Below are 200,696 nucleotides of genomic sequence, written 5' to 3'. Positions count from 1 at the left end.
AGGTAACGGCCACCTAGGGTTCCGCTCTTACAGCGGGTCACTTTTGAAAAGCGCAAAAGTAACCAAAACGCTCTGCCCCGCCTGTCGGCACCTCGCCTAGGCTCGGTGTTCCCTCACTCCGGCATTACTCCGCGGGCCGCCGCGACGGGCCATCCATGGCCCGGCGCGGCTAAACCGGCGTCCTGCCGGTTTACCCGCTCCGCAATACCTGCGTTCGGCCTCGGGCTGAATGGGGCAGTCAGATCAAAAGCAGATCAAGAGCACAGCGGCCTCCCGGCCGGCTTCCTTCTCTGTAGGAGCGAGCTTGCTCGCGAAAAACCTGAGACCGCCGCGTTCATCCAGGATGCCAGCGTCATCGTTAACGACCTTCGCGAGCAAGCCCGCTCCCACATTTGAACCGTGCCCGCTTTAGCTTCTGATTTTGCTGTTGCTGTTGCTTCACCACACTCAAGCCGGCCTGTAGGCCGCTGTGCCCTTGATCTGCTTTTGATCTTGATCTTAGGCGCCCCGTTAAACCACGCTGGCCGAACGCAGGCAGTACGGAGCGGGTAAACCGGCAGGACGCCGGTTTAGCCGCGACGGGGCAGGGACGCCCCGTCGCGGCGGCCCGCTTCGTGCTGCCGGAGTGCGGGCACACCGAGCCCAAGCGAGGTGCCGAGTGGTGGGGCAAGAGCGTTTTGCTTACTTTTGCGCTTTTCAAAAGTGAGCCGCTGTAAGAGCGGAACCAATCGAAGCCGTTACCTAAATAACGGATATGTACCCCCAACCCCCTAAATCCCCCCCACCCCCCCTAAAACAACCATTTTGGTTATTAATAAATAGCTTCTTATTCCTTAACGAATATATACCCCGTGCCTATACTGACCCACAACGTTAAACGCTGCAGGAGGGCACACCCATGCACAGCGAGTCGATTCGTTATCTGATCGTGCCGGGCTGGCAAGGATCGCCAGAAGATCATTGGCAAAGTCATTGGCAGAACAGCCTGCCCAACAGCGCGCGCGTGGAGCAGGCCGACTGGCTCACCCCGCGCCGCGAAGACTGGGTGGCTGCCCTGGCCGAAGCCATCGCCGCCGACAGCACCCCGGTGATTCTGATCGCCCACAGCCTGGGCTGCATCACCGTCGCCCATTGGGCCGCCACCGCACCGGTGCAGTTCCTGCGTCAGGTACGCGGCGCTCTGCTGGTGGCCCCGGCCGATGTCGAACGCCCTGCCTGCGCTCCCGCCCTGCGTAACTTTGCGCCCATCCCCAGTGACCTGCTGCCGTTCCCAAGCCAGGTCGTCAGCTCCGACAACGACAGCGCCGTCAGCGCCACCCGCGCCCTGGAACTGGCGCGTAACTGGGGCGCCGAAGCGGGGATTCTCGCAGGGGCCGGGCATATCAACGTGAAGTCCGGCCATCAACGCTGGGAACAGGGTTTCGCCTACCTCTATCGCCTGCAAAATCGCCTGGAACATCACTCCCGGCGCCGTGCATAAAATTTTTTAAACGCCCCTTCCCCTTCGTGGATGGGGCGGGAGTCTGCCATGAGCCTGCATGAAACCTTCGGTCAGCCCCTGCTGACCTTCCCCGACGCCGAAAAAAGCCCCCTGAGCATTCGTGCCAAGGCGCTGGTATTTGTCGACCCACGTTCGCGGCAACTGCGCGAAGACCTCGAAAACCTCGCCCCCCGTGCTTTGCCCGTGTTGATCCGCGGTGAAACCGGCAGCGGCAAGGAATTGCTCGCGCGGCATATTCACCGTGGCAGCGACCGTACCGGTTTGTTTGTCTCGGTCAATTGCGGCGCCATCAGCCCGACTTACGCCGACGCCGAGTTGTTCGGCTATGCCGCAGGCAGCCACAGCGGTGCAGCCAGTAGCCGTGCCGGCTGGTTTGGCTCGGCCAACGGCGGCACGTTGTACCTGGATGAAATCGGCGACCTGCCGTTGCCGATCCAGGTCAAGTTGCTGGCGGCGTTGGAAAACCACGAAGTCACTCGCGTCGGGGCCCATCAGCCAAGCCCGGTGGATGTGCGGCTGGTGGCGGCCACCAGTATCGACCTCGCCCAGGCCGTAGCGGCCGGCAAGTTTCACGAGCGCTTGTTCCATTACCTCAGCGAAGGCCAGTTGGAGTTGCCGGCACTGCGCGAGCGGGTGGGCGATATCCTGTCACTGGCCGAGTATTTCCTTGGCATCTACAGCCAGCGCCTCGACCTGCCGGTGCCGCTGATCAGCGACGAGGCCCAGCGCGTGTTGGAGCATCACACCTGGCCGGGAAACACCCGGGAGTTGGAGAACGTGATTCACTTTGCCCTGTTGGTCAGCAGTGGCGACGAGATTTTGCCGGAGCATTTGAACCTGCCGCTGCCGTCGGTGGCGCAGATCGAACACCAGGCGCGACAGATCCTCAGCAGCGGCACCGAGGCTGAACGTGATGCGTTGAAGCGTCTATTGAAAGGGTTGGGGTCTGTATGAGCAAAATGGAATATCAAAGTGAATAAAAAGTATTGTTCTGGAATAAAAAACCTCGGTATTGTCCGCTCCACGCCGCGATAGCACTTCGCTGGCATCCACTAAAAAAGCGGCCGTCCCAGACGACCCGGATTTTCGATAAGGACACTGCATGAAAAAGGTTCTGTTGTTTACCGCACTGGCGGCTGCCCTGACTGCAAGCTTCGCCCAGGCCAACGAGAAACTGGTGGTAGCCGCTACCCCGATCCCGCATGCCGAGATCCTTGAACTGGTCAAGCCGACCCTGGCCAAAGAAGGCGTGGACCTGGAAATCAAAGTCTTCACCGACTACGTGCAGCCGAACGTGCAGGTGGCCGAGAAGCGTCTGGACGCCAACTACTTCCAGACCCTGCCGTACCTGGAAAACTTCAACAAGGGTAAAGGCACCAACCTGGTCACCGTCATCGGTGTGCACGTTGAACCCTTCGGTGGTTACTCGAAAAAGATCAAAAATATCTCTGAGCTGAAAGATGGCGCCACCGTGGCCATCCCGAACGAAGGCAGCAACTCCGGTCGTGCCTTGCTGCTGCTGCAAAAGGCTGGCGTGATCACCCTGAAAGATCCAACCAACGCCCTGGCCACGCCGAAAGACATCGCCAGCAACCCGAAAAACCTGAAATTCAAAGAGCTGGAATCGGCGCTGCTGCCGCGCGTACTGGACCAGGTTGACCTGGACCTGATCAACACTAACTACGCCCTGGAAGCGGGTCTGAACCCGGCCAAGGACGCACTGATCATCGAAGACGCCAAGTCGCCGTACGTGAACTTCCTGGTTGCCCGCCCGGACAACAAAGACAGCGACGCGATCCAGAAGCTGGCCAAAGCTCTGACCAGCCCTGAAGTAAAAGCTTTCATCGAGAAGAAATACAACGGCGCCGTCGTGCCGGCGTTCTGATCGAGCCCCAAAACCTCCTTCAAGGTTTAAACGCCGACGGCTTCTACAGCGTCGGCGTTTTTTATGGCTGGAATGCAATCGAAATGTGGGAGCGGGCTTGCTCGCGAATGCGCTGGGTCAGCCAACACATCTGCTGACTGATAAACCGTATTCGCGAGCAAGCCCGCTCCCACATTGGGTACAGCGTCAGCTCAGATATTTCGGCTGTTAATGGCCCTGCGCAGCGCCACCAGCCACTTCACCAGCTCCTGCGGATCAATCGGTTTTGCTTTTGTCATCGCTCATTCCCTCGCCTGTTGATTGGCCCTCAGTCTGGCCATGCGCTGCCTATCCCTGAAGTGCAGCACCGATAAAAAGACGCTTCCTACCTTCCCGGGAACAGTAGCTGTCATCCGCCTGCACCGCGAATCCGCCGGTTATCTATTTGGGTGATATCAATATGCTATTTCGGTATTTAAATTTTACTTTTTATACCTTTAAAGTCGGCGCTACTCGGCGTTACCCACGCTGAACCGGACCGCACCAACGCCGCATTACCCCTGCGGCGTCAGGGATTTCAGATGACCTTCGATTACGCATTTATCCTCAGCACGCTGCCTGCGTTTCTCAAGGCCGTGGGCGTGACCTTGCAAGTCGGCCTGATCGCCATCGGCACCTCGTTAGTGGTGGCCTTGATCAATGCTGCGCTGCTGGTATTTCGCACGCCCTACGTCTGGCGCCTGGTGGCGCTGTACGTCGAACTGGCGCGCAACACACCGCTGCTGATCCAACTGTTTTTCGTCTACTTCGCGTTGCCGGCCCTGGGCTTGAACATTTCCGGGTTCTGGGCGGCGATCATCACCATGACCTTTCTCGGCGGCGCCTACCTCACGGAAGTGCTGCGCGCCGGGGTCGAGGCGGTGCCGCTGGCGCAGATCGAGTCGGGCAAGTCCATCGGCCTGTCCCACTGGCAGCTGCTGCGGCATGTGATCCTGCCCCAGGCGGGGATCCTCAGCCTGCCGGCGCTGTTTGCGAACTTCATTTTCCTGCTCAAGGAAACCACCATCGTGTCGGCGGTGGCGGTGCCGGAAATTCTCTACACCACCAAAAGCTACATCGCCCTCTATTACAAAACCTACGAAATGCTCGCAGTGCTGACGCTGATCTGCGTGCTGTTATTCCTGCCGTTGTCGCTGCTGCTCAGCCGCCTTGAAAGGAGGCTCCAGCATGGCCAGTTCGGGTCTTGAGTTACTCTGGGTGTCGTTGCCGCAACTGGGCAAGGGCGCTGCGCAAACCCTGTCGATCTCATTCTTGAGCATTGCCTTCAGTACCGTCGGCGGCGTGTTGTATGGCGTGCTGCGCACGCTGAATTCAAAAGCGATCAACCTGGTGCTGCGAATTTACCTGGAGCTGTTCCGCGCTATCCCGGTGCTGGTGTGGCTGTACCTGCTGTTCTTCGGCCTGCCGATTTTCTTTGGCCTGAGTATCCCGAGCTTTTGGTGCGCGGTGCTGGTGTTGTCGCTGTGGGGCGCCAGTGAAGTCGGCGAAGTGGTGCGCGGTGCCTTGCATTCGTTGCCCCGTGGCCAGCGTGAAGCCGGCCTGTCGATTGGCCTGTCGGACCCGCAGCTGTACGGCTACGTGCTGCTGCCCCAGGCCCTGAAACGCATGACCCCGCCGACCATCAACGTCTACACCCGCATCATCAAGACCAGTTCCCTGGCGGTGCTGATCGGTGTGGTGGACGTGATCAAGGTTGGCCAGCAAATCATCGAGCGCACCTACGAGTCAGTGTTGATCTACGGCGCGCTGTTCCTGTTTTTCTTCTTTATCTGCTACCCGTTGTCGGCCGCCTCCAAGGTGCTGGAACGGCGCTGGGCCCAAGCATGAGCGCATTGATCGAGTTTCAGGGTTTCAACAAATACTTCGGCGACCAGCAGGTGCTCAAGGGCATCGACCTGAGCGTACAAAGCGGCGAAGTGGTGGTGATCCTCGGCCCCAGCGGTTGCGGCAAAAGCACCTTGCTGCGGTGCCTCAATGGCCTGGAAGTGGCCCACAGTGGCAGCCTGCGTTTTGCCGGCAAGGAGCTGCTGGACAAGGCCACCGACTGGCGCCAGGTGCGCCAGGACGTGGGCATGGTGTTCCAGAGTTATCACCTGTTTCCGCACATGAGCGTGCTCGACAACATTTTGCTCGGCCCGTTGAAAGTGCAAAAACGCGAGCCCCGTGAGGCCCGTACTCAAGCCGAAAAGCTGCTGGAACGGGTGGGCCTCTCAGACAAGCGTGACGCCTATCCGCGCCAGCTCTCGGGCGGCCAGCAGCAACGCATCGCCATCGTCCGCTCGTTGTGCATGAACCCTCAGGTCATGCTGTTTGACGAAGTCACCGCTGCCCTCGACCCGGAAATGGTCAAGGAAGTACTGGAAGTGATCCAGGGCCTGGCCCGGGACGGCATGACCCTGCTGATCGTTACCCATGAAATGGCCTTCGCCCGCGCCGTCGCCGACCGCGTGGTGTTCATGGAGGCTGGCCGCATCCTCGAACAAAACACCCCCGAGGCATTCTTTACGAACCCGCAAACCGCACGCGCGCAGCAGTTCCTGGAGAAGTTCTCCTTCGTTTCAACACTGCCCAAAAGAACCAAGGAATTGGAGCTGCTATGAAAACTGCCAAGTTGTTATTCCCCCTGTTCGGCCTCGCTTTGCTGGCCGGCTGCAATAAAACCGAAGAGCCCGCCAAGACGGCCGCTGCGGCCACTCCGGCACCGGCTGCGGTGAGCTACATCGACAAGATCAAGGCGCGGGACAAGCTGATCGTCGGCGTGTTTACCGACAAGCCGCCGTTTGGTTTTGTGGATGAGTCCGGCCGCTACGTCGGCTTCGATACCGACATCGGCCGCCGCTTCGCCAAGGACCTGCTGGGCGACGAGAACAAGGTTGAATTCGTTGCCGTGGAACCGGCGAGCCGCATCCCGTTCCTGCAAAGCGACAAGGTCGACCTGATCCTCGCGAACATGACCGTGACGCCTGAGCGCAAGGAAGCGGTGGACTTCACCAACCCGAACCTGAAAGTGGCAGTGCAGGCACTGGTGGCCAACGCCAGCCCGGTGAAAGACCTGGACGACCTGGCGACCCGCACCACCATCGTCACCACCGGTACAACCGCGGATATCTGGCTGACCAAGAACCACCCGGACTGGAAACTGCTGAAGTTCGAGAAAAACTCCGAATCGCTGCAAGCGCTGTCGGCCGGCCGTGGTGATGCCTATGCCCAAGACAACCTGGTGCTGTTCAGCTGGGCCAAGCAGAACCCGGGCTACCGTGTGCTGGAGCAGAAACTGGGGGACGAGGCACCGATTGCACCGGCGGTGAAGAAGGGCAACATCGAACTGCGGGATTGGGTGAATGCCGAGCTGGCCAAGCTGGGCGAGGAGAAGTATCTGCTCAAGCTGTATGACCAGTATGTTCGCAAGGAACTGAGCGATGACACCAAGCCTGAGAGTGTGATTGTTGAAGGCGGGAAGTGGCAGGGCTGATCAGTTAGCTATTGAGTGACTGATCTACCGTCTTCGCGAGCAAGCCCGCTCCCACATTCGGCCGAGTTCCACCTTTGGAATGCGGACAAATGTGGGAGCGGGCTTGCTCGCGAAGAGGCCCTCACAGGCACCGCCTAGCTGGGCCAATGCCACGCCGGCTGATCCAGCACCCGCTGCCCCACCACCTGCGTCTGCCCCATCACCTTCTCCAGCACGATCGAATTACACCCTTCATTCTGCTGCAACGCCGCAATCAAGCGGCTGGCATGGGACACCACCCACACCTGGCACTGCTGCGACACCTGGATGATCAGGCGCGCCAACGCCGGCAACAGGTCCGGGTGCAAACTGGTTTCCGGTTCGTTCAGGACCATCATCGTCGGTGGCCTCGGCGTCAGCAGCGCCGCCACCAGCAGCAAATAGCGCAAGGTCCCGTCCGACAGCTCCGCCGCCGATAACGGCCGCAGCAATCCTTCCTGATAAAACTCGATGGCAAAGCGTCCGCCTTGCAATGGCTGGATATTCAACCGCGCGCCGGGAAACGCATCGCTGATCGCCCGTTGCAAGGCTTCCGGGTCGCCAATCTCGCGAATGGTCTGCAACGCCGCCGCCAAATCCCGACCGTCGTGATGCAACACCGGCGTGCGCGTGCCCAGCTGCGGCTGGCGCACCGGAGCGTCGACGTCGCTGCGAAAGTGATCATAAAAGCGCCAGCCACGAATGCTTTCGCGCAGCAGCAATACCTCCGGCGACCCCCGCAGACTGCCAACCTGGTCGAACAGGCTGTGGTAGTTCGGCGTGTGCTGGGCCAGCACATCCCAGGCTCGGCCATCGCGGGCACGTACCATCGGGCCGGAGCGCTGCACCAGCAGGCTCGCCGGGCGAAACACATGCCCGGCCCAGATGCATTCTTTCTTGATCTCCGGGTCCAGGGAGAAATAAGACTCGCCGGGCTCAGGCAAGCCCAGAGAAATCGCGTAGCTGAAATCCTCTCCGGCAAACCCCAGGCGCAAACGCTTGGCGCCCTGGCGCACGATGGGCTCCACCGCGACTTCACCACTGAGCATGCGCCGACTGATGCTTTCCGGCCCGGCCCAGAAGGTTGAATCCAGCCCACCCTCGCGGGCCAGTGCGTTGATCACGCCGCCTTGGGCCGTCTCCGCCAGCAGCCGCAGGGCGCGGTACAGGTTGGATTTACCGCTGCCATTGGGGCCGGTGATCAGGTTCAACCGATCCAGCGGCACCACCAATTTGTTGATCGAGCGGTAATTGGCCACCGCGAGGGTCTTGAGCATGGGAAAAATTATCGGCGAGGGAACCATTGGAGTATGGGATTCTCCATGCAGATAAGGAACCCTGTTCTAAGCTCACAGTCGCATAGACACTGGCACGGCGGCATCACGCAAAAGGAGCCTGCATGGGCGGTCCCAACTCCACATTTATTATTCTCGGCCTTGGCTTGCTGGCGCTGTTGAGCGGTTGCGGCCAGGAAAAAGCCGAACCCAAGGAACATTCCCGGGTGTTCGTGCAGACCGTGAAGTCCACCGACTTTGCCGCCGCCGTGACCTTGACCGGCGATATCCAGGCGCGGGTGCAGACCGATCTGTCGTTCCGCGTTGGCGGCAAGATCATCCAGCGCATGGTGGATGTCGGTGACCGCGTCAGCGCCAAGCAAGTGCTGGCCAAGCTCGACCCGAAAGATTTGCAGACCAACGTCGACTCCGCCCAGGCCCAGGTGGTCGCCGAACAGGCGCGGGTCAAACAGACTGCCGCCGCGTTTGTGCGCCAGGAAAAACTCCTGCCCAAGGGCTACACCAGCCGCAGCGAATACGACTCCGCCCAGGCCGCGTTGCGCAGCAGTCAAAGCGCGTTGACTGCCGCCCAGGCGCAGTTGGCCAATGCCCGTGAGCAGTTGGGCTACACCTCGCTGATCGCCGACGCGCCGGGCATCATCACCGCGCGCCAGGCTGAGGTCGGCCAAGTGGTGCAGGCCACCGTGCCGATTTTCAGCCTGGCTCGGGATGGTGAGCGCGATGCGGTGTTCAACGTCTATGAGTCGCTGCTGGTAGAGCCGCCGCCGGACAAACCGATCACCGTCAGCCTGCTGGAAAATCCGCAGATTACCGCCGTGGGCAAGGTCCGCGAAGTCACCCCGGCCGTGGCTGCGAATACCGGCACGGTGCAAGTCAAAATCGCCCTCGACGCGCTGCCCAAGGGCATGCAACTGGGCTCGGTGGTCAGCGCCACCGCCAACGGGCCGGCCAAGGCCAGCATCGAGTTGCCGTGGGCTGCCTTGACCAAAGACATCAGCGCGCCGGCTGTCTGGCTGATTGACGGCGACGGCAAGGCGCAACTGCACAAGGTCACGGTCGCGCGTTATCTCACCGGCAAGGTGATCATCAGCGACGGCCTCAAGGGCGGCGAAAAAGTCGTGGTGGCCGGTGGGCAATTGCTGCACCCCGGCATGATCGTGGAAATCGCCCAGCCGCCGGATCAGGCTCAGGCCCAAGGAGTGCAGCCATGAAGCGGCTGACGGTATTGCTCGCTGCCAGCCTGCTGTTGCTGGCGTGCTCCAAGGAAGAACCTGCGCCGGAACCGGTGCGCCCGGTGCTGTCGATTGAAGTGAAGTCCGAAGACCAGGAAAACCTCGGCCGCTTCGCCGGTACGATCCAGGCCCGTTATGAAAGCAACCTGGGTTTCCGTGTGCCCGGGCGCATTGCCCGGCGCGCGGTCGACGTGGGTGCCGAAGTGGAGCAGGGCGCGTTGCTGGCCGTGCTCGACCCCACCGATCAACAGAACCAGTTGCGTGCTGCCCAGGGCGACCTGGCTCGCGTGCAGGCGCAGTGGATCAACGCCCAGGCCAATGCCCGCCGCCAGCAGGAACTGTTCAGCCGTGGCGTCGGCGCCCAGGCCCAACTGGACATCGCCCAGACCGACCTGAAAACCACCCAGGCCTCCCTCGACCAAGCCAAGGCTTCGGTCAACCAGGCCAAGGACCAGCTCAACTACAGCGAACTGCGCACCGACCACGCGGGCATCGTCACCGCGTGGAATGCCGAGGCCGGCCAGGTGGTCAGCGCCGGTCAGCAAGTGGTGACCCTGGCGCGTCCCGACATCAAGGAGGCCGTCATCGACTTGCCCGCCGGCCTCGCCGAGCGCCTGCCGCCGGATGTGGTGTTCCTGGTCGCCGGGCAAATGGACCCGAACATCAGCACGACTGCCACCGTGCGCGAGATCGAACCCCAGGCCCAAAGCGCCACCCGCACCCGTCGCGCCCGCCTGACCCTGGCCGAAACGCCGCCTGCGTTTCGCCTCGGCACCGCCATCAGCGTGACCTTGAGCTCAGCCATCGCTCCGCGTATTGAACTGCCCCTCAGCGCCTTGCAGGAAGCCGACGGCAAGACCCGCATCTGGGTGATCGACACCCAAAGCCAGACCGTACAACCCCGTGACGTCACCATCGTCAGCCGTGACGCCGACAGCGCCTTGCTCAACGCTGGCGTCAAGCCCGGCGAGCGCGTGGTGAGTGCCGGCGTGAACAGCGTGAAGCCCGGGCAAAAAGTCAAAATCGACGAGGACAGCCCGCGATGAAAGGGAGCTTCAACTTATCCGACTGGGCCCTCAAGCATCAGTCCTTCGTCTGGTACCTGATGTTCGTCGCGCTGCTGATGGGCGTGTTCTCGTACATGAACCTCGGCCGCGAGGAAGACCCGTCGTTCACCATCAAGACCATGGTGATCCAGACCCGTTGGCCGGGCGCGACCCAGGAAGAGACCCTGAAGCAGGTCACCGACCGCATCGAGAAAAAACTCGAAGAGCTGGACTCCCTCGACTACGTGAAAAGCTACACCCGGCCCGGTGAGTCGACGGTGTTTGTGTTCCTCAAGGACACCACCAGCGCCAAGGCGATCCCGGAGATCTGGTACCAGGTACGCAAGAAGATCGACGACATCCGCGGCAGCTTCCCCCAGGGTTTACAGGGGCCGGCGTTCAACGACGAGTTCGGTGATGTATTCGGCTCTATCTACGCCTTTACCGCCGATGGCTTGTCGATGCGCCAGTTGCGCGACTACGTCGAGCAAGCGCGCGCCGAGATTCGTTCGGTGCCGGGGCTGGGCAAGGTCGAGATGATCGGCCAGCAGGACGAAGTGATTTACCTGAATTTCTCCACCCGCAAACTCGCGGCTCTGGGGATTGATCAGCGCCAGGTGGTGCAGAGCCTGCAATCGCAGAACGCGGTGACCCCGGCCGGTGTGATCGAGGCGGGGCCGGAGCGGATTTCGGTGCGCACCTCCGGGCAGTTCGCCTCGGAGAAGGACCTGGCCAACGTCAATCTGCGGCTCAATGACCGTTTCTATCGCTTGGCCGATGTCGCGGAAATCACCCGTGGCTATGTCGACCCGTCGACGCCGATGTTCCGCTTCAACGGCAAGCCCGCCATCGGCTTGGCCATCGCCATGCAGAAGGGCGGCAACATCCAGGACTTCGGCAAGGCCCTGCACAAACGCATGGACGAGCTGACCGCCGACCTGCCGGTGGGTGTGGGCGTGCACAAGGTTTCCGATCAGGCAGAAGTGGTGGAAGAGGCCGTCGGCGGCTTCACCAGCGCGTTGTTTGAAGCGGTGATCATCGTGCTGGTGGTGAGCTTTATCAGCCTCGGCGTGCGTGCCGGGTTGGTGGTGGCGTGCTCGATTCCACTGGTGCTGGCGCTGGTGTTTGTGTTCATGGAATACAGCGGCATCACCATGCAGCGGGTGTCGCTGGGTGCCTTGATCATCGCCCTCGGCCTGTTGGTGGACGACGCAATGATCACCGTGGAGATGATGATCACACGCCTGGAAAAAGGCGAAACCAAGGAGCAGGCGGCGACCTTCGCCTACACCTCAACGGCGTTCCCGATGTTGACCGGTACGCTGGTGACCGTCGCCGGTTTTGTGCCGATTGGCCTTAATGCCAGTTCGGCGGGTGAGTACACCTTCACGCTGTTTGCGGTGATTGCCGTGGCGATGCTGGTGTCGTGGGTGGTCGCGGTGTTGTTCGCGCCGGTGCTCGGGGTGCATATCCTCAGCAGCAAGGTAAAACCTCATAACGCCGAGCCGGGCCGGGTGGGCCGGGCGTTCAATGGCGGCATGCTGTGGGCGATGCGCAACCGCTGGTGGGCCATCGGCATTACCGTGCTGTTGTTTGTGGCGTCGGTGTTTTCCATGCAGTTCGTGCAGAACCAGTTTTTCCCGTCTTCGGACCGTCCGGAAATTCTCGTCGACCTTAACCTGCCGCAAAACGCCTCGATCAACGAGACCCGCAAGGCCGTCGACCGTCTTGAGGCGATCATCAAGGATGACCCGGACATCGCCCGCTGGAGCACCTATATCGGCGAGGGCGCGATCCGTTTCTACCTGCCGCTGGACCAGCAACTGGAGAACCCGTACTACGCGCAACTGGTGATCGTCAGCAAGGGCCTGGAAGAGCGTGGAGCCTTGATTGCGCGCCTGCAAAAACGCCTGCGGGAAGATTTTGTCGGCGTGGGCAGCTTCGTGCAGCCGCTGGAAATGGGGCCGCCGGTGGGGCGTCCGATCCAGTATCGGGTGTCTGGCAAGGACATCGACCAAGTGCGCAAACACGCGATCGAACTGGCGACCATGCTCGATAAAAACACCCACATGGGCGAAATCATCTACGACTGGAACGAGCCCGGCAAAGTCCTGCGGGTCGACATCGCCCAGGACAAGGCGCGGCAATTGGGGCTGTCGTCGGAGGACGTGGCGCAGTTGATGAACAGCGTGGTCAGCGGTGCGTCGGTGACCCAGGTGCATGACGACATCTACCTGATCAATGTGGTTGGCCGCGCCGAGGATGCCGAGCGCGGTACGCCGGAAACCTTGCAGAACCTGCAGATCGTCACGCCCAACGGCACCTCGATTCCGCTGCTGGCGTTTGCCACCGTGCGCTATGAGCTTGAACAGCCATTGGTGTGGCGTCGCGACCGCAAACCGACCATCACCATCAAGGCGGCGGTGCGCGACGACATGCAGCCGACCGACCTGGTGAAACAGCTCAAGCCGGAAATCGACAAGTTCAGCGCCGCGTTGCCGGTGGGCTACAAGGTCGCCACCGGCGGCACCGTGGAAGAAAGCGGCAAGGCTCAGGGGCCGATTGCCAAGGTGGTGCCGCTGATGCTGTTCTTGATGGCGACCTTCCTGATGATCCAGCTGCACAGCGTGCAGAAGATGTTCCTGGTGGCCAGCGTCGCGCCGTTGGGGCTGATTGGCGTGGTGTTGGCGCTGATTCCCACGGGCACGCCCATGGGCTTCGTGGCGATCCTGGGGATCCTCGCGCTGATCGGCATCATCATCCGTAACTCGGTGATTCTGGTGACCCAGATCGACGCCTACGAGCGCGACGGCTACACGCCGTGGGACGCGGTGGTGGAAGCCACCGAACACCGGCGCCGGCCAATCCTGCTGACCGCGGCGGCGGCCAGCCTGGGCATGATCCCGATTGCCCGGGAAGTATTCTGGGGGCCGATGGCCTACGCGATGATCGGCGGGATCATCATCGCCACGTTACTGACGCTGCTGTTCCTGCCGGCGCTGTATGTGGCCTGGTACAAGATTCGCGAGCCGAAGAAAGAAAACGCCTGACAGCCACTGCGCCGACATTCCTACATGGACGTGGGAATGTTCCCTGAAACATTTTTTTGCCCTTGGCGCCCGGTCTATTGTTTTACCCTCCGGGCCTGATCCTTTGCCAAGGCCTGCCCCATGCGTTATTTCCTGCTGGTTTGTACCTTGTTGCTATCGCCCGTGACCCTTGCCGGCACGGTGCTGGAGAACGCCCTGTGGGGGGTTGAGATCGACCCGGCGACCCTTGCGATCCACGTCACTCCCGGTGACAAGACCGCCGTGCAGGCTTCAAGCGGAGTCCCTGCGCACAGGGTCAACCAGCTCTCCCAAAGCGCCAGTCAAGCCAGTTGGCAATGGGACGATGGCGCCTATCGCCTGAGCGCCACCCTCGATCAACGGGATCTCGCCCTGACGATCACCGCCCGTGATGCCGGTGAGTTGGCGATCCTGCGGCAACCCGCCAGCGCCATGGGCAACGGCCTGATCTGGCCCCTGGCCGAAGGGCATTACGTGCCGGCGGGCAATGCTGTATGGCAGAACTTCCTGCTGGAACAGGGCGACGTCAACACCACCCAGGACCTCAGCTTGCCGCTGTGGGGCGCAGACCACGGCGCGTTCACCCTCAACTGGCTGATGACCAATCCTTACAACAACCGGTTGCACTGGCAGGCCGACGGTAAAGGGCTGGCGTTGTCCGCCTTCCATGAATTCACCACGCTGGACCCCGCCGCGCCGATGACCCTGCTGTTGCACCTGGGCGAAAGCGACCCGTTGGCCGGCGCCAAGCGTTATCGCCAGTGGCTGGTGGAGCAGGGACGTTATGAGCCGTTGGCAGACAAACTGCGGCAAACCCCGGAAGCGGAAAAGCTGCTGGGCGCCAGCCATATCTACCTGTGGGGCAATGACCTGCTGGCCCCGCGCGATGTTCGGGACTGGCCGCAACTGCTCAAACTGCTGCGCAGCGGTAAAGGGCTGCCAGCTGAGTTGAATGGCTTGCTGGACAAAGAGGCGGCGCAGGTTCGACAGGTCAAGCAGCCGTATGAGCAGGCTGTCCTGCTGCGCGGCCTGAACGCGGCGATCAACACAAAAGCCCGGCAGGGTTGGCAGCCTTCCACCGAGCCGGACATGACTCAGCTCGCTGATGGCTATGGTGCACTGCGTCGCGAGTTGGCCGTGGCTTTTGCGGGTGCCTTGAGCGCCACGCCTGAGACTTGGGGCAACACCTTGTCCGTCACCAACGCGCTGAAAGGCGCCGGTCTCAAGCGCCTGCTGGTGACCCAGGGCGAAGGCTGGGAAGGCGGACTCTGGCATCCTGAGGCCGTGAAGGCCGGTGTTGATGCCGGTTACCTGATGGCGCCCTACGACTCTTATGAAACGGCCTTGTCCGCCACCGAAAACCCCGACTGGACCACCGCGCACCTGGGCAGCAAGGCTTACGGCGAGTGCGCGATCGTGTTGAAGGGCGGCCAGTTGAAGACAGGCTTCCAGAAGTCCGGCCACTACACCGACCCGCGTTGCGTACGGCCATTGCTGGAGGCGCGGATCAAGGCGGTGCAGGCCAAGTCCGGGTTCAACGCCTGGTTTCTCGATGCCTACGCCACCAGCATGTTGTTCGACAGTTACCGCACGGGCGCCAGCATGTCCCAGGCCCAAAACGCCGAAGGCAATATCGATGCATCTCGCTGGATCAGTACGGTGCTCAAGTTTCCGGCAGGTTCCGAAGACGGCAATGCGATCACCGCCCGAGGCATCCTGTTTGCCCACGGTATGCAAACACCGGTGTTGGGCTGGGGTGATCGGGAGATGACCCAGGACAAGCAGTCGCCGTATTACGTCGGGGCTTGGTACCCGCCGGAACAGCCGGCGGTGTTCTTCAAGTCGGTGCCGTTGAAAGAGCCGTTTCGCACGGTCTACTTTGACCCGGCGATGCGCCTGCCGCTGTATCAGGCGGTATTCCACGGCTCGGTGATCACCACCCACCATTGGCTGTTCGACAGCCTGAAACTGAGCAACGTGCGGGCCGAGAACGAGCTGACGCAACTGCTCTACAACGTGCCGCCGCTGTATCACCTGAGTGCGGCGACGGTGAAGCAGCGCTTGCCGGTGATTCAGCGCCAGGATGGGTTCTTCCGGCCGCTGCATGAGCGGTTGGCGACTCAGGCCATGACGGATTTTCGCTGGCTGACCGAAGATAAACAGGTGCAGCAGACCACGTTTGCCGATGGGACGCGGTTGGTGGCGAATTTTGCTGAACGCAGTATTACGGCTTTTGTGCCTGGCGCGCAGGCCGTGGTGTATCAAGTGGATTAGTGGCGGCTGTGAGTCCATCGCAGGCAAGCCAGCTCCCACATTTGACCGGGTTGTCAGGGCTTGCACCGATCAAATGTGGGAGCTGGCTTGCCTGCGATGAGGCCGGCTCAGGCAATGCAGCTCTAAACTTTCTTCCACACACTCGCCAGCCACGGCTGCTGTTCCCGAGGCAACCCGGCGGGCCGGTAGTAATGCTCCAACTCCACAAACCCCGCCGCCGTCAGCAACTCTTGCCAGGCCTGCAGGTCGTGATACGAGCCATACCGCGGCCCGTTCCAGCCTTCCTGGTTTTCACCCCGAGGGTTTGAGCTGAACAACACGCCGCCGACTTTCAGTGCTCCGTGAAGCTGTCCAAGAATGCGCGGCAACTCCTGCTTGGGAATATGAAACAGCACCGCGTTGGCGAAGATCCCGTCGAAACGTCCGGCGGGTAAGTCCAGCTTCAGGAAGTCCTGTTGCAGCACTTCACAGCCGCTGTCTTCCCGGGCCATCTGTGCGAAGCGCTCCGAACCATCGAGCCCCACGGCGATGTGGCCCATGCGGGTAAACGTCTGCAAATCCCGGCCCGGCCCGCAGCCGAAATCCAGTACGGTAAACGGCGCGTCGCCCTGGATATGCCGCAACAACGCATCGATGTTCTGGCTCACGTCGTGGTCACGGGTGCCTTCACGAAAATCCTCAGCCACCTTGTTGTAGTGGCCGAGGGTGGTGGAAGTGATCTGGTCGAGGTCGTCGGGGGCGAGTTTCATGGCGGGCAATACCGGGCGCTGAGATCGCCCGACTATACCTCACCTCTTGTTCAGAACCCTGGCCAACCGATCGCCGCCCAACTGAATCACCGCCACCAGAATCACCAGCAGCACAATCACCGTCAGCATGATCTGCGTATCAAAGCGCTGATAACCATAGCGGTAGGCAATATCTCCCAGCCCACCGGCGCCAATCGCCCCGGCCATGGCGGAGGAGTTGATCATCGTCACCAGGGTAATCGTGAATCCGCCAACAATCCCCGGCAGCGCCTCGGGCAGCAGCACGTGCCAGACGATATGCCAGCGTCGGCAGCCCATGGCCTGCGCCGCCTCGATCAAGCCGTGATCGACCTCGCGCAGGCTGACCTCGGCGATCCGCGCAAAGAACGGCGTGGCGGCGATGGTCAACGGCACCACTGCAGCCCACACGCCATAGGTGGTGCCGACGATCAGCCGGGTGAACGGGATCAGCGCCACCATCAGAATCAGAAACGGAATCGAGCGGAACAGGTTAACGAACGCCCCCAGCACCCGGTTCAACGCGGGCGCCTGATAGATGCCGCCCTTGTCGCTGGTCACCAGGAACACTGCCAGCGGAATCCCCACCAGCAACGCGATCAGCGACGACACACCGACCATCAACAGCGTGTCGATGGCGCCCTGCAATAAACGATCAAACCACATAGCCCAGCACCTCCACCTGTTGTGCCCAGCGCCCGGCGCGGGTGCGCAGTTCTTCAGCGGTCAGGGACGAGCCGCTCACCGCCAGCAGCAATTGCCCCAACGCATGGCCCTGAATGCGCTCCACGCCGCCTTGCAGCAAACGCACGCGCCCGCCGAGGGCGCTGAACAGCGCTGCAAGGTCCGGCTCGTCTTCGGCAGTGCCGGTCAGTTGCAAGCGCAGCACCACGGCGGCGTCCTTTGAGGTCGGATTGGCCTGCAGGCGGCTTTGCAACTCTTCAGGCAAGCCGTGTTGCAGCGGAGCCAGCAGGGTCTTGCTGACGTCGTGCTGCGGGTTGCCAAACACTTCCCACACCGGACCTTGCTCGACCACGTGGCCGTGTTCCAGCACCACGACGCGGTCGCAGATTTCGCGAATCACGGCCATTTCGTGGGTGATCAACACGATGGTCAGGCGCAGGCGTTTGTTGATCTCCCGCAGCAGGCCGAGGATCGACTGGGTGGTCTCCGGGTCAAGCGCCGAAGTGGCTTCATCACACAACAGAATCTGCGGGTCATGCACCAGCGAACGGGCAATGCCCACCCGCTGTTTCTGCCCGCCGGACAGCTGCGCCGGATAGGCCTTGTGCTTGTCCTGCAAACCCACCAGCTCCAACAGCTCGCGCACCTTTTTCTCGCGCTGCTCCTTGGGCACGCCCGCGACTTTCAGCGGCAGTTCGACGTTCTGCCACACGGTCTTGGCCGACATCAGGTTGAAGTGCTGGAAGATCATGCCGATGCGCCGGCGCAGGGCTACCAGGTGGTCTTCGTCGAAGTCGCCGATGTCGACCTGGTCAATCAACACCCGGCCGCTGCTCGGTTGTTCCAGGCGGTTGATGGTGCGGATCAGCGACGACTTGCCGGCGCCGCTGCGGCCGATGATGCCGAAGACTTCACCGCGCTGGATTGCCAGGTCGATGCCTTGCAGGGCGGGCACGACCTGGCCGTCATAGGTCTTGCCGAGGTTGATGAATCGCACATGGGCATGGTTCAGCGCCGGATGCAGCTCGGTCTGCTGCGCGTCCAGGTGCGGTGGTTGCGTCTCGCGTCGTTGTGCTGTGGCGGCGCTCATGTTCAGCCTTCCCAGCCGACTTGGTAGAGCTTGCCAAGGGATTTATCCAGGGCGGCGCGTACCACCGGCGAGTGCTGGTAGATGTCGATGAACTTGATCAGGCGCGGGTCGGTTTTGCTTTTCGGCTGGATCACGAACTGGATCACGTATTCCGGGTGGTCGAGGCCGTCGAACAGCAGCGCCGACTCGGCATCGAAGGTCTTGGACAGGCGGATATACGCCGGGTAGCCCTGCACCAGGTCGGCGTCGTCATAGGCGCGCACCAGTTGCACGGCTTCCACTTGCAGGATCTTGATCTTCTTCGGGTTGGTGACGATGTCTTCTTCAGTGGCCTTGTAGCCCACGCCCGGCTTGAGGGTGATCAAGCCGGCCTTGGCCAACAGTTGCAGGCCGCGCCCGCTGTTGATCGGGTCGTTGGCAATCGCCACCGTTGCGCCTTGAGGCAGGTCGTTTAAGTTTTTGTACTTCTTCGAATACAGGCCGACGTTGTTGATGATCCCCGGGGCGAACGGCACCAGGTCAAACCCGGCGGCGGCTTTGGCGTTTTCCAGGAACGGGATGTGCTGGAAGTAGTTCACGTCGATATCGCCGGCCGCCAGGCTGACGTTGGGCGCGATCCAATCGGTGAACTCCACCAGTTCGACTTTCAAACCCTGTTTGCCGGCCTCTTCGACGGCGGCCTCCAGGGGAATCGCGAAGGCGGCGGTGGTGCCGACTTTCAACGGTGCGTCAGCGGCGAATACCGCCGAGCTGAAGAGTCCGAGGGCGAGGGCCAGTGCTTTGACTGGGTGGCTGAGCAATGTTTTTTTCATATTGGATTTCCAATTGTAGGAGCGAGCTTGCTCGCGAAAAACTTGAATGCGCCACGGGGTGTCAGGTGCCCCGCGTTATCGTTGACGATTTTCGCGAGCAAGCTCGCTCCTACAGGGTTCAGTGGCGGTAGGTGGAGCCGGTGTGTTGTTCAGGTAAGTGCGCTGAGTTGCGGAACACTTTTTCCCGCAGCGTCCCGGTGTCATACGCGGTCTTGTACGAGCCCCGACGCTGCAGCTCCGGGATCACCAGTTCGATAAAGTCGACGTAGCTTTCCGGGGTAACGATGCGCGTCAGGTTGAAGCCATCCAGGCCGGTTTCGCTGATCCATGATTCAAGTTCATCCGCCACCTGTGCCGGCGAGCCCACCAGGGTGATGTAGCGGCCGCCGAGGGCGTGTTGCTCCAGTAATTTGCGTCGGGTCCAGTCGTTGTTTTGCAGGTTTTTGGTCGCGGACTGGATGGCGTTGCTCTTCACGTACTGGATCGGTTCGTCGATTTCGTATTGGGAAAAATCAATCGCCGTGGACGCCGAGAAATGCGCCACGCCGGCTTCCGCACTGGCGTAGCTCAGGTACTCGGCGTGCTTGGCCCACGCGGCTTCTTCGGTGGCGCCGACAATCACGTTCAGCCCCATGAACACCTTGATGTCGTCCGGGTTACGCCCGGCTTCCACGGCGCTGGCGCGCACCTTGTCCACCTGGATTTTGGTCGAGGCCTTGTTCTGCCCGCTGATGAACACGCACTCGGCGTGGCGCCCGGCGAACAGCAAGCCACGGTCCGAACTGCCCGCCTGGAACAGCACCGGTGTGCGTTGCGGCGATGGCTCGCACAGGTGATAGCCCTCGACCTGATAGAACTCGCCCTTGTGCTCGACCTTGTGCACTTTCTCCGGTTGGGCATACACCCGCGCCTGCGGATCGTTGATCACCGCGTCGTTTTCCCAACTGCCTTCCCAAAGCTTGTAGAGCACTTCCAGGTATTCGTCGGCCTGGTCGTAGCGCCGGTCGTGCTCGACCTGCTCGGTCAGGCCCATGGCCTTGGCGGCGCTGTCGAGGTAGCCGGTGACGATGTTCCAGCCCACCCGGCCACGGCTCAGGTGGTCGAGGGTCGACATGCGCCGGGCGAACAGATACGGCGGTTCGTAGGTGAGGTTGGCGGTCAGGCCGAAGCCGAGGTTTTTGGTCACCGCCGCCATGGCCGAGACCAGCAGCAACGGGTCGTTGACCGGCAGCTGGATCGACTCTTTGAGCGGCACATCCACCGAGTTCTGATAGACGTCGTACACCCCGACGATGTCAGCGATGAACAGCCCGTCGAACAGACCGCGCTCCAGCAACTGCGCCAGTTCGGTCCAGTATTCGAGGGTCTTGTATTGGGTCGAAGTGTCCCGTGGATGCGTCCACAGGCCATGGTTGATGTGCCCGATGCAGTTCATGTTGAAGGCATTGAGCAGGATCTTTTTCTTTGCCATCAGATAGTCCCCCGCAGTGGCGGGTTTTCATCGTTGAGGTAGTAATTGCCCACAGCGTGGTACTTCCAGCGCACCGGGTCGTGCAGGGTGTGCACCCGGGCGTTGCGCCAGTGGCGGTCCAGGCCGTGTTCAGCGAGGGTGGCCTGGCTGCCCGCGAGTTCGAACAGGGCGCTGCCGGCGGCCAGGGAAATCTCGGTGCTCAGGGCGCGCACTTCAGCGACGGCGATGGATGCGGCGGCGACGGTATCGGCATTGCTGTCGGCCTGGGCGCGGTCGAGGAATTCACCGGAGCGCTCCAGCAGGGCTTCGGTGGCGTGCAGGCGGATGCTCAAGTGGCCGAAGCTTTTCAGGGTCAGCGGATCTTCCGTTGCCTTGTCGCTGGTGGCATCGATCCAGGGTCGGGTCTTGGTACGCACGAAGTGCAGCGCATCTTCATAGGCCGCGCGGGCGATGCCGGTGTCGATGGCGGCGTGAAGGATCTGCGCCAGCGGGCCGACGGTGGTCGGGCGTTCGAAGGCGCTCTGGAACGGGATCACGTCCTGGGCCGCGACCCAAACGTTATCGAACACCACCGAACCGCTGCCGGTGGTGCGCTGGCCGAAGCCGCTCCAGTCGTCGATCACAGTCAGGCCCTGGCTGTCACGGGTGACAAAGGCCAGTTGCTGCACGCCGTTTTCGTCCACCACAGACGTGGGAATGCGTTGGGCGTAGATCGCGCCGGTCGAGTAGAACTTGCGGCCGGTGATACGGAAGCCGTCACCGTCGCGGGTGATCTTGGTGATGCGGTCATGGGCAGTTTTGGTGCCCAGTTCCGCCAGCGCATTGCCGAAGCGCTGGCCGGCGAGGACTTCGGCGTACAGGCGTTTTTGCTGCGCCGGGCTGCCATTTACCCGCAGTACTTCGAGGGCATAAAAATGGTTCTGCGGGATCTGCCCCAAGGATGCATCCGCCTGGGCAATCAGTGCCGTAACCTTGGCCAGGGTGACGTTGGAAACGCCGGCGCCGCCGAACTCCTTGGGTACGCTGATGCCCCACAGGCCGGAGCGGGAAAACACGTCCAGTTCGGGCAAGGGCAGGCGGCGTTCGCGGTCACGCAGGGCGCTGTCGCGGCGGAAGTCTTCGGCGAGGTCGCTGGCGACAATAAGGGCTTGTTCATCGCTGGTAATAACCGCGACGTGATGAGAAAGGGTCATGCGTATTCTCCAGAGGTCTGGTCGGTTAAATCCAGGAATGTCGGGCAGGTAAAGTGCCGTTGAGGTGATAGGCGCCCACCGCGTGATACTTCCAGCGCACCGGGTCGTGCAGGGTGTGCACCCGGGCGTTGCGCCAGTGACGGTCGAGGTTGAATTCGGCGAGGGTCGCGCGGCTGCCGGCCAGTTCGAACAGCTTTTCGCTGGCAAGCAAGGAAATCTCGGTGGTCAGCACCTTGGCTTCGGCCACGGCAATCGAGGCGCGTGCGGCTGACTGCGCAGTGATCGGCGCGGCACTGACTTGATCCAGTACCTGGCCAGCCTTGCGCAACAGGGCTTCAGCGGCGTGCAGTTCGATCTTCAGCTTGCCGATATCGGCGATCACAAACAGGTCATCGCTGGCCCGCTCGACCTTCGCATCGATCCATGGCCGCGAGCGTTCGCGTACAAAACTGATGGTGTCTTCGAGAGCGCCACGGGCGATGCCGGCATCGATGGCGGCCTGGATCAGTTGCGAAACCGCGCCCTGAATGCCTGGCGATTCGCCCAGCCTCCAGGTCTCCACCACCAGTTCGGCGTCCACCGCCACCTGATCGAGCAGCACCGTACCGCTGGCTGTGGTGCGTTGCCCAAAGCCTGACCAGTCATCGACGATACGCAGGCCTTCGGTGCCACGGCGCACGAACGCCATGACGACCTTGCCTTCATCGTTCAACGCCTTGACCGCCACCCAGTGGGCGAATAGCGCGCCGGTGGAATAAAACTTCTGGCCACTGATGACGTAGCCGTCACCTTCGGCAGTGATGCGTGCCTTGAGATCCAGGGTGTTTTTGGTGCCGCGTTCCGGGCCGCCGTTGCCGATGCGCCAGCCGTCCAGCACGCTCTGGAACAGCTGCTTCTTCTGGCGCTCGCTGGCCGCACCTTGCAGCACGTGCAGGATGCCGAAATGGTTCTGCGGGATTTGCCCCAGCGCCGGGTCGGCCGCGCTGATGATCGCGAACACCTCGGCCAGGGTCACGAAGGACACTTGTGGGCCGCCGTACTCACGAGGAATGGAAATACTGCCCAAGCCGCTGCGGGTGAAGTGCTCGATTTCAGCCCAGGGCAGTTTGCGTTGCTGATCACGCCTGGCCGCTTGCAGGCGCGCAGCCTGTGCCAGCTCATGCGCGGCGCTCAGGGCCTCGGCGTCGTTGCGCAGCACCTTGGCTGGCAACAACAGCGGGGCGACGTCCAGATCACTCTGGGGGGGTGTTTGTGCCAAGTTAGACATCAGCGCCGCTCCTTGGCTGCACGTAATGCCCTGGCGTTACGCACCGGGGTAATTTTGACCATACCTACCTCACATCCGTTGAAAAGATAAAAAAATCAGGAATGTCCGGTGGTCCGGTGCATATACCCTAAGCGTGTTAAATTTTTAAATAAACTAACTTTTAGGAATATGCATAGAAGGTCTGTCACCCCGGCTCACAGGGCGAACCGGGGCGGCGGGGTTGGTAGACCAGCGCAGGCTTGGCGGGGCTGGTCGGGGCCTTGGGGACGTGCGTGGCGATGCGCAAGGTGCGGGCTGGCGCCCAGCGTGAATTATTGCCGACCCGGTCGCGAATGCAGTAGGTCACTTCGAGGCGATGGTCATCCCCGGCCTCGACGATGATCGTCGACGGCACCCACACTTGCACCGCCTTGCCGACATCGCTGGCCTGGATTTTTGGCAGGTCCAGGCGCACGTCGCCCCAGCGCAGCGTGATCTCGTCGTCGGTCGCCATGTTCAGGTAGGGCTCGATGGTCAGGGGCACGCCGCGGCGGATCTGGCTGCTGTTGACGCCGTGGCGGCGAATGGTCTCGGGCAGGCTGACGGCGGCCAGGTTCTGGTTTTCATCGATGCTCAGTGCCAGGGGCATGCCGCCGGGATAATCGGTCTTGATCTGCACTCGGGTGATGGCTGAACGCGCCGGGCCGTGGCCGACTTGCATGACCCGATAATGAATTCGCGCCGGACCATTTTGCACAAAGCTTTCCGGCACTCGAAGGCTGGTGCACATGCCGATTTTGCCGGCGGTCACGCGCCGGGAAGCGGCAAAGCAGTTGTTCCAGAACAGCTCGATCAGATCACCTTCGTCCATGCCGCAGTAAGGCGCGATATCGACCTGCAAGTCTGTCGCGGCGAGGGCATTGATGCCTTCTCGATGCGCTTGGGGCAAGGTCGGGGCACAGAGCAACGCCCGAGTGGAAATACGCTTCATAAATAATCTCCTTGATGCAGCCAACAGCAATCGTCCCGGACATTGGGCGCGTGCAGCCGGCGTAGTCCGAAAGGAACGATTTAATGAAAAACCGGAATGGATCCAATTATCTTGGCTCTAGATAAGAGGCTCGGTTAGTTGGCGTCAAGAGGCTGGGCGGGGCAAACAGGGGGGTATGGAATATTCAGAAGGGTCTTACTGGCGGGGCGCTGCAAGCGTGTGTTTCAAGGTGACTTTTACCCAATGAATAAAGGGCTTTTCCCAAAAAACACCTAAGAGGCGAGTTGCCTTTCGGCAACTCGATAAAGCGAAGTTTCTTACATCCGATTGGCGCAAGTTAGTTGTTGATAAACTTGCTGAGAAACTGTCGGGTGCGTTCTTCTTTCGGGTTGGCAAACAGTGCCTTGGCTTCGCCTTGTTCAACAATTACACCCTTGTCGAAGAAGATCACGCGATTGGCAACATCCCGGGCAAAACTCATCTCATGGGTCACGATGACCATGGTGCGGTTTTCTTCAGCAAGGCTGCGAATGGTCGCCAGCACTTCGCCTACCAGTTCCGGGTCCAGGGCCGAGGTGGGTTCATCGAACAGGATCACCTCCGGCTCCATTGCCAAGGCCCGGGCAATCGCTACCCGTTGCTGCTGCCCGCCGGACAGGCGCCGGGGGTAGGCGTCTTCCTTGCCTGCCAGGCCGACCCTGGCCAACAGCTTGCGACCGAGGGCGTCCGCGGCGGCCCGGGGCATCTTCTTGACCACGATCGGGCCTTCGATGACGTTCTCCAGGGCGGTGCGATGCGGGAACAGGTTGAAGTTCTGGAACACAAAGCCCACGTGCTGGCGCAGGCGCCGCACCAGGCCTTGCTGTTGGTTGAGCGGGCGGCTGCTGTCGATCTCGATGTCACCGACCTTGATCCGGCCACTGGTGGGTTCTTCGAGGAAATTCAGGCAGCGCAGGAAGGTGGTCTTGCCGGAACCGCTGGGGCCGATGATGGCGACGACTTCGCCTTCCTTGACCTCAAGGTCGATCCCGTTAAGCACCACCTGACCCTTGAATTGTTTGGTCAGTTTTTCAACCACGATCATGCTTCAAGACTCCAGGTCATGCCGGTTGACTCGTGCTTCCAGGCGGTTTTGCACGTGCGCCAGAACGCTGGCAAGAATCCAGTAGATCAAGGCGGCGGACAGATACATGGTGAAAATTTCGAAGGTACGGGCCGAGACCAATTGCGCCTGGCGGAACAGCTCCGGCACCTGGATGGTGGCGGCCAGGGCGGTGTCCTTGACCAGGGAAATAAAGCTGTTGCCCAACGGCGGCAAGGCCGTGCGCATGGCCTGCGGCAGGATGGCCCGGCGCAGGGTCTGCGCACGGGTCATGCCGATGCTGGCCGCAGCTTCCCACTGGCCGCGCTCGATGGAACCGATGGCGGCACGCAGGATTTCACAGGCATAAGCGGCCATGTTCAGCGAGAAGCCGATCATGGCTGCCGGGATCGGATCCAGCTCGATGCCCACTTGCGGCAAGCCGTAGTAGATCAGGAACAGCTGTACCAGCAAGGGCGTGCCGCGAAAGAACGACACGTAGACTCGGGCGGTCCAGCTCAACAGCTTGAAGCGCGACAGCCGCATCAAGGCCAGGCCGAAGCCCAACAGCAAGCCGAAAAACATCCCGCCAAGGCTAAGAATTACCGTGAAATACGCGCCCTTGAGCAGAAAGGGCGCGGAGTCCAGCGCGAGTTGGAAACCTGCTTCCATTATTGAGTAACGTCAGCGTTGAAGTACTTCTCGGACAGTTTCTTCAAGGTACCGTCGGCGCGCAGTTCGTCGAGGGCCTTGTTCACCGCAGCCAGCAGTTCAGGCTCGCCTTTGCGCAAGGCAATACCGGCTTCCTGACGGGAGAAAGCAGCACCTGCAGCGGCAGTGTCCTTGGCTTTCTTGGCGTATTCCAGCGCCGCCAGGCGGTCGATCAGAATCGCGTCGACACGGCCGATGCGCAGGTCCTGAAACTTGGTTGGGTCATCGTTATAGGTTTTGACGATGGCTTTCGGTTGGTTTTCCTTGAGCCATTGTTCGTAGTTGGTGCCCAGGCCCACACCGATCTTCTTGCCAGCCAGGTCGTCGGCGGTCTTGATGGTGTCGACGTTTTTCGCCAGGGTCAGCGCCTGGATACCGGAGACGGTATACGGCTTGGAGAAGTCGTACTTTTCCTTGCGCGCGTCGGAGATAGTGACCTGGTTGACGACTGCGTCCAGGCGCTTGGATTCCAGGGCGGCGAGGATGCCATCCCACGGCGTGGCTTGCAGCTTGACCTTGACGCCGAGCTTCTTGGCCAGGGCTTCAGACAACTCGACCTCGAAACCGCTGAGCTTGCCGCTTTCATCGACGAAGCTGAACGGCGGGTAGGTGCCTTCCAGGCCAATCTTGATTTCGCCGGCTTTCTTGATGTTATCCAACTGCTCGCCGGCAACCGCCTGACCGAGCCACCCGGCGCCAAGCGCCAGCCCCAACGTACCAACCAGTAACGTGCGACGGAATACAGAAATAGTCATGAAGAGCCCCTGTGTTTTTATGTTGAGCGATGCAGGTGACGCGGTAGTCGTATCCTGCCTCAAAAGCGCGGTCTGTGGGAGCGGGCTTGCTCGCGAATGCATCAACTCGGTGTTTTGGATCTACCCAGTCATGCGTATCGCCATCAAGCTCGCCTACGGCGCGACTATAAAGCCGGTTTTTAAGACTTGAAAATAATATAAAATCTAATTGATATTTCTTTATGGAATATCAAAAGCTCGAATCATACGCAAACAAGGCGGGTGCGCCACCGGTGTGCAGGAAGATGATCGGCCCCTCTTCAAAGCGCTGCCGGCCAATGCCGTCCAGCAACCCGGCCATGGCTTTGCCAGTGTAGACCGGGTCCAGCAGCAAGCCTTCCTGGCTGGCCACCAGCTTGATCGCCGCCAGCGTGCCGGCACTCGGTTCGCCATAACGGGGGGCGAAGTACTCGTCCCACAGGATCACCTTGAACGCGTCCGGCACAGGCACGCCGAGCAATTCGGCGGTGCGTTCGGCCAGGCCTTGCACCTTGGGGCGCTGGGCTTCGTCGGTGCGGGACACCGTGACGCCAATCACTTGCAGGTCCGGCAGTACTTCGGCCAGTGCCAGTGCCAGGCCGCTGTGGGTGCCGGCGCTGCCGGAGGCCAGTACCACGGTGGAGAACTGGATGCCGCTGTCTTCAATCTGCCCGGCCAGTTCCAGCCCGGCGCGCACGTAACCCAGGGCGCCGAGGGCGTTGGAGCCACCGATGGGCACCAGGTACGGCTTCTTGCCGTTGCTGCGCAGGCGGTCGGCGACGGCGTTGAGCTGGTCGTCGACGTTGTCCAGGTTTTCTACCAGCTCGACCTTGGCGTCGAACAGTTCCAGCAACAGGCGGTTGCCGTTGGCCAGGTAGTTGGGGTCTTCGGTGCCCGTCGGGTTTTCCAGCAGGGCGACGCAGCCCAGGCCCAGCTTGGCGGCCAGTGCAGCGGTTTGGCGCACATGGTTGGACTGGATCGCACCGGCGGTGACGAGGGTATCGGCGCCTTGGGCGAGGGCGTCGGCGGCGAGGTATTCGAGTTTGCGCAGCTTGTTGCCACCCAGGGCCAGCGGCGTGGTGTCGTCACGTTTGACGTAGACGTCACGCCCCAGCCAGGCCGACAGCCGTTCGAGTTTTTCCAGGGCGGTGGCGCCGCCCAGCAGTTCCAGACGGTTAAAGCGGTCGAGCTGTTGTTTGATCATGGCTACGCACGGGTGGTCAGAGATGCACCGACTATAGGCAGGCACTTTTCAGGGGGCAACCGCCAATCGCTTATGTCTGTGGGTTATTAGCATTGCACTATTGGTTCTTAAGGACGCTCAGGTCCCTTGCCGTAAAGTGGTGGGCATTTCGTCAGGAGTGAAGACCGTGAGTGAGCGTTCCAGTCATTGGCAATTACAGACCATCGTCAGCCAGCTGCGCAGCGCCCGGGACCAGTGGCGCACCCGCAATGGCCGGGTCAGCGGCGAGCAGGGCGGTCGCGAGCTGCCTTCACGGGAAGCCGTGGCACAGATTCTCGAGGCGTTGTGCGGCGCGCTGTTCCCCATGCGTTTGGGGCCGGTGGACCTGCGTGAAGAAAGTGAAGATTTCTACGTGGGCCATACCCTGGATGTGGCGCTGAATGCGTTGCTCGCCCAGGCGCGGCTGGAACTGCGGTATGCCGCACGGCAAGGCGGCCAGGATGACAGTGAGGTGGACGCCCATGCCATCCACCTGATCCAGGATTTCGCCCTGGCATTGCCGGCCTTGCGCAGCCTGCTGGACACCGACGTACTCGCCGCTTACCACGGCGACCCGGCGGCGCGCAGTGTGGATGAAGTGCTGTTGTGCTACCCGGGGATTCTGGCGGTGATTCACCATCGCCTGGCGCACCACTTGTATCGGGCGGGGTTGCCGTTGCTGGCGCGGATCAGTGCGGAAATCGCGCACTCGGCGACCGGGATTGATATTCACCCGGGCGCGCAGATCGGGCCGAGCTTCTTCATCGACCACGGGACGGGTGTGGTGATTGGCGAGACGGCGATCATTGGCGAGCGGGTGCGGATCTATCAGGCCGTGACTTTGGGCGCCAAGCGTTTCCCGGCGGATGAAGACGGTCAGTTGCAGAAGGGCCATCCGCGGCATCCGATTGTCGAGGATGATGTGGTGATCTACGCCGGGGCGACGATTCTGGGGCGGATCACGATTGGCAAGGGTTCGACCATTGGCGGCAACGTGTGGCTGACGCGGAGCGTGCCGGCGGGGGCGAATCTGACCCAGGCGAATTTGCAGCATGATGATGGGACGCAGAAGTAGAACCCCTCTCTCAAGATCACACAGATCAAATGTGGGAGCGGGCTTGCTCGCGAATGCGGAGTGTCAGCCAATACATCAGTTGACTGATCCACTGCATTCGCGAGCAAGCCCGCTCCCACATTTTTGTCTGTATTCCAAATTTGAGCTGCATTAGCCAGATTCGAGCCGTATTTCGCTCAGCAATCGCTGAACGTTTCGTCATCCCCATACGTCATACCTTTCCTTGAGCTAGTGTAGGAAATACCTACCACTCGGCCCTGCGATTAGTCCTCAAACCCCTATCCATGTTTAACTTGACTGTTCGTTCAAGTTAAATCGGTGGTTCGCTGCCCGCTCACAACAGGAGGCTTACCTTTGCTGAGTCCGTTTTTTACAGCCACATCCCACTCCCTTGAGGTGCACCCTTCATGAGTGCATCGTCCATACCTTCAAGCGGTCAGGTCCGCATGAACCCGCCGGTGTTTTACTTCGCCGCGAGCTTCATCCTGCTGTTCGGCCTGACCGTCATCGCTATTCCCGAACAAGCCGGCGCCTGGCTGCTGGCCGCACAAAACTGGGCGGCCAATACGGTCGGCTGGTACTACATGCTGGCGATGACCCTGTATCTGGTCTTCGTGGTGGTCACCGCGTTATCGGGCTACGGCAAGATCAAACTCGGTGCCGACCACGACGAGCCCGAATTCAGTTACCTGTCCTGGGCGGGCATGCTGTTCGCCGCCGGGATCAGCATCACGCTGTTTTTCTTCTGCGTTTCCGAACCGTTGACGCACCTGGTGCAACCGCCCCAGGGCGAGGCGCTGAACGGTGACGCGGCGCGCCAGGCCATGCAGATCCTGTTTCTGCACTGGGGCCTGCATGGCTGGGGTGTGTTCGCCTTCGTCGGCATGGCCCTGGCGTATTTCGCCTACCGGCATAACCTGCCGCTGGCGTTGCGTTCGGCGCTGTACCCGCTGATCGGCAAGCGCATCAACGGCCCCATCGGTTATGCCGTGGACGGCTTCGGCATCATCGCCACGGTGTTCGGCCTTGGCGCCGACATGGGCTTTGGCGTGTTGCACCTCAACTCCGGGCTCGATTACCTGTTCGGCGTGGCCCACACCCAGTGGATCCAGGTTGGCCTCATCACCTTGATGATGGGCGCGGCAATTCTTGTCGCCGTCTCGGGCGTCGACAAGGGCGTGCGAGTGATGTCCGACATCAACATGCTGCTGGCCTGTGCGCTGCTGCTATTCGTGTTGTTCGCGGGTCCCACCCAGCACTTGCTCAACACCCTGATCCAGAACATCGGCGACTACCTCGGCGCCTTGCCGACCAAGAGTTTCGACCTCTACGCCTACGACAAACCCAGCGACTGGCTGGGCGGCTGGACCGTGTTTTATTGGGCCTGGTGGATCGCATGGTCGCCGTTTGTGGGCCTGTTTATCGCGCGTATTTCCCGCGGCCGCACCATCCGTGAATTCGTGTTCGGCGTGCTGTTGATCCCGTTGGGCTTCACCCTGGCGTGGATGTCGATCTTCGGCAACAGCGCCATCGACCAGATACTCAACCACGGCCTCACGGCGCTCGGTCAGTCGGCCATCGATGATCCGTCGATGAGCCTCTACCTGCTGCTGGAAACCTACCCGTGGAGCAAGACGGTGATCGCCGTCACGGTGTTTATCAGCTTCGTGTTCTTCGTTACCTCGGCCGACTCCGGCACCGTGGTGCTCTCGACCTTGTCGGCCAAAGGCGGCAACGCCGATGAAGACGGTCCGAAGTGGCTGCGAGTGTTCTGGGGCGCGATGACCGCATTGGTGACCAGCGCGCTGTTGTTTGCCGGCAGCATCGACTCGCTCAAATCTGCTGTGGTGCTGACATCGCTGCCGTTCTCGATGATCTTGCTGCTGATGATGTGGGGGCTGCACAAGGCGTTCTACCTCGAATCCCAGAAGCAGATTGCGCAGATGCATTCCCTCGCGCCGGTGTCGGGCTCACGTAAAGGCACGGGCGGTTGGCGCCAGCGCTTGAGCCAGGCGGTGCATTTCCCGTCACGGGATGAGGTGTACCGTTTCCTTGAGACCACGGTGCGTCCGGCGATCGAAGAAGTGACGGCAGTGTTTGTCGAAAAAGGCCTGAACGTGGTCGCCCAGCCGGACCCGGCCAACGACAGTGTCAGCCTGGAAATCGGCCACGGCGAACAGCATCCGTTCGTGTATCAGGTGCAGATGCGCGGCTATTTCACCCCGTCATTTGCACGGGGCGGCATGGGTTCCAAGCAGCTCAACAACCGCCGCTACTACCGCGCGGAAGTGCACTTGAGTGAGGGCAGCCAGGACTACGATCTGGTGGGCTACACCAAGGAGCAGATCATCAACGACATCCTCGACCAGTACGAACGGCATATGCAGTTCCTGCACCTGGTTCGCTAAACGAAAAGGCCCTGTTCAATACCTCGAACAGGGCCTTTTTCGTTCTTTGTTTCTCCTCCAGATCCCACCATCACTGGCGCGCCGAAGCGCTCGCCAGCGCCCGCAAAGCCCCGTGCTTGAAGGGTTCCTTAAATTTAATTTCATCCGGGTAAAGGGTGTTTTGACTCCGAACTGTCACATGGCCATCGCCTAATTGTGTGAAGCGTTTGACGCTTTCATTTCAGAACAGTGACGGAGACCGGTACCAATGAAGACGTTATTGAGCCCCATGGTGGGTGCCGCCATGGCGAGCTTTATGCTGTCCGCCCACGCCGATTTTATCGATGACAGCCACGCCGACGTGACCCTGCTCAACCGCTACCTCAATCAGCAGGGGCGCGATGTGGTGAACAGCAATAACAAGGCCCATAGCATCCGTGATTGGGGCCAGGGTTTTGAGTTCAACTTCAAGTCCGGCTACACCGATGGCCCAGTGGGCTTTGGCTTGGACTTGCAGGCGTTCTACGGCTTGAAACTGGATTCCGGTGGCGACCTCAATGACAAGGATCACCAGGGCCGTTACCCCGGCAGCATGTTCCCGCTGGATGACGGTAAATCCGCCGACCAGTTCGGCGTGCTCAGCCCGACCTTCAAGATGCGCTTCGCCCAGGATGAATTGCGCGTCGGTACGCTCTACGGCAACAACCCGGTACTGGCCAACACCGACGGCCGCTTGTACCAGCAGACCAACACTGGCGTGCAGTTGGTTTCCAAGGACTTGACCGACTTCACCTTCACCGCCGGTGACATCCTCAAGACCAAGATCCGCAACGAAACCGGCGACCAAGGCATGATCACCGCCGGCGGCACCAAAGAGAGCGATCGTTTCTTGTACGGCGGTGCGGACTACAAAGGTTTGCCGGACACCACCGTCAGCCTGTGGTACTCGAACCTCGAGGATTACTACCAGCAGTTCTTCCTCGGTGCCAAGCGCCATGACGCCTTGCCTGTGGGTGCGATCGACACCGACGTGCGCCTGTATCGCAGCCTGGGTGTGGGTGCAAACGCCGATGGCGACAAGGACTATTCCGCAGCCGGTCTTTATGGCGACGGCACCTCCAAGGGTCGCATCAACCAGTCCACCGTCAGCCTGTTGGAAAGCTACAGCCTGGACGGCCATACCGTCGGCCTGGGCATCCAGAAAAACAGCGGCGACAGCGACTTCCCGTACCTGGATTCCGGCCTGAACAGCGGTGCCAGCAACCAGGGCCCGGGCTCGGGCGCCGACACCCCGGCACTCACCAACATGCAACTGAACAAGTTCCAGCACGCCGGCGAACGCACCTGGCTGGCACAGTACAAATATGACTTCGGCAAGCTCGGCCTCAATGGCCTGACGTTCGCCACGTCCTACGCACACGGTGATGACATCCGCACCACCCAGGGCACCACCAGCGAATGGGAACGTAACGTCACGGTGGCTTACCAAGTGCCCACCGGCACCCTCAAAGGCCTCGGCGTGACGTGGCGAAATGCCCACGCCAGCCCGGATATTACTGGCGCCACCGTGCAAGATGAAAACCGCCTGTATGTGAGCTATGTCGTTCCACTTTGGTAGGACTTTGCTGTAAAAGGGAAAGGCAGACTTAAGCGATTCAGCTGCTTAAAAGGCCCGGGAATATGCTTATTCCCGGGCCTTATTTGCCCCAAGTCCAAGAGAGGATTCGATGACTTACATTGCTGCCGAAAACCGCTATGAATCTATTCCTTATCGCCGCGTAGGTCGCAGCGGACTGGTGCTGCCGGCACTGTCCCTGGGGCTGTGGCACAACTTTGGCGACAGCACCCCGATTGACACCCAGCGCGCGCTCCTGCGTACGGCGTTCGACCTGGGTATCAACCACTTCGACCTGGCCAACAACTACGGCCCTCCGTACGGCAGCGCCGAGATCAACTTCGGCCGTTTGCTGCGGGAAGATTTCAAGCATTACCGCGATGAACTGATCATCTCCAGCAAGGCGGGTTGGGACATGTGGCCAGGCCCTTACGGCCAGGGCGGCGGTTCGCGCAAGTACGTACTGGCGAGCCTCGACCAGAGCCTGCAACGCCTGGGCGTCGACTACGTGGACATCTTCTACTCCCACCGTTTTGATGCCGACACCCCACTGGAAGAAACCGCCAGCGCACTGGCCACCGCCGTACAACAGGGCAAGGCGTTGTACATCGGGATTTCGTCCTATTCCGGCGTGAAAACCCGGGAAATTGCAGCACTGCTTCAAGAGTGGAAAGTGCCACTGCTGATCCATCAGCCGGCCTACAACCTGCTCAATCGCTGGGTGGAAAAAGACCTGCTGGACGTCACCGAAGAACTCGGTGCCGGGGTGATTGCGTTCACGCCATTGGCCCAGGGACTGTTGACCGACAAATACCTCAACGGCGTACCGGCGGATGCGCGGGTGAATCGCCCGGGTGGTGGTTCGTTGCAGGCCAAGCATTTGTCCGAGGCCAACATCGCCCACGCCCGTGCGCTGAATGAAATTGCCAAGCGTCGTGGCCAGAGCCTGGCGCAGATGGCGTTGGCGTGGACGTTGCGTGATCCGCGGGTCACCAGTGCCCTGATCGGCGCGAGCCGGCCGGAGCAGATCATTGAAAACGTCGGGGCGTTGCAGAATTTGAGCTTCAGCGCGCAAGAGCTGGCGGAGATTGATCGGTTTGCCCAGGAAGGCGGGATTAACTTGTGGGAAAAGCCGTCTACCGCTGAGTAAGCGGTAGTCCCCAACTCCTGAATCATCCCCAACCAAATGTGGGAGCGGGCTTGCTCGCGAAAGCGGAGTGTCAGTCACTGTATATGTCGACTGATCCACCGCCTTCGCGAGCAAGCCCGCTCCCACATTTGATTTGTGGTGTGCCTGCTAGAACGGCACATCCCCCAAAATCGTCGCCCGGTGCATCACCCGCCGTTGCGGCCGGTAATCATCCACCGCGTAATGCTGGGTCACGCGGTTATCCCAGAACGCCACGTCATTTTCCTGCCAACGCCAGCGAATGGTGAATTCCGGCCGTGTCGCGTGCGCAAACAGCAGCTTCAACACCGCCTCGCTTTCCGCCGGCTCCAGTTCGTTGATCTTGCTGGTGAACCCTTCACTGACGAACAGCGATTTACGCCCGCTCACCGGGTGCGTGCGAATCACCGGATGGGACAGTGGCGGATTCTTGCGCCGGGCTTCTTCCCAGCGCGCCAGGTCTTGCGGTGTATTGCCGTAACGCTCCAGCGGGAAAGAACGCGTGAAATCATGGGTCGCGGTCAAACCGTCCAACAACTTTTTGAACGGCTCCGATAACGCCTCATACGCGGCAATCCCGCTGGCCCACAACGTATCGCCACCGAACTCCGGCAACAGCTTGGCGCTGAGTACCGCGCCGAGGGCCGGCGTGGGCAGGAAGGTCACGTCGGTGTGCCAGATGGCGTTATCGCGTACATCGGTCACGGCGGTATCGAGGATCAGCACTTCAGGCTGTTCCGGCACGTTGGGGTAGATCGGGTGAATGTGCAGGTCGCCGAAATGCGCCGCGAACCGCGCCTGTTGCTGCGGGTTGATCGGCTGGTTGCGGAAGAACAGCACCGAATGCTTGAGCAGCGCCTGTTCAATGGCGTCGCGTTGTTCGATGTTCAGCGGTTGGGTAATGTCGACGCCACTGATCTGGGCGCCAAGGGCGGTGCTGAGAGGCGTTACGGTCAGGCTGCTCATGGGATTCTCGTCGAAAATTTCTTAGTGTGCCTGGCCATGCCACGGCACCAGTTTGCGCTGCAGGGCACGCAAGCCCATTTCCATCGCAAAGGCGATCAGCGCGATTACCAGAATCCCCAGCACCACTACGTCGGTGACCAGAAACTGCGCCGCAGACTGCACCATGAAACCCAGGCCGCTGGTGGCGGCGATCAGCTCGGCGGCCACCAACGTCGACCACCCCACACCGAGGCCAATCCGCACGCCGGTGAGGATGTCGGGCAGGGCGCTCGGCAGGATTACGTGGCGAATCAGCTGTGCCCGTGTGGCGCCCAATGACTGCGCGGCGCGCAATTTGGCCGGGTCGACGGTGCGCACGCCGGTGGCGGTAGCAATGGCGATCGGCGCAAAAATCGCCAGGTAGATCAGCAGCACCTTGGACAGCTCGCCGATGCCGCACCAGATCACGATCAGCGGCAGGTAAGCCAGCGGCGGAATCGGGCGGTAAAACTCGATCAGCGGATCCAGAATGCCCCGGGCGATGCGATTGGAGCCGATGGCAATGCCCACCGGCACGGCGGTCAGCACGGCAAAGCCGAGGCCCAGGCCGATACGCTTGAGGCTCGCGCCCAAGTGCTGCCACAGGGTGGAGTCCATGTAGCCAGTGGTCGCCAGCAGCCAGCCTTTTTGCAGCACGGCGGAAGGCGGTGGCAGGAACAGCGGTTCGATCAGCCCGCTGGCGGTCACGGCCCACCAGATAGCGACCAGAGTCACCAGGGTCAGCACGCTGATCCAGCGGGTGCTCAGACTGCGGCGTACCGGCACCACCGGAGTTTGCGCGGTGCGGGTCGCCGGTAATTCGTAGCTGCTCATGCGGACACCTGCCGTTGGGAGAACACCTTGCCCAGCACGTGTTCGCGGGTTTCGATAAAACGTGGGTCGGACTTGATCGCCCGTGCCGACTCACCGGCGGCGTAGCGCTGGCCGAAGTCCAGGCACAGGCGCTCGACGATCTGGCCTGGGTTGGGCGCCAGCAGAATCAGATCCGTGGCGAGGAATACGGCTTCTTCGATGTCGTGGGTAATCAGGAACACCGGCTTGGCTGTGCGCCGCCAGACTTGCAGCAACAGCTCCTGCATCTGTTCGCGGGTGAAGGCATCGAGGGCGCCGAAGGGTTCGTCCATCAGCAGTACGCGCGGGTCAGCAGCCAACGCGCGGGCCAGGCCCACACGTTGCTTCTGGCCACCGGAGAGTTGCCAGATGCGGCGGCTGTCGAAGCCGGCGAGGTCCACCAGGGCGAGCATTTCCCGGGCGCGGATTTCGCGCTTGGCCTTGGACACGCCCGCCAACTCCAGGCCGAAGCCGACGTTGGCCAGCACGTCCTGCCAGGGCAGCAGGGCGTCGTCCTGGAACACCACGCCGCGTTCGGCGCTCGGTCCTTTTACGGGCACACCGTCAAGGGTGATGCGCCCGGCGCTGGGTTCGACAAAACCGGCAATCAGGTTCAACAGCGAAGTCTTGCCACTGCCGGAAGGGCCGAGGGCTACCAGCAATTGCTGGGGCCCAAGGCTCAGGGAAATATCGGCCAGTACGGGCTCCGGGCTGCCTGGGTACTGTGCGCTGATGCGCTCCAGTTGTAGCAAGGCCATCGCGGTGAACTCCTGGTATCAGTTAGTGATGAACTTCGGGCTGACGTACGGGGCGTAATCCGGCAGTACGGCGTCGACCTTGCCCTGTTCCTTGAGGAACGCGGCGGTGTCGGTGACGGCCTTGGTGGTCGGTGCGCCGAGCAGGGTGACCTGGTCAGCCGCCAGCGGGTAGACGTTGCCTTGCAGCAGCAGCGGAATATCGCTGGCCTTGGCTCCGGAGAGTTTCACCAGTTTGTCGACGTTGCCTTTGTCCGCCAGCCAGGCTTGTGGGTCTTTGCGGTAAGCGGCGTAGGCATCCAGGGTAACTTTGGCAAAGGCCGTGACGATTTCCGGGTGCTTCTCGGCGAAATCCTTACGCACGATCCAGGCATCGAAAGTCGGTGCGCCAAATTTGGCCAGTTCGCCGGAAGTGATCAGCACTTTGCCGTTTTCCTTGGCTACGCCCAGAGCCGGATCCCATACGTAGGTGGCGTCGATATCACCGCGCTTCCAGGCAGCGATGATGGCTGGCGGGGCGAGGTTGAGGATGGTCACTTTCGAAGGGTCGATGTTCCAGTGCTTCAGTGCGGCCAGCAGGCTGTAGTGGCCAGTGGAAACGAACGGCACGGCGACTTTCTTGCCGATCAGGTCCTGCGGGCTGTTGATCCCGGAACCGTTGCGCGCCACCAAGGCTTCGGCACCGCCGATCTGGGTGGCGATCAGGAAGGTTTCCACCGGGACCTTGCGGGTCACGGCAGCGGTCAGGGGGCTGGAACCTAGGTAGCCGATCTGCACGTCACCGGAAGCGATGGCGGCGATGATGTCGGCACCATTGTCGAATTTGCGCCAGTCGATCTTGGCGTTGGTGGCTTTTTCGTAGGCGCCGTCGGCCTGGGCGACTTTCGCCGGGTCAACGGTGGTCTGGTAAGCGATGGTCACATCGGCGGCCTGGGCAAACAGGCTGGCACCGGCCAGGGACAACGCCGCCAAGAGGCGAAGGGGGAAATGCAGTTTCAAGGGGGAAGTCCTCATCAGGCGGCCGGAGGTCGGCGTGTGAGAAGACTAAATGATCTAAGAATCCGAAAATAAATAACATTTTCGAATTAGCTTATTATGTAGGAGCGAGCTTGCTCGCGAAAAACGTCAACGATAACGCGTGCTGGCTGGGTGAACGCGTTGTTCTCAGGTTTTTCGCGAGCAAGCTCGCTCCTACAGTAGGTTGCGACTGATTAGTTACTGATAGCGAGGATGCTCGCCTGGTACGACCCGACAAATACGTCAAAATCGCCCACTTCGTTCTGCTCCAGCTCTGCCTGTTGCGCCAGCGAATTACGCGCCAGCTCTTCAAAGCGCGCCTGTTCCTCAGCCTTCAACGGCTCGCTGCGGAAGTGTTCGGCGTGCACCTGGCTCTGATGCAGCGAGAACTGCGCAAAGCTCTCTTTACGCTCGCTCATCGCCGCCAGCACCTGGGCCGACGGGGTCAGGGACGAATCCTTGACCTTCGCCAACTGGGCGTCCAGTGCCTGGCTGTGTTCATTGATGCCCTGGCTCTGATCCAGCAAGGCTGCCAGCGGAGCAATCTGCTCCAGCAACTCGGCGGCCCATTCCTTCATGTCCACCGATTCGCCACGGCGCTGCAATTGCAGGCCCGGACGGCGACCTTCCTTGACCACGCTGAGGAAGTTTGAGCTGGCGTTGCCGCACTCGTTATCAGCGAACAGCGGGCTGTCATTCAAGGCGCAATACAGCAGGAACGCGTCGAGGAAGCGCGACTCTTGCAAGTCGATGCCCATTGGCAGGAACGGGTTGATGTCCAGGCAGCGCACTTCGATGTACTGAATGCCACGAGCCATCAACGCCTGGATCGGCCGTTCGCCGGTGTAGGTCACGCGCTTGGGCCGGATGTTGGAGTAGTACTCGTTTTCGATCTGCAGGATGTTGGTGTTGAGCTGTACCCACTCACCGTCCTTATGGGTGCCGACTTCGACGTACGGCGCGTAGGGCGTTGCCACCGCTTCGCGCAGGCTGTCGGTGTAGCTCGCCAGGTCGTTGTAGCACGGCGTCAGGCCGGCCTGGGCGTTGCTCTGGTAACCCAGGTCGCTCATGCGCAGGCTGGTGGCGTACGGCAGGTACAGAGTGTCGGCGTCCAGCACTTCCAGCTGGTGCGAGCGACCGCGCAGGAAACCCGCGTCCAGGGCCGGCGACGCGCCGAACAGGTACATCAGCAGCCAGCTGTAGCGGCGGAAGTTACGGATCAGCGCGATATAAGCCGTGGACTGGTAGTCGCGGTCGGTACCTACAAAGTTTTCGGCTTCCTTGAGCAGCGGCCACAACGCTTCCGGCAGGGAGAAGTTGTAGTGGATCCCGGCGATGCACTGCATGGTCTTGCCGTACCGCAGGGCCAGGCCCTTGCGATATACGTACTTGAGCTGTCCGATGTTGGAGGTGCCGTAGTAGGCAATCGGAATATCTTCCTCGGCCGGCAACGGGCACGGCATCGATGGACTCCACAGGTACTCGTTGCCGAGCTTGCTGTAGGCAAAACGGTGGATCTTGTCGAGGCTGCTCAGGGTATCGGCCGGGTTGGGCAACGCCGGGGTGATGAACTCAAGCAGCGACTCGGAATAGTCGGTGGTGATTTGTTCGTGGGTCAGTGCAGCGCCCAAGGCCTCGGGGTGCGGCGTTTGTGCCAGTCGGCCTTCACCGGTGACGCGCAGGCATTCACGCTCGATGCCGTGCAGGCATTGCTCGAGCAAAGAGAGGTGTTCGTGCTTGCCGAGCAGGGCCAGGCGGCGGTTGAGAAGTTCGCTCAAGTTGGATTCCTTCACGCGTCAGTCGCCCCAATATGGGGGTGGGCAGGACGGTCTACAAGGGTGAAGTGGAAACTGGCGTTATCGCCTGGTTTTTGAGCCGGATTGACCCACTCTGAAAGAGCCGCCTTCGTCCCTGAGTCTGGCTATCGCGCACGAGGAAAAGTTCGGCGCAACTTTCGCAGCGCCGAAATTAACTCAAATCGATGACAGGGAGCTATAGGACAGCGAAGGTGCCTTGTGCTTTTGCGACCAGTTTTTCGTCCTGGTACACGTCCGCCTCGACCACCAGCGTGCGCCGACCGGGGTGAATCACCCGGGCAGTGCATAGCACGTCGCCGTCGGAAACGGCGCGGATGTAGTTGATCTTGCATTCGATGGTCGCGCTTTGCTGGTCGAAACCATGGGAGCTGGAACAGGCCAGCCCCATGGCAATGTCCACCAGGCTGAAGATCGCCCCGCCATGGAGCTTGCCAGCGCGGTTGCGCAGTTGCGGTTCCAGGGTCATGGCCACCTCGGCAACACCGGTTTCCAGGCGTTGCAGGCGGCAGCCAATGAGTTCGCTGAAAGCGCTGTGGGTCAAACCGGCTGGCAGTTCCATTAACGTTTCTTCAGTTGTTTGGCATTGGCGAACAGCGAAGCCATGGCGTTATTGGCCGGGGCTGGCGCAGCGGTTTCCTTGCGGGGTGCGCTGCCTTGGGACTGGCGTGGCGCCGAGCCAGGGCGTGCGCCACGGGCACCGTCGATTTTTTCGCCCGGGGTGTCGCTCATGCGCATCGACAGGCCGACGCGTTTGCGCGGGATGTCGACTTCCATGACCTTGACCTTGACCACGTCACCGGCTTTCACCGCTTCGCGCGGGTCCTTGATGAACTTCTCCGAAAGTGCAGAGATGTGCACCAAACCGTCCTGATGCACGCCGATATCCACAAACGCGCCGAAGTTGGTCACGTTGGTGACTACGCCCTCGAGGATCATCCCCAGTTGCAGGTCCTTGAGGTCTTCGACGCCTTCCTGGAACTCGGCGGTCTTGAACTCGGGACGCGGGTCGCGGCCAGGTTTTTCCAGCTCTTGCAGGATGTCGGTGATGGTCGGTACGCCGAAGGTTTCGTCGGTGTACTTTTTCGGGTCCAGGCGCTTGAGGAACGCGGCGTCGCCGATCAGCGAGCGGATGTCGCGGTCGGTTTCAGCGGCAATGCGTTGCACCAGCGGGTAGGCTTCCGGGTGGACGGCCGAGGAGTCCAGCGGGTTGTCACCGTTCATGACGCGCAGGAAGCCGGCGGCTTGTTCGAAGGTTTTTTCGCCAAGGCGTGCGACCTTTTTCAGCGCTGCACGGGTCTTGAACGCACCGTTTTCGTCGCGGTGGGTCACGATGTTTTGTGCCAGGGTGGCGTTGAGGCCGGAGATCCGGGCCAACAGCGCAACGGAGGCGGTATTCACATCCACGCCGACCTTGTTCACGCAGTCTTCCACTACCGCATCCAGGCCGCGTGCCAGTTTCAGCTGCGACACGTCGTGCTGGTACTGGCCGACGCCGATGGATTTCGGATCGATCTTCACCAGTTCGGCCAGTGGATCTTGCAGGCGGCGAGCGATGGATACTGCGCCACGGATCGACACGTCGAGGTCCGGGAATTCCTTGGAAGCCAGCTCAGACGCGGAATACACCGAGGCGCCGGCCTCGGAGACCATTACCTTGGTCATCTGCATGCCTGGGTATTTTTTGATCAGCTCGGCAGCCAGCTTGTCGGTTTCGCGGCTGGCGGTGCCGTTGCCGATGGCGATCAGGTCCACCGAGTGCTTGGCGCACAGGGCGGCGAGGATCGCGATGGTCTGGTCCCACTTGTTGTGCGGCACATGCGGGTAAACCGTGGCGTGGTCGAGCATCTTGCCGGTGGCGTCGACCACGGCAACCTTGCAGCCGGTACGCAGGCCCGGGTCGAGGCCCAGGGTGGCACGCGGGCCGGCTGGAGCGGCCAGCAGCAGGTCGTGCAGGTTGTGGGCGAAAACGCTGATGGCTTCGGTCTCGGCGCCGTCGCGCAGCTCGCCCAGCAGGTCGGTTTCCAGGTGGGTGTAGAGCTTGACCTTCCAGGTCCAGCGCACGACTTCACTGAGCCACTTGTCCGCAGGACGATTCTGATTCTGGATGCCGAATTGTTGACCGATCATGCCTTCGCACGGGTGCATGGTGCCTGGCAGCTCGTCGCCGACTTTCAGCGCGGAGCTCAGGATGCCTTCGTTGCGACCGCGGAAAATCGCGAGGGCGCGGTGGGACGGCATGCTTTTCAGCGGCTCGTCGTGTTCGAAGTAATCGCGGAACTTGGCGCCTTCCTCTTCCTTGCCGGCGATCACGCGGGCACTGAGGGTGGCTTCCTGCTTCAGGTAGTTGCGCAGTTTTTCCAGCAGGTTGGCGTCTTCGGCGAAGCGTTCCATGAGGATGTACTTGGCGCCTTCGAGGGCAGCCTTGACGTCGGCGACGCCTTTTTCGGCATCGATAAAACGTGCAGCTTCGCTTTCCGGAGCCAGGGACGGATCGTTGAACAGACCGTCGGCCAACTCGCCGAGGCCGGCTTCCAGGGCGATCTGGCCCTTGGTGCGACGCTTCTGTTTGTACGGCAGGTACAAGTCTTCGAGGCGGGTCTTGGTGTCGGCGAGCTTGATGTCGCGTTCCAGTTGCGGGGTCAGCTTGCCTTGCTCTTCGATGCTGGCGAGGATGCTGATACGCCGTTCGTCGAGTTCTCGCAGGTAGCGCAGGCGCTCTTCCAGATGCCGCAACTGGATATCATCGAGGCTGCCGGTGACTTCTTTACGGTAACGGGCGATGAAGGGCACTGTGGAGCCTTCATCCAGTAGAGCGACGGCCGCTTCGACCTGTTGTGGGCGTACACCGAGTTCCTCGGCGATGCGGCTGTTGATGCTGTCCATAAAACCACCTGAAATTCTGAAAGCAGGCTCGCAGGCCCGGAAAACAAGGCTTGCGAGGCTGGTTGAGCGGCCCGACTGGCGCCGCTGCCTGGGTCAAGAGGCAGCCTATTGACCCTCGAAATCGAAAAAATCACTACAAGCGGGTGAAAAAAATCCCCTGGCAGTAAACGGTAACGAACTGACGTTGCCCTGCACAAAGGCGCCGCATTATAACCAGCGTTCCGCCCTTGGGGGGATTGCGGCCAAGGTTGTAGGGCGCGGGTTAGCTGGCGGTAGAGGAAAAATCTGCTAACAATGCACACGGTGCGTATAACGGCAGCTACGCCATAATGCGCGCCGAGATAAGAGGAGCATCTAATGAGCAGCACTGCACAAACTGCTGAAGGCGAAAAAATTCTCATCGTTGATGACGATCCGGGGCTAAGCAGCCTGCTGGAGCGTTTCTTCAACTCCAAGGGCTATCGCGCACGCGCGGTGCCAAACACCGAACAGATGGACCGCCTGTTGGGACGTGAAGTCTTCAACCTGGTGGTTCTGGACCTGATGCTGCCCGGCGAAGACGGCCTGACCGCCTGCAAACGCCTGCGCGGCGCCAACAATCAGATCCCGATCATCATGCTGACCGCCAAGGGCGATGAGCTGAGCCGTATCAAGGGCCTGGAACTGGGCGCTGACGATTACCTGGCCAAGCCGTTCAACCCGGATGAGCTAATGGCGCGGGTCAAGGCCGTACTGCGTCGCCAGGCCGCCCCGGTACCGGGTGCCCCAGGCAGCGAAGACGAAAGCGTGACCTTCGGTGACTACGAGCTGTCGCTGGCCACCCGTGAGCTCAAGCGTGGCGATGAAGTGCACATGCTGACCACCGGCGAATTCGCCGTGCTCAAGGCACTGGTGATGAACGCTCGCCAGCCGCTGACCCGTGACAAGCTGATGAACCTGGCCCGTGGCCGCGAGTGGGACGCCCTGGAGCGCTCCATCGACGTACAGATATCCCGTCTGCGCCGGATGATCGAACCCGATCCATCCAAGCCGCGTTATATCCAGACGGTGTGGGGCGTGGGTTACGTGTTTGTGCCGGATGGCACTGCAACCAAGTGACCGATGATTTGCAGAAGCGGGCTTGCCGGTGTTGACTCGATAAGAGTCAGCCGGTTGCCCGGCGTTTGCAATTCTGCGAGCCTCGCTCGCTCCTGCAAGGTGTCTAGCTGTCTTTTATGAAAACCCCGTTGTGGTTCCCCCAAAGTTTTTTCTCACGCACCCTTTGGCTGGTGCTCATCGTCGTACTGTTTTCCAAGGCCCTGACACTGGTTTATCTGTTGATGAACGAAGACGTGCTGGTGGACCGGCAGTACAGCCACGGTGTCGCCCTGACCTTGCGCGCCTATTGGGCCGCAGACCCCGAGAACCGCGAGAAGATCGCCAAGGCTGCCACCCTGGTCCGGGTCGCAGGCGCGGGCGTGCCCGAGGGCGAGCAACATTGGCCCTACAGTGAAATCTACCAAAGACAGATGCAGGCCGAACTGGGTGAAGACACCGAGGTACGGCTGCGCATGCATGTATCGCCGGCGCTGTGGGTGCGGGCCCCGAGCCTGGGCGAGGACTGGCTGAAAGTACCGCTGTACCCGCACCCACTGCGGGGGCAGAAGATCTGGAACGTGCTGGGCTGGTTCCTGGCAATTGGTTTGCTTTCCACCGCGTCTGCCTGGATTTTCGTGCGCCAGCTCAACCAGCCGCTCAAGCGCCTGGTGTTTGCTGCACGCCAGCTCGGTCAGGGACGTAGCGTGCGGCTGCCCATCAGCGACACGCCGAGTGAAATGACCGAGGTGTACAGCGCGTTCAACCAGATGGCCGAGGATGTCGAACAGGCGGGGCGCGAGCGCGAGCTGATGCTGGCGGGGGTGTCCCATGACCTGCGCACGCCATTGACGCGTTTGCGGCTTTCCCTGGAACTGATGGGCAACCACACCGACCTTACCGACGACATGGTCCGCGATATCGAGGACATGGACGCGATTCTCGACCAGTTCCTCGCGTTTATCCGCGACGGTCGCGACGAGGTAGTGGAAGAAGTCGACCTGACGGACCTGGTACGTGAGGTGGTGGCGCCCTACAACCAGAACGGCGAGCAGGTGCGCATGCGCCTGGAGCCGATCCAGCCGTTCGCGTTGCGTCGGGTATCGATGAAACGCCTGCTGAACAACCTGATTGGCAACGCCCTGCATCACGCCGGTTCCGATGTGGAAGTGGCGGCCTATGTCTCCGGGGATACCAGTGCTCCTTACGTGGTGCTGAGTGTCATGGACCGTGGCGCCGGGATCGATCCGGCAGAGCTGGAGGGCATCTTCAACCCGTTCACCCGTGGCGATCGTGCCCGGGGTGGCAAAGGTACGGGCCTGGGGCTGGCGATTGTGCGACGGATTGCTTCGATGCATGGCGGCAATGTTGAGTTGCGCAACCGGCCGGACGGCGGCCTGGAAGCGCGAGTGCGTTTGCCGCTGGGGCTGATGTTGCCCAGGGACGCGGTCTAAATGTGGGAGCGGGCTTGCTCGCGAAGGCGGTGGTTCAGTCCATAGAAATGTCGACTGATCCACCGCCTTCGCGAGCAAGCCCGCTCCCACACTGGTTTTGCGGCGCTTTATAGGTCGGGTGTATTCAACCCTTGCCCTTGGTGCGCGTCATATTCGGCCCACCATTCTTCTCCAGATGCTGAATGATGATCCCCGCCACGTCCTTGCCGGTGGTGGTTTCAATTCCTTCCAGACCTGGTGAGGAGTTCACCTCCATCACCAGCGGCCCGTGGTTGGAACGCAAGATATCCACGCCCGCCACACTCAACCCCATGACCTTGGCCGCCCGCAGGGCCGTCATGCGTTCTTCCGGGGTGATCTTGATCAGGCTGGCGCTGCCGCCACGGTGCAGGTTGGAGCGAAACTCACCCGGCTTGGCCTGGCGCTTCATCGCTGCAATCACCTTGTCGCCCACCACGAAGCAGCGGATATCTGCACCGCCGGCTTCCTTGATGTACTCCTGCACCATGATGTTCTGCTTGAGGCCCATGAACGCCTCGATCACTGACTCGGCCGCTGTCGCGGTTTCACACAGCACCACGCCGATGCCCTGGGTGCCTTCCAGCACCTTGATCACCAGCGGCGCGCCATTGACCATGTCGATCAGGTCGGGAATGTCATCCGGGGAGTGCGCAAACCCGGTCACCGGCAAACCAATGCCACGGCGCGACAGCAGCTGCAGCGAGCGCAGCTTGTCCCGCGAACGGGCGATGGCCACGGATTCATTCAGGGGGAACACCCCCATCATTTCAAACTGGCGCAGTACTGCGCAGCCATAGAACGTCACCGAAGCACCGATACGCGGGATCACCGCATCGAAGCCTTCCAGCGGTTTGCCCCGGTAGTGGATCTGCGGCTTATGACTGGCAATGTTCATATAGGCGCGCAACGTATCGATCACAACCATCTCATGGCCACGTTCGGTGCCGGCCTCGACCAGACGACGGGTGGAATACAGACGCGGGTTACGCGACAGCACAGCGATCTTCATGCAACACCTGTGGCAGAGGTAGTAGAGACCGGGAACACCGGCTTGTCTTGAACGTATTTGAGGCCGGGGTTGACCACCAGTTGGCCGTCAATCAGCGCCTTGGAACCCAGCAACAGGCGATACCGCATCGCTTTGCGGCAGGCGAGGGTGAATTCTACCCGCCATACCCGATCGCCCAGGGCCAGGGTGGTGCTGATCACGTATCGCACCTGGGCTTGGCCGTTGGAGCTTTTAATGGTTTTCATCGCCACCAGCGGCGCTTCACAGCGCCGGTGACGCAGCTGCACCACGCTGCCCAGGTGCGCGGTAAAGCGTACCCACTTTGCACCGTCGCGCTCAAACGGCTCGATTTCGGTGGCATGCAGGCTTGAGGTACTGGCGCCGGTGTCGATCTTGGCGCGCAGGCCAGCCACTCCCAGGTCGGGAAGTGCCACCCACTCACGCAGACCCACAACGGTCAAATGGTCAAATGTCTTCAATATGAATAACCAGCAATTAATTCGCCCAGGCGTCGGGTGATACCTCGGCCAGGGCTTTGAATGCAGGCTTGGCGAACCAGTAGCCTTGCATCAGGAATATTCCGCAGTCGGCGAGAAAGTCCCGCTCACCGGCACTTTCGATGCCCTCGGCGATGACAGTAACGCCCAACTGCTCACAGATTGTGACAATCCCCCGGACGATCACCTGACGGACACAATCACTGTCGACATCGCGGATCAGTGCCATGTCGAGTTTGATCAAGTCGGGTTGGAAATCAGCCAGCAGATTCAGCCCCGAATACCCCGCACCGAAATCGTCGATGGCGGTCTTGAAGCCGAATTCGCGGTATTCACGCAGAATATTCGTCAAATGGCGATAGTTATCTACGTGCTCGCTTTCCAGTGTTTCGAAAATCAGCCGATCCAGCGGAAAATTATGCTCACGGGCCGCTTCCAGCGTGCTGCGAATGCACAGCTCTGGCCGGTAGACGGCGTTGGGCATGAAGTTGATTGAAAGGTAGGTCTGCATGTCCAGTGTCGAGGCGGTGGCGATCGCCTTGGTGCGGCATTGCTGGTCGAAACGGTAGCGATTGCTGTCGTTGACCTGATCCAGCACCGACAGCGCGCCCTCACCATTCACGCCGCGCACCAAGGCTTCATGGGCAAAAATCGACTGGACCCGCAGGTCCACGATAGGCTGATACGCAAAGGCAAACTCAAAGCCCAGCGGTTCGCTTTGCTGGCAACCCGCACAGCCTTGTTTGGGCGAGGTGAGTGAAATGGGAAAGTCGGTCACGCGTTAACCTCGCGAAAACAGGATGCTACCTGGCGTATCTTAGGTGAGCTCAAGGGTTTATGCGTTGAAGGGGTTCAACGTTAAAGTTGCGACATTTTTCAGAGCGAGGAATTCAAGTGGCTCAGAAGCAGGAAGAAGAAGAAAAAGTCCGTTTGGACAAGTGGTTGTGGGCGGCACGGTTCTTCAAGACCCGCGCCTTGGCCAAGGCGGCGATCGAGAGTGGCAAGGTGCATTGGCGCGGTGAGCGTTGCAAGCCCGGCAAGGAGCCGCGCATTGGCGATGAGTTCCAGATTCGTGCCGGTTTTGATGAGCGAACCGTCGTGGTCCAGGCGCTTTCAATTGTGCGAAAAGGCGCTCCCGAGGCGCAGGCGTTGTATACCGAAACCGAAGCCAGCATCGCCAAGCGCGAAAACGCGGCGGCCATGCGCAAGGCTGGCTCCTTGGGCATGACCACTGACGGCAAGCCGAGCAAGAAACAGCGGCGCGACCTGTTCAAGTTTCGCGGCAGTGGCAATGATGATTAACCGGAAAACCGCAGGAGCCAGGCGGCTCCTGCAACTTCAACTCAAACGCTGCGGATAACGCTCAAGCGATTGACCAACGGTACCCGCTGAAACCAATCCAGCAGCGGCGTCGTCACTCGCACCAATCCCCCGGAAAACTTCGCCGCAAACGGCGTGTAGTAACCCCAACCCAACGCCAACAGCGCCAGCAACACTCCGCCGATGTAATCGTCCTGCCCCCAATGCGCGCCGGCCACCAGCCGCGGCATCATGAACAGCAGCGCCAGCCCCCAAATCACCACAATCTGGCTGATCCGTTTGGCAAACACCGTCATAAACATCCCCCAGATCAACAACACCGACGCGTGATCCCCCGGGAAACTCTGGCTGGAGCGGTCCTTCAATTCCCACGTCTTCTCAAGGCCCGGGAAATAGTCGCTCATCTGAATCGCCCCGCTGATCACCATCGACGGGCTATGGTGTTGCCAGCCCATCTGGGCCGCGAGTTTGGAAAACAGCATGCGGATAAACAGCAACAGCAGCAGAATGCCCAGGAATCCGAAAAACGCCTGGCGCACCTGCATCGCCTTGAACACCCAGTCGCCGCGGATCAACAGTGCGAGCAGAATCACCGCGACCACCGCGTCAAACGGTCGCAAACTGGCTACCGCCCACACATGCAGCCACGCCGAGCTGCTTGCCAAGGGGTCGTTAAGCAGATGAAACAGCCACTCGTCGAAAACCACACAGAGCGCCTGGCCCGCTGGCCAGAGCCAAAAACACAGCAGCCCCACAGCGAATAAATTGCACAGGGCCAATCGCCCGAGGTTCCACTTGGCTTGGAACAAACCCGGATTGTTCATAAACTGTTTCCTCTTTGCTTTAAAGCGCTTCGTTTTTCCGTAGAAGGCCGCACCAAAACGGTGCTAAAGCGTGTAATTCTATAAACGTTGTCATCTTTTTGTCATCAATTCAGATACCCAGACCTATGACTGATCTACCGGATACCGACTTCACCCAACGCTTCATCTTCGACGACAGCGACGCCCGCGGCGAACTGGTCGCCCTGGAGCGCAGCTACGCCGAAGTCCTTGCCAAGCACCCCTATCCGGAGCCGGTTGCGCAATTGCTCGGCGAATTGATGGCGGCTGCCTCGCTGCTGGTAGGCACCCTTAAATTCGATGGTTTGCTGATCCTGCAGGCCCGTTCCGAAGGCCCGATCCCGCTGTTGATGATCGAATGCTCCAGCGCCCGCGAAATCCGTGGCCTGGCCCGCTACGACGCCGATCGGATCGCCGCCGATGCAACACTGGCCGACCTGATGCCTGACGGCGTACTGGCGCTGACCGTCGACCCGACTGTCGGCCAGCGTTATCAGGGCATTGTCGACCTCGACGGCGAAACCCTGTCTGACTGCTTCACCAACTATTTCGTGATGTCCCAGCAAGTGGGCACCCGCTTCTGGCTCAACGCCGACGGTAAGCGCGCCCGTGGCCTGCTGCTGCAACAACTGCCGGCCGACCGCATCAAGGATGAAGAAGACCGCGCCGAAAGCTGGGCACACATCACCGCCCTGGCCGGCACGTTGAAAACCGAAGAACTGCTGGGCCTGGACAACGAAACCATCCTGCACCGCCTCTACCACGAAGAAGCCGTACGCCTGTTCGACGTGCAATCGTTGCGTTTCCACTGCAGCTGCTCCCGCGAGCGCTCGGCCACTGCCCTGGTCAGCCTGGGCCTGGAAGATGCGCAGGATCTGGTGGTGGAACACGGTGGCAACATCGAGATCGACTGCCAGTTCTGCAACCAGCGCTACCTGTTCGACGCCGCCGATATCGCTCAATTATTCGCCGGCGCCGGCGTAGACACCCCTTCAGGCACCCGCCACTAAAACGTTTAAGCACAGGTAAATCACCTGACAAACGCCGGATTTCCGCCGTTCTGACCGGAGGGCCCTACTCTTTTTGGGCTTTTCTGGCATAATCCGGCCCACTTTTTTCGCGGTAGTAGTGCGCAACTTTCTACTACAAAACGTTTGGAGCACTCGGCCATAGGCCGACGGGGAACCTCATGACGCAAGCCAATAACGCCGTATACACTGACCTGAGTGTTGACGATCTGGTCAAAGAAGCCCTGCAGCGAGGTGAAGGCGTGCTTGCCGATACTGGCGCGCTGGTCGTAGAAACCGGTCATCGTACCGGCCGTTCTCCGGTCGACCGCTTCATCGTTGAAGAGCCTTCCACCCAGGCTGCCATTGCCTGGGGCCCGATCAACCGCAAGTTCCCGGCCGACAAGTTCGATGCCCTGTGGGCTCGCGTCGAGGCATTCAACAACGCGCAAGAGCATTTCGTTTCCCACGTTCACGTAGGGGCTGCAGAAGACCACTACCTGGCCGTGAAAATGACCACCCAGACTGCCTGGCAGAACCTGTTCGGTCGTTGCCTGTTCATCAACCCGGCCCAGTACAACCCGGCCGGTCGTGAAGAGTGGCAAGTGCTCAACGTGGCCAACTTCGAATGCGTGCCAGAGCGTGACGGCACCAACTCCGACGGTTGCGTGATCCTCAACTTCGCCCAGAAAAAAGTGTTGATCGCTGGCATGCGTTACGCCGGTGAGATGAAAAAAGCCATGTTCTCGGTGCAGAACTTCCTGCTGCCAGCCTCCGATGTACTGCCGATGCACTGCGCAGCCAACATCGGCGAAGCAGGCGACGTGACCTTGTTCTTCGGCCTGTCCGGCACGGGTAAAACCACCCTGTCCGCCGACGAAAGCCGTTACCTGATTGGTGACGACGAACACGGCTGGGGCGAAGGTGTTGTGTTCAACATCGAAGGCGGTTGCTATGCCAAGTGCATCGACCTGTCCGAGAAGAACGAGCCGGTTATCTGGAAAGCCATCAAGCACGGCGCTGTGCTGGAAAACGTCGTGATCGACGACGCCAAGCACGCCGACTACGCTGACGTCAGCCTGACCCAGAACAGCCGCGCCGCCTACCCGCTGGAACACGTTGCCAAGCGCTCCGAGCAAAACCTCGGTGGCGAGCCAAACGCTGTGATCTTCCTGACCTGCGACCTGACCGGCGTACTGCCGCCAGTCTCGATCCTCAGCGAAGAACAAGCGGCCTACCACTTCCTGTCCGGCTACACCGCACTGGTCGGCTCGACCGAAATGGGCTCGGGCTCCGGCATCAAGTCGACCTTCTCCACCTGCTTCGGCGCACCGTTCTTCCCGCGCCCGGCCGGCGAATACGCAGAGCTGCTGATCAAGCGCATCCGCGGCTTCGGCTCCAAGGTCTACCTGGTCAACACCGGCTGGACCGGCGGTGGCTACGGCGTTGGCAAGCGCTTCAACATCCCGACTACCCGTGGCGTGATTGCAGCAATCCAGAGCGGTGCGTTGATTGGTGCCGAGACCGAACACCTCGACACCATCAATCTGGACGTGCCGTTGGCTGTGCCGGGTGTTGATACCGGCCTGTTGAACCCACGTAACACCTGGGCTGACAAAGCTGCTTATGATGAAGCGGCGAAGGCGCTGGCGGGTCTGTTCATTGAGAACTTCAAGAAGTTTGAAGTGAGCGATGCGATCAAGGCTGCGGGTCCGAAGTTGTAAGATTCGGCCGTTGTGAAAAGGCCGCCCTTTGTGGGCGGCTTTTTTGTGGGCGAGGGATTAGTCGACGAGGTGCAAAACGACGGCTCCGACCAACACCAGCACAACACCGGTAACTTGCACTGCCGACAGTCGTTCCTTGAAAAATACAAACCCCAGAATCGCGGCGATCCCGCCGGACAAGGTACTGATCACGGTCACTACCGAAACCGACCCAGCCATTGCGCCCCACGAGAACGCCGAAAACCCGCCGAGGTTCATCAGGCTCGCGCCGGTCAGCGTTGCGCAGTTTTTCAGCGGTGGGATTTTCAGGCCGTCTTTGACTTTAAGCACCATCAGCACCAGTACACACAAACCGACTAGATAACCAAGCCAAAGCATCGTGACCGGGCCGAGTGTCGGCAGCGTGTAGCGGCCTTGCATCCAGAAGCTGGTGCCGTAAAGAAGTGCCGCGAGCATCGCGTAGGCGATCGAGCGAGTGGAGCTGTTGTGAGGGACCCCGTTGTCCTTGTGGATGCTGGAGAGGATCACCCCGACCACGCACAAGGCGATGCAGCCGAGTTGGATCAGGCTGATGTGTTCGCCGCTGGCCCATGACAGCAAAGTAGTCACCACGCCGTAGGACGTCACCAGAGGCGCGACGATGGCCGCTTTCCCAAGGGCGAAGGCCTTGGACAGTGCGAGGGCGCCGGAGACGGTCAGCAGGGCTGCTGCGGCGCCCAGGAGCCAGACACTCAAGGGTGCTGCTAGGGATTTGACGAGGAAGGCCGGGAATATGACCAGCAGCAGGGTCATGATCAGGAAGCCCAGGGCCTGGCCGAAGTACACCGCGCGTTTGACGCCGACGGCTCGGGCGTTGAGGCCCACGAGGAAGTCCGTGCCACCCCAAAGCAGGGCGGCCAGCAGGCCCATTAGTACGTCCATGTAAGGTCCTTAGTTGTAGGGGCGAGCTTGCTCGCGAAGGTCGTTAACGATAACGCGGGCTTCCAGGTTTGATGCGGCGCTCTCAGATTTTTCGCGAGCAAGCTCGCTCCTACAGGTTTTCCAGGGTTTGCGTGTCCCAGCGTTGGGCCTTGATAGCCAGGTAAAGCATGCCGATGGTCAGCGGAAGTTTGTCGCCGCGGCCTTTGGCTCTGTTCTTCAGGAAGACGTCGAATACGGGAGGTTGGAAGTAACGATAAGCGTCGTAGTCGTTCAAGTCGACAGCGAAGCCTTGCTCCAGCGCTTCCATCAATTGATTGGCCTCAGCGCCGTCGCAGTCCAGGTCGAGGTTGATGGCGGTTTCAAGGCGCAGCGTCTTATGTTCAGGCAAGCCAATTTCTTCATGCAGCAGTTGCAGGAGCTGCTGCATGGCAAGGTCTTCGGGAAAGTTGGGGGCCAGGTTCATGGTGGTTACGCGAGAGTTGGTGGAGGCGACTGACTTTATCGATGGTGCCGCGATCCTTCAAACGAAACTGGTCAAATGTGGGAGCCGGGCTTGCCCGCGATAGCGGTGTGTCAGTGGCAGCAGTGTTGTCTGACACACCGCTATCGCAGGCAAGCCAGCTCCACATTCGTTCAGATCGTTCCCGCGCGTAGGGAGCGATCAGGGTTAGCGCGGGGTACTGATACACCGCTCAAAAATCGCCTCCAATCCCCGGTAATCACACGCCACCGCATCGATATTCGCCGGTATCCACGCCGCGTTCTTCACCAACCACCAATTCACTGAAAACCCTGCATTGACGATGATCTGTTCGAACAGAATCCGCTGCGCCCGGCCGTTCCCTTCGCGAAACGGGTGGATCACGTTGAGGTCGCCATAAGCTTCGGCGATTTGCGTCACCAACTCGGCCTGCGTCACCCCGACAAACCAGTTAGCCTGCGCCATGTGGTGGATGATCTTGGCCGCCTCGGGGGGAATACGCTCCGGCGTGCAGAACAGCGTGTCGCCTTTCTGGATGTTGACTGTACGCAGTTCCCCGGCCCATTCGTAGATGTCCCCGAACAGGGTGCGGTGGATGTGTTGCAGGCGTTCAAGGTCGTAGGGCGGGGGATACAGCGGAAGGCTGCCTACGGCAATTTCAGACAGTTCCCGCTCGGCCTGGTGCAGGCGTTCTTCGTCGAACAAATCGAGGCGGTTGCGCAGGACGCTGCTACCGGGGTAGCAGTACGGGTCCTGGCCCACGCCATATTTGTCGAGCATCAGCGTGGGGTGTTGCGGTACTTGGCGAGGACGGCTTCGCGGGTCGGCAGGGGTTTGTCGACATCGGCGGGCTGGGTGTCGAACCCTTCCAGGCGCAGGCTGGCCAGGTAGTTGGAACGGCGGATCTTGTCGTAGTGATCCTGCTTTTGCTCAAACGTCAGTTCGCTCATTACAGCGTCCTCTTATGGCAAGCGTTGATTGTAGCGCAATGGGTTTCGAGATGCGTCCTGCTTAAGGTTGGACGTTTCCTACTGGTACCTACTCCATTGCCCAGGCTGTGTATCATCCTGTCTCTTTTTTCATTGCGACCTTTCTCGATTCGCTGAGTGCGCTGGTCTATGTTTTGGGCTCGTTCAGCGGTCAATGGAGTGACAGCTTATGCACAACACCCTCCAACAGGTCTTTGGTTATCCACAGTTTCGTTTGGGCCAGGAGGCGGCGATCAGTGCCGTGCTGGCCGGCCGTTCGGCGGCGGCGATTTTCCCCACCGGTTCCGGCAAGTCCTTGTGCTATCAACTTTCCGCCGTCTTGCTCCCGCACCTGACGCTGGTGGTGTCGCCGCTGTTGGCGTTGATGCAGGACCAGTTGGGTTTCTTGCAGCGCCACGGTATCTCGGCAGGCAGTATCGATTCGGCCCAGAGCCGCGATGACGCCAATGACGTCATGGCTCGGGCGCGTTCGGGTGAGCTGAAAATCCTGATGGTTTCCGTGGAGCGCCTGAAGAACGAGCGGTTCCGCAACTTCCTGCAAAGCGTGCCGATCTCGCTGCTGGTGGTGGACGAAGCCCACTGTATTTCCGAGTGGGGCCATAACTTCCGTCCGGACTACTTGAAGCTGCCGGACTACCAGCGCGAGTTCCGGATCCCCCAGGCGCTGCTGTTGACAGCCACGGCGACGCCCAAGGTGATCGCTGACATGCAGGCCAAGTTCGCCATTGCACCGGACGATGTGATCACCACCGGCTTCTACCGCTCCAACCTCAACCTGCTGGTGGAGCCGGTCAGCGGCCAGGACAAGCGCCGACGCCTGGTGGAATGGATGAAGGAGCGGGCCAATCAGCCGAGCATCGTCTACGTCACCCTGCAGAAAACCGCTGAACACATTGCCGAGCATTTGAATCGCAACGGCATCCAGGCCGAGGCTTATCACGCGGGCTTGGCCCACGATAAACGCGAGGGCATTCAGAAGCGGTTCATGGGCGGCCAATCCAATTGCATCGTCGCTACCATCGCCTTCGGCATGGGCATCGACAAGAGCGATATCCGTAACGTCGTGCATTTCGACCTGCCCAAATCCATCGAGAACTACAGCCAGGAAATCGGCCGTGCCGGGCGTGACGGGCAGCCATCTGACTGTCTGGTTTTGGCCAACCGCGACAGCCTGAATATCCTGGAAAACTTTGTGTACGGCGACACCCCGGAACAGGAAGGTATTCGCCGCGTCCTGGAAGAAATACAGGCCGCTCGTGGTGATGGGCAATGGGAGTTTCTACTCCGCTCACTTTCGGACCTCAGCAACATCCGCGAGCTACCGCTCAAGACGTTGCTGGTGCAGCTTGAACTCAAAGGTGTGATCGCGCCGCGCTATGCGTTTTATGCCGAATACCGCTTCAAGTATCTGATTGAACCTGAAGCACTACTGGCGCGCTTTTCCGGTGAGCGGCAGCAGTTTGTCGCGGCGATCATCCAGGTCTGTAAAAGGGCAAAAACCTGGGCGACGGTGGATTTCGACGCGCTGTATCAACAGCATCAGGCCGAGCGCAATCGTGTGGTGAAGGCCCTGGATTATTTCCAGGAGCAGGGCCTGATCGAGATGGAAAGCAAGCAGATGACCGAGGTCTACGCCCTGCTGAATACCGACTTTGATCCACAGGTACTGAGCACGGAGTTATACACAGGCTTCAAGCAGCATGAGGTGACGGAGGTGGCGCGGATTCACGCCATGCTGGATCTGTTCGCGACGGAGGAGTGCCTGGGTTACCGCCTGGCGCACTACTTCGGGGATGAAAACGCGCCCCGGCAGTGCGGGCACTGCTCGGTGTGCCACGGCAACGTCGCCCACTTGCCGGCGCCGCCGAGCTTGCCGCCGCTTGTGGATAAAAACTTCCTGGCACTGTGCGGTGAATTTATCCACAGGCATCATGAATACAACGGCCACCTGCCGGGCGCTGAGCGTTTGACGCGGTTTCTGGGCGGGATCAGCGTGCCTTTGTTTACCAAATTGAAGGCGAAAGGGATTCCAGGTTTTGCTGTGCTGGAGGAGTATTCCTACGCTGAGGTGCGTGAGTGGGCAGAGGCGGGTTTGGAAGCGCTCTGATTTCCGGGCCTGGGGTCGTGATTTCCCACCCATTGGCAGACGCCGCCGACAGCTAGGCTTTGCCCGCAGGTGAGAAGGTTTGATGCTCCACTTCTTCTGCAAAGGAACTGCCCATGACTATTGGTTTTTCTCGTGGTGTTGTCCACGGAGCCGTACTGTTCGTCGGGATGCTGGTCGCCCAAAGTACGATGGCGTCCGTCACACCGTTGAGCGTCAATGACTGTCGGCGAATGCAGCTTCGCAACACCATCACCACCTCCAACCCGCTGCCCTGTGCACGCCTCGCACGAGTCACGTTCAGCTATGTGGACTTTGACGGAGTGCTGCATAACAACGGGCAACTTGTGGTGCTGGATGTCATCGCCCCCCATGTGGAGGAGATCTTCAATCAGTTGCTGCAGCGCCGGTTTCCGGTGAACCAGGCGGTCACACTGGAAACCTATCGAGGCAATGACAAGGTGTCGATGGCCCGCAACAATACCAGTGGTTTTAACGGGCGGCAGATCAGTGGGGCTTTGGGGTGGTCGCTGCATGCCTACGGTGCTGCAATTGATCTAAATCCGCTGCAAAACCCGTTTGTGCTATTCCGGCGTAGCCCGGGAGGTGAATTCACCGGGCAGGCCACCGTTGAGCCCAAGGCGAGTACTGTGACTGCCGTTAACCGCCTGGATGCTCGCCCTGGCAAGCCTGCGCGTCCTGGCCGGGCAGAGGAGGTGATTGACCTGTTTGCCGACCACGGCTTTTTGACATGGGGCGGCTATTGGGATTTTCCACTGGACTACCAGCACTTCCAGATTGGCCGGCGTTCGTTCGTGGAGTACCTGGCACGGGTCACGCCGCAGCAGGCCAGTGCTGCAATCGAGGCGTATATCGCTGCTTACCGCCAGTGCCTGCAGCATTCGGTTGAGACGGATCAAGCTCTCAAGCGTATGGGGTGTGTCCACGAAACGGTTGAGCAAAGCCCAACCTAGGCTTGCGGGTAGGGCTTGAACCCAGTATCAAGATAGCCTCTTCTTACCCGGGCTTTATCGATGACCAATGCCATCCCACAGCGCGCCGATTACCGCTACTTCCAGCCAATCATCACGCGCTGGCACGACAACGACGTTTATGGCCATGTGAATAACGTCACCTACTACAGCTTTTTCGACACGGCGGTGAATACCTACCTGATCGAGCAGGGCGGGTTGGATATTCATGACGGTGAGGTGGTGGGATTTGTGGTGAGTTCGGCGTGCGACTACTTCGCCTCAATTGCCTTTCCGGACCGCATCGAGATTGGCCTGCGGGTGGGCAAGTTGGGCAACAGTTCAGTGCAGTATGAGCTGGCGGTGTTCAAGGCCGGGGAGGATGAGGCCTGTGCGGCGGGGAGGTTTGTGCATGTGTTTGTAGATCGGGCGTCGAACCAGCCGGTGACGATTCCGCCAGCGCTGCGAGAGGCCTTGCAGCGCTTGGCACTGTAGGAGCGAGCTTGCTCGCGAAAAACCCGAGAGCGCAGCGGCGTGTCAGGTTTCCATCGTCATCGTTGACGACCATCGCGAGCAAGCTCGCTCCTACAGGTGGAATGCCTTAGCGGTGGCGATAGTGATGCTTGTTCTTGCGATGCCCATACGCATGACCGCGCCCGCGATGATCATCGCGGTCATAACGGCGGTTATCACGCCCACGGTAACGACGATCATCGTCATCGCTCTTGTTGCCCATGTAGTTGCCCAGCGCGCCACCAGCGCCACCGCCGGCTGCTGCGCCGATCAGGCTGCCGGTGCTGCCGCCGACACTGCGACCCACCACGTTGCCGCCGGCTGCGCCCAATGCGCCGCCAATGGCAGCTTCGCCGCGGCTACGCTTGTCTGCGCCGACCGCACTGCCGCCTGCGCCGCCGAGGGCCGCACCGATGGCTGAACCGGTGTTACCGCCCAACTGCTGACCTACGACTGAACCTAAAACCCCGCCCAATGCGCCGCCCACACCGGCTTCGGTGGTGCCACCGGCCATGGCTGCGCCACTGACCAGGCCAAGGGACAACAAGAGAATCGAGGAGAACTTCATAGAGGAACCTCAAGAGGATGACGGCGCGATCCTGAAGTTGTATCGAGACGGTGACAATCGAAACCCGACCAGTGGTATGGGTTGTATACAATTCTCTAAGTTGCTGTTTTTTATACGGAACTTAAGTTGTTTTTGTGAGTCTTTACTTACTTCTGAACGGCCGCTTTTATGCAAAAGCGGCCTTTTTTGTGCCCGTAAAAAAGCTCAGGTGCTGTCTGTGGCGAGGGAGCTTGCTCCCGTTGGGCTGCGCAGCGGCCCCAAAATTTCTACGGGCGCTACGCACCCGAACGGGAGCAAGCTCCCTCGCCACAATAAGGTGTCGCTTAGGCCGACTTCGCCATGATCAGTCCGGTCGCGCTCGCTGCTTCCAGCCGAATCGCTACAAACTTCGACGTTGGCGTATGGCTGCCATCCCCCGTGCTCTCCAGCGGTACCAGTGGGTTCACCTCCGGGTAATAAGCCGCCGCCTGCCCCGCCGGAATATCAAACGCCAGCAGGGTAAAGCCCTTCACGCGGCGCTCACGCCCGTCATCCCAGATCGACACGATGTCAGCCTTCTGCCCTGGCTTGAAGCCTAGGCGGATGATGTCGGCTTCGTTGACGAACAACACATCCCGCTGACCCTTGACCCCACGATAGCGATCGTCCAGGCCATAAATCGTGGTGTTGTACTGATCGTGGGAACGCATCGACTGCATGATCAGGTCCGGCAATTGCCCGGTGTTGCGGGTGCGTTCGTGCACCAGGTCCTTGGGCAGGATGTTCGGGCGGAAGTTGGCGCGGCCCGAAGGGGTGTTCCAGCGACGGGCGCCGGCCGAGTTGCCCAGGTAGAAACCACCCGGGTTTTTCAGGCGTTCGTTGAAGTCCCTGAAGCCGGGAATGGTGTCGGCAATCAGGTCGCGAATGCGGTCGTAATCGGCCACCAGCCAGTTCCAGTCCACCGGCTTGCTGCCCAATGTAGCGGCAGCAATGCCCGCCAGAATCGCAGGCTCGGATTTCATCTGTTTCGACAATGGCTGCAGCTGGCCATTGGAGGCGTGGACCATGCTGAACGAGTCTTCCACGGTCACGGCTTGCGGGCCTTCGGCCTGGATGTCGATGTCGGTGCGGCCCAGGCATGGCAGGATCAGTGCGTCCTTGCCGTGCATCAGGTGGCTGCGGTTGAGCTTGGTGCTGATCTGCACGGTCAGGTCGCAATTGCGCAGGGCTTCAAAGGTGCGCGGGCTGTCCGGCGTGGCTTGGGCGAAGTTGCCACCCAGACCGATAAATATCTTGGAGCGGCCTTCGAGCATGGCGTGAATTGCTTCCACCACGTTGTGGCCGTTGTCGCGCGGCACCTGGAACTGGAAACGACGCTCCAGGGAGTCAAGGAACGCCACCGGTGGCCGTTCGTTGATGCCCATGGTGCGGTCGCCCTGCACGTTGCTGTGGCCGCGCACCGGGCACAGGCCGGCGCCTGGGCGGCCAATGTTGCCGCGCAGCAGCATCAGGTTGGCGATTTCCTGGATGGTCGGCACCGAGTGGCGATGTTGGGTGATGCCCATCGCCCAGCACATGATCACGTTCTTGCCTTTGGCATACATGCGCGCGGCTTGCTCGATCTCCACCAGGGTCAGGCCAGACTGCTCGACGATTTCATCCCATGAGGTGTCGTCGATCTTGCCCAGGTAATCCAGCACGTTGGCGGTGTGTTCGTTGAGGAAGTCGTGATCGAACACGGCCTCTTTGCCTTCGGCCTGAGCCTGGCGTTCCCACAGCAGCAGGAATTTGGCCATGCCGCGCAGGATGGCCATGTCGCCACCCAGCGCCGGGCGGAAGTAGGCGGTGTTGGTCGGCTTGTCACCATTTGTGAGCATTTCCAGCGGGTGTTGCGGGTGCTGGAAGCGTTCCAGGCCACGCTCCTTCAGCGGGTTGATGCACACCACCTGAGCGCCGCGCTTGACCGCTTCGCGCAGTGGCTCCAGCATCCGAGGATGGTTGGTGCCGGGGTTCTGGCCCCAGACGAAAATCGCGTCCGCATGTTCGAAGTCATCGAAGGTCACGGTGCCTTTGCCCACGCCCACACTTTGCGCCAGGGCGACGCCGCTGGCTTCGTGACACATGTTCGAGCAGTCCGGGAAATTGTTGGTGCCGTAGGCGCGCACGAACAGTTGATACAGGTAAGCCGCTTCGTTGCTGGCCCGGCCCGAGGTATAGAACTCGGCCATGTCCGGGTTTGGCAGCGCATTGAGGTGCTTGCCGATCAAGTCGAAAGCCGATTCCCAGCTGATGGGCTTGTAGCGATCGGTTTCGGCGTCGTAGCTCATTGGCTCGGTCAGACGGCCCTGATATTCCAGCCAGTAATCGCTCTGCTCCAGCAGCGCGCTGACGCTGTGCTTGGCGAAGAATGCGGCATCGACCCGGCGCTTGGTGGCTTCCCAGTTGACCGCCTTGGCGCCGTTCTCGCAGAACTTGACCATGCCGCTTTCCGGCGAATCACCCCAGGCGCAGCCCGGGCAGTCGAAACCGCCGTTCTGGTTGGTCTTGAGCATCATGCGGATGTTTTTCAGCGCGTTGTCGCTGGTCAGCCAGGCTTGCGCCACGCTGATCAGTGCGCCCCAGCCACCGGCCGGGCCTTTGTAGGGCTTGTAGCGCGGGGTAGGTTTGTCGTCGGCTTGATGATGAGTGCTCACGCTTGATTCTCCATCGCAGGGCTATAGACCCGCGGCGCACTTTTCTGCGGCAGGTGGATGAGATTGAGGTTGTGCCGACGGGCCCATTGCAGGGCCAGGCCGGTGGGCGACGACAGGCTGACCAGGGTCTGGATGCCTGCGCGCAATACTTTCTGGATCAGTTCGAGGCTGCAGCGACTGGTGACAATCGCCAGGCCGCCGTCGGTCGGAATCTTTTGGCGGATCAGCGCGCCGATCAGCTTGTCGAGAGCGTTATGCCGGCCGATGTCTTCACGGCCCAGCAGCAATTCGCCCTGATTGTTCATGAACACTGCCGCATGCACCGCGCCGCTGTACTGGCCCAGCGGTTGGAACGCGCTGATGCGCTGGCGCAGACCGTCCAGCCAGTCGGCAGGTGGCAAAGGCGCGCCGGGCAGCACTTTGAGGTTGGGCAGCGCCTGTTCCACCGCTTCCACGCCGCACAGCCCACAGCCGCTGGTACCCGCCAGTTGCCGGCGCTGCTGCTTCATATTCCAGAAAGCGCGGCTGGAAATCTGCACCTGAGCGTATTGGGTCGAACCCGAGCCGCTGATTTTCAGGTCATAAATGTCGCTAACGTCTTCGATAATGCCGCTACCGATACTGAAGCCGACGATAAAGTCTTCAAGGTCGGTTGGCGTCACCAGCATCACTGCCTGGCTGATGTCGTTATAGGCAATCGCCAACGCAACTTCCTCGGCGAGCGCGGTGCTGGCCGATTCGGTGTGTTCGAGATTACAAAACTGATAACTCTGGCTGGCGGCGGGCGCGGGCGTTTCGAGGGCGGGCGCCGCGCAGACTGGGCGCTGGGCGTTCATTGGGCATTACCACCGGAAGTATTCAGCTGTAAGACTAGGCGCGACAAAGGGTCGCGTCTAATCGTCAGTACTGATCTACCGATAGATGACGTCGATCAAGGTTCCAGAAGCGATTTCTGATACAGCGCAAAACAGGCTTCTGCCAGCGCCGAACGCGGCGCACTGCGGCGCATGATCAGCCCCAGGCGGGCCAGTGTGTGAGCGTCTTCAATGGGTTGCAGGCGCAAGTGCTCGGTGAGGGCGTCGAGGCCGCCGTCCAGTGGCATTACCGCGCAGCACAGGCCGCCGTGCACGGCTTGTAACAACTGATGGACGGCATCGGTCTGCAACAGCGGCTGTGGGTTGAGGCCGCGGCTGTGGAAGTTGTGGTCGATGGACTGGCGAAAGTGCATGCCGCTGGTGAGCATGCCCAAGGGCAGTTCGATCAGCGCTTCCCAGCTCAGGGGCTTGTCGCCGAAGCTGAAAAACCGTTGGTCGTACAGCAGGCCCATGCGGGTTTCACCCAAGGCCAGGGAGTCGAAGCGCTCGGCGTCCAGGCGCTCCAGGTACGACACGCCGAGGTCCAGACGGTTGCTCGCCAGCTGTTCAAGAATTTGTTCGGAGCTCAGCGCTGACAACTCAAAGCGCAGGCTCGGGTGTTCCTTATGCAGCTTCTGCATCAACGCCAGCGGATCGAAACTCGACAACGGCACCACGCCCAGGCGCAACGTGCCCACCAGATTGCCGCGACACGCCGCCGCCTCGGCCTGCAAACCGTCATACGCGGCCAGCACCGTGCGTGCCCAGGCCAGCACGCGTTCGCCGGGGGCGGTAAAGCCTTCGAAACGCTGGCCGCGATTGACCAGCGGCAGCTGTAGCTCTTCTTCCAGGCTGCGCAGGCGCATCGACAGGGTCGGCTGGGTGATGTGGCAGCGCGCCGCCGCCTGGCCAAAGTGACGGGTTTCGTCGAGGGCGATGAGGAATTTCAGCTGTTTGATGTCCATCTTCGCTCCGGGCTTATTCCAATGCGGTGGGATTCTAGCGTGTTTGAGTCGTTGGTCAGGCTGGAACCCAATTCTGTAGGACTGGTCTAGTCTTTGGCATCTGGAAATTAAATCCCAAGGAGAGCGCACCATGAGTATTTTTAGCTTTGTTAAGGAAGCAGGCGAGAAGTTGATTGATCTGTTGACGCCGGGTAATGCCAACGCGGGTGATGAGCTGAAGAAGCACATTAATGAAGTCGGGTTGGGCAATCCCAATATCACCGCGACGGTTGATGGCGATAAGGTCACCGTTAAAGGTGAAGTGGGCAGCCAGGAAGAGAAAGAAAAAATCATTTTGGCCGCTGGCAATATTGCCGGTGTTGGCAGCGTGGATGACCAAATTACCGTGGCTGCCGGCGCACCTGTTGTCGCGGCCGCCCGCTTTGTTGTGGTGAAAAAAGGCGATACCCTGAGCGCAATTTCGCTGGCGGTGTATGGCAATGCCAATCAGTACCAAAAAATCTTTGAGGCCAACAAACCGATGCTCAAGGATGTGAACAAGATTTACCCAGGGCAGACGCTGCGTATTCCTGAGTAATACGCGAACCAAATGTGGGAGCGGGCTTGCTCGCGAAAGCGGTGGATCAGTCAATATATTCAGTGGCTGACACACCGCATTCGCGAGCAAGCCCGCTCCCACATTGGATCTTCAGCGTTGTCACAAACCTACGATCAATTCCCGGTAATCCCCAACCGCCGCAAACTCCGCCGTGTCCTTAGGCCCCTTCCGGCTGTCCGGTTCCTTCACGGCCAGCAAGTGCCCCACGCCAAAATCCCGGGCACTGCGCAGGATCGGCAAGGTGTCGTCGATAAACAGGCTGCGGGCCGGGTCGAAGGCGATGTCGGCGTGCAGGGCGTCCCAGAACTGTGGGTTTTCCTTGGCGAAACCATAGTCGTGTGAACTGATCAGTCGCTCGAAATAAGGCGCCAACTCGATGCGTTCCAGCTTCAACGACAGCGAATCCCGATGGGCGTTGGTGATCAGGATCACCCGCTTGCCGGCCTGTTTGATCGCGGCCAGGAAAGTATCGGCATCCGGGCGCAAGGCGATCAGGTGCGCGGTTTCCAGCTTGAGTTCGCGCACCGGGATCTTGAGTTCTGCGCTCCAGAAATCCAGGCAATACCATTGCAACTGTCCGGCGTTACGCTCGAACAATGGTTGCAACTCCATCTCGGCCATCGCCCGGCTCACACCATGCAACTCGGCATAGCGCTGGGGCAGGTGCTCCATCCAGAAATGGTTGTCGAAGTGCAGGTCGAGCAAGGTGCCGTCCATGTCCAGCAGGACGGTGTCGATGGCGTGCCAGGGCAGTGGAGGCATAAAGAACACTCATGTAAGAAAAGATATCCGACACAGACAATCGGAAAAGCCACGGTATAGTAACCCGATCACGCCAAGGAGCCGCTCATGCGCCAGAAACCCACCGTCCTCGCCCGCGAAATAGTCGCCAGTAGCCGTTTGTTCCGCGTGGAGGAAGTGCAATTGCGCTTTTCCAATGGCGTGGAGCGGACCTACGAGCGCTTGGTGGGTAGAGGGGCCGGTTATGGCGCGGTCATGATCGTGGCGATGATCGACTCGGACCACGCGCTGTTGATCGAGGAATATTGCGGCGGCACCGATGAGTATGAACTGTCGTTGCCCAAGGGCTTGATTGAGCCGGGCGAGGATGTGTTGGCAGCAGCAGACCGCGAGCTCAAGGAAGAAGCCGGTTTTGGTGCCCACCAGTTGGAGCACATCACCGAGCTTTCGCTGTCTCCCGGCTACATGAGCCAGAAAATCCAGGTGGTGCTGGCCACCGAGCTGTACGAAGAGCGCCTGGAAGGCGACGAGCCGGAGCCGATGCGCGTCGATCGGGTCAACCTGCGGGAGCTCTCGCAGTTAGCGCAGAACGAGCAGTTCAGCGAGGGCCGCGCCTTGGCGGCGCTGTATCTGGTGCGCGACCTGTTGACTCAACGTGGAGCGTTCCAGCCATGAGCGAACTTTTCCTGGGTCACCCGTTTATTGCCCCCGTGATTGAATTGGCCCGCCAGGCCGGCGAGGTGATCATGCCGTATTGGCGCGCCGATGTGGCCGTCACTACCAAGACCGATGATTCGCCGGTGACGGCCGCCGACCTGGCGGCTCATCATCTGATCCTCGCCGGGCTGACTGCGCTGGACCCGAGCATTCCGGTGCTCTCGGAGGAAGACGCGGATATCGACCAGAGCGTACGCGCCGGTTGGCAGCGCTGGTGGCTGGTAGACCCGCTGGATGGCACCAAGGAATTCATCTCTGGCAGCGAGGAGTTCACCGTTAACATCGCGCTGATCGAAAAGGGTCGCGTGGTGTTTGGTGTGGTGTCGATGCCTACCAGCGGTCGGTGCTACTTCGGTGGTGCCGGGCTGGGTGCCTGGCGTTCCGATGTGAGTGCTGCGCCCAAGCAAATCCAGGTGCGCCAGACACCGGCGACGGGTGAAGCGTTTACCGTGGTTGCCAGTCGTCGCCATACGAGCCCTGAACAGGACCGCTTGCTCGCAGGCTTGAGCGCCGGATTGGGTGAGTTGAAGCTGGCGAATATCGGCAGTTCGCTGAAGTTTTGCCTGTTGGCCGAAGGCAGCGCAGATTGCTACCCGCGTCTGGCGCCGACCTCGCAGTGGGACACCGCCGCGGCACAGGGCGTACTGGAAGGGGCGGGTGGTGAGGTGCTGGAATTGAATGGGCAACCGTTCAGCTATCCGGCGCGGGAGTCGCTACTGAACCCATTTTTCCTTGCACTTCCGGCCAAAGCGGAGTGGCGTGAGCGATTGCTGACCCTGGCCCGTTCTTAAACACAACATCGATCAAAAATGTGGGAGCGGGCTTGCTCGCGAAAGCGGTCTTTCAGTGCCAGATGTATCAACTGACAGATTGCATTCGCGAGCAAGCCCGCTCCCACAGTTGTTATGTGTGCAGGACGTACTGGCCGGTAAAGGCTACGGCCCGATCTTCACTGCCCTCATTGACGATCCACGTCTCCAGCGCCAAGCGCGCCCGGCCATAACGCTTGTAGGTCGCTAAAAATCGTTTCCACACCTTCTCATCAGGTGCCTGGCAAATCGCCGTGGCATCCGTGGTCACCGGCAGCGGATAGCTGATCTGTCCTTCCTGAATCACGATATGCCCGTCTTCGATCCCTTCCTCACGCAATTGCAAATGCAGCCAACCCCAACCCGCAAGCACGGCGCCGCAATAAAGGCTGCCACCAAACATGGTGCTCTTGTGGTTGATGTTGGCGTCCAGCGGCAAGCGCAGTTGCAGTTGCCGGTCCTGCCAGTCGATAACCTTGAGGCCCATTTCCCGGGTCAGGGGAATGTCGTGGTGAAGGATCGATTCCAGGTAACGGCTATCGCGACTCATGGTGGCCTCGTGGCAGGTGGAAAAGGGTCATTCGTCGTCAGCGTGGCTGTTGCCACTGTCGGCGAAATTCAGCCCGTGCTTGCGCAGTTTGTCGTGCAGGGTTTTACGCGGCACGCCCAGGGCCTCGGCGAGGCTGCGCATGGAGTTGTGGGTGCGTGCCAGTTCGGCGGCGATCAGGCTTTTTTCAAACTGCTCGACCTGTTCACTCAAGCCGCCGGGTGTGCTGGTCAGTACGCCGGCAGAAGGGCTGTCCGGGGTGTTGTCCAGCGCCAGTTCAAGGCCCAGGGCAAAACGCTCGGCGGCGTTTTGCAGCTCGCGCACATTGCCCGGCCAGCTGTGACGCAACAGCAATGCGCGTTGCCCCGGTTGCAGCTCCTTCATCGGTAGCCCGTGGCGGGTGCTGGCTTCGTCGGCAAAGTGCTGGAACAGCATCAACGCATCCTCACCCCGTTCGCGCAGCGGCGGAATGCGCAGGGGTGCGACGTTCAGGCGGTAATACAAGTCGGCGCGGAAGCGGCCCTGGTCGGCGGACTGGCGCAGGTCTTCCTTGGTGGCGGCGATGATGCGGATATCCAGCGGGATCAGCTGATTACCCCCCAGCCGCTCCACCACACGCTCCTGCAACAGCCGCAGCAGCTTGACCTGCACATCCAGGCTCATGCTTTCGATTTCGTCGAGAAACAGCGTGCCGCCGTTGGCAAATTCGAACTTGCCGATGCGCCGTTTCTGGGCGCCGGTGAAGGCGCCTGGCTCATGTCCGAACAGCTCGCTTTCCACCACTGACTCGGCCAAGGCGCCGGCGTTGATTGCCACAAACGGGCCGGTGCGGCGGTTCGACAGGTCGTGCAGCGCACGCGCCACCACTTCCTTGCCGGCGCCGGTCTCGCCGAGGATCAGCACGTCAGCCTTGGTCGCCGCCAGTGCGCCAATCTGCTCGCGCAGGCGCAGCATTTGCGGGGAGTGCCCCACCAGGCGTGTGCTCAATTGCTGACGGTCACTCAGGGCCAGGCGCAGGCTGCGGTTGTCCAGTACCAGGCGGCGCAAGGCCAGGGCACGGCGCACGCTGTCGAGCAGGGCGTCGCTGGCGAAGGGTTTTTCCAGGAAATCGTAGGCGCCGGTGCGCATGGCTTGCACCGCCAGTGGCACGTCGCCGTGGCCGGTGATCAGCAGCACCGGCAGTTCCGGGTCCTGGGCGTGGAGCTCCCTCAACAGTTCCAGGCCGTCCATGCCGGGCATGCGGATGTCGCTCACCACAACCCCCGGCCAGTCCCGGGAAAGGCGCGCGGTCAGGCCCTGGGCTTCGCCGAGGGTCAGGACTTTCAGCCCGGCCAGGTCCAGGGTCTGGCACAGGGCCTGACGCAGGTGTGGATCATCGTCGATCAACACCACCTGAATCTGGTTATCGATACTCATACACTGCGGTCCTCGGACGGTTGCAGACTGACACCCGGTGCTCCGGCGCGCAGTTTCAAGGTTAACAGCGCGCCACCTTCCTTGTGGTTGGCGAACAACAGTTCACCGCCAAAGGCGCGCATCAGGGTGTCGCAGATCGCCAGGCCCAACCCCAGGCCCTGGGTGCGGGTCTTGGTGGTGTAGAAGGGCTCGCTGGCGCGGCCCAGGGCTTCCATGCAGAAGCCCGGACCGTTGTCGCGAATGTACAGGTTGACGCCCTGTTCGGTGGTTTGGGCACTCAACCAGAGTTTGCGCGGCGGGCCTTTTTCGGTCAGGGCGTCCAGGGCGTTGGCCAGCAGGTTGCCCAATACCTGGCGCAGGCGGGTTTCGCCGGCGGCGACCCACAAGGTGGCTTCGGGCAAATCGCGGATCAACTCGACTTCCATGGACCGCCTGCGCTTGGCCAGCAGCGCCAGCGCATCATCCAGGGCCGGTTGCAGGGCCACGCTTTCCGGCGCATGTCGGTCGCGCCGGGCGAAGGCGCGCAAGTGGGCGATGATCGAGGCCATGCGCCCGGTCAACTCGCTGATCAGCTTGAGGTTGCCGCGGGCGTCGTCGGTGCGTTGGTGGTCCAGCAGGATCTCGGCGTTTTCCGCGTAGCTGCGAATCGCCGCCAGCGGTTGGTTGAGCTCGTGGCTGATGCTTGCCGACATGGTGCCCAGCGCGGAAAGCTTGCCCGCCTGCACCAGGTCATCCTGAGCCCGCACCAATTCCTGCTGTGCGTGCTCGCGCTCCAGCACTTCCTGCTTCAGGCGTCGGTTGAGGCCTTCCAGGTCGCTGGTTCGCTCGATCACGCGCATCTCCAGCTCGCGGCGAGCCTTGGCTTCGAAGGCGATGCGTTCCAGGTAGTGACGACGGCGCTGCATCATCAGGCCGAGCAGCAGCATCAGCACCAGCAACGTTGCGCCACCCACAGCGACTACGGTACGCACCGGGCGGCTGATCAAGGTACGGGGCGCGAGAATCTCGACTTTCCAGCCAGTTTCGGCGATGTCCGTGGATTGGCGCACCCACGCCGTAGGGCTTAGGCTTAGCGGCTGCGGGTCCCGGGTCGGGTAGGGCTGGATGGCAATGATGGCCTGGCGTTCTTCGTCAGTCAGCGGCCGGGTGGCACGGAATCGCCATTGCGGGCGCGAGGTGAGGATCACCACGCCGTTGTGGTCGGTCACCAGCAGTTGTTCCGGCGTGTTGCCCCACAAGCTTTCGGTGTGGTCCAGGTCGACCTTTACCACCAGCACGCCGATGATCCTGTCGCCATCGCGCACGGCAGCGGCGAAAAAGTAGCCGCGCTTGGCCGAGGTGGTGCCCAGGCCGAAAAAGCGCCCCAGGCGCCCGGCCATGGCTTCGCTGAAATACGGGCGGAAGGAAAAATTACGCCCGACGAAGCTGTCCTGCTTGTCCCAGTTGGACGCGGCGAGGGTCTTGCCGGTGGTGTCCATCAGGTACATCACTTCCACCCCGGCCTGAGCGGCGACGTCCTTGAGCAGGTGGTTGGCGTTGACCAGGTTGGTGCTGACCTGGGGTGCGTCGATGGCGGTACGCAGGGCCGGCAGGTCGCCGAGAATTTGTGGCAACACTTCGTAGCGGTGCAGGGTGCCCAGCAGGTTGGCGACGTACAGGTCCAGCGTCTGACGGTTCTGACCGGCCAGTTCGCTGCGGTAATAGCGCTCGGCCAAGTGCTCCAGCGGCCACAACAACGGTGCCAGGCACAGCGCCAGCAACGCCAGGCTGCGCCAGCGGGGTCTTCGCGGAAGGGGTGGAGTCATGGGAGTCATGCGCCTGTGGGTACAGGCGCATTATGCCTAGTGCTGCTCGGCAAGACACTCGCGCAATGCGTCGTGCCACTGCGGTTGCGAGACGTGCCACTGCTGTTGCAGGCGGCTGCAATCCAGGCGCGAGTTCAGCGGGCGCTTTGCCGGAGTCGGATAGGCGCTGGAGGGAATCGGTTCCAGCTCGGCGCAGGCACGGCCGCTGGCCCGTAGTTGCTCGCCGATGGCCTGGGCAAAACCGAACCACGAGGTCTCGCCTTGGGCGGTCAGGTGATAGACACCCCAGTCTCCGGCCTGGCCTGCTTGCCAGCGTTCGATCAAGGCACGGGTGCTGTTGGCGATGGTCCCGGCCCAGGTCGGCGCACCGATCTGGTCGGCAACGATGCGCATCTGCGGTTTTTCCTGCAGCAAGCGTTGCATGGTCAGGAGGAAGTTTTTGCCATGGGTCGAGTAGACCCAACTGGTGCGCAGAATCAGGTGTTCACCGCCGACTGCGGCGATCGCCTGTTCACCGGCCAGCTTGCTTGCGCCGTAGACGCCCAGCGGGTTGGTAACGTCGCCCTCGTTGTAGGGCGCGGCCTTGCTGCCGTCGAATACATAGTCGGTGGAGTAGTGGATCAGCGGGATGCCGAGTGCCTTGGCTTCCTCAGCGAAAACGCCGGGCGCGGTGGCGTTGATGGCGAAGGCCACGTCCGGTTCGCTCTCGGCTTGATCCACCGCCGTATGGGCGGCGGCATTAATGATCAGGCCGGGGCGATGGGCGCGCACTTGCTGGCGTATCTGCTCGGGGTGGTTCAGGTCCAGCTGGTCGCGACCCAGCACGATCAACTCGCCCAAGCCCTGGAGGCGCTGTTGCAGCTCCCGGGAGACCTGGCCGTGCTGGCCGCTGATGAGGATTTTCAACGGGCTGCTCATGGGAACAGGTCGGCTTCTTTGAGGCTCATGCCGTTCTGGTCCTTGGTGGACAAGGTGGGCGCGCCGGTCAGTTGCCAGTCGATGTTGAGGTCCTGGTCGTCCCAGCGAATGCACCGTTCTGCCGAGGGCGTGTAGTAATCCGTGGTTTTGTAGAGGAACTCGGCGTAGTCGCTGAGCACCACAAAACCATGGGCAAATCCCGGTGGAATCCACAGTTGGCGATTATTCTCGGCAGACAAGCGTGCGCTTGCCCATTTGCCGAAGTTCGGTGAGCTGCGGCGGATATCCACCGCCACGTCCAGCACTTCACCAGCGGTTACACGCACCAGTTTGCCCTGAGGGTGCTCGACCTGATAGTGCAGGCCACGCAGCACACCTTTTTGCGAGCGCGAGTGGTTGTCCTGCACGAACTCTTGTTGCAAACCCGTCGCCTGGGCGAAAGCCCGGGCGTTGAAACTCTCATAAAAAAAGCCGCGCTCATCGCCAAAAACCTTCGGCTCGATGATCAAGACACCGGGCAGTTCAGTGGCGGTCACATTCATTTAGTTTCCCCAGCGAGAGTGAACAAGTATTGACCATAGCCGGTTTTGCCAAAATATTTGGCCCGCTCCAGCAAGTGATCACGGTTGATCCAACCGTTCTCGTAAGCGATTTCTTCGAGGCACGCCACTTTCAAACCCTGGCGGTGCTCGATGGTCTGAACGTACGTGGAGGCTTCCAGCAGGCTGTCGTGGGTGCCGGTGTCGAGCCAGGCAAAGCCACGGCCGAAGCGTTCCACGTGCAGATCGCCGCGCTGGAGGTAGGCGTTGTTGACGTCGGTGATCTCCAGTTCGCCGCGCGGCGATGGCTTGACCGCCTTGGCGATCTTGATCACGTCGTTGTCGTAGAAGTACAGGCCGGTCACCGCGTAGCTCGACTTTGGCTTGGCGGGTTTTTCCTCGATGGAAAGCGCGCGGCCCTCACTGTCGAAATCGATCACGCCGAAACGCTCTGGGTCCTTGACCCAATAACCGAATACCGTGGCGCCAGATGGGCGCTCAGCAGCCGTGCGCAGTTGGTCGCCGAAGTGCTGGCCGTGGAAAATGTTATCGCCCAGGATCAAGCACACCGGATCATCACCGATAAACTCTTCGCCAATCAAAAACGCCTGTGCCAGACCGTCCGGGGACGGCTGCTCTGCATAGGTGAAGCGCACGCCAAACTGGCTGCCGTCGCCCAACAGATTGCGGTATTGCGGCAAGTCCACCGGGGTGGAAATCAGCAGGATGTCCTTGATCCCGGCCAGCATCAGCACCGAGATCGGGTAGTAGATCATCGGCTTGTCATACACCGGCAACAGCTGTTTCGAGACGCCCAGGGTAATGGGGTGCAAACGAGTGCCGGAGCCACCGGCCAATACGATTCCCTTCATCATGCGATCAAATCCTTAACGTCAGTGTTGCCCAATCGTTCGCCCTGATAACTGCCGTCCTGGACCCTGCGGCACCATTCCAGGTTATCGAGGTACCACTGCACGGTTTTGCGCAGGCCGGTTTCAAAGGTTTCTTCAGGCACCCAGCCCAGTTCGCGTTCGATCTTGCTGGCATCGATCGCGTAGCGCTGGTCGTGGCCTGGACGATCCTTGACGAAGGTGATCAGGTCGGTAAATTTTTCAACGCCGGCCGGACGCTGAGGGGCCAGCTCTTCCAACAGGCCGCAGATGCTGCGCACCACGTCGATATTCTTCTGCTCGTTATGGCCGCCGATGTTGTAGGTCTCGCCCACCACACCTTCAGTTACCACTTTGAACAGCGCGCGGGCGTGGTCTTCGACGAACAACCAGTCGCGCACTTGCAGGCCATCGCCATATACCGGCAACGGTTTACCGGCCAGAGCATTGAGGATCACCAGCGGGATCAGCTTCTCGGGGAAGTGGAACGGCCCGTAGTTGTTCGAGCAGTTGGTCAGCAATACCGGCAGGCCATACGTGCGCTGCCAGGCGCGGACCAGATGATCGGACGCGGCCTTGCTCGCGGAGTACGGCGAGCTGGGCGCGTAAGGCGTGGTTTCGGTGAACAGGTCATCGACGCCATGCAGGTCGCCATACACTTCATCGGTGGAAATGTGGTGGAAGCGGAAGGCGCTTTTGGCCGGCTCTTCCAGCTTCTGCCAATAGGCGCGGGCGGCCTCCAGCAGGCTGTAGGTGCCGACGATATTTGTCTGGATAAAATCCGACGGGCCGTCGATGGAACGGTCCACATGGGACTCGGCCGCCAGGTGCATGATCGCGTCTGGCTCAAAGCGCGCGAGCACGGCGCTGACGGTGGCCTGGTCGATGATGTCGGCCTGGACGAACTCATAGCGGCTGTTGTTCGCGACGCTGGTCAGCGAATCGAGGTTGCCTGCATAGGTCAGTTTGTCCAGGTTGAGCACTTCGTGCTCGGTGTGTTGAATCAGGTGCCGGATCAGAGCGGAACCGATGAATCCGGCGCCGCCGGTGATGAGAATGCGCATGTCGGAAGCCCTTTTCCTTAGACGGACATTAAGCGAATGGAGCATAGCTTGAGTTGTGGCGCGAGACGGTGCAAGGGGCGATGGCAATTTGCGTGCCGAAACACCGCATTTGCAGGGGTTGCATAACCCCCGTCAACAATGGCGATATAAGCGCCTGATAAAGACACCAGGGGTCGTCACATGTTGCTCGCCACGTTGATTCATCGCGCCAGCCTGCCATGCCCGCAAGTCGGGCCGGAGCCTGCGGCGCGGCTACTGGAGCAGCATTACGGCCTCGGTGGGGCGATGCAGTCCCTCGGCAGCCAGCAAGACCTCAACTACCGCATCGACAGCGACCGTGGCCGTTTTGTGCTGAAAATCTGCCGGGGCGACTACGCCGCCGTCGAGTTGCAGGCCCAGCACGCCGCCCTCAAGCATCTGCAGGAACATTCGGACGTACGGGTGCCGAGGGTGATTTCGGCTCTTAAGGGTGAAGAACTGCTGACCGAGAAGGTCGCCGGTCAAACCGTGCACCTGCGGCTGCTGGATTACATCGACGGCCAACCGCTGACTCACTTGCCTCATTTAGGCCGTGAAGTGATCGCAGGCTTCGGCGAACTCTGCGGGCGGATGAGCCGGGCGCTGGCCGGCTTCGAGCATCCGGGCCTGGAACGCACCCTGCAATGGGACCCGCGCCATGCCCTTGAGCTGATCACCCATTTGCTGTCGACCCTCGAAAACCTCCCGCATCGTGCCGAGCTTGAGCACGTGGTGGAGCAGGTCGAGCGCCGCGTGCGGCCTTTGGCCGATCACTTGCCGTGGCAAGCCGTGCACATGGATATCACCGATGACAACGTGGTCTGGCAGCGCGATGCCCAGCGGCATTGGCAGGTCCAGGGTGTGATCGACTTCGGAGATCTGGTACGCACCTGGCGTATTGCCGACCTGTCTGTGACCTGTGCCGCGCTGCTGCACCACGCCGAGGGCGATCCGTTCGCGATTCTGCCGGCGATTCAGGCATGCCACGCGATTACCCCGTTGCAGCACCAAGAGTTGCAGGCGTTGTGGCCCCTGATCGTCGCGCGGGCCGCCGTGTTGGTGCTGAGCAGTGAACAGCAGCAAAGCCTGGACCCGGATAACGCGTACCTGTTGAAGAACGCCGAGCATGAGTGGGAAATTTTCCGCGTGGCCACCTCGGTGCCTTTTGAGCTGATGGAGGCGGCGATTCTTGGCTGTGTCGGTGCCGAGCTGCCACCCATTGCCGGCGAGGGCTTTGCGCCATTGTTACCGGGGTTGGTCGGGCGTGAATTTGCGTTGATCGACCTGGGCGTACTCAGCCCGCATTTCGAGGCGGGGAACTGGGAGCAGGAAGGCATTGATCGGCGGCTTTTAGAGGAGGCGGCCTTGGTGCATGGGCTGGCAGCCAGCCGTTATGGTCAATACCGGCTGTCCCGAACCCAGCCCGACAGCGCCGTGGAACCGGAGACTTTCCCGCTTCACGTAGAACTGCATATGCCATTGGGCGCTACGGTGGAAGCGCCGTTCGCCGGCACCTTGCGCTACGCCGCCGACGGCCTGCTGTGCCTGCACAGCGCGCAGTTGAGCGTTCGCTTGTGGGGCGTGAGCGCCCTGTTGCAGCACGGCGCCGCAGTGGTAAAAGGTCAGGTACTCGGCGAAGTGGTTGCGCCGCTGACGGTGCAACTGTGCCGCGCCGAGCTTGAGCCGCCGCTGTTCTGCACGCCTTCCCGGGCCGCGGCCTGGCAGGTGTTGTGCCCGTCCCCGGCCACTTTGCTGGGGCTGGCGTGCGATGCCGAGCCGGAGTTGGACCCCGAAGCCCTGCTGGCCCGGCGCGACGCCAGTTTCGCCCGCTCGCAAAAGCACTACTACGTCGACCCGCCGCGCATCGAGCGCGGCTGGCGCAATCACCTGATCGACATGCAGGGCCGCTCCTACCTCGACATGCTCAACAACGTCGCGGTGCTCGGCCACGGCCATCCGCGCATGGCCCAAGTGGCGGCACGGCAATGGTCGCTGCTCAACACCAACTCGCGCTTCCACTATGCAGCGATTGCCGAATTCTCCGAGCGTTTGCTGGCGCTGGCGCCGGATTCCATGGACCGGGTGTTCCTGGTCAACAGCGGCACCGAAGCCAACGACCTGGCGATTCGCCTGGCCTGGGCCTACAGCGGCGGGCGCGACATGCTCAGTGTGCTGGAGGCTTACCACGGCTGGTCGGTGGCGGCGGACGCGGTGTCGACCTCGATTGCTGACAACCCCCAGGCCTTGAGCAGCCGCCCGGATTGGGTGCACCCGGTGACCGCGCCGAATACCTATCGCGGCGAATTTCGCGGGCAGGACAGTGCCCCGGACTATGTGCGTAGCGTGGAACATAACCTGGCGAAAATCGCCGCGCAGAACCGCCAGCTGGCGGGCTTCATCTGTGAGCCGGTGTATGGCAATGCCGGCGGGATTTCCCTGCCGCCCGGCTATTTGCAACAGGTGTACGCCCTTGTTCGGGAACAGGGCGGCGTGTGCATCGCCGATGAAGTGCAGGTGGGTTACGGCCGCATGGGCCATTTCTTCTGGGGGTTTGAAGAGCAGGGCGTGGTGCCGGACATCATCACCATGGCCAAGGGCATGGGCAACGGCCAGCCATTGGGCGCGGTAATCACCCGTCGGGAAATCGCCGAGGCGCTGGAGGCCGAGGGTTACTTCTTCTCATCCTCGGGAGGAAGCCCGGTGAGTTGCCGGATCGGCATGGCGGTGCTGGACGTGATGGAGGAAGAAAAGCTCTGGGAAAACGCCCAGGTGGTAGGCGGACATTTCAAGGCGCGTCTGGAGGCGTTGGTCCAACAGTATCCATTGGTGGGCGCCGTGCATGGTTCCGGGTTTTACCTCGGGCTGGAACTGGTCCGCGACCGACAAACCCTGGAACCGGCCACCGAAGAGACCGCACTGCTGTGCGATCGGCTGCGGGAACTCGGGATCTTCATGCAGCCCACTGGCGACTATCTGAACATCCTCAAGATCAAGCCGCCAATGGTCACCTCCCGGCACAGTGTGGATTTCTTCGTCGACATGCTGGCGAAGGTGTTGGACGAGTCGCTTTAAGTATTTTGTTGGGGTAATTCGATTGTTATCGGTAATTTTTCGGTAATTTATGAGTAGTAGATGTAAATCGTCTTTTAAGGTCGATTTTTATCCGATATAAAGGCGCCATGCTCACGCAGCCGTCCCAGGAGATTTTTCATGACCACTTTGCACAGCACCCCCCGCGCCGACGGCTTCTACATGCCTGCCGAATGGGCGCCACAGACCCAAACCTGGATGATCTGGCCCGAGCGCCCGGACAACTGGCGTCTGGGCGGCAAGCCGGCGCAAGCCGCCCACGTGGCGGTGGCCAAGGCCATTGCACGCTTTGAACCGGTGACCGTGGCCGTCTCGGCCGGCCAGTACGAAAACGCCCGGGCGCGCCTGGACGTGCCGAATATTCGCCTGGTGGAAATGTCCAGCGACGACGCTTGGGTACGTGATACCGGGCCGACCTTCGTGATCAACAACACCGGCGAAGTCCGTGGGGTGAACTGGGATTTCAACGCCTGGGGCGGCTTCGACGGCGGCCTGTATTCGCCGTGGAACCGCGATTCCCAAGTGGGCGGCAAGATCCTCGAGATCGAGCGCAGCCCGCGTTATCGCACCGAAGGCTTTGTGCTGGAAGGTGGTTCGATCCACGTCGACGGCGAAGGCACCCTGATCACCACCGAAGAATGCCTGCTCAACCGCAATCGCAATCCGCACCTTCAGCGTGAGGAAATCGCAGCGGTGCTCAGCGCCAACCTGGCTGTGGATAAGATCATCTGGCTGCCGGATGGCCTCTTCAACGACGAAACCGACGGGCATGTGGATAACTTCTGCTGCTACGTGCGCCCGGGTGAAGTGTTGCTGGCCTGGACCGACGACCCGCAAGACCCGAACTACGCACGCTGCCATGCCGCCATGGACGTGCTGCAAAGCAGCACCGACGCCCAGGGACGCTCGTTCACAGTGCATAAAATGCCGATCCCGGGGCCGCTGTATGCCACCGAGGAAGAATGTGCAGGCGTTGATCCGGTAGACGGCAGCCAGGAGCGCAATCCTAGCGTGCGGTTGGCCGGTTCCTACGTCAATTTCCTGATCGTCAACGGCGGCATCATCGCGCCGAGCTTCGACGACCCGCTGGACAGTCGCGCCAAGGAGATTCTGCAGAGCCTGTTCCCGCAGCACGAAGTGGTGATGGTGCCTGGCCGCGAACTGTTACTGGGGGGTGGCAACATTCACTGCCTGACCCAGCAGCAGCCGGCTCCGCACAAAAACTGAGTGCACTTGTAACAGCTTGATGCCGGGTTGAACGGCAATTGAGCGCGTCGCAGATCGAACGCTCACAGCAAGCCCACGGCCCGTCAGGTTCGTGGGCTTTTTTGCGTCCATGTGCCGATAAACCGGGCACATTGGCATAGCTCTTGTATCGATCTTGCGACACAGAGCAGGGTGTATGACTAAGCAGTTCTGTCATAAACCTTGAGTAAGTTAGCCGCTCATGCAGTCGGAGAGAGCGCTGAAATGAATGCCGATATCAACCTGATGTACACGCGCACGTTCCACCCTTTGCGGGTGAACGGTGACGCGATCCATGCGCTGGCGCTCTGGTTGAAGGAAAACGGTTCAAGGCAGATCAGGACGCCCGACCCGCGCCGGGTGATGAGCGAACAGTACCCTGTGGGGCTGTTCAGCGAGGACGAGGTGCAGGCGTTGTGTGAGTTGATGGGCACCTTGTAGGAGCGAGCTTGCTCGCGAAGGGCGATAACGATGATGCGGGGAGCCTGACTCCCCGCAGCGACCTCAGGTTTTTCGCGAGCAAGCTCGCTCCTACAGGAACTGTTAGAAGCTGTAGGTTCCGGTCACCACCAAGCTCCGCGGGTCGCCGAACTGAATCTGCGCCGCACTGGTCGCTGACGCGTAGTACGTCTTGTCGCTGATATTGTTCAGCGCCGCCCGCACATCCCATTCCTTCTGCCGGAACCCGGCCAGTGCATCCCAGCGCCCATAACCCGGTAACACCACTGTGTTGGCGTTATCCGCGTAACGATCACCCACCAATGTCAGCCCGGTTTCCGCATACCAGCCCATCTCCGGTTTCCAGGTGACGAACAGGCTGGCATTACGCTTGGCTACATCGCTGATGCGCTTGCCTTCAAAGCCATTGTTGTCCTTCACCACCTTGGCGTCCTGCACGCCAACCCCACCACGCACGTACCAGTTGCCGACGATCTTCCCGGTCGCGGTCAACTCCACGCCACGGGAGCGCTGCTCACCGCTGAGCAAGGTAATGGTAGGGTCCAGCGGGTCGCGGGTGCGGCGGTTGTAGAGTTCCAGTTCGTACACCGCCAGGGTGGTGCTCAGGCGGTCGTCGAGCCAGTCGCTCTTGACCCCGATTTCCTTCTGTTTGGTCAGCTCCGGGCTCAGGTCGTTGGCGTTGCCCGCCGCGTTGGGCGTGATGCCGATCAGGCCACCGCCGGTAGGCGAGAAGGTCTTGCTCCACGAGGCATAGAACGAATGGTGTTCCAGCGGCGTCCAGACCAGGCCTACGCGCGGGCTGGTGCTGTGGCTCACGACGTGTTCCGAGGCGTTGGTCAGTTTGTTGGTGGACTCCACATCAAAGCGGTCATAGCGCAAACCGGCGAGCAGTTGCCACTGGTCGTTCAGGCGCAGTTGGTCCTGCACATACAAGCCCTGGCTTTGCGCTTCGGTGTGACTGCTGCTGAAGGCCGGCAGGCGACCGTAGTGGCGCAGGTCCGTGTTGGGGTTGTACACATCCACGCTCGGCACAGCGGCGAGGGGCGCTCGATAGAGTTTCGGGTCACGGCGCTGGTTACCCAACTCCACGCCGGTCAGCAAGCGATGCTCCAGGCCAAAGGTGGTGAAACCGCCTTCCAGCTCGACGTTGTTGAAGAGGTTGCGTGTGGTCAAGTCCTGCTGCCAGCGCTGGCGCCCGACCTTGTTGGTTTTTGGGTCGTAGCTGACGGCATAGGTGTTATCGAAGTCGCTGTCGAGGGTAAACACGCCCAGCGTATGGCGCAGTTGCCAACTGTCGTTCAGTTCATAGGCAAGCCGGGAGCGCAGGGATTGGGACTTGTCGTCGATGTAATCGCGCTTGTCACCATAAGTAGTGCCGCGACTGACATCCGCCGGGCGCCCGTTGACCCCGGGAATGCCACGGTCCGGCGTGCGGTTGTAGCGGCTGTATTCGTACTGCACCAGCCAGTTCAGGTCCGGGGTCAGCTGCCAGCTCATGGACGGCGCAAACAGCTGGCGATTGCCGCTGACGCCATCGCGGAAACTGTTGTTGTCCTCGTTGCCCATGTTCAGGCGCAGGCTGATGTTATCGGTGGCGTCGGTGCTGAGGTCGGCATACAGGCTGCGCAAATCATTGCTACCGCCCTGGGCCTCGATGCTGGAGGCGTGACCGGCCTGGGGCAGCTTGCTCACGCGATTGACGATGCCGCCCTGGCCGCCTCGGCCGTACAACACTGCTGCCGGGCCCTTGAGCACTTCGATGCGCTCGATGTTGTGCAGGTCGCGCACGTATTGGCTGTCGTCGCGAATACCGTCCAGGTAGAAGTCGTTGCTGGCGTCGAAGCCACGGATGCGCAGGCTGTCGAAACGCGTGTCGGCGCCGCTGCTGACGTTGGGTACGCCGCTCAACGCCTGGCCCAGGTCATTGGTCCCGTAGGAGCGCAGGTTGTCGGTTTTTACCGAGTCGATAGCCTGGGGTACATAACGCACGGGCGTAGCGGTGCGGGTGGCGGTGCTGGTTTCCTTGACGCGCGGGTCGTCCTCGTCGGCTTCGGCACTTACGGAGGTTTCCGGCAGGACGGTTGCAGCGCAGGCAAATCCGGCAGACAGCAGGACAGAAAGCCCAAGGGTAATGGGCGTCAGGCGGAAGGCAGGCATCGGGGTGAGTGTCCAAAAAAGGTTGGCAGGATAAAAGCGCGCTAATGGTAATGCTTGCTATTTGCGCAAGTTATCTATTCCTAAACGTACCTTTCTGAAAACTGTTACGGCGTATGTTTTTCAGGGTTATTCGCCCGATTCTCGAAACAGTCTGAAAGCCAATCCAGGGTTTTTCCCAACTGTGCGTAAGACTAATCTGCCGTGCATCAACGTCCATCGGAGTCCGCCATGACGGCAGCCACGCTTCACTACATTTACGACCCGCTGTGCGGCTGGTGTTACGGCGCCGAGCCGCTGCTGCACGCCGCCCATAGCGTGTTGCCGATCCAGTTGCACGGCGGCGGGATGATGACCGGCGCCAATCGCCAATCCGTATCGCCGCAGTTACGTGACTACGTCATGCCCCACGACCGGCGTATCGCCGAGTACACCGGGCAACCGTTTGGCGAAGCGTATTTTGAAGGCCTGCTGCGCGATCACGACGCGGTGTTCGACTCAGCCCCGCCGATCACCGCAGTACTGGCCGCCGAAAAAATCGCCGGTCGCGGCCTGGAGCTGCTGGCGCGTTTGCAAACCGCGCACTATGTCGAAGGCCGCCGAATCGCTGATCGAGACGTGCTAGTGGAACTCGCCAAATCCATCGGTTTGGATCCTCAGGTCCTCAACGCCGCCTTCAGTGAAATCCTGGGCGCAGACACTCAAGCGCACATCAACAACAGCCGCCAATGGCTGGCAAAAATTGGCGGTCAGGGCTTTCCCACGTTGGCCCTGGAGCAGGATGAGCAGTTGCAGTTGATCGACATCAGCCCCTGGCTGGGCAAGTCCGAAGCCTTTGCTGAGTGGCTGAGACAAAGAGTCGCAATTTCGATTAAACCCACCCAATCGAGTGCACCAATGTGTGGCCTGCAGGGGTGCGAAGATCCGAGAGATGCTAGATAGAGCCTTGGAGGGTGATGGCCATTTAACGTCTCTTAGACTTTTTTAGCCTAAATACAGAAGATTCACGAAATTGACACACAGTAAAGGGCGCGGATAGGATTCGCCCCAACGCCTGTGGCTAACCGCCATGACTTCCCCAATAAAAAAAGGCCCGCGGCATATCACGTCGTCCGCGGGCCTTTTTTTATCTGGGAGAGTCGACACCAGAAAAGCAACACGGAGCCTGGTGTCACAGAGCGTACTCAACCAGTAATAAGGAATATAAGAAAATGTTGAAGCAACGGATGGGGCTGATCGCTCTGGGGATTTTGAGCGCTACGCAAGCAATGGCTGATGACCAATCCCAATCGAAGGGCTTTGTTGAAGACAGCCACCTGAACATCGCGGCACGCAACGCGTACATCAGCCGCGACTACAAAAACGGCAGGCAAGACAAAGCTGAATGGGGCCAGGGCTTCATCGGCAAGTTCGAATCCGGCTTCACCCAAGGCACCGTCGGTGTGGGTGTGGACGTGATCGGCCAATACGCCATTCGCCTGGATGGTGGTAAAGGCCGCAGCGGCGCGGGTGGTATCGACTTCTTCAAACAAGGCGACAGCGGCGCAGCTGCCGACGACCTGGCCAAGGGCGGCGCAGCCGTCAAGGCACGCATCTCCAACACCGTAATCAAATACGGTCAGCAGATGCCAGCCGTGCCGGTCCTGCAGTACGACAACTCCCGTCTGTTGTCGGAAACCTACGAAGGTACTTCGATCGTTTCCAAAGAAATCGCCGGCCTGCAACTGGACGCTGGTCACTTCACCAAGGAAGCTCGCAAGAGCGCCGAAGGTTCCGACAGTGGCGCGCTGAAAAGCATCGACTACATCGGCGGTAGCTACAAATTCACCGAAAGCCTGTCGGCAGCGCTCTACGCTTCCAACATGCAGGACGTGCTGAAGAAGCAATACGTCAACGTCAACTACGTGCTGGCCCTGCCAGAGAAACAATCGTTGACCTTTGACTTCAACGGCTACAAAACCAAGCTGGACCGCAGCTTCGCCCTGGAAAACCAAGGTGATGCCGACGCTCGCGACAACAAAATCTGGAGCCTGGGCGCCACATGGGCCGTTGGCCCGCACAGCTTCACCGTGGCTCACCAGCGCAGCACCGGTGACACCGGTTACCTGTACGGCGGCTACCGCAACGCAGGCGGCATCGGCGACGGTGGCAACACCATCCTGCTGGCCAACTCCTACTGGTCTGACTTCAACGGCAAGGACGAGCGCTCCTGGCAAGCAGGCTACGGCCTGGACTTCAGCGCTTTCGGCGTGCCTGGCCTGACCTACAACATCGCTTACGTGCGCGGCACCAACATTGACGACGGTTCCAACCGCGGCAGTGGCACCGAGCGTGAGATCTTCAACCAGTTCAAATACGTGGTACAGAACGGCCCGGCTAAAGACCTGAGCCTGCGTGCCCGTGCGTCGTGGTTGCGCGTTTCCAACAACGCCAGCAACTACAACGTGGGTGGTAACGAGATCCGCCTGTTCGCCGACTACCCAATCAACGTTTTCTAATTGATTCGGCGTCGCACCTGATTCAAGGCGATAAAAAACCCCGACTGGTCGGGGTTTTTTTATGCCTGCGATCCGGGCTATTGATTACACCGCATCACTAATGAAGTACTCCGCCCCACCTTTATCCACCTCAAGCAACCTCATAAATTGGCCTCACTGCCTGCCCACCACACCGATGGGCAAGTCACTGGAGCCTTGTCATGCCATTTGTCAGCGTACGTATCACCCGCGACGGCGTCACCTCGGAGCAGAAAGCCCAGGTCATTGCCGAAATCACCGAAACCCTCGAGCGCGTCCTTAACAAACGCCCCGACCTGACCCACATCGTCATCGAAGAAGTCGACACCGATAACTGGGGCTACGCCGGCATCACCACCACCCAGTACCGCAAGCAGCTCGCGGAAAATCCGTCATGAGCACGCCCGTCACCATCGACTTCATCTCCGACGTGGTCTGCCCATGGTGCGCCCTGGGCGCCACTGCCCTGGAACAAGCCATCGACAACCTGGCGGGCGAAGTGAAGGTTGAACTGACCTTCAAACCCTTCGAACTCAACCCCGGCATGCCGGCCGAAGGTGAAAACGCCGTCGCCCACATGATGCGCAAATACGGGCGCAGCGCTGAAGAAGTCGCCAGCGGGAAAAGAATGCTGATGGAGCGGGGCGCGGCCATCGGCTTCACCTTCGACCTGGAAAAACGCAGCCACTTCTACAACACCTTCGACGCTCATCGGTTGCTGTTTTGGGCGTTGCAGCAAGGGCGGCAGATCGAGCTGAAAAAGGCGTTGCTGCGTGGGTATTTCACCGATGGCCAAAACGTCAGCGACCACGAAACCCTGGCTCGTTTAGCCGCCGAAGCCGGGCTGGAAATCGAAGGCGCACGACGGGTGCTGGGCTCTGCCGCCTACGGCAATGAAGTGCGCGAGCTTGAAGCGTTCTACCGCGAGCACGGCATCAACTCCGTACCGGCCATGGTCCTCAACGGCCGCCAGTTGGTCTCCGGATCGCAATCCGTCAGTTACTACGAACAGATGCTGCGGGAAATGTCCGCCGCGGCTGCTTGAACCGTCCCCTTTTCTATATAGAGGTTTCATCATGAGCAATTCGAAAAAAGTCGTTGTGATTACCGGCGCATCCCAAGGCCTCGGCGCGGCTGCGGTCAAGGCTTACCGCGAGCTGGATTACCGCGTGGTTGCCACCTCCCGGTCGATCAAACCGTCGACGGATCCGGACATCCTCACCGTGGCGGGCGACATCGCCGACCCGGCCACCGCCGAGCGCGTGATCCGCGAAGGCGTGGCGCGTTTTGGCCGCATCGACAGCCTGATCAACAACGCCGGCATCTTCGTCGCCAAACCCTTCACCAGCTACACCCACGAAGACTACGTGAACGTGCTGGCCGTGAACCTCAACGGGTTCTTCTACATCACCCAACTGGCGATTACCGAGATGCTGAAACAGGGCGCCGGGCACATCGTCAACATCACCACCAGCCTGGTGGACCACGCGATTGATGGCGTGCCATCGGTGCTGGCGTCGCTGACCAAAGGCGGGCTGAACTCGGCGACCAAATCGCTGGCGATTGAATACGCCAAGCGCGGGATTCGAGTGAATGCGGTGAGCCCCGGGATTATCAAAACGCCGATGCATGGCGAAGAGACGCATGCGGCGCTGGGTAGCCTGCATCCGGTTGGGCATATGGGAGAGGCGCGGGATATTGCGCAGGCGATTGTGTATTTGGAGTCGGCTGGGTTTGTGACGGGGGAAATTCTGCATGTGGACGGTGGGCAGAGTGCTGGGCACTAAGCGACGCGGTTGAACGAAAAACGCCCCGGACTGTGATGGTTCGGGGCGTTTTTTTGGGTGGCGGGTTAGAGCCAAGCACTCTAAAACAAACAACAAAGATCAAATGTGGGAGCCGGGCTTGCCCGCGATGGCGATGGCCCAGCCAACACATCCACAACCTGACACACCTATAGATTATTGCCCGGCGACTCCAACACCTTCACCACATCATCAATGACTGCCTTGCTCATCTCTTGCAGATAGTGCGAAGCCCAGGCGTAGCGATCCGTATCCCGAATTATCGCCGCGTCTTCTGCCAGCAGCTTGGCCACATGCAGCAAATCGGAAACGTGAGACAGCGCTTCCCGCAGGGAAACCCCGCTGTTAACGCGGAACAAAGGCTGGTCGGAATGAAATGAAAAAGGGGTAACGCCGAGGGTAGTTAGATGTTGCGGCGTGCTCATACAGCACCTCCGATTGAGGAGATAATGAGCTGAGGATGGGCAAATAAAGCGTATTGAAAGGCGGAATAGCGGCACATAGGTGATAGCTCCATGATTTGAGGAGCTGCCACGGACCTTCTCACAGGTTTGGGTGGCAGCTGTGCGCAGGGTGAGAAACCGGCAATCAAGGCAACCGGTAGACCCGAAGGTCTCCCACGCACAGCCGCCATAAAACGATACCGCGGACGAAAAAACATCGCGATAGGGTTCTTGGGCGATTTGCGCCTTGATTTACTCGGGTTCTCACGCCCGGTCGCTAAATTTGCAGCGACGCAGGAGCCTAACGTGAAGCGATCGACCTTGCAACTAGGAAAGTTCGTGTACCTAGAGTACCTCCATATTGGATAATAAGTAGATTTGCAAACTGTTTTATGTTGTATTTGTAGAGGAATATAGTGTGGAGATAGGCTAAGGTTTAAATAAGTTGGCTTCTAAAGGATTATGACGATGTAATCGTAGACGTTTATCGGGCGATGAATTTAATTAGTGTTAATTTCAAGGGCATAAATAGGATTGTTGCACTAAGCATTGTAAGCACTTCGTCGTGGTTACTATTTAACGTTAGGCCGATTTTAAGACTATCTACACGAAATTAACAAAATTCCTACGTAAGCAATACGCCGTGACATCAGAGTTCCCAAATTCGTCCTTAAGTATTCCATAGGAATAGTCCGGATGATACAGGCGTGGTTGTGAGTAAGAAATCTCTGCTGAATCGCCCATAGATGGAAACGCAAGCCCCATGGCCAGAGCATGTGGCTTCGGTCCTATAGGTATCATGTCAATATTTCCGTTAGTCTCTTGCTTAATGTCCTTTAGCCAGTCAAGCGCCGAAAACATATCCATAGAATTTATTCGCTTAATTTCCGTCTGAAGGTCCATTCCTTGAGACAAGTCATGAAGTAGCCTCCAGCTCCTTCGAAATCCAGGTGATCCTGGAGGGAACGGGAACAAGAATTTTGCGGTTCTACCTCTTTGTTGCTCCAGCAAATCTCCGAGGTTGAAAGCCATATATCCAACACTGACAATCGTAGTTGGGTCTCCAATGTAGTTAGATATACGAGAGAATCCGGGCAGCGGCGAAGGCGGGAGTGCATCTTCTGTGAGTTGGCCCTCTTTGTAGCCTTCAGGCTTCGTGTAGCAGACTACAAGGTCTCTGATATTATCTGAGTCTAAGTATTGCTTTACCAAAAAAAGGAAAACTCTTTTCGGCATGCCGCTGATGTCAAGCATAAGTGACATATCTTGAGTTGAAGAAGATAGTTGTGAAAAGTTATACCAAGCACCGGGCTCCGATAGTAACATCGCAGTCGTTACTTCTAATTTTGGCCCTAATAGACTCTTAATTATCTTTTCGTGGTCATCCGTAGCGGAGACGATTTTGCTAGTGAATCGACTGCTTGGGTCATTGATTTTCAAGCAGAAATGGTTGTTATTACTATTTTTAGATAACCATTCAGGCACTGCTAAACATCTTGGCTCGAATGAAGAGCAGACTACTCCCGTCCAATTTCTATGACCAAATTTAGCCGTTAGCCACTCTATTTTGCCCCAAGGATGTATCTGAGCCATTGCTACCTCCTAAAACTTCAATTCCGTTTGTAATGGATTATTATCATCTTGATATTTTTTCAAAGAAGGGTAGATATTTTCAAGATAAATATGCTCTAGCTCTCGAGTCGAAGTGTAAATGGGTTCTTTAGTTCTGATGTGCGGAATTCTGAAGTGCGGGCTCAGTAGTGGGTTTAAATACCACTTTATTCTAGGAAGTCCATCTGAAAGCTTTGTTGTGTGGTCAGACTCAATAAGATCTCCGTGATCTCTGCAGCTACGAATCAAATCTGTGATCTCGTTCTTTTTCTCAAATTCAGATATGTAGAGAGATATACCGTTATGTCCTGGGTTGGAGAGGGACTTATCACTACGGATTTTATTAGAAAACCAAGACCCTATTGCGTTTATAAACTTTAGTCTGCGGTCTCCATCAGTTCCCTCTTTTAGCTTTTCGGACCAGATTCTACTGGCTTCGTTTATTCCTATAGTTTGTTTGTCCATTTCAATTTTAGGGAGATAGGTTTTCTCTAGTTCATCATCCGGTGTACTTCTTAACCAAGCCGCCCAAATTGCTCGGCATATAGTCATGAAGGCAAGAATGTTGTAACCGGATAGGTCAACTATATGACGTTGTCCGCTCCAAATAAGCATTTCTTTAGCGTCGCCTGCAATTTGAACTAATGCAGCTTCATTACGTTCTTTCTTCCAGTATGTTCGTCGACCCCAACCCATAATAGTGGCAATTTCTGTTGCCTGATATGTCTTTTCGTTTTGCTGTTTTCTTTGACGAAGCCATATTTCACCAAGCTTTGCCTCTAAAGGATCCGTCTCCCAGAGTTTCTCAAGAGTAACTTTCCATTCGGTGGACCAACTTTCAGGGATTTGTAGAGTAGATGATTTTTTCTTCACGTATTTTTTTGCTCTCTCGGAGGGTGAGAGAGTAGAGCCAAATACTTTAGTGAGGACACTTTTTTCTTTCACGTCAAGCTCAAAGCCATATGTGCTCAATCTACGTCTAAAGACATCCTCAGCAAAATTTCCAAAGTCAGCAATTTGAGAGTTTTGTTCTTTACGTCTAAACATCTCGTCAATGTCTATAATTGAGTAGTCGCGCATAATTTCAAGGTGCGCTCCACTTCCCCATACGGCAATATCTTCACTCCACGCGTAGTGCCTAGTACCTACACGATAAGCAACTCGGCCATCCCGCATCGCTAAAGCCTGGTTAATTACTTGTCGGAAGACATTAGAATATCCAGATGATTTTTCGAGCTCATATAATTCCTCATGCTGGTCTATTCTTAAAAAGACAAGCGACTTTTTTGGAATCACGCCTGATGCACGAAGGCCATCAGCTAAAACAGCAGCGGGCTCACCAACTCTCGTTTTTGTGGTTTCTATAGAGTCGCTCAATTTATGGATATTAAAGTTAAAGTAGCGGCGATATTCTTTCAGTCGGTTAGAAACCTTTAGGCTTATGTCCTTGACGGTTAAGCAATCTTCCAAATACCCGAACCATGCATCTGATGACTTTAACAGTTGGACTAGCTTATTTTGGCTTTCGTCGTCCCAAGTGACGGGAAATTCTGATTTTAGAACGTCGTCTTTTGCTTGTTCGTTAGATAGTTGTATTATATTTGCCAGTAAATCCTCTACTAGTAAATAATTTATATAATCTGCAAATGTAGTCGCCGCCCAATCTCTTCGTCTTTCCATTGGGATTTCGGAAAGACGGGATGCAACAATTCTTGCGTTGTCTCTAATTAGGTGTATTCCTGCAGCTATAAAATTATTATATTTTTGGGGGGCCGGGTACGGCTCACCAGCGCGTGCATATGCAATTCGCGTACTAGTGCTTAGCAGGCCTAGAAGCATACTTTTTCCACTACCCTGACGCCCCTTTACAACAACATTGCCAGTGCCGAAAAGCTCTTCAGAATGCGTTACTACGTAGGGGCTAAACATCTTCACGAAATCCGTAGGTGCAAGTATTTCAGTAACCCACAGATCGTGGAAAGGATTATCGAATCTGTTCATAGCATCACCTTAAGCTCTCGCTCAGAACGAGGAAATAGAGGAGCCCAAGTACTTGACCTATGATGAAATATTGGCGGCGTATTGTTCGGGCAGTTGCTATACATCACCACCAAACTCCCAGTTTTATTCCAGCCGTATTCCTCGCCAGATAGCTTGAAGTTCATACTATCGTAACCGGTTTTCATTATTGTCCTCAATTGCGAAAAAAGTTTTGGTTCACCTAAATTTGGCGTTTCGGTGACTAGACATTCATCGCTAAGAACAGTGACGGGTTTATAGTAGATATCGTTTCTTCCGAGCTCGTGTATCACGGCTTTTATTTTTCTGTCGCCCGGGGCGCAAACAAGTAGCGGGATCAAAAGGATAGGACCATCGAATTCTGCAGCTGCAAACTTCAAAGCTCTAGTGATTTGGCCGCCTGATCCCACGAAGTCTTCAATTAATACCAGATATTTTATGCCCTCTTTTATCTGGTATAGTTTAACCTTTGCCGGACAAGAAAATTGCCGCATACTTAGCCAATCGGGCCTTAAGCTTTTTCCAGAAAGTCCTGTTAAATGAAGGAAGCCGTTTATTCGTAAGCTATCTGTCACTGGGCACGGCCAGATAGCTTCAAGCTCAACATCTAATTTCTCTCCAGCATCATTCGAGAAAATATCTATTTTCGCTATATCTATAAGCCATGGTTTTATGATGTTATCGAAAGCGCAACGATAGAGTTCTTCAAATTCTTGCTGGCCTGCAAAAAAAAGATACTCGATGCTCCGGAAGGCGATCCATTGGTCTTCTTGGTCCTCAAAGTGCTCTAGCCAATTATTCAAACGCACCATAAAATCTCTGCTAACACGTTGAGATGTTTTTTTGGTGGGCTCGAACTGTTGGAAAAGCTGAACGGCTAATGTCTCATAAAGGCTTCTGAGTTTGCTCGCTCGTATTGAACGCTTTTCGTCGGTAATGTGGAGCTCTAACTCCATTCTTTCGATTGTTCGAAGCTTGTTACTCATGATTTTTACCTACAAAAGCAGCTTTGATCATTTCACCAATCGCGAACCCCATCAAAGGTGGTACTGCATTCGCTACGAGGCGAAATTGGTCCTCTAGTGACCCATGGAACACATAATCATCTGGAAATCCTTGAATACGAGCTGCCTCTCTAACGCTAAATCCTCGCTGTTTTGTGGGGTGAAGAAAACATTGCGGATCACCAAATCTAGAGTCAACGGTGAACGAGGCTCCTTCGGGAAGGGCTCTTCTATACTTTCCATTAAAAGTGTGTCTTAAATCTACCTTTGATTCGACAGTTTTTATATAGTTTTTTTTGATAAGTGAGTTTATATTTCTTAGAACTTTTCGCCCAACTTCGGCCTGAATACTTTCTAATGACACAGGATCAGCATCGCCATAGTTTCTTATTCTTTTGCGCCTGCGCAATTTCATTATCGAATTAAGTACTTGTCTCTCTTCATCTGACGTGTCGCCAAAAACTTCAGGTATTTCCCATGTATGGACGGAGGTTTCAGCGCCCCTAACATTACATAGCTTTTGACCAGCTTTAATATGGGAAGCAATTTTATAGTCGGCTGAATCCACCGTGAGCTTCTTGGGAGCATGATTAGATAATTTCGAAGCGCCTTTTATAACATCCCTTAAAGTTGGAGGCTGTCTCTTCTTGATTTCTGGTATCAAGTTTATATTTTTTTTCCAAGCGACTAAAATTACTCTTTTCCTTGTTTGCGGTATACCAATGTCTCTGGAATCAATTGTCATTCCAGAAAAATCATATCCCGCTGCGGCAATTGTTTCGCATGCTTGGTCCCAATGTCCTTTGTGAGCTCCCTGCAATATTCCGGGTACGTTTTCAAAGACCATTACTTTTGGGTTTGCATCGATTGCGATTTTTACTGCCGCATGAAGAAGATTGTTACGAGGATCATCGACTTGCCTTTTTCCGACAGTGGAAAAGCCTTGGCACGGAGAGCCTGCTACGACGATGTCACATTGCTCGGTGTAAGGAATTTTTGCGTGAGATAAATCTAAGACTTTAATATGCTGGCCTAGATTTTTTTCGTAATTTTCTACTGCTAACGGCCAAATGTCATATGCGGCTTTTGGTACAAACCCCGCTTTTATAAAGCCTAAATCAAGGCCGCCGCATCCTGAGAATAGGCTGATAAAACTTGGCTTAACATATGATTTGTCTGTGGCATCCTTGGTTAGCATATTTTTTTTTCTAAAAAGTTAGTATTTCTTGATAGGGCGACGATGCTTGAAATTTTCATTAAACGACCGCGCTTCTGATTTCGAGCTCTCGAAAGATTACGACGTCGGGCATTTTTTTCAACCTCTATTCGGCTGTTGGACCAGTGTATTTAGTATACGTAGGCGAGCGCCATGGGCCCAGACTCTTTACCTGGCTTCGAGAAACCAGCCATTCAGCTTTTTTGGGCTGTTGCTTTGAGGGGCATTCTTTTAAGGGGGGGGGGCTTTTCCTGAAATCGCGGGGGCCACGCAAGGTGGCTGAGCCCTTTGCTTCTGGAAGATTTGGTAATCCTCCGTTGAAAGAAATTACAAAACTTGCTGCCGAAGCGGTAGATGGTGGGATGGAGCCGCACCTGCCAACGCAGCCTGCTGGGGTGAGAAGGATTAATTTAGTGCCAGAAACAACAAAGCCCTCACATTTCTGTGAGGGCTTTGTTTTGTATGGTGCCGGCACCAGGAGTCGAACCCGGGACCTACTGATTACAAGTCAGTTGCTCTACCAACTGAGCTATACCGGCGTGTTAGGGCGACGATTATAGCGATTGGCAAGCTTCTGTAAACCCCTGAATTCTGACTATTTTTGCAATCGCCTGGGTTTTCTCTGCCCGGCTTCGTTTCAACCGCCCCAACCCCGCAAATTCCATGCGCTGGCCCCCTGGAAAAGCCGCTTGCGTAGCGGCAAGATGCGGTCCTTCGTCGACCCTGCTGAGGGCGACCCAAGGACGAATAGAGGAAAGCATCACATGAAACGGAATATCTCCCTGGCTCTTATCGTGCTGGCCGCCTCTCTCGGTGGCTGCGCCGCCAACAAGCCGGCCAACGATCCTGCCCTCGTCGGCCAATGGAAAGGCCTGCGTGCAGAAAGCGGCAAGTGCCAGTTCCTGTCCTGGAACAACAACCTCAAACCTGACGGACGCTTCACCATCACGTTTTTCCGTGATGCGCAGCAAACCCAGCCGATTCAAACCGAGAACGGCACCTGGGCTGCGGCCAATGGCAAGAATGAGTTGAGAACGGACGGTGTGCGTACGCCGGATATCTACACCTACAAGATGGTCGATACCGACACGGTTCACTACGTGAGTGTGGCGGCGGGCCCGACTGGCGATTGCCAGGAAGATTACGAGTTCACCGAGCGTCGTATCCGAGATTAAACCGCGCCTGTGGTGAGGGCCAAACTCCCTAACCACAGGTTTGCTGTTCTCGCCGTTAGCTGCCTGCGTTACACGAATCCGCAAACTTCATGTACTCAAACACCTGCTTCTGCCCATGGGAATCCAGGTACGTCATCCGCGCATTCACCACGCCGCACGCCGCGCCGCCATCGTCGACGGTCGACAGCACTTGCTGAATATCCAGCTTGGGGCTGGTCTCGGCCTGGGCCGAGAAGGCGGCGATGTTGAGCAAGGCAAACAAGCCGCTGGCGATGAAGGTGTTCCGGTTCATGGTGGTGTCCTCTGAGGTTCAATAGGAGTGTGTTGCGTTGGAGCCTATTGAGCGCCTGGGAGGTATCCGGCCTGTGTCATGCACCTCGGGGTTTTGCCTCGGCATGTATAGGCGGTGGGTTTCATACAATTTGATACGTGAGCACTCCATTCGGCGCGAGAAAAGCCATTAAATTGACTATTTACCGCTCGTCGTAAAGTTTTCTTCAGAAACACCAAAATAATGACACTTTCATTCCTTTGTCACAGAATGCGTACACAAAGGCGCCCACAAAAAGACCTGCGGTAAGCATCAGTACAGCTGACCTCTCACGTCTTTAAGATGCGTCGTGATGGAGTGTTGGCAATGAGCCGTACTGATGAAATTTTTGAGTTGTTTAATAAGACAACTGCCAATGATGTCCAGGGAATGGATTCGATGCTGCAATTCTTCGAAGACATGCCCATCGACGACAGCGCCAGTCTCAACATGGGCAGCGGCGCGTCGTTCTCCCGGCATTCCCCCTGTGCCAACGAGCAGTCCCGCGAAGCCGCGACCGTCCGTGCGAATGTGGTGGCGCTGGTGTCCGTCAATGGCGGCGTCGGCCGCAGCACCCTGGCCACGGCGCTGAGCAGCGGTTTGCAGCGCCTGGGACGGCCGGTAGTAACGCTGGACCTGGACCCGCAAAACGCTCTCTATCACCATTTCGGCCTGAGCCACACCTTGCCCGGCATCGGGCGCACCAGCCTGCAGAACGAGCGCTGGAGCCAGATCCTTCATTCGGGCTTCGCCGGTTGCCAGGTGATCACTTTTGGCGAAACCGATATCCGTCAGCAGGAGGACTTGCAGCGTTGGCTCAAGCAGGAACCGCAGTGGTTGGCGCAGCACCTCTCGGCCCTCGGTCTGAGCGAGCAGGACACGGTGATCATCGACACCCCGGCGGGCAACAACGTTTACCTGCATCAGGCACTGAACGTGGCCGATGTGGTGCTGGTTATCGCCCAGGCGGATGCGGCGTCCCTTGGCACTCTGGGGCAGATGGAGCAGTTGCTGGCGCCACATAGGGGTCGTCAGCCGGCGCTGCGCTGCCACTTCGTGATCAACCAGCTTGATGAGACCTCCGGCTTCAGCCTCGACATGGTCGAGGTGTTCAAGAAGCGCCTGGGTGAAAACCTGTTGGAAGTGGTGCACCGGGATTCGGCGATCAGCGAAGCCCTGGCCTTCGGCAGCGACCCGCTGGATAACGAAGCCGCCAGCATGGCCTGTGACGATATCAACGAGCTTTGCCGCCTGTTGATTGCCCATTGAAAAGACCGGGTTATGCCGCTAACGCCCGATGCTTATGCACAATCGGTTGGTTCAACCTGTCACGAAACAGCAATTTTGCGGAGCCGTTCTCATCACGCTGCAACTGCCTGTTTTGCGTGCGTTTTATTTTGTGAACAAAAAATGACCAGTCAGCATTTTGCCCTGTAAAGCTTGCCGCCAGGGCTTGCGCCAGAATTCCATCAACAGACTTATCCACAGGGCGCGCTGCGACAAAATGCCCTTTAATCGCGCTCGGCGAGCAGCATCAGGTTACGCGGGGTCAGTGGTGTTTCGCAGAAGCTGCCGACTTGAACCCTGTAGCCGTTTTCTTCGAGCAACAATGCTCGGTCCAGCACCAGCCATAGTTCCAGCGGGCGCCGAAACAAACCACGCAGCAATTCCAGGTTTCGCACGTGGGCCAAGCGCTGCCACCCTTGGGCCTCCAGAACCGACCAATCCTGTTCACCTGTGGATAATCCCTTGAGCACCGCCAGTTCCCGGCAGTAGTCGGCGAACGGCTTGGTCAGCCAGCTTGCAGGCAATGACGGGGTCGGCAGGTACTCGTCGCTATCGCGCAGTTGCCGCTGCAGCACATCAAAGCCCAAACGCCTGGCCATCGACGTATCTCGCTGCTGGCGTACGCGCGCGCCCGCGGTGACGGTTTCGCTCAGCGGCAGGCCGAGGTCCTCCACTGATAAACGTAGTGATGAAGCCTGGGCCGCAATCGACAGCGGCTGATATTCCTCGGCGCGGATGCGGTTGTAGCAGCAGGGCGCCACAGCCAGTTGCTGGCAGCCGGCGGCGCTGGCCAGCTGGAGCAGGCGCACATGCAAGTCGCCGCACGCATGCAGCGCGACCGGAGTTTGGTCGCGGCTGATCTGCACGTCGGCCATCACGTCTTGCAGGCGATGGGTGACGGGCAATCGATGGTGTTCGCTGAGTGTTTGCCCTGAAGCAATCAGTGCCGCGTCATATTCCAGGCAGGTCAGTTGCTGTCCGGGTTGCAGCAGGCGGCGGCCGAGGTGGCCCTTGCCGGCGCACCAGTCGAGCCAGTGTTGGGGTGTTTTAGAGAATTGCAGGGCGGCGCCGAAGGCTTCTATCTGCTGCCATTTGCGGCCGGGTACATCGACGTTTAAGCGGTGGTGGGCGGCCGGTAGCGCAGTGGACGGTAAGTTATCCACAGCACCGAGATTCAGCGACTGGGCCGCCAGCTCGGGAAACGGCGCGGGCGCCGGCAGGTTATGAGGTTGGTTATGGCTGCTGTCCGCCTCAGCCAGTGAGCGTCCGCGTAGCCAGTTGGCCAGCTCGGGATGCTGGGCTTCCCACGGCAATTGCAGATGGGTAAAGGGCCGTGGTCGCCACAGCCCTTGATGCTCGGTGAGGAACGCATCCAGTGCCTGAAAGCGGGCGAGCAACTGCTCACCCGTCAACATGGCGTCAGCGACCTTGGCAGGCATCAACCCGCAACCAGCGTTCCAGCAGCTTGAAGAAGCGCACCAGGACGTAGGACATCAGCAGGTAGAACAACCCGGCAGCGAAGAAGATTTCCACCGGCAAGTAGGTGCGGGCAATGATCGTGCGGGCCATGCCGGTCAGTTCCAGCAAGGTCACGGTACTGGCCAGGGCGCTGGCCTTGAGCATCAGAATCACTTCGTTGCTGTAGGCCGGCAGGCCGATGCGCGCCGCACGCGGCAGGATGATGTAGAACAGCGCCTTGGGCTTGGACATGCCCAGCGCCCGCGCTGCTTCGATTTCACCCGGCGGGATGGCCTGGATCGCGCCGCGCAGGATCTCGGCGATATAGGCGGCGGTGTGCAGGGTCATGGTGGCGGTGGCGCACCAGAACGGGTCCCGCAGGTACGGCCACATGAAGCTTTCACGCACGGCGTCGAACTGCGCCAGGCCGTAATACACCAGGAACAATTGCACCAGCAGCGGCGTGCCACGGAAGAAAAAGATGTAGCAGTAGGGCAGGGTGCGCACGTACCACAGGCGCGAAGAACGCGCGATGCCCAACGGGATTGCCAGCAGCAGGCCGGCGATCACGGCGATGGCCACCAGTTCCAGGGTCAGGGTTGCGCCCTGGGCCAACCGGGGCAGCCACTTGATGATTACGGCCCAGTTAAGGCCGAGGTCGAAATGCGACAGCCAGCTGTAGTCGCCACTCATTGCGTGCTCCTCGCAAAGCCGCGCGCGGCACGTTTTTCCAGGAAGTGCATGCCGGTCATCGCCAGGACGGTGAGGCCCAGATACATGAAGGCCGCGACCATAAAGAAGGTGAAGGGCTGCTTGGTGACGGTCACGCCGATCTGCGCGTGGCGCATGATTTCTTCCAGGCCGATCACCGAGACCAGTGCGGTGTCCTTCATCAGAATCATGAACAGGTTGCCCAGGCCCGGTAGGGCGATGCGCCACATCTGCGGCATGATCAACCGGGTGAAGATCCGGAACTTCGACAAGCCCAGTGCGACACCGGCTTCACGGTGGCCCTTGGGAATGGCCAGGATCGCGCCGCGGAACACTTCCGTGGCGTAGGCGCCAAAGCACAGGCCGAGGGCAATGACGCCGGCGGCGAAGGCGCTGAGGGACAGGTCGGGGTTGCCGAAAAACTCCCCGAGGGCACGCATCAAATTGACCGTGCCGAAGTAAATCAGCAGTACCCACAGCAGTTCCGGAATGCCGCGAACCAGGGTGGAGTAAGCGCCGCCAAGCCATTGCAGCGGCTTGTACGGGGAAGTCTTGGCCAGGGCACCGGCCAGGCCGAGCACCAGCCCGAGGCACAGGGCGGTGAGCGCCAGCTTGACGGTCATCAGCGCGCCAGCGGCAAGCGCCGGGCCGAATCCGTAGAGGTCGAAATTCATGGTTTAGTCGTTTCGCAAGGCATTGCTAAGGACCGGCGCACTCAAGCGAGCGCGCCGGGCAGGCAATTCAGGATCACTCGATACTGAAAGGGAAGTACTTGTCGTTGATCTTCTTGTAGGTGCCGTCGGCTTTGATTTCTGCCAGGGCTTTGTTCAAGCGCTCGCGCAGTGGGTCGCCTTTGCGTACGGCGATACCGATCTTGTCGCTCTCTACCACCGGGTCGCCCTTGAATTCGTAGGCGGAGCCGTCTTTGCTTTTCAGCCACTCGTACTGTACGTACTTGTCGGCGAGCATCCCGTCCAGGCGGCCGGAAGTCAGGTCGAGGTAGGCGTTTTCCTGGGTGTCGTAGAGCTTGGCGGTGGTGTCCGGCAGCTTGTCTTCCAGGTAGGTACCGGCCAGCGTCGCGCGTTGAGCACCGATGATCTTGCCCTTCAGGTAGTCCGCGTCGGTCTTGAAGTCTTTGGTGGCTTTAGGCGCGATGAACTGCAGCTTGTTGGAGTAGTACGGGTCGGTGAAGTCGACGGCCTGCTTGCGTTCATCGGTAATGGACAGCGAGGAGACCAGGAAGTCGAACTTCTTGGCGTTCAGGGCCGGGATGATGCCGTCCCAGTCCGAGACATACACTTCGCACTTCTCGACTTTCATCTTGGCGCACAGGGCGTCGCCGATGTCCTTGTCGAAGCCGACGACGTTGCCGCTGGCATCTTTATTGTTGAACGGCGGGTAAGCCGCTTCGATCCCCATTTTCAAGGTCTCGGCCATCGCCGTGGCGCTGAACGCCATCGAAACGGCGGCAGCCAGGAGGAATTTTTTATAGTTCTGCATGCATGTTGCTCCGTTAGCGGTTGCTGGACATGAATTGTTTGCAGCGCGCCGAAAGCGGGTTTTCAAACACCTGCTGTGGCGATCCTTGCTCTTCGACCAGGCCCTGGTGCAGGAACACCACTTCACTGGACACCTGACGGGCGAAGCCCATTTCATGGGTGACCAGCAGCATGGTGCGGCCTTCTTCGGCCAGTGCGCGGATCACATTAAGTACTTCCTGAACCATTTCCGGGTCAAGGGCCGATGTCGGCTCGTCGAACAGGATGACTTTGGGCTGCATCGCCAGGGTGCGGGCGATCGCGGCGCGTTGCTGCTGGCCGCCGGACAATTGCGCGGGGTAGGCGTGGCGCTTGTCGCTGATGCCGACCTTGGCCAGCAAGGCTTCGGCGATTTCAATGGCTTCGGCCTTGCTCTGGCCGAGCACCCGGCGCGGCGCCTCGATGATGTTGTCGAGGACGCTCATGTGCGGCCACAGGTTAAAGTTTTGAAACACAAAACCGATTTCGCTGCGCAGGCGGTTGATCTGTTTGCCGTCGGCGGCTACCAGCTCGCCGTTTTTTGCGGCCTTCAGTTTGAGTTCTTCACCGGCCACCAGGATTTGCCCCTGGTGCGGGTTTTCCAGCAGGTTGATGCAGCGCAGGAACGTGGACTTGCCGGAACCGGAGGAACCCAGGATCGAGATCACATCGCCGTCGCGGGCGGTCAGCGAGATACCTTTAAGCACCTCCAGCTCACCGTAGCGTTTATGCAAGTTGCGGATTTCAAGCGCGGGCGTGGCCTCAGCCATGTGCGGTCCTCATTGTGTTCATTGCGCTCCTGCTGTTGGCCCGCCTTCCTGGCGAGGCGCCAAGCTAGCATAGCGTTTGGATGACAGCCAACAGCCCAGCAGGCGGTAAACAGACGGTGTGCGGCAGGGTGTCGCATCGGCACAGCAGTGTGTCGCGCCACCAACAACCGAACAGCCGTTTGAACCCTGATGCCTACAGGCTTCGCGTAAAAAAGGGCGCGATGGTGCCAGCTTTGGCCGGGTGTTGGAAGGGTTAAACCGGCGAACGGTCCTTATCAGCCCTGTAATGGAGCGTCACGCACAATTTGTGTGTGTTTTTGGTGCGCCTGTTCGTGCTTCAAGTGAGTCGCACAGTAACGCTATAGCGGAATGCCATTAGTGTCAGTGACTTACGAGAGCTGTTGAGTTTCCCTACAAGCCGCGTCAATCGCGGCCCTGTAACATTTTGGCGCAAATCTTGCGTAAAAAATAAAGAACGCCCCGTTGGTTTCTTTTCACGAGAAAGACCTCAGGCCGGGTGGACCGTATTCGCAATTCCTCGCAAAGGTGTGTCAATGAGTAGTACGCAAAGCTCCAATGACCTCGAACAGGGGCTCAAACCGCGTCACGTCACCATGCTGTCGATTGCCGGCGTTATTGGTGCCGGTTTGTTTGTCGGCTCCGGCCACGCGATTGCTGCCGCAGGCCCTGCCGTGCTGCTGGCGTATGCGGCCGCCGGTACGCTGGTGGTGTTGGTGATGCGCATGCTGGCCGAGATGGCCGTGGCATCCCCGGACACGGGTTCGTTCTCTACTTATGCCGACCGTGCGATCGGTCACTGGGCCGGTTTCACCATCGGCTGGCTGTACTGGTGGTTCTGGGTGCTGGTGATTCCGCTGGAAGCCAACGCCGCCGCGACCATCCTCCACGCCTGGTTCCCCAACGTGGCGATCTGGGCCTTCACCCTGATCATCACTTTGCTGCTGACCGCGACCAACCTGTTCAGCGTGAAGAACTACGGCGAGTTCGAGTTCTGGTTTGCGCTGATCAAAGTGGTGGCGATCATCGGCTTTGTGATCCTCGGTGTCCTGGCGATTTTCGGCTTCTTGCCGGGCAGCCAGGTCAGCGGCGTTTCGCACCTGTTCGACACCCAAGGCTTCCTGCCCAACGGCATGGGCGCGGTGTTGGCGGCGATCCTGACCACCATGTTCTCGTTCATGGGCACCGAGATCGTGACCATCGCGGCCGCTGAATCGAAGAACCCTGGCCAGCAGATCTCCAAGGCCACCAACTCGGTGATCTGGCGGATCGGCTTGTTCTACCTGGTGTCGATCTTCATCGTCGTGGCCCTGGTGCCATGGAATGATCCTGCGCTGGCAGCGGTCGGTTCCTACCAGACGGTGCTGGAACGCATGGGCATCCCGAATGCCAAGCTGATCGTTGACCTGGTGGTGTTGGTGGCCGTGACCAGTTGCCTGAACTCGGCGCTTTACACCGCTTCACGCATGATGTTCTCCCTGGGCCGTCGCGGTGATGCACCGGCGGTGTCCAAGATCACCAACAAGAGCGGCACGCCTTACTGGGCGGTGTTGCTGTCTACCGGCGCGGCGTTCCTGGCGGTATTCGCCAACTACGTGGCTCCGGCAGCGGTGTTTGAATTCCTGCTGGCCAGCTCCGGCGCCATCGCGCTGCTGGTGTACCTGGTGATCGCCGTGTCGCAACTGCGCATGCGTCAGAAGCGCACGGAAGCGGGCGAGAAGATTGCCTTCAAGATGTGGCTGTTCCCGGGCCTGACGTATGCGGTGATCGTGTTCATCGTGGGCGTGCTGACGATCATGCTGTTTCAGGAAGCGCATCGGGTGGAGATCATGGCCACCGGGGTTCTGAGCTTGCTGGTGATTGCGGCGGGGCTGATTGTGTCGCGTCGGCGCAAGGGCCGGAAGGTTGGTGCTGCGGTGCTTAACTGACGGAATGCTTTCGTCGGAATACCGTTGATCAAATGTGGGAGCGGGCTTGCTCGCGAAGGCAGTGTGTCAGTCAGCGCAAATGTCGACTGATCCACCGCATTCGCGAGCAAGCCCGCTCCCACATTTGGTTTTGTATCAGTCTTCGGAATTAGCCAGCGCTTGAGAGGCCGCGACGTAATCAGCCTGAAACGCCGGCGATTCAATCCACGCCAGCGCTGCCGCTTCATCTTCGGTATCCGTGGCCCATTGGCGATACTCGATCAGCGCCGCGAGGATAAAGTCGGTCGCTTCCTCTTCACCTTCCTGCTCCAGCACCACCGCCAACAGCGGGTGCGCCAGGAACACCGCACACAGCGCCTGTTGGCTGGTTACGCCAGCGGTGCGCATCTCCAGGAACAGCTCGGTCAAATCCACCGACTCAAGATCAATGCGGCTGTCATCGCTGGCAAAGGCGTCCGGCTTGGTAGCGACGGCGCGTTGGGTGCGGTTCTGCTTGGCCTTGGCTTTTGCCCGGTGGGCGCGTTTTTGCTGCTTGTTCGGCGAGGCCATGGGCTCACGTCCTTGGTGTCAGGATCTGGGGTGGCGTATTGAAGCGCAGGTCTGGGGAAATCCCAAGGCTTTCTAGGTGCGATCCGTCACTTGGCGCCCCGGAGTGTCGTTGGCCAACTCTCCCCGCTGTAGCCAAGCCAGCGCAATCGGCCACAACCGATCCTGATACTGGCTGCGGAAGAACGCGAAATGTCCGACCTCTTTTTCGCCGATATCTTCAGGTGCGATCCGCAGATGCGTGCGCTCGCTGCCTTCGAAGTAACCCAGCAGGCGTTCGATTGCTGCGACGGTGCCAAACGGATCATCGGTAATGCTGATGGCCAATACCTGCGCCTGCACCCGAGAAAATGGCAACTCACCCAAGGCTCGCCCGCTCGGGCGCTGTTCATAACCCGGCGTCGGTGTACTCCAATCGCGCACCACACCTGCCGGTGTATCCTCGAGCCAGCCCATGCGCTTGCCTGGGAAGTAGCCGAACACCGCCGTTACCACTGGCATCACCAGATGCCATTTGGCAAACATTCGCCAGCGCCCGTTCGCCTCGTAGTCGCGCCAGTAGGCAAACTGCGCGCCCACGGTGACCAGTCGCCGGATTACCGCTCCGGAAGCCCCGAGCCCCGCCGCACACCCGCCAAAACTGTGCCCGACCACGTCAATTGGCTGGCCGGCAAACTCCCGCTGGGCCCGCTGCAGGATCGCTTCGAAGTCCAGCGCGCCCCAATCCGTCCATGAGGCCTTGAACCCCTTCAGCGAGCCGCTGCGGGATTCGCCGATGCCGCGGTAGTCGTAGGTGATGACGTCGAAGCCATTGGCAAACAGGTAATCGGCAAAACGCGAATAGTGCCGGCAGCGTACGGAGGTGGCGGCGTTGATGATCACCACGGGGCGATCGGGATCAGTCCGGATGTGCCGCCAGGTGAAGCCGCCAATGGGATGGCCATCGGCAGCAGGTTCACGAAAGGCTTCAGGCTGGGGGCGGGTCGGCAGGTTCATGAGCGGGCTCGGTGCTTGCGCTTTCGATGGGGCGTCAAAGGCCCGTGCGCAGTTTTATAAGAGGTCGAAGCTAACAAATTTCCGCTAAGAACACTCCGGGGATTTTTCTGATGCTCGACCTGAGCGGTACAGATGCCTAGGCTTAGACCCTTTCGCCCCACCAGAGCCAGCTCATGACCCGCGACACCCTCGAGCAAAACCAGATCCCCTTCTACTTCGCGAGCGTGCTGCTGGCCGTCGTTTTCGGTCTGCTGGCGCCATCCATGGCCCAAGGCTTGGGCATCCTGGTGACGCCTGCCATCGCCGTACTGATGTACGCAATGTTCTTGCAAATTCCGTTTCTGGACCTGCGCCAGGGCTTGGGCAACAAACGCTTCATGTCCGCATTGCTGCTGGCCAACTTCATCCTGATCCCGCTGCTGGTGTGGGCGTTGACCCGCGGCCTGGTGGAACACCCGGCGATTTTGATCGGCGCGTTACTGGTGCTGCTGACGCCATGCATCGACTACGTGGTGGTGTTCACCCACATCGGCAAGGGCGACTCGCGGTTGATGCTGGCCGCGACCCCGATCCTGTTGCTGCTCCAGCTGCTGCTGTTGCCGGTGTACCTGGGGTTGATCCTGGGTGCGCAGTCGCAGGTGGTGGTGGCGGTGGGGCCGTTTGTCGAGGCGTTCCTGCTGCTGATCGTTGCACCGATGATTCTGGCGGTGCTGACGACTTCCTTGTCCCTGCGATCGGGCCTTGTCAGCGCCTGGAATGATGCGTGGGCCTGGCTGCCTGTGCCGGCCATGGCGCTGGTGCTGATGGTGGTGATCGGTTCGCAGATTACCGCTGTGGTCCGCGATATCGGCCTGCTGGCGCCGGTGATCCCGGTGTACATCGGCTTCTTGTTGCTGGCCCCGCTGATGGGGGCATTGGCTTCGCGACTGTTCAAGCTACCGGCGACCACAGCGCGGGCGGTCACCTTCAGCGCGTCCACGCGCAATTCCCTGGTGGTACTGCCGCTGGCACTGGCGTTGCCCGAAGACATCCGCGGGCTCGCCGCCGCAGCGGTGATCACGCAAACCCTGGTGGAACTGGTGGGAGAGTTGCTCTACATCCGGCTGATGCCGCTGCTGATCTGGCCCGCTCGTCGTTAGGCTGATGAATGTTTGATTCCGTTCAGGGGGCATTCAGCGAGGGGTTCGGCAACATGGACCGATTTACCCCACCTGACAGGCTGAATAATGGATCAACACAATCGCTTTCGAATGGAATCGCTGGGCATTTTCCTTATCGCTTTGCTGCTGTTTACCCTGGGCATCTGGGACCAGCAGCCGCAAGGCTTCGACGGCCGCTGGGCCGTGTTCATGCAAGAGATGTTTCGCCACGGCGCGAGCCTGTTTCCTACCACCTACGGTGAGCCGTACCCGGACTACCCGGGCACCGCGACCTACCTCAGTTATCTCTTTGCCCGCTTGTTCGGCGCGCCCAACGACCTGGCCAACGTGATGCCCACCGCCCTGGCGTCTGCCGGGGTCATGGCGCTGATCTACCGCTTGCTGGTGCCGTCGGGCCGGGCGTGGGCGCTGCTGACGGTGCTGCTCACCGCATTGACCGCGCAATTGCTGGAGAAGTCGCGCTCGGTGTGCCTGGACCAGATGATCTCATTGCTGTGCCTGGGCTGCTTCTACCTGCTGCATACCGGCGAGCGCCTGGGCTCGCGGTTACGCCAATACGCGATCTTTCCGTTGTTCGTGGTGGCGTTTGCCATTCGTGGGCCGCTGGGGCTGATCGAGGTGTGTGGGGTGGCCTGCGTCTACTGGGCGCTGGGCACGGCTCGTACGCGGGAAGAGCGGTTTTCGTTGCTGAAAAAGGTGATAGCCCACGGCGTGGTCGGCTTGGTCCTGCTAGCCGGCTGTTGGTGGGTATTGCTGAAGCTGGCGCGGATCAGCGGCGGGGATGCCTTCGTCGATGATGTGCTGCGGATGCAATTCGCCGGGCGCCTCGACGAGACGGGTGAGCCGTTCTACTTCTACTTCAAGTTGAGCCTGTACCGCTATTTCCCGGTGGTGCCGCTGGCGCTGGCGACAATGATTGCCCTGCGCCACAAATGGTCGTCGCGTAACGAAGATGCCGACGTGCAACTGATGCTGCGCCTGGCTGGCTGCGGGCTGATGATTTTGCTGGGCTTGTCCATCCCGCACTTCAAGCGCGCCTATTACATCGTGCCCATGGTGCCGATGTTTGCCGCGGTGGCTGCCTATGGGCTGCTCCAGGCGCAAGGTTGGCTGCTTGGCGTGCGTCGTGGCTATGAGTGGTTGGTGGCCATCCTGCCGGTGCTCGGCATCGTCGTGGTGTTTGTCTGCCGGCACCTGTGGCACAAGCACGGTTACTGGCCCGAGGTTTCAGTGCCGGCGTTGGTGGGTGTGTTGATTGTGCTGCAACTGGCTGCCGTGATTGCCTGGCGCCGTTTGCAGGGCCGTCTCGGCCAGCGCCTGGTGGTGCTCAGCCTGATTGCGCTGGCGACCCAATGGCTGGTGCTGGTGAAGGTGGTGGAGCCGGCGAAGGACCTGCAATTCGACACCAAAAACTTCGTTGGCGCGGTGGAGGCGCTGCGTGCCGATAATCCCGGAACGTTGGTATTTGTCGATCTGGCCAAAGACACCTGGGCGATTCGCTACATCATGAACCTGGATCACGACGAGCAGCCGTTGTTTATTGGGCGCAACGAACCGTTGCTAGTGGACACGCTGCCGCGACCCGCCTGGGTTATTGTGGAGCGCAAGCAAACCGCATTGCTGAGCGGCACGCCGCTGGAGCATATGGCGCCGGTGTTCAATGGGCGGTTGAATGACAACCCATTATTGGTGTTCCTGGTGAAGTAACTCAGCCGCCGTATCCGTCGTGGCGGTGCATCCAGATGTAGGGCTCGGGCTGAGGTGCTATTTCAGGCCGTCTATGCGTAGGGATTCTCCAGCTGCTCCGGTATGAAGCCTTCTTCACGAAGTGATTTGATGACGCCTCTTATCAAATAATTGTTTGAGAAGCCGATGGTGTATTGCCGCGCGCCAGGGCTAATGGGCAGTAGCATGCCTTGGTCGACCAATTTCTTTATTTGGTAGGTTCTCTGTGCCGCGGAAAGTGTTGGCAGCGCCTTGGCGATATCACCTGACTTGACCACCTTCAACTGGATTGCGGTAGTCAGGATTTTCTCCTCCGACGGCGTAATCCAGCCTCGCTCTTTTGCCATCGCGACAGTGGGTGCCAAAACGTGTTGGGTCAGGTAGCGGTAGTCAGTCAGCCTGTTTACCTTTTCCAGCTCATCTCTAATGCCACCCAGAACATAAATGCACCAGGCTTCAAGGCTTTCTTTGGTGCCTGTGTCGGCGGTCGACAGCATTGAGTAATACCTTTCCCGATCAATACAAAAAACCGCAGTAGGGTTAAGTACTCGACCTTCAGTACTGACATTGAAGCCGTACTTCATCAGCAGCGCGTAGGTGAGAAGGCGTACCACTCGGCCGTTTCCGTTGCCGAACGGGTGAATCCAGCCGAATCGATGATGGGCAAGTGCAACCTTCATCAGGTCATATTTGGGTGGGTCTTTTTTATTGATGAAGGCGACCAGCTCTTGCATGTATCCAGGCACCATTACTGCGTCAGGCGGCAGATGCTGTGACTGAGCGATACGGACCCCGCCTTCACGGTAAGCGCCGGGCGTGCGGTCTCCCTCGCGCTGCAGGTCATGAACTGTCATTGAGTGAAGCTCACGGATAGCGAACTCGGTGAGCTCCGTGCCCGATTCCATGACGCTTTCAATGTATTCCATGGCTTTTTCGATGTTCGCGATTTCGCGCAACTGGTCGGTTGCCTGCGCCGTTCCTTCAACCTTGCTTTCGATGTAATCGGCCAAGGTCGTGTGGTTGCCTTCGATTCGTGCGGACCCCAGGCTTTCCAGCATATGGAAAAGCTCTTTCAGCTGGAAGAAAACGGCAGGCGGTGTGTCCCCACCCAATTGCAGGCGCCGCAGGTGTTCCAGTTCGCTCAATACGTCAACCAGACCCGAATCGAACGACGGGTTCAAAAGCTCGAGATCGTGGTGAAGAAACTCGGCCATGGAAGAATTATCTCGGATGAGTTGAGGGGGTATCTTGAATAGTAGGTGCTTTGGTGCCTATGGATTGGGCACTTGGTACCTAATTAGGAACCACACTATCTCAAAAGCGCCATTGAGATAAGTAGGATTGTCCGTGACTGGAAGTGGAAAACTCTCTGCACCGTGTCGTACGGGTCCGGTCTGGAGACGCTTTTGGAAGCGCACAGCAGATGAAGGTGAGCGACCACAAATCCCAGACAACAAAAAACCCGCACTAGGCGGGTTTTTTGTGTGTTTCAGATGACGTTTGCACCACCTGAAACTAATTAGTGGTGCCCAGAGACGGAATCGAACCGCCGACACGGGGATTTTCAATCCCCTGCTCTACCGACTGAGCTATCTGGGCAACGGGGCGCATTAAACTGGTTTTTCAGGGGGTCGTCAAGCAAGTTTTCAAAAAATATTTAATTATTACCGTCGCTTACGGGCCAACCCCCACATTTGATCAATTATTCAGCAGGTGGAACGTAGCCGTCGGCCTTGGCGTAATCTTCGCCGGAAAAGAACTTGTCCATCTCGCCCTGAAGGTATTTACGGTCTTCGGCGTTCATCATGTTCAGACGTTTTTCGTTGATCAGCAGGGTCTGGTGCTTTTGCCAGTCGGCCCAAGCTTTGGCGGAGACGTTGTCGAAGATGTCCTGGCCCTTGGCGCCGGGAAACGGGGCGCGTTCCAGGGCGGGCAATTCTTCGTGGTACTTGCGGCAGATGATGGTGCGGGTCATGACGGAACTCCTGCGTTCAATACTTCAGCCGCGCGCTTCAGCAGTTTCTTTACCGGAGCGGCAAGGCCCAGGCGCGGCGGGGTGGCGAGGTTATACCAGAGCCAGTCAGCCTCGGCCACGTGGTGGGCAGACTCCTGGACCTGGACCAGCCAGGGTTCGATAGCCAGTTGGAAGTGGCTGAAGGTGTGAATCAGACTCGGCAGTTCCTGGTGCTTGCCCAGCGCCAGCGAGTGCTGGTTGGCCAGGTGTTCCAGGTCTGCCAGGTCATCCAGCTCCGGCAAACTCCACAACCCGCCCCACAGGCCCGTGGAAGGGCGGCGGTAAAGCAGAATCGCGCCCTCGCCATTGGCCAGCAGCGGCATCAGCGTGCGCTTCTGGGGCACGGTCTTGCGCGGCTTGGGGATCGGGTAGCGGGTTTCCAGGCCGAGCATGTGGGCTTCGCAGCCCTTTTCCAGCGGGCACAGCAGGCAACTGGGTTTGCTGCGGGTGCAGAGGGTGGCGCCCATGTCCATCATCGCCTGGGTGTAGGCGTTGACGCGGTCATGGGGCGTAAAGCGCTCTGCGGTGGCCCACAGCTGTTTGGCGACCTTCGGCTCGCCCGGGTAACCCTCTTGCGCGGTAAAACGCGCCAGCACGCGTTTGACGTTGCCGTCGAGGATCGGCGCCCGCAGGCCCATGCTCAGGCTGGCAATCGCACCGGCGGTGGACAGGCCGATGCCCGGCAGTTCGGTGAGCTTTTCGACGTCACGGGGAAACTCGCCGCCGTATTCGGCAACGACGATCTTCGCGGTCTTTTGCAGGTTGCGCGCCCGGGTGTAGTAACCCAGCCCGGTCCAGAGGTGCAGCACTTCGTCTTCCGGTGCGGCGGCCAGGGCTTCGACCGTTGGCAATGACGCCATGAACCGATCGAAGTAGTTCAGCACGGTACTGACCTGGGTCTGCTGCAACATGATCTCCGAGACCCACACCCGGTAAGGCGTGATGCCCTGTTGCCAGGGCAGGTCATGGCGACCGTGGCGGTCGTACCAGTCAAGCACCGCCGTTGAAAACTGCTCGTTTCTCATCGTTTGAACAGGCCTTTCAAAGCGTCTTTCAACTGTGGATTTACCTTGTCGAGCTTCTGTTCAAGTTTCTCGCTGAGCTTGTTGCCCGCCGCCTTGATCGCGACCTGGCTCAAGCCGTCCTTGTCCAGGCGGCACGCCTTGGCGCCCAGTTCCAGCGGGCCACGGCAGCGCAGCGGGACTTCGATGTTCTGGAAGTTGGAGCCCACTTGGCAAGCCGGGTCCGGCACTTCGCGCTGGTCACCTTCAACGATGATACCGACGCGGTAGTCCATGCCCAGAACGCGCAGGTCGACGTCACCGTCGCCGTTGACGGTCAGGCCCGGGATGCGCACTTTCAGGTCGGGGTTGCTGGCCACGCCGTTGCGGAAGGTCAGGTTGCCCTTGAGCTCCTGGAACGGGGTGTCCTTGCCGCGTTGGTCGCCGCTGAGGGTTTTGCGGTTGAGCAGGGCGATGCCGGTGCACAGCTGTTGCTCAAGGTTGGCGTTGAGCAGAACGCCATTGTTGATCGCGAAGCTGGCAGTGCCGTTGAGGCTGTCGATCAGGGCTTTCTGGCTATTGCCGCGGCCAGTGAGGTTGCTGTCAAGGGTGAGCTGGCCTTTCACCGGCGGGTTCTGCCCCTGGGCTTGCAGGATGCGTTCGATCGGCACTTGCTTGATGCGGGTTTGCAGCGCCAGCAGCGGGATGTCCTGGCGCACGTCAAGGTTGCCGTTGGCCTGGAAGGTGCCGTTGTAGAGGCCACCACTCAGGGTATCGAGCTTGAGCTGACCATCGAGGCCGGAGGCTTTCAGGGCGGCGTTCTGAATCGGCAAATGGCTCAGGGTCAATTGGCCGAAGGACAGGTCGGCGTTCACGTCCAGGGTGCGCAGGCGGGTCAACGGCAGCAACTTGTCGGTGCTCCATGCGGCCTTGGTCGGTGCATCCGGCAGCGGTGTGGTGCCGCCGGCCGCCATGGCGCCGGCTTCGCTGTTCTGTACTTCAGCCTGGCGCGCGGCTGCGGCGCCTTTGGCGGCTTCGGACTTGGCCGGCAAGTAGTTGTCGGCGTTGAAGGTGTCGGCCTTGAGCTGCACTCGCAGGGACTGCTTGGCGAAATCATCCACGGCCACGCGCCCGGTAAAGGTGCTGTCGTCGAGTTTCAGGTTGAGGTCTTCAAGCGCCAGGCTGGTCGGGGTGCCCTTGAGGCGGCTGACCAGTTCGACCTTGCTCAGGCTGCCTGCAGCCATCGGCGGCAGTGGATTGCCGACGCTGTCGAGGAATTTGGCCAGGTCAAACTGGGCAATCGACAGGGCGCCGCTGAGTTGCGGGGTCTTGTCCAGGTCGTTGGCCTTCAGCTCGCCCAGGGCGCGCAGTTGGTTCAGCGACAGCTTCATGTTGGTCCATTCGGCAATGTTGGCGGACTGGTCCAGCAGCAATTGGCCTTGGGTCGAAAAGCTCACAGTCTTGCCTTGCAGCGGCTCGCCGGTGGCTTCACCGGTGATTTTCATGTCTTCGAACTGGTAGCGCTTGAGGGCGCGCTGAATGCGCAAGTTGCCGTTGACCTCGGTCTTGACGCGCATCAGCGGCTGGTTGGTGCCGAAGAATGCGGTGAGTTTCACCGGGATGCTTGCACCTTCGTGCACGGCGCCGGCGCTCAACTGGATGCTTTCGGCGCTGAACTGCTTGCCGGTCTGCTCGTCGTTGTATTCGACGCGGGCGTTGTTGATGGTCAGGCTGTCGATGTCCAGGCGGATCGGCTGCGGCGGCTTTTCAGGCTTGGGCGGCGTGGCCGCTTCAGTGACGGCGGGTACTGTGGCGGGAGTGCCCGCGTCGGGCACATTCTTGCCGATGTCTTCCCAGTTGCCGTGGCCATGCACGTCTTTGTTCAGGCGCAGGTTCAAGCCTTCGACACGCACATCGCTCATCTGCACTTCACGGCGCAGCAGCGGCAGGACGCGCACCGACAAGCCGAGCATCTGCAGATCGGCAAACGGTTGGGTCGGGTTGGTCAGGGTCGCAACGCTGGCCTCGTGCAGTTCAAGACCGAGCCAGGGGAACAGGCTCCACCCGATGTCGCCATTGAGCGTCAGCTCGATGTGGGCCTTGTCGCGGGCAATCTGGCGAATCTCGTCTTTGTAGTCGTTGGGATCGAAGAGATGGGTCAGGGCAAAGCCTAGAGCCACAATGATCAGCAACAGCCCGAGAAGTACCAGACCCAGGATTTTGCCGAACGCTTTCATGGGCGAGTCCTTGTATGTCGATTTTAAAATTTAGCCGCAGAGTATAACGCCCGAAGGCTTACGTCAGTTCGCGGATAGTTACATTGTATCCACGGTCGGAAAAACGGGTTTTTGGCGTCAAAAAAGACAGATAACCTGGAAAAGGTGATGGCAGTTTGGTTTTTCTGTCATCCACAGATGCTAATCTCTGCATGTTCGTCCGCCTTCTGCGGCTAAACGTCGCGCCAAAATGGAGCTTTACTCAAAAAAACGGCCACGCCTTGCGTGTAAGGCCGAGGGAGAGAGCGCCCGACGGACACATACTAATAACTGGGGGAAACACCAATGAGCACTAGCACTGCGGCGGGTAATACTGCTGCACAGCCTGCGTTCCTTTCCAAGGAACGCATTATCGCCAAGCCCGGGTTCAACCGTTGGCTGGTACCACCGGCCGCCCTGGCCATTCACCTTTGCATCGGCATGGCTTACGGCTTCTCGGTGTTCTGGTTGCCGTTGTCCAAGGCGCTGGGTATCACCGCACCGGTCGCCTGTGCGCCGGACATGAGCTTTATCAGTCAGGTCTTCTCGTCGCAATGCGACTGGCCCATCTCCATGCTGGGCTGGATCTACACCCTGTTCTTCATCTTCCTGGGTTGCTCGGCAGCGATCTGGGGCGGCTGGCTGGAACATGCCGGGCCACGTAAAGCCGGTGTCGTGTCGGCTTTGTGCTGGTGCGGCGGCCTGCTGATCTCCGCATTGGGGATCTATACCCACCAGATCTGGCTGATGTGGATCGGCTCCGGGGTCATCGGCGGTATCGGCTTGGGCCTGGGCTATATCTCGCCGGTCTCGACTTTGATCAAGTGGTTCCCGGACAAGCGCGGCATGGCTACCGGCATGGCGATCATGGGCTTCGGCGGCGGCGCGATGGTTGGCGCCCCGTTGGCAGCCGCCCTGATGGGCCACTTCGCCTCGCCAACCAGCGTTGGCGTGTGGCAGAGCTTCGTGGTCATGGCCGTGATCTACTTCGTGTTCATGATCGGCGGCGCCTTGTCCTACCGCGTTCCGCCCACCGGCTGGAAGCCTGAGGGCTGGACTGCCCCGGCGAAAAAAGCCAGCAACGCGATGATTACCCACCGTCACGTGCACGTGAACGTGGCCTGGAAAACCCCGCAATTCCGCCTGGTGTGGCTGGTGCTGTGCCTGAACGTGTCTGCCGGTATCGGCATCCTCGGCATGGCTTCGCCGCTGCTGCAGGAAGTGTTCGGCGGCAAGTTGCTGGGTAACGGCCTGACGTTTGGCCAACTGGATGCCGGTCAACTGGCTTCCATCGCGGCCATCGCAGCCGGCTTTACCGGGCTGTTGAGCCTGTTCAACATCGGTGGCCGGTTCTTCTGGGCGTCGTTCTCCGACTACCTGGGCCGTAAAAACACTTACTTCGTGTTTTTCGCATTGGGCTTTGCCCTGTACGCGTTGATTCCTAACCTGGGTCACCTGGGCAACGTCGCGCTGTTCGTGGCTGCGTTCTGCATCATCCTGTCGATGTACGGCGGTGGTTTTGCGACCGTACCGGCTTACCTGGCAGACCTGTTCGGTACGCAAATGGTGGGTGCGATCCACGGTCGTCTGCTGACGGCGTGGGCAGCGGCGGGCGTATTGGGCCCGGTGCTGGTGAACTACCTGCGTGAGTACCAGTTGAGCATTGGCGTTGAACGCGCTGCCGCTTACGACATCACCTTGTACATCCTCGCCGGCCTGCTGGTGCTGGGCTTTATCTGCAACCTGCTGGTACGGCCGGTGGCAGACAAGTACTTCATGACCGACGCCGAACTGGCTGCCGAACAGGCGCTGGGCCACGACAAGGGCGCCGATTCCAGCACCGTGCTGGAATGGAAAGCCTCCTCCGGCAGTGTGCCATTGGCGGTTGCCGCCTGGCTGGTGGTGGGTATTCCGTTGGCGTGGGGCGTGTGGGTCACCCTGCAGAAAACCGCAGTACTGTTCCACTAACACCGCGTAAACCTTGTGGGAGCGGGCTTGTGTGGGAGCGGGCTTGCTCGCGAAGGCGATGGATCAGTCAGCACATGTATTGGCTGACCCACCGCATTCGCGAGCAAGCCCGCTCCCACGCAAAGCTGCTCCCACACTTGTACTGACATGTCTATCCTCGACACTCCATCAGTCTTATCCCCTCCGATGTTTCTGTTTAGCGCCCGCGCCCCTATAATGGCTGCCTTTTTCGCCCAATGATTTTGCGGAGCTGGTGATGGCCGAACGTAAGGCGTCCGTCGAGCGCGACACTCTGGAAACCCAGATCAAAGCCTCGATTAACCTGGATGGCACCGGAAAGGCCCGATTTGATATCGGTGTACCTTTTCTTGAGCACATGCTGGACCAGATCGCCCGTCACGGGCTGATCGACCTGGATATCGTCAGCAAGGGCGACCTGCATATCGACGACCACCACACGGTGGAAGACGTCGGTATCACGTTGGGCCAGGCTTTTGCCAAAGCCATCGGCGACAAGAAAGGCATCCGTCGCTACGGCCACGCCTATGTCCCGCTGGATGAAGCGCTGTCGCGTGTGGTCATCGACTTCTCCGGCCGCCCAGGCCTGCAGATGCACGTGCCCTACACCCGCGCCACCGTGGGCGGCTTCGACGTTGACCTGTTCCAGGAATTCTTCCAGGGCTTCGTCAACCACGCGCTGGTCAGCCTGCACATCGACAACCTGCGTGGCACCAACACTCACCACCAGATCGAGACCGTGTTCAAGGCCTTCGGTCGCGCCCTGCGCATGGCCGTAGAGCTGGATGACCGCATGGCTGGGCAAATGCCGTCGACCAAGGGCGTCCTGTAATGCAGACGGTCGCGGTTATCGATTACGGCATGGGTAACCTGCACTCGGTGGCCAAGGCCCTTGAGCACGTAGGCGCCGGCAAGGTACTGATCACCAGCGATGCCGACGTGATTCGCGAAGCCGACCGGGTGGTTTTCCCGGGGGTTGGCGCGATTCGCGACTGCATGGCCGAGATTCGCCGCCTGGGCTTCGACAGCCTGGTGCGTGAAGTCAGCCAGGACCGGCCGTTCCTCGGCATCTGCGTGGGCATGCAAGCCTTGCTCGACAGCAGTGAAGAGAACGCCGGCGTCGACTGCATCGGCCTGTTCCCGGGCCAGGTGAAGTTTTTCGGCAAGGATTTGCACGAAGACGGCGAACACCTGAAAGTCCCGCACATGGGCTGGAACGAAGTGCGCCAGACCGTGGATCACCCGCTGTGGCACAACGTGCCGGACCTGGCGCGTTTCTACTTCGTGCACAGCTACTACATCGCCGCCGGTAACCCGCGCCAGGTGGTGGGTGGCGGTCACTATGGCGTCGACTTCGCCGCGGCCCTGGCCGACGGCTCGCGCTTTGCCGTGCAGTTCCACCCGGAGAAGAGCCACACCCATGGCCTGCAATTGCTGCAGAACTTCGCCGCCTGGGACGGGCGCTGGTAATGGCCAAGAAGGTCAAACCGCCGATCTTGAACCTCACTCCCCAGCAGGAGAGTGAGGCCACCGACAAGATCAAGCGTTTCATGGAAGACCGCTTCGAGCTCAAGCTCGGCTCGTTCGAGGTCGCAGAAATCCTCGAACTGTTCACCACTGAAATTGCTCCGCACTATTACAACAGGGCGATTTTCGATGTGCAGACGCACCTTAAAGAAAGGTTCGAAAGCATCGAAAGCGACTTGTGGGCGCTCGAGAAACCCTGATTTCCCGAGCAACGCTGAATATCGAATAAGGTTTGCCAGATGCTGATTATTCCCGCTATCGATCTCAAGGACGGCGCCTGCGTACGTCTGCGCCAGGGCCGCATGGAAGATTCCACGGTGTTCTCCGATGACCCGGTGAGCATGGCTGCCAAGTGGGTGGAAGGCGGCTGCCGTCGTCTGCATCTGGTGGACTTGAACGGTGCCTTCGAAGGCCAGCCGGTCAACGGCGAAGTGGTGACGGCGATCGCCAAGCGCTACCCGAACCTGCCGATCCAGATCGGCGGCGGTATACGCTCCCTGGAAACCATCGAGCACTACGTGAAAGCGGGGGTGAGCTACGTGATCATCGGTACCAAGGCCGTGAAAGATCCGGCTTTCGTTGCCGAAGCCTGCCGCGCGTTCCCGGGCAAGGTGATCGTGGGTCTGGACGCTAAAGACGGTTTCGTCGCCACCGACGGCTGGGCTGAAATCAGCACCATCCAGGTGATCGACCTGGCGAAGCAGTTTGAAGCCGACGGCGTCTCCGCCATCGTTTATACCGACATCGCCAAAGACGGCATGATGCAGGGCTGCAACGTACCGTTCACCGCTGCGCTGGCCGCTGCTACCAAGATTCCGGTGATCGCTTCCGGCGGCATCCACAACCTGGGCGACATCAAGTCGCTGCTGGACGCGAAGGCGCCAGGGATCATCGGCGCCATCACCGGCCGGGCGATCTATGAAGGCACCCTGGACGTCGCTGAAGCCCAGGCTTACTGCGACGCCTACAACGGCTGAGGACTGACCATGGCGCTGGCCAAACGCATCATCCCTTGCCTGGACGTCGACAACGGTCGCGTGGTCAAGGGCGTCAAGTTCGAGAACATCCGTGACGCCGGCGACCCGGTGGAAATCGCCCGTCGCTACGACGAACAGGGTGCTGACGAGATTACCTTTCTCGACATCACCGCCAGCGTCGATGGTCGCGACACCACCCTGCATACCGTCGAGCGCATGGCCAGCCAGGTGTTTATCCCGCTGACCGTGGGCGGTGGCGTGCGCACCGTACAGGACATTCGCAACCTGCTGAATGCCGGCGCGGACAAGGTCTCGATCAACACCGCCGCCGTGTTCAACCCGGAATTTGTCGGCGAAGCTGCGCAGCACTTCGGCTCTCAATGCATCGTCGTCGCCATCGACGCCAAGAAAGTCTCCGGCCCGGGCGAAACTCCGCGCTGGGAGATTTTCACCCACGGCGGACGCAAGCCTACCGGGTTGGATGCCGTGGAGTGGGCGATGAAGATGGAAGCCCTGGGCGCCGGTGAAATCCTGCTGACCAGCATGGACCAGGACGGCATGAAAAACGGCTTCGACCTGGGCGTGACCCGTGCCATCAGCGACGCGCTGGGCATCCCGGTAATCGCTTCCGGCGGCGTCGGCAACCTGCAGCACCTGGCTGACGGCGTGATCGAAGGCCATGCCAGTGCAGTGTTGGCGGCGAGTATTTTCCACTTTGGCGAATACACCGTTCCCGAGGCCAAGGCCTACATGGCGGCACGCGGTATCGTCGTTCGCTAAACGTCACTGGACACCATGGCAGGCTCGCGGCACTCTCTGGGCTTGCCATGGATTCCGGTAACTTTCATGTTCAGAGACCTGCTGCTCGCCCTCGCCAGTACCACCGTTCTATTGACGGGTTCGGCCCACGCCGATGAGCCGTCCGACGGCGCTTCCCTGGTGCTGCTGACGGAAAACTTCCCGCCCTACAATATGGCGAAAAACGGCAAGAATTTCGCCAAGGAAGAGAACATCGAAGGTATTGCCGTGGACATCGTCCGCGAGACCTTCAAGCGTGCCGGCATCTCCTACAACCTGACCCTGCGCTTCCCTTGGGAGCGAATCTACAAACTCGCCCTGGAAAAACCCGGCTATGGCGTGTTCGTGATGGCACGTCTGCCGGACCGTGAGGCGCTGTTCAAATGGGTCGGCCCCATCGGCCCGGACGATTGGGTGCTGCTGGCCAAGGCCGACAGCAAGATCCAGCTGACCGACCTTGAGCACGCTCGGCGCTACAAGATCGGCGCCTATAAGGGTGATGCCATCGCCGAAAGCCTGGAAAAACAGGGCCTGAAGCCGGTGATCGTGCTGCGGGATCAAGACAACGCGCAAAAATTGATCGATGGCCAGATCGACCTGTGGGCCACCGGCGACCCGGCGGGCCGTTACCTGGCGCGCCAGGTCGGGGTGACCGGGCTCAAGACCGTGCTGCGTTTCAACAGTGCCGAGCTGTACCTGGCGCTGAACAAGAACGTGCCGGACGAGACGGTGGCCAAGCTTCAGGCAGCCTTGGATCAGTTACGGCAGGAGGGTGTCGTCGATGAAATCATGGGGCGTTATCTCTAGGTTGGGCTCGGCCTGGGTTGGTTCCACGGCCTGCTCGACTGGCGGCTCGCCAATGCGCTCCGGCTCGGAGGCGGGATACTCGCTCACGTATACGTTTTCGCCGTTGGTATAGGTGACGGTGCCGGTCACCTGGCTGCCATCTTCACGCAACAAGCGATATTCACTCTGAATGATGTAGCCCGCGACGGCTTTGTTGGCCGGGATATAGCTGATGATTTCCAGAGTCGATAAATCTCCCCAGCCCTTCGCCGAACGCTGGCAATGGGTGAATTCCTGGTTCAGGTGCGCGGAGAAGCTCAATTCGAATGCGCGGTTATCCGACGGCCATTCACTGCATAGCTCAATGCTGGTGGTCGCGGTGAGGGCCCTTGACTGCCTCCCGGTCTCGCCCTTGGTGGCGGTCCACATGAATGGTTGGCTGGTGGCCGTTTGGTTGTGTCCAAAGCCGACGAACAAGTAATGATCAATCCTTTCCAGTCGATACATCGGGCAGGTTTGCAATTGTTCGATGGGGCTCAGGTCCGGGTCTTTCACCGCAAACCAGGGGAGTTGGCACACCTGAGGTTGTTCCAGTGTGTGCAGTGCCGCAGGTGGCGCGTACCCGGAGAGCGGCGGCGGCTCAGGCAACTCCTTCAGATCGGCGGTCAACGGCAGGCGCAACGAATAGCTGGCGGTGGTCGGTTTGGCATAGCTGGCGGTACCGATAAACGTGCCGGGGGCCAGGTTGATTTCACCAGGGGCTGCGTCGGCTGGCGTGATGCCCCAGGCACTGAAGTCCATTGGCGCACCACTGCCTTTGTCGGTCCAGATCAATTGCCCGGTCCGCGCGGCCATGACCAGATCCTCCCGCACACAGCGCACCGCATTGCGCGACGGTTTGTCGTAGCCCACGCCGCACACCAGCCCCATGGATACATAGCCTTCAGGTGGCAATGGGCGCCAGAGGGAAAAGTCGGTGCGCGCACCCGAGCCGGCATCTTTCCACACCAGCTCGAACTCATCGGGTGAGCGAAGTGCGGTGCCGCCGGCCTTGTTCGCGTCGCTGACGACGGCGACGACTTTCTGCTGGTTGATATTGCGATAACCTTCGACCGCGATGTCACCCAGCGAGAAAAACTGGCTCAACGGGTCGGCTGAAGTGGCCGGCCGCCAAAAGCTTATGGACTTGTAAACTCCCGATCCCCGGTCATTCCACAGAGGGATGAATTCGGACGTGAAATTGATAAGCAGGTCTTTGTATTGCAGTGCGTTCATGAGGAGACTCTCCAGTTGATCCAGGGATCCACTATCGGAGAGCCTGCCGGGTGATGGGCAGTAGCTATGTAGCGCTAGCGATAGGTGCCGTTTTTACCGTGGCCGGCCATGGCCTGGTTACTGCGCACGCTGATCATCAACTTGATATCGATCCACTCGACGCCCTGGGCCTTGAGCTTGGGCAGCTCCCGTTCCAGCACCGCCAGCGTTTGTGGATAAGGATGGCCGATCATCACCGCAGAACCCTGTTTGTGGGCCAGCTTGATTGCGGTCTGCAATTGAGTGGTGATGGCCGCTTCGGTGCGTTCGTCATCGAGGAACACGTCCCGCGAGACGCTGGCCAAACCAATCTTCTGCGCCTCGGCGGCGGCGACGGTTTTAGCGCTGGTGCGGCTGTCGACGAAGAACTTGTGGCGCCGTTGCAACTCACCCATCAGCCAGGCCATCGCCTCCGGTTGGGCGGTCATGCGGCTGCCCATGTGGTTGTTGATGCCGGCGGTGTAGGGCACAGCCTTGAAAGCTGCGTCCAGGCGTTTGCCCAACTCTTCGATGGGTAGCTCGGGGTGCCAGGCAAAGGGGCCGGTGGCCGGGTCCATAGGCATGTGCAAGATGACGATCTTGCCCGCCTTATGGGCTTCGCGGGCGAATTCGGCGGCGTGGGGTGTGTCGGGCATGATCGCCGTGGTCACCGGGCCGGGCAGCGCGAGCACGCGACGATCCCGGGGCAGGTTTTGCCCAAGGTCGTCGATGATCAGGGTCAGGTAGGCTTTGTGTTCAGCGGGGGCTGCACTGGCGGGGKTGCCGTGGGCAACTCCCGCCAGACAGCACAGCAACGCGATGATCAGTCCACAACGCATATCAACGGCTGCGCGTAATGCTCAAGCCCTTGAGCAGGCTCAGCGCCTGGGCCAGTTGATAATCGTCGTCCTGCGGCATCGGCTTGGCTTTAGAGCCGCTGCCGGTTGGCTGGTCGGCGCCGCCGTTACCATTGCCCAGGTGGCCCTGCAAGTCGGCTTCCTTGTAGAACTCGCTGTCGGCTTCGTTGGTGATCTTGGCCTTGCGCACTTCGATGTCCGGCACGATGCCCTGGGCCTGGATCGAGCGACCATTCGGCGTGTAGTACAGCGCCGTGGTGATCTTCAGGGCGCGCTCGTTGTTCAGCGGCAGCACGGTTTGCACCGAGCCTTTGCCGAAGCTGGTGGTGCCCATCAGCACACCGCGTTTCTGGTCTTGCAGGGCGCCGGCGACGATTTCCGAAGCCGAGGCGCTGCCGCCGTTGATCAGCACAACCATCGGCACGCCTTCGCTGAGGTCGTTGCCGGTGGCCGAGAAGCGCAGTTCGGAGTTGGCAATACGGCCCTTGGTGTAGACGATCAGGCCCTTGGTGATGAAGTGGTCGACCACTTCCACCGCCGCCTGCAACACGCCGCCTGGGTTGTTGCGCAGGTCGAGCACGATGCCGCTGAGTTTCTTGCCGTTGTCTTTACGCAGCTTGGCCAAAGCCTTGGCGACTTCATCGCCGGTCTTAACCTGGAACTGGGTGATACGGATGTAGCCGTAGCCCGACTCCAGCAGTTGGGCCTTCACGCTCTTGACGGTAATGGTGGCGCGCGCCAGGGTCACGTCAAACGGGTTGCCGCCGTCGCGTACCAGGGTCAGGGTGATTTTCTGGCCGAGCTTGCCGCGCATCTTGTCGACGGCTTCGGTCATGGTCTGGCCGCGGGTCGGCTGGCCGTTGATCTTGACGATCAGGTCGCCCGCCTGGATCCCGGCCTTGGAAGCTGGCGTGTCATCGATCGGCGAGACCACTTTGATCTGGCCGTCTTCGGCGCCGACTTCAATGCCCAGGCCACCGAATTCACCACTGGTGCTTTCCTGCAGCTCGGCGAAATCTTCCGGGCCCAGGTAGGCAGAGTGCGGGTCAAGGTTGCTGAGCATGCCCTTGATGGCATTTTCCAGCAGGGTCTTGTCGTCTACAGGTTCGACATAGGCCGCCTTGATCCGGTCCATGACCTCGGCGAAGGTGCGCAACTCGTCCAGCGGCAGCGGGGCCTTGGTGGTCGCGGCCGTGGCTGACTGGGCGGTCTGGTCGGCGAATGCCAAAGGCGCGCCGATCACCAGGGCGATCGTCAGGGCCAGCGATGTGAGGCGGGACAAATGCAGCATGTCGAACGAACTCCTAATGTAGATGCGACCCTTATCCTTGGGTACGGCACCATTGTGCCGGGTCGCTCGGGCGGCCCTGCTGACGAATAGCGAAGTACAGCGCCGGAGTGTCCTGGCCACCACTGTTACCGACAGTGGAGATGGATTCACCGGCTTTTACAACATCACCTGCCGCTTTAAGCAAAGTTTGATTGTGGCCGTAAAGGCTCAAATAGCCATTACCGTGGTCAAGAATCACCAACAAACCTGCGCCACGCAGCCAATCGGCGAACACCACACGGCCGCCGTGAATGGCGTGGACCTGGGTGCCGGCACCGGCACTGATCATCACACCGTCCCACTTGGCGCGGGTGTCATCGCCGCGGGTTTCACCAAAGCGTGCCAGTAATCGACCATCAACTGGCCATGGAAGTTTGCCCCGAGCTGAAGCAAAAGGTCCGCCAAACGATTCGCCGGAGCTGGAAACCAATGGGCCAGGCGCTGCACGCGCCGGTTTACGCGGGGCCGGGGCATCAGTGGCGACTGCCTCGGCGGCCTCACGCTCGCGCTTTTTTTCGGCTTCCTGCTGGGCCAGCAGCGCTTTTTGCCGCGCTTGCTCTGCCTCACGGGCCTGGCGCGCCAGGGTTTCCTCGATGGTTTTCAGGACTTTGCCCAGGTCGGCCTGATCCTGCTCGCGGGCCTGGAGCTTGGCGTCACGGGCCTTCACGTCGTCATTCAGCTTGGCCAGCGCTTGCTGGCGCTCCTTGCGAACCTTGTCCAGCTCGTCGCGCTGGCTGTCGAGGGCGGTTTTCTGGTCGAGCAACTGCGATTGCTGGTTGGCAATTTCTGTTTCGACGTTGGCCAACTGGCGCAGGGTCTCGTTGAAGCTTTTCAGTTGCTCCAGGCGGGCCTTGCTCAGGTAGTCGTAATAGGTGAGGGTGCGGGCGAATTTTTCCGGGTTCTGCTGGTTGAGCAGCAGCTTGAGATATTCCTGGCGGCCGTTCTGGTAGGCGGCGCGGGCCTGGATCGCGATCAGGCGTTGCTGTTCAACGCGGGCGCTCTGGAGTTTTTTTTTCTCAGCGTCGAGTCGCTCCAGTTCCGACTCGCTCTTCTTTAATTCTTTTTGCAGCTCCTGGACCTGCTTCTCCAGCTTGCCCATCTCGGTTTCCGTGCCGCGCAGGTCTTTCTGCACACCGGATTTCTCTTCCTGGAGCTTGCCGAGCAGCTTCTTGAGCTCGGTAATGTCCTGACGCGTAGCGTCCAACTGTTGTTGGGTTTGTGCGCGCTCATCGGCAAACGCCGGTTGAAGCAGGCAGACAAGAGCAAGGGTAATCAAGGCGCGAAGCATAGAGGCGGGCGACACCAGGGAAAGGGACGGCCTAGTATGCCCGCCAAGCGCTGCAAAAAAAACGCCTCAAAGCCAACTGCTTTGAGGCGTTCGTCATAAAAAGCCATTTCGGGCGATTTAATCGGACGGTTTTGCTATTAAACCAATATCGAAGTGCCAGTCATCTCTTTCGGCTTCTCCAGCCCCATCAGCATCAGCATGGTCGGCGCCACGTCGGCCAGTACACCGCCGTCACGCACTTTCAGGTCGCGTTTGCCGACGTAGATAAACGGCACCGGCTCGGTGGTATGGGCTGTGTGGGCCTGGCCGGTGGATTCGTCGGACATTTGCTCGCAGTTGCCGTGGTCGGCGGTGATCAACGCTTCGCCGCCTACCTTGTCCAGGGCGTCGACAATGCGGCCGACGCACAGGTCCAGGCATTCCACGGCTTTTACCGCCGCTTCGAGGTTGCCGCTGTGGCCCACCATGTCGCCGTTGGCGTAGTTGACCACGATCACGTCGTAACGCTGGTGTTCGATGGCGTCGACGATCTTGTCCGTGACTTCCGGGGCACTCATCTCCGGCTGCAGGTCGTAGGTAGCGACTTTCGGCGACGGGATCAGGATGCGCTCTTCGCCCGGGAACGGTTCTTCACGACCGCCGGAGAAGAAGAAGGTCACGTGGGCGTATTTCTCGGTTTCGGCAATGCGCAGCTGGGTCTTGCCGTTTTTCGCCAGGTAGTCGCCCAGCACGTTTTCCAGGCTGCCCGGGGCGAATGCCGACGGGGCCGGGATGTTGGCGGCGTATTGGGTCAACATCACGAATTCGACTTTCGGCTGGCGGGCGCGCTGGAAGTCCTTGAAACCGTCATCGACAAACACATGGCTCAGCTCGCGGGCACGGTCGGCGCGGAAGTTCATGAACACCAGGGCGTCGCCGTCTTCGACTTTTACCGGTTCACCGATGGTGGTGGCCTTGACGAATTCGTCGCTCTCGCCACGGGCATAGGCGGCTTCCAGGCCTTCCTGGGCGGTGGCGGCGTTGAATTCGGCCTGGCCGTCGACGATCAGGTTGTAGGCCTGGGCTACGCGGTCCCAGCGGTTGTCACGGTCCATCGCGAAGTAACGGCCGACCAGGCTGGCGATGCGGCCCTTGCCGAGGGTCTTGAAGGTTTCGTCCAGCAGTTCGATGGAGGACTGGGCGCTTTTCGGCGGGGTGTCGCGACCGTCAAGGAAGGCGTGCAGGTAGATTTTTTCGGCGCCGCGCTTGAAGGCCAGTTCGGCCATGGCGATCAGGTGGTCCTGGTGGCTGTGGACGCCGCCGTCGGACAGCAGGCCCATGAAGTGCACGGCCTTGCCGGCCTTGACTGCTTTATCCACCGCCGCGCAGATGGTCGGGTTCTCGAAAAACTCGCCGTCGCGGATCGATTTGGTCACGCGGGTGAAGTCTTGATATACCACTCGTCCGGCACCAAGGTTCATGTGGCCGACTTCCGAGTTGCCCATTTGGCCATCCGGCAGGCCAACGTCCATGCCCGAGCCCGAGATAAGGCCGTTCGGTACGGTAGCGCTCAGACGGTCCAGTACTGGCTTCTTGGCCGAGTACACAGCGTTGTCGTGGTGGCTTTCACTGTGTCCGAAGCCATCGAGAATTATCAGGACCAAAGGTTTAGGCGTAGTAGTCATAGATCCTCTCGCGGCGGTAATGAATGAAGGCAATTGAAAAGGGAGTGGCAGTTTAAAGCGAAGTTCCGACCACGTCACCGCTTTACGGGGGTTGGCCGACCATGACGGCTGTGTATACTTACCGCCATTTTAACGCCCTGGAACCTCCTTGATGGTTGATCACCTGATTGCATTTGCCACTACCCACTATTTGCTCGCTGGTGCGTTCGTCGTACTGCTGGCGCTGCTGATCGCTCATGAAATGAGCCGCGGTGGCCGCAGCCTCAGCACGTCCGAGCTGACCGCCCTGGTCAACAAGGATGAGGCTGTAGTGGTGGACATTCGTCCCGCCAAGGATTTCGCCGCCGGTCACATTGTCGGCGCGCTGAACATTCCCCAGGACAAGCTGATTTCGCGCCTGGCCGAGCTGGAAAAGTACAAGGGCAAGACCATCATCCTGGTCGACGCCCAAGGCCAGCACTCCGGCACCCACGCCCGCGAGATGCTGAAAACCGGCTTCAACGCCGCCAAACTGTCGGGTGGCATTTCCAGCTGGCGTGGCGACAACCTGCCGCTGGTGAAGTGACATGAGCCAGGTTGTCGTTTATTCCAGCGATTATTGCCCTTATTGCATGCGGGCCAAGGCCCTGCTTGAGAAAAAGGGCATTGCCTTCGAAGAGATCAAGGTTGATGGCAAGCCCCAGGTGCGCGCCGAGATGACCAAGAAAGCGGGACGCACGTCCGTGCCGCAGATCTGGATCGGTGACAAGCATGTCGGTGGATGCGATGACCTGTTCGCACTCGAGCGCGCCGGTAAACTGGATGCGCTGCTTCACGTCTGACTCCTAACCCCTAAAAGACCCCAAGATCACGAAGGATCTGCGATGACTGACCAACAGAACACCGAAGCGGCAGCAGAAGAAGCTCAAGGCCCACAATTTTCCCTGCAGCGTATCTACGTGCGTGACTTGTCGTTCGAGGCGCCGAAAAGCCCGGCCATCTTCCGTCAGGAATGGACCCCGAGCGTTGCGCTGGACCTGAACACCCGTCAAAAGGCTCTGGAAGGCGACTTCCACGAGGTCGTGCTGACCTTGTCGGTTACCGTCAAGAACGGCGAAGAAGTAGCCTTCATCGCTGAAGTGCAACAGGCTGGTATCTTCCTGATCCAGGGCCTGGACGAAGCGTCCATGAGCCACACCCTGGGCGCGTTCTGCCCGAACATCCTGTTCCCGTATGCCCGTGAGACTCTGGACAGCCTGGTCACCCGTGGCTCGTTCCCGGCGCTGATGCTGGCTCCCGTGAACTTCGATGCCCTGTATGCGCAAGAGCTGCAGCGCATGCAACAGGAAGGTTCGCCAACGGTTCAGTAAGCTGTTGCTGCATAAAAAAGCGCCATAACAGGCGCTTTTTTATTGGGCGAGCCCCCTGTAGGAGCGAGCTTGCTCGCGAAAAACCTGAGAGCGCTGTGTCCATTCAGGATGCCCGCGTCATCGTTAACGTTTTTCGCGAGCAAGCCCGCTCCCACATTGGTTATGTGCGCTATTTGAAACCGAGTTGGCGCCAGCCCTCATACACGGCGACGGCCACGGTGTTGGACAGGTTCAGGCTGCGACAGCCTTCGCGCATCGGCAGGCGCAGGCGGTGGCCTTCGGGCAGGGCGTCGAGGACGTCCGCCGGCAGGCCGCGGCTTTCCGGGCCGAACAGGAAGGCGTCGCCTTCGGCAAAGCTGGCATCATGGAACGGCCGCGAGCCCTTGGTGGTAAACGCGAACAACCGCGGGTGGTTCAGGCTTTCCAGGCAACTGGCGAGGTCCGCGTGGCGTTGCAGGGTGGCGTACTCGTGGTAGTCCAGCCCGGCGCGGCGCAGGCGCTTGTCGTCCATATCGAAACCCAAGGGCTCGATCAAATGCAGGTGGCAGCCACTGTTGGCGCACAGCCTGATAACGTTGCCGGTATTCGGCGGAATTTCTGGTTGAAAAAGGATGACGTGAAACATGCACGGCTCCGAAGGCAAAGATGCGCTGCATTCTACCCCTGAAGAAGACCCCAGGCCGAAGCTATTGCCACGGGTTTTAGGCTCGTTGGCAATTGTCGGCTTGATGGTGGGCCTGATGATCGGCCGGCTGACCACGCCAGACCCGGTCGAGCTGCAGCAGGTAGAGCCTGCCACCGATGGCCTGGTGGTGTGGTTCAACAGCGAGCCCAAGCTGCACGGCGAGCATATCGACGGCACGGTGGCGCTGCTGTTCGACGCGCTGGGCAAGGCTCAGGGCGGGCAATTGAAGGTCAACGACAAGGATGTGAACTGGCGCATCCGCAAGACCGATGGCGGTTTGCTGCTGAACCTGGTGGCGGCTCGGCCGTTGCGTGGGGCGTGGTCGGGGGAGAAGGTCGAGGGGCGCTGGCGGGTGGAGATCCATCTCCAGGAGCAATAAAAGAGGGAATCCCCGGCCTGCCTGTACCGAGGTTCCCGAAACGGGTGTGGGGCGCGACGCGATCCGCATCAAGCACCCCGGGTGTAAAGAGGGGATTCTCGGCCTGCCTGTACCAAGGTCCCCGAAACTGGGTAGTAACAGGGTTATTGCAGGGCGCGTGCCAGAATTGCAAAGTTGTGCCAAGAAATTTCTTCAGAAAGCGCAAAGCCCCGGAATACGGGGCTTTGGCGTTTTCAGCTTTTAATATTTTTTTAACAAGGCATGTGTTTCAGGGGTCGGATAAGTGCGCGATGCCGGTTCGTGGTGCATTGAAGCGGTGCACGGTGCTGAAACTTTGTGGAGGTCCAAATGTGGGAGCGGGCTTGCTCGCGAAGGCGGTGTGCCAGTCAACATATCCAGTGACTGATACACCGCCTTCGCGAGCAAGCCCGCTCCCACATGGGTTTTTCGGTGGTTGTGAGAAGGCAATCAGCCCTCATCACCTTCGTCATCATCCCCACCATCGACCTTCATCCCCAACTCCTTGATCTTGCGCGTCAGGGTGTTACGGCCCCAGCCCAGCAGCACGGCGGCATCGCGACGACGGCCGGCGGTATGCTTGAGAGCGGTTTCGATCATGATCCGCTCGAAAGCCGGCACAGCGCTGTCCAGCAGGTTCGACTGGCCACGTGCCAGAGCCTGGTCGGCCCACTGGCGCAGTGCCTGCTCCCAGTTGGTCACCGGTGCCGAATCCTGCGGGAGGCTCAGCAGCTCAGGCGGCAGGTCGCTGATATGCACTTCGCGCCCGGACGCCATCACCGTGATCCAGCGGCAGGTGTTCTCCAACTGACGCACGTTGCCCGGCCATGGCAGGTTCTTCAGGTATTCCTCGGTCTCGCTTTTCAGCAGCTTCGGCTCGACGGCCAGCTCCTGGGCGGCACGGCTGAGGAAGTGACGGGCCAGGGTCGGGATGTCTTCGCGGCGGTCCGACATCCGTGGGATGTGGATGCGGATCACGTTCAGGCGGTGGAACAAATCTTCACGGAATTTCCCGGCATGCACCAGCGTTTCCAGGTTCTGGTGGGTCGCCGCGATGATGCGTACGTCGACCTTGACCGGCGTGTGCCCGCCTACCCGGTAAAACTCGCCGTCGGCCAGTACCCGCAGCAAGCGGGTCTGGGTGTCGGCCGGCATGTCGCCGATTTCATCGAGGAACAACGTGCCGCCATCGGCCTGTTCAAAACGGCCACGGCGCAGGTTGGCCGCGCCAGTGAACGCGCCTTTTTCGTGGCCGAACAGTTCCGATTCCATCAAGTCTTTCGGAATCGCCGCCATGTTCAATGCAATGAACGGCGACGCCGCCCGTGGGCTGTGACGGTGCAGGGCGTGGGCCACCAGCTCTTTACCGGTACCCGACTCGCCGTTGATCAGCACGGTGATGTTCGAGTGGCTCAAGCGTCCGATGGCGCGAAACACTTCCTGCATCGCCGGCGCTTCGCCGATGATTTCCGGGGTTCGGGTCAGGGCAGGCGGGGCTTCCTGGTTCTGTTGTTCCTGGGCGTGCTGGTTGGCGCGTTTTACCAACGCCACCGCTTCGTCCACGTCGAACGGTTTTGGCAGGTATTCAAAGGCGCCGCCCTGATAGGACGCGACAGCGCTGTCCAGGTCCGAGTGCGCGGTCATGATGATCACCGGCAGGCGCGGGTGCTGCTCGCGAATCCGCGCCAGCAGGTCCAGGCCACTGGCGCCGGGCATGCGGATGTCGGAGATGATCACGTCGGGCTGCTGGCGAGCCAGGCGGCTCATCACCCCGTCGGCGCTGTCGAAGCTCTGGGTGGTCATGCCTTCCTGTTGCAAGGCTTTCTCCAGGACCCAGCGGATAGAACGGTCGTCATCGACGATCCAGACAGTTTCACTACGGCTCATGTCGATGGGGCTCCTTGTTCCAGTGGCAGAAAGATCGAGAAGGTGGTGTGGCCGGGATGGCTCTCACATTCGATCAAGCCCTGGTGCTGGCTGATGATGTTCTGGGTAATGGCCAAGCCGAGTCCGGTACCGTCCGGGCGGCCGCTGACCATTGGGAAAAAGATGGTTTCCTGCAGCTCGGCAGGGATGCCCGGCCCGTTGTCGATGATCTCGACCTTGGTCACCAGGCGATGGCGCACGTGGCCGATGGTGAACTGGCGCAAGGCGCGGGTGCGCAGGCTGATGCGGCCCAGGCGCAGTTCGTTCTGGCTGCTGATGGCCTGCATCGCGTTGCGCACGATATTGAGCACCGCCTGGATCATCTGCTCGCGGTCGATCAATACGTCGGGAATGCTTGGGTCGTAGTCGCGCACCAAGGTGATGCAGCCCTGGCTTTCGGCCTCCACCAGTTGGCAAACCCGCTCCAATACTTCGTGGACGTTGGTCATCGCCAGCGACGGCAGCTTGTTGGAGCCGAGCATGCGGTCTACCAGGTTACGCAGGCGGTCGGCTTCCTCGATGATGACGTTGGTGTAGTCCTTGAGGTTCTCGTCCGGCAGCTCTCGGGCCAGCAACTGTGCGGCGCCGCGAATCCCGCCCAGCGGGTTCTTGATCTCATGGGCCAGGCCGCGCACCAGCATCTTGCTGGTTTCCTGCTTGGACAATTGCGCCTCTTCCTTGGTGATGCGCAGCAGGCGATCCCGGGGGTGCACCTCCAGCAGCAGCAGGGTCGCGCCGTGACTCAGGATCGGCGTTACCGCGTAATCGACGGTCAGGGTCTGGCCGGTGAGGGCGGTGAGCATCGCTTCGCGCTTGGTGAACGGGTGCGCCTGCTCCACGGCCTGGCGCAATGAGCTCAAGGCCTCGGCCGACTCAGTGAACAGCTCACTGATGAATTGCCCATGGCTGCGCTGTCCGCTGATGGCCAGCAGCATTTCCGCCGCCGGGTTCATGTACTCAAGGCGCAGTTCGTCATTGAGCAGAATGGTCGCGGTGGTCAGGTTGTCGAGTAGCAGGCGGTGCAGGGCGTCGCTGATGGTCATTAGGACCTCTTTTGGAGCAAGGCGCGGCCTTGAGGCATGCGCTGATACAAGGAAAATGCAAAAAACAAACCAAAGCTCCGAAAAGAAGCGTTAAAGCCCTGAAATGGGGGGTTAAGGCGCGAAACTGTGGCGTTCTGCCAGCTTGAGCGGGAAGTTTCGAACCAAAATGGGTTGCGTAAGTGGGAAGGGTGCAGCGTATCGCACCAATATAGTGCGGTTTTGAAAAATCTGTTCAGGAAGCTGGTGGCAACGACTGATTGACTGAATGGGTCGGATCTAAATTGTGGGAGCGGGCTTGCTCGCGAAGGCGGCGTGTCAGTCATGCATATATCAACTGACACACCGCCTTCGCGAGCAAGCCCGCTCCCACATTTTGATGGGGTTCGCAATTTTAGATTTTATAGAGGCACAACTCAGCGGTGGCGCGGATCATCGCCAATTGGTGCAGCGGGTCATGTGCAGCCGTGTGATTGGCTTGGGCCAGCCATTGTGGACACTGCGGGTTGGTGCGCTCTGGGGTGAAGTCCGCCAGCTGTTGCAGCAGGCGTTTTTGCAGCAGGTCCAGTTTAGGGCGAATCTGGCCGACCAGATCCGGGCGTGGGTCATTGGGTGCCTTGCCTTGCAACTGCCAATCGGACAGGTGGGCGTACTGCACCAATTTGTTCGCTTCGATCTGGGCCGAGAAAAACTGCTCGGCCTGGGCCGGTGCCAGTTTGTAGCTCGGCGCCTGGGCGACGACGCTGGCGATCACGTCCAGCTCCCGCGCACGGTCTTCGACGGGCTTGTGGCTGTCCCATTTGCTCAGCGCCACCTGGTCGGCAATCGCCAGGCGTTCGGCGATGCTGTCGAGCAGTGGGGCGAGGGTGGGCGGCGCGGCGGATGCGCTGGCGCTGATGGCCAGCAGGATGAACCCAAGTTTGAATTTCAAGGCAGAACCCTCTTCTGTAGGAGCGAGCTTGCTCGCGAAGGTCGTTAACGATAACGCGTAAATATTGAAGAAATGCGGCGCCTTTGGATTTTTCGCGGGCAAGCCCGCTCCCACAGGGTTTTGCGGGCAAAAAAAAGACCTCCCGAAGGAGGCCTTTTTTCATCACGCCACGTTAAGCAGCGCTACCGGATCAGCAGCTGTAGTACAGCTCGTATTCCAGTGGGTGTACGAAGGTACGAACCTTGATTTCTTCTTCGCTTTTCAGGGCGATGTAGGCATCGATAAAGTCGTCGCTGAACACGCCGCCTTTGGTCAGGAACGCACGGCCCTTGTCCAGCTCTTCCAGGGCTTCTTTCAGGCTGCCGCACACTTGTGGGATCTCTTTGGCCTCTTCAGGCGGCAGGTCGTACAAGTTTTTGTCGGCGGCGTCGCCTGGGTGGATCTTGTTCTGGATACCGTCCAGGCCGGCCATGACCAGGGCAGCGAAGGCCAGGTACGGGTTGGCTGCCGGATCCGGGAAACGTGCTTCGATACGGCGAGCGCGAGGGCTGGACACGTAAGGAATACGGATCGAAGCGGAACGGTTGCGAGCCGAGTAGGCCAGCATCACTGGCGCTTCGAAACCTGGGACCAGACGCTTGTAGGAGTTGGTCGACGGGTTGGTGAAGCCGTTCAGGGCCTTACCGTGCTTGATGATGCCGCCGATGAAGTACAGGGCGGTGTCGGACAGGCCGGCATAACCTTCGCCAGCGAAGGTGTTCTTGCCATCTTTGGCGATGGACAGGTGAACGTGCATACCCGAACCGTTATCGCCGTACAGAGGCTTAGGCATGAAGGTAGCGGTACGGCCGTAGGCATCAGCCACGTTGTGTACGCAGTACTTCAGGGTCTGTACTTCGTCAGCCTTGGCAACCAGGGTGTTGAACTTCACACCGATTTCGTTCTGGCCGGCAGTCGCCACTTCGTGGTGGTGAACTTCGATGACCAGGCCCATTTCTTCCATGGCGTTGCACATGGAGGTACGGATTTCGTGGTCGTGGTCGAACGGAGGAACCGGGAAGTAGCCGCCTTTGATACCTGGACGGTGGCCTTTGTTGCCGCCTTCGATGTCCTGGTCGGACATCCATGAACCTTGTTCGGAGAAGATTTTGAACATGGAGCCAGAGATGTCGGACTTGAACTTGACCGAATCAAAGATGAAGAATTCTGGTTCCGGACCTACGAATACGGTGTCACCGATACCGGTCGACTTCAGGTATTCCTCGGCACGCTTGGCGATCGCACGTGGGTCACGGTCGTAGCCTTGCATGGTCGAAGGCTCGATCACGTCGCAGACGATGATCAGCGTTGGGTCTTCGGTGAACGGGTCGAGTACGGCGGTGCTGTCGTCCGGCATCAGGATCATGTCGGAAGCTTCGATGCCTTTCCAGCCAGCAATGGAGGAGCCGTCGAACATTTTGCCTTCTTCGAAGAAGGCGTCATCCAGCGCGTCGCGAGCCGGCATGGTCACGTGGTGCTGAGTGCCTTTTGTGTCCGTGAAGCGCAGATCAATCCATTTGACGTCATGATCTTTGATGAGTTGAACCGACTTCGACATAGTGTCCTCCGGGTGGCTTCGGGCTGGGGTAGTGGAGTAGCCCTTAGAATGTGGGTGATGCCGGCGCGAATACTCGACCAAGGCAACCTGCCTCACAAGAGAGCAAATTGCATGCCAGTGCCCCGACATGGGTTTTTTGCCACAAAAACGCCCCTATAAAGGTGCAATCCGCTAAAGCGGAAGAAAATGCGCACCGCAATGTAGCGCGAATTTTCGTTTATGACCCGTTTTGGTGCGCGAAAGGTCCGGTGCATATTAACTGGTTAAACCTTGAGCGATTTCCGCTATAATCCGCGCCCCCCTTTTTCGGCTGGGCCTGCGCGCGCTGTTTTCATGAAATTAATCGTTAAAGTCTTCCCCGAGATCACCATCAAGAGCCGACCGGTACGGATGCGTTTCATCCGTCAATTGGCCAAGAACATCCGTGCCGTGCTCCGCGATCTGGACCCGGCTGTGGTGGTGAACGGTGTGTGGGACAATCTCGAGCTGGAAACCCGCCTCACAGACCCCAAGGCCTTGAAGGACATGACCGAGCGCCTGAGCTGCGTGCCGGGCATCGCGCATTTCCTGCAGGTCGACGAGTACCCGTTGGGTGACTTCGACGACATCACCGAAAAGTGCAAACAGCACTACGGCGATGTACTGGCAGGCAAGGTTTTTTCGGTGCGTTGCAAGCGTGCCGGCAAGCATCCGTTCAGCTCCATGGATGTCGAGAAATACGTGGGCAGCAAGCTGCGTCGCGAGTGCGGCGCCGCCGGAATTTCACTGAAAGCGCCGCAAATTGAAGTGCGGATGGAAATTCGCGACCAACGGTTGTTTGTGATCCACAGCCAGCACGACAGCATCGGCGGCTACCCGCTGGGTGCCTTGGAACAGACCCTGGTCTTGATGTCCGGCGGTTTCGATTCCACCGTTGCGGCCTACCAGATCATGCGCCGCGGGCTGATGAGCCACTTCTGCTTCTTTAACCTGGGCGGGCGTGCACACGAATTGGGCGTGATGGAAGTCGCGCATTACATCTGGAAGAAGTATGGCAGCTCGCAACGGGTGCTGTTTGTCAGCGTACCGTTCGAGGAAGTCCTGGGAGAAATTCTCGGGAAAGTCGATAACAGTCATATGGGCGTAGTATTGAAGCGTATGATGTTGCGCGCTGCGTCCCGAATCGCGGATCGGCTGGAAATCGACGCACTGGTCACCGGTGAAGCGATTTCCCAGGTGTCCAGCCAGACCCTGCCGAACTTGTCGTTGATCGACTCTGTGACCGAGAAGCTGGTATTACGCCCGCTGATCGCCAGTCACAAGCAAGACATCATCGACCTGGCGACCCAGATCGGCACGGCGGATTTCGCCAAGCACATGCCGGAATATTGCGGGGTCATCTCGGTGAACCCCAAGACCCACGCCAAACGCAACCGCGTGGAGTACGAAGAACAACAGTTCGACATGGCAGTTCTCGAGCGAGCGCTTGAGAACGCCAAACTGGTGCCGATCGATCGGGTTATTGACGAATTGGGCCAGGATTTGCAAATCGAAGAAGTCAGCGAGGCTCTGGCCGGTCAGATCATCATCGACATCCGTCACCCGGATGCCGCTGAAGACGAGCCGCTGGAAATTGCTGGCATCGACGTACAAACGCTGCCGTTCTATGCATTGAATGCGCGTTTCAAGGAACTGGATGACAGCCGTCAGTACCTGTTGTATTGCGACAAAGGCGTGATGAGTCGCCTGCATGCCCACCATTTGCTCAGTGAGGGGCATGCCAATGTGCGCGTTTATCGACCGAGCTAAGAGCCCGGGGCTGTTTGCCTGTGGCCTGCGTCACCGGCCCCCCGACTCTGCCGTCAAGCTGTAACGGCAAGGCCTGACTCTACTGTTAATCGCTGCCACGACCTGTCAGCACACCGAATCCTCTGATCGAGATACACAAGTGATCGAAAATCTACGCAACATCGCCATCATTGCTCACGTTGACCATGGTAAGACCACCCTGGTAGACAAACTCTTGCGTCAATCCGGCACCCTGGAGCGCAACGAGCTCAACGACGAGCGCGTGATGGACTCCAACGACCAGGAGAAAGAGCGCGGTATTACCATTCTGGCGAAAAACACCGCCATCAACTGGAACGGCTACCACATCAACATCGTGGACACCCCGGGCCACGCCGACTTCGGCGGCGAAGTTGAACGCGTAATGTCGATGGTTGACTCCGTTCTGCTGCTGGTTGACGCTCAAGACGGCCCTATGCCGCAAACCCGTTTCGTGACCAAGAAGGCTTTCGAAGCCGGCCTGCGTCCAATCGTGGTCATCAACAAGGTTGACCGTCCAGGCGCACGTCCGGACTGGGTTCTGGACCAGATCTTCGACCTGTTCGACAACCTGGGTGCCACCGAAGAACAGCTGGACTTCAAAGTCGTCTACGCCTCGGCCCTGAACGGCATTGCCGGTCTGGAACACACCGACATGGCTGAAGACATGACCCCGCTGTACCAGTCGATCGTCGACAACGTACCTGCGCCGAAAGTCGACCGCGATGGTCCGTTCCAGATGCAAATCTCCGCACTGGACTACAACAGCTTCCTGGGCATCATCGGCGTTGGCCGTATTGCTCGTGGTCGCGTCAAGCCGAACACTCCGGTTGTGGCGATCGATGCTGATGGCAAACGCCGTAACGGCCGTATCCTGAAGCTGATGGGTCACCACGGTCTGCACCGTGTAGACGTTGAAGAAGCAGCTGCCGGCGACATCGTCTGCATCAGCGGCTTCGACCAGCTGTTCATCTCCGACACCCTGTGCGACCCACAGAACGTTGAAGCGATGAAGCCGCTGACCGTTGACGAACCAACCGTTTCGATGACCTTCCAGGTTAACGACTCGCCGTTCTGCGGCCGTGAAGGCAAGTTCGTCACCAGCCGTAACATCAAAGAGCGTCTGGACAAAGAACTGCTCTACAACGTTGCCCTGCGCGTTGAAGAAGGCGACACCGCCGACAAGTTCAAAGTCTCCGGCCGTGGTGAGCTGCACCTTTCGGTACTGATCGAAACCATGCGTCGCGAAGGCTTCGAAATGGGTGTTGGTCGTCCGGAAGTGATCATCCGCATGGTTGACGGCGTCAAGCACGAACCGTACGAAAACGTGACCATCGACCTGCCAGAAGAATCGCAAGGTTCGATCATGGAACAGATCGGTATCCGTAAAGGCGACCTGACCAACATGGTTCCGGATGGCAAGGGCCGTGTGCGCCTTGAGTACAACATCCCGGCGCGTGGCTTGATCGGTTTCCGTAACGAGTTCCTGACCCTGACCTCCGGTGCAGGCATCCTGACCTCGATCTTCGACCGTTACGACGTGATGAAGTCCGGCGACATGTCCGGCCGTCAGAACGGCGTGCTGGTTTCGGTTGCTACCGGTAAGGCTCTGACTTACTCGCTGGAAACCCTGCAAGCTCGCGGCAAACTGTTCCTGGGTCACGGTGAAGACGTGTACGAAGGTCAAATCGTCGGCATCAACAGCCGCGACAACGACCTGGGCGTTAACCCAACCAAAGGCAAGAAGCTCGACAACATGCGTGCTTCGGGTAAAGACGAAACCATCGCTCTGGTTCCGCCTATCCGCTTCACCCTGGAGCAGGCTCTGGAATTCGTTCAAGAAGACGAATTGTGCGAAGTCACTCCTAAGTCCATCCGTCTTCGTAAGAAGATCCTGGGCGAAAGCGAGCGTACCCGCGCTGCGAAAAAAGCCGGTAACTAAGTCTTTTAGTTAGCTGCAAAAAAACGCCCCCGACCGCAAGGTCGGGGGCGTTTTTGTTTGTCTGGGGATTGTGTGGTGACCGTGCCGGCCTCTTCGCGAGCAAGCCCGCTCCCACATTTGGAATGCATTTCAAATGTGGGAGCGGGCTTGCTCGCGAAAGCGGTAGTTCAAGCAATAAAGCATTCGGATCAGAACTTATCGAGCGTACGCAACTTGGTCTCGCGAACCACTTCCTTCGGCTTGTACGCGCAATACCCCGGCCGTGGCCCGATTTTCGGATGATTGCGGCAAGTATCCGGGCGCTTGTCATAAATAGTGCAGAAGCGGCTCTTACGATCCAGATACAGGCAATCGTTGTTGCTCATGCGCTGCAGGGTGAAGATCTCGGATTTGGCATTGAAGCGCTCGACGATGCCTTCCTTCTGCAAGCGCTTGGCGATGTTCTTCGGCGGGTCGCCTCGCTCGAACTCATCGACGATGCCGATGCGGATCAGGTCCTTGATCTTCACCTCAACCGGCAGGGTGCAGCAGCTCGACACACAGCCGCCACACATATGGCTTGAGTATTTCTGCCAGGTCTCGAGACGGTCGAGTTCCGCGGCGGCGATCAGTTGAGGCTTCATCAGGTTTCCAAGAGGGGTGTTATCCGGCGCGGGATCATACCGGAATTGGTGATTTTTTGAACAATATCTTCCAGGTTTCAGCTCGAAGGCTGCGTCGGGCCACAAACGGGCACGGCCCCTGCATCTAAATCACGCAAAGGTGAATGAGTTAAAAAACTGCCGAACCAGAGCGTCTACCGTCTGTCAGACCGTCTAGGCTCTAGCAACTCCTTCTATCTCGCCCGAGGTCGCATTGATGTCTCAGGAACCGCTTGTACGAGAAGCAGAGGTAGCCGCATTTCGCGATGCCGTCTTGACCAAACTTACCTACGCGGTGGGCAAGGACCCCGATCACGCCTTCGACCACGATTGGTTCGAAGCCATCGCACTGGCCGCCCGCGACCATATGGTCGACCACTGGATGGACCACACGCGGCACATCTACCGCAAGGGACAGAAGCGGGTCTATTACCTCTCGCTGGAATTCCTGATCGGCCGTCTGCTCTACGACAGCCTGAGCAACCTCGGCTTGCTGGACGTGGCCCGTGAGGCCATGAGCGAGCTGGGCGTGGATATGGAGCGCATTCGCCTGCTGGAGCCCGACGCGGCCCTGGGCAACGGTGGCCTTGGTCGCCTGGCGGCGTGCTTCATGGAAAGCATGTCGACCCTGGGCATTGCCGGCCACGGTTATGGCATTCGTTATGAGCACGGCTTGTTCCGCCAGGCGATTGTCGATGGCTGGCAGCAGGAACAAACCGAACGCTGGCTGGATTTCGGCAACCCGTGGGAGTTCGAGCGCGCCGAGGTGATCTACCCGATCGGCTTTGGCGGTGGCGTGGAAACCCTGCTGGATGCGTCCGGCAAGTCGATTCAGGTGTGGTCACCGAATGAAACCGTACGCGCAGTAGCGTATGACACCCCGGTCGTCGGCTGGCGTGGTGCAAGCGTCAACACCTTGCGCCTGTGGCGTGCCCGCGCCGTGGAAGACCTGCACCTGGAACGCTTCAACGCTGGTGACCACCTGGGCGCTGTCGCCGAAGTGGCTCGCGCCGAAAGCATCTCCCGAGTGCTTTACCCGGCCGACAGCACCGAAGCAGGGCAGGAACTTCGCCTGCGCCAGGAATACTTCTTCGTTTCCGCCTCGTTGCAGGACTTGCTGCGTCGCCACAAAAACATGCACGGCTCGGTGCTGAGCCTGGGCGAACACGCGGCCATCCAGCTCAACGACACGCACCCGTCGATTGCGGTGGCCGAGTTGATGCGCCAGTTGGTGGACCTGCACGACATCCCGTGGGATGCCGCCTGGGACGTGACCGTCGAAACCCTGTCTTACACCAACCACACCTTGCTCCCGGAGGCGCTGGAAACCTGGCCGGTCGGCTTGATGGAACGCATGCTGCCGCGGCACATGCAGATCATCTACCTGATCAACGCCCAGCACATCGACTCGCTGCGGGCCAAAGGCATTCACGACTTCGACGTACTGCGCGCAGTGTCTTTGATCGAAGAAGACAACGGCCGCCGCGTACGCATGGGCAACCTGGCGTTCCTTGGTTCCCACAGCGTGAACGGCGTGTCTGGCCTGCACACCCAACTGATGCGCAGCACGGTGTTCTCCGAACTGCACAAGCTCTACCCGGACCGCATCAATAACAAAACCAACGGCATTACGTTCCGCCGCTGGTTGTTCCAGGCGAATCCAAAACTCACTGCGATGCTGGTGGAAGCGCTGGGCCCGGACATTCTCGACAACACCGAAACCCGTCTGGTTGAGCTGGAAACCTTCGCCGAGAAGCAAGCGTTCCGCAAAGCCTTCGCCGAGCAGCGGCTGCACAGTAAACGGGCACTGGCCGACATCATTCACGAGCGCCTGGGGATTTCAGTCAACCCGGCGGCGATGTTCGATGTGCAGGTCAAACGCATCCACGAGTACAAGCGCCAGCTGTTGAACCTGCTGCACACCGTCGCGCTGTACCAGGCGATCCGTGCCGAGCCGGGCACCGATTGGGTGCCGCGGGTGAAGATCTTCGCCGGCAAGGCAGCGGCCAGCTATCACCAGGCCAAGCTGATCATCAAGCTGACCAACGACATCGCCCGCACCGTCAACAACGACCCCACCGTGCGCGGTTTGCTCAAGGTAGTGTTCCTGCCCAACTACAACGTCAGCCTGGCGGAAAGCATCATTCCGGCGGCCGACCTGTCGGAGCAGATTTCCACTGCCGGCTTTGAAGCGTCGGGCACCAGCAACATGAAGTTCGGCCTCAACGGTGCGTTGACCATCGGCACCATGGACGGCGCCAACGTCGAGATGCACGAGCGCGTGGGCGCCGATCACATGTTTATCTTCGGCCTCAGTGCCGAGCAGGTGGAGGCGCGCAAACATGCCGGTGAATTCAATGCCGGGCCGGATGTTGCCGCATCCCATCGCTTGAACGACGTACTGCAAGCGATTCGCGGCGGGGTGTTCTCACCGGATGATCCGGGCCGTTATGCCGGGTTGGTGGATTCGCTGATCGACTACGACCGCTTCCTGGTCTGTGCCGACTTTGATTCCTATTGGGATGCCCAGGCGCGGGTCGAGGCCCATTGGCACGACTCCAAGGAATGGTGGCGCTCGGCGGTGCTCAATACCGCGCGCATGGGCTGGTTCTCGTCGGACCGGACCATCCGGGAATATGCGACGGAAATCTGGAAAGCGTTGGATTAGACACCGCAATACAAAATGTGGGAGCGGGCTTGCTCGCGAAAGCGCAGTGTCAGTCGACAAATTTGTGACTGATCCACCGCCTTCGCGAGCAAGCCCGCTCCCACATGGGGTCCGTGTCGATATACTGAGCATCGCCTTTGCCCGCTTCGGGCTGCTTAGGGATATCGACCATGCAATGGATTTTCATGCTGATTGGCCTGGTGCTCGGCTGGACGCTCGATGAGTCGTTCAGTGATGCGGGCATTGGAGCGCTGCTCGGTTTGGGCATTGGCCAGGCGATTCGCCTGTCGATGCTTGCCTCGCGTACGGAGGAGCAAGGCCGTCAGCTGGAGTCTGCCAGGAGCGCCATTAAAGTAGTCGAGCAACGCCTGGCCTTGCTGGAAAGACCGGGTGCCGTTGAAACCCCCGAACCTGTCTTTGTCGAAGAACCGCTGCCGGTACCGGCGCCGCCCGAACTCGTCTGGGAATTACCCGCCGAACTGGAACCCGCCTACGCCACCGTGGCGGCCGAGCCCAGCCAGCCATTGCCGGCTGACGTCTGGAGGGCTGAGCCGAGCGAAAAAATCCCTGAACAACCTGCTACGCCTGCGGTACCTCGCGGCCCCAACTTCATCGAACGCGCCATCAGCGGCGCGCGCAACTGGCTGTTCGGCGGCAACACCGTGCTGCGGGTCGGCGTGGTGCTGTTGTTCCTCGGCCTGGCGTTCCTGCTGCGTTATGCCACTGAAGGCATGGTGGTGCCGATCGAGCTGCGTTACGCGGGCGTTGCCGGCTGTGCACTGGCCTTGCTGGGTTTGGGGTGGTGGCTGCGGCTGCGCAACAGCAATTACGGATTGATGCTGCAAGGCACCGGCATCGCCGTGTTGTACCTGACGGTGTTCGCCGCGATGCGCCTGCATCCGCTGCTTGATCCCGGTGCGGCCTTAGGCTTGCTGGTGGCTGTCACGGTGTTCTCGGCGATCCTGGCGATTACCCAGGACGCCCTCGGCCTGGCTTGCGCCGCCGCACTCGGCGGTTTTGCCGCACCTATCCTCACGTCTACCGGCGCCGGTAACCATGTGGCGCTGTTCAGCTATTTCGCCCTGCTTAACGCGGGCATTCTCGCCATCGCCTGGTTCAAGGCCTGGCGCCTGCTCAACCTGATCGGCTTTGTCGGCACCTTCGGTATCGGCTTCGCCTGGGGCATGCGCTCCTATACGCCGGAGCTGTTGTGGAGCACCGAGCCGTTCCTGATTGTGTTTTTCCTGATGTACCTGGGCATTGGCCTGTTGTTCGCCCGGCGCAAGTTGCTGGAGATGCGCGACGCACCGGACGATGACAGCCGTGGTGCATTGCTGCGCTGGTCGGCGGCCAAGGGCGACTATGTCGACGGCAGCATGCTGTTCGGCCCGCCGCTGGTGGGCTTTGGGTTGCAGTTTGCGCTGGTGCAGCACCTGGAGTTTGCCGCCGCGTTCAGCGCGCTGGCCCTGGGCATTATCTACATGGGCCTGGCCCGTTTGTTGAGCGGCGGTCGCGCCTTGCTGCTGGCGGAAACCTGCCTGGCGCTGGGTGTGATCTTTGCCAGCCTGGCGATTCCCCTGGGCCTCGACGCACGTTGGACCGCGGCCGCCTGGGCCGTGGAAGGCGCCGGTATCTTCTGGCTTGGCCTGCGCCAGCAACGGCCATTGGCACGGGCTTTTGGCTTGCTGTTGCAAGTCGGCTCGGCGCTGGCGTTCCTCAGCGAATTGGGGGTTGGCGAGACCAGTCTGTTGGAGGGTGCACCGTTGGGTGCATTGCTGCTCGGTGCGGCATTGCTGTTCAGTTTCTTCCAGTTGCGCAAAGCCCCGACTGAGCAGGCGGCGCAGTGGGAACGTCGAGGCTTGCCGGTATTGGCCAGTGTCGGCCTGGGCTTCTTGTACCTGCTCGCACCGCTGCTGCTGTCGACCCAAGGTACCGCCATCAGTTGGGCGATAGCGGGCCTGGCGACCTTGCTGGTCGGTCTGCGGGTCGGCTCGCGCACGTTCCTCTTCACCGCGTTTGCCGTGCAACTGCTGGGTGGGGCGCTGTTCCTGCTGCGCCTTCAAGCGGGCACTGATTCGGGTGCGGTGTTCAGTGCCGGCTGGAGCGGCTTGCTCACCGCCTCGCTGATTGGCCTGGCGTTGGTCGGCGGCATGTTGCTGGCAGCGCGGGACACCATGGTGCGCAGCGATGTGCGGTTGTTGCGTGGCCTGTCGGTAGTGCTGTTGGCCGGGCTGGTGCTGATCAACCTCGCGGTGCTGTTCGTGCTGCCCTGGGAGACCGCCAGCGGCGTGTGGGCGGCCAGTGGTTTGTTGATCATCTGGCTGAGCCTGTATCTGCAACAGCGCGTCAGTTTTGTCTTCGGGTTGTTGCTGCAAGTGATCGGTGGCGCTTCGTTCCTGATCGCGGTGCCGGACCTGCTCGGGCCGCTGACCAGCGAAGGCTTGCGTCCTTTGGGTCATAGCGGCTTCTGGACGCCGATGGTGCTCGGGCTGGCAGCGCTGGTCGGTGCCTGGCGCTTGCAGCGTCGGCCTCATGCGCCGGTGTTCGAAGCGTTGAGTTTGCAGCGGCTGTCCGACGTGCTGTTGGTGTGGGGCGCGGGTTGGTGGACGTTGGCGTTGGTCAGCGAAGTGCTGCGTTTTGCGCCGTCGATGCTGCAAGGCACTTGGCTGTTGGCAGTAGCGGCAGTGAGTGTGGCGATCTGGGCAGTGTTGGCCCTGCGCCTGCAATGGGCGTCGCTGGGCGTGTTGTGCACGCTGTTGATGCCGGCGGTGGGCGTGGTGTTGCTGGGCGCGTGGGGCTCGCGTTATCACCCGGCAGCGAATTTTGCCTGGCTGGCGTGGGCGGCGGTGTTTGCGGTGCACTTCGTGTCGCTGCGGCGCCTGGCTTCGGTCATTCCGGAGAAAGCCCTGAGCGCCGCGCATGTGCTCGGTTGCTGGCTGCTGATCGGCGTGCTGGCGCTGGAGTTGCGCTACGGCCTGTTGCTGTTGTCCGAGGAATACAACGCCTGGCGCTGGTTGGGCTGGGCGATTCTGCCGAGCCTGTACCTGGTGCTCGCCGCCGCGCCGCGCAGTTGGCCATGGCCGGTGTCGACGTACCCGCGCGAGTATCGGTTGTATGCCGCGCTGCCGCTGGCCGTGCTGATGCTCGGCTGGTTCTGGCTGGCGAATATCTTCAGCGACGGCACCGCCGAGCCGCTGCCGTATGTGCCGCTGCTTAACCCGCTGGATCTGGGGTTGTTGTTCGCGTTGCTGGGTGTGTACCTGTGGTCCCGCAGTGCCGCCCCGCAACGCGGGCCGCGCGCCGAGCTGATCGCCCAAGCGGTCGCCGGGGTTTCGCTGTTCGCCTTCTTCACCGCCCTGGTGATGCGCACGGCTCACCATTGGGGCGGCGTGCCATTCCATCTGGATGCGCTGCTGGAGTCGATGCTGGTGCAGGCCGGGCTGTCGATCGTCTGGACCCTGATTGCTCTGAGCCTGATGATCGGTGGCCATCTGCGTCATCGGCGAGAGGTGTGGCTGATCGGTGCGGCGTTGATTGCCGTGGTGGTCGCCAAATTGTTCTTCGTCGAATTGAGCAACCGCGGTGGGCTGGCGCGGATCGTATCGTTTATCGGTGTGGGTGGTTTGTTGCTGGTGGTGGGCTATTTCGCTCCGCTGCCGCCCAAGCGCGCCGAGCCGGTGGTTGAAAACTGAAGGAGTGGCCTCTTGATGGGCAAGTTGAGTGTGGCGCTGTTGGGGTTGTGCACAACATTGTCGGCCTGGGCCCAGGAAACGCCCGCCGATTTCACCACGCGGGTACCGCTGACGGTAAGCGGCGAAGGCCCTTGGTATCGCCTGGAGCTGCCGCTGGCGGTGCAATTAAGCGCCCGGCAGGCCGACTTGAGTGATGTGCGGGTGTTCAACGCGGCAGGTGAGCCCCAGGCTTACGCGCTGGCGCGGCAGTCGGCGCAAAGCACCGAAAGCCGCAGCCTGGCCAATGTGAAGTGGTTCCCGCTGTACGCCGCGGCCGACTCCGCTGAAGCAGTGCCCAGCGTGCGCGTGCAATCCACAGCGACCGGCACACTGGTGCAGGTGCAGCCGCCCAGCCAACTGGAGGCCGGCGAAGAAGTGCTGCGCGGCTGGTTGCTTGATGCCAGTGGGATCAAGGCGCCGCTGCAGCAACTGATCCTCGACTGGACCAGCGAGCGCGACGGCTTCCAGCGCTTCAGCATCGAAGCCAGCGACGACTTGCAGCACTGGCGCTCCTGGGGCGAAGGGCAGGTGGCGCGTCTGTCGTTTGCCGACGAACGCGTCGAGCAGCATGAAGTGAGTCTGCCGGGGCAGTCGGCACGGTATCTGCGCCTGCTGTGGAAAGGCCAAGCGGCACCGACGCTGACGTCGGCGCAGCTGGAGAGTGTCAGTGCCCATAGCTTGCCGTTGCCGCTGGTGTGGTCGCAGCCACTGTCGGGTAGCCGGCTCAAGGCCGGTGAATACAGCTGGCAGTTGCCCAACGCGCTGAACGTCGAACGTCTGCGTATCGACCTGAGCCAACCCAACAGCCTCGCACCGGTCACTCTGTCGGGCCGCCGGGAAAGCAATCAGGCTTGGCAGCCTTTGAGCAGTGGCTTGCTCTATCGACTGACGCAAAATGGCCAGGACGTTTTACAAAACGAATTGCAGCTGCCCGGCCAGGCCGTTGCGCAACTCAAGCTCAACGTGGACGAACGCGGCGGTGGCCTGGGTGTTGAGGCACCGACCTTGAGCTTTGCAGTGCGGGCCACGCAGTTGGTGTTCCTGGCACGGGGCGAGCCACCGTTCACTTTGGCGTTGGGCAATCCGTCGGTGAAGGGCGCGAACTTGCCGCTGTCGACGTTGATCCCGGATTACAGCGCCGAACGCCTGGCTGCGCTTGGGCAGGCCAAAGTGGCGGGCGGGGCGGTAGTGACTTCGCCTGCGGTTGCGACCCCTGTCGATGCCGGGCCGAACTGGAAAAAGCTCGGCCTTTGGGCCGTGCTGCTGCTCGGTGTGGCGGCACTTGGAGCCATGGCCTACAGTTTGCTGCGCAAGCCGCCGGTGGCACGTTAAATAAAGTCCATGAACTCTATTGGGTTTAAATCCTCTGATAGGAGGAAATACGCCCCGACTCGCGTTAAACTGCGCGGGTTTTTAGCCCCCAATTTCCGGAGCCTTCCATGTCCCGCGTTACCCTGAGTCGCTATTTGATCGAGCAGACCCGCAGCAACAACACGCCTGCCGATCTGCGCTTCCTTATCGAAGTGGTGGCGCGTGCTTGCAAGGAAATCAGCCACGCCGTCTCCAAAGGCGCGTTGGGTGGTGTCCTGGGCAGCATGGGCACTGAAAACGTACAAGGCGAAGTGCAGAAGAAGCTCGACGTGATTTCCAACGAAATCCTGCTTGAAGCCAACGAATGGGGCGGTCACCTGGCCGGCATGGCGTCCGAAGAAATGGACAACGCCTACCAGATCCCGGGCAAATACCCGAAAGGCGCGTACCTGCTGGTATTCGACCCGCTGGACGGTTCGTCGAACATCGACATCAACGCTCCGGTCGGCACCATCTTCTCGGTACTGCGTTGCCCGAACGAATACCTGAGCCAGAACGAAGCCCTGAACGAAAAGGCCTTCCTGCAGCCAGGCACCGAGCAGGTAGCTGCCGGTTACGCGATCTACGGCCCGCAGACCATGCTGGTACTGACCCTGGGCGATGGCGTCAAAGGCTTCACCCTGGACCGTGAAATGGGCAGCTTCGTGCTCACCCACGAAGACATCACCATTCCTGCGTCCACCCAGGAATTTGCAATCAACATGTCCAACCAGCGCCACTGGGAAGAGCCGGTTACCCGCTATGTAGGCGAGTTGATGGCAGGCGAAGAAGGCCCGTTGAAGAAGAACTTCAACATGCGCTGGGTAGCGGCGATGGTTGCCGACGTGCACCGCATCCTGACCCGTGGTGGCTTGTTCATGTACCCACGTGACAGCCGCGAGCCGTCCAAGCCGGGCAAGCTGCGCCTGATGTACGAAGCCAACCCGATGTCGTTCCTGGTTGAACAGGCGGGCGGTGCGTCCACCGACGGCCACCAGCGCATCCTCGACATCCAGCCGGAAGGCCTGCACCAGCGCGTGGCGGTGTTCCTGGGTTCGAAGGAAGAAGTCGAGCGTGTGACCGGTTACCACAAGGCGTAAGCCTGGTGACCTGTAGGAGCGAGCTTGCTCGCGAAGAGCGTTAACGATGACACGGGCTGCCTGGTTGCCCGCGCCGGCTGAACGTTTTTCGCGAGCAAGCTCGCTCCTACAGTAATTTGATTCGCTTGATTGAGCCCCGAAACGTTTCAGCGTTTTCGGGGCTTTTTTGTTTTCGCTCGTCGGGAACCAGACACCCCTTTTCCCTTCTAAGCTTCTGGCAGACCCCCAAGCTGCTTCGTCTCTCCAGGAGTTATTCCATGTCGTTACGCCGTCTCGCCCTGTTGTCGTTTTGCGTGCTTCTGGCCGCTTGCAGCAAGGTCACTCAAGAAAATTACGCAAAACTGTCGGCCGGCATGCCCAAGGCCGAAGTGGAGTCGTTGCTGGGTAAGCCGACTGATTGTTCTGGCGCACTGGGTATGTCCAGTTGCACCTGGGGCGATAAAAACAGCTTTATCAGCGTGCAATATGCCGGTGACAAAGTACTGATTTTTTCCGGGCAAGGCCTGAAGTAAACCGGGGCGAAAGCCTGCGGGAGAAAAACAACATGATGCGTTTCGTTCTATACCTCTGCGCCAGCCTGTTTTTGGCGGGCTGCGCCAGCCATTCTGGCGATGATCTGCAACCCAAGACTGTCGGCAGCGTCAACCTCAAGCGTTACCAGGGCACCTGGTATGAGTTGGCCCGTTTGCCGATGTACTTCCAGCGTAATTGCGCACAGTCCGAAGCCCGCTACACGCTGCTGCCCGATGGCAATATGTCGGTGTTCAACCGCTGCCTGACGCCTGAGTGGGAATGGCAAGAAGCCAAGGGCACGGCCACGCCGCAGGTCGCCGGCAAGACCGACAAGCTGTGGGTCGAATTCAATAACTGGTTTACCTCGCTGTTGCCGGGCGTGGCCAAGGGCGATTACTGGGTGCTGTACGTCAGCGATGACTACAAGACCGCCATTGTCGGCAGCCCGAGCCGGCGCTACATGTGGTTGTTGTCCCGCACGCCGACAGTCAGCGCCGACACCCGCGAAGACCTGCTGAGCAGGGCGCGGCAACAGGGGTATGACACCACGCGTTTGATCTGGCGTACGTCGGACAAGCAAATGGCGAAGACTTCGCAGTAATACAAAACAGCGCCAATCCAATGTAGGAGCGGGCTTGCTCGCGAAGGCGGTGTGACAGTCACCGATGTGTTGACTGATCCACCGCTTTCGCGAGCAAGCCCGCTCCCACATTTGTTATGTGTCGTCTGTTAGCCCAGCAAATCCCGCAAGACCTGGGTAAACGCCCGGCTGCTGTCTTCTTCGGCGGCGTGATGCCCGTCGCGAATCACCCACTTCCCGTTCACCAGAACGTCGCGCACCTGGCGATCACCACCGGCAAACAGCCAGCGATTGAGAATCCCGTCTTCGTTCGCCGTCGCCAGGTACGGATCGTTGCCATCCAGCACCAGCCAGTCCGCACGCTTGCCGACTTCCAGGCGCCCGATCGGCTGCCCCAGCGCTTCGGCACCGCCATCCAACGCGGCATCGAACAGCGTCCGCCCGACCATCGGCTGATCACTGCGATACAGCCGGTTGCGCCGCTGGTCCCGCAGCCGCTGGCCGTATTCCAGCCAGCGCAATTCTTCCACCACGCTCAGTGACACATGGCTGTCGGAGCCAATCCCCATGCGCCCGCCCTGGGCCAGGAAGTCCACCGCCGGGAAAATCCCGTCGCCCAGGTTGGCTTCGGTGGTCAGGCACAGCCCGGCAATCGCCCGGCTCTTGGCCATTAACGTCACTTCTTCCGGGTTGGCGTGGGTGGCGTGCACCAGGCACCAGCGCTGATCCACTTCAACATGGTCATACAGCCATTGCAGCGGACGCTTGCCGCTCCAGGCCAGGCAGTCGTCGACTTCCTTCTGCTGCTCGGCGATGTGGATATGCACTGGGCACGCCTTGTCGCTGGCGGCCAGCACTTCGCTGATTTGTTGGGGGGTTACCGCACGCAGCGAGTGGAAGCACAGGCCGAGTTGTTGCGCCGGTTGCGCAGCCAGAATCGGTTGCAGGCGTGATTGCAGGTTCAGGTAATGCTCGGTGCTGTTGATAAAGCGCCGCTGGCCTTCATTGGGTGCCTGGCCGCCAAAACCGGAATGGCTGTAGAGCACCGGCAACAAGGTCAGGCCGATACCGCTGCTGGCGGCGGCCTGGCTGATTTGGCGCGACAGCTCGGCGGGGTCTGCATAAGCCTGGCCGCTGACGTCGTGGTGCACGTAGTGAAATTCGGCCACCGAGGTATAGCCGGCCTTGAGCATCTCGATGTACAGCTGGCGAGCGATGATCTGCAGTTGGTCGGGGCTGATCTTGCCAACCATCCGGTACATCAAGTCGCGCCAGGTCCAGAAGCTGTCATTCGGGTTGCCGGCCACTTCCGCAAGCCCGGCCATCGCCCGCTGGAACGCGTGAGAATGCAGGTTCGGCATGCCTGCCAGCACCGGGCCCCTGAGCCGTTCGGCACCGTCTGCACTGGCGTTGGGCTCAACCTTGGTCAGCAGGCCGTCGGCGCTGACTTCAAGACGTACATCATTGGCCCATCCATTAGGCAGCAGCGCGCGTTCGGCAAAGAAAGCGGACATGATTCAGGCACCCCGGTCGTGTGTTTATTTGTATATACATATACAGACGTTTGCCTGCTCGGTAAACTCCGGCAAGCTATGCTTCTTTTTCACCTGCAAGGATTTCCTGTGCCGACTCCGCCCGCCAAGTCTCCACTGGCTGCCCACATGGACGAAAGTCCGGCGCCCTTGTACGCCCGCGTCAAACAGATGATCAGCCAGCAGATCCTCAACGGCAACTGGCCGCCGCATTATCGCGTGCCGTCGGAAAGCGAACTGGTCAACCAACTGGGCTTCAGCCGCATGACCATCAACCGTGCCCTGCGCGAGTTGACCGCTGAAGGCCTGCTGGTGCGCATGCAAGGTGTGGGCACATTTGTCGCCGAGCCTAAGAGCCAGTCGGCGCTGTTTGAAGTGCACAACATTGCCGATGAGATCGCCTCTCGCGGTCATCGTCATACGTGCAAAGTCATCACTCTCGGCGAAGAAGCCGCCGGTTCCGAGCGCGCCGTCGCCCTGGAAATGCGCGAAGGCGGGCGGGTGTTTCACTCGTTGATCGTGCACTACGAAAACGACATCCCGGTGCAAATCGAAGACCGCTTCGTCAACGCTCTGGTCGCGCCGGAATACCTGCAGCAGGATTTCACCCAGCAAACGCCTTATGCCTACCTCAACCAGGTGGCGCCGCTGACCGAAGGCGAGCACGTGGTCGAAGCGATCCTCGCCGACGCCGACGAATGCAAGTTGCTGCAAATCGAAACCAGCGAGCCGTGCCTGTTGATTCGCCGTCGTACCTGGTCTGGCCGCCAGCCGGTCACGGCCGCGCGTTTGATCCACCCCGGTTCCCGTCATAGCCTGGAAGGACGTTTCAGTAAATGAGTTCGACGAAAGTCTGGCGCGCCGCCGATTACGTCCGCATGCCGTGGAAAAACGGCGGCGGCAGCACTGAAGAAATCACCCGTGACGCAGGCGAGGGCCTGGACGGTTTCGGCTGGCGCCTGTCGATTGCCGATATCGCCGAGTCGGGCGGGTTCTCCACCTTTGCCGGGTACCAGCGCATCATCACCGTGCTGCAAGGCTCGGGCATGGTGCTGACGGTGGACGGCGAAGAACAGCGCGGGTTGTTACCGCTGCAACCGTTCCCGTTCAAGGGTGACAGCCAGGTGTCCTGCCGATTGATCGGTGGTCCGATCCGCGACTTCAACCTGATCTATTCGCCGCAGCGCTATCAGGCGCGGTTGCAGTGGATGGACGGTACGCAGCGTTTCTTCAGTGCGGCGCACACCGTGGTGGTGTTCAGCGTGGCGGATGAAGTGAAGGTGCTCGGTGAGCGGCTGAACCGTCATGACTGCCTGCAATTGGACGGTAACACTGGCTTGCTGGACGTCAGCATCACTGGCCGTTGCTGCGTCATCGAGCTGACTGCACGCTAAACCACTGTAGGAGCGAGCTTGCTCGCGAAGGTATTTCAAGCGTATTGCTACGTTGAATGTACCTTTTTCGCGAGCAAGCTCGCTCCTACAAAAACTGTTCCCACTTCCCGCACCAACTTGTTACCGAATGCCCCAGCATGGCGCAAAAGCCTGCCTGAGTAACGAGCCTCTCTCGCTGTAAAAACCTTCTGCAAGAAAATTCATCAAGCTGCCAAGCCTTGTTCTTAAAGGCTTGCGCTCCCGTTCGCGAAAAATCTGCAACTGCCCTCCGCCAAGTTGGCCGCTTGATTGCATATGCTTGTATGTACAAGTAAAGATGTGTGCGTAAGAGTCCATGAGTATCCTCTTCGCACCAATCATGTTCGCGCATTGATCGTTGAGGAATTTTTTGTGACCAAGCCTACCAAGTACCGTGACGTTGAAATCCGCGCTGCCCGTGGCAACACGCTCACCGCCAAAAGCTGGCTGACTGAAGCGCCGCTACGCATGCTGATGAACAACCTCGACCCACAGGTTGCCGAGAACCCGAAAGAACTGGTGGTGTACGGCGGCATCGGCCGTGCCGCGCGCAACTGGGAATGCTATGACCAGATCGTCGAAAGCCTGACCAACCTCAACGACGACGAAACCCTGCTGGTGCAATCCGGCAAACCCGTTGGCGTGTTCAAGACCCACAGCAACGCCCCGCGCGTACTGATCGCCAACTCCAACCTGGTGCCGCACTGGGCGAGCTGGGAACACTTCAACGAACTCGACGCCAAGGGCCTGGCCATGTACGGCCAGATGACCGCCGGCAGCTGGATCTACATCGGCAGCCAGGGCATCGTCCAAGGCACCTACGAAACCTTCGTCGAAGCCGGTCGCCAACATTACAACGACGACCTCAAGGGCCGCTGGGTACTGACCGCCGGCCTCGGCGGCATGGGCGGCGCACAGCCTCTGGCGGCCACCCTGGCCGGCGCGTGCTCGCTGAACATCGAATGCCAGCAGGTCAGCATCGATTTCCGCTTGAGCAGCCGCTACGTCGACGAGCAAGCCACTGACCTCGACGACGCCCTGGCGCGCATCGACAAATACACCAAGGCCGGCCAGGCGATCTCCATCGCGCTGCTGGGCAACGCGGCGGAAATCCTGCCGGAACTGGTCAAGCGCGGTGTGCGCCCAGACATGGTCACCGACCAGACCAGCGCCCACGACCCGCTCAACGGCTACCTGCCGGCTGGCTGGACCTGGGACGAATACCGCGCCCGCGCCAAGACCGAACCGGCCGAGGTGATCAAGGCCGCCAAGCAATCCATGGCGGTGCACGTTCAGGCGATGCTGGACTTCCAGAAAATGGGCGTTCCGACCTTCGACTACGGCAACAACATCCGCCAGATGGCGCAAGAAGTGGGCGTGGAAAACGCCTTCGACTTCCCGGGTTTCGTACCGGCCTACATCCGTCCGCTGTTCTGCCGCGGCATCGGCCCGTTCCGCTGGGCGGCACTGTCCGGCGACCCACAAGACATCTACAAGACCGACGCCAAAGTCAAAGAGCTGATCCCGGATGACGCCCACCTGCACAACTGGCTGGACATGGCCCGCGAGCGCATCAGCTTCCAGGGCCTGCCGGCACGTATCTGCTGGGTTGGCCTGGGCCAGCGCGCCAAGCTCGGCCTGGCGTTCAACGAAATGGTGCGCAGCGGCGAGCTGTCGGCGCCTGTCGTGATCGGCCGCGACCACCTCGACTCCGGCTCGGTGGCCAGCCCCAACCGTGAAACCGAATCGATGCAGGACGGCTCCGACGCCGTGTCCGACTGGCCACTGCTCAACGCCTTGCTCAACACCGCCAGCGGCGCGACCTGGGTTTCGCTGCACCACGGCGGCGGCGTCGGCATGGGCTTCTCCCAGCACTCCGGGATGGTGATCGTCTGCGACGGTACGGACGAAGCGGCCGAGCGAATCGCTCGCGTCCTGCACAACGACCCGGCCACCGGCGTGATGCGGCATGCCGATGCGGGTTACCAGATCGCCATCGACTGCGCCAAAGAGCAGGGCCTCAACCTCCCGATGATCAAATAACTAATGTGGGAGCGGGCTTGCTCGCGAATGCGGTGTATCAGTCACCGAAGTCGTTAGCTGACCCATCGCTTTCGCGAGCAAGCCCGCTCCCACATTTGATCTGCGTTTCACCCAAAAACAATCCATCAGAGGTTGAACATAAATGGCCGTAACAGACGCTCGTGCAAGCACCACCCCGTTGATCGAAAGGCGTTCGATCGACTACATCCCGGAAGCGGAAAGACACGGCCGTCTATTGAGTCAGTTCACCCTGTGGTTGGGTGCCAACCTGCAAATCACCGCGATTGTCACCGGGGCCCTGGCCGTGGTGCTGGGCGGTGATGTGTTCTGGTCGTTGATCGGTCTGTTGATCGGTCAACTGCTGGGTGGCGGCGTCATGGCGCTGCACGCAGCCCAGGGCCCGCAATTGGGCTTGCCACAAATGATCTCCAGCCGCGTGCAGTTTGGCGTATATGGCGCGGTCATCCCGCTGGTGCTGGTGTGCCTCATGTACATCGGGTTTTCCGCCAGCGGCTCATTGCTGGCGGGGCAGGCGGTGGCGCAGTTGCTCCATGTCGAAGACTGGGTCGGCATCGTGTTGTTCGCGGGGCTGATTATGGTGTTCACGATCTTCGGCTACCGGGTGATCCACGGTATCGGTCGCATCGCCAGCGTGCTGGGTGTGGTTGCCTTCGTGTACCTGTTCTACAAGCTGCTGGCCGGTAACGACATCGGCGCGTTGCTGGGCAACAAGCATTTCTCCCTGAGCAGTTTCCTGCTGGCGATTTCCCTGTCGGCGTCCTGGCAGATTGCGTTCGGCCCTTACGTGGCGGACTACTCGCGCTATTTGCCGCGCAGCACGCAAGCCTCGAAAACCTTCTGGGCCGTGGGCCTGGGTTCGGTGATCGGCGCGCAGGCTTCGATGGTGTTTGGGGTGTTCGCGGCGGCCCTGGCCGGTTCGCAATTCGCTCACCACGAAGTGTCGTTTATCGTCGGCCTGGGCGGCACCGGGATCGTCGCGGCGCTGCTGTATTTCAGCATCGCCTTCGGCAAGGTCACCGTGACCACCCTCAATGCCTACGGCAGCTTCATGTCCATCGCGACGATCATCAGCGGCTTCCGTGGCAGCCGACATATCGGCAGTGGCACGCGCCTGCTGTACATCTTCGTCATGGTGTCGCTTGCCGCTGCGCTGGCGTTGTTGGGCAAGGATTCGTTCCTCAAGGATTTCTCCGCGTTCATCCTGTTCCTACTGGCTTTTTTCACGCCGTGGAGTGCGATCAACCTGGTGGATTTCTACTGCATCACCAAAGAACGCTACGACATCCCGGCGCTGTCCAATCCCAACGGTCGCTACGGTCGCTGGAACCTGATGGGCATCAGCATCTACGTGTTTGGCGTGCTGATTCAGATGCCGTTCATCTCCACACATTTCTACACCGGGCCAATGGTCGCCAGCCTCGGCGACACCGATATCTCCTGGATCATCGGCCTGGTGGTGCCGGCTGCGCTGTACTACTGGGCTGCCAGAAAATGGCACAGCCCGACGCCTGAACACCTGATCCTGCCGGTAGAGCAGGGCGCTGCACCAACGACAAACGGGCTGGCTGCACAGGCCTGATGGGACGTGGACAGGGCAGGATGCCTACTGACTGCCGTAATCCATTTCAAGATTGGGAGCGTCACAACAATGAAAATGAATAAGACCCTGTTGGCCACTTTGTTTTCGGCAGGCTTGCTGGCTTCTGCTGGCGCCCAGGCGGCCGGTTGGTGTGAGTCCGGCAAGCCGGTGAAATTTGCCGGTTTGAACTGGGAAAGCGGCATGTTGCTGACCGACATCCTGCAAACCGTGCTGGAAAAAGGCTATGACTGCAAAACCGACAGCCTGCCGGGTAACTCCATCACCATGGAAAACGCCCTGAGCAGCAATGACATCCAGGTGTTCGCCGAGGAGTGGGTAGGCCGCAGCGAAGTCTGGAACAAGGCCGAGAAGGCCGGCAAGGTCGTCGGCGTCGGTGCTCCGGTGGTGGGCGCTGTCGAAGGTTGGTACGTGCCGCGCTACGTGATCGAAGGCGACGCCAAGCGCAAGCTGGAACCCAAGGCACCGGACCTGAAAAGCATCGCCGACCTGGCCAAATACGCCTCGGTGTTCAAGGACCAGGAAGAGCCGTCCAAGGGCCGTTTCTACAACTGCCCGGCCGGCTGGACCTGTGAGCTGGACAACAGCGAGATGCTGAAAAGCTATGGCCTGGAAAGCACCTACACCAACTTCCGCCCAGGCACCGGCCCGGCGCTGGATGCGGCGGTGTTGTCGAGCTACAAGCGTGGCGAGCCGATCCTGTTCTATTACTGGTCGCCAACCCCGTTGATGGGTCAGGTCGACCTGGTGAAGCTGGAAGAAAAGCCCGGTGTGGATAAAAGTGTGAGCATCAAGGTCGGTCTGTCCAAGACCTTCCACGAGCAAGCCCCGGAGTTGGTGGCCGTGCTGGAAAAGGTCAACCTGCCCATCGACCTGCTGAACCAGAACCTGGGCCGCATGGCCAAAGAGCGAATTGAATCACCAAAACTGGCGAAAATTTTCCTCAAGGAACATCCTGAAGTCTGGCACGCATGGGTGAGCGACGACGCAGCCAAGAAAATCGACGCGGCCTTGTAGGTTGAGCGTTTCCGGTTGCCCTCGCAGGCAACCGGACGTCCGGCCACAACCCACTGGATCGAGAGCACACTATGTTTCCTGAGAGTTTTACGTTTTCCATCGCCGATTGGGTCAACAGTTGGGTTGATTCGCTGGTGACCAACTACGGCGATGTGTTCCGGCACATCTCCGACACCCTGTTGTGGGCCATCGTCAATCTTGAAGGTGTGCTGCGCGCAGCACCCTGGTGGCTGATGCTGGCAATTGTCGGCGGCATCGCCTGGCACGCCACGCGCAAGGTCGTCACTACAGCGGTGATCGTCGGTTTGCTGTTCCTGGTGGGCGCCGTTGGCCTGTGGGACAAGCTGATGCAAACCCTGGCGCTGATGATGGTGGCCACGGTGATCTCGGTGCTGATCGGCATTCCCCTGGGAATATTGTCGGCCCGTAGCAATCGCCTGCGTTCGGTGCTGATGCCGCTGCTGGACATCATGCAAACCATGCCCAGCTTCGTGTACCTGATCCCGGTGCTGATGCTGTTTGGCCTGGGCAAGGTCCCGGCGATTTTCGCCACGGTGATCTACGCCGCTCCTCCACTGATTCGCCTGACCGACCTGGGTATTCGCCAGGTAGACGGCGAAGTCATGGAAGCGATCAACGCCTTCGGTGCCAACCGCTGGCAGCAACTGTTCGGCGTGCAACTGCCGCTGGCCCTGCCGAGCATCATGGCCGGGATCAACCAGACCACCATGATGGCCCTGTCGATGGTGGTTATCGCCTCGATGATCGGTGCCCGTGGCCTGGGTGAAGATGTGTTGGTCGGTATCCAGACGCTTAACGTCGGACGTGGCCTTGAAGCCGGTCTGGCGATCGTGATTCTCGCAGTGGTCATCGACCGCATTACCCAGGCCTATGGTCGTCCACGGCATGAGGCGAGCAAATGACTACCGTCAGCAAGATTGAAGTCAAAAACGTATTCAAGATCTTCGGCAATCGTTCCAAGGAGGCGCTGGCGCTGATTGGCCAGGGCAAGACCAAGGACCAGGTGCTGGCCGAGACCGGTTGCGTGGTGGGTGTGAACGACCTGTCCCTGAGCATCGCCACCGGCGAGATCTTCGTGATCATGGGCCTGTCGGGTTCCGGCAAGTCGACCCTGGTGCGCCACTTCAACCGCCTGATCGACCCCACCAGCGGCGCGATCCTGGTGGACGGTGAAGACATCCTGCAACTGGACATGGAAGCCCTGCGCCAATTTCGCCGGCACAAGATCAGCATGGTGTTCCAGAGCTTCGGCCTGCTGCCCCACAAAAGCGTGGTGGACAACGTCGCCTATGGCTTGAAAGTGCGCGGCGAAACCAAGCAAGTGTGCGCCGAGCGTGCGCTGCACTGGATCGAAACCGTGGGCCTCAAAGGCTACGAAAACAAATACCCGCACCAGCTCTCCGGCGGCATGCGTCAGCGAGTGGGCCTGGCCCGTGCCCTGGCCGCCGACACCGACATCATCCTGATGGACGAAGCGTTCAGCGCCCTCGACCCGCTGATCCGCGCCGAGATGCAGGACCAGTTGCTGGAGCTGCAAAAGACCCTGCACAAGACCATCGTCTTTATCACCCACGACCTCGATGAGGCCGTACGCATCGGCAACCGCATTGCGATCCTCAAGGACGGCAAGCTGATCCAGGTCGGCACGCCCCGCGAGATTCTGCATTCACCGGCGGATGAATATGTGGACCGGTTTGTTCAGCGGCGGGCTGCGGTGGTTTGACCCGCGATGTGTGGTGAGTTGACTGGCGCTATCGCAGGCAAGCCAGCTCCCACATTTGAAATGCATTTCCCTGTGGGAGCTGGCTTGCCTGCGAAGAGGCCGGTAAGGCTGCACAAGAATTGAAGAAGGTACAACGATGTCCCAGGCTGAAAAAATCATCATCGCCGACGCCCCAATGCGTTGGCAGGACGTGGTCGCCGTGGCCCGCCACGGTGCGATCCTCGAACTCTCGGGCCAGGCCTGGGCTCGCATCGACAATGCCCAGGCCATCGTCCAGCGCATCGTCAGCAGCGGCGAGCGCGCCTACGGCATCAACACCGGCCTGGGCGCCTTGTGCAACGTGTCGCTCAAGGACGAACAACTGAGCCGGCTGTCGCGCAACACCTTGCTCAGCCATGCCTGCGGCGTCGGCGCGCCACTGAGCGTGGAGCAAACCCGCGCGATCATTTGCGCGGCAATCATCAACTACAGCCACGGCAAATCCGGCCTGCATCCGCAGGTGGTGCATTCGCTGTTGGGGCTGCTCAACCATGGCATCACGCCGCAAGTGCCGTCCCAGGGCTCGGTGGGCTACCTGACCCACATGGCGCACATTGGCATTGCCTTGCTCGGCGTCGGCGACGTCAGCTACCGGGGCTGTATCGTTCCGGCGCACCAGGCACTGACCGAAGAAGGTTTGCAGCCGGTGGTGCTCGGTGCCAAGGACGGCCTGTGCCTGGTCAACGGCACGCCGTGCATGACCGGCCTCAGTTGCCTGGCTTTGGCCGATGCACACCGTCTGCTGCAATGGGCCGACGTGATCGGCGCCATGAGCTTCGAAGGCCAGCGTGGCCAGATCGACGCCTTCGACGAAGAAATCATTGCGCTCAAACCGCACCCGGGCATGCAGCAAGTTGGCATCAACCTGCGGGCGTTGCTGGACGGCAGTGAAGTGATTGCCAGCAGTAAAGGCATACGTACCCAGGACGCCCTGAGCATCCGTTCGATCCCTCAGGTGCACGGCGCGGCCCGCGACCAGTTGGAACATGCGACTCGGCAGATCGAAACCGAACTCAACGGCGCCACGGATAACCCGCTGGTGCTCGGCACGCCGGACGACTACCGCGTGGTGTCCCAGGCCAACCCTCACGGGCAGTCCGTGGCCCTGGCGGCAGACATGCTCGCCATCGCCATGGCGGAAATCGGCTCCATCGCCGAGCGCCGCCTGGACCGCCTGATCAACCCGCATGTCAGCGGCCTGCCGGCGTTCCTGGTGAGCAACCCCGGGGTCAACTCCGGGATGATGATCGTGCAGTACGTCGCCGCGTCGCTGTGCGGGCAGAACCGCCAGTTGGCGCAACCGGCGGTGCTCGACAACTTCGTCACCTCGGGCCTGCAGGAAGACCACCTGAGCATGGGCACCAACGCCGCGCTGAAGCTGTATTCGGTGCTGGAAAACGTCACCCAGATCCTCGCCATCGAGTACCTGCTGGCGTCCCAGGCGTTCGAGTTTCTCCAGGAGCAACGCTTCGGCGCCGGCACCGACGCCGCCTGGCGCTTGCTGCGTGAACACGTCCCGGCCTACGACCAGGACCGTTGGCTGGCGCCGGATATCGCGGCCACCGCAGCGTTGCTCAAGAACGCCGATTTGCTGCAACACACGCTACCGAATTTGCACTGACCTTTTCCCAACAATAACCAGCGTGCCAAGCCGACTGATCCTCTAAACGAGCACAGCGGCGGATAACGGAAGCATCCGGAGCGACTGGTAGTTAACAACACTCTCAAAAGGAGCATGAATGTGACTGCGCTAAACCTGATTCCAGGCCAACTGAGCCTTGCCCAACTGCGGGCCATCTACCAGCAGCCGGTAACCCTCAGCCTGGATGACAGCGCCTCGGCCCAGATCGAAGCCAGTGTCGCCTGCGTGGAGCAGATTCTCGCCGAGAACCGCACCGCCTACGGCATCAACACCGGTTTCGGCCTGCTGGCCTCGACCCGCATCGCCAGCGAAGACCTGGAAAACCTTCAGCGTTCCCTGGTGCTGTCCCACGCCGCTGGCGTGGGTGAGCCCATCAGCGATGCGCTGGTGCGGCTGGTCATGGTGCTCAAGGTCAACAGCCTGAGCCGTGGTTTCTCCGGGATTCGCCGGCAGGTGATCGATGCGCTGATCGCCCTGATCAACGCCGAGGTGTACCCGCACATTCCACTGAAAGGTTCGGTGGGTGCTTCCGGTGACCTGGCGCCATTGGCCCACATGTCGCTGGTGCTGCTGGGCGAAGGCAAGGCCCGCTATAAAGGCGAATGGCTGGAAGCCACCGAGGCGCTGAAAGTCGCCGGCCTGACACCGCTGACCCTGGCGGCGAAGGAAGGCCTGGCGCTGCTCAACGGCACCCAGGTTTCCACCGCTTACGCATTGCGTGGTCTGTTCGAAGGTGAAGACTTGTTCGCCGGTGCATTAGCTTGTGGCGCCCTGACGGTGGAAGCCGTGTTGGGTTCGCGCTCGCCGTTCGACGCACGCATTCACGCAGCCCGTGGCCAGCGTGGCCAGATCGATTCTGCGGCCGCGTATCGCGCCCTGCTGGGTGAAAGCAGCGAAGTGTCCCAGTCCCACGAGAACTGCGACAAGGTCCAGGACCCGTACTCCCTGCGTTGCCAGCCGCAAGTCATGGGCGCCTGCCTGACCCAGTTCCGCCAGGCGGCCGAAGTGTTGGTGGTGGAAGCCAATGCGGTGTCGGATAACCCGCTGGTGTTTGCGGCTGAAGGTGACGTGATTTCCGGCGGCAACTTCCATGCGGAACCGGTGGCCATGGCCGCTGACAACATGGCGCTGGCCATCGCGGAAATCGGCTCCCTGAGCGAGCGTCGTATTTCGTTGATGATGGACAAGCACATGTCGCAACTGCCGCCATTCCTGGTGGGCAACGGCGGCGTGAACTCCGGCTTCATGATCGCCCAGGTGACTGCGGCGGCATTGGCCAGCGAGAACAAGGCGCTGGCCCATCCCCATAGCGTGGATAGCCTGCCGACTTCGGCGAACCAGGAAGACCACGTATCGATGGCGCCGGCTGCGGGCAAACGCCTGTGGGAAATGGCCGAGAACACCCGTGGTGTATTGGCGGTGGAATGGTTGGCGGCCTGCCAGGGCCTGGACCTGCGCAATGGTTTGAAAACCTCGCCGGCACTGGAAAAAGCTCGCGGGATCCTGCGCAGCAAAGTGGCGTTTTATGAGAAGGACCGGTTCTTCGCGCCGGACATCAATGCCGCCAGTGAGTTGTTGGCGACGCGTTGCCTGAATGAGCTGGTGTCGGCGAATTTGCTGCCGAGCCTCTAAGGGATGGATGCCCCCTGTAGGAGCGAGCTTGCTCGCGAAAAAAGTACATCCACCGCTGCGATGCGCCTGGAATACCTTCGCGAGCAAGCTCGCTCCTACAGAAAATAAAAACAAATAGGGACGAGAAATGCACCAGCAAGAAAAGACGTTAAAACGCGGGCTATCCGCCCGACATATTCGCTTCATGGCACTCGGTTCCGCGATCGGCACCGGGCTGTTCTACGGCTCTGCCTCCGCCATCCAGATGGCCGGCCCGGCCGTACTGCTGGCCTACCTGATCGGTGGTGCCGCCGTCTTCATGGTCATGCGCGCCCTCGGCGAAATGGCCGTGCACAACCCGGTGTCCGGCTCCTTCGGCCAGTACGCCAGCACCTACCTGGGCCCGATGGCCGGCTTTATCCTCGGCTGGACCTACGCCTTTGAAATGATCATCGTCTGCCTCGCCGACGTCACGGCCTTCGGCATCTACATGGGCTTCTGGTTTCCCGAAGTCGCGCGTTGGGTCTGGGTGCTCGGCATCGTGTTGCTGATCGGCGGCCTGAACCTGTGCAACGTCAAAGTCTTTGGCGAAATGGAGTTCTGGCTGTCTCTGCTCAAGGTCGGCGCCATCGTCGCGATGATCCTCGGCGGCTTCGGCATCATGCTGTTCGGCATTCACTCGGCGGGCGAAGCTCCGGCCACCGGCCTCAGCAACCTGTGGGCCCACGGCGGCTTCATGCCTAACGGCGTGGGTGGCTTGATTGCGTCCTTCGCGGTGGTGATGTTTGCCTTTGGCGGCATCGAAATCATCGGCATCACCGCCGGCGAAGCCAAGGACCCGCAGCGGGTGATTCCCAAGGCGATCAACGCGGTGCCACTGCGCATCCTGCTGTTCTACGTGCTGACGTTGTTTGTGCTGATGGCGATCTACCCGTGGCCACAGATCGGCAGCCAGGGCAGCCCGTTCGTACAGATCTTCAGCAACCTGGGGATAGGCTCGGCGGCGACCATCCTGAACATCGTGGTGATCTCGGCCGCCGTCTCGGCGATCAACAGCGACATCTTCGGCGCCGGTCGCATGATGTACGGCCTGGCCCAGCAAGGGCAGGCGCCCAAAGGCTTTGCCCAACTGTCGAGCCAGGGCGTGCCATGGATGACCGTGGTGGTGATGGGCGCCGCGTTGCTCGGCGGTGTGGTGCTCAACTACCTGATCCCGGAAAACGTGTTCCTGGTCATCGCTTCGATCGCGACCTTCGCCACGGTGTGGGTGTGGCTGATGATCCTGGTCACTCAGGTCGCCATGCGTCGCTCGATGACCAAGGAACAGATTGCCGAGCTGAAATTCCCGGTGCCGTTCTGGCCCTACGCGCCAGCGGCCGCCATCGTGTTCATGCTGTTTATCTTCGGCGTGCTGGGTTATTTCCCGGACACCCAGGCTGCCCTTATGGTCGGTGCCGTGTGGATCGTCTTGCTGATCGTTGCCTATCTGCTGTGGGTCAAACCCTCCGCCGGGCAAGCAGCCAAGGTTCATTACGACCCGGCTTTGTCTCATCGATAACCCAACGGAGGCGTTGATGAAAACGCTTTGGCAACACTGCCACGTCGCAACCATGGCCCAGGGCAAATACTCGATCATCGAGGATGCCGCCATCGTGACCTCGGGCGCGCTCATCGAGTGGATCGGCCCGCGCGCCGAACTGCCGAAGGCGGACTACGTAACCTCCCATGACCTGCAAGGGGCGTGGGTCACGCCGGGGCTGATCGACTGCCACACCCACACGGTGTTCGGCGGTAATCGCAGCGGCGAGTTCGAGCAGCGGCTGCAAGGCGTGAGCTACGCCGAGATCGCAGCGGCCGGTGGCGGTATTGCCAGCACCGTGCGCGCCACGCGGGCGGCGACCGAAGATGAGCTGTTCGAAAGCAGCCGCAAGCGCCTGCGCAGTTTGCTGCGGGATGGCGTGACCACTGTGGAGATCAAGTCCGGCTACGGCCTGGACCTGGCCAGCGAGCGCAAGATTCTGCGGGTGATCCGTCGCCTCGGCGCCGAGCTGCCGGTGAGAGTGCGCAGCACCTGCCTGGCAGCTCACGCGTTGCCGCCGGAGTACGTGGACCGTGCCGATGCTTACATCGAGCACATCTGCGCTGAAATGCTCCCGGCACTGGCAGCGGAAGGTCTGGTGGATGCGGTCGACGCCTTCTGCGAATACCTGGCGTTCTCGCCGGAGCAGGTAGAGCGCGTCTTCATCGCTGCACACAAGCTCGGCTTGCCGGTAAAGCTGCACGCCGAGCAGTTGTCGTCCCTGCACGGCTCCAGCCTGGCGGCGCGTTATCAGGCGCTGTCGGCGGACCACCTGGAATTCATGACCGAGGAAGACGCCATCGCCATGGCCGCTTCCGGCACCGTCGCGGTGTTGCTGCCGGGGGCGTTCTACTTTCTGCGGGAAACCCAGCTGCCGCCGATGGACGCCCTGCGCAAGCACGGTGTGAAGATCGCCATCGCCAGCGACCTCAACCCGGGCACGTCACCGGCATTGTCGGTGCGCTTGATGCTGAACATGGCCTGCACGCTGTTTCGCATGACCCCGGAAGAAGCCCTGGCCGGCGCCACGCAACATGCGGCTACCGCCTTGGGTCTGGGGGACAGCCACGGTTCGCTGGAGGTGGGTAAGGTCGCGGATTTTGTCGCCTGGCAGATTGATCGTCCCGCTGACCTGGCCTACTGGCTGGGTGGCGAGCTGGATAAACGCGTCGTGCGCCACGGCGTCGATGTCACCGTTTAAGGAGTACTGCTGTGGATAAGGTTCTGAGCTTCAAACAAGGCCGTGTGCCGCTGCTGATCAGCATGCCCCACGCGGGCCTGCGCCTGACGCCGACGGTGCAAGCCGGGCTGATCCCCGAGGCGCAAAGCCTGCCGGACACCGACTGGCACATTCCCACGCTGTACGACTTCGCCGAAGAGCTGGGCGCCAGCACCCTGGCGGCCGAATATTCGCGTTTTGTCATCGACCTGAATCGGCCGTCCGATGACAAGCCGCTGTACGTCGGCGCTACCACTGGCCTGTACCCGGCGACGCTGTTCGACGGTGTGCCGCTGTTCCGCGAAGGCCTGGAACCGTCCAAGGCCGAACGCGCCACGTACCTGGAACAGATATGGACGCCGTATCACCGCACCCTGCAGGACGAGCTGGCCCGGCTCAAGGCCGAGTTCGGCTATGCACTATTGTTTGATGCGCACTCGATTCGCTCGGTGATCCCGCACCTGTTCGAGGGCAAGCTGCCGGACTTCAACCTCGGTACCTTCAACGGCGCGTCCTGCGATCCGCAACTCGCCAGCCAATTGGAAGCCATCTGCGCCGGCTACCCGCAGTACAGCCATGTGCTCAACGGGCGCTTCAAGGGCGGGCATATCACCCGGCACTACGGCAACCCGGCCGAGAACATTCATGCGGTGCAACTGGAGTTGGGGCAGTGCACGTACATGGAAGAGTTTGAGCCGTTTCGTTATCGCGCCGATCTGGCCGAGCCGACACGAGTGGTGTTGAAGGAGCTGCTGGAAGGGTTCCTGGCGTGGGGCAAGCGGCATTACTCCTGATTGGCGTCGCTGCTGAGATAGCCTTCGCGAGCAAGCCCGCTCCCACATTCGACCGAGTTTCTGCAGTCGAAATGCAATCAAATGTGGGAGCGGGCTTGCTCGCGAAGAGGGCTTCACAGCCACACACCTCTCAAGTCGCCTGAGTGCAACTCACAGTCGCCACAGGTCGCTTTGATCGAAGTCTCGCTGGGTAAGGTGTTGGGCACGGCGCGTCAGACGCCACTCCCACAATAAAAACTGCCGAGTGAGACCGCATCGATGAAAAGACTGTTCAACCGTTGCCTGTTGATTCTCACCGGCGCCGCACTCCTGAGCGCCAATGCGATGGCCGCCGACCCGGCCTCGTGCAAGGTCGTGCGCATGGGCGTGGTCAGCTGGACTGACGTGATCGCCACCAGCGGCATGGCCGACGTGCTGCTCAATGGCCTGGGCTATGACAGCAAGCAAACCAGCGCCGTGCAGCAAATCATCTTTGCCGGCATCCGCGACAAGCGCCTGGATATCTTCCTGGGCTACTGGAAGCCGGCGATGGACAACAACATCGCACCGTTCCTCGCGGCCAACCAGGTCAAGGTGTTCGACAAACCGAGCCTGGCCGACGCCCAGGCGACTTTGGCGGTGCCGCAGTATGTTGCGGACGCAGGCCTGAAGACCTTTGCCGACATTGCCCGTTTCAAGGACAAACTGGGCGGCAAAATCTATGGCATCGAACCGGGCAGCGGCGCCAATACCGATATCCAGAAAATGATCGACAGCAACCGCTTCGGCCTCGGCGGCTTCAAGCTGGTGGCCTCCGGCGAGGCGGGCATGCTGGCAGCCGTGCAGCGGGCGGTGAATCGCAAGGAGTTCGTGGTGTTTGTCGGCTGGACCCCGCACCCGATGAACATCAACATGAAAATGGCTTACCTGACCGGCAGTGAAGACGTGTTCGGCGCCAACGAAGGCATGGCCACGGTCTCCACGGTGACGGCGCCGGATTACGCCGAGCGTTGCCCCAACGTGACCCGCCTGCTGGAAAACCTGACCTACACCGCGGCCCAGGAAAGCCAGTTGATGGTGCCGATCATGGACCGCAAGACGCCGCAGGAGGTAGCCAAACAATGGTTGCGGGACAACCCCGAGGATTTGCAGCGCTGGTTGGCGGGTGTAACGACCCTGGATGGAAAAGACGGCGTGGCGGCGGTGCAGGCCAGCCTCAAACCCTGATGCGAACACGATAGATCAAACAACAGAGAACCAATGTGGGAGTCGGGCTTGCCCGCGATGGCGGTGTATCAGTCGACGATGGCGTTGGTTGACACACCGCTATCGCAGGCAAGCCAGCTCCCACATTTGCCTTGTGGTGTGCTTTGAATCTTCCTATCAGGACGATCACCTTCATGTCCCACTACCCGATTTCCGCGCAGATGTGCACCTTTGTCGAAAAAACCGAATCCTTCACCAGCGACGACACATCGCTGGCCGGATTGCGCCGGAGCTATGACCGAATGTGCCAAGCGTTCACCCCGGCGCGCCCTGAAGGGGTGCAGGTGTCAGACGTTTCCCTGAGCGGCGTAGGCGTACGCATTTATCAACCGGCGACGCCAACCCCTGATGGCGGCTGGCCATGCATCCTTTATATGCACGGTGGCGGCTGGGTGGTGGGCGGGCTGGATTCCCACGACTTCATTTGCGGTGAACTGGCCGACGCGCTGCAGGTGCTGGTGATCGCCATCGACTACCGACTGGCACCCGAACACCCGTTCCCGGCGGCCTTCGATGATTGTCGCGCAGTCTGGCAGGCGATTCAGGCGGGCGAAGCGCCCTGCCACATCAACCTGCAACGCCTGGTGGTGGCCGGTGACAGCGCCGGCGGCAACCTGGCGGCCGCGTTATGCCTGGGTCTGCGGGATGACCATCAGCCGCAGCCCTTGGCGCAAGTCCTGATCTACCCCGGCCTGGGCGGCCCCGCCGACCTGCCGTCCCGCCGCGACTGCGTCGACGCGCCGTTGCTCAGTACCGCCGACACCGAGTGCTATCTCGCCCTTTACCTGCGTGGGCCGGGCAAGCCGTCGCCCTACGCCATGCCATTGCTGGCCGTGGATTTCAGCGGGTTGCCACCGGCGCTGATCGCTGTCGCCCAGTTCGACCCGTTGCGGGACGACGGCATGCTCTACGCCGAGCGCCTCCAGGCCGCCGGGGTGGCGGCCACGCTGTATCCCGGCAAAGGCCTGATCCACGGCTGTCTACGGGCCCGGGGCCAGGTGGCGGAGGTCGATCGGCTCTACGTTTATCTGCTGGATTATCTGCGTGGTGTTTTGCTGACACAGCTCTAAGTCTGCTAGGACATGCTCATTGCACAATTCGGGTTTATGATGCCAGACGGCAAAATAATAGACGTCCCCCCAGGGATGAACTCGACCCCTTACGGAGCGCGCAATGCAGACTTTGTACCCGCAGATCAAACCCTACGCCCGGCACGATCTGGCCGTCGATGAAACCCACGTCCTGTACGTCGACGAAAGCGGTTCCCCGGAAGGCTTGCCCGTTGTGTTCATCCACGGCGGCCCTGGCGCCGGGTGTGACGCCAATAGCCGCTGCTATTTCGATCCAAATCTCTACCGAATTGTTACTTTTGATCAGCGTGGCTGCGGGCGCTCCACTCCACGGGCCAGCCTGGAAAACAACACCACCTGGGACCTGGTGGCCGACCTTGAGCGGATCCGCGAGCACCTGGGCATCGAAAAATGGGTGTTGTTCGGCGGTTCCTGGGGGTCGACCCTGGCCCTGGCCTACGCGCAAACCCATCCGGAGCGCGTGCACGGCTTGATCGTTCGGGGCATTTTCCTGGCGCGCCCCCAGGACATTCAGTGGTTCTACCAGGCTGGCGCCAGCCGCCTGTTCCCGGATTACTGGCAGGACTACCTCGCGCCCATCCCCCAGGAAGAGCGCCACGACCTGCTGAGCGCCTACCACAAGCGCCTGACCGGCAACGACCAGATCGCCCAGATGCACGCTGCCAAAGCCTGGTCCACGTGGGAAGGCCGCATGTTGGGCCTGTGCCCGAACCCGCAGTTGATCGAGCGCTTTTCCGAGCCCCAGCGCGCCCTGTCGATTGCCCGTATCGAATGCCATTACTTCACCAACAACTCGTTCCTTGAGCCCGACCAGCTGATTCGCGACATGCACAAGATCGCCCACCTGCCTGGCGTAATCGTGCATGGCCGCTACGATATGATCTGCCCGCTGGATAACGCCTGGGAGCTGCATCAGGCCTGGCCCAACAGTGAGCTGCAGATCATCCGCGAGGCCGGCCATGCGGCGTCCGAACCCGGAATCACCGATGCGCTGGTGCGTGCGGCGAGTGAAATGGCACGGCGCCTGCTTGATTTGCCGCCTGAAGAAGCATGAAGGGGCTTTTGCAACGGGTGCGCGGCGCCCGGGTCGAGGTAGAAGGGCAGGTGGTGGGTGCGATAGACCAGGGTTTGCTGGTGCTGGTGGCCGTCGAGCCTTCAGATACCCAGGCCAGCGCCGACAAGCTGCTGCATAAGCTGCTTAACTATCGGGTGTTCAGCGATGACGAGGGCAAGATGAACCTGTCCTTGAAAGACATTGGCGGCGGTTTGCTGCTGGTGTCGCAGTTCACCCTGGCGGCAGACACCAAGAGCGGCTTGCGTCCCAGCTTCTCCACGGCGGCACCGCCGGCGGTGGCCGAGGCACTTTTCGACTACCTGTTGTTACAAGCGCAACAATTGCATGGCACGGTAGCGGCGGGGCGTTTTGGCGCGGATATGCAGGTGCATTTGGTCAATGACGGGCCGGTCACCTTCCTGTTACAGACGTGAATGTACTGAAAACGACTTGTAATGCCCAAAAAACCGGGTTTTCGCTACAAATACTTCGCTGACCCTGATGCGTTGTCACGCGGGCTACTAGATAATCGCGCGCTACGGGGATCAGCGTTGATTGGTCCATTTTTGACTTAGGTAGAGACTTGTCCGATGGCTGTTGGGGAATCATTTAGCCCCATGGGAGTCGGAACAATGCTCGCCAACCTGGCATATAGATAGCTGGCCGTTGGTTTTTTGATCTGTTTTCGGCGAGGGTTGCTCGTGATTGTTAGTCCCTGTAATGCACCAAAATTGTCTGCCAAACGGTTACGAAACGCACTGGTAACGGGCTCTGCCCTGTTTTGCCTGTTCGGCGCGGGTCAACTGTGGGCATTCAGTCTGGATGATGTGTCGGCCAAGGCTAAAGAGCTGGCCGGGCAGAAATACGAAGCTCCGCGCAGCAATTTGCCGAACGAATTCCGCGAAATGAAATTCGCTGATTACCAGAAAATTCGTTTCCGCAACGAAAAAGCCGAGTGGGCCGATCAAAACACCCCGTTCAAGCTGTCCTTCTATCACCAGGGTATGCACTTCGATACACCGGTGAAAATCAACGAAGTCACTGCCGACAGCGTCCAGGAAATCAAATACGACCCGTCCCGCTTCGATTTCGGCGACGTCAAGTTTGATCCCAAGTCCACTGAACAGCTGGGTTATGCCGGTTTCCGTGTGCTGTACCCGATCAATAAGGGCGACAAGCAAGACGAGATCATGACCATGCTCGGCGCGAGCTATTTCCGCGTCGTGGGTAAAGATCAGGTCTACGGCCTGTCTGCCCGTGGCATGGCGATCGACACTGCCTTGCCGTCCGGCGAAGAGTTCCCGCGCTTCACCGAGTTCTGGATCGAACGTCCAAAGCCGGGTGAGAAGCAGCTGGTGATCTACGCCTTGCTGGATTCGCCACGGGCCACCGGCGCTTATCGCCTGATCCTGCGTCCTGGCACCGACACCATCGTCGACGTCAAATCCCAGATGTACCTGCGTGACAAGGTCACCAAGCTGGGCATCGCTCCGCTGACCAGCATGTTCCTGTTCGGCGCCAACCAGCCGTCCAAGGTTCTTAACTACCGTCGCGAGCTGCACGATTCCAGCGGCCTGTCGATCCATGCCGGCAACGGCGAGTGGATCTGGCGCCCGCTGAACAACCCTAAACACCTGTCGGTCAGCAACTTCACCGTGGAAAACCCGCGCGGTTTCGGCCTGCTGCAACGCGGTCGCAACTTCAGCCACTACGAAGACCTCGACGACAACTACGACAAGCGCCCAAGCGCCTGGATCGAGCCTGAAGGCGACTGGGGCAAGGGCTCCGTCGACCTGGTAGAGATTCCGACCGCCGATGAAACCAACGACAATATCGTTGCCTTCTGGAGCCCGGAAACACTGCCGGAGCCAGGCAAGCCGCTGGACGTTGCCTACCGCCTGCACTGGACATTGAAAGACGCCGAGTTCCATTCGCCTGAAAGCGCCTGGGTCAAGCAGACCCTGCGTTCCACCGGCGACGTCAAGCAATCCAACCTGATCCGTCAGCCAGACGGCAGCGTGGCTTACCTGGTGGACTTCGAGGGCCCGTCCCTGAAGAAACTGCCAGCTGACGCACCGGTTCGCAGCCAGGTCAGCGTGGGCGACAACGCCGAAATCGTTGAAAACAGCGTGCGCTACAACCCGCACACCCAAGGCTGGCGCCTGACCCTGCGCATGAAGATCAAGGACGCAGGCAAGCCGACTGAAATGCGCGCCGCCCTGGTCCAGGACATCGTGCAACCGGAACCGGAGAAGGTTTCGACTCAAGTGCTTAAAGCCGACAAAGTCTTGGCCAAGCAGCACGAGAAAGCGGCCAAGAAAGACGCCAAGGACAAGGACGCCAAGCAGCCGGAAGCGGCTGCCCCAGCCACACCGGAGCCGGCCAAGACAGAGCAAGTCCTGACCGAAACCTGGAGCTATCAGTTGCCTGCCGATGAGTAATTCTCAAGTCCAGCCAGAGACTCTTGCCGAGTACCTGGCGCATCTACCGATGACCGATGAGCAGCGCGCCGAACTGGCGGGCTGCGAGTCCTTCAGTGAATTGCACAAGCGCCTGTCATCGTCCACGTTCGACGCACCTGCCGACGCTGCCCAAGCGTCGGTCGGCGCCCGACTGACCCTCAACACCGCCGAAGAGCTGCAAGACGCCGAAATGCTGGCGCTCGACGCCAGCGGCCGGGTTTGCCTCAAGGCCACGCCGCCGATCCGCCGGACCAAGGTTGTGCCTGAGCCATGGCGCACCAATATCCTGGTGCGTGGCTGGCGCCGCCTGACCGGTCGCACCAATCCTCCGGCACCGCCGAAGGATGAGCGCGTGCTGCCGGCTGCCCGCTGGCGCACCGTCGGTTCGATCCGTCGTTATATCCTGCTGGTGCTGATGCTCGGCCAGACGATCGTCGCTGGCTGGTACATGAAAGGCATCATGCCGTACCAGGGTTGGTCCTTCGTCGACTTTGACGAGATCCGCAACCAGACCCTGCTTCAAACCGCTACCCAGGTTCTGCCTTACGCCCTGCAAACCAGCATCCTGGTGCTGTTCGGGATTCTGTTCTGCTGGGTTTCGGCCGGTTTCTGGACCGCGCTGATGGGCTTCCTGGAACTGCTGACCGGTCACGATAAGTACCGTATCTCCGGTAAAAGTGCCGGTGACGAGCCGATTCCGAAAGACGCCCGCACCGCCTTGGTGATGCCGATCTGCAACGAAGACGTGCCCCGGGTATTTGCCGGCCTGCGCGCGACGTTCGAATCGGTGGCTGCCACCGGTAACCTGGATCGCTTCGATTTCTTCGTCCTCAGCGACAGTAACGAGGCCGACATCTGCATCGCCGAGCAGCAAGCCTGGCTCGACGTGTGCCGCGAAGCCGGTGGCTTCGGCAAGATCTTCTATCGCCGCCGTCGCCGTCGCGTCAAACGCAAGAGCGGCAACCTCGACGACTTCTGCCGTCGCTGGGGTGGTGACTACAAGTACATGGTGGTCCTCGACGCCGACAGCGTGATGAGCGGCGACTGCCTGACCAGCCTGGTACGCCTGATGGAAGCCACGCCGGATGCCGGGATTATCCAGACCGCGCCACGTGCGTCGGGCATGGACACCCTGTATGCGCGCATGCAGCAGTTCGCCACTCGTGTGTATGGCCCGCTGTTTACCGCCGGCCTGCACTTCTGGCAGTTGGGTGAGTCCCACTACTGGGGCCACAACGCGATCATCCGCATGAAGCCGTTTATCGAGCACTGCGCCCTGGCGCCGTTGCCAGGTAAGGGCGCGTTTGCCGGTGCGATCCTCTCCCACGACTTCGTTGAAGCTGCGCTGATGCGCCGTGCCGGCTGGGGCGTGTGGATTGCCTACGACTTGCCGGGCAGCTACGAAGAACTGCCGCCGAACCTGCTGGACGAACTCAAGCGCGACCGTCGCTGGTGCCACGGTAACCTGATGAACTTCCGCCTGTTCCTGGTCAAAGGCATGCACCCGGTGCACCGTGCGGTGTTCCTGACCGGCGTGATGTCGTACCTGTCGGCACCGTTGTGGTTCTTCTTCCTGGTGCTGTCGACGGCCTTGCTGGCGGTCAACACGCTGATGGAGCCGCAGTACTTCATGGCGCCACGCCAGTTGTACCCGCTGTGGCCACAATGGCATCCGGACAAGGCGGTGGCGCTGTTCTCCACCACCATCGTGCTGCTGTTCCTGCCTAAATTGCTGAGCATCATCCTGATCTGGGCCAAAGGCGCGAAAGAGTTCGGCGGCAAGTTCAAGGTGACCTTGTCGATGCTGCTGGAGATGCTGTTCTCCATGTTGCTGGCGCCGGTGCGGATGATCTTCCACACCCGTTTCGTACTCGCCGCGTTCCTCGGCTGGGCTGCGACCTGGAATTCGCCGCAACGTGACGACGACTCCACGCCATGGAGCGAGGCGGTCAAGCGCCACGGCCCGCAGACTCTGCTCGGCTTCTTCTGGGCACTGCTGGTGGTGTGGTTGAACCCAAGCTTCCTGTGGTGGCTGGTGCCGATCGTCGGTTCGCTGATGTTGTCGATTCCGGTGTCGGTTATTTCCAGCCGGGTCAAGCTGGGCCTCAAGTCTCGCGACGAGAGCCTGTTCTTGATCCCTGAGGAATACAACCCGCCCCAGGCGCTGTTGTCGACCGACAAATACACCCACGAAAACCGTTGGCATGCGCTGAATGACGGGTTTGTGCGGGCGGTGGTCGATCCACAACAGAACGCCCTGGCGTGTGCCCTGGCGACTTCCCGTCACGGTCAGGCGGAGCCGATCGAGTGGCTGCGTATTGAGCGTGTTCGCCACGCGTTGAAAGTCGGCCCGGCCGGCCTCAACAACGGCGAGCGTCTGGCCTTGCTCAGCGACCCGGTCGCCTTGGCACGCTTGCACGAGCAGGTCTGGGGTGAAGGCCATGCTGAATGGCTCAACGCCTGGCGCGAATCGGTCAAGGCTGATCCGCATGCGCCGTTGCTGCCATTGAAACCACTGTCGTCCCAGGCTCAACCAGCCTGATTCAGACGCCCCCGAGGTAACGCCTCGGGGGCGTTTGCTGCCACCGTCCTACGCTGTTTTTCCCTTCTGTTTCATTTCGCTAACTCCTTGTTATTTCGAAACAAAAGACCCTTCGCCGAGGCGTATTGCCGTGCCTGCGAGTGGGTTAGCATCGCCCCCCAAATCTGACTCGATACCTCTGGTCTACGCGGACTGACGCGTGGCCGGGTGCGCGTGTGTTTAACGGAATAGGGGCTTTTCATGATTAAAAGGTATTTGTCGATGCTGCTGCTCGGCATCGTCGCGTTTTCCCACGGTTACCTGGCGCACGCGGGGGCCATCGATGAGGCCGTCCATCGGGGCGTACTGAAAGTCGGGACCAATCCGACCTACGTACCTTTCGAGATGACCGACAAGAATGGCCGTATTGTCGGATTTGAAATTGATCTGCTGCGGGAAATGAGCAAAGCGCTGGGGGTAAGGCTGGAGCTGGTTTCGGTGCCCTATACCGACCTGATCCCCGGCCTGCTGGGCAGCCGGTTCGACCTGATCGGCAGCGGCATGACCGTAACGCAAGAGCGCAACCTCACCCTTAACTTCAGCGACTCGTTCATCATCGTCGGTCAGACCGTATTGCTGCATCCGCGGTTGGCTAATCAGGTCCAGAGCATCGAAGACCTTGATGAGGCCGGTTACCGGATCGTGGCGGCCGAAGGCACCACGGGCGAAGCGGCGGCGAAAAGGTTTCTCGGCGCTGCACAGCTGCGCAGTTTTCCAACCCCTGAAGAAGGCGTGCGCCAGGTGGTGGAGGGCAAGGCCGACGCTTTCGTCCACGATGCGCCCTATAACCTGATCGCCATCGCCAAACCCCAGAACAGTGCGCTGCTGGCATTGGAGCAGCCTTTCACCTACGAGCCTTTGGCGTTCGGCGTGAAAAAGGGTGATTACGACAGCCTCAACTGGATCAATCACTTCCTCAATCAGGTGGCCCAGGACGGCACCTATGATCGGCTGCATGACAAGTGGTTCAAGGACTCGGACTGGATGGCGGAGGTGGACTGGTAGTCATAACTACTTACACATCAAGCAATTGGCCGACCTGTGGGTTGAAGTGTCTAGCTGCGGCGTTCTCTGCACGGTTGTGGGGCTTTTCTGTCATACCTTGGCAACAAATCCCGGCGAAACCTTTGTACCGGGCGGTGAGTGAGTTAGGATCGCACCCCGAAATGGTGCAGCCCTTTTGCGCGCCGATCTCACAATAAAATGAGTTCAGGGGACTTGATGATGAAAAAGTATCTTTCGATGCTGCTGCTAGGCGTCACCGCACTGGTGGCGGTCAACGCGGCCCACGCCGGCGCCATCGATGATGCGGTCAAGCGCGGCACGCTGAAAGTCGGCATGGACCCGACCTACATGCCGTTCCAGATGACCAACAAGCGCGGTGAAATCATCGGCTTTGAAGTCGACATCCTCAAGGCCATGGCCAAGTCCATGGGCGTGAAGTTTGAGCCGATCTCCACCGGCTATGACGGCATCATCCCGGCCCTGCTGACCAACAAGTTCGACATGATCGGCAGCGGCATGACCCTGACCCAGGAGCGCAACCTGCGCCTGAACTTCAGCGAACCGTTCATCGTGGTCGGCCAGACCCTGCTGATCCGCAAGGAGCTGGAAGGCACCATCAAGTCCTACAAAGACCTGAACGACGAGAAATACCGCCTGACCTCCAAGCTCGGTACCACCGGCGAAATGGTTGCCAAGAAGCTGATCTCCAAGGCCAAGTACCACGGCTACGACAACGAGCAGGAAGCCGTGCTCGACGTGGTCAACGGCAAGGCTGACGCCTTCGTCTATGACGCGCCGTACAACGTGGTGGCCGTGAACAAGGTCGGCGCCGGCAAGCTGGTGTTCCTCGACCAGCCGTTCACCTTTGAGCCCCTGGCGTTCGGCCTGAAGAAGGGCGACTACGACAGCATCAACTTCATCAACAACTTCCTGCACCAGATCCGTAACGACGGCACCTACGATCGCATCCATGACAAGTGGTTCAAGAGCTCCGAGTGGCTCAAGGACATGGAATAAGGTTGGCTTAATACCGAGTCGAGCCCTTCGCGAGCAAGCCCGCTCCCACATTAGATCGCGGTCGAAATGTGGGAGCGGGCTTGCTCGCGAATAGGGCCTGCCAGGCGATACACATCCCGGAACCTGAAATGAAACAGAAAAAAGCCCAATGGCCCTGGCACCTGCTGACGGTGCTGGTGCTGGTCGGCCTGGCCGGCGCGTTGTATTACGCCACCTCGCTGATGTCCTACGAATGGCGCTGGAACCGTGTGCCGCAGTACTTCGTCTACCAGGCCGAAGAATCCCAGCGGGCGGCGGACATTTCCACCGTCAGCGAGTTGGTGCGCAAGGCCGATGTGGCTGAAGTCACCCTGCGTAATGACGAGGGCAACGAACAGCACCTGACCGTGGCCGAGAACAGCCTGCAAGTGGCCAAGGGCGATGACGTGGCCGAGGGCGATGTGGTCGGCGTTACCCGGCATTGGGCTGCGGGCCCGTTGCTGTGGGGCCTGTGGACTACGTTGTGGCTGTCGGTGGTGTCCGGGGTGCTGGGACTGTTGATCGGCCTGGCGACCGGTTTGTGTCGCTTGTCGAATAACCCGACGTTGCGCGACTTGTCGACGATTTACGTCGAACTGGTGCGCGGTACGCCGCTATTGGTGCAGATCTTCATTTTCTATTTCTTTATCGGCACGGTGCTCAACCTGTCCCGGGAGTTCGCCGGGATCGCTGCGCTGTCGCTGTTTACCGGCGCCTATGTGGCGGAAATCATCCGCGCCGGCGTGCAGTCGATTGCCCGTGGCCAAAATGAAGCGGCACGTTCCCTGGGGCTCAGTGCTGGGCAGTCGATGCGTCATGTGGTGTTGCCGCAAGCCTTCAAGCGTGTGCTGCCGCCTCTGGCCGGGCAATTTATCAGCCTGGTGAAGGACACCTCCCTGGTGTCGGTGATCGCGATTACCGAACTGCTGAAAAGCGGCCGCGAGGTCATCACCACCTCGTTCTCACCGTTTGAAATCCTGTTCTGCGTCGCAGGCCTCTACCTGCTGATCAACCTGCCGCTGTCGAAAATCGCCAGCCGGCTTGAGCGGAGGCTCGCGCAAAGTGATTGAAGTCCGCGATCTGGTAAAAGTCTTCGACACCCGTGGCCACGTCGTGCGCGCGGTGGACAACGTGACCACCCAAGTGGCCAAGGGTGAAGTACTGGTGGTGATCGGCCCGTCCGGTTCCGGTAAGTCGACGTTCCTGCGTTGCCTTAACGGCCTGGAAGAGTTCGATTCCGGCTCGGTGAGCATTGACGGCCTGCAACTGGCAGACCCGAAAACCGACGTGAACGCCTACCGTCGCGAAGTCGGCATGGTGTTCCAGCACTTCAACCTGTTCCCCCACATGACCGTGCTGGAAAACCTCTGCCTGGCGCAAAAAGTCGTGCGCAAACGGGGCAAGAAAGAGCGCGAAGCCAAGGCCCTGGCCCTTCTGGAAAAAGTCGGCATCGCCCAGAAAGCCAACGAGTTCCCGTCGCGGCTTTCCGGTGGCCAGCAGCAGCGTGTGGCAATTGCCCGCGCGCTGGCGATGGAGCCCAAGGTGATGCTGTTTGACGAGCCCACCTCGGCCCTGGACCCGGAAATGGTCGGCGAAGTGCTGGACGTGATGAAGACCCTGGCCCTGGAAGGCATGACCATGGTCTGCGTTACCCATGAAATGGGTTTCGCCCGGGAAGTGGCCGATCGCGTGCTGTTTTTCGATCACGGCAAGCTGCTGGAGGACGCCGCCCCGGCGCAGTTCTTCGACGCGCCGAGAGACCCCCGGGCCCAAGCGTTCCTGCGCCAGGTGTTGTAACGGCTAGACCTTGAACTTGCCCACCCACACCTGCAAATCCGTGCCCAGGCGCGCCAGTTCGACACTGGCCGCCGCAGTCTCCTGACTCGCGGCCGAGGTCTGTTCCGATACGTCCTTGACCTTCAGCACGCTGCGATTGATCTCTTCCGCGACGGCCGTTTGCTCCTCTGCGGCAGCGGCAATCTGCGGGTTCATCTCCTGAATCACGGACACGGTACGGGTGATGCCAGCCAGCGCATCACCCGCCCGGCGGGTCAGTTGCACGCTGTTGTCGGTGAGGCTGCGACTGTTGTCCATGATGTCCGCGACCTGCTGTGTGCCTCGGTGCAGGCCACTGATCAGTTCCTCGATTTCCTCGGCCGATTGCTGTGTGCGTTGCGCCAGGCTGCGCACTTCGTCGGCGACCACCGCAAAGCCTCTGCCAGCCTCGCCGGCGCGGGCCGCTTCGATCGCGGCGTTGAGGGCCAGTAAATTGGTCTGTTCAGAGACCGATTTGATCACCTCCAGCACGCTGCCGATCTTCCGGCTTTCCTGTTGCAATCCTTGCATGGCCTGGCTTGACCGGGCCATCTCACGGGCCAGGTGCTCAATGTGCGCAATGGCCTCGGCCACCACCTGATCCCCCGCGCTTGCCTGCTGGTCGGCCTCGGTGGCGGCAAGCGAGGCTTGCTCGGCATGGCGCGCGACCTCCTGGGAGGTGGCGAGCATTTGATTCATCGCGGTGGCGACTTGTTCGGTTTCCTGTTTCTGGCCGTCGACCCCGGCACGGGTGTGTTCGGTGACGGCAGACAGTTGCTCGGCGGCGCTGGCGATCTGCCGGGCGCTGTCGCCGATGCCACCGATCAAGCCTCGCAGATTGACGGTCATCTGCCCGATGCTGCGCTGCAGTTGCCCCAGTTCATCCCGGCGCGAGGTCTGGATATCCTGGCTCAAATCGCCCGCCGCAATGCGGTTTGCGGTCGACAGGGCTTGGCGTAAGGGTGCGACGATTTGCGCGGCGATCAACCAGGCAGCCAGAGCCCCCAATAACAGCGCCGCACCAGTGACATTCAGCAGCAGGGTGCGAGCCAGGCTTGCGTCCTTGTCACGCTTGGCGGTCTGGTCCTGGCTCAACAGGTCGCTTTCCTTGAGCAACTGATCCAGCCATTGCTCAAGCTGATTCTGGATGGCCTCGGTGTTGAGTTGGGCGTCCTTGAGGCGTGTCAGGTGAATCCGAAAGTCGAGCAGGGCGTTTTTCAGGGCGCTTGCATCAACCGGCAATGCGCCCACAACCGCTTGGGCGCCATCCAGAGCCAGTAGCGCGTCATTTATGCCGTTCGCATACGCGTCCAATGACGCCGCAGCCCAAGCGGGGCTTTGGGCGCGGTCTTCGGCTTGTTCCATGGCCTGGCGCAATTGTTCTACGGCGTCGAGGGCCTTTTCATCGTCTTGATTGGGCAGGTTGCTGGACAGTTCAGAAAGGCTGTCACTGCTCTGTATTGAGCTGCGCTTGAGCTGTTCGCGGGCGTTCTCGCGTTGTTTGATCAGCCCGTCCAGGCTGCTGAAGGCGGTTTTGAAGCGGGTGACAAAACGTCGGCTTTCCTGCAATTGTTGTTGGTTGACCGGGTCGGAAAAACGTGGGGAAAGCTCAACCAGAAACTGGTCGATCCTGTCCATGTGCAGGCCTATCTTGGACAGGTTGGAGGGGTCGTTAAGGGTGCGATAGATAATGCGATCAGCGCGCAACTCTTCGCCGACGACCGCCAATTGCGAAAGGATCGTGAGTTTTTGTGAGCGATCGAGCGATGCGCTCAAGGCTTGCCAGCCGGTAGACGCGATGATCAGGCTGAGACTGAGCACCAGGCCAAAGCCCAGGGCAAGTTTGAGGCTGATGCTGATGTTTCCAAGCAGGCGGGTCAGTGGACGAAACATGGTGAACCTCCAACGAATCAAAAGGAGCGTTTCAAGCGTCCGGCCGACAACGGTCAGGGGAGTTGAAACGCTACTTTTATTCGGCGCCAGGTGTGTGATCCACGACCTGAAAAACGCGTAGGAAATTTCACAAGTTGTCAGGATGGCGGCCTGATGGCCGCCGCGAGATGGCTAGACCTTGAAGCGACCCACGAGGGTTTGCAGGTAAATCCCCAGCCGCGCCAGTTCGGCACTGGAAGCAGCGGTTTCTTCGCTGGCCGCCGAGGTCTGTTCGGAAACATCCCGCACGTTGAGCACGCTGCGGTTGATCTCTTCGGCCACGGCGCTCTGTTGCTCGGCGGCGGTGGCGATCTGTTGGTTCATCGCCTGGATGGTCGAGACGGTGCGGGTGATGTTTTCCAGGGCGTTGCCGGCCCGGCGAGTCAGCTCGACGCTGCTGTCGGTGAGGCTGCGACTGTTGTCCATGATGGTCGCCACCTGCTGGGTGCCGCTTTGCAGGCCGACGATCAACTCTTCGATTTCCTCGGTGGATTTCTGGGTGCGTTGAGCAAGGCTGCGCACTTCATCGGCGACCACCGCAAACCCGCGCCCGGCTTCACCGGCGCGCGCTGCCTCGATGGCCGCGTTGAGGGCCAGCAGGTTGGTTTGCTGAGCCACGGACTTGATCACGTCCAGCACGCTGCCTATCTTGTCGCTCTCGCGCTTGAGATGGCCCATGGCCTCGGTGGAGTTGCCCACCTCACTGGCGAGACGCTCGATCTGGGCAATGGCCTCACCGACCACCTTGTCGCCTTCGCGGGCCTGCTGATCGGCGGCTACAGCCGCTTCGGACGCTTCCTCGGCATTACGTGCGACTTCCTGCACGGTAGCGGCCATTTCGTTCATGGCGGTGGCCACCTGGTCGGTCTCGACCTTTTGGCTGTTGACCCCGGCGCTGGTCTGCTCGGTGACGGCCGACAGTTGCTCGGCGGCGCTGGCAATCTGGGTGACGCCGTCGCTGATGCCACCGATCAGTTCCCGCAGGCCTACGGTCATGCTCTGCATGGAGCGTTGCAGTTGGCCCAGCTCATCGCGGCGTTCGGAGATCAGGTTGTGGCTGAGGTCACCAGCCGCTACCCGCTCGGCTACTTTAAGGGTTTGGCTCAGCGGGATAACGATCTGGCGGGTGATGGCCCAGGCGGCGAGTATGCCGAAGGCCAGCGCCAGGGCCGTGGCCAGCAGCAACAGGTTCTTGGCGCGGGCCGTGTCGGTATCGCGCACCACGGTTTGCGAAGTGGTGAGTTTGTCGCTGTGGTCGAGCAGGAGGTCGCCTTGCTCGGCCATGATTTTCGTCGCGGCAGCGGTGGCCACCTGGGAATCGCGGTACTGGCTGACGGCGGCGCGGTAGGCCTGCAGCGAGACGCTGGCTTCTTGCAGGTTGGCCCGATATTGCTCGGGCAATTGGTCGCTGAGGTCGGTGATTTTTTTCAGGGCGTTATCGATGGCATCCAGGGCCGGCTGTTCGGCTTCGACCTTGCCGCTGTAGGTGTAGCCGCGCACTTGGAAGCGCGCTTGCTGGATCAGTTTGCTCAGGTCGACCACGTTGTTGAACAACGTGACGCTGTCGCCTTGCAGCAGGGATTTTTCCACTTCGTTGGTTTTTGCCACGGCGTTGTCGGCGGTATCCCCCAGTTTGCTGCGGGCACCTTCGCGCTTGAGGCCGGCCTGCACCATGGCGCCGAAGGCTTTTTTATATTGGCCCAAGGCGTCCTGTTGTTGTTCCACGACGAGCTTGTCGGCGGGTTGCTCGATCAGTTCTGCGGCAGTTTTCAGGCCGCTGTCCAGCTGTGTGATCAAGTCGTTGACCGCACCGGTACCTTGTTCGCCGCGACGCATTTCGAAGTCCAGGCGCGCCAGGCGCAGGTCTTTGGACAGCCCGTTGAGGCTGGAAATATAGCCCAGCTTGTCGCCACGGCTGATCACGCCGCTGAGGCCGGTCCAGCCGGTGAAGGTGATCAATAGGGTCAGGACCAATACCAGGCCGAAGCCTATGCTCAGCTTGCGGTTGACGCTGACATTCCCCAGTTTCTCGGCTAACCAACGATACATGCTGCGAACTCCCCTGGAACAAGGCTTGGACTTATTCAGAGCGTATCGGCAGGTCAGCAGGATTCTGTAGGAGCGAGCTTGCTCGCGAAGGTCGTCAACGGTAACGCGGGCATTCTGAATGAACGCGGTGTCCTTGAGTTTTTCGCGAGCAAGCTCGCTCCTACGGGAGAGAGCGGTGTTAGAAAAGGCGGGCGAGCAAGGCGGTGACGGCGGTTTCGACCCTCAGGATCCGGGCCCCCAGTTGCACCGGTTGTAACCCGGCCTTGGCCAGCAGATCCACCTCGTAGGGAATCCAGCCGCCTTCCGGACCGATGGCCAGGGTGACCGGTTCATCCAGGCCACGAGGGCAGGGCGGATAGTCGCCCGGGTGGCCAATCAGGCCGAGGGTGCCGTGCGCCAGGGCGGGCAGGCGGTCTTCGACGAATGGCTTGAAGCGCTTTTCGATAACAATCTCGGGCAGCACCGTGTCTCGGGACTGTTCCAACCCGAGGATCAGTTGCTCGCGAATGGCTTCCGGCTCGAGGAATGGCGTTTGCCAGAAGCTCTTTTCCACACGATAGCTGTTCACCAGCACCACTCGCGGCACGCCCATGGACGCAACGGTTTGCAGCACTCGGCGGAGCATTTTCGGACGGGGCAGGGCCAGCAGCAGGGTCAGGGGCAGTTTGGCCGGCGGCGGCTGGTCGAAGGTGACTTCCAGCTCGGCTTCCTGGGTTTCCAGGCGCAGCAATTGCGCATTGCCCATCAACCCGCCAATGCGCCCGACCCGCAGGCTATCGCCTACGGCGGCACGGTGGACTTCCTGCATATGCACCAGGCGCCGATCACGCAGCACCACCCGGTCGGCCGCGATAAAGTCGGCCTCCTCAAGCAGCAACAGGTTCACGGCTGGGTCGCTGGCGGCTGGTCGTCGTCGGCGGGTTGGTCATCCGGGTGATCGCCACGCTTGCTCACCAGGCTGCCAAACAGGATGCCAATCTCGAACAGCATCCACATCGGTACGGCCAGCAGGGTCTGGGAGAAGATGTCCGGCGGGGTCAGGATCATGCCGACCACGAAGCAGCCGATGATCACGTACGGGCGGATCTTCTTCAGGTATTTGACGTCGACCACGCCGATCCACACCAGCAGCACCACGGCTACCGGGATTTCGAAGGCCACGCCAAAGGCGAAGAACAGCGTCATCACGAAGTCGAGGTAGCTGGTGATGTCGGTCATCATTTCCACACCGGCCGGCGTAGCAGCGGCGAAGAACTTGAAGATCAGCGGGAACACCAGGAAGTAGGCGAAGGCCATCCCGGTGTAGAACAGCAGGATGCTCGACACCAGCAGCGGCACGGCGATGCGTTTTTCATGCTTGTACAGGCCCGGCGCGATAAAACCCCAGATCTGATGCAGGATCACCGGGATCGCCAGGAACAGCGAAACCATCATCGTCAGCTTCAGCGGCGTGAGGAACGGTGACGACACGTCGGTGGCGATCATCGTCGCGCCAGCCGGCAAGTAGTCGCGCAGCGGCGTGGAGACGAAGGTGTAGATCTGCTGGGTGAAGGCAAACAGCCCGGCAAAGATGATGAAGATCGCCGCCACACAGCGCAGCAGGCGGGTACGCAACTCGGTGAGGTGCGAGACCAGTGGCATGTGCTGGTCGGTTTCCGGTTTATCAGCGCTCATGGGGCTCGCGGCGGCAATGTAGGGTCGTGGGGCGCGGACGACACGGCAGGCGTCGGCGCGGGTTCGGTCGGGGTTGCTGGCGCGGCGGGCGCAGGCTCGGCGGCATGCACGGGCTCAACGACCGGTGCAGGTGCAGGTGCAGGTGCAGGTGCGGCGGGCGGTGCAATCGATTGCTCGGCCACAGGCTCAACCGGCTTGGGCGTTTCCTGCACTGGCGAGAGAATCTTCCGTGCCTCTTGCTCCAACGACAGAATGTGCTCGTTGTGCAGTTGCCGGCGAATCTCGTCGGCGCCTATTTCCCGTTCAACTTCCTGTTTGATGGCGTTGAAACTGCGTTTCAGGCGCCCGATCCACAGGCCGGCCGTGCGCGCGGCACCGGGCAGGCGTTCCGGCCCCAGTACCAGCAGGGCCACGAGGCCGACGAGCAGCAGTTCAGAGAAGCTGATACCAAACATTATTCAGTACTCACGAGTCTTTTTGGTTCTGCTCTTTGACGTGCTCGGCCTGTACGTCGAAGGTGCGACGTTCAGTGATCGGCTGAGTGGCCTGCGGGTGCACAGGCTGCGCCGGTGGCACCGGGTTCACGGTAGGGTCGGCAGGCTTTTCGTCGTCGTTCATGGCCTTGCGAAAGCCCTTGATCGACTCACCGACGTCGGTGCCGAGGTTTTTCAGCTTCTTGGTGCCGAACACCAGAACAACCACTACCAGAATGACGATCCAGTGTTTCCAGTCAAAAATGCCCATGCTGCAATTCCTCTGTAAAAGTTGGTCAGGCGGACGGGCGCGAGGCCTTTTCGGCATGCCCGGACAAGCCGAAGCGACGGTCCAGTTCATCAAGCACTGCCTGTGGATGCTGCCCCAGTTGGGCGAGCATGACCAGACTGTGGAACCACAAGTCGGCAGTTTCGTAGATCACGTCGCTGCAGTCGCCGCTGATTTGCGCATCCTTGGCAGCAATAATCGTCTCGACGGACTCTTCGCCGAGTTTTTCCAGAATCTTGTTCAGACCCTTGTGGTACAGGCTGGCGACATAAGAGCTGTCGGCGGCCGCGCCTTTGCGGTCTTCCAGCACCTGGGCCAGGCGGTTCAGGGTATCGGTCATGTTCAGTGTCCTGCCGAGTAAATAGCGTGCGGGTCTTTGAGCACGGGCTCGACGGTCTTCCACTCGCCGTTCTCGAACACGCGGTAGAAGCAGCTGTGACGGCCGGTATGACAGGCGATATCGCCGATCTGCTCGACCTTGAGGATCACCACATCGGCGTCGCAGTCGATGCGCATCTCATGCAGGGTTTGCACGTGCCCGGACTCTTCGCCCTTGCGCCACAGTTTGCCACGGGAACGTGACCAGTAAATGGCACGGTTCTCGGTGGCGGTCAGGCTCAGGGCCTCGCGGTTCATCCAGGCCATCATCAGCACGCGCCCGGTCTTGTAGTCCTGGGCAATGGCCGGCACCAGGCCGTCACTGTCCCACTTGATCTCGTCCAGCCAGTCTTTCATTTTCGGCTCCGGCAATTTGCGACAGTGTATAACCGGATTGGCTATCGACGCACGATCAGATACACGCCCACGGCGACCATGATGCCAGCCGGCCAGTGGCCCAGTTCGTTCAGCGGACCGCCGGCGGCCAGTATCGTGCCGCCCACCAGGTGCGCGGCGCCCAACAGGCGCAGGAACCAGTCGTCCTTGCGCGTGTGCCACGGCGGCGGCGGGTCGTTGGCGTGGGGCTGGGACATGCGCTCCAGCAGGTCGCGGGTCATGTTGGCCAGGTGCGGCAGTTGCTCGACTTGGCTTTGCAGGTTGCCCAGCAGGGTTTTCGGGCTGACACGGTCACGCATCCAGCGCTCGAGGAACGGCTGGGCGGTGTTCCACAGGTCCAGGTCCGGGTACAGCTGGCGGCCCAGGCCTTCGATGTTCAGCAAGGTCTTTTGCAACAGCACCAGCTGCGGCTGCACTTCCATATTGAAGCGCCGCGCCGTCTGGAACAGGCGCATCAGCACCTGACCGAAGGAAATATCTTTTAACGGTTTTTCAAAGATCGGCTCGCACACGGTGCGGATCGCCGCTTCGAATTCGTTGAGTTTGGTCTCAGCCGGCACCCAGCCCGAATCAATGTGCAACTGCGCCACGCGACGGTAGTCACGCTTGAAGAAGGCAAACAGGTTACGCGCCAGGTAATCCTGGTCTTCCGGGGTCAGGCTGCCGACGATGCCGCAGTCGATCGCGATGTACTGCGGGCTCCACGGGTTTACGGTGCTGACGAAGATGTTGCCGGGGTGCATGTCGGCGTGGAAGAAGCTGTCGCGGAACACCTGGGTGAAGAAAATCTCCACACCGCGCTCGGCAAGCATTTTCATGTCGGTGCGCTGGTCGGCCAGGGTCGCGAGGTCAGTGACCTGCACGCCGTAGATGCGCTCCATCACCAGCACTTTCGGGCGGCACCAGTCCCAATAGACCTGCGGCACGTACAGCAGCTGCGAGCCTTCGAAGTTGCGCTTGAGCTGGCTGGCATTGGCCGCTTCGCGCAGCAGGTCGAGTTCGTCGTAGATGGTTTTTTCGTAGTCCAGCACTACGTCAACCGGGTGCAGCAGGCGCGCGTCGGCCGAGAAGCGCTCGGCGGCGCGGGCGAGGATGAACAGCCACGCCAGGTCCTGGCCGATGATCGGCTTGAGACCCGGGCGGATCACCTTCACCACTACTTCTTCGCCGCTTTTCAACTGCGCGGCATGCACCTGGGCCACCGAGGCCGAAGCCAATGGCGCAATGTCGAAGCGGCTGAAAACTTCGCTGATCTTCTTGCCCAGCTGTTCCTCGATCAACGTGACCGCCAGTTGCGAGTCGAACGGCGGCACGCGGTCCTGCAGCAGCATCAGCTCGTCGGCGATGTCTTCGGGCAACAGGTCGCGGCGGGTGGAGAGGATCTGCCCGAACTTGATGAAGATCGGCCCCAGGTCCTGCAACGCCAGGCGCAGGCGCGCGCCACGGCTCAGCTCGAGGGTTTTGCGCGGGAACCAGCGCCACGGCAGTACATAGCGCACCGCCAGCAGGAACCACGGCAGCGGCAGGGCGAACAGCAGGTCATCGAGGCGGTAGCGGATTACGACGCGCTGGATACGAAACAAACGGCGGACGGCGAGCAGCTTCATGCGTTATCGCTTGAATCAAGGGAGCGGCTCAGGCGCTCGAAGCGCGCCTCAAGTCGTTCGAGGTCGAGTTTGGCCTGGTCGAGTTCACGAAAGCGCGCTTCCGCTTCCCGTTGTCCGACCAAGGTGCGCGATTCTTCGCTCAGGTATTCGGCGAGGTTCTGGTTCAGGCTGGCGAAACCCTGCTGGTACCAGCGCGTGCGGCTGCGCAGGTGACCGCTGATCAGTTGGGTGGCCACCGGGCCGAGCCAACGGGACAGCTCGTACTCCCAGTCCAGCTCCAAGTCTTGCAGCACGGCGGCCAGGTCCATCAGCACCGCGCTGTCGCCTTCGAGTTCCACGTCCGGGCCGTGGAGGATCGCCGTCTTGTCCCGGCTCAGGGCCAGGCGCAGCAGGCTTGAGCCGGAAGCACGCAGGGTGCAGTCGGCATCGGCGGCCCAATGGGACGCCAGCAACAGGCCTTCATCGCTGGGCAGGATAAACAGCTGCAAGGCGGGGCTGGTGCAATCGACGGCGATGATCCTGCCGTTCAGGTGCGCCAACCGTGCCAGGGCGGTGCTGTCCAGGCGCAGCACACGGTTGAGGCCGTGTTCGACGCTGGCGAGAAGGCCTGCGAACAACATCAGGGCTTGATGCCGCGGTGCAGGGCGACGATGCCCGAGGTCATGTTGTGGTAGGTCACGCGGTCGAAACCGGCCTCTACCATCATCGACTTCAGGGTTTCCTGGTTCGGGTGCATGCGGATCGATTCGGCCAGGTAGCGATAGCTTTCGGCGTCATTGGTGATCAGCTTGCCCATCAACGGCATGAAGGCGAACGAGTAGGTGTCGTAGACCTTGGACATCAATGCGTTGGTCGGCTTGGAGAACTCCAGCACCAGCAAGCGACCGCCGGGCTTGAGTACGCGCAGCATGGAACGCAGGGCGTCTTCCTTGTGGGTCACGTTACGCAGGCCGAAGGCGATGGTGACGCAGTCGAAATGGTTGTCCGGGAATGGCAGCTTTTCAGCGTCGGCCTGGACGAATTCGATGTTGCCCGCCACGCCTTTGTCCAGCAGGCGATCGCGACCGACCTTGAGCATCGAGCCGTTGATGTCGGCCAGTACCACTTGGCCAGTCGGGCCCACCAGCTTGGAAAACTTGGCCGCCAGGTCGCCCGTGCCGCCGGCGATATCCAGCACACGGTTGCCGGTGCGTACACCCGACAACTCGATGGTGAAGCGCTTCCACAGGCGGTGCATGCCGCCGGACAGCACGTCGTTCATCAAGTCGTACTTGGCGGCTACCGAGTGAAACACCTCGGCGACTTTTTCCGCTTTCTGGCTTTCCGGGACGTTCTTGAAGCCGAAGTGAGTGGTGGGTTCGGCATCGCTGCCTTTGCGCTGATCAGTCATATCGCTGTCACCAAAAGAGAATGGGGGCATTCTAATCCCCAAGGCATGCTTTGTCTTGGCAAGGCTGAAGGTAAGATAGGTGGCCACCGAGACCTTTTGCCGCATGGCGGGTCGACAAGTCTCTATAACGAGGAGTCATTCAAATGGCCCGTATACAGGTTGAACGTGCCCACACACTGGGTAAAGACGCTGCCCGCGAAAAAGCCGACAAGTTGGCGAGCAAACTCAAGGATCAATATGGCCTGGAGTCTTCGTGGGTCGGCGACACACTGAATCTCAAACGCTCGGGAGTTAAAGGCACCGTGAAAGTGGCTGAAGATTCCCTGCGCATCGAAGTCGAACTGGGCCTGTTGATGTCCGCCATGAGTGGCACCATCAAGTCAGAAATCGAGAAGGCGCTGGATAAAGCCCTGGCCTGATTTTCGTCCTTCTTAGGGTGCCGATTCTAATTTTTCTGCCTACTTTGTGCCCAAGCCCTCAACTTCTGTGGGCAGTTCCTCCCCCCTTTATGCGTGAGGTGCACCATGGCCAAAGTTATTTTGAAGAAAAAAATTGCTACCGGAACTAACGCCCTGATCGACGTTAAATCCTATGCCCGCAAGATCTGGCTGGCCGGTTTGGGGGCTTATGCCAAGGTCGGCAGCGAGGGCGCCGAGTACTTCAAGGAACTCGTTAAGACTGGTCAACATGTTGAAAGTAAAGGCAAAAAAGTTGTGATTGAACAACTTGGTGCGGCCAACAGTCAGATTGATCAAGTCAAGAGCGAACTCTTCGGCGTCAAAGGTCGAGTCGAAGTGCAACTGGATAAAGTTGAAAGCGCTTTTGATAGTCGTGTTGGAAGTGCCTTGAATCGGATCGGCATTCCGTCTAAACATGACGTGGAGACACTCTCTGCTAAGCTCGATGAGCTAACGGCATTGCTCGAACGTGTCGCGCGTAAACACTAAGGAGACAACGGGATGGCTGGTAAAAAGACTACTGATAAAGAAGGCAGCTCGTGGATCGGGGAAGTTGAAAAATACTCCCGCAAGATCTGGCTGGCCGGTTTAGGCGTGTACTCGAAGGTGAGCAGTGACGGCGGTAAATACTTCGAGACTTTGGTTAAAGACGGCGAGAAGGCCGAGAAGTTGACCAAGAGCACAGTGGGTAAACAAGTCGATGCGGCAAAAGCTTCCGCCGGTTCTGCCAAATCGCGTATCAGCGACAAGTGGGGCGAACTGGAAGGGGCTTTCGATAAGCGCCTGAACAGTGCCATTTCGCGACTGGGCGTGCCTAGCCGTACTGAAGTCAAAGCGCTGCACAGCAAGGTCGATACCTTGACCAAGCAAATCGAAAAACTCACCGGCGCGAAAGTTGCGCCCGTTGCGGCTAAAACCGCAGCGGCTAAACCGGCTGCCAAGCCGGCCGCGAAAACTGCAGCGGCCAAACCTGCTGCAAAAACCGCCGCTAAACCGCTGGTCAAGGCCGCCGCCAAACCGGCAGCCAAGCCAGCCGCTAAAGCGCCGGCCAAAGCTGCTGCAAAACCGGCTGCCAAGCCTGCGGCTAAAACCGCAGCGGCTAAACCGGCCGCCAAGCCTGCCGCTAAACCAGTGGCCGCTAAAGCAGCTGCAAAACCTGCGGCAAAACCAGCCGCCAAGCCGGCAGCAAAAGCCGCAGCCAAGCCAGCGGCTAAAACCGCTGCCGCTAAACCTGCTGCCAAGCCAGCCGCTGCGAAACCTGCAGCCAAGCCGGTCGCTGCAAAACCCGCCGCGAAACCTGCGGCTGCAAAACCTGTAGCGGCCAAGCCGGCTGCCAAACCGGCCGCGGCGAAGAAGCCTGCCGTAGCCAAAAAGCCAGCAGCGCCAAAGCCAGCGGTAGCGGCCAAGCCTGCAACCCCGGCGCCAGCGACCAACTCGGTGACCCCACCGACCCACGCTGCCGCTACCCCGACTGCAACGCCGGCAACCCCGACGCCTACCAGTCAGTCCTGATTTTTGCAGGACACATAAAAACGCCCGGCCTGGAAAGGTCGGGCGTTTTTTATGGAATCTACAGAACGACACAAATCCAATGTGGGAGCGGGCTTGCTCGCGAAGGCGGTGTATCAGTCAGCTTATGTATTGGCTGACACGCCGCCTTCGCGAGCAAGCCCGCTCCCACATTTTAGTCCGCGTCGTCGAGGTAACGCAGCGCCAACCTCTCTGTCGCAAGCCTCGCCGGCATCAAAAGATGCGGCGCCACCAGCATCATGATCTGGTACACCACCACCCGCACCTCACCTGCACGGTCGAGAATCCGTTGGTAATCCAGGGAAAACAGCAGGGTCATGGTGATCTGTTCCACCAACTGCCCCAGCGCCTGGGTGTCACTGACCAATTGCCCATCCGTCTTGAGCCTGGCCAGCAACGAGGCCAGGGTGCGCTTGAGCGCCGTCAGCAAGGTGCGAATACCCTTGGCCAGTTTCGGCAAGCGCCCCGCCAGATTCGACAAGTCCTGGAACAGAAACCGGTAGTGCGCCATGCGCTCCACGATCAGGTGCAGAAACAGCCAGTAATCCTCGGCCGCCAGTTGCGCGTTCTCGGGCGGGTCGAGCAACGGCGCCAACTCGGCCTGGAAACGCTCGAACAGCCCGAGCACCAGCGGCTCCTTGCCATGGAAGTGGTAATAGAGGTTGCCGGGGCTGATCCCCATTTCATTGGCCACCTCCATGGTCGACACGTTCGGCTCGCCCTTGTGGTTGAACAACTGCAAGGCACATTCAAGGATACGGTCGCGGGTCTTCATCCAGTCTTCTTAAGGTCTTCGTTGGGCTCAGCGGACCCGCACATACGTGCCCGGCGCCGCTTCCATCGGTGGGTAATTCTGGTTGCCCAGGGCGGTCAGGGTTTCGCGCTGCACACCGGAGCGCTGCTGGATCCACGCCAGCCAATTGGGCCACCAACTGCCCTCGACATGAGCGGCGTCGTAGTACCAGGCACGCGGGTCGCTGCTTAGCTTGAGGTTCTCGACGTAGTTCGCCTTGGGATTGCCTGGCGGGTTGAGGATGCTCTGGATATGCCCGCTGTTGGACAGAATGAAGCGCTTGTCGCCGCCCAGCAGTTGGGTGGAGCGGTACACCGCGTCCCACGGCGTGATGTGGTCGTTGATCCCGCCCACGCTGAAGCTGTCCACCGTGACCTTCTGCAAGTCGATGGGCGTGCCGCAGACTTCCAGGCCACCGGGATGGCTCAGCGGGTTGTGCTTGAAGAAGTCCAGCAAGTCGCCATGCAGTGCTGCGGGCAGGCGGGTGTTGTCGTTGTTCCAGTACAGGATGTCGAACGCCGGCGGTTCCTTGCCCAGCAGGTAGTTGTTGATCCAGTAATTCCAGATCAGGTCGTTGGGACGCATCCAGGCGAACACCTTGGCCATGTCCCGGCCATCGAGCACACCTTGTTGATACGAGCGGCGCTTGGCGGCTTCCAGGGTTTGCTCGTCGGCGAACAGGGTGGCGGGGCTGTCGAGCTGGCTGTCGAGCAGGCTCACCAGATAACTGGCACTGGAGATGCGACGCAACTGGCGCTTGGCCTGCAGATGGCCTTGCAGCGCAGCGATGGTCAGGCCACCGGCGCAGGCGCCCATCAGGTTGACCTCGCGGGCGCCGGTGATTGCGCGGCACACGTTCAGCGCTTCTTCCAAAGCCGCTACGTAGGTGGAAAGGCCCCATTCGCGGTGGCGTACATCCGGGTTGCGCCAGCTGACCATGAATACTTGCAGGCCGTTTTTCAGGGCGAACTGGACGAAGCTGTTGTTCGGGCTCAGGTCGAAGATGTAGTACTTGTTGATTTGCGGCGGCACGATCAGCAGTGGCTTGGCGTACTGTTTTTCGCTCATGGGTTTGTACTGGATCAACTCCAGCAGTTCGTTGCGAAAAACCACCGAGCCGGGCGTGGTAGCCACCGTCTTGCCGACTTCAAAGGCCTGCTTGGTGACCTGCCTCGGCAAGCCATTGTTGTGCAGCAGATCATCGAAAAAGTTGCTGACGCCACGCACCACGCTGTTGCCGCCGGAATTGAGCAACTCCTTGATCGCCAGCGGGTTGAGCAACGTGTTGGACGGCGACACTGCATCGTTGAGCAGGGAAAAGGCAAATTGCGCCCGGGCCCGGTCGTCGGCGCTCAGGTTGCTGTCGTCGATCCAGTGGCGGGTTTGTTTTTGCCAGCTCAAGTAGGCTTGCAGGCTGCGCCGATAAAACGGGTTGAGCTGCCAGGTCGGGTCGGCGAAACGGCTGTCGGCCGGGTTCGGCTCGTGCACCGTTTCTCCGAGCAGCACACGGCCCAATTGCCCGCCTAACTTCAGGGCGTGGCGGGCGGTGTGCACCGGGTTGCGCAAGCCATGTGCGGCAACGCTGCGCAGAGTCGAGAGCAAATCCCGGCCGCGCAGGCCGGTGATCGCGCTTTGTGCATTGATGAACGCGGCGGGTGTGGGCACCGGGTTCGATACGGGTCTTTCTCGCATGCGCCAACACTCCTTCGTTAAGCCATCAACAAGCACGCCAATTCAGAACCATAGTCGGTTCTGGCCAAGTTGCGCGGCGCGGTTGTCCTGACCGCCGCCGTCTAAAGTGCGGGTTGCGGGTGAATCACCGCCCTCAGGCGTTCCTCCTGGAGAAATTTCATGATGATCGGCGCCACAGCCTCGGCCCGGGTAATCAAGAACAGATGACCGTCGTCGATGATGTGCAGTTGGGCGTTGGGTATGCGCCAGGCCAGCATGCGCATGTTGATCAGCGGGATCAGCGGGTCGTCATCGCCAGCCAGCACCAGGGTCGGTTGCTTGATCTTGTGCAGCCAGTGGATGCTGGTCCAGCCAAGCCCGGCGAACAGTTGCCAGTAGTAACCCAGCTTGCCGGCCGAACGCACTTTGCTGGCGTGTTCGGCGGCCAGCTTCGAATCCCGACGGAAGGAGCCGCCGTAGATCATCGGGGCAATGCGCACCACATGGGACGGCTGGATATAACGCCGGGGGCTGGCCATCAGCCACAATACTTTCGGTTTGCCCGGTACCATAAAGGCGCCGGCGGCGGTGGCGGCGAGAATCAGCTTCTTGCAGCGCTCCGGGTAGTCATACGCGAACTGCTGCGCCAGCGCCCCGCCCCAGGAAACGCCCACCACGTTGACCTGGCCATAGTCCAGGTAATCGAGCATGCGCGCGGTGAGCTTGGCCAGGCCGGGAAAGCGATAAGGCCGGCTGGGGGTCGACGAACCGCCGACGCCCGGCACATCAAAGGCAATCACTTCCAGGTCCGGGTCCAGGGCCTGGACGAACGGAAACACCAGCTCAAGGTTGGCGCCGATGCCGTTGAAAATCAGCAGCGGCGTCAAGTGAGGCTTGCCCGGGCGTACCGCTGTGCGGATGGCTTGGCCATCCAGGTCGATGGTACGGAAGATGAACGGTTGCGGCATGGGCCTACCCTGCAAAATGGCGCGCTATTCCCTGTCTGAACTCGGTCAGTGTGGGAGCGAGCAAGTCGAATCGTCGCACCGCCGCTCCCACATTGACCGAGTTCCAGTCACAAAAGTGTGTGTGCTCTATCGTTCATGTACATAAGTGCCCGGCGCCGCTTCAGCCGCTGCGTACGCTTTATTACCCAAGCTTGCGGGCGCCTTCTTCAACTTGCCCGAGCGCTCCGCCTGCCACGCCTGCCAATGCAGCCACCACGAATCGGTGTGCTTGGTGGCGTTCTCCTGCCAGTCGAGGGCCTTGCCCGGCATCGTGTCGCTGGTCTGGTAACGCGACTTGGGGTTGCCCGGCGGGTTCAGGATGCTCTGGATATGCCCGCTGCTGGACAACACAAACTCGACCTTGCCGCCAAACAGCTGCGCCGACTTGTAGCAGGACTGCCACGGCGTGATGTGGTCGTTGGTGCCTGCCAGGGAATAGATATCGGCGGTGACCTGCTTCAGGTCGATCGGCGTGCCGCACACTTCCAGGGCGTTGGCGCGTATCAGCGGGTTGTTCTTGAACAGCTCGATCAGGTCGCCATGGAACGCGGCCGGCAAGCGGGTGGTGTCGTTGTTCCAGAAGAGGATGTCGAACACCGGTGGCTCGTTGCCCAGCAGGTAGTTGTTGACCCAGTAGTTCCAGATCAGGTCATTGGGGCGCATCCAGGCAAACACCTTGGCCATGTCGCGGCCTTCCAGCACACCGGCCTGGTAGGAATGGCGCTTGGCTGCTTCAAGGGTCTGTTCGTCGACGAACAGCGCCACCTGGGTGTCCAGGGTGGTGTCCAGCACGCTCACCAGCAGGGTCAGGGCGTTGACCTTCTTCTCGCCCAGCGCCGCGTAGTGGCCCAGCAGGGCGGTGCAGGTGATGCCGCCGGAGCAGGCGCCGAGCATGTTGATGTCTTTGCTGCCGGTGATCGCGCTCACCACATCGACCGCTTCTTTCAGCGCCTCGATATAGGTCGACAGGCCCCACTCGCGCTGGGCCTTGGTGGGGTTGCGCCAACTGACGATAAACGTTTGCTGGTTATTGCGCAGGCAGAAGCGCGCCAGGCTCTTGTCCGGGCTCAGGTCGAATACATAGAATTTGTTGATCTGCGGCGGCACCACCAGCAGCGGGCGTTCGTACACCTGCTCGGTGATCGGCCGGTACTGGATCAGCTCCAGCACATCGTTGCGAAACACCACGGCGCCTTCGGTGGTGCCCAGGCTCTTGCCCACTTCAAAGGCGCCCATGTTGACCTGGCTCGGCATGCCGCCGTTGTGCACCATGTCCTTGGCCAGATGCGACAGGCCGTCCAGCAGGCTCTTGCCGCCGGTTTCGAAGAAGCGTTTGACTGCCGCCGGGTTGGCCGCGCTGTTGGTAGGCGCCATGGCCTCGGTCATCAGGTTGATGACGAAGTGGCCGCGGCTGATGTCATGCTCCGACAGGTTGCTGTCACCGATCCAGTCGTGCAGCTCCTTGCGCCACGCCAGGTAGGTTTGCAGGTAACGTTTGTAGAGCGGGTTCTGGGTCCACGCCGGGTCGTTGAAGCGGCGGTCGTCGGCCTCGGGTGTCAGCTGTGATTTGCCGAACACCACGTTCTTCAATTCGACGCCGAAATGGGCGACGTGCTTGACGCTGTGCAACGGTTGTTTGATGGCCTGGGTCAGCACCATCCGAGCGGATGCCAGTAAATCCTTTTTCCGTAACGCGATGATCGGGTTCAGCCCCAGGGTGTTTTCCGAGGCTTGGCGTTTCAAGTCATCGTTGTTCTTGTTACTCATCTACGACGCTCCATTGTCCGACAGACGAGTACCGGGTACCGCTGTGTACCACTACTTGCGACACAGCACAGCCTGGTACTACTGCTCGGGTGACCGTTAATACCGCATCGTCAAATGCAGGGAACTTGCCAGTTCCATTGGTTACCCGAGTTTAATTTTTTTCGCAAGCGGGCCAATCGTTGGCCACGACAGAGGGGCATTCAAGCAGATGGAATTAGAAAATGCCCACTAATGAGCAAGAGGCCTGAGCTAGAGCATCAGCCGCACGACCGACTGGCTCGGGTCGCGGGTTTTTCCGGCGGCTTTCAGTTCGGCAAGATAGTCAGCCCACAGCGCGTCCTGACGCACGGCAAGTTGATAGAGGTAGTCCCAGGTGAACAATCCACTGTCATGGCCATCGTCGAAGGTCAATTTCAGTGCGTATTGGCCGGCGGGTTCGATCTTGCTCAAGCCGACATTGAGCTTGCCAAATTGCAGGATCGGTTTGCCGTGGCCCTGGACCTCGGCGGAGGGGGAGTGCACGCGAAGGAATTCGGCGGGCAGTTGATACACCTCGTCAGGACCGTAGGTAAGGCCCAGTGTCTTGGAGGCTTTGTGCAGGTTGATCGCGGTAGGCAGTTTGGTCATTTGGGGAACCGCTCAGAGATGATCCTGAAGGAACCGGTTTTAAACTGTGGGAGCGGGCTTGCTCGCGAATGCGGTGTGTCAGTCACAGTTGCATTAACTGACCCACCGCATTCGCGAGCAAGCCCGCTCCCACATTAAAGCAGAGCGGTTCCTGCGTAAGCCTTACAGGATATAACGAGACAGATCTTCGTTCTGCGCCAATTCGCCCAAGTGGCTGTTGACGTAGTCGGCGTCGATCTTGATCGCCTCGCCATTCTGCGCGCCCGCCATGTCGCCGGCACTGAAGGAAACTTCCTCCAGCAGGCGCTCAAGCAAGGTGTGCAAACGACGGGCACCGATGTTCTCGGTCTTCTCGTTGACCTGCCAGGCGATCTCGGCCAAACGCTTGATACCGTCCGGCAGGAACTCAATGGCCAAGCCTTCGGTTTTCAGCAGTTCGCGGTATTGCTCGGTCAACGACGCATGCGGCTCGCTGAGGATGCGTTCGAAGTCGCCCGGCGTCAGCGCTTTCAGCTCAACGCGAATCGGCAGACGGCCTTGCAGCTCCGGCACCAGGTCGCTCGGCTTGCTCAGGTGGAACGCACCGGAAGCGATAAACAGGATGTGGTCGGTCTTGACCATGCCCAGCTTGGTGTTGACGGTACAGCCTTCGATCAGCGGCAGCAGGTCGCGCTGCACGCCTTCGCGGGATACGTCGACGCCGCCGGAATTGCCGCGCTTGGCCACCTTGTCGATCTCGTCGATAAACACGATGCCGTGCTGCTCGACCGCTTCCAGGGCCTTGGCCTTGAGTTCTTCCTCATTCACCAGGCGCCCGGCCTCTTCGTCGCGCACCAGTTTCAGTGCTTCCTTCACCTTGAGCTTGCGGCTTTTCTTCTTGCCCTTGCCCATGTTGGCGAACAGGTTCTGCAACTGGCTGGTCATTTCTTCCATGCCAGGCGGTGCGGAGATGTCGACGCCGGACACTTCGGCGACTTCGATCTCGATTTCCTTGTCGTCCAGCTGGCCTTCACGCAGGCGCTTGCGGAACAGCTGGCGGGTGTTGGAATCCGAGCTCGGTGCCGCGTCTTCGTTGAAACCCATGCGTGCCGGTGGCAGCAGGGCGTCGAGGATGCGTTCTTCGGCGGCGTCTTCGGCGCGATGGCTGACCTTGGTCATTTCCTGTTCGCGCAGCAGCTTCAGGGCAGCGTCGGCCAGGTCACGAATGATCGATTCGACGTCACGGCCCACGTAGCCCACTTCGGTGAACTTGGTGGCTTCGACCTTGATGAACGGAGCGTTGGCCAGTTTGGCCAGGCGCCGGGCGATCTCGGTTTTACCGACACCGGTCGGGCCTATCATCAGGATGTTCTTGGGGGTTACTTCAACGCGCAATTCTTCGGGCAGTTGCATCCGGCGCCAGCGGTTACGCAGGGCGATGGCAACGGCGCGCTTGGCATCGTCCTGGCCGATGATATGGCGATTGAGTTCATGGACGATTTCGCGGGGAGTCATGGACATAGTAATTGGCGGTCCTCAAGCGGGAATAAGCCTGCGGCTTATTCGGCGAGGTCCTGCTCCTCAATGGTCAGGTTGTGGTTGGTGAAGACACAGATGTCGCCAGCGATACCGAGGGCAGTCTCGACGATTTCCCGGGCCGACAGGTCGGTTTTCTTCAGCAGGGCGCTGGCTGCGGCCTGGGCGTAACCGCCGCCGGAACCCATGGCGATCAGGCCTTCTTCGGGTTCAACCACGTCGCCGTTGCCGGTGATGATCAGCGAGGCGTCTTTGTTGGCGACGGCCAACATGGCTTCGAGGCGGCTGAGGGAGCGGTCGGTGCGCCATTCTTTGGCGAGTTCGACGGCGGCACGGACCAGGTGGCCCTGGTGCTTCTCAAGTTGGCCTTCAAAGCGCTCGAACAGGGTAAAGGCGTCAGCGGTGGCGCCGGCAAAACCGGCGAGGACCTGGCCGTGGTACAGGCGACGGACTTTTTTCGCGTTGCCTTTCATCACGGTATTGCCAAGTGAAACCTGGCCGTCGCCGCCCATGACGACTTTGCCGTGGCGGCGAACTGAAACGATGGTGGTCAAGGGGAGAGTCTCCACGCTGCGGGGCGAAAATGCCCTGATGGAACTCATATGGGGGTGGCGGGGGGGATTTCAACTGTAGGACGGGAGGGCGGACGAGTGGTGTTTATGTGTCGGTCTCGGTCCTGACGGCGATGAAAATCAAATGTGGGAGCGGGCTTGCTCGCGAATGCGGTGTGTCAGTCACTGGAAATATTGACTGATCTGGCGCCTTCGCGAGCAAGCCCGCTCCCACATGGGTACTGCTATGTTCTCGCAATCAGCGGCTTTGGCGTTGTTGTAACAACAGGTTGCTAAACCCTGCACCCGCCAGTTGTTTCTGCGCCACGGTCAGCTGTTCACGGTTGCTGAACGGCCCTACCAGCACGCGATACCAGGTCGCATCCTTAACCGTCCCGGACTCCACCGTCACCGCCTGCCCCAGCAGAATGATCTGCGCACGCACGCGGTCCGCATCCGCCTGTTTCGGGAACGAGCCCGCCTGCAGGAAGAACTTGGTCACCGGCGCTGCTTTGGTCGTGGCAACGGGCGGCGGTGGCGGCGGGGTGATCCCGGCCAATGCCGCCTGGGCCCGTGCAGTGTCGATTTTCGCCGCTTCCGCCGGTGTTACCGGTGTAGTCGGCACAGGCTGCGGCGTCGGCAGGGTTTTCTCCGGCACGGCGTCCGGCGGCACGATCACTTCCGATTCCGGCAGCAATGTGTAGAAGTCGTACTTCGGCTTCACCGGCGCAGTCGGGCTCGGGACGGTCTTGTTCGCTTCGGCCATTTTCGTCGCCCTCTGCTGCTCTTGCTTGACCCGTTTGACGTCATCGCCCTTGCCCGGGTCCAGCTTCATCAGGAACACGACAAACGCGCCGACCGTCAGGCCGATCGCCATCCACAACCAGCCCGGAATAGGTTTCTTCGCAGGTGCCTGGTAGCGGCTGGCGCCGCGCTTGGGTGCAGGTTTTTTCTTGGCAGCCAACTTACATACGCTCCAGAGTTTCCAGGCCCAACAATTCCAGGCCTTGCTTGAGGGTCCGTCCTGCCAGTGCGGCGAGGCGCAGGCGGCTCTGCTTTTGAGCTTCGTCGTCTGCGGTCAGGATCGGGCAGTTCTCGTAGAAGCTGGAGAACAAACCGGCGACTTCGTACAAATAGGTGCAGAGGATGTGCGGCGTGCCTTTCTCGCCGACGCTGTTCAGCACTTCGCCGAATTGCGCCAGCTTGGCCGCCAGTTCCTGCTCGTGTGGCGCTTCAAGGTTGATCTGGCCTTCGACTTCACTGAAGTCCTTGCCCAGCTTGCGGAACACACCGGCCACCCGGGTGTAGGCATACAGCAGGTACGGCGCGGTGTTGCCTTCGAAGTTGAGCATCAGCTCGAAGTTGAAGCTGTAGTCGCTGGTGCGGTGCTTGGACAGGTCGGCGTATTTCACCGCGCCAATGCCCACCACGCGGGCGATGTTGCGCAGGTCGGCTTCGGCCAGCTCCGGGTTCTTTTCCTTCACCAGGTTGTAGGCGCGGTCCTGGGCTTCGTTCAGCAGGTCAATCAGCTTCACGGTGCCGCCATCACGGGTCTTGAACGGGCGGCCATCGGCGCCGTTCATGGTGCCGAAGCCCATGTGTTCCATGTGCATCGGGTGGGTGACGAAACCGGCGCGACGCGCCACTTCGAACACTTGCTGGAAGTGCAGGGCCTGGCGCTGGTCGACGAAATACAGGGCGCGGTCGGCTTTCAGCACGCCGCTGCGGTAGCGTACGGCGGCCAGGTCGGTGGTGGCGTAGAGGTAGCCGCCATCGGCCTTGACGATGATCACCGGCAGCGGGTCGCCGTCGGCGGTCTTGAATTCTTCGAGGAACACGCACTGTGCGCCGTTGCTCTCAACCAGCAGGCCCTTGGCCTTGAGGTCGTTGACCACGTTGATCAGGTCGTCGTTGTAGGCGCTTTCGCCCATCACGTCGGCCATGGTCAATTTGACGTTGAGCAGCTCGTAGATTTCCTGGCAATGGGACAGCGAGATCTCGCGGAAGCGGCCCCACAGTTCCAGGCATTCGGCATCGCCGGCTTGCAGCTTGACCACCAGGCCACGGGCGCGGTCGGCGAATTCTTCGGATTCGTCGAAACGCTTCTTGGCGGCGCGGTAAAAGTTCTCCAGGTCCGACAGCTCGTTGCTGGTGATCGGGTTTTCCTGCAGGTACGCCATCAACATGCCGAACTGGGTGCCCCAGTCGCCCACGTGGTTCTGGCGGATCACGTCGTCGCCGAGGAATTCCAGGACCCGCGCCACGCCGTCACCGATGATCGTGGAGCGCAAGTGACCTACGTGCATTTCCTTGGCCAGGTTCGGCGCCGACAGGTCGATAGCCACGCGCTGTGCCGGGCCAGCCTTGCGTACGCCGATTCTGGCATCCGCCAGGGCCGCGTCCAGGCGCGAAGCCAGGGCCTGCGTGTTCTGGAAGAAGTTGATAAAGCCTGGGCCAGCGATTTCAGCCTTGGTCACCTGCGGGTCGGCCGGCAGCGCGGCGATGATTTTTTCCGCCAGGTCGCGAGGCTTCAGGCCAGCCGGCTTGGCCAGCATCATCGCGATGTTGCTGGCGAAATCACCGTGGGTCTTGTCGCGGGTGTTTTCCACCTGGATCGCCGGCGTCAGGCCTTCAGGCAACACACCTTCGTTGACGAGTTGGGTGAGGGCTTGTTGGATCAGCTGGCGAATGGTGTCTTTCATGGTGTTCTCTTTCGACCGCAAGCGGTGGCGCGCGATGCGCAGGTGGAAAAACTGGGCATTATCCGTGGGGAGGGCGGGCTTGCCAACCTTCGCTGGACCTTGACGGACGATTAACCTGTGGCGAGGGAGCTTGCTGTGGCGAGGGAGCTTGCTCCCGCTGGAGTGCGTAGCGCTCCCGGYTTTTTTGGGGCCGCTTCGCAGCCCAGCGGGAGCAAGCTCCCTCGCCACAGGGGTCTAGTACAAATCTACCGGGTCTACGTCCAACGACCATCTCACCTGGCGACCACTGGGCATTTGCTCCAGCGCAAGTAACCAGCTGCTTAATAGACGATGCAGCGGGGCGCGGGCACTGGCTTGCAAGAGTAGCTGGGCTCGGTAACGCCCGGCGCGGCGTTCCATCGGTGCTGGCACCGGGCCCAATAGCTCGATGCCGGTCAGACCCAGCTCCCCCAGCAAACGTTCAGCCTCGCTGCACGCTTCATCCAGGAAACCTTCGGCCTGCCCCGGCTTGTGCGCCTCGGCCCGCAGCAGCGCCAGATGCGCAAACGGCGGCAAGCCGGCCGAGCGGCGTTCGCTCAAGGCCTGCTCGGCGAAGGCAAAGTAGCCTTGTTCTGTCAGTTGAATCAGCAATGGGTGGTCGGCCAGGTGTGTTTGGATGATCACTTTGCCTGGCTCTTCAGCCCGCCCGGCACGGCCTGCGACCTGCACGATCAGCTGTGCCATGCGTTCGCTGGCGCGGAAATCCCCGGAGAACAACCCGCCGTCGGCATCCAGGATCGACACCAGGGTCACCCGTGGGAAGTGATGCCCTTTGGCAAGCATCTGTGTGCCCACCAAAATACACGGCTGGCCCTTCTGGATCGTGGCGAACAGCTGATTCATCGCGTCCTTGCGCGACGTACTGTCACGGTCGACCCGCAGCACCGGGTAATCCGGGAACAGAATGCCCAGCCGCTCCTCGGCGCGCTCGGTGCCTGCGCCCACCGGGCGCAAGTCGACCTTGCCGCACTGCGGGCAGTGACGTGGCACCCGTTCCACATGGCCGCAGTGATGGCAGCGCAGCTCGCCGGAACGCTGGTGGACGGTCATTCGCGCGTCGCAGCGCTTGCACTCGGACATCCAGCCGCAGTCGTGGCACAGCAACGTCGGCGCAAAACCCCGGCGGTTAAGGAACACCAGCACTTGCTGGCCCGCCGCGAGGGTTTGGCCGATGGCTTGTTGCATCGGCCCGGAAATACCGCTGTCCAGCGGGCGACTTTTCACATCCAGGCGCAGGAAGCGTGGCTGCTTGGCGCCGCCGGCACGCTCGTTGAGACGCAGTAGGCCATAGCGCCCGGTGTAGGCGTTGTGCAGGCTTTCGAGGGAGGGCGTGGCCGAACCCAGCACAATCGGGATGTTTTCCTGGCGGGCGCGTACCAGCGCCAAGTCGCGGGCGTGGTAGCGCAGGCCTTCCTGCTGTTTATAGGAGCCGTCGTGTTCTTCGTCGATGATGATCAGCCCGGGATTTTTCATCGGGGTGAACAGCGCCGAGCGTGTTCCAATAATAATGTCGGCCTCGCCGTCCCGGGCGGCAAGCCAGGATTCCAGGCGCTCGCGGTCGTTGACCGCCGAGTGCACCAGGGCGATGCGCGCGTTGAAGCGCTGTTCGAAGCGCGCCAGGGTTTGCGGGCCGAGGTTGATCTCGGGGATCAACACCAACGCCTGTTTGCCGGCCTCGAGGGTTTCGCGGATCAGCTGTAAATAGACTTCGGTCTTGCCGCTGCCGGTGACGCCGGCCAGCAGGAACGCGTGGAAACTGTCGAAACCGGCGCGAATCGCCTCGCAGGCGGCGCGTTGTTCGGGGTTGAGCGGCAGCTCCGGCTGGGCCAGCCAGTGTTCGTGGCGTTCGCCGGGGGCGTGCTTGCGGATCTCCACCTGCACCAAACCCTTGGCGAGCAGCAAGTCCAGGCTGTCCTTGCTCAGCATCAGCTTGCTTAACAGCTGATGGGCGACGCCGTGGGGATGCTGGGCCAGGGTTGCCAAAGCTTCACGCTGGCGCGGGGCGCGGGCGATGCGCGGGTCATCCATGCGCGCCCCGGGCACCATCGACCAGAAACGCTCCTGGCGCGCCTCGGCCAACTCGCCCTGGCGCAACAACACCGGCAGCGCCCAGCTCAAGGTGTCGCCCAGGCTGTGCTGGTAATACTGCGAGGTCCACAGGCACAGCTTGAACAGCGCGGGTGGCAGCGGCGGCGTGGCGTCGAGGATCGCCACTGCGGGCTTGAGCTTCTCGGCGGGCACTTCGCTGTGATCGGCGACTTCCACCAGGATGCCGATCATCTCCCGCCGGCCAAACGGCACGCGCACGCGCATGCCGGGCTGCAACTGCGACCGCAATACACCGGCAGGAGCCCGATAATCGAACAGGCGGCGCAGGGGCGAGGGCAGGGCGAGGCGCAAAATGGCGTCGGGCACGCGGGGGTTCTCATATGACGGGCGGCGAAGAAGGGCGGGAGCCTAGCAGACCGGCGGTGGATGTGGGAGCCGGGCTTGCCCGCGATAGTATCCATACGGTGCCCCTGAGAGACCGCAGCGCCTGCATCGCGGGCAAGCCCGGCTCCCACAGGGTGTTGGGTATGCCGCGCTTTTCTGATGAAAGGGGCCGCAGTGCTTCTTGCGCGTTTAAAAAGGTCTGGTAGAATCCGCGGCCTAATTACGTGCGGTATTCAACAATAGTGTTGATTGGCGGCACGCTAGCCTGAGGAATACACCATGAAAGCCGATATCCATCCAAACTATGTTGCCATCGACGTTACCTGCAGCTGCGGTAACAAGTTTGAAACCCGTTCGACTTTCGGCAAAGCTCTGCCAATCGACGTGTGCAACGAGTGCCACCCGTTCTACACCGGTAAGCAGAAGACTCTGGATATTGGCGGCCGTGTTGATCGCTTCAAGACCCGTTTCGGTGCTTTCGGCGCAGCTAAAACTGCTGCTCCAGCTCCAGAAGCTGAGTAAGGCGATCGGCTTGAAAAGCCTGTTTGGCTTTTCTTTGTTGATAAAAAAGGCGCCCCTTGTGGGCGCCTTTTTTGTGTCTGCGATTTGGCTGGCGCCGGCCCAGGCCGAGGTGTTCTGCCCGGCGCCCGGCAATGTCGCTACCTTCGATGTGCAGCGGGTAGTGGATGGCGACACGGTGCGCCTCAAGGATGGCCGCAGCGTACGCATGATCGGCGTCAATGCCCCGGAAACCGGCAAGAAGGGACGCACTGACGAGCCTTTCGCCGTGGCCGCCCGCGAGCGCTTGCAAAGCCTGGTGGACGCGAGTGGTGGGCGCGTTGGCGTGGTGCCTGGCCGGGACAGCAAGGACCGTTACGGTCGCACCCTGGCCCATCTTTACGGCGCCAATGGCGCAAATCTGGAGGCGCAGTTGCTCGCCGAAGGCCTGGGTTTCCAGGTGGCAGTCGCGCCGAATGTGGAACTGGTCGCCTGCCAGCAAGCCGCCGAACGCAGCGCCCGGCAGGCCCGGTTGGGGGTGTGGCGCCAGTCGCCGGTGGTGGACGCGGCGAAGATCCGGCGCTCGGGCTTTGCCGTGGTCAGCGGCCAGGTGAGCAAAATCGAACGCAATCGCGGCGGCCTCTGGATTGAGTTGCGGGGCTCATTGGTATTACGCATTGCACCCAATCTGATGGCCACGTTCGACAGCACGCTGTTGAAGGGTTTGCAGGGTCAGTCCATCGAAGCGCGCGGCTGGGTGCAGGACCGTTCCCGGCGCGGCGCCCTGAAAAATGACCAGGCACGCTGGCTGCTGCCACTGACTGATCCAAGCATGCTTCAGCGGGTGCCGTAAGAAAAAAATTGTAGACATTTTTTAGTGTGATTGTGAACAGTTGAGCCCTTGTATCCCGTGGCTCTTGGCCAAAAGTCTTAGGGCAGGGCTCTTGACACCTGTGACTGCCCAGTCTTGTAGGGACTTTGCGACACGCGTATCCTCGGCGGTCCGTCGACCAACAGTAAAAGCGGAATGCCGATATGTCTGATTTGAAAACTGCCGCTCTCGAATATCATGCCCATCCTCGTCCAGGAAAGCTGAGTGTAGAGCTCACCAAAGCCACTGCCACCGCCCGCGACCTGTCGCTGGCCTACAGCCCTGGCGTTGCCGAGCCCGTACGTGAAATCGCCCGGGATCCTGAACTGGCCTACAAGTACACCGGCAAAGGCAACCTGGTTGCAGTGATCTCTGATGGCACCGCGATCCTCGGCCTGGGTAACCTCGGCCCGTTGGCTTCCAAGCCAGTCATGGAAGGTAAAGGCGTGCTGTTCAAGCGCTTCGCCGGCATTGACGTATTCGACATCGAAGTTGATTCCGAAAGCCCGCAGGCTTTCATCGACACCGTAAAGCGCATCTCCATCACCTTCGGTGGCATCAACCTGGAAGACATCAAGGCACCTGAGTGCTTCGAGATCGAAAAGGCCCTGATCGAACAGTGCGACATCCCGGTATTTCACGATGACCAGCACGGCACCGCGATCGTTACCGCGGCCGGCATGATCAACGCCCTGGAAATCGCTGGCAAAACCCTCGGCGAAGCCAAGATTGTTTGCCTGGGCGCCGGCGCTGCGGCCATCTCCTGCATGAAGTTGATCGTGAGCATGGGCGCCAAGCTGGAAAACATCTACATGGTCGACAGCAAGGGCGTGATTCAGTCCGAGCGTACCGACCTGAACCAGTACAAGGCGATGTTCGCGCATCCGTCCTCCAAGCGTACACTGGCTGACGCCCTTGACGGTGCAGACGTGTTCGTTGGCCTGTCCGGCCCGAACCTGCTGAGCGCCGAAGGCCTCAAGTCCATGGCAGCCAACCCGATCGTGTTCGCGTGCTCCAACCCGGATCCGGAAATCTCCCCGGAACTGGCCCACGCCACCCGTGACGACGTGATCATGGCCACCGGCCGTTCGGACTACCCGAACCAGGTCAACAACGTACTGGGCTTCCCGTTCATCTTCCGTGGTGCCCTGGACGTTCGCGCCAAGCGCATCAACGAAGAGATGAAAGTAGCTGCGGCCAACGCCCTGCGCGAACTGGCCAAGCTGCCGGTGCCTCAGGATGTATGTGATGCCTACGGTGGCGCCAAACTGGAATTCGGTCGTGAGTACATCATCCCGAAACCAATGGACAAGCGCCTGATCACCCTGATCTCCGATGCCGTGGCTAAAGCTGCGATCGAGACCGGTGTGGCTACCCTGCCGTATCCGAAGAACTACCCGCTGCAAAGCGTGGACGATGTGTTCAACGGCTAAGCCGTTGTAGCGCACCAACAAAAAGCCCCGGCTCTTGCGAGTCGGGGCTTTTTTTGTGGCTGGCAATTAGCTCGAGCCTTGCGGTGATCCAAATGTGGGAGTGGGCTTGCCTCGCGAAGGCGGTGTGTCAGTCGGCCCATATGAGCCTGATACTCCGCCTTCGCGAGCAAGCTGAACTGGCCTAATGAATTTGGACACATCAATAGGGCGCTATGATGGCGCCCAAACCTGAGGTGTGCAGATGATGCGAAAGTCCTATTCCAGCGAGTTCAAACTCAACGCCGTCAGTATGGTGCTTGATCAAAACCTGCCTGTTCCCGAAATTTGCGCCAGTTTGGATATCGGCCCTACGGCTTTGCGTCGCTGGGTCGAGCAGGTGCGCAAAGAGCGCGCCGGATCAACGATGGC

At 60.1% G+C, this 200,696-nt stretch carries 177 protein-coding genes, 2 tRNA genes and 5 pseudogenes; 87 read left to right on the top strand and 97 right to left on the bottom strand.

The window, feature by feature from the left end:
* Positions 1 to 898 precede the first annotated feature (898 nt).
* The 7 genes from AU074_RS32700 to AU074_RS32670 all read left to right on the top strand — a co-directional run bounded on the left by AU074_RS32700 (position 899) and on the right by AU074_RS32670 (position 6,897).
* A complete protein-coding gene (locus tag AU074_RS32700) occupies positions 899 to 1,480 on the top strand; it encodes an alpha/beta hydrolase (RefSeq protein WP_010168877.1) in 582 nt (193 codons plus the stop codon).
* A 48-nt stretch (positions 1,481 to 1,528) separates the two neighbouring features.
* Complete coding sequence (locus AU074_RS32695; RefSeq protein WP_076018210.1) at positions 1,529 to 2,455, top strand: sigma 54-interacting transcriptional regulator; 927 nt, start codon at positions 1,529 to 1,531, stop codon at positions 2,453 to 2,455.
* A 148-nt stretch (positions 2,456 to 2,603) separates the two neighbouring features.
* Positions 2,604 to 3,386 carry a MetQ/NlpA family ABC transporter substrate-binding protein gene (locus AU074_RS32690; protein WP_010168878.1) on the top strand — a complete coding sequence of 261 codons (783 nt, stop codon included), beginning with the start codon at positions 2,604 to 2,606 and terminating at the stop codon, positions 3,384 to 3,386.
* Between the two features lie 560 nt (positions 3,387 to 3,946).
* Entirely contained in the window at positions 3,947 to 4,612 is a 666-nt protein-coding gene (locus tag AU074_RS32685; protein ID WP_063033611.1) for an amino acid ABC transporter permease, read from the top strand.
* Positions 4,593 to 5,252, top strand: a complete 660-nt coding sequence (locus AU074_RS32680; protein ID WP_063033610.1) for an amino acid ABC transporter permease — start codon at positions 4,593 to 4,595, stop codon at positions 5,250 to 5,252. The genes AU074_RS32685 and AU074_RS32680 overlap by 20 nt, the downstream gene beginning before the upstream one ends.
* Complete coding sequence (locus AU074_RS32675) at positions 5,249 to 6,025, top strand: amino acid ABC transporter ATP-binding protein (protein ID WP_076018209.1); 777 nt, start codon at positions 5,249 to 5,251, stop codon at positions 6,023 to 6,025. The genes AU074_RS32680 and AU074_RS32675 overlap by 4 nt, the downstream gene beginning before the upstream one ends.
* Positions 6,022 to 6,897, top strand: coding sequence for a transporter substrate-binding domain-containing protein (locus AU074_RS32670; protein WP_076018208.1), 876 nt, complete (start codon positions 6,022 to 6,024; stop codon positions 6,895 to 6,897). The genes AU074_RS32675 and AU074_RS32670 overlap by 4 nt, the downstream gene beginning before the upstream one ends.
* A 134-nt stretch (positions 6,898 to 7,031) precedes the next feature.
* Here AU074_RS32670 and AU074_RS32665 read toward each other — a convergent pair whose 3' ends face one another.
* Complete coding sequence (locus AU074_RS32665; RefSeq protein WP_076018207.1) at positions 7,032 to 8,192, bottom strand: AAA family ATPase; 1,161 nt, start codon at positions 8,190 to 8,192, stop codon at positions 7,032 to 7,034.
* Positions 8,193 to 8,314: 122 nt separating this feature from the next.
* Between AU074_RS32665 and AU074_RS32660 the strand changes: the two genes are divergently transcribed.
* The 4 genes from AU074_RS32660 (at position 8,315) to AU074_RS32645 (ending at position 15,830) form a co-directional block, all read left to right on the top strand.
* A complete protein-coding gene (locus AU074_RS32660) occupies positions 8,315 to 9,421 on the top strand; it encodes an efflux RND transporter periplasmic adaptor subunit (RefSeq protein ID WP_076018206.1) in 1,107 nt (368 codons plus the stop codon).
* Complete coding sequence (locus AU074_RS32655; protein WP_076018205.1) at positions 9,418 to 10,488, top strand: efflux RND transporter periplasmic adaptor subunit; 1,071 nt, start codon at positions 9,418 to 9,420, stop codon at positions 10,486 to 10,488. Before AU074_RS32660 ends, AU074_RS32655 begins: the two co-directional genes overlap by 4 nt.
* Positions 10,485 to 13,538 carry an efflux RND transporter permease subunit gene (locus AU074_RS32650; protein ID WP_076018204.1) on the top strand — a complete coding sequence of 1,018 codons (3,054 nt, stop codon included), beginning with the start codon at positions 10,485 to 10,487 and terminating at the stop codon, positions 13,536 to 13,538. The genes AU074_RS32655 and AU074_RS32650 overlap by 4 nt, the downstream gene beginning before the upstream one ends.
* Before the next feature lie 120 nt (positions 13,539 to 13,658).
* Positions 13,659 to 15,830 (top strand): glycoside hydrolase, encoded by a 2,172-nt coding sequence (locus AU074_RS32645; protein WP_076018203.1) that lies wholly within the window; start codon positions 13,659 to 13,661, stop codon positions 15,828 to 15,830.
* A gap of 122 nt (positions 15,831 to 15,952) precedes the next feature.
* Here AU074_RS32645 and AU074_RS32640 read toward each other — a convergent pair whose 3' ends face one another.
* The 13 genes and pseudogenes from AU074_RS32640 to AU074_RS32580 form a co-directional block, all read right to left on the bottom strand.
* Complete coding sequence (locus AU074_RS32640; protein WP_076018202.1) at positions 15,953 to 16,579, bottom strand: bifunctional 2-polyprenyl-6-hydroxyphenol methylase/3-demethylubiquinol 3-O-methyltransferase UbiG; 627 nt, start codon at positions 16,577 to 16,579, stop codon at positions 15,953 to 15,955.
* Between the two features lie 39 nt (positions 16,580 to 16,618).
* Complete coding sequence (locus tag AU074_RS32635; protein WP_003211840.1) at positions 16,619 to 17,263, bottom strand: methionine ABC transporter permease; 645 nt, start codon at positions 17,261 to 17,263, stop codon at positions 16,619 to 16,621.
* Positions 17,253 to 18,371: a methionine ABC transporter ATP-binding protein gene (locus AU074_RS32630; RefSeq protein WP_076018201.1), complete on the bottom strand. Its 1,119-nt coding sequence runs from the start codon at positions 18,369 to 18,371 to the stop codon at positions 17,253 to 17,255. Before AU074_RS32630 ends, AU074_RS32635 begins: the two co-directional genes overlap by 11 nt.
* Before the next feature lie 2 nt (positions 18,372 to 18,373).
* Positions 18,374 to 19,183 carry a MetQ/NlpA family ABC transporter substrate-binding protein gene (locus AU074_RS32625; protein WP_076018200.1) on the bottom strand — a complete coding sequence of 270 codons (810 nt, stop codon included), beginning with the start codon at positions 19,181 to 19,183 and terminating at the stop codon, positions 18,374 to 18,376.
* Positions 19,184 to 19,194: 11 nt separating this feature from the next.
* A pseudogene (locus tag AU074_RS34730) lies at positions 19,195 to 19,284 on the bottom strand (outer membrane lipoprotein carrier protein LolA); the annotation flags it as partial.
* Between the two features lie 17 nt (positions 19,285 to 19,301).
* A complete protein-coding gene (locus tag AU074_RS32620; RefSeq protein WP_076018199.1) occupies positions 19,302 to 20,654 on the bottom strand; it encodes an LLM class flavin-dependent oxidoreductase in 1,353 nt (450 codons plus the stop codon).
* Positions 20,654 to 21,847, bottom strand: a complete 1,194-nt coding sequence (locus AU074_RS32615) for an SfnB family sulfur acquisition oxidoreductase (RefSeq protein ID WP_076018198.1) — start codon at positions 21,845 to 21,847, stop codon at positions 20,654 to 20,656. Before AU074_RS32615 ends, AU074_RS32620 begins: the two co-directional genes overlap by 1 nt.
* 25 nt (positions 21,848 to 21,872) lie before the next feature.
* Positions 21,873 to 23,114: an SfnB family sulfur acquisition oxidoreductase gene (locus tag AU074_RS32610; RefSeq protein WP_076018197.1), complete on the bottom strand. Its 1,242-nt coding sequence runs from the start codon at positions 23,112 to 23,114 to the stop codon at positions 21,873 to 21,875.
* Between the two features lie 184 nt (positions 23,115 to 23,298).
* Complete coding sequence (locus AU074_RS32605) at positions 23,299 to 24,084, bottom strand: hypothetical protein (RefSeq protein WP_076018196.1); 786 nt, start codon at positions 24,082 to 24,084, stop codon at positions 23,299 to 23,301.
* A gap of 337 nt (positions 24,085 to 24,421) precedes the next feature.
* The gene (gene tcyN, locus AU074_RS32600; RefSeq protein ID WP_076018195.1) at positions 24,422 to 25,168 is read right to left on the bottom strand and encodes an L-cystine ABC transporter ATP-binding protein TcyN; all 747 of its coding nucleotides are present in this window, start codon (positions 25,166 to 25,168) and stop codon (positions 24,422 to 24,424) included.
* Between the two features lie 3 nt (positions 25,169 to 25,171).
* Positions 25,172 to 25,837, bottom strand: coding sequence for a cystine ABC transporter permease (gene tcyL, locus AU074_RS32595; protein WP_003211857.1), 666 nt, complete (start codon positions 25,835 to 25,837; stop codon positions 25,172 to 25,174).
* Positions 25,837 to 26,631: a cystine ABC transporter substrate-binding protein gene (gene tcyJ, locus AU074_RS32590; protein WP_003211859.1), complete on the bottom strand. Its 795-nt coding sequence runs from the start codon at positions 26,629 to 26,631 to the stop codon at positions 25,837 to 25,839. The genes tcyL and tcyJ overlap by 1 nt, the downstream gene beginning before the upstream one ends.
* Positions 26,632 to 26,860: 229 nt before the next feature.
* Positions 26,861 to 27,853, bottom strand: coding sequence for a D-cysteine desulfhydrase (locus tag AU074_RS32580; protein WP_076018193.1), 993 nt, complete (start codon positions 27,851 to 27,853; stop codon positions 26,861 to 26,863).
* Between the two features lie 166 nt (positions 27,854 to 28,019).
* On the opposite strand from AU074_RS32580, the gene epsC reads away from it, so the two are divergent.
* The 4 genes from epsC to mgrA all read left to right on the top strand — a co-directional run bounded on the left by epsC (position 28,020) and on the right by mgrA (position 34,098).
* Positions 28,020 to 28,946: a serine O-acetyltransferase EpsC gene (gene epsC / locus AU074_RS32575; RefSeq protein ID WP_010168915.1), complete on the top strand. Its 927-nt coding sequence runs from the start codon at positions 28,020 to 28,022 to the stop codon at positions 28,944 to 28,946.
* A 446-nt stretch (positions 28,947 to 29,392) separates the two neighbouring features.
* A complete protein-coding gene (betT, locus tag AU074_RS32565) occupies positions 29,393 to 31,354 on the top strand; it encodes a choline transporter BetT (RefSeq protein ID WP_173860426.1) in 1,962 nt (653 codons plus the stop codon).
* A 268-nt stretch (positions 31,355 to 31,622) separates the two neighbouring features.
* A complete protein-coding gene (locus tag AU074_RS32560; protein WP_083676749.1) occupies positions 31,623 to 32,951 on the top strand; it encodes an OprD family outer membrane porin in 1,329 nt (442 codons plus the stop codon).
* 109 nt (positions 32,952 to 33,060) lie between these two features.
* Positions 33,061 to 34,098 (top strand): L-glyceraldehyde 3-phosphate reductase, encoded by a 1,038-nt coding sequence (gene mgrA / locus AU074_RS32555; RefSeq protein WP_003211877.1) that lies wholly within the window; start codon positions 33,061 to 33,063, stop codon positions 34,096 to 34,098.
* A 147-nt stretch (positions 34,099 to 34,245) separates the two neighbouring features.
* On the opposite strand, the gene tauD is transcribed toward mgrA, so the two are convergent.
* The 7 genes from tauD to AU074_RS32520 form a co-directional block, all read right to left on the bottom strand.
* Entirely contained in the window at positions 34,246 to 35,082 is an 837-nt protein-coding gene (gene tauD / locus AU074_RS32550) for a taurine dioxygenase (RefSeq protein ID WP_076018189.1), read from the bottom strand.
* A 21-nt stretch (positions 35,083 to 35,103) separates the two neighbouring features.
* Positions 35,104 to 35,934, bottom strand: coding sequence for a taurine ABC transporter permease TauC (gene tauC, locus AU074_RS32545; RefSeq protein WP_076018188.1), 831 nt, complete (start codon positions 35,932 to 35,934; stop codon positions 35,104 to 35,106).
* A complete protein-coding gene (gene tauB / locus AU074_RS32540; RefSeq protein ID WP_076018187.1) occupies positions 35,931 to 36,710 on the bottom strand; it encodes a taurine ABC transporter ATP-binding subunit in 780 nt (259 codons plus the stop codon). Before tauB ends, tauC begins: the two co-directional genes overlap by 4 nt.
* Before the next feature lie 18 nt (positions 36,711 to 36,728).
* Positions 36,729 to 37,706, bottom strand: coding sequence for a taurine ABC transporter substrate-binding protein (gene tauA, locus AU074_RS32535; protein ID WP_003213167.1), 978 nt, complete (start codon positions 37,704 to 37,706; stop codon positions 36,729 to 36,731).
* A gap of 212 nt (positions 37,707 to 37,918) precedes the next feature.
* Positions 37,919 to 39,502, bottom strand: coding sequence for a glutamate--cysteine ligase (gene gshA, locus AU074_RS32530; RefSeq protein ID WP_076018186.1), 1,584 nt, complete (start codon positions 39,500 to 39,502; stop codon positions 37,919 to 37,921).
* 214 nt (positions 39,503 to 39,716) lie between these two features.
* A complete protein-coding gene (locus AU074_RS32525; RefSeq protein WP_008435797.1) occupies positions 39,717 to 40,100 on the bottom strand; it encodes a PaaI family thioesterase in 384 nt (127 codons plus the stop codon).
* Entirely contained in the window at positions 40,100 to 42,424 is a 2,325-nt protein-coding gene (locus AU074_RS32520) for a Tex family protein (RefSeq protein ID WP_076018185.1), read from the bottom strand. The genes AU074_RS32525 and AU074_RS32520 overlap by 1 nt, the downstream gene beginning before the upstream one ends.
* A 357-nt stretch (positions 42,425 to 42,781) precedes the next feature.
* Between AU074_RS32520 and ompR the strand changes: the two genes are divergently transcribed.
* Together ompR and AU074_RS32510 are read left to right on the top strand one after the other, a co-directional pair.
* Positions 42,782 to 43,522 carry a two-component system response regulator OmpR gene (ompR, locus tag AU074_RS32515; RefSeq protein ID WP_003213175.1) on the top strand — a complete coding sequence of 247 codons (741 nt, stop codon included), beginning with the start codon at positions 42,782 to 42,784 and terminating at the stop codon, positions 43,520 to 43,522.
* Between the two features lie 116 nt (positions 43,523 to 43,638).
* Complete coding sequence (locus AU074_RS32510) at positions 43,639 to 44,952, top strand: ATP-binding protein (RefSeq protein WP_003213176.1); 1,314 nt, start codon at positions 43,639 to 43,641, stop codon at positions 44,950 to 44,952.
* Positions 44,953 to 45,076: 124 nt separating this feature from the next.
* Here the strand turns inward: AU074_RS32510 and rimK are convergent, their stop codons facing one another.
* Genes rimK through AU074_RS32495 form a run of 3 tightly spaced genes read right to left on the bottom strand, consistent with a single transcriptional unit; the run spans position 45,077 to position 47,257 of the window.
* Positions 45,077 to 45,982, bottom strand: a complete 906-nt coding sequence (gene rimK, locus AU074_RS32505; RefSeq protein WP_010214091.1) for a 30S ribosomal protein S6--L-glutamate ligase — start codon at positions 45,980 to 45,982, stop codon at positions 45,077 to 45,079.
* Complete coding sequence (locus AU074_RS32500) at positions 45,979 to 46,443, bottom strand: ATP-dependent zinc protease (protein WP_017478110.1); 465 nt, start codon at positions 46,441 to 46,443, stop codon at positions 45,979 to 45,981. The genes rimK and AU074_RS32500 overlap by 4 nt, the downstream gene beginning before the upstream one ends.
* A gap of 34 nt (positions 46,444 to 46,477) precedes the next feature.
* Positions 46,478 to 47,257: an EAL domain-containing protein gene (locus tag AU074_RS32495; protein ID WP_076018184.1), complete on the bottom strand. Its 780-nt coding sequence runs from the start codon at positions 47,255 to 47,257 to the stop codon at positions 46,478 to 46,480.
* Between the two features lie 116 nt (positions 47,258 to 47,373).
* Here AU074_RS32495 and AU074_RS32490 point away from each other — a divergent pair, with 116 nt between their 5' ends.
* Positions 47,374 to 47,781: an RNA-binding S4 domain-containing protein gene (locus AU074_RS32490; RefSeq protein ID WP_017478112.1), complete on the top strand. Its 408-nt coding sequence runs from the start codon at positions 47,374 to 47,376 to the stop codon at positions 47,779 to 47,781.
* A gap of 41 nt (positions 47,782 to 47,822) precedes the next feature.
* On the opposite strand, the gene AU074_RS32485 is transcribed toward AU074_RS32490, so the two are convergent.
* Entirely contained in the window at positions 47,823 to 48,623 is an 801-nt protein-coding gene (locus AU074_RS32485; RefSeq protein ID WP_076018183.1) for a phosphatase PAP2 family protein, read from the bottom strand.
* A gap of 125 nt (positions 48,624 to 48,748) precedes the next feature.
* Between AU074_RS32485 and hslO the strand changes: the two genes are divergently transcribed.
* Both hslO and AU074_RS32475 read left to right on the top strand, forming a co-directional pair.
* Complete coding sequence (gene hslO, locus AU074_RS32480; RefSeq protein WP_076018182.1) at positions 48,749 to 49,651, top strand: Hsp33 family molecular chaperone HslO; 903 nt, start codon at positions 48,749 to 48,751, stop codon at positions 49,649 to 49,651.
* Positions 49,652 to 49,830: 179 nt separating this feature from the next.
* On the top strand, positions 49,831 to 51,372 hold the full coding sequence (locus AU074_RS32475; protein ID WP_076018181.1) for a phosphoenolpyruvate carboxykinase: 1,542 nt from the start codon (positions 49,831 to 49,833) through the stop codon (positions 51,370 to 51,372).
* Positions 51,373 to 51,429: 57 nt separating this feature from the next.
* On the opposite strand, the gene AU074_RS32470 is transcribed toward AU074_RS32475, so the two are convergent.
* From AU074_RS32470 to AU074_RS32455, 4 genes are all read right to left on the bottom strand, one after another.
* On the bottom strand, positions 51,430 to 52,281 hold the full coding sequence (locus AU074_RS32470) for a DMT family transporter (RefSeq protein ID WP_076018180.1): 852 nt from the start codon (positions 52,279 to 52,281) through the stop codon (positions 51,430 to 51,432).
* A 121-nt stretch (positions 52,282 to 52,402) separates the two neighbouring features.
* On the bottom strand, positions 52,403 to 52,756 hold the full coding sequence (locus AU074_RS32465) for a DUF1493 family protein (RefSeq protein WP_076018179.1): 354 nt from the start codon (positions 52,754 to 52,756) through the stop codon (positions 52,403 to 52,405).
* 204 nt (positions 52,757 to 52,960) lie between these two features.
* Positions 52,961 to 53,554, bottom strand: a complete 594-nt coding sequence (locus tag AU074_RS32460; RefSeq protein ID WP_076018178.1) for a putative adenosine monophosphate-protein transferase Fic — start codon at positions 53,552 to 53,554, stop codon at positions 52,961 to 52,963.
* The gene (locus tag AU074_RS32455; protein WP_076018177.1) at positions 53,554 to 53,724 is read right to left on the bottom strand and encodes a YhfG family protein; all 171 of its coding nucleotides are present in this window, start codon (positions 53,722 to 53,724) and stop codon (positions 53,554 to 53,556) included. Before AU074_RS32455 ends, AU074_RS32460 begins: the two co-directional genes overlap by 1 nt.
* 208 nt (positions 53,725 to 53,932) lie before the next feature.
* Between AU074_RS32455 and AU074_RS32450 the strand changes: the two genes are divergently transcribed.
* From AU074_RS32450 to AU074_RS32440, 3 genes are all read left to right on the top strand, one after another.
* Positions 53,933 to 55,870 (top strand): ATP-dependent DNA helicase RecQ, encoded by a 1,938-nt coding sequence (locus AU074_RS32450; RefSeq protein WP_076018176.1) that lies wholly within the window; start codon positions 53,933 to 53,935, stop codon positions 55,868 to 55,870.
* Positions 55,871 to 55,983: 113 nt separating this feature from the next.
* Positions 55,984 to 56,841 (top strand): M15 family metallopeptidase, encoded by an 858-nt coding sequence (locus AU074_RS32445; RefSeq protein ID WP_076018175.1) that lies wholly within the window; start codon positions 55,984 to 55,986, stop codon positions 56,839 to 56,841.
* Positions 56,842 to 56,901: 60 nt separating this feature from the next.
* The gene (locus tag AU074_RS32440) at positions 56,902 to 57,333 is read left to right on the top strand and encodes a thioesterase family protein (protein WP_076018174.1); all 432 of its coding nucleotides are present in this window, start codon (positions 56,902 to 56,904) and stop codon (positions 57,331 to 57,333) included.
* Here the strand turns inward: AU074_RS32440 and AU074_RS34725 are convergent.
* The 5 genes and pseudogenes from AU074_RS34725 to AU074_RS32420 form a co-directional block, all read right to left on the bottom strand.
* Positions 57,326 to 57,406: pseudogene (locus AU074_RS34725) on the bottom strand (outer membrane lipoprotein carrier protein LolA); the annotation flags it as partial. The gene AU074_RS32440 and the pseudogene AU074_RS34725 sit on opposite strands and share 8 nt — an antisense overlap.
* Positions 57,407 to 57,439: 33 nt before the next feature.
* Positions 57,440 to 57,919, bottom strand: coding sequence for a glycine zipper domain-containing protein (locus tag AU074_RS32435; RefSeq protein ID WP_076018173.1), 480 nt, complete (start codon positions 57,917 to 57,919; stop codon positions 57,440 to 57,442).
* 323 nt (positions 57,920 to 58,242) lie between these two features.
* Complete coding sequence (locus AU074_RS32430; RefSeq protein ID WP_076018172.1) at positions 58,243 to 60,591, bottom strand: FdhF/YdeP family oxidoreductase; 2,349 nt, start codon at positions 60,589 to 60,591, stop codon at positions 58,243 to 58,245.
* On the bottom strand, positions 60,588 to 61,427 hold the full coding sequence (fdhD, locus tag AU074_RS32425) for a formate dehydrogenase accessory sulfurtransferase FdhD (protein ID WP_076018171.1): 840 nt from the start codon (positions 61,425 to 61,427) through the stop codon (positions 60,588 to 60,590). The genes AU074_RS32430 and fdhD overlap by 4 nt, the downstream gene beginning before the upstream one ends.
* Positions 61,428 to 61,522: 95 nt before the next feature.
* Entirely contained in the window at positions 61,523 to 62,410 is an 888-nt protein-coding gene (locus AU074_RS32420) for a LysR family transcriptional regulator (protein WP_017478126.1), read from the bottom strand.
* A gap of 130 nt (positions 62,411 to 62,540) precedes the next feature.
* Here AU074_RS32420 and lysM point away from each other — a divergent pair, with 130 nt between their 5' ends.
* Positions 62,541 to 62,987, top strand: a complete 447-nt coding sequence (gene lysM / locus AU074_RS32415) for a peptidoglycan-binding protein LysM (protein WP_076018170.1) — start codon at positions 62,541 to 62,543, stop codon at positions 62,985 to 62,987.
* Between the two features lie 120 nt (positions 62,988 to 63,107).
* Here lysM and yrfG read toward each other — a convergent pair whose 3' ends face one another.
* Entirely contained in the window at positions 63,108 to 63,770 is a 663-nt protein-coding gene (gene yrfG / locus AU074_RS32410; protein ID WP_010168969.1) for a GMP/IMP nucleotidase, read from the bottom strand.
* Between the two features lie 87 nt (positions 63,771 to 63,857).
* On the opposite strand from yrfG, the gene nudE reads away from it, so the two are divergent.
* Together nudE and cysQ are read left to right on the top strand one after the other, a co-directional pair.
* Entirely contained in the window at positions 63,858 to 64,424 is a 567-nt protein-coding gene (gene nudE / locus AU074_RS32405; protein WP_076018169.1) for an ADP compounds hydrolase NudE, read from the top strand.
* Positions 64,421 to 65,257, top strand: coding sequence for a 3'(2'),5'-bisphosphate nucleotidase CysQ (gene cysQ, locus AU074_RS32400; protein ID WP_076018168.1), 837 nt, complete (start codon positions 64,421 to 64,423; stop codon positions 65,255 to 65,257). Before nudE ends, cysQ begins: the two co-directional genes overlap by 4 nt.
* Positions 65,258 to 65,369: 112 nt before the next feature.
* Here cysQ and AU074_RS32395 read toward each other — a convergent pair whose 3' ends face one another.
* The 7 genes from AU074_RS32395 to rfbB are packed head-to-tail and all read right to left on the bottom strand — an operon-like array spanning position 65,370 to position 72,454.
* A complete protein-coding gene (locus AU074_RS32395) occupies positions 65,370 to 65,825 on the bottom strand; it encodes a YiiD C-terminal domain-containing protein (protein WP_076018167.1) in 456 nt (151 codons plus the stop codon).
* A 27-nt stretch (positions 65,826 to 65,852) separates the two neighbouring features.
* On the bottom strand, positions 65,853 to 67,238 hold the full coding sequence (locus tag AU074_RS32390; RefSeq protein WP_076018166.1) for a sigma-54 dependent transcriptional regulator: 1,386 nt from the start codon (positions 67,236 to 67,238) through the stop codon (positions 65,853 to 65,855).
* Positions 67,235 to 69,043, bottom strand: coding sequence for an ATP-binding protein (locus AU074_RS32385; RefSeq protein ID WP_076018165.1), 1,809 nt, complete (start codon positions 69,041 to 69,043; stop codon positions 67,235 to 67,237). The genes AU074_RS32390 and AU074_RS32385 overlap by 4 nt, the downstream gene beginning before the upstream one ends.
* A 36-nt stretch (positions 69,044 to 69,079) precedes the next feature.
* Positions 69,080 to 69,961, bottom strand: coding sequence for a dTDP-4-dehydrorhamnose reductase (gene rfbD / locus AU074_RS32380; protein WP_076018164.1), 882 nt, complete (start codon positions 69,959 to 69,961; stop codon positions 69,080 to 69,082).
* On the bottom strand, positions 69,958 to 70,503 hold the full coding sequence (rfbC, locus tag AU074_RS32375; protein ID WP_076018163.1) for a dTDP-4-dehydrorhamnose 3,5-epimerase: 546 nt from the start codon (positions 70,501 to 70,503) through the stop codon (positions 69,958 to 69,960). Before rfbC ends, rfbD begins: the two co-directional genes overlap by 4 nt.
* A complete protein-coding gene (gene rfbA, locus AU074_RS32370; protein WP_076018162.1) occupies positions 70,500 to 71,375 on the bottom strand; it encodes a glucose-1-phosphate thymidylyltransferase RfbA in 876 nt (291 codons plus the stop codon). The genes rfbC and rfbA overlap by 4 nt, the downstream gene beginning before the upstream one ends.
* The gene (gene rfbB / locus AU074_RS32365) at positions 71,372 to 72,454 is read right to left on the bottom strand and encodes a dTDP-glucose 4,6-dehydratase (protein ID WP_076018161.1); all 1,083 of its coding nucleotides are present in this window, start codon (positions 72,452 to 72,454) and stop codon (positions 71,372 to 71,374) included. The genes rfbA and rfbB overlap by 4 nt, the downstream gene beginning before the upstream one ends.
* 180 nt (positions 72,455 to 72,634) lie before the next feature.
* On the opposite strand from rfbB, the gene AU074_RS32360 reads away from it, so the two are divergent.
* The 3 genes from AU074_RS32360 (at position 72,635) to AU074_RS32350 (ending at position 77,248) form a co-directional block, all read left to right on the top strand.
* The gene (locus AU074_RS32360; RefSeq protein ID WP_076018160.1) at positions 72,635 to 75,544 is read left to right on the top strand and encodes an aminotransferase; all 2,910 of its coding nucleotides are present in this window, start codon (positions 72,635 to 72,637) and stop codon (positions 75,542 to 75,544) included.
* A 138-nt stretch (positions 75,545 to 75,682) separates the two neighbouring features.
* Positions 75,683 to 76,789 carry an agmatine deiminase gene (gene aguA / locus AU074_RS32355; RefSeq protein WP_076018159.1) on the top strand — a complete coding sequence of 369 codons (1,107 nt, stop codon included), beginning with the start codon at positions 75,683 to 75,685 and terminating at the stop codon, positions 76,787 to 76,789.
* A gap of 243 nt (positions 76,790 to 77,032) precedes the next feature.
* The gene (locus AU074_RS32350) at positions 77,033 to 77,248 is read left to right on the top strand and encodes a hypothetical protein (protein WP_076018158.1); all 216 of its coding nucleotides are present in this window, start codon (positions 77,033 to 77,035) and stop codon (positions 77,246 to 77,248) included.
* A 102-nt stretch (positions 77,249 to 77,350) separates the two neighbouring features.
* Here the strand turns inward: AU074_RS32350 and AU074_RS32345 are convergent, their stop codons facing one another.
* Positions 77,351 to 79,423, bottom strand: a complete 2,073-nt coding sequence (locus tag AU074_RS32345) for a TonB-dependent siderophore receptor (protein ID WP_076018157.1) — start codon at positions 79,421 to 79,423, stop codon at positions 77,351 to 77,353.
* A gap of 228 nt (positions 79,424 to 79,651) precedes the next feature.
* On the opposite strand from AU074_RS32345, the gene AU074_RS32340 reads away from it, so the two are divergent.
* The 5 genes from AU074_RS32340 to AU074_RS32320 all read left to right on the top strand — a co-directional run bounded on the left by AU074_RS32340 (position 79,652) and on the right by AU074_RS32320 (position 83,723).
* Entirely contained in the window at positions 79,652 to 80,362 is a 711-nt protein-coding gene (locus AU074_RS32340; protein WP_076018156.1) for a DsbA family protein, read from the top strand.
* Between the two features lie 269 nt (positions 80,363 to 80,631).
* Positions 80,632 to 81,918 (top strand): OprD family porin, encoded by a 1,287-nt coding sequence (locus AU074_RS32335; protein WP_076018155.1) that lies wholly within the window; start codon positions 80,632 to 80,634, stop codon positions 81,916 to 81,918.
* A gap of 200 nt (positions 81,919 to 82,118) precedes the next feature.
* Complete coding sequence (locus AU074_RS32330) at positions 82,119 to 82,334, top strand: 4-oxalocrotonate tautomerase family protein (protein ID WP_003218111.1); 216 nt, start codon at positions 82,119 to 82,121, stop codon at positions 82,332 to 82,334.
* Positions 82,331 to 82,981, top strand: a complete 651-nt coding sequence (locus AU074_RS32325; protein ID WP_076018154.1) for a DsbA family oxidoreductase — start codon at positions 82,331 to 82,333, stop codon at positions 82,979 to 82,981. Before AU074_RS32330 ends, AU074_RS32325 begins: the two co-directional genes overlap by 4 nt.
* 31 nt (positions 82,982 to 83,012) lie before the next feature.
* A complete protein-coding gene (locus AU074_RS32320; protein WP_003218108.1) occupies positions 83,013 to 83,723 on the top strand; it encodes an SDR family NAD(P)-dependent oxidoreductase in 711 nt (236 codons plus the stop codon).
* 167 nt (positions 83,724 to 83,890) lie between these two features.
* Here AU074_RS32320 and AU074_RS32315 read toward each other — a convergent pair whose 3' ends face one another.
* The 6 genes from AU074_RS32315 to AU074_RS32290 all read right to left on the bottom strand — a co-directional run bounded on the left by AU074_RS32315 (position 83,891) and on the right by AU074_RS32290 (position 90,573).
* Positions 83,891 to 84,166 (bottom strand): DUF3077 domain-containing protein, encoded by a 276-nt coding sequence (locus tag AU074_RS32315; protein ID WP_076018153.1) that lies wholly within the window; start codon positions 84,164 to 84,166, stop codon positions 83,891 to 83,893.
* A gap of 621 nt (positions 84,167 to 84,787) precedes the next feature.
* Entirely contained in the window at positions 84,788 to 85,777 is a 990-nt protein-coding gene (locus tag AU074_RS32310) for a hypothetical protein (RefSeq protein ID WP_143503761.1), read from the bottom strand.
* A gap of 9 nt (positions 85,778 to 85,786) precedes the next feature.
* Complete coding sequence (locus AU074_RS32305) at positions 85,787 to 87,796, bottom strand: hypothetical protein (protein ID WP_076018151.1); 2,010 nt, start codon at positions 87,794 to 87,796, stop codon at positions 85,787 to 85,789.
* The gene (locus tag AU074_RS32300; RefSeq protein ID WP_143503760.1) at positions 87,793 to 88,800 is read right to left on the bottom strand and encodes a hypothetical protein; all 1,008 of its coding nucleotides are present in this window, start codon (positions 88,798 to 88,800) and stop codon (positions 87,793 to 87,795) included. Before AU074_RS32300 ends, AU074_RS32305 begins: the two co-directional genes overlap by 4 nt.
* The gene (locus AU074_RS32295) at positions 88,793 to 90,016 is read right to left on the bottom strand and encodes a DNA cytosine methyltransferase (RefSeq protein WP_076018149.1); all 1,224 of its coding nucleotides are present in this window, start codon (positions 90,014 to 90,016) and stop codon (positions 88,793 to 88,795) included. Before AU074_RS32295 ends, AU074_RS32300 begins: the two co-directional genes overlap by 8 nt.
* A 481-nt stretch (positions 90,017 to 90,497) precedes the next feature.
* Positions 90,498 to 90,573 (bottom strand) — tRNA-Thr (locus AU074_RS32290).
* Between the two features lie 225 nt (positions 90,574 to 90,798).
* On the opposite strand from AU074_RS32290, the gene AU074_RS32285 reads away from it, so the two are divergent.
* A complete protein-coding gene (locus AU074_RS32285; protein ID WP_076018148.1) occupies positions 90,799 to 91,209 on the top strand; it encodes a hypothetical protein in 411 nt (136 codons plus the stop codon).
* A 55-nt stretch (positions 91,210 to 91,264) separates the two neighbouring features.
* On the opposite strand, the gene AU074_RS32280 is transcribed toward AU074_RS32285, so the two are convergent.
* Complete coding sequence (locus tag AU074_RS32280; protein ID WP_076018147.1) at positions 91,265 to 91,501, bottom strand: DUF2790 domain-containing protein; 237 nt, start codon at positions 91,499 to 91,501, stop codon at positions 91,265 to 91,267.
* 345 nt (positions 91,502 to 91,846) lie between these two features.
* Between AU074_RS32280 and bcsQ the strand changes: the two genes are divergently transcribed.
* Entirely contained in the window at positions 91,847 to 92,788 is a 942-nt protein-coding gene (bcsQ, locus tag AU074_RS32275; protein ID WP_076018146.1) for a cellulose biosynthesis protein BcsQ, read from the top strand.
* 10 nt (positions 92,789 to 92,798) lie between these two features.
* Here the strand turns inward: bcsQ and AU074_RS33980 are convergent, their stop codons facing one another.
* The 6 genes from AU074_RS33980 to AU074_RS32250 form a co-directional block, all read right to left on the bottom strand.
* On the bottom strand, positions 92,799 to 93,005 hold the full coding sequence (locus AU074_RS33980) for a hypothetical protein (RefSeq protein WP_143503759.1): 207 nt from the start codon (positions 93,003 to 93,005) through the stop codon (positions 92,799 to 92,801).
* A 25-nt stretch (positions 93,006 to 93,030) separates the two neighbouring features.
* Positions 93,031 to 94,245 carry a methyltransferase gene (locus AU074_RS32270; RefSeq protein WP_076018145.1) on the bottom strand — a complete coding sequence of 405 codons (1,215 nt, stop codon included), beginning with the start codon at positions 94,243 to 94,245 and terminating at the stop codon, positions 93,031 to 93,033.
* Positions 94,226 to 94,957: an ABC transporter permease gene (locus AU074_RS32265; RefSeq protein WP_017478153.1), complete on the bottom strand. Its 732-nt coding sequence runs from the start codon at positions 94,955 to 94,957 to the stop codon at positions 94,226 to 94,228. Before AU074_RS32265 ends, AU074_RS32270 begins: the two co-directional genes overlap by 20 nt.
* Positions 94,954 to 95,649: an ABC transporter permease gene (locus tag AU074_RS32260; protein WP_034117272.1), complete on the bottom strand. Its 696-nt coding sequence runs from the start codon at positions 95,647 to 95,649 to the stop codon at positions 94,954 to 94,956. Before AU074_RS32260 ends, AU074_RS32265 begins: the two co-directional genes overlap by 4 nt.
* Positions 95,650 to 95,722: 73 nt before the next feature.
* Positions 95,723 to 96,475, bottom strand: a complete 753-nt coding sequence (locus tag AU074_RS32255; protein WP_063033521.1) for an ABC transporter substrate-binding protein — start codon at positions 96,473 to 96,475, stop codon at positions 95,723 to 95,725.
* A gap of 13 nt (positions 96,476 to 96,488) precedes the next feature.
* A complete protein-coding gene (locus AU074_RS32250) occupies positions 96,489 to 97,262 on the bottom strand; it encodes an ABC transporter ATP-binding protein (protein WP_017478155.1) in 774 nt (257 codons plus the stop codon).
* A gap of 554 nt (positions 97,263 to 97,816) precedes the next feature.
* Between AU074_RS32250 and gabP the strand changes: the two genes are divergently transcribed.
* Positions 97,817 to 99,208 carry a GABA permease gene (gene gabP / locus AU074_RS32245; protein ID WP_076018144.1) on the top strand — a complete coding sequence of 464 codons (1,392 nt, stop codon included), beginning with the start codon at positions 97,817 to 97,819 and terminating at the stop codon, positions 99,206 to 99,208.
* A gap of 135 nt (positions 99,209 to 99,343) precedes the next feature.
* On the opposite strand, the gene AU074_RS32240 is transcribed toward gabP, so the two are convergent.
* Together AU074_RS32240 and AU074_RS32235 are read right to left on the bottom strand one after the other, a co-directional pair.
* Positions 99,344 to 99,757 carry a hypothetical protein gene (locus tag AU074_RS32240; protein ID WP_076018143.1) on the bottom strand — a complete coding sequence of 138 codons (414 nt, stop codon included), beginning with the start codon at positions 99,755 to 99,757 and terminating at the stop codon, positions 99,344 to 99,346.
* Positions 99,758 to 99,829: 72 nt separating this feature from the next.
* On the bottom strand, positions 99,830 to 100,750 hold the full coding sequence (locus tag AU074_RS32235) for an alpha/beta fold hydrolase (protein ID WP_076018142.1): 921 nt from the start codon (positions 100,748 to 100,750) through the stop codon (positions 99,830 to 99,832).
* A gap of 173 nt (positions 100,751 to 100,923) precedes the next feature.
* Here AU074_RS32235 and AU074_RS32230 point away from each other — a divergent pair, with 173 nt between their 5' ends.
* Both AU074_RS32230 and AU074_RS32225 read left to right on the top strand, forming a co-directional pair.
* Positions 100,924 to 101,889: an arsenic resistance protein gene (locus AU074_RS32230; RefSeq protein ID WP_076018141.1), complete on the top strand. Its 966-nt coding sequence runs from the start codon at positions 100,924 to 100,926 to the stop codon at positions 101,887 to 101,889.
* 87 nt (positions 101,890 to 101,976) lie between these two features.
* Positions 101,977 to 103,617, top strand: coding sequence for a glycosyltransferase family 39 protein (locus tag AU074_RS32225; RefSeq protein ID WP_076018140.1), 1,641 nt, complete (start codon positions 101,977 to 101,979; stop codon positions 103,615 to 103,617).
* 71 nt (positions 103,618 to 103,688) lie between these two features.
* On the opposite strand, the gene AU074_RS32220 is transcribed toward AU074_RS32225, so the two are convergent.
* From AU074_RS32220 to AU074_RS32200, 5 genes are all read right to left on the bottom strand, one after another.
* Entirely contained in the window at positions 103,689 to 104,849 is a 1,161-nt protein-coding gene (locus AU074_RS32220; RefSeq protein WP_076018139.1) for a Fic family protein, read from the bottom strand.
* Between the two features lie 309 nt (positions 104,850 to 105,158).
* A tRNA-Phe gene (locus tag AU074_RS32215) sits at positions 105,159 to 105,234 on the bottom strand.
* A gap of 103 nt (positions 105,235 to 105,337) precedes the next feature.
* Complete coding sequence (locus AU074_RS32210; protein ID WP_010169058.1) at positions 105,338 to 105,610, bottom strand: oxidative damage protection protein; 273 nt, start codon at positions 105,608 to 105,610, stop codon at positions 105,338 to 105,340.
* Complete coding sequence (gene mutY / locus AU074_RS32205; protein ID WP_076018138.1) at positions 105,607 to 106,674, bottom strand: A/G-specific adenine glycosylase; 1,068 nt, start codon at positions 106,672 to 106,674, stop codon at positions 105,607 to 105,609. Before mutY ends, AU074_RS32210 begins: the two co-directional genes overlap by 4 nt.
* Positions 106,671 to 108,887, bottom strand: coding sequence for an AsmA family protein (locus tag AU074_RS32200; RefSeq protein ID WP_076018137.1), 2,217 nt, complete (start codon positions 108,885 to 108,887; stop codon positions 106,671 to 106,673). The genes mutY and AU074_RS32200 overlap by 4 nt, the downstream gene beginning before the upstream one ends.
* Positions 108,888 to 109,211: 324 nt before the next feature.
* On the opposite strand from AU074_RS32200, the gene AU074_RS32195 reads away from it, so the two are divergent.
* The 7 genes from AU074_RS32195 (at position 109,212) to AU074_RS32165 (ending at position 115,000) form a co-directional block, all read left to right on the top strand.
* Positions 109,212 to 110,873 carry an OFA family MFS transporter gene (locus AU074_RS32195; RefSeq protein ID WP_076018136.1) on the top strand — a complete coding sequence of 554 codons (1,662 nt, stop codon included), beginning with the start codon at positions 109,212 to 109,214 and terminating at the stop codon, positions 110,871 to 110,873.
* Positions 110,874 to 111,129: 256 nt separating this feature from the next.
* Positions 111,130 to 111,723: an imidazoleglycerol-phosphate dehydratase HisB gene (gene hisB / locus AU074_RS32190; protein ID WP_003218037.1), complete on the top strand. Its 594-nt coding sequence runs from the start codon at positions 111,130 to 111,132 to the stop codon at positions 111,721 to 111,723.
* Positions 111,723 to 112,361, top strand: a complete 639-nt coding sequence (gene hisH, locus AU074_RS32185; RefSeq protein ID WP_017478168.1) for an imidazole glycerol phosphate synthase subunit HisH — start codon at positions 111,723 to 111,725, stop codon at positions 112,359 to 112,361. The genes hisB and hisH overlap by 1 nt, the downstream gene beginning before the upstream one ends.
* Positions 112,361 to 112,618, top strand: a complete 258-nt coding sequence (locus tag AU074_RS32180; protein WP_003218033.1) for a DUF2164 domain-containing protein — start codon at positions 112,361 to 112,363, stop codon at positions 112,616 to 112,618. Before hisH ends, AU074_RS32180 begins: the two co-directional genes overlap by 1 nt.
* A 39-nt stretch (positions 112,619 to 112,657) precedes the next feature.
* Positions 112,658 to 113,395, top strand: coding sequence for a 1-(5-phosphoribosyl)-5-[(5-phosphoribosylamino)methylideneamino]imidazole-4-carboxamide isomerase (hisA, locus tag AU074_RS32175; protein ID WP_029295899.1), 738 nt, complete (start codon positions 112,658 to 112,660; stop codon positions 113,393 to 113,395).
* A gap of 9 nt (positions 113,396 to 113,404) precedes the next feature.
* Positions 113,405 to 114,175, top strand: coding sequence for an imidazole glycerol phosphate synthase subunit HisF (hisF, locus tag AU074_RS32170; protein ID WP_017138643.1), 771 nt, complete (start codon positions 113,405 to 113,407; stop codon positions 114,173 to 114,175).
* A 66-nt stretch (positions 114,176 to 114,241) separates the two neighbouring features.
* Positions 114,242 to 115,000, top strand: coding sequence for an ABC transporter substrate-binding protein (locus AU074_RS32165; protein ID WP_076018135.1), 759 nt, complete (start codon positions 114,242 to 114,244; stop codon positions 114,998 to 115,000).
* On the opposite strand, the gene AU074_RS32160 is transcribed toward AU074_RS32165, so the two are convergent.
* The 5 genes from AU074_RS32160 to gpmI form a co-directional block, all read right to left on the bottom strand.
* Positions 114,953 to 116,254 carry a Vps62-related protein gene (locus AU074_RS32160; RefSeq protein ID WP_076018134.1) on the bottom strand — a complete coding sequence of 434 codons (1,302 nt, stop codon included), beginning with the start codon at positions 116,252 to 116,254 and terminating at the stop codon, positions 114,953 to 114,955. The genes AU074_RS32165 and AU074_RS32160 overlap by 48 nt on opposite strands.
* Before the next feature lie 74 nt (positions 116,255 to 116,328).
* The gene (locus AU074_RS32155) at positions 116,329 to 117,111 is read right to left on the bottom strand and encodes a divergent polysaccharide deacetylase family protein (RefSeq protein WP_076018133.1); all 783 of its coding nucleotides are present in this window, start codon (positions 117,109 to 117,111) and stop codon (positions 116,329 to 116,331) included.
* Position 117,112: 1 nt separating this feature from the next.
* Entirely contained in the window at positions 117,113 to 118,420 is a 1,308-nt protein-coding gene (locus AU074_RS32150) for a S41 family peptidase (RefSeq protein ID WP_076018132.1), read from the bottom strand.
* Positions 118,421 to 118,451: 31 nt separating this feature from the next.
* The gene (locus tag AU074_RS32145) at positions 118,452 to 119,747 is read right to left on the bottom strand and encodes a murein hydrolase activator EnvC (protein ID WP_076018131.1); all 1,296 of its coding nucleotides are present in this window, start codon (positions 119,745 to 119,747) and stop codon (positions 118,452 to 118,454) included.
* A 137-nt stretch (positions 119,748 to 119,884) separates the two neighbouring features.
* A complete protein-coding gene (gene gpmI / locus AU074_RS32140; protein ID WP_076018130.1) occupies positions 119,885 to 121,411 on the bottom strand; it encodes a 2,3-bisphosphoglycerate-independent phosphoglycerate mutase in 1,527 nt (508 codons plus the stop codon).
* A 151-nt stretch (positions 121,412 to 121,562) separates the two neighbouring features.
* Between gpmI and AU074_RS32135 the strand changes: the two genes are divergently transcribed.
* The 3 genes from AU074_RS32135 to secB are packed head-to-tail and all read left to right on the top strand — an operon-like array spanning position 121,563 to position 122,760.
* Positions 121,563 to 121,976, top strand: a complete 414-nt coding sequence (locus tag AU074_RS32135; protein WP_076018129.1) for a rhodanese-like domain-containing protein — start codon at positions 121,563 to 121,565, stop codon at positions 121,974 to 121,976.
* A 1-nt stretch (position 121,977) separates the two neighbouring features.
* Entirely contained in the window at positions 121,978 to 122,232 is a 255-nt protein-coding gene (grxC, locus tag AU074_RS32130; RefSeq protein WP_010169095.1) for a glutaredoxin 3, read from the top strand.
* A gap of 42 nt (positions 122,233 to 122,274) precedes the next feature.
* On the top strand, positions 122,275 to 122,760 hold the full coding sequence (gene secB, locus AU074_RS32125; RefSeq protein ID WP_003218009.1) for a protein-export chaperone SecB: 486 nt from the start codon (positions 122,275 to 122,277) through the stop codon (positions 122,758 to 122,760).
* Positions 122,761 to 122,929: 169 nt separating this feature from the next.
* Here secB and AU074_RS32120 read toward each other — a convergent pair whose 3' ends face one another.
* A complete protein-coding gene (locus AU074_RS32120; protein WP_076018128.1) occupies positions 122,930 to 123,385 on the bottom strand; it encodes a tRNA (cytidine(34)-2'-O)-methyltransferase in 456 nt (151 codons plus the stop codon).
* On the opposite strand from AU074_RS32120, the gene AU074_RS32115 reads away from it, so the two are divergent.
* Positions 123,384 to 123,824 (top strand): hypothetical protein, encoded by a 441-nt coding sequence (locus AU074_RS32115; protein WP_076018127.1) that lies wholly within the window; start codon positions 123,384 to 123,386, stop codon positions 123,822 to 123,824. The two genes, AU074_RS32120 and AU074_RS32115, sit on opposite strands and share 2 nt — an antisense overlap.
* Before the next feature lie 468 nt (positions 123,825 to 124,292).
* On the opposite strand, the gene ntrC is transcribed toward AU074_RS32115, so the two are convergent.
* The 4 genes from ntrC to glnA all read right to left on the bottom strand — a co-directional run bounded on the left by ntrC (position 124,293) and on the right by glnA (position 129,336).
* A complete protein-coding gene (gene ntrC, locus AU074_RS32110; RefSeq protein ID WP_003218003.1) occupies positions 124,293 to 125,729 on the bottom strand; it encodes a nitrogen regulation protein NR(I) in 1,437 nt (478 codons plus the stop codon).
* Positions 125,726 to 126,811 (bottom strand): nitrogen regulation protein NR(II), encoded by a 1,086-nt coding sequence (gene glnL, locus AU074_RS32105; protein ID WP_003218001.1) that lies wholly within the window; start codon positions 126,809 to 126,811, stop codon positions 125,726 to 125,728. The genes ntrC and glnL overlap by 4 nt, the downstream gene beginning before the upstream one ends.
* Before the next feature lie 391 nt (positions 126,812 to 127,202).
* The gene (locus AU074_RS32100) at positions 127,203 to 127,739 is read right to left on the bottom strand and encodes a chorismate mutase (RefSeq protein ID WP_076018126.1); all 537 of its coding nucleotides are present in this window, start codon (positions 127,737 to 127,739) and stop codon (positions 127,203 to 127,205) included.
* Between the two features lie 190 nt (positions 127,740 to 127,929).
* Complete coding sequence (glnA, locus tag AU074_RS32095; RefSeq protein ID WP_076018125.1) at positions 127,930 to 129,336, bottom strand: glutamate--ammonia ligase; 1,407 nt, start codon at positions 129,334 to 129,336, stop codon at positions 127,930 to 127,932.
* Positions 129,337 to 129,669: 333 nt separating this feature from the next.
* Between glnA and thiI the strand changes: the two genes are divergently transcribed.
* Both thiI and typA read left to right on the top strand, forming a co-directional pair.
* On the top strand, positions 129,670 to 131,124 hold the full coding sequence (gene thiI, locus AU074_RS32085; RefSeq protein WP_063033503.1) for a tRNA uracil 4-sulfurtransferase ThiI: 1,455 nt from the start codon (positions 129,670 to 129,672) through the stop codon (positions 131,122 to 131,124).
* Positions 131,125 to 131,263: 139 nt separating this feature from the next.
* On the top strand, positions 131,264 to 133,084 hold the full coding sequence (gene typA, locus AU074_RS32080) for a translational GTPase TypA (RefSeq protein ID WP_076018123.1): 1,821 nt from the start codon (positions 131,264 to 131,266) through the stop codon (positions 133,082 to 133,084).
* Positions 133,085 to 133,272: 188 nt separating this feature from the next.
* Here typA and AU074_RS32075 read toward each other — a convergent pair whose 3' ends face one another.
* Entirely contained in the window at positions 133,273 to 133,707 is a 435-nt protein-coding gene (locus tag AU074_RS32075) for a YkgJ family cysteine cluster protein (RefSeq protein WP_076018122.1), read from the bottom strand.
* Positions 133,708 to 133,942: 235 nt separating this feature from the next.
* Between AU074_RS32075 and AU074_RS32070 the strand changes: the two genes are divergently transcribed.
* From AU074_RS32070 to AU074_RS32045, 6 genes and pseudogenes are all read left to right on the top strand, one after another.
* Complete coding sequence (locus AU074_RS32070) at positions 133,943 to 136,393, top strand: glycogen/starch/alpha-glucan phosphorylase (protein ID WP_076018121.1); 2,451 nt, start codon at positions 133,943 to 133,945, stop codon at positions 136,391 to 136,393.
* 170 nt (positions 136,394 to 136,563) lie between these two features.
* Positions 136,564 to 140,101, top strand: a pseudogene (locus AU074_RS32065) (DUF2339 domain-containing protein).
* Entirely contained in the window at positions 140,101 to 141,456 is a 1,356-nt protein-coding gene (locus AU074_RS32060; protein ID WP_076018119.1) for a DUF3999 domain-containing protein, read from the top strand. The pseudogene AU074_RS32065 and the gene AU074_RS32060 overlap by 1 nt, the downstream one beginning before the upstream one ends.
* 107 nt (positions 141,457 to 141,563) lie before the next feature.
* On the top strand, positions 141,564 to 142,574 hold the full coding sequence (locus tag AU074_RS32055) for a class 1 fructose-bisphosphatase (RefSeq protein WP_003217989.1): 1,011 nt from the start codon (positions 141,564 to 141,566) through the stop codon (positions 142,572 to 142,574).
* A 257-nt stretch (positions 142,575 to 142,831) separates the two neighbouring features.
* Entirely contained in the window at positions 142,832 to 143,086 is a 255-nt protein-coding gene (locus AU074_RS32050) for a hypothetical protein (RefSeq protein ID WP_003217986.1), read from the top strand.
* A 32-nt stretch (positions 143,087 to 143,118) separates the two neighbouring features.
* Complete coding sequence (locus AU074_RS32045; protein ID WP_076018118.1) at positions 143,119 to 143,688, top strand: lipocalin family protein; 570 nt, start codon at positions 143,119 to 143,121, stop codon at positions 143,686 to 143,688.
* Between the two features lie 128 nt (positions 143,689 to 143,816).
* On the opposite strand, the gene AU074_RS32040 is transcribed toward AU074_RS32045, so the two are convergent.
* A complete protein-coding gene (locus tag AU074_RS32040) occupies positions 143,817 to 145,181 on the bottom strand; it encodes a formimidoylglutamate deiminase (RefSeq protein ID WP_076018117.1) in 1,365 nt (454 codons plus the stop codon).
* A 147-nt stretch (positions 145,182 to 145,328) separates the two neighbouring features.
* Here AU074_RS32040 and hutC point away from each other — a divergent pair, with 147 nt between their 5' ends.
* The 22 genes and pseudogenes from hutC to AU074_RS31930 all read left to right on the top strand — a co-directional run bounded on the left by hutC (position 145,329) and on the right by AU074_RS31930 (position 172,187).
* Positions 145,329 to 146,039, top strand: coding sequence for a histidine utilization repressor (gene hutC, locus AU074_RS32035; RefSeq protein WP_003217980.1), 711 nt, complete (start codon positions 145,329 to 145,331; stop codon positions 146,037 to 146,039).
* The gene (locus tag AU074_RS32030; protein ID WP_076018115.1) at positions 146,036 to 146,593 is read left to right on the top strand and encodes a HutD family protein; all 558 of its coding nucleotides are present in this window, start codon (positions 146,036 to 146,038) and stop codon (positions 146,591 to 146,593) included. The genes hutC and AU074_RS32030 overlap by 4 nt, the downstream gene beginning before the upstream one ends.
* 390 nt (positions 146,594 to 146,983) lie before the next feature.
* On the top strand, positions 146,984 to 148,654 hold the full coding sequence (gene hutU / locus AU074_RS32025; protein WP_076018214.1) for a urocanate hydratase: 1,671 nt from the start codon (positions 146,984 to 146,986) through the stop codon (positions 148,652 to 148,654).
* A 142-nt stretch (positions 148,655 to 148,796) separates the two neighbouring features.
* On the top strand, positions 148,797 to 150,254 hold the full coding sequence (locus tag AU074_RS32020; RefSeq protein WP_076018114.1) for a cytosine permease: 1,458 nt from the start codon (positions 148,797 to 148,799) through the stop codon (positions 150,252 to 150,254).
* 69 nt (positions 150,255 to 150,323) lie between these two features.
* Positions 150,324 to 151,289, top strand: a complete 966-nt coding sequence (locus AU074_RS32015) for an ABC transporter substrate-binding protein (protein WP_076018113.1) — start codon at positions 150,324 to 150,326, stop codon at positions 151,287 to 151,289.
* A 71-nt stretch (positions 151,290 to 151,360) separates the two neighbouring features.
* Complete coding sequence (locus AU074_RS32010; RefSeq protein ID WP_017478193.1) at positions 151,361 to 152,212, top strand: proline/glycine betaine ABC transporter permease; 852 nt, start codon at positions 151,361 to 151,363, stop codon at positions 152,210 to 152,212.
* Positions 152,209 to 153,033 carry a glycine betaine/L-proline ABC transporter ATP-binding protein gene (locus AU074_RS32005; protein WP_076018112.1) on the top strand — a complete coding sequence of 275 codons (825 nt, stop codon included), beginning with the start codon at positions 152,209 to 152,211 and terminating at the stop codon, positions 153,031 to 153,033. Before AU074_RS32010 ends, AU074_RS32005 begins: the two co-directional genes overlap by 4 nt.
* Before the next feature lie 136 nt (positions 153,034 to 153,169).
* On the top strand, positions 153,170 to 154,693 hold the full coding sequence (gene hutH / locus AU074_RS32000) for a histidine ammonia-lyase (RefSeq protein ID WP_076018111.1): 1,524 nt from the start codon (positions 153,170 to 153,172) through the stop codon (positions 154,691 to 154,693).
* Positions 154,694 to 154,807: 114 nt separating this feature from the next.
* Positions 154,808 to 156,346, top strand: coding sequence for a histidine ammonia-lyase (gene hutH / locus AU074_RS31995; RefSeq protein WP_143503756.1), 1,539 nt, complete (start codon positions 154,808 to 154,810; stop codon positions 156,344 to 156,346).
* A 127-nt stretch (positions 156,347 to 156,473) separates the two neighbouring features.
* Positions 156,474 to 157,883, top strand: a complete 1,410-nt coding sequence (locus AU074_RS31990; RefSeq protein WP_063033490.1) for an amino acid permease — start codon at positions 156,474 to 156,476, stop codon at positions 157,881 to 157,883.
* 16 nt (positions 157,884 to 157,899) lie between these two features.
* Positions 157,900 to 159,105: an imidazolonepropionase gene (hutI, locus tag AU074_RS31985; RefSeq protein WP_076018110.1), complete on the top strand. Its 1,206-nt coding sequence runs from the start codon at positions 157,900 to 157,902 to the stop codon at positions 159,103 to 159,105.
* A gap of 11 nt (positions 159,106 to 159,116) precedes the next feature.
* Positions 159,117 to 159,917 carry an N-formylglutamate deformylase gene (gene hutG, locus AU074_RS31980; RefSeq protein WP_076018109.1) on the top strand — a complete coding sequence of 267 codons (801 nt, stop codon included), beginning with the start codon at positions 159,117 to 159,119 and terminating at the stop codon, positions 159,915 to 159,917.
* 258 nt (positions 159,918 to 160,175) lie between these two features.
* Positions 160,176 to 161,123, top strand: coding sequence for a choline ABC transporter substrate-binding protein (locus tag AU074_RS31975; RefSeq protein ID WP_076018108.1), 948 nt, complete (start codon positions 160,176 to 160,178; stop codon positions 161,121 to 161,123).
* 173 nt (positions 161,124 to 161,296) lie between these two features.
* Complete coding sequence (locus AU074_RS31970) at positions 161,297 to 162,232, top strand: alpha/beta hydrolase (protein WP_076018107.1); 936 nt, start codon at positions 161,297 to 161,299, stop codon at positions 162,230 to 162,232.
* A gap of 103 nt (positions 162,233 to 162,335) precedes the next feature.
* Entirely contained in the window at positions 162,336 to 163,307 is a 972-nt protein-coding gene (gene pip, locus AU074_RS31965) for a prolyl aminopeptidase (RefSeq protein WP_076018106.1), read from the top strand.
* The gene (gene dtd / locus AU074_RS31960) at positions 163,304 to 163,741 is read left to right on the top strand and encodes a D-aminoacyl-tRNA deacylase (RefSeq protein WP_076018105.1); all 438 of its coding nucleotides are present in this window, start codon (positions 163,304 to 163,306) and stop codon (positions 163,739 to 163,741) included. Before pip ends, dtd begins: the two co-directional genes overlap by 4 nt.
* Positions 163,742 to 164,008: 267 nt before the next feature.
* Entirely contained in the window at positions 164,009 to 165,748 is a 1,740-nt protein-coding gene (locus AU074_RS31955) for a glucan biosynthesis protein G (RefSeq protein ID WP_026078060.1), read from the top strand.
* Positions 165,741 to 168,331 (top strand): annotated as a pseudogene (mdoH, locus tag AU074_RS31950) (glucans biosynthesis glucosyltransferase MdoH). The gene AU074_RS31955 and the pseudogene mdoH overlap by 8 nt, the downstream one beginning before the upstream one ends.
* A gap of 220 nt (positions 168,332 to 168,551) precedes the next feature.
* Complete coding sequence (locus tag AU074_RS31945) at positions 168,552 to 169,355, top strand: transporter substrate-binding domain-containing protein (RefSeq protein ID WP_076018103.1); 804 nt, start codon at positions 168,552 to 168,554, stop codon at positions 169,353 to 169,355.
* Positions 169,356 to 169,574: 219 nt separating this feature from the next.
* Positions 169,575 to 170,372: a transporter substrate-binding domain-containing protein gene (locus AU074_RS31940; RefSeq protein ID WP_076018212.1), complete on the top strand. Its 798-nt coding sequence runs from the start codon at positions 169,575 to 169,577 to the stop codon at positions 170,370 to 170,372.
* Positions 170,373 to 170,500: 128 nt separating this feature from the next.
* A complete protein-coding gene (locus tag AU074_RS31935) occupies positions 170,501 to 171,460 on the top strand; it encodes an amino acid ABC transporter permease (protein WP_076018102.1) in 960 nt (319 codons plus the stop codon).
* Positions 171,453 to 172,187, top strand: a complete 735-nt coding sequence (locus AU074_RS31930; RefSeq protein WP_076018101.1) for an amino acid ABC transporter ATP-binding protein — start codon at positions 171,453 to 171,455, stop codon at positions 172,185 to 172,187. The genes AU074_RS31935 and AU074_RS31930 overlap by 8 nt, the downstream gene beginning before the upstream one ends.
* 3 nt (positions 172,188 to 172,190) lie before the next feature.
* Here the strand turns inward: AU074_RS31930 and AU074_RS31925 are convergent, their stop codons facing one another.
* The 12 genes and pseudogenes from AU074_RS31925 to ubiE form a co-directional block, all read right to left on the bottom strand.
* A complete protein-coding gene (locus AU074_RS31925) occupies positions 172,191 to 174,098 on the bottom strand; it encodes a methyl-accepting chemotaxis protein (protein ID WP_076018100.1) in 1,908 nt (635 codons plus the stop codon).
* A gap of 171 nt (positions 174,099 to 174,269) precedes the next feature.
* Entirely contained in the window at positions 174,270 to 174,983 is a 714-nt protein-coding gene (locus tag AU074_RS35045; RefSeq protein WP_371916676.1) for a methyl-accepting chemotaxis protein, read from the bottom strand.
* Between the two features lie 144 nt (positions 174,984 to 175,127).
* Positions 175,128 to 176,186, bottom strand: a pseudogene (locus tag AU074_RS35040) (methyl-accepting chemotaxis protein); the annotation flags it as partial.
* A 178-nt stretch (positions 176,187 to 176,364) separates the two neighbouring features.
* Entirely contained in the window at positions 176,365 to 177,072 is a 708-nt protein-coding gene (locus AU074_RS31915; RefSeq protein WP_076018098.1) for a 16S rRNA (uracil(1498)-N(3))-methyltransferase, read from the bottom strand.
* Entirely contained in the window at positions 177,069 to 177,860 is a 792-nt protein-coding gene (tatC, locus tag AU074_RS31910) for a twin-arginine translocase subunit TatC (protein WP_026078063.1), read from the bottom strand. The genes AU074_RS31915 and tatC overlap by 4 nt, the downstream gene beginning before the upstream one ends.
* Positions 177,857 to 178,315, bottom strand: coding sequence for a Sec-independent protein translocase protein TatB (tatB, locus tag AU074_RS31905; RefSeq protein WP_076018097.1), 459 nt, complete (start codon positions 178,313 to 178,315; stop codon positions 177,857 to 177,859). The genes tatC and tatB overlap by 4 nt, the downstream gene beginning before the upstream one ends.
* Before the next feature lie 10 nt (positions 178,316 to 178,325).
* On the bottom strand, positions 178,326 to 178,604 hold the full coding sequence (locus AU074_RS31900; protein ID WP_076018096.1) for a twin-arginine translocase TatA/TatE family subunit: 279 nt from the start codon (positions 178,602 to 178,604) through the stop codon (positions 178,326 to 178,328).
* A 25-nt stretch (positions 178,605 to 178,629) separates the two neighbouring features.
* The gene (locus AU074_RS31895) at positions 178,630 to 178,962 is read right to left on the bottom strand and encodes a phosphoribosyl-ATP diphosphatase (RefSeq protein WP_017478214.1); all 333 of its coding nucleotides are present in this window, start codon (positions 178,960 to 178,962) and stop codon (positions 178,630 to 178,632) included.
* A 2-nt stretch (positions 178,963 to 178,964) separates the two neighbouring features.
* Positions 178,965 to 179,357 carry a phosphoribosyl-AMP cyclohydrolase gene (gene hisI, locus AU074_RS31890; protein WP_076018095.1) on the bottom strand — a complete coding sequence of 131 codons (393 nt, stop codon included), beginning with the start codon at positions 179,355 to 179,357 and terminating at the stop codon, positions 178,965 to 178,967.
* A 41-nt stretch (positions 179,358 to 179,398) separates the two neighbouring features.
* On the bottom strand, positions 179,399 to 181,003 hold the full coding sequence (gene ubiB, locus AU074_RS31885) for a ubiquinone biosynthesis regulatory protein kinase UbiB (protein WP_076018094.1): 1,605 nt from the start codon (positions 181,001 to 181,003) through the stop codon (positions 179,399 to 179,401).
* A complete protein-coding gene (locus tag AU074_RS31880; protein WP_003209304.1) occupies positions 181,000 to 181,623 on the bottom strand; it encodes an SCP2 domain-containing protein in 624 nt (207 codons plus the stop codon). The genes ubiB and AU074_RS31880 overlap by 4 nt, the downstream gene beginning before the upstream one ends.
* Positions 181,623 to 182,393 (bottom strand): bifunctional demethylmenaquinone methyltransferase/2-methoxy-6-polyprenyl-1,4-benzoquinol methylase UbiE, encoded by a 771-nt coding sequence (ubiE, locus tag AU074_RS31875; protein ID WP_003209306.1) that lies wholly within the window; start codon positions 182,391 to 182,393, stop codon positions 181,623 to 181,625. Before ubiE ends, AU074_RS31880 begins: the two co-directional genes overlap by 1 nt.
* 143 nt (positions 182,394 to 182,536) lie before the next feature.
* Between ubiE and AU074_RS31870 the strand changes: the two genes are divergently transcribed.
* The 3 genes from AU074_RS31870 (at position 182,537) to AU074_RS31860 (ending at position 184,363) form a co-directional block, all read left to right on the top strand.
* Positions 182,537 to 182,812 (top strand): polyhydroxyalkanoic acid system family protein, encoded by a 276-nt coding sequence (locus AU074_RS31870; protein WP_076018093.1) that lies wholly within the window; start codon positions 182,537 to 182,539, stop codon positions 182,810 to 182,812.
* A 105-nt stretch (positions 182,813 to 182,917) separates the two neighbouring features.
* Positions 182,918 to 183,340 carry a phasin family protein gene (locus AU074_RS31865; protein WP_076018092.1) on the top strand — a complete coding sequence of 141 codons (423 nt, stop codon included), beginning with the start codon at positions 182,918 to 182,920 and terminating at the stop codon, positions 183,338 to 183,340.
* Between the two features lie 12 nt (positions 183,341 to 183,352).
* Positions 183,353 to 184,363, top strand: coding sequence for a phasin family protein (locus AU074_RS31860; RefSeq protein WP_076018091.1), 1,011 nt, complete (start codon positions 183,353 to 183,355; stop codon positions 184,361 to 184,363).
* Between the two features lie 172 nt (positions 184,364 to 184,535).
* On the opposite strand, the gene AU074_RS31855 is transcribed toward AU074_RS31860, so the two are convergent.
* From AU074_RS31855 to AU074_RS31805, 10 genes are all read right to left on the bottom strand, one after another.
* Positions 184,536 to 185,156: a TetR/AcrR family transcriptional regulator gene (locus AU074_RS31855; protein WP_076018090.1), complete on the bottom strand. Its 621-nt coding sequence runs from the start codon at positions 185,154 to 185,156 to the stop codon at positions 184,536 to 184,538.
* A 27-nt stretch (positions 185,157 to 185,183) separates the two neighbouring features.
* The gene (gene phaC / locus AU074_RS31850) at positions 185,184 to 186,866 is read right to left on the bottom strand and encodes a class II poly(R)-hydroxyalkanoic acid synthase (protein ID WP_076018089.1); all 1,683 of its coding nucleotides are present in this window, start codon (positions 186,864 to 186,866) and stop codon (positions 185,184 to 185,186) included.
* A 101-nt stretch (positions 186,867 to 186,967) separates the two neighbouring features.
* Positions 186,968 to 187,813, bottom strand: a complete 846-nt coding sequence (gene phaZ / locus AU074_RS31845; protein WP_076018088.1) for a poly(3-hydroxyalkanoate) depolymerase — start codon at positions 187,811 to 187,813, stop codon at positions 186,968 to 186,970.
* A 126-nt stretch (positions 187,814 to 187,939) separates the two neighbouring features.
* A complete protein-coding gene (gene phaC, locus AU074_RS31840) occupies positions 187,940 to 189,619 on the bottom strand; it encodes a class II poly(R)-hydroxyalkanoic acid synthase (protein WP_076018087.1) in 1,680 nt (559 codons plus the stop codon).
* Positions 189,620 to 189,868: 249 nt separating this feature from the next.
* The gene (locus AU074_RS31835; protein ID WP_076018086.1) at positions 189,869 to 190,246 is read right to left on the bottom strand and encodes a gamma-butyrobetaine hydroxylase-like domain-containing protein; all 378 of its coding nucleotides are present in this window, start codon (positions 190,244 to 190,246) and stop codon (positions 189,869 to 189,871) included.
* 162 nt (positions 190,247 to 190,408) lie between these two features.
* On the bottom strand, positions 190,409 to 191,746 hold the full coding sequence (gene hslU, locus AU074_RS31830; RefSeq protein WP_076018085.1) for an ATP-dependent protease ATPase subunit HslU: 1,338 nt from the start codon (positions 191,744 to 191,746) through the stop codon (positions 190,409 to 190,411).
* A 38-nt stretch (positions 191,747 to 191,784) separates the two neighbouring features.
* A complete protein-coding gene (hslV, locus tag AU074_RS31825; protein WP_003209323.1) occupies positions 191,785 to 192,315 on the bottom strand; it encodes an ATP-dependent protease subunit HslV in 531 nt (176 codons plus the stop codon).
* A gap of 256 nt (positions 192,316 to 192,571) precedes the next feature.
* The gene (locus AU074_RS31820) at positions 192,572 to 193,276 is read right to left on the bottom strand and encodes an SPOR domain-containing protein (protein ID WP_017478234.1); all 705 of its coding nucleotides are present in this window, start codon (positions 193,274 to 193,276) and stop codon (positions 192,572 to 192,574) included.
* A gap of 1 nt (position 193,277) precedes the next feature.
* Positions 193,278 to 195,014, bottom strand: a complete 1,737-nt coding sequence (gene argS / locus AU074_RS31815) for an arginine--tRNA ligase (RefSeq protein WP_076018084.1) — start codon at positions 195,012 to 195,014, stop codon at positions 193,278 to 193,280.
* 234 nt (positions 195,015 to 195,248) lie between these two features.
* Positions 195,249 to 197,468, bottom strand: coding sequence for a primosomal protein N' (locus AU074_RS31805; protein WP_076018082.1), 2,220 nt, complete (start codon positions 197,466 to 197,468; stop codon positions 195,249 to 195,251).
* A 297-nt stretch (positions 197,469 to 197,765) separates the two neighbouring features.
* Between AU074_RS31805 and rpmE the strand changes: the two genes are divergently transcribed.
* From rpmE to AU074_RS31785, 4 genes are all read left to right on the top strand, one after another.
* Positions 197,766 to 198,008, top strand: coding sequence for a 50S ribosomal protein L31 (rpmE, locus tag AU074_RS31800; RefSeq protein ID WP_076018081.1), 243 nt, complete (start codon positions 197,766 to 197,768; stop codon positions 198,006 to 198,008).
* Between the two features lie 58 nt (positions 198,009 to 198,066).
* Complete coding sequence (locus AU074_RS31795; RefSeq protein WP_083676750.1) at positions 198,067 to 198,837, top strand: thermonuclease family protein; 771 nt, start codon at positions 198,067 to 198,069, stop codon at positions 198,835 to 198,837.
* 182 nt (positions 198,838 to 199,019) lie between these two features.
* A complete protein-coding gene (locus AU074_RS31790) occupies positions 199,020 to 200,288 on the top strand; it encodes a malic enzyme-like NAD(P)-binding protein (RefSeq protein ID WP_076018080.1) in 1,269 nt (422 codons plus the stop codon).
* Between the two features lie 241 nt (positions 200,289 to 200,529).
* Positions 200,530 to 200,696: transposase (locus AU074_RS31785; RefSeq protein ID WP_371916675.1), on the top strand; the 167-nt coding region annotated here is incomplete at its 3' end.

The sequence above is a fragment of the Pseudomonas sp. ATCC PTA-122608 genome, assembly GCF_001952855.1.
Taxonomy (GTDB): Bacteria; Pseudomonadota; Gammaproteobacteria; order Pseudomonadales; family Pseudomonadaceae; genus Aquipseudomonas.
The sequence above is the reverse complement of the archived record's forward strand: the minus strand, read 5'-3'. Positions and strand labels throughout refer to the sequence as shown.

Bases quoted from the DNA above. Each gene is read 5' to 3' on its own strand.
- AU074_RS32700 (WP_010168877.1), top strand. From the start codon at position 899: ATGCACAGCGAGTCGATTCGTTATCTGATCGTGCCGGGCTGGCAAGGA.
- AU074_RS32695 (WP_076018210.1), top strand. From the start codon at position 1,529: ATGAGCCTGCATGAAACCTTCGGTCAGCCCCTGCTGACCTTCCCCGAC.
- AU074_RS32690 (WP_010168878.1), top strand. From the start codon at position 2,604: ATGAAAAAGGTTCTGTTGTTTACCGCACTGGCGGCTGCCCTGACTGCA.
- AU074_RS32685 (WP_063033611.1), top strand. From the start codon at position 3,947: ATGACCTTCGATTACGCATTTATCCTCAGCACGCTGCCTGCGTTTCTC.
- AU074_RS32680 (WP_063033610.1), top strand. From the start codon at position 4,593: ATGGCCAGTTCGGGTCTTGAGTTACTCTGGGTGTCGTTGCCGCAACTG.
- AU074_RS32675 (WP_076018209.1), top strand. From the start codon at position 5,249: ATGAGCGCATTGATCGAGTTTCAGGGTTTCAACAAATACTTCGGCGAC.
- AU074_RS32670 (WP_076018208.1), top strand. From the start codon at position 6,022: ATGAAAACTGCCAAGTTGTTATTCCCCCTGTTCGGCCTCGCTTTGCTG.
- AU074_RS32665 (WP_076018207.1), bottom strand. From the start codon at position 8,192: ATGCTCAAGACCCTCGCGGTGGCCAATTACCGCTCGATCAACAAATTG.
- AU074_RS32660 (WP_076018206.1), top strand. From the start codon at position 8,315: ATGGGCGGTCCCAACTCCACATTTATTATTCTCGGCCTTGGCTTGCTG.
- AU074_RS32655 (WP_076018205.1), top strand. From the start codon at position 9,418: ATGAAGCGGCTGACGGTATTGCTCGCTGCCAGCCTGCTGTTGCTGGCG.
- AU074_RS32650 (WP_076018204.1), top strand. From the start codon at position 10,485: ATGAAAGGGAGCTTCAACTTATCCGACTGGGCCCTCAAGCATCAGTCC.
- AU074_RS32645 (WP_076018203.1), top strand. From the start codon at position 13,659: ATGCGTTATTTCCTGCTGGTTTGTACCTTGTTGCTATCGCCCGTGACC.
- AU074_RS32640 (WP_076018202.1), bottom strand. From the start codon at position 16,579: ATGAAACTCGCCCCCGACGACCTCGACCAGATCACTTCCACCACCCTC.
- AU074_RS32635 (WP_003211840.1), bottom strand. From the start codon at position 17,263: ATGTGGTTTGATCGTTTATTGCAGGGCGCCATCGACACGCTGTTGATG.
- AU074_RS32630 (WP_076018201.1), bottom strand. From the start codon at position 18,371: ATGAGCGCCGCCACAGCACAACGACGCGAGACGCAACCACCGCACCTG.
- AU074_RS32625 (WP_076018200.1), bottom strand. From the start codon at position 19,183: ATGAAAAAAACATTGCTCAGCCACCCAGTCAAAGCACTGGCCCTCGCC.
- AU074_RS32620 (WP_076018199.1), bottom strand. From the start codon at position 20,654: ATGGCAAAGAAAAAGATCCTGCTCAATGCCTTCAACATGAACTGCATC.
- AU074_RS32615 (WP_076018198.1), bottom strand. From the start codon at position 21,847: ATGACCCTTTCTCATCACGTCGCGGTTATTACCAGCGATGAACAAGCC.
- AU074_RS32610 (WP_076018197.1), bottom strand. From the start codon at position 23,114: ATGTCTAACTTGGCACAAACACCCCCCCAGAGTGATCTGGACGTCGCC.
- AU074_RS32605 (WP_076018196.1), bottom strand. From the start codon at position 24,084: ATGAAGCGTATTTCCACTCGGGCGTTGCTCTGTGCCCCGACCTTGCCC.
- tcyN (WP_076018195.1), bottom strand. From the start codon at position 25,168: ATGATCGTGGTTGAAAAACTGACCAAACAATTCAAGGGTCAGGTGGTG.
- tcyL (WP_003211857.1), bottom strand. From the start codon at position 25,837: ATGGAAGCAGGTTTCCAACTCGCGCTGGACTCCGCGCCCTTTCTGCTC.
- tcyJ (WP_003211859.1), bottom strand. From the start codon at position 26,631: ATGACTATTTCTGTATTCCGTCGCACGTTACTGGTTGGTACGTTGGGG.
- AU074_RS32580 (WP_076018193.1), bottom strand. From the start codon at position 27,853: ATGATCAAACAACAGCTCGACCGCTTTAACCGTCTGGAACTGCTGGGC.
- betT (WP_173860426.1), top strand. From the start codon at position 29,393: ATGAACCCGCCGGTGTTTTACTTCGCCGCGAGCTTCATCCTGCTGTTC.
- AU074_RS32560 (WP_083676749.1), top strand. From the start codon at position 31,623: ATGGTGGGTGCCGCCATGGCGAGCTTTATGCTGTCCGCCCACGCCGAT.
- mgrA (WP_003211877.1), top strand. From the start codon at position 33,061: ATGACTTACATTGCTGCCGAAAACCGCTATGAATCTATTCCTTATCGC.
- tauD (WP_076018189.1), bottom strand. From the start codon at position 35,082: ATGAGCAGCCTGACCGTAACGCCTCTCAGCACCGCCCTTGGCGCCCAG.
- tauC (WP_076018188.1), bottom strand. From the start codon at position 35,934: ATGAGCAGCTACGAATTACCGGCGACCCGCACCGCGCAAACTCCGGTG.
- tauB (WP_076018187.1), bottom strand. From the start codon at position 36,710: ATGGCCTTGCTACAACTGGAGCGCATCAGCGCACAGTACCCAGGCAGC.
- AU074_RS32525 (WP_008435797.1), bottom strand. From the start codon at position 40,100: ATGGAACTGCCAGCCGGTTTGACCCACAGCGCTTTCAGCGAACTCATT.
- AU074_RS32520 (WP_076018185.1), bottom strand. From the start codon at position 42,424: ATGGACAGCATCAACAGCCGCATCGCCGAGGAACTCGGTGTACGCCCA.
- ompR (WP_003213175.1), top strand. From the start codon at position 42,782: ATGAGCAGCACTGCACAAACTGCTGAAGGCGAAAAAATTCTCATCGTT.
- AU074_RS32510 (WP_003213176.1), top strand. From the start codon at position 43,639: ATGAAAACCCCGTTGTGGTTCCCCCAAAGTTTTTTCTCACGCACCCTT.
- rimK (WP_010214091.1), bottom strand. From the start codon at position 45,982: ATGAAGATCGCTGTGCTGTCGCGTAACCCGCGTCTGTATTCCACCCGT.
- AU074_RS32485 (WP_076018183.1), bottom strand. From the start codon at position 48,623: ATGAACAATCCGGGTTTGTTCCAAGCCAAGTGGAACCTCGGGCGATTG.
- hslO (WP_076018182.1), top strand. From the start codon at position 48,749: ATGACTGATCTACCGGATACCGACTTCACCCAACGCTTCATCTTCGAC.
- AU074_RS32475 (WP_076018181.1), top strand. From the start codon at position 49,831: ATGACGCAAGCCAATAACGCCGTATACACTGACCTGAGTGTTGACGAT.
- AU074_RS32470 (WP_076018180.1), bottom strand. From the start codon at position 52,281: ATGGGCCTGCTGGCCGCCCTGCTTTGGGGTGGCACGGACTTCCTCGTG.
- AU074_RS32465 (WP_076018179.1), bottom strand. From the start codon at position 52,756: ATGAACCTGGCCCCCAACTTTCCCGAAGACCTTGCCATGCAGCAGCTC.
- AU074_RS32460 (WP_076018178.1), bottom strand. From the start codon at position 53,554: ATGCTCGACAAATATGGCGTGGGCCAGGACCCGTACTGCTACCCCGGT.
- AU074_RS32455 (WP_076018177.1), bottom strand. From the start codon at position 53,724: ATGAGCGAACTGACGTTTGAGCAAAAGCAGGATCACTACGACAAGATC.
- AU074_RS32450 (WP_076018176.1), top strand. From the start codon at position 53,933: ATGCACAACACCCTCCAACAGGTCTTTGGTTATCCACAGTTTCGTTTG.
- AU074_RS32445 (WP_076018175.1), top strand. From the start codon at position 55,984: ATGACTATTGGTTTTTCTCGTGGTGTTGTCCACGGAGCCGTACTGTTC.
- AU074_RS32440 (WP_076018174.1), top strand. From the start codon at position 56,902: ATGACCAATGCCATCCCACAGCGCGCCGATTACCGCTACTTCCAGCCA.
- AU074_RS32435 (WP_076018173.1), bottom strand. From the start codon at position 57,919: ATGAAGTTCTCCTCGATTCTCTTGTTGTCCCTTGGCCTGGTCAGTGGC.
- fdhD (WP_076018171.1), bottom strand. From the start codon at position 61,427: ATGAACGCCCAGCGCCCAGTCTGCGCGGCGCCCGCCCTCGAAACGCCC.
- AU074_RS32420 (WP_017478126.1), bottom strand. From the start codon at position 62,410: ATGGACATCAAACAGCTGAAATTCCTCATCGCCCTCGACGAAACCCGT.
- lysM (WP_076018170.1), top strand. From the start codon at position 62,541: ATGAGTATTTTTAGCTTTGTTAAGGAAGCAGGCGAGAAGTTGATTGAT.
- yrfG (WP_010168969.1), bottom strand. From the start codon at position 63,770: ATGCCTCCACTGCCCTGGCACGCCATCGACACCGTCCTGCTGGACATG.
- nudE (WP_076018169.1), top strand. From the start codon at position 63,858: ATGCGCCAGAAACCCACCGTCCTCGCCCGCGAAATAGTCGCCAGTAGC.
- cysQ (WP_076018168.1), top strand. From the start codon at position 64,421: ATGAGCGAACTTTTCCTGGGTCACCCGTTTATTGCCCCCGTGATTGAA.
- AU074_RS32395 (WP_076018167.1), bottom strand. From the start codon at position 65,825: ATGAGTCGCGATAGCCGTTACCTGGAATCGATCCTTCACCACGACATT.
- AU074_RS32390 (WP_076018166.1), bottom strand. From the start codon at position 67,238: ATGAGTATCGATAACCAGATTCAGGTGGTGTTGATCGACGATGATCCA.
- AU074_RS32385 (WP_076018165.1), bottom strand. From the start codon at position 69,043: ATGACTCCACCCCTTCCGCGAAGACCCCGCTGGCGCAGCCTGGCGTTG.
- rfbD (WP_076018164.1), bottom strand. From the start codon at position 69,961: ATGAGCAGCCCGTTGAAAATCCTCATCAGCGGCCAGCACGGCCAGGTC.
- rfbC (WP_076018163.1), bottom strand. From the start codon at position 70,503: ATGAATGTGACCGCCACTGAACTGCCCGGTGTCTTGATCATCGAGCCG.
- rfbA (WP_076018162.1), bottom strand. From the start codon at position 71,375: ATGATGAAGGGAATCGTATTGGCCGGTGGCTCCGGCACTCGTTTGCAC.
- rfbB (WP_076018161.1), bottom strand. From the start codon at position 72,454: ATGCGCATTCTCATCACCGGCGGCGCCGGATTCATCGGTTCCGCTCTG.
- AU074_RS32360 (WP_076018160.1), top strand. From the start codon at position 72,635: ATGTTGCTCGCCACGTTGATTCATCGCGCCAGCCTGCCATGCCCGCAA.
- aguA (WP_076018159.1), top strand. From the start codon at position 75,683: ATGACCACTTTGCACAGCACCCCCCGCGCCGACGGCTTCTACATGCCT.
- AU074_RS32350 (WP_076018158.1), top strand. From the start codon at position 77,033: ATGAATGCCGATATCAACCTGATGTACACGCGCACGTTCCACCCTTTG.
- AU074_RS32345 (WP_076018157.1), bottom strand. From the start codon at position 79,423: ATGCCTGCCTTCCGCCTGACGCCCATTACCCTTGGGCTTTCTGTCCTG.
- AU074_RS32340 (WP_076018156.1), top strand. From the start codon at position 79,652: ATGACGGCAGCCACGCTTCACTACATTTACGACCCGCTGTGCGGCTGG.
- AU074_RS32335 (WP_076018155.1), top strand. From the start codon at position 80,632: ATGTTGAAGCAACGGATGGGGCTGATCGCTCTGGGGATTTTGAGCGCT.
- AU074_RS32330 (WP_003218111.1), top strand. From the start codon at position 82,119: ATGCCATTTGTCAGCGTACGTATCACCCGCGACGGCGTCACCTCGGAG.
- AU074_RS32325 (WP_076018154.1), top strand. From the start codon at position 82,331: ATGAGCACGCCCGTCACCATCGACTTCATCTCCGACGTGGTCTGCCCA.
- AU074_RS32320 (WP_003218108.1), top strand. From the start codon at position 83,013: ATGAGCAATTCGAAAAAAGTCGTTGTGATTACCGGCGCATCCCAAGGC.
- AU074_RS32315 (WP_076018153.1), bottom strand. From the start codon at position 84,166: ATGAGCACGCCGCAACATCTAACTACCCTCGGCGTTACCCCTTTTTCA.
- AU074_RS32310 (WP_143503761.1), bottom strand. From the start codon at position 85,777: ATGGCTCAGATACATCCTTGGGGCAAAATAGAGTGGCTAACGGCTAAA.
- AU074_RS32305 (WP_076018151.1), bottom strand. From the start codon at position 87,796: ATGAACAGATTCGATAATCCTTTCCACGATCTGTGGGTTACTGAAATA.
- AU074_RS32300 (WP_143503760.1), bottom strand. From the start codon at position 88,800: ATGAGTAACAAGCTTCGAACAATCGAAAGAATGGAGTTAGAGCTCCAC.
- AU074_RS32295 (WP_076018149.1), bottom strand. From the start codon at position 90,016: ATGCTAACCAAGGATGCCACAGACAAATCATATGTTAAGCCAAGTTTT.
- AU074_RS32285 (WP_076018148.1), top strand. From the start codon at position 90,799: ATGAAACGGAATATCTCCCTGGCTCTTATCGTGCTGGCCGCCTCTCTC.
- AU074_RS32280 (WP_076018147.1), bottom strand. From the start codon at position 91,501: ATGAACCGGAACACCTTCATCGCCAGCGGCTTGTTTGCCTTGCTCAAC.
- bcsQ (WP_076018146.1), top strand. From the start codon at position 91,847: ATGAGCCGTACTGATGAAATTTTTGAGTTGTTTAATAAGACAACTGCC.
- AU074_RS32270 (WP_076018145.1), bottom strand. From the start codon at position 94,245: ATGCCTGCCAAGGTCGCTGACGCCATGTTGACGGGTGAGCAGTTGCTC.
- AU074_RS32265 (WP_017478153.1), bottom strand. From the start codon at position 94,957: ATGAGTGGCGACTACAGCTGGCTGTCGCATTTCGACCTCGGCCTTAAC.
- AU074_RS32260 (WP_034117272.1), bottom strand. From the start codon at position 95,649: ATGAATTTCGACCTCTACGGATTCGGCCCGGCGCTTGCCGCTGGCGCG.
- AU074_RS32255 (WP_063033521.1), bottom strand. From the start codon at position 96,475: ATGCAGAACTATAAAAAATTCCTCCTGGCTGCCGCCGTTTCGATGGCG.
- AU074_RS32250 (WP_017478155.1), bottom strand. From the start codon at position 97,262: ATGGCTGAGGCCACGCCCGCGCTTGAAATCCGCAACTTGCATAAACGC.
- gabP (WP_076018144.1), top strand. From the start codon at position 97,817: ATGAGTAGTACGCAAAGCTCCAATGACCTCGAACAGGGGCTCAAACCG.
- AU074_RS32240 (WP_076018143.1), bottom strand. From the start codon at position 99,757: ATGGCCTCGCCGAACAAGCAGCAAAAACGCGCCCACCGGGCAAAAGCC.
- AU074_RS32235 (WP_076018142.1), bottom strand. From the start codon at position 100,750: ATGAACCTGCCGACCCGCCCCCAGCCTGAAGCCTTTCGTGAACCTGCT.
- AU074_RS32230 (WP_076018141.1), top strand. From the start codon at position 100,924: ATGACCCGCGACACCCTCGAGCAAAACCAGATCCCCTTCTACTTCGCG.
- AU074_RS32225 (WP_076018140.1), top strand. From the start codon at position 101,977: ATGGATCAACACAATCGCTTTCGAATGGAATCGCTGGGCATTTTCCTT.
- AU074_RS32220 (WP_076018139.1), bottom strand. From the start codon at position 104,849: ATGGCCGAGTTTCTTCACCACGATCTCGAGCTTTTGAACCCGTCGTTC.
- AU074_RS32210 (WP_010169058.1), bottom strand. From the start codon at position 105,610: ATGACCCGCACCATCATCTGCCGCAAGTACCACGAAGAATTGCCCGCC.
- mutY (WP_076018138.1), bottom strand. From the start codon at position 106,674: ATGAGAAACGAGCAGTTTTCAACGGCGGTGCTTGACTGGTACGACCGC.
- AU074_RS32200 (WP_076018137.1), bottom strand. From the start codon at position 108,887: ATGAAAGCGTTCGGCAAAATCCTGGGTCTGGTACTTCTCGGGCTGTTG.
- AU074_RS32195 (WP_076018136.1), top strand. From the start codon at position 109,212: ATGAGCACTAGCACTGCGGCGGGTAATACTGCTGCACAGCCTGCGTTC.
- hisB (WP_003218037.1), top strand. From the start codon at position 111,130: ATGGCCGAACGTAAGGCGTCCGTCGAGCGCGACACTCTGGAAACCCAG.
- hisH (WP_017478168.1), top strand. From the start codon at position 111,723: ATGCAGACGGTCGCGGTTATCGATTACGGCATGGGTAACCTGCACTCG.
- AU074_RS32180 (WP_003218033.1), top strand. From the start codon at position 112,361: ATGGCCAAGAAGGTCAAACCGCCGATCTTGAACCTCACTCCCCAGCAG.
- hisA (WP_029295899.1), top strand. From the start codon at position 112,658: ATGCTGATTATTCCCGCTATCGATCTCAAGGACGGCGCCTGCGTACGT.
- hisF (WP_017138643.1), top strand. From the start codon at position 113,405: ATGGCGCTGGCCAAACGCATCATCCCTTGCCTGGACGTCGACAACGGT.
- AU074_RS32165 (WP_076018135.1), top strand. From the start codon at position 114,242: ATGTTCAGAGACCTGCTGCTCGCCCTCGCCAGTACCACCGTTCTATTG.
- AU074_RS32160 (WP_076018134.1), bottom strand. From the start codon at position 116,254: ATGAACGCACTGCAATACAAAGACCTGCTTATCAATTTCACGTCCGAA.
- AU074_RS32150 (WP_076018132.1), bottom strand. From the start codon at position 118,420: ATGCTGCATTTGTCCCGCCTCACATCGCTGGCCCTGACGATCGCCCTG.
- AU074_RS32145 (WP_076018131.1), bottom strand. From the start codon at position 119,747: ATGCTTCGCGCCTTGATTACCCTTGCTCTTGTCTGCCTGCTTCAACCG.
- gpmI (WP_076018130.1), bottom strand. From the start codon at position 121,411: ATGACTACTACGCCTAAACCTTTGGTCCTGATAATTCTCGATGGCTTC.
- AU074_RS32135 (WP_076018129.1), top strand. From the start codon at position 121,563: ATGGTTGATCACCTGATTGCATTTGCCACTACCCACTATTTGCTCGCT.
- grxC (WP_010169095.1), top strand. From the start codon at position 121,978: ATGAGCCAGGTTGTCGTTTATTCCAGCGATTATTGCCCTTATTGCATG.
- secB (WP_003218009.1), top strand. From the start codon at position 122,275: ATGACTGACCAACAGAACACCGAAGCGGCAGCAGAAGAAGCTCAAGGC.
- AU074_RS32115 (WP_076018127.1), top strand. From the start codon at position 123,384: ATGCACGGCTCCGAAGGCAAAGATGCGCTGCATTCTACCCCTGAAGAA.
- AU074_RS32120 (WP_076018128.1), bottom strand. From the start codon at position 123,385: ATGTTTCACGTCATCCTTTTTCAACCAGAAATTCCGCCGAATACCGGC.
- ntrC (WP_003218003.1), bottom strand. From the start codon at position 125,729: ATGAGCCGTAGTGAAACTGTCTGGATCGTCGATGACGACCGTTCTATC.
- glnL (WP_003218001.1), bottom strand. From the start codon at position 126,811: ATGACCATCAGCGACGCCCTGCACCGCCTGCTACTCGACAACCTGACC.
- glnA (WP_076018125.1), bottom strand. From the start codon at position 129,336: ATGTCGAAGTCGGTTCAACTCATCAAAGATCATGACGTCAAATGGATT.
- thiI (WP_063033503.1), top strand. From the start codon at position 129,670: ATGAAATTAATCGTTAAAGTCTTCCCCGAGATCACCATCAAGAGCCGA.
- AU074_RS32075 (WP_076018122.1), bottom strand. From the start codon at position 133,707: ATGAAGCCTCAACTGATCGCCGCCGCGGAACTCGACCGTCTCGAGACC.
- AU074_RS32070 (WP_076018121.1), top strand. From the start codon at position 133,943: ATGTCTCAGGAACCGCTTGTACGAGAAGCAGAGGTAGCCGCATTTCGC.
- AU074_RS32060 (WP_076018119.1), top strand. From the start codon at position 140,101: ATGGGCAAGTTGAGTGTGGCGCTGTTGGGGTTGTGCACAACATTGTCG.
- AU074_RS32055 (WP_003217989.1), top strand. From the start codon at position 141,564: ATGTCCCGCGTTACCCTGAGTCGCTATTTGATCGAGCAGACCCGCAGC.
- AU074_RS32050 (WP_003217986.1), top strand. From the start codon at position 142,832: ATGTCGTTACGCCGTCTCGCCCTGTTGTCGTTTTGCGTGCTTCTGGCC.
- AU074_RS32045 (WP_076018118.1), top strand. From the start codon at position 143,119: ATGATGCGTTTCGTTCTATACCTCTGCGCCAGCCTGTTTTTGGCGGGC.
- AU074_RS32040 (WP_076018117.1), bottom strand. From the start codon at position 145,181: ATGTCCGCTTTCTTTGCCGAACGCGCGCTGCTGCCTAATGGATGGGCC.
- hutC (WP_003217980.1), top strand. From the start codon at position 145,329: ATGGACGAAAGTCCGGCGCCCTTGTACGCCCGCGTCAAACAGATGATC.
- AU074_RS32030 (WP_076018115.1), top strand. From the start codon at position 146,036: ATGAGTTCGACGAAAGTCTGGCGCGCCGCCGATTACGTCCGCATGCCG.
- AU074_RS32020 (WP_076018114.1), top strand. From the start codon at position 148,797: ATGGCCGTAACAGACGCTCGTGCAAGCACCACCCCGTTGATCGAAAGG.
- AU074_RS32015 (WP_076018113.1), top strand. From the start codon at position 150,324: ATGAAAATGAATAAGACCCTGTTGGCCACTTTGTTTTCGGCAGGCTTG.
- AU074_RS32010 (WP_017478193.1), top strand. From the start codon at position 151,361: ATGTTTCCTGAGAGTTTTACGTTTTCCATCGCCGATTGGGTCAACAGT.
- AU074_RS32005 (WP_076018112.1), top strand. From the start codon at position 152,209: ATGACTACCGTCAGCAAGATTGAAGTCAAAAACGTATTCAAGATCTTC.
- hutH (WP_076018111.1), top strand. From the start codon at position 153,170: ATGTCCCAGGCTGAAAAAATCATCATCGCCGACGCCCCAATGCGTTGG.
- hutH (WP_143503756.1), top strand. From the start codon at position 154,808: ATGAATGTGACTGCGCTAAACCTGATTCCAGGCCAACTGAGCCTTGCC.
- AU074_RS31990 (WP_063033490.1), top strand. From the start codon at position 156,474: ATGCACCAGCAAGAAAAGACGTTAAAACGCGGGCTATCCGCCCGACAT.
- hutI (WP_076018110.1), top strand. From the start codon at position 157,900: ATGAAAACGCTTTGGCAACACTGCCACGTCGCAACCATGGCCCAGGGC.
- AU074_RS31975 (WP_076018108.1), top strand. From the start codon at position 160,176: ATGAAAAGACTGTTCAACCGTTGCCTGTTGATTCTCACCGGCGCCGCA.
- AU074_RS31970 (WP_076018107.1), top strand. From the start codon at position 161,297: ATGTCCCACTACCCGATTTCCGCGCAGATGTGCACCTTTGTCGAAAAA.
- pip (WP_076018106.1), top strand. From the start codon at position 162,336: ATGCAGACTTTGTACCCGCAGATCAAACCCTACGCCCGGCACGATCTG.
- dtd (WP_076018105.1), top strand. From the start codon at position 163,304: ATGAAGGGGCTTTTGCAACGGGTGCGCGGCGCCCGGGTCGAGGTAGAA.
- AU074_RS31945 (WP_076018103.1), top strand. From the start codon at position 168,552: ATGATTAAAAGGTATTTGTCGATGCTGCTGCTCGGCATCGTCGCGTTT.
- AU074_RS31940 (WP_076018212.1), top strand. From the start codon at position 169,575: ATGAAAAAGTATCTTTCGATGCTGCTGCTAGGCGTCACCGCACTGGTG.
- AU074_RS31935 (WP_076018102.1), top strand. From the start codon at position 170,501: ATGAAACAGAAAAAAGCCCAATGGCCCTGGCACCTGCTGACGGTGCTG.
- AU074_RS31925 (WP_076018100.1), bottom strand. From the start codon at position 174,098: ATGTTTCGTCCACTGACCCGCCTGCTTGGAAACATCAGCATCAGCCTC.
- AU074_RS35045 (WP_371916676.1), bottom strand. From the start codon at position 174,983: ATGAACGAAATGGCCGCTACCGTGCAGGAAGTCGCACGTAATGCCGAG.
- tatC (WP_026078063.1), bottom strand. From the start codon at position 177,860: ATGAGCGCTGATAAACCGGAAACCGACCAGCACATGCCACTGGTCTCG.
- tatB (WP_076018097.1), bottom strand. From the start codon at position 178,315: ATGTTTGGTATCAGCTTCTCTGAACTGCTGCTCGTCGGCCTCGTGGCC.
- AU074_RS31900 (WP_076018096.1), bottom strand. From the start codon at position 178,604: ATGGGCATTTTTGACTGGAAACACTGGATCGTCATTCTGGTAGTGGTT.
- AU074_RS31895 (WP_017478214.1), bottom strand. From the start codon at position 178,962: ATGACCGATACCCTGAACCGCCTGGCCCAGGTGCTGGAAGACCGCAAA.
- hisI (WP_076018095.1), bottom strand. From the start codon at position 179,357: ATGAAAGACTGGCTGGACGAGATCAAGTGGGACAGTGACGGCCTGGTG.
- ubiB (WP_076018094.1), bottom strand. From the start codon at position 181,003: ATGAAGCTGCTCGCCGTCCGCCGTTTGTTTCGTATCCAGCGCGTCGTA.
- AU074_RS31880 (WP_003209304.1), bottom strand. From the start codon at position 181,623: ATGTTGTTCGCAGGCCTTCTCGCCAGCGTCGAACACGGCCTCAACCGT.
- ubiE (WP_003209306.1), bottom strand. From the start codon at position 182,393: ATGACTGATCAGCGCAAAGGCAGCGATGCCGAACCCACCACTCACTTC.
- AU074_RS31870 (WP_076018093.1), top strand. From the start codon at position 182,537: ATGGCCCGTATACAGGTTGAACGTGCCCACACACTGGGTAAAGACGCT.
- AU074_RS31865 (WP_076018092.1), top strand. From the start codon at position 182,918: ATGGCCAAAGTTATTTTGAAGAAAAAAATTGCTACCGGAACTAACGCC.
- AU074_RS31860 (WP_076018091.1), top strand. From the start codon at position 183,353: ATGGCTGGTAAAAAGACTACTGATAAAGAAGGCAGCTCGTGGATCGGG.
- AU074_RS31855 (WP_076018090.1), bottom strand. From the start codon at position 185,156: ATGAAGACCCGCGACCGTATCCTTGAATGTGCCTTGCAGTTGTTCAAC.
- phaC (WP_076018089.1), bottom strand. From the start codon at position 186,866: ATGCGAGAAAGACCCGTATCGAACCCGGTGCCCACACCCGCCGCGTTC.
- phaZ (WP_076018088.1), bottom strand. From the start codon at position 187,813: ATGCCGCAACCGTTCATCTTCCGTACCATCGACCTGGATGGCCAAGCC.
- phaC (WP_076018087.1), bottom strand. From the start codon at position 189,619: ATGAGTAACAAGAACAACGATGACTTGAAACGCCAAGCCTCGGAAAAC.
- AU074_RS31835 (WP_076018086.1), bottom strand. From the start codon at position 190,246: ATGACCAAACTGCCTACCGCGATCAACCTGCACAAAGCCTCCAAGACA.
- hslU (WP_076018085.1), bottom strand. From the start codon at position 191,746: ATGTCCATGACTCCCCGCGAAATCGTCCATGAACTCAATCGCCATATC.
- argS (WP_076018084.1), bottom strand. From the start codon at position 195,014: ATGAAAGACACCATTCGCCAGCTGATCCAACAAGCCCTCACCCAACTC.
- rpmE (WP_076018081.1), top strand. From the start codon at position 197,766: ATGAAAGCCGATATCCATCCAAACTATGTTGCCATCGACGTTACCTGC.
- AU074_RS31790 (WP_076018080.1), top strand. From the start codon at position 199,020: ATGTCTGATTTGAAAACTGCCGCTCTCGAATATCATGCCCATCCTCGT.